This is a genomic window from Psychrobacter luti (assembly GCF_014192115.1).
GTDB classification, from domain to species: Bacteria; Pseudomonadota; Gammaproteobacteria; order Pseudomonadales; family Moraxellaceae; genus Psychrobacter; species Psychrobacter luti.
This window is the reverse complement of sequence record NZ_JACHXL010000002.1, coordinates 1-230,686: the sequence shown is the minus strand read 5'-3', so window position 1 is coordinate 230,686 and position 230,686 is coordinate 1. Positions and strand designations below refer to the sequence as shown.

192 protein-coding genes, 3 tRNA genes and 1 riboswitch (1 of these 196 cut by a window edge) are annotated in these 230,686 nt (G+C 42.9%); of the genes, 92 read left to right on the top strand and 103 right to left on the bottom strand.

The features are described from left to right. A protein-coding gene (locus FHS24_RS05370) for a Tex family protein (RefSeq protein ID WP_183619508.1) crosses the window boundary here: on the bottom strand, positions 1-420 show its beginning. It extends 2,115 nt beyond the left edge of the window; only the first 420 of its 2,535 coding nucleotides appear in the window; its start codon is at positions 418-420; the stop codon falls past the left edge of the window. Positions 421-865: 445 nt separating this feature from the next. On the opposite strand from FHS24_RS05370, the gene ompR reads away from it, so the two are divergent. Continuing rightward, complete coding sequence (ompR, locus tag FHS24_RS05365) at positions 866-1,630, top strand: osmolarity response regulator transcription factor OmpR (RefSeq protein ID WP_183619505.1); 765 nt, start codon at positions 866-868, stop codon at positions 1,628-1,630. Between the two features lie 183 nt (positions 1,631-1,813). After that, positions 1,814-2,995 (top strand): CobW family GTP-binding protein, encoded by a 1,182-nt coding sequence (locus FHS24_RS05360; protein WP_183620061.1) that lies wholly within the window; start codon positions 1,814-1,816, stop codon positions 2,993-2,995. Between the two features lie 123 nt (positions 2,996-3,118). On the opposite strand, the gene FHS24_RS05355 is transcribed toward FHS24_RS05360, so the two are convergent. The 4 genes from FHS24_RS05355 to ubiG all read right to left on the bottom strand — a co-directional run bounded on the left by FHS24_RS05355 (position 3,119) and on the right by ubiG (position 6,149). Continuing rightward, entirely contained in the window at positions 3,119-3,385 is a 267-nt protein-coding gene (locus FHS24_RS05355; protein WP_183619498.1) for a DksA/TraR family C4-type zinc finger protein, read from the bottom strand. Between the two features lie 168 nt (positions 3,386-3,553). Next, entirely contained in the window at positions 3,554-4,351 is a 798-nt protein-coding gene (locus FHS24_RS05350; protein ID WP_183620059.1) for a YciK family oxidoreductase, read from the bottom strand. Between the two features lie 128 nt (positions 4,352-4,479). Then, the gene (locus FHS24_RS05345) at positions 4,480-5,190 is read right to left on the bottom strand and encodes an HAD family hydrolase (protein WP_183619496.1); all 711 of its coding nucleotides are present in this window, start codon (positions 5,188-5,190) and stop codon (positions 4,480-4,482) included. Positions 5,191-5,264: 74 nt separating this feature from the next. Continuing rightward, the gene (gene ubiG, locus FHS24_RS05340; protein ID WP_183619494.1) at positions 5,265-6,149 is read right to left on the bottom strand and encodes a bifunctional 2-polyprenyl-6-hydroxyphenol methylase/3-demethylubiquinol 3-O-methyltransferase UbiG; all 885 of its coding nucleotides are present in this window, start codon (positions 6,147-6,149) and stop codon (positions 5,265-5,267) included. Positions 6,150-6,718: 569 nt separating this feature from the next. Here ubiG and FHS24_RS05335 point away from each other — a divergent pair. Continuing rightward, entirely contained in the window at positions 6,719-7,339 is a 621-nt protein-coding gene (locus FHS24_RS05335) for a thiol:disulfide interchange protein DsbA/DsbL (protein WP_183619492.1), read from the top strand. A 166-nt stretch (positions 7,340-7,505) separates the two neighbouring features. Here FHS24_RS05335 and yjgA read toward each other — a convergent pair whose 3' ends face one another. The 8 genes from yjgA to mazG all read right to left on the bottom strand — a co-directional run bounded on the left by yjgA (position 7,506) and on the right by mazG (position 15,370). Then, positions 7,506-8,018: a ribosome biogenesis factor YjgA gene (gene yjgA, locus FHS24_RS05330; RefSeq protein ID WP_183619490.1), complete on the bottom strand. Its 513-nt coding sequence runs from the start codon at positions 8,016-8,018 to the stop codon at positions 7,506-7,508. Positions 8,019-8,122: 104 nt separating this feature from the next. Continuing rightward, a complete protein-coding gene (gene rapZ, locus FHS24_RS05325; RefSeq protein WP_227671681.1) occupies positions 8,123-9,142 on the bottom strand; it encodes an RNase adapter RapZ in 1,020 nt (339 codons plus the stop codon). A 43-nt stretch (positions 9,143-9,185) separates the two neighbouring features. Next, the gene (panC, locus tag FHS24_RS05320) at positions 9,186-10,085 is read right to left on the bottom strand and encodes a pantoate--beta-alanine ligase (RefSeq protein ID WP_183619488.1); all 900 of its coding nucleotides are present in this window, start codon (positions 10,083-10,085) and stop codon (positions 9,186-9,188) included. 72 nt (positions 10,086-10,157) lie between these two features. Beyond that, positions 10,158-10,958: a 3-methyl-2-oxobutanoate hydroxymethyltransferase gene (gene panB / locus FHS24_RS05315; protein ID WP_183619486.1), complete on the bottom strand. Its 801-nt coding sequence runs from the start codon at positions 10,956-10,958 to the stop codon at positions 10,158-10,160. A gap of 105 nt (positions 10,959-11,063) precedes the next feature. Further along, entirely contained in the window at positions 11,064-11,612 is a 549-nt protein-coding gene (gene folK / locus FHS24_RS05310) for a 2-amino-4-hydroxy-6-hydroxymethyldihydropteridine diphosphokinase (RefSeq protein ID WP_183619484.1), read from the bottom strand. 34 nt (positions 11,613-11,646) lie between these two features. Continuing rightward, entirely contained in the window at positions 11,647-13,935 is a 2,289-nt protein-coding gene (pcnB, locus tag FHS24_RS05305; RefSeq protein WP_183619481.1) for a polynucleotide adenylyltransferase PcnB, read from the bottom strand. 177 nt (positions 13,936-14,112) lie between these two features. Further along, the gene (locus FHS24_RS05300; RefSeq protein ID WP_227671682.1) at positions 14,113-14,415 is read right to left on the bottom strand and encodes a ComEA family DNA-binding protein; all 303 of its coding nucleotides are present in this window, start codon (positions 14,413-14,415) and stop codon (positions 14,113-14,115) included. 91 nt (positions 14,416-14,506) lie between these two features. Beyond that, the gene (mazG, locus tag FHS24_RS05295; RefSeq protein ID WP_183619477.1) at positions 14,507-15,370 is read right to left on the bottom strand and encodes a nucleoside triphosphate pyrophosphohydrolase; all 864 of its coding nucleotides are present in this window, start codon (positions 15,368-15,370) and stop codon (positions 14,507-14,509) included. A 155-nt stretch (positions 15,371-15,525) separates the two neighbouring features. Here mazG and FHS24_RS05290 point away from each other — a divergent pair, with 155 nt between their 5' ends. After that, a complete protein-coding gene (locus FHS24_RS05290; protein WP_221185018.1) occupies positions 15,526-17,019 on the top strand; it encodes a phosphohexomutase domain-containing protein in 1,494 nt (497 codons plus the stop codon). Between the two features lie 145 nt (positions 17,020-17,164). Here the strand turns inward: FHS24_RS05290 and FHS24_RS05285 are convergent, their stop codons facing one another. From FHS24_RS05285 to sdhC, 12 genes are all read right to left on the bottom strand, one after another. Beyond that, a complete protein-coding gene (locus tag FHS24_RS05285; RefSeq protein ID WP_183619475.1) occupies positions 17,165-18,544 on the bottom strand; it encodes a UDP-glucose/GDP-mannose dehydrogenase family protein in 1,380 nt (459 codons plus the stop codon). A 39-nt stretch (positions 18,545-18,583) separates the two neighbouring features. After that, positions 18,584-20,251, bottom strand: coding sequence for a glucose-6-phosphate isomerase (pgi, locus tag FHS24_RS05280; RefSeq protein WP_183619473.1), 1,668 nt, complete (start codon positions 20,249-20,251; stop codon positions 18,584-18,586). A gap of 3 nt (positions 20,252-20,254) precedes the next feature. Further along, positions 20,255-21,139, bottom strand: coding sequence for a UTP--glucose-1-phosphate uridylyltransferase (locus FHS24_RS05275; RefSeq protein ID WP_183619471.1), 885 nt, complete (start codon positions 21,137-21,139; stop codon positions 20,255-20,257). A gap of 233 nt (positions 21,140-21,372) precedes the next feature. Then, on the bottom strand, positions 21,373-22,248 hold the full coding sequence (sucD, locus tag FHS24_RS05270; protein ID WP_149490377.1) for a succinate--CoA ligase subunit alpha: 876 nt from the start codon (positions 22,246-22,248) through the stop codon (positions 21,373-21,375). 180 nt (positions 22,249-22,428) lie between these two features. Then, on the bottom strand, positions 22,429-23,595 hold the full coding sequence (gene sucC / locus FHS24_RS05265; RefSeq protein WP_183619469.1) for an ADP-forming succinate--CoA ligase subunit beta: 1,167 nt from the start codon (positions 23,593-23,595) through the stop codon (positions 22,429-22,431). Between the two features lie 193 nt (positions 23,596-23,788). Further along, on the bottom strand, positions 23,789-25,240 hold the full coding sequence (lpdA, locus tag FHS24_RS05260; protein ID WP_183619467.1) for a dihydrolipoyl dehydrogenase: 1,452 nt from the start codon (positions 25,238-25,240) through the stop codon (positions 23,789-23,791). A gap of 195 nt (positions 25,241-25,435) precedes the next feature. Continuing rightward, positions 25,436-26,683: a 2-oxoglutarate dehydrogenase complex dihydrolipoyllysine-residue succinyltransferase gene (gene odhB, locus FHS24_RS05255; RefSeq protein WP_183619465.1), complete on the bottom strand. Its 1,248-nt coding sequence runs from the start codon at positions 26,681-26,683 to the stop codon at positions 25,436-25,438. Positions 26,684-26,839: 156 nt separating this feature from the next. After that, complete coding sequence (locus FHS24_RS05250) at positions 26,840-29,725, bottom strand: 2-oxoglutarate dehydrogenase E1 component (protein WP_183619463.1); 2,886 nt, start codon at positions 29,723-29,725, stop codon at positions 26,840-26,842. Between the two features lie 832 nt (positions 29,726-30,557). Further along, positions 30,558-31,268 carry a succinate dehydrogenase iron-sulfur subunit gene (locus tag FHS24_RS05245; RefSeq protein WP_183619461.1) on the bottom strand — a complete coding sequence of 237 codons (711 nt, stop codon included), beginning with the start codon at positions 31,266-31,268 and terminating at the stop codon, positions 30,558-30,560. A gap of 189 nt (positions 31,269-31,457) precedes the next feature. Next, positions 31,458-33,308 (bottom strand): succinate dehydrogenase flavoprotein subunit, encoded by a 1,851-nt coding sequence (gene sdhA / locus FHS24_RS05240; protein ID WP_183619459.1) that lies wholly within the window; start codon positions 33,306-33,308, stop codon positions 31,458-31,460. A gap of 441 nt (positions 33,309-33,749) precedes the next feature. After that, positions 33,750-34,136: a succinate dehydrogenase, hydrophobic membrane anchor protein gene (sdhD, locus tag FHS24_RS05235; protein ID WP_227670405.1), complete on the bottom strand. Its 387-nt coding sequence runs from the start codon at positions 34,134-34,136 to the stop codon at positions 33,750-33,752. Positions 34,137-34,153: 17 nt separating this feature from the next. After that, positions 34,154-34,540 (bottom strand): succinate dehydrogenase, cytochrome b556 subunit, encoded by a 387-nt coding sequence (sdhC, locus tag FHS24_RS05230; protein ID WP_183619455.1) that lies wholly within the window; start codon positions 34,538-34,540, stop codon positions 34,154-34,156. Positions 34,541-35,646: 1,106 nt separating this feature from the next. Between sdhC and gltA the strand changes: the two genes are divergently transcribed. Beyond that, entirely contained in the window at positions 35,647-36,927 is a 1,281-nt protein-coding gene (gltA, locus tag FHS24_RS05225) for a citrate synthase (protein ID WP_183619453.1), read from the top strand. 121 nt (positions 36,928-37,048) lie between these two features. On the opposite strand, the gene FHS24_RS05220 is transcribed toward gltA, so the two are convergent. Both FHS24_RS05220 and FHS24_RS05215 read right to left on the bottom strand, forming a co-directional pair. Further along, on the bottom strand, positions 37,049-38,047 hold the full coding sequence (locus FHS24_RS05220; RefSeq protein WP_227671683.1) for a hypothetical protein: 999 nt from the start codon (positions 38,045-38,047) through the stop codon (positions 37,049-37,051). A gap of 245 nt (positions 38,048-38,292) precedes the next feature. Beyond that, the gene (locus tag FHS24_RS05215; protein WP_227671684.1) at positions 38,293-38,838 is read right to left on the bottom strand and encodes a type IV secretion protein Rhs; all 546 of its coding nucleotides are present in this window, start codon (positions 38,836-38,838) and stop codon (positions 38,293-38,295) included. 270 nt (positions 38,839-39,108) lie between these two features. Between FHS24_RS05215 and FHS24_RS05210 the strand changes: the two genes are divergently transcribed. Both FHS24_RS05210 and ribBA read left to right on the top strand, forming a co-directional pair. After that, on the top strand, positions 39,109-40,398 hold the full coding sequence (locus tag FHS24_RS05210) for a replication-associated recombination protein A (RefSeq protein WP_183619451.1): 1,290 nt from the start codon (positions 39,109-39,111) through the stop codon (positions 40,396-40,398). A gap of 300 nt (positions 40,399-40,698) precedes the next feature. After that, a complete protein-coding gene (ribBA, locus tag FHS24_RS05205; RefSeq protein ID WP_183619449.1) occupies positions 40,699-41,811 on the top strand; it encodes a bifunctional 3,4-dihydroxy-2-butanone-4-phosphate synthase/GTP cyclohydrolase II in 1,113 nt (370 codons plus the stop codon). Between the two features lie 148 nt (positions 41,812-41,959). Here the strand turns inward: ribBA and FHS24_RS05200 are convergent, their stop codons facing one another. The 6 genes from FHS24_RS05200 to FHS24_RS05175 all read right to left on the bottom strand — a co-directional run bounded on the left by FHS24_RS05200 (position 41,960) and on the right by FHS24_RS05175 (position 48,080). After that, on the bottom strand, positions 41,960-42,451 hold the full coding sequence (locus FHS24_RS05200) for an acyl-CoA thioesterase (protein WP_183619447.1): 492 nt from the start codon (positions 42,449-42,451) through the stop codon (positions 41,960-41,962). Between the two features lie 66 nt (positions 42,452-42,517). Beyond that, positions 42,518-43,471: a hypothetical protein gene (locus tag FHS24_RS05195; RefSeq protein WP_183619445.1), complete on the bottom strand. Its 954-nt coding sequence runs from the start codon at positions 43,469-43,471 to the stop codon at positions 42,518-42,520. 73 nt (positions 43,472-43,544) lie between these two features. Continuing rightward, positions 43,545-44,534, bottom strand: coding sequence for a uroporphyrinogen-III synthase (locus tag FHS24_RS05190; protein ID WP_183619443.1), 990 nt, complete (start codon positions 44,532-44,534; stop codon positions 43,545-43,547). A gap of 158 nt (positions 44,535-44,692) precedes the next feature. Then, positions 44,693-45,730: a hydroxymethylbilane synthase gene (gene hemC / locus FHS24_RS05185; protein WP_183619441.1), complete on the bottom strand. Its 1,038-nt coding sequence runs from the start codon at positions 45,728-45,730 to the stop codon at positions 44,693-44,695. A 184-nt stretch (positions 45,731-45,914) separates the two neighbouring features. Next, positions 45,915-46,652, bottom strand: coding sequence for a LytR/AlgR family response regulator transcription factor (locus FHS24_RS05180; RefSeq protein WP_183619439.1), 738 nt, complete (start codon positions 46,650-46,652; stop codon positions 45,915-45,917). 381 nt (positions 46,653-47,033) lie between these two features. Then, entirely contained in the window at positions 47,034-48,080 is a 1,047-nt protein-coding gene (locus tag FHS24_RS05175; protein ID WP_227671685.1) for a sensor histidine kinase, read from the bottom strand. A gap of 218 nt (positions 48,081-48,298) precedes the next feature. Between FHS24_RS05175 and argH the strand changes: the two genes are divergently transcribed. From argH to thiC, 3 genes are all read left to right on the top strand, one after another. After that, entirely contained in the window at positions 48,299-49,672 is a 1,374-nt protein-coding gene (gene argH / locus FHS24_RS05170) for an argininosuccinate lyase (RefSeq protein WP_183620051.1), read from the top strand. A 243-nt stretch (positions 49,673-49,915) separates the two neighbouring features. Next, a complete protein-coding gene (locus FHS24_RS05165; RefSeq protein ID WP_183619435.1) occupies positions 49,916-50,206 on the top strand; it encodes an oxidative damage protection protein in 291 nt (96 codons plus the stop codon). A 113-nt stretch (positions 50,207-50,319) separates the two neighbouring features. Then, positions 50,320-50,444: riboswitch (TPP riboswitch) on the top strand. A 266-nt stretch (positions 50,445-50,710) separates the two neighbouring features. Continuing rightward, the gene (gene thiC / locus FHS24_RS05160; RefSeq protein ID WP_183619433.1) at positions 50,711-52,777 is read left to right on the top strand and encodes a phosphomethylpyrimidine synthase ThiC; all 2,067 of its coding nucleotides are present in this window, start codon (positions 50,711-50,713) and stop codon (positions 52,775-52,777) included. A gap of 90 nt (positions 52,778-52,867) precedes the next feature. Here thiC and FHS24_RS05155 read toward each other — a convergent pair whose 3' ends face one another. Beyond that, complete coding sequence (locus FHS24_RS05155) at positions 52,868-53,758, bottom strand: fructose bisphosphate aldolase (RefSeq protein ID WP_183619432.1); 891 nt, start codon at positions 53,756-53,758, stop codon at positions 52,868-52,870. Between the two features lie 161 nt (positions 53,759-53,919). Continuing rightward, complete coding sequence (locus FHS24_RS05150) at positions 53,920-54,768, bottom strand: EamA/RhaT family transporter (protein WP_183619431.1); 849 nt, start codon at positions 54,766-54,768, stop codon at positions 53,920-53,922. Between the two features lie 441 nt (positions 54,769-55,209). Between FHS24_RS05150 and FHS24_RS05145 the strand changes: the two genes are divergently transcribed. From FHS24_RS05145 to FHS24_RS05135, 3 genes are all read left to right on the top strand, one after another. Then, entirely contained in the window at positions 55,210-57,147 is a 1,938-nt protein-coding gene (locus FHS24_RS05145; RefSeq protein ID WP_183620050.1) for an ABC transporter ATP-binding protein, read from the top strand. A gap of 66 nt (positions 57,148-57,213) precedes the next feature. After that, complete coding sequence (locus FHS24_RS05140) at positions 57,214-58,116, top strand: alpha/beta fold hydrolase (protein WP_183619430.1); 903 nt, start codon at positions 57,214-57,216, stop codon at positions 58,114-58,116. 24 nt (positions 58,117-58,140) lie between these two features. Continuing rightward, positions 58,141-58,758 (top strand): alpha-ketoglutarate-dependent dioxygenase AlkB family protein, encoded by a 618-nt coding sequence (locus FHS24_RS05135; protein ID WP_183619429.1) that lies wholly within the window; start codon positions 58,141-58,143, stop codon positions 58,756-58,758. A gap of 11 nt (positions 58,759-58,769) precedes the next feature. Here the strand turns inward: FHS24_RS05135 and FHS24_RS05130 are convergent, their stop codons facing one another. The 3 genes from FHS24_RS05130 to FHS24_RS05120 all read right to left on the bottom strand — a co-directional run bounded on the left by FHS24_RS05130 (position 58,770) and on the right by FHS24_RS05120 (position 61,946). Beyond that, positions 58,770-59,765: an NADP-dependent oxidoreductase gene (locus FHS24_RS05130; RefSeq protein ID WP_183619428.1), complete on the bottom strand. Its 996-nt coding sequence runs from the start codon at positions 59,763-59,765 to the stop codon at positions 58,770-58,772. Positions 59,766-59,873: 108 nt separating this feature from the next. Continuing rightward, positions 59,874-60,632: an endonuclease/exonuclease/phosphatase family protein gene (locus tag FHS24_RS05125; protein WP_183619427.1), complete on the bottom strand. Its 759-nt coding sequence runs from the start codon at positions 60,630-60,632 to the stop codon at positions 59,874-59,876. A gap of 201 nt (positions 60,633-60,833) precedes the next feature. Continuing rightward, positions 60,834-61,946 (bottom strand): AOC03_06830 family ribosome hibernation factor, encoded by a 1,113-nt coding sequence (locus tag FHS24_RS05120; protein WP_183619426.1) that lies wholly within the window; start codon positions 61,944-61,946, stop codon positions 60,834-60,836. Between the two features lie 547 nt (positions 61,947-62,493). Here FHS24_RS05120 and FHS24_RS05115 point away from each other — a divergent pair. The 4 genes from FHS24_RS05115 to FHS24_RS05100 all read left to right on the top strand — a co-directional run bounded on the left by FHS24_RS05115 (position 62,494) and on the right by FHS24_RS05100 (position 66,216). Further along, a complete protein-coding gene (locus FHS24_RS05115) occupies positions 62,494-64,689 on the top strand; it encodes a M3 family metallopeptidase (RefSeq protein WP_183619424.1) in 2,196 nt (731 codons plus the stop codon). Next, entirely contained in the window at positions 64,690-64,947 is a 258-nt protein-coding gene (locus FHS24_RS05110) for a YheV family putative zinc ribbon protein (protein ID WP_183619422.1), read from the top strand. 133 nt (positions 64,948-65,080) lie between these two features. Continuing rightward, the gene (locus FHS24_RS05105) at positions 65,081-65,605 is read left to right on the top strand and encodes a hypothetical protein (protein ID WP_183619420.1); all 525 of its coding nucleotides are present in this window, start codon (positions 65,081-65,083) and stop codon (positions 65,603-65,605) included. A gap of 26 nt (positions 65,606-65,631) precedes the next feature. Continuing rightward, positions 65,632-66,216, top strand: coding sequence for a hypothetical protein (locus FHS24_RS05100; protein WP_183619418.1), 585 nt, complete (start codon positions 65,632-65,634; stop codon positions 66,214-66,216). Positions 66,217-66,337: 121 nt separating this feature from the next. Here FHS24_RS05100 and pnp read toward each other — a convergent pair whose 3' ends face one another. The 14 genes from pnp to tpiA all read right to left on the bottom strand — a co-directional run bounded on the left by pnp (position 66,338) and on the right by tpiA (position 80,386). After that, positions 66,338-68,440 (bottom strand): polyribonucleotide nucleotidyltransferase, encoded by a 2,103-nt coding sequence (pnp, locus tag FHS24_RS05095; protein WP_183619416.1) that lies wholly within the window; start codon positions 68,438-68,440, stop codon positions 66,338-66,340. A 775-nt stretch (positions 68,441-69,215) separates the two neighbouring features. Next, positions 69,216-69,482, bottom strand: a complete 267-nt coding sequence (gene rpsO / locus FHS24_RS05090; protein ID WP_045443035.1) for a 30S ribosomal protein S15 — start codon at positions 69,480-69,482, stop codon at positions 69,216-69,218. Between the two features lie 381 nt (positions 69,483-69,863). Further along, complete coding sequence (locus FHS24_RS05085) at positions 69,864-70,043, bottom strand: hypothetical protein (protein WP_183619414.1); 180 nt, start codon at positions 70,041-70,043, stop codon at positions 69,864-69,866. A gap of 108 nt (positions 70,044-70,151) precedes the next feature. Then, a complete protein-coding gene (locus FHS24_RS05080) occupies positions 70,152-70,313 on the bottom strand; it encodes a hypothetical protein (RefSeq protein ID WP_183619412.1) in 162 nt (53 codons plus the stop codon). 114 nt (positions 70,314-70,427) lie between these two features. Further along, positions 70,428-70,952 carry a type 1 glutamine amidotransferase domain-containing protein gene (locus FHS24_RS05075; RefSeq protein ID WP_183619411.1) on the bottom strand — a complete coding sequence of 175 codons (525 nt, stop codon included), beginning with the start codon at positions 70,950-70,952 and terminating at the stop codon, positions 70,428-70,430. Between the two features lie 352 nt (positions 70,953-71,304). Then, complete coding sequence (truB, locus tag FHS24_RS05070) at positions 71,305-72,369, bottom strand: tRNA pseudouridine(55) synthase TruB (protein ID WP_183619409.1); 1,065 nt, start codon at positions 72,367-72,369, stop codon at positions 71,305-71,307. A gap of 8 nt (positions 72,370-72,377) precedes the next feature. Beyond that, positions 72,378-72,782: a ribosome-binding factor A gene (locus FHS24_RS05065; protein ID WP_183619407.1), complete on the bottom strand. Its 405-nt coding sequence runs from the start codon at positions 72,780-72,782 to the stop codon at positions 72,378-72,380. Between the two features lie 152 nt (positions 72,783-72,934). Then, positions 72,935-75,661: a translation initiation factor IF-2 gene (gene infB / locus FHS24_RS05060; RefSeq protein ID WP_183619405.1), complete on the bottom strand. Its 2,727-nt coding sequence runs from the start codon at positions 75,659-75,661 to the stop codon at positions 72,935-72,937. Between the two features lie 162 nt (positions 75,662-75,823). After that, on the bottom strand, positions 75,824-77,308 hold the full coding sequence (nusA, locus tag FHS24_RS05055) for a transcription termination factor NusA (RefSeq protein ID WP_149490341.1): 1,485 nt from the start codon (positions 77,306-77,308) through the stop codon (positions 75,824-75,826). A gap of 176 nt (positions 77,309-77,484) precedes the next feature. Beyond that, entirely contained in the window at positions 77,485-77,985 is a 501-nt protein-coding gene (rimP, locus tag FHS24_RS05050; RefSeq protein WP_183619403.1) for a ribosome maturation factor RimP, read from the bottom strand. A gap of 507 nt (positions 77,986-78,492) precedes the next feature. Continuing rightward, positions 78,493-78,569, bottom strand: a tRNA-Met gene (locus FHS24_RS05045). Positions 78,570-78,703: 134 nt separating this feature from the next. After that, positions 78,704-78,788 (bottom strand) — tRNA-Leu (locus FHS24_RS05040). 237 nt (positions 78,789-79,025) lie between these two features. Beyond that, positions 79,026-79,334, bottom strand: coding sequence for a preprotein translocase subunit SecG (gene secG / locus FHS24_RS05035; RefSeq protein WP_183619401.1), 309 nt, complete (start codon positions 79,332-79,334; stop codon positions 79,026-79,028). Positions 79,335-79,588: 254 nt separating this feature from the next. After that, positions 79,589-80,386, bottom strand: coding sequence for a triose-phosphate isomerase (tpiA, locus tag FHS24_RS05030; RefSeq protein ID WP_183619399.1), 798 nt, complete (start codon positions 80,384-80,386; stop codon positions 79,589-79,591). A gap of 440 nt (positions 80,387-80,826) precedes the next feature. Between tpiA and pilB the strand changes: the two genes are divergently transcribed. The 4 genes from pilB (at position 80,827) to coaE (ending at position 85,739) form a co-directional block, all read left to right on the top strand. Next, positions 80,827-82,533, top strand: a complete 1,707-nt coding sequence (gene pilB, locus FHS24_RS05025) for a type IV-A pilus assembly ATPase PilB (protein ID WP_183619397.1) — start codon at positions 80,827-80,829, stop codon at positions 82,531-82,533. A 228-nt stretch (positions 82,534-82,761) separates the two neighbouring features. Then, entirely contained in the window at positions 82,762-83,985 is a 1,224-nt protein-coding gene (locus FHS24_RS05020) for a type II secretion system F family protein (protein WP_183619395.1), read from the top strand. 25 nt (positions 83,986-84,010) lie between these two features. Further along, positions 84,011-84,910 (top strand): prepilin peptidase, encoded by a 900-nt coding sequence (locus tag FHS24_RS05015; protein ID WP_183619394.1) that lies wholly within the window; start codon positions 84,011-84,013, stop codon positions 84,908-84,910. A 139-nt stretch (positions 84,911-85,049) separates the two neighbouring features. Further along, positions 85,050-85,739, top strand: a complete 690-nt coding sequence (gene coaE / locus FHS24_RS05010) for a dephospho-CoA kinase (protein ID WP_183619392.1) — start codon at positions 85,050-85,052, stop codon at positions 85,737-85,739. Here the strand turns inward: coaE and rlmB are convergent. Together rlmB and ppnP are read right to left on the bottom strand one after the other, a co-directional pair. Next, positions 85,702-86,472 carry a 23S rRNA (guanosine(2251)-2'-O)-methyltransferase RlmB gene (gene rlmB, locus FHS24_RS05005; protein ID WP_183619390.1) on the bottom strand — a complete coding sequence of 257 codons (771 nt, stop codon included), beginning with the start codon at positions 86,470-86,472 and terminating at the stop codon, positions 85,702-85,704. The genes coaE and rlmB overlap by 38 nt on opposite strands. A 222-nt stretch (positions 86,473-86,694) precedes the next feature. Next, positions 86,695-87,030, bottom strand: coding sequence for a pyrimidine/purine nucleoside phosphorylase (ppnP, locus tag FHS24_RS05000; protein WP_068407914.1), 336 nt, complete (start codon positions 87,028-87,030; stop codon positions 86,695-86,697). Positions 87,031-87,572: 542 nt separating this feature from the next. On the opposite strand from ppnP, the gene recN reads away from it, so the two are divergent. The 8 genes from recN (at position 87,573) to FHS24_RS04960 (ending at position 94,253) form a co-directional block, all read left to right on the top strand. Further along, on the top strand, positions 87,573-89,252 hold the full coding sequence (recN, locus tag FHS24_RS04995; protein ID WP_183619388.1) for a DNA repair protein RecN: 1,680 nt from the start codon (positions 87,573-87,575) through the stop codon (positions 89,250-89,252). A 174-nt stretch (positions 89,253-89,426) separates the two neighbouring features. Then, positions 89,427-89,990 (top strand): YqgE/AlgH family protein, encoded by a 564-nt coding sequence (locus tag FHS24_RS04990; RefSeq protein WP_183619385.1) that lies wholly within the window; start codon positions 89,427-89,429, stop codon positions 89,988-89,990. A gap of 72 nt (positions 89,991-90,062) precedes the next feature. After that, entirely contained in the window at positions 90,063-90,575 is a 513-nt protein-coding gene (gene ruvX / locus FHS24_RS04985; RefSeq protein WP_183619383.1) for a Holliday junction resolvase RuvX, read from the top strand. Positions 90,576-90,649: 74 nt separating this feature from the next. Beyond that, complete coding sequence (locus FHS24_RS04980; protein ID WP_183619381.1) at positions 90,650-91,129, top strand: hypothetical protein; 480 nt, start codon at positions 90,650-90,652, stop codon at positions 91,127-91,129. Positions 91,130-91,205: 76 nt separating this feature from the next. Continuing rightward, positions 91,206-91,532 carry a sulfurtransferase TusA gene (tusA, locus tag FHS24_RS04975; RefSeq protein WP_183619379.1) on the top strand — a complete coding sequence of 109 codons (327 nt, stop codon included), beginning with the start codon at positions 91,206-91,208 and terminating at the stop codon, positions 91,530-91,532. Between the two features lie 140 nt (positions 91,533-91,672). Further along, positions 91,673-92,893 (top strand): methyltransferase, encoded by a 1,221-nt coding sequence (locus FHS24_RS04970; RefSeq protein WP_183619377.1) that lies wholly within the window; start codon positions 91,673-91,675, stop codon positions 92,891-92,893. Between the two features lie 38 nt (positions 92,894-92,931). Then, positions 92,932-93,870 carry a site-specific tyrosine recombinase XerD gene (gene xerD / locus FHS24_RS04965; protein WP_183619375.1) on the top strand — a complete coding sequence of 313 codons (939 nt, stop codon included), beginning with the start codon at positions 92,932-92,934 and terminating at the stop codon, positions 93,868-93,870. Positions 93,871-93,914: 44 nt separating this feature from the next. After that, a complete protein-coding gene (locus tag FHS24_RS04960; RefSeq protein WP_183619373.1) occupies positions 93,915-94,253 on the top strand; it encodes a DUF3817 domain-containing protein in 339 nt (112 codons plus the stop codon). A gap of 276 nt (positions 94,254-94,529) precedes the next feature. Here FHS24_RS04960 and FHS24_RS04955 read toward each other — a convergent pair whose 3' ends face one another. Continuing rightward, positions 94,530-95,003, bottom strand: a complete 474-nt coding sequence (locus FHS24_RS04955; protein WP_183619371.1) for a hypothetical protein — start codon at positions 95,001-95,003, stop codon at positions 94,530-94,532. A 575-nt stretch (positions 95,004-95,578) separates the two neighbouring features. Here FHS24_RS04955 and FHS24_RS04950 point away from each other — a divergent pair. Then, entirely contained in the window at positions 95,579-96,187 is a 609-nt protein-coding gene (locus tag FHS24_RS04950; RefSeq protein WP_183619369.1) for a class I SAM-dependent methyltransferase, read from the top strand. Between the two features lie 113 nt (positions 96,188-96,300). Here the strand turns inward: FHS24_RS04950 and lptG are convergent, their stop codons facing one another. Further along, the gene (gene lptG, locus FHS24_RS04945) at positions 96,301-97,542 is read right to left on the bottom strand and encodes an LPS export ABC transporter permease LptG (protein WP_183619367.1); all 1,242 of its coding nucleotides are present in this window, start codon (positions 97,540-97,542) and stop codon (positions 96,301-96,303) included. Further along, on the bottom strand, positions 97,542-98,831 hold the full coding sequence (locus FHS24_RS04940) for an LPS export ABC transporter permease LptF (protein WP_183619366.1): 1,290 nt from the start codon (positions 98,829-98,831) through the stop codon (positions 97,542-97,544). The genes lptG and FHS24_RS04940 overlap by 1 nt, the downstream gene beginning before the upstream one ends. 569 nt (positions 98,832-99,400) lie before the next feature. On the opposite strand from FHS24_RS04940, the gene FHS24_RS04935 reads away from it, so the two are divergent. From FHS24_RS04935 to sstT, 4 genes are all read left to right on the top strand, one after another. Continuing rightward, on the top strand, positions 99,401-100,018 hold the full coding sequence (locus tag FHS24_RS04935; RefSeq protein ID WP_183619365.1) for a cysteine hydrolase family protein: 618 nt from the start codon (positions 99,401-99,403) through the stop codon (positions 100,016-100,018). 216 nt (positions 100,019-100,234) lie between these two features. Beyond that, positions 100,235-101,896, top strand: coding sequence for a leucyl aminopeptidase (locus FHS24_RS04930; protein ID WP_183619364.1), 1,662 nt, complete (start codon positions 100,235-100,237; stop codon positions 101,894-101,896). A 35-nt stretch (positions 101,897-101,931) separates the two neighbouring features. Continuing rightward, positions 101,932-102,453 (top strand): DNA polymerase III subunit chi, encoded by a 522-nt coding sequence (locus FHS24_RS04925; RefSeq protein WP_183619363.1) that lies wholly within the window; start codon positions 101,932-101,934, stop codon positions 102,451-102,453. A 200-nt stretch (positions 102,454-102,653) separates the two neighbouring features. Further along, positions 102,654-103,856 (top strand): serine/threonine transporter SstT, encoded by a 1,203-nt coding sequence (gene sstT, locus FHS24_RS04920; protein WP_183619362.1) that lies wholly within the window; start codon positions 102,654-102,656, stop codon positions 103,854-103,856. A 113-nt stretch (positions 103,857-103,969) separates the two neighbouring features. Here sstT and FHS24_RS04915 read toward each other — a convergent pair whose 3' ends face one another. Together FHS24_RS04915 and FHS24_RS04910 are read right to left on the bottom strand one after the other, a co-directional pair. Then, entirely contained in the window at positions 103,970-104,293 is a 324-nt protein-coding gene (locus FHS24_RS04915; RefSeq protein ID WP_183619361.1) for a chaperone modulator CbpM, read from the bottom strand. Between the two features lie 118 nt (positions 104,294-104,411). Beyond that, positions 104,412-105,389: a DnaJ C-terminal domain-containing protein gene (locus FHS24_RS04910; RefSeq protein WP_183619359.1), complete on the bottom strand. Its 978-nt coding sequence runs from the start codon at positions 105,387-105,389 to the stop codon at positions 104,412-104,414. A gap of 1,044 nt (positions 105,390-106,433) precedes the next feature. Between FHS24_RS04910 and FHS24_RS04905 the strand changes: the two genes are divergently transcribed. Then, the gene (locus tag FHS24_RS04905) at positions 106,434-106,796 is read left to right on the top strand and encodes a septal ring lytic transglycosylase RlpA family protein (RefSeq protein WP_183619358.1); all 363 of its coding nucleotides are present in this window, start codon (positions 106,434-106,436) and stop codon (positions 106,794-106,796) included. 128 nt (positions 106,797-106,924) lie between these two features. Here FHS24_RS04905 and FHS24_RS04900 read toward each other — a convergent pair whose 3' ends face one another. Next, a complete protein-coding gene (locus FHS24_RS04900) occupies positions 106,925-108,952 on the bottom strand; it encodes an ATP-binding cassette domain-containing protein (protein WP_183619357.1) in 2,028 nt (675 codons plus the stop codon). A 523-nt stretch (positions 108,953-109,475) separates the two neighbouring features. On the opposite strand from FHS24_RS04900, the gene erpA reads away from it, so the two are divergent. From erpA to FHS24_RS04860, 8 genes are all read left to right on the top strand, one after another. Next, entirely contained in the window at positions 109,476-109,856 is a 381-nt protein-coding gene (erpA, locus tag FHS24_RS04895) for an iron-sulfur cluster insertion protein ErpA (RefSeq protein ID WP_183619353.1), read from the top strand. Positions 109,857-110,240: 384 nt separating this feature from the next. Continuing rightward, positions 110,241-111,824, top strand: coding sequence for a glutamate--cysteine ligase (gene gshA, locus FHS24_RS04890; RefSeq protein ID WP_406947767.1), 1,584 nt, complete (start codon positions 110,241-110,243; stop codon positions 111,822-111,824). 56 nt (positions 111,825-111,880) lie between these two features. Beyond that, positions 111,881-112,393: a disulfide bond formation protein B gene (locus FHS24_RS04885; protein ID WP_183619349.1), complete on the top strand. Its 513-nt coding sequence runs from the start codon at positions 111,881-111,883 to the stop codon at positions 112,391-112,393. A gap of 471 nt (positions 112,394-112,864) precedes the next feature. Continuing rightward, the gene (locus FHS24_RS04880) at positions 112,865-113,488 is read left to right on the top strand and encodes a copper resistance protein NlpE N-terminal domain-containing protein (protein WP_183619347.1); all 624 of its coding nucleotides are present in this window, start codon (positions 112,865-112,867) and stop codon (positions 113,486-113,488) included. Positions 113,489-113,772: 284 nt separating this feature from the next. Further along, positions 113,773-115,260, top strand: a complete 1,488-nt coding sequence (mpl, locus tag FHS24_RS04875) for a UDP-N-acetylmuramate:L-alanyl-gamma-D-glutamyl-meso-diaminopimelate ligase (RefSeq protein WP_183619345.1) — start codon at positions 113,773-113,775, stop codon at positions 115,258-115,260. Between the two features lie 424 nt (positions 115,261-115,684). Then, the gene (locus FHS24_RS04870; protein ID WP_183619343.1) at positions 115,685-115,939 is read left to right on the top strand and encodes a GlsB/YeaQ/YmgE family stress response membrane protein; all 255 of its coding nucleotides are present in this window, start codon (positions 115,685-115,687) and stop codon (positions 115,937-115,939) included. Between the two features lie 292 nt (positions 115,940-116,231). Further along, positions 116,232-116,786, top strand: a complete 555-nt coding sequence (gene def, locus FHS24_RS04865; protein WP_183619341.1) for a peptide deformylase — start codon at positions 116,232-116,234, stop codon at positions 116,784-116,786. Between the two features lie 190 nt (positions 116,787-116,976). Beyond that, entirely contained in the window at positions 116,977-118,152 is a 1,176-nt protein-coding gene (locus FHS24_RS04860; protein ID WP_183620048.1) for a type III PLP-dependent enzyme, read from the top strand. Positions 118,153-118,259: 107 nt separating this feature from the next. Here FHS24_RS04860 and FHS24_RS04855 read toward each other — a convergent pair whose 3' ends face one another. From FHS24_RS04855 to dnaJ, 3 genes are all read right to left on the bottom strand, one after another. After that, positions 118,260-119,204, bottom strand: coding sequence for a hypothetical protein (locus FHS24_RS04855; RefSeq protein ID WP_183619340.1), 945 nt, complete (start codon positions 119,202-119,204; stop codon positions 118,260-118,262). Between the two features lie 116 nt (positions 119,205-119,320). Beyond that, positions 119,321-120,151: a 4-hydroxy-tetrahydrodipicolinate reductase gene (gene dapB, locus FHS24_RS04850; RefSeq protein ID WP_183619339.1), complete on the bottom strand. Its 831-nt coding sequence runs from the start codon at positions 120,149-120,151 to the stop codon at positions 119,321-119,323. Positions 120,152-120,362: 211 nt separating this feature from the next. Further along, a complete protein-coding gene (gene dnaJ, locus FHS24_RS04845; protein ID WP_183619338.1) occupies positions 120,363-121,490 on the bottom strand; it encodes a molecular chaperone DnaJ in 1,128 nt (375 codons plus the stop codon). A gap of 431 nt (positions 121,491-121,921) precedes the next feature. Here dnaJ and FHS24_RS04840 point away from each other — a divergent pair, with 431 nt between their 5' ends. Then, entirely contained in the window at positions 121,922-122,575 is a 654-nt protein-coding gene (locus FHS24_RS04840; protein WP_183619337.1) for a DUF2939 domain-containing protein, read from the top strand. Positions 122,576-122,703: 128 nt separating this feature from the next. Here FHS24_RS04840 and FHS24_RS04835 read toward each other — a convergent pair whose 3' ends face one another. Both FHS24_RS04835 and FHS24_RS04830 read right to left on the bottom strand, forming a co-directional pair. Next, complete coding sequence (locus tag FHS24_RS04835; protein WP_183619335.1) at positions 122,704-123,768, bottom strand: disulfide isomerase DsbC N-terminal domain-containing protein; 1,065 nt, start codon at positions 123,766-123,768, stop codon at positions 122,704-122,706. Positions 123,769-124,092: 324 nt separating this feature from the next. Next, positions 124,093-124,797, bottom strand: coding sequence for a pseudouridine synthase (locus tag FHS24_RS04830; protein ID WP_183619333.1), 705 nt, complete (start codon positions 124,795-124,797; stop codon positions 124,093-124,095). A 196-nt stretch (positions 124,798-124,993) separates the two neighbouring features. On the opposite strand from FHS24_RS04830, the gene FHS24_RS04825 reads away from it, so the two are divergent. From FHS24_RS04825 to FHS24_RS04805, 5 genes are all read left to right on the top strand, one after another. After that, positions 124,994-125,590 (top strand): YigZ family protein, encoded by a 597-nt coding sequence (locus FHS24_RS04825; RefSeq protein ID WP_183619331.1) that lies wholly within the window; start codon positions 124,994-124,996, stop codon positions 125,588-125,590. A 168-nt stretch (positions 125,591-125,758) separates the two neighbouring features. After that, entirely contained in the window at positions 125,759-126,868 is a 1,110-nt protein-coding gene (locus tag FHS24_RS04820; RefSeq protein WP_183619329.1) for a YheT family hydrolase, read from the top strand. Between the two features lie 55 nt (positions 126,869-126,923). Next, positions 126,924-127,466, top strand: coding sequence for an acyl-CoA thioesterase (locus FHS24_RS04815; RefSeq protein ID WP_183619327.1), 543 nt, complete (start codon positions 126,924-126,926; stop codon positions 127,464-127,466). Positions 127,467-127,687: 221 nt separating this feature from the next. Then, entirely contained in the window at positions 127,688-128,065 is a 378-nt protein-coding gene (locus FHS24_RS04810; RefSeq protein ID WP_183619325.1) for a DsrE family protein, read from the top strand. 262 nt (positions 128,066-128,327) lie between these two features. Beyond that, positions 128,328-129,371 (top strand): NAD(P)H-dependent flavin oxidoreductase, encoded by a 1,044-nt coding sequence (locus FHS24_RS04805; RefSeq protein WP_183619323.1) that lies wholly within the window; start codon positions 128,328-128,330, stop codon positions 129,369-129,371. Positions 129,372-129,474: 103 nt separating this feature from the next. On the opposite strand, the gene FHS24_RS04800 is transcribed toward FHS24_RS04805, so the two are convergent. Continuing rightward, the gene (locus tag FHS24_RS04800) at positions 129,475-130,422 is read right to left on the bottom strand and encodes an alpha/beta hydrolase (protein WP_183619321.1); all 948 of its coding nucleotides are present in this window, start codon (positions 130,420-130,422) and stop codon (positions 129,475-129,477) included. A 258-nt stretch (positions 130,423-130,680) separates the two neighbouring features. Between FHS24_RS04800 and FHS24_RS04795 the strand changes: the two genes are divergently transcribed. After that, a complete protein-coding gene (locus FHS24_RS04795) occupies positions 130,681-132,261 on the top strand; it encodes an MATE family efflux transporter (RefSeq protein ID WP_183619319.1) in 1,581 nt (526 codons plus the stop codon). Between the two features lie 39 nt (positions 132,262-132,300). Here the strand turns inward: FHS24_RS04795 and FHS24_RS04790 are convergent, their stop codons facing one another. Continuing rightward, positions 132,301-132,987: an aspartate/glutamate racemase family protein gene (locus FHS24_RS04790; protein WP_183620046.1), complete on the bottom strand. Its 687-nt coding sequence runs from the start codon at positions 132,985-132,987 to the stop codon at positions 132,301-132,303. 368 nt (positions 132,988-133,355) lie between these two features. Between FHS24_RS04790 and FHS24_RS04785 the strand changes: the two genes are divergently transcribed. The 6 genes from FHS24_RS04785 (at position 133,356) to FHS24_RS04760 (ending at position 138,841) form a co-directional block, all read left to right on the top strand. Next, a complete protein-coding gene (locus tag FHS24_RS04785; protein WP_183619317.1) occupies positions 133,356-133,610 on the top strand; it encodes a DUF2798 domain-containing protein in 255 nt (84 codons plus the stop codon). 119 nt (positions 133,611-133,729) lie between these two features. Next, complete coding sequence (locus tag FHS24_RS04780; RefSeq protein ID WP_183619315.1) at positions 133,730-134,875, top strand: DUF2157 domain-containing protein; 1,146 nt, start codon at positions 133,730-133,732, stop codon at positions 134,873-134,875. After that, positions 134,865-136,040, top strand: coding sequence for a DUF4401 domain-containing protein (locus FHS24_RS04775; protein WP_183619313.1), 1,176 nt, complete (start codon positions 134,865-134,867; stop codon positions 136,038-136,040). The genes FHS24_RS04780 and FHS24_RS04775 overlap by 11 nt, the downstream gene beginning before the upstream one ends. Next, complete coding sequence (locus FHS24_RS04770) at positions 136,037-136,645, top strand: GDYXXLXY domain-containing protein (protein WP_183619311.1); 609 nt, start codon at positions 136,037-136,039, stop codon at positions 136,643-136,645. Before FHS24_RS04775 ends, FHS24_RS04770 begins: the two co-directional genes overlap by 4 nt. Before the next feature lie 126 nt (positions 136,646-136,771). Then, positions 136,772-137,749: a zinc-binding dehydrogenase gene (locus tag FHS24_RS04765; RefSeq protein ID WP_183619309.1), complete on the top strand. Its 978-nt coding sequence runs from the start codon at positions 136,772-136,774 to the stop codon at positions 137,747-137,749. Between the two features lie 87 nt (positions 137,750-137,836). Next, positions 137,837-138,841 carry an oxidoreductase gene (locus FHS24_RS04760; protein ID WP_183619307.1) on the top strand — a complete coding sequence of 335 codons (1,005 nt, stop codon included), beginning with the start codon at positions 137,837-137,839 and terminating at the stop codon, positions 138,839-138,841. Positions 138,842-138,921: 80 nt separating this feature from the next. On the opposite strand, the gene FHS24_RS04755 is transcribed toward FHS24_RS04760, so the two are convergent. Together FHS24_RS04755 and guaA are read right to left on the bottom strand one after the other, a co-directional pair. After that, the gene (locus FHS24_RS04755) at positions 138,922-140,136 is read right to left on the bottom strand and encodes an MrcB family domain-containing protein (protein ID WP_183619305.1); all 1,215 of its coding nucleotides are present in this window, start codon (positions 140,134-140,136) and stop codon (positions 138,922-138,924) included. Positions 140,137-140,275: 139 nt separating this feature from the next. Then, entirely contained in the window at positions 140,276-141,853 is a 1,578-nt protein-coding gene (gene guaA / locus FHS24_RS04750; protein ID WP_227671695.1) for a glutamine-hydrolyzing GMP synthase, read from the bottom strand. Positions 141,854-142,499: 646 nt separating this feature from the next. Between guaA and FHS24_RS04745 the strand changes: the two genes are divergently transcribed. From FHS24_RS04745 to FHS24_RS04735, 3 genes are all read left to right on the top strand, one after another. Continuing rightward, complete coding sequence (locus tag FHS24_RS04745) at positions 142,500-144,248, top strand: FAD-binding oxidoreductase (RefSeq protein ID WP_183619301.1); 1,749 nt, start codon at positions 142,500-142,502, stop codon at positions 144,246-144,248. An 80-nt stretch (positions 144,249-144,328) separates the two neighbouring features. Then, entirely contained in the window at positions 144,329-145,993 is a 1,665-nt protein-coding gene (locus FHS24_RS04740) for a glycerol-3-phosphate dehydrogenase/oxidase (RefSeq protein ID WP_183619299.1), read from the top strand. Between the two features lie 45 nt (positions 145,994-146,038). Then, entirely contained in the window at positions 146,039-147,604 is a 1,566-nt protein-coding gene (locus tag FHS24_RS04735; protein WP_183619297.1) for an FGGY-family carbohydrate kinase, read from the top strand. Here FHS24_RS04735 and FHS24_RS04730 read toward each other — a convergent pair. From FHS24_RS04730 to FHS24_RS04720, 3 genes are all read right to left on the bottom strand, one after another. Further along, on the bottom strand, positions 147,597-148,778 hold the full coding sequence (locus FHS24_RS04730; RefSeq protein ID WP_183619295.1) for a MalY/PatB family protein: 1,182 nt from the start codon (positions 148,776-148,778) through the stop codon (positions 147,597-147,599). The two genes, FHS24_RS04735 and FHS24_RS04730, sit on opposite strands and share 8 nt — an antisense overlap. A 365-nt stretch (positions 148,779-149,143) precedes the next feature. Beyond that, positions 149,144-150,931 (bottom strand): NACHT domain-containing protein, encoded by a 1,788-nt coding sequence (locus FHS24_RS04725; RefSeq protein ID WP_183619293.1) that lies wholly within the window; start codon positions 150,929-150,931, stop codon positions 149,144-149,146. Between the two features lie 58 nt (positions 150,932-150,989). Beyond that, positions 150,990-151,805 carry a crotonase/enoyl-CoA hydratase family protein gene (locus FHS24_RS04720; RefSeq protein ID WP_183619291.1) on the bottom strand — a complete coding sequence of 272 codons (816 nt, stop codon included), beginning with the start codon at positions 151,803-151,805 and terminating at the stop codon, positions 150,990-150,992. Between the two features lie 204 nt (positions 151,806-152,009). On the opposite strand from FHS24_RS04720, the gene FHS24_RS04715 reads away from it, so the two are divergent. Together FHS24_RS04715 and rlmF are read left to right on the top strand one after the other, a co-directional pair. Then, positions 152,010-152,747: a LysE family translocator gene (locus tag FHS24_RS04715; protein WP_183619289.1), complete on the top strand. Its 738-nt coding sequence runs from the start codon at positions 152,010-152,012 to the stop codon at positions 152,745-152,747. Between the two features lie 65 nt (positions 152,748-152,812). Next, the gene (gene rlmF / locus FHS24_RS04710; RefSeq protein ID WP_183619287.1) at positions 152,813-153,850 is read left to right on the top strand and encodes a 23S rRNA (adenine(1618)-N(6))-methyltransferase RlmF; all 1,038 of its coding nucleotides are present in this window, start codon (positions 152,813-152,815) and stop codon (positions 153,848-153,850) included. A gap of 109 nt (positions 153,851-153,959) precedes the next feature. Here the strand turns inward: rlmF and FHS24_RS04705 are convergent, their stop codons facing one another. The 5 genes from FHS24_RS04705 to dnaA all read right to left on the bottom strand — a co-directional run bounded on the left by FHS24_RS04705 (position 153,960) and on the right by dnaA (position 162,035). Continuing rightward, positions 153,960-154,568, bottom strand: coding sequence for a manganese efflux pump MntP (locus tag FHS24_RS04705; RefSeq protein ID WP_183619285.1), 609 nt, complete (start codon positions 154,566-154,568; stop codon positions 153,960-153,962). Between the two features lie 140 nt (positions 154,569-154,708). After that, positions 154,709-157,285, bottom strand: a complete 2,577-nt coding sequence (gene gyrB / locus FHS24_RS04700; RefSeq protein WP_183620044.1) for a DNA topoisomerase (ATP-hydrolyzing) subunit B — start codon at positions 157,283-157,285, stop codon at positions 154,709-154,711. A 608-nt stretch (positions 157,286-157,893) separates the two neighbouring features. Further along, positions 157,894-159,141 carry a DNA replication/repair protein RecF gene (gene recF / locus FHS24_RS04695; protein WP_183619283.1) on the bottom strand — a complete coding sequence of 416 codons (1,248 nt, stop codon included), beginning with the start codon at positions 159,139-159,141 and terminating at the stop codon, positions 157,894-157,896. A gap of 81 nt (positions 159,142-159,222) precedes the next feature. Further along, positions 159,223-160,398, bottom strand: coding sequence for a DNA polymerase III subunit beta (gene dnaN, locus FHS24_RS04690; protein ID WP_183619281.1), 1,176 nt, complete (start codon positions 160,396-160,398; stop codon positions 159,223-159,225). A 191-nt stretch (positions 160,399-160,589) separates the two neighbouring features. Further along, complete coding sequence (dnaA, locus tag FHS24_RS04685; protein WP_183619279.1) at positions 160,590-162,035, bottom strand: chromosomal replication initiator protein DnaA; 1,446 nt, start codon at positions 162,033-162,035, stop codon at positions 160,590-160,592. Between the two features lie 623 nt (positions 162,036-162,658). Here dnaA and rpmH point away from each other — a divergent pair. The 8 genes from rpmH to FHS24_RS04645 all read left to right on the top strand — a co-directional run bounded on the left by rpmH (position 162,659) and on the right by FHS24_RS04645 (position 170,257). Continuing rightward, entirely contained in the window at positions 162,659-162,793 is a 135-nt protein-coding gene (rpmH, locus tag FHS24_RS04680; RefSeq protein WP_007394757.1) for a 50S ribosomal protein L34, read from the top strand. Between the two features lie 200 nt (positions 162,794-162,993). Next, the gene (rnpA, locus tag FHS24_RS04675; RefSeq protein WP_183619277.1) at positions 162,994-163,395 is read left to right on the top strand and encodes a ribonuclease P protein component; all 402 of its coding nucleotides are present in this window, start codon (positions 162,994-162,996) and stop codon (positions 163,393-163,395) included. Next, entirely contained in the window at positions 163,367-163,741 is a 375-nt protein-coding gene (gene yidD, locus FHS24_RS04670) for a membrane protein insertion efficiency factor YidD (protein WP_183619275.1), read from the top strand. Before rnpA ends, yidD begins: the two co-directional genes overlap by 29 nt. A 216-nt stretch (positions 163,742-163,957) precedes the next feature. Continuing rightward, the gene (yidC, locus tag FHS24_RS04665) at positions 163,958-165,640 is read left to right on the top strand and encodes a membrane protein insertase YidC (protein ID WP_183619273.1); all 1,683 of its coding nucleotides are present in this window, start codon (positions 163,958-163,960) and stop codon (positions 165,638-165,640) included. Positions 165,641-165,848: 208 nt separating this feature from the next. Then, entirely contained in the window at positions 165,849-167,294 is a 1,446-nt protein-coding gene (gene mnmE / locus FHS24_RS04660) for a tRNA uridine-5-carboxymethylaminomethyl(34) synthesis GTPase MnmE (protein ID WP_183620042.1), read from the top strand. A 158-nt stretch (positions 167,295-167,452) separates the two neighbouring features. Beyond that, the gene (gene nrdR, locus FHS24_RS04655; protein WP_149490272.1) at positions 167,453-167,911 is read left to right on the top strand and encodes a transcriptional regulator NrdR; all 459 of its coding nucleotides are present in this window, start codon (positions 167,453-167,455) and stop codon (positions 167,909-167,911) included. Between the two features lie 109 nt (positions 167,912-168,020). Beyond that, on the top strand, positions 168,021-169,076 hold the full coding sequence (gene ribD / locus FHS24_RS04650; RefSeq protein WP_183619271.1) for a bifunctional diaminohydroxyphosphoribosylaminopyrimidine deaminase/5-amino-6-(5-phosphoribosylamino)uracil reductase RibD: 1,056 nt from the start codon (positions 168,021-168,023) through the stop codon (positions 169,074-169,076). Positions 169,077-169,582: 506 nt separating this feature from the next. Further along, positions 169,583-170,257, top strand: coding sequence for a riboflavin synthase (locus FHS24_RS04645; protein ID WP_183619269.1), 675 nt, complete (start codon positions 169,583-169,585; stop codon positions 170,255-170,257). An 87-nt stretch (positions 170,258-170,344) separates the two neighbouring features. Here the strand turns inward: FHS24_RS04645 and FHS24_RS04640 are convergent, their stop codons facing one another. Continuing rightward, positions 170,345-173,323: a response regulator gene (locus tag FHS24_RS04640; protein WP_183619267.1), complete on the bottom strand. Its 2,979-nt coding sequence runs from the start codon at positions 173,321-173,323 to the stop codon at positions 170,345-170,347. A gap of 233 nt (positions 173,324-173,556) precedes the next feature. Between FHS24_RS04640 and fmt the strand changes: the two genes are divergently transcribed. The 9 genes from fmt (at position 173,557) to FHS24_RS04595 (ending at position 185,122) form a co-directional block, all read left to right on the top strand. Continuing rightward, positions 173,557-174,654 (top strand): methionyl-tRNA formyltransferase, encoded by a 1,098-nt coding sequence (fmt, locus tag FHS24_RS04635; RefSeq protein ID WP_183619265.1) that lies wholly within the window; start codon positions 173,557-173,559, stop codon positions 174,652-174,654. 85 nt (positions 174,655-174,739) lie between these two features. Beyond that, positions 174,740-176,314, top strand: coding sequence for a transcription antitermination factor NusB (locus FHS24_RS04630; protein WP_183619264.1), 1,575 nt, complete (start codon positions 174,740-174,742; stop codon positions 176,312-176,314). A 41-nt stretch (positions 176,315-176,355) separates the two neighbouring features. Beyond that, positions 176,356-177,777 carry a threonine synthase gene (gene thrC, locus FHS24_RS04625; protein ID WP_183619263.1) on the top strand — a complete coding sequence of 474 codons (1,422 nt, stop codon included), beginning with the start codon at positions 176,356-176,358 and terminating at the stop codon, positions 177,775-177,777. Positions 177,778-178,125: 348 nt separating this feature from the next. After that, positions 178,126-179,223, top strand: a complete 1,098-nt coding sequence (locus FHS24_RS04620) for a LysM peptidoglycan-binding domain-containing protein (protein ID WP_183619262.1) — start codon at positions 178,126-178,128, stop codon at positions 179,221-179,223. Between the two features lie 56 nt (positions 179,224-179,279). Beyond that, complete coding sequence (gene dprA, locus FHS24_RS04615) at positions 179,280-180,557, top strand: DNA-processing protein DprA (RefSeq protein ID WP_183619261.1); 1,278 nt, start codon at positions 179,280-179,282, stop codon at positions 180,555-180,557. 107 nt (positions 180,558-180,664) lie between these two features. Further along, positions 180,665-181,360, top strand: a complete 696-nt coding sequence (locus FHS24_RS04610) for an L-threonylcarbamoyladenylate synthase (protein ID WP_183619254.1) — start codon at positions 180,665-180,667, stop codon at positions 181,358-181,360. Between the two features lie 228 nt (positions 181,361-181,588). After that, entirely contained in the window at positions 181,589-182,554 is a 966-nt protein-coding gene (locus tag FHS24_RS04605; protein WP_183619247.1) for an epimerase, read from the top strand. Positions 182,555-182,796: 242 nt separating this feature from the next. Then, positions 182,797-183,870, top strand: a complete 1,074-nt coding sequence (locus FHS24_RS04600; RefSeq protein WP_183619245.1) for a metallophosphoesterase — start codon at positions 182,797-182,799, stop codon at positions 183,868-183,870. Positions 183,871-183,985: 115 nt separating this feature from the next. Then, on the top strand, positions 183,986-185,122 hold the full coding sequence (locus tag FHS24_RS04595; RefSeq protein WP_183619243.1) for a metallophosphoesterase: 1,137 nt from the start codon (positions 183,986-183,988) through the stop codon (positions 185,120-185,122). Between the two features lie 121 nt (positions 185,123-185,243). Here FHS24_RS04595 and FHS24_RS04590 read toward each other — a convergent pair whose 3' ends face one another. Beyond that, on the bottom strand, positions 185,244-186,713 hold the full coding sequence (locus tag FHS24_RS04590; RefSeq protein ID WP_183619241.1) for an alpha/beta hydrolase: 1,470 nt from the start codon (positions 186,711-186,713) through the stop codon (positions 185,244-185,246). Between the two features lie 507 nt (positions 186,714-187,220). On the opposite strand from FHS24_RS04590, the gene grpE reads away from it, so the two are divergent. The 7 genes from grpE (at position 187,221) to FHS24_RS04555 (ending at position 194,831) form a co-directional block, all read left to right on the top strand. After that, positions 187,221-187,835 carry a nucleotide exchange factor GrpE gene (gene grpE, locus FHS24_RS04585; protein WP_183619240.1) on the top strand — a complete coding sequence of 205 codons (615 nt, stop codon included), beginning with the start codon at positions 187,221-187,223 and terminating at the stop codon, positions 187,833-187,835. A gap of 253 nt (positions 187,836-188,088) precedes the next feature. After that, positions 188,089-190,032, top strand: coding sequence for a molecular chaperone DnaK (gene dnaK / locus FHS24_RS04580; protein ID WP_183619239.1), 1,944 nt, complete (start codon positions 188,089-188,091; stop codon positions 190,030-190,032). 328 nt (positions 190,033-190,360) lie between these two features. After that, positions 190,361-190,903, top strand: coding sequence for a porin family protein (locus tag FHS24_RS04575; RefSeq protein ID WP_183619232.1), 543 nt, complete (start codon positions 190,361-190,363; stop codon positions 190,901-190,903). Between the two features lie 234 nt (positions 190,904-191,137). After that, a complete protein-coding gene (locus FHS24_RS04570; RefSeq protein ID WP_183619230.1) occupies positions 191,138-191,713 on the top strand; it encodes a porin family protein in 576 nt (191 codons plus the stop codon). A 185-nt stretch (positions 191,714-191,898) separates the two neighbouring features. Next, the gene (locus FHS24_RS04565; protein WP_183619228.1) at positions 191,899-192,372 is read left to right on the top strand and encodes an NfeD family protein; all 474 of its coding nucleotides are present in this window, start codon (positions 191,899-191,901) and stop codon (positions 192,370-192,372) included. Positions 192,373-192,393: 21 nt separating this feature from the next. Further along, positions 192,394-193,254 carry an SPFH domain-containing protein gene (locus FHS24_RS04560; protein ID WP_183619226.1) on the top strand — a complete coding sequence of 287 codons (861 nt, stop codon included), beginning with the start codon at positions 192,394-192,396 and terminating at the stop codon, positions 193,252-193,254. Positions 193,255-193,454: 200 nt separating this feature from the next. Further along, entirely contained in the window at positions 193,455-194,831 is a 1,377-nt protein-coding gene (locus tag FHS24_RS04555; protein WP_183619224.1) for an esterase-like activity of phytase family protein, read from the top strand. A gap of 159 nt (positions 194,832-194,990) precedes the next feature. Here the strand turns inward: FHS24_RS04555 and hemN are convergent, their stop codons facing one another. Beyond that, positions 194,991-196,535, bottom strand: coding sequence for an oxygen-independent coproporphyrinogen III oxidase (hemN, locus tag FHS24_RS04550; protein ID WP_183619222.1), 1,545 nt, complete (start codon positions 196,533-196,535; stop codon positions 194,991-194,993). A 345-nt stretch (positions 196,536-196,880) separates the two neighbouring features. Here hemN and FHS24_RS04545 point away from each other — a divergent pair, with 345 nt between their 5' ends. Further along, the gene (locus FHS24_RS04545; protein WP_183619220.1) at positions 196,881-198,440 is read left to right on the top strand and encodes a YifB family Mg chelatase-like AAA ATPase; all 1,560 of its coding nucleotides are present in this window, start codon (positions 196,881-196,883) and stop codon (positions 198,438-198,440) included. Positions 198,441-198,467: 27 nt separating this feature from the next. Here FHS24_RS04545 and FHS24_RS04540 read toward each other — a convergent pair whose 3' ends face one another. From FHS24_RS04540 to FHS24_RS04525, 4 genes are all read right to left on the bottom strand, one after another. Further along, positions 198,468-199,145: a phosphoglycolate phosphatase gene (locus tag FHS24_RS04540; protein ID WP_183619218.1), complete on the bottom strand. Its 678-nt coding sequence runs from the start codon at positions 199,143-199,145 to the stop codon at positions 198,468-198,470. 90 nt (positions 199,146-199,235) lie between these two features. After that, positions 199,236-199,736, bottom strand: a complete 501-nt coding sequence (locus FHS24_RS04535; protein ID WP_183619216.1) for a DUF4385 domain-containing protein — start codon at positions 199,734-199,736, stop codon at positions 199,236-199,238. Positions 199,737-199,931: 195 nt separating this feature from the next. Further along, a tRNA-Phe gene (locus tag FHS24_RS04530) sits at positions 199,932-200,007 on the bottom strand. Between the two features lie 122 nt (positions 200,008-200,129). Beyond that, a complete protein-coding gene (locus FHS24_RS04525) occupies positions 200,130-200,552 on the bottom strand; it encodes an acetyl-CoA sensor PanZ family protein (RefSeq protein WP_183619214.1) in 423 nt (140 codons plus the stop codon). Between the two features lie 366 nt (positions 200,553-200,918). Here FHS24_RS04525 and hisB point away from each other — a divergent pair, with 366 nt between their 5' ends. The 3 genes from hisB (at position 200,919) to FHS24_RS04510 (ending at position 202,795) form a co-directional block, all read left to right on the top strand. Beyond that, a complete protein-coding gene (gene hisB / locus FHS24_RS04520) occupies positions 200,919-201,593 on the top strand; it encodes an imidazoleglycerol-phosphate dehydratase HisB (RefSeq protein WP_221185016.1) in 675 nt (224 codons plus the stop codon). Beyond that, positions 201,594-202,238, top strand: a complete 645-nt coding sequence (gene hisH, locus FHS24_RS04515) for an imidazole glycerol phosphate synthase subunit HisH (protein WP_183619212.1) — start codon at positions 201,594-201,596, stop codon at positions 202,236-202,238. It begins immediately after the preceding gene. A gap of 167 nt (positions 202,239-202,405) precedes the next feature. Then, positions 202,406-202,795, top strand: coding sequence for a hypothetical protein (locus FHS24_RS04510; protein ID WP_183619211.1), 390 nt, complete (start codon positions 202,406-202,408; stop codon positions 202,793-202,795). Between the two features lie 49 nt (positions 202,796-202,844). Here the strand turns inward: FHS24_RS04510 and FHS24_RS04505 are convergent, their stop codons facing one another. The 14 genes from FHS24_RS04505 to FHS24_RS04440 all read right to left on the bottom strand — a co-directional run bounded on the left by FHS24_RS04505 (position 202,845) and on the right by FHS24_RS04440 (position 219,205). After that, positions 202,845-204,191: a valine--pyruvate transaminase gene (locus FHS24_RS04505; protein ID WP_183619210.1), complete on the bottom strand. Its 1,347-nt coding sequence runs from the start codon at positions 204,189-204,191 to the stop codon at positions 202,845-202,847. A 129-nt stretch (positions 204,192-204,320) separates the two neighbouring features. Further along, a complete protein-coding gene (locus FHS24_RS04500; RefSeq protein ID WP_406947768.1) occupies positions 204,321-207,008 on the bottom strand; it encodes an ABC transporter permease in 2,688 nt (895 codons plus the stop codon). Further along, the gene (locus FHS24_RS04495; protein WP_183619209.1) at positions 207,008-207,730 is read right to left on the bottom strand and encodes an ABC transporter ATP-binding protein; all 723 of its coding nucleotides are present in this window, start codon (positions 207,728-207,730) and stop codon (positions 207,008-207,010) included. The genes FHS24_RS04500 and FHS24_RS04495 overlap by 1 nt, the downstream gene beginning before the upstream one ends. Next, on the bottom strand, positions 207,727-208,536 hold the full coding sequence (locus FHS24_RS04490) for an arylesterase (protein ID WP_183619208.1): 810 nt from the start codon (positions 208,534-208,536) through the stop codon (positions 207,727-207,729). The genes FHS24_RS04495 and FHS24_RS04490 overlap by 4 nt, the downstream gene beginning before the upstream one ends. Before the next feature lie 109 nt (positions 208,537-208,645). Next, positions 208,646-209,971 carry an MFS transporter gene (locus FHS24_RS04485; protein ID WP_183619207.1) on the bottom strand — a complete coding sequence of 442 codons (1,326 nt, stop codon included), beginning with the start codon at positions 209,969-209,971 and terminating at the stop codon, positions 208,646-208,648. Between the two features lie 417 nt (positions 209,972-210,388). Next, positions 210,389-210,634, bottom strand: a complete 246-nt coding sequence (gene nqrM / locus FHS24_RS04480; protein ID WP_183619206.1) for a (Na+)-NQR maturation NqrM — start codon at positions 210,632-210,634, stop codon at positions 210,389-210,391. A 122-nt stretch (positions 210,635-210,756) separates the two neighbouring features. Next, on the bottom strand, positions 210,757-211,833 hold the full coding sequence (locus FHS24_RS04475) for an FAD:protein FMN transferase (RefSeq protein ID WP_227671687.1): 1,077 nt from the start codon (positions 211,831-211,833) through the stop codon (positions 210,757-210,759). Between the two features lie 252 nt (positions 211,834-212,085). Further along, complete coding sequence (locus FHS24_RS04470) at positions 212,086-212,886, bottom strand: SDR family NAD(P)-dependent oxidoreductase (protein WP_183619202.1); 801 nt, start codon at positions 212,884-212,886, stop codon at positions 212,086-212,088. A gap of 172 nt (positions 212,887-213,058) precedes the next feature. Beyond that, complete coding sequence (gene nqrF, locus FHS24_RS04465; RefSeq protein ID WP_183619200.1) at positions 213,059-214,294, bottom strand: NADH:ubiquinone reductase (Na(+)-transporting) subunit F; 1,236 nt, start codon at positions 214,292-214,294, stop codon at positions 213,059-213,061. Between the two features lie 123 nt (positions 214,295-214,417). Continuing rightward, on the bottom strand, positions 214,418-215,026 hold the full coding sequence (gene nqrE, locus FHS24_RS04460) for an NADH:ubiquinone reductase (Na(+)-transporting) subunit E (RefSeq protein ID WP_183619198.1): 609 nt from the start codon (positions 215,024-215,026) through the stop codon (positions 214,418-214,420). Continuing rightward, positions 215,026-215,697: an NADH:ubiquinone reductase (Na(+)-transporting) subunit D gene (locus FHS24_RS04455; RefSeq protein WP_183619196.1), complete on the bottom strand. Its 672-nt coding sequence runs from the start codon at positions 215,695-215,697 to the stop codon at positions 215,026-215,028. The genes nqrE and FHS24_RS04455 overlap by 1 nt, the downstream gene beginning before the upstream one ends. Before the next feature lies 1 nt (position 215,698). Continuing rightward, positions 215,699-216,631, bottom strand: a complete 933-nt coding sequence (locus FHS24_RS04450; RefSeq protein ID WP_183619194.1) for a Na(+)-translocating NADH-quinone reductase subunit C — start codon at positions 216,629-216,631, stop codon at positions 215,699-215,701. Beyond that, positions 216,612-217,847: an NADH:ubiquinone reductase (Na(+)-transporting) subunit B gene (locus FHS24_RS04445; protein ID WP_183619192.1), complete on the bottom strand. Its 1,236-nt coding sequence runs from the start codon at positions 217,845-217,847 to the stop codon at positions 216,612-216,614. The genes FHS24_RS04450 and FHS24_RS04445 overlap by 20 nt, the downstream gene beginning before the upstream one ends. A gap of 5 nt (positions 217,848-217,852) precedes the next feature. After that, positions 217,853-219,205: a Na(+)-translocating NADH-quinone reductase subunit A gene (locus tag FHS24_RS04440; RefSeq protein ID WP_183619190.1), complete on the bottom strand. Its 1,353-nt coding sequence runs from the start codon at positions 219,203-219,205 to the stop codon at positions 217,853-217,855. A gap of 1,032 nt (positions 219,206-220,237) precedes the next feature. Here FHS24_RS04440 and hisA point away from each other — a divergent pair. From hisA to FHS24_RS04425, 3 genes are all read left to right on the top strand, one after another. Beyond that, positions 220,238-220,978 (top strand): 1-(5-phosphoribosyl)-5-[(5-phosphoribosylamino)methylideneamino]imidazole-4-carboxamide isomerase, encoded by a 741-nt coding sequence (gene hisA, locus FHS24_RS04435; RefSeq protein ID WP_183619188.1) that lies wholly within the window; start codon positions 220,238-220,240, stop codon positions 220,976-220,978. A 175-nt stretch (positions 220,979-221,153) separates the two neighbouring features. After that, positions 221,154-222,827: a mechanosensitive ion channel family protein gene (locus FHS24_RS04430; RefSeq protein ID WP_227671688.1), complete on the top strand. Its 1,674-nt coding sequence runs from the start codon at positions 221,154-221,156 to the stop codon at positions 222,825-222,827. An 84-nt stretch (positions 222,828-222,911) separates the two neighbouring features. Further along, complete coding sequence (locus FHS24_RS04425) at positions 222,912-223,232, top strand: hypothetical protein (RefSeq protein WP_183619186.1); 321 nt, start codon at positions 222,912-222,914, stop codon at positions 223,230-223,232. A gap of 140 nt (positions 223,233-223,372) precedes the next feature. Here the strand turns inward: FHS24_RS04425 and rnr are convergent, their stop codons facing one another. The 5 genes from rnr to FHS24_RS12325 all read right to left on the bottom strand — a co-directional run. Continuing rightward, entirely contained in the window at positions 223,373-225,670 is a 2,298-nt protein-coding gene (gene rnr, locus FHS24_RS04420) for a ribonuclease R (RefSeq protein ID WP_183619184.1), read from the bottom strand. Between the two features lie 155 nt (positions 225,671-225,825). Then, positions 225,826-227,070, bottom strand: a complete 1,245-nt coding sequence (locus FHS24_RS04415) for a toxic anion resistance protein (protein ID WP_183619182.1) — start codon at positions 227,068-227,070, stop codon at positions 225,826-225,828. Positions 227,071-227,497: 427 nt separating this feature from the next. Then, entirely contained in the window at positions 227,498-228,001 is a 504-nt protein-coding gene (gene infC / locus FHS24_RS04410) for a translation initiation factor IF-3 (protein ID WP_183619180.1), read from the bottom strand. 23 nt (positions 228,002-228,024) lie between these two features. Then, entirely contained in the window at positions 228,025-229,959 is a 1,935-nt protein-coding gene (gene thrS, locus FHS24_RS04405; RefSeq protein WP_183619178.1) for a threonine--tRNA ligase, read from the bottom strand. Positions 229,960-230,480: 521 nt separating this feature from the next. After that, positions 230,481-230,686: hypothetical protein (locus tag FHS24_RS12325; RefSeq protein WP_221185014.1), on the bottom strand; the 206-nt coding region annotated here is incomplete at its 5' end.

The following is a 230,686-nucleotide window of genomic DNA, read 5'->3' as shown; positions in this document are numbered from 1 at the left end:
GCGTGCTTTTGCAGCTGGTGAACGGCGACGTGGACGGTATGGCAAGTAGATGTCTTCAAGCTCAAGCTTCGATGTCGCATTATCAATACGCGTCTGCAGCTCGTCAGTCAAATTGCCCTGCGTGCTCAGCAGCTCGGTAATTTTGAGGCGACGGGTTGCCATATCGCGCTCATAATTGAGCGACTTCTCTAAAGCTCGCAGTTGCGCATCGTCAAGATTCTGCGTCTTTTCTTTACGGTAACGCGCAATAAACGGAACGGTCGCGCCTTCATCGTAAAGTTTGACAAACGCATTGACTTGAGCAGTCTTAATGCCAAGCGCGCGAGCAAGCTTGTCGTGAATATTCGCGTGTGTGGTTGCATCCAAAACCTGTGCATTTGTCGAGGTTTGAGATGGCGTTAAGGTATCAGTGCTACTCATAGACGTATCAATCGTTGAGAAATGTAGTTTTGCATTATAGCAAAAGCTGCATGAATAAAAATCCTTTTTATCTTTTCGTTATTTATCGCCTGTTTTGTGGCAAAAATCGTCTGATATCGTCCGTTCTAACGCCTTGTTAAACAAACGCATACAGCATTTATCCGTATCAGTGATGCAATTGCGCCTGCAATCTTATACACTAAAGTATCAAAGGCACAAATATGGCTAAGCACTACCATATTGAACAAAAGTCTTTATTTTTATAGGTTTTTTCGACGACTATATTTTTTTATGACAATTAATGATTTGCTTATCATGATTTACTTATCAATGGATTGATCATTAAATAATAACAAGATTTTTACCCACGTTTTTAATGATATTTTTATAAACGTTTTTTACTAAAAACTGCTACTAATAATAATTTTTATAAGAGGATGACTGTATGACAGATAACAACAGCCCTGACACCTTAAACCAGCGCATTTTGGTCGTTGATGACGATGCACGCTTGCGCTCTTTATTACAACGCTTTCTAGAAGACGATGGTTTTGTCGTCCGTACGGCTCATGATGGCAATCAGATGGACAAATTGATGCAACGTGAGCTGTTCTCATTGGTGGTTTTGGATTTGATGCTACCAGGCGAAGACGGTATTAGTATCTGTAAGCGCTTGCGTGAAGACAATGGTGATATTCCGATTATCATGCTTACTGCCAAAGGTGGCGATGCTGATCGTATTGCTGGCCTTGAAGCCGGCGCTGATGACTATTTGCCGAAGCCCTTTAATCCAAAAGAGCTATTGGCCCGTATCAAAGCGGTGCTGCGCCGTCAGAATCGTGAGCTACCCGGTGCGCCAAGCCATCAGCTTGAAGTGGTTGAGTTTGGACCATGGACACTTGATTTATCGACCCGTACTCTTAAACGTGACGGCAATGTTGTCACTTTGACGACCGGTGAATTTTCAGTATTAAAAGCCTTGGTTCAGCATCCCCGTGAGCCGTTGACGCGTGATAAATTGATGAATCTAGCCCGTGGTCGTGAATGGGGCGCGATGGAGCGTTCTATCGATGTACAAGTATCACGTTTGCGCCGTCTGATTGAAGACAATCCTTCACAAGCGCGTTATATTCAAACCGTTTGGGGCGTAGGTTATGTGTTCGTGCCGGACGAAGCAGAAGTCGAGGCAGCCAAAAGTGAGTCGTTATAAACTCATAAATGCTGCTTGCAGCTATTGATACAGTAGATTGTATTTAAAAAATAGTTATTGCTGGGATAAACTTCTCAAAGCTTCTTGAGTGTAAAGCGCGCAGCAAGCGAGGAAAGTTTATACTAGCACCATACTATCTTTACGGTACTTTTTATTTTGAACTGACTATACCTCAGATGGTTAATATCTAATCTTATTAATATCACGGGCACAACATTGAAACCACCTATTATTCTTCAAAACATACCCTGCACCTTGGTGACAGGGTTTTTGGGTTCTGGCAAAACCACACTCATCAATCAATTAATTGCGACCAAACCAACGGGTGAACGCTGGGCGTTATTAATTAATGAGTTTGGTCATATCGGGATCGATGGCGCGCTACTAGCCAGCTCACGAGATAGCCATACGACAAATGACATCGCCATTCGTGAAGTGAGCGGCGGCTGCATTTGTTGTACCAGTCAGTTGCCACTACAAATCGCTCTGAGTCGCCTGCTCAGTGACCATCATCCGAAGCGTCTGCTTATCGAGCCAACAGGGCTTGCCCATCCGCGTGAGCTTATCCAACAGCTTAGCGCGCCGCATTGGCAAACGGCTTTAAAGATGCAAGCGGTCATAACAGTGCTTAGCGCCCTACAATGGCAACAAGAAAAATACCGTACTCATGAGGGTTTTCAGGCTCATGTCCGCGATGCCGATGTCTTAGTTATTAATCGCTATGCTCAATTAAGCACTGACGAAAAACAAGCGCTTCAAGCGTGGGTAGCCAAGCTCAATGCACAGGTTTTTACTATTTGGGCAGAATCTAATAAGCAAATAACCACTCATGAGATAGATACATCCACAGGTTATTCTGCAGCATTACGTGCGCAGCTTTCTAAACCCAGTTTTGTCATCTCAAAGCAGCAAAGAGTCAATATCGCTGAGCCATACAGAGCTGTTGTGGGCTTAAGGCCGCTGAGTAATTCTTTAACAGCTAATACCTTACACAATCCTGAAAGCAATGGCGATAGTAAGCCTGATACAAGTATAGAGCTGCCCTATCGTTATCATGAGCAACAGCAAGATATTCTACTGGCAGGGTGGCGACTGCCAGCAGAATATGTATTAGATGCCGATAATTTACAGGATTGGTTGTTAAAGCTGCCAAATTGGCAACGTATCAAAGGCGTTGTGCATACCTCTCATGGCTGGCTACAAATCAATTTTACTCCTGATAGCTTGTCTACAAAGACAGTGAGCGCACAAGCAGATAGCCGACTAGAGATTATTTTGCAAGCAAGTATTGAGCAAGAAGATGCGACAGCGGTTAAGATAGATTGGGAGGTCTATGACCTTGAGCTGATGGCAATGATGCTATAGTTATTGATTGCATAGCCATCTATCGGCAGTGATAGACAGGTTATTGATAATACTCAGTAGTACTGATAAAGATAAAACCAATAAAAAAATCCCCCACTATTAAAATAATGGGGGATTTTTTTATTAGCGCAATTGACTGTCTTTACTACCGCGGCGGTTAAATAATTCAGTCGCCTTTGCTTCTTGTTCAAGCTCCGTCTGACAGCCGACGCAGTGCTGCACGCCCGGTACTGCAATGCGCCGCGCTTCTGGAATCGGATTGCCACATTCATCACAAAACTCAGCGCTTTTACCCGTTGGCAGCGCACGCCGTGCTCGCTCTAACGCGTCATTGACAGTCGCATCCATTTGCTCATGCTCTGCCCCATCTCTTGACCAGCCACCTGCCATAATCCCATCCTATTTTTTATTAACGATATTTAAATCATAATTTATAAAAGTCTTTAATAACAAATAGATGGGGTTACATATCACTTATTTCAATAAATAAGTAATTTTATAAAAACTATCAATGGCTATAAGAATTCCGAGCAATAAGATTACAGATGCTTATTAATATTAATCTTTTGGTTGTAGCTCAACCACTTGACCGCGCACACCGATGCTCTCATCACTCATAAAAAACACATAACCGCCTATAATATCCTCAGGGGTTTTGAGGCTCATTGGATTTTCACCGGGAAAGGCATGCGCGCGCATATTGGTACGGGTACCGCCAGGATTGATACAGTTAAAGCGCAAGTTAGTGGTATTCTGCGTTTCTTGAGTAAAGATATCGCTCATGCCTTCTACCGCTTGCTTAGAGAGTGCATATGCGCCCCAAAATGCGCGAGGATGCGTGCCAACACTACTAGATGTAAAAACGATAGAACCATTCGGTGCGTCTTTAAGTAAAGGCAGAAGCGCTTGCGTGAGCATAAAGGTGGACGTGAAGTTGACCTTCATTACTTGGGCAAACATATCGACATCGTACATCTCAAGGGGCGTCAAAGCCCCAAGCATGCCTGCATTATGCAAGATACCATCGAGCTGACCGACTTCTTTAGCAATCAGATTTTCTAGCTTTTGCATCTCAGCATAGGTTGCACCTTCCAGATTCATCGGTAGCATGGCAGGCTGTTTGCCACCAAAGCTCTCAATTTCATCATAAACGTATTCAAGCTTACTGCTAGTACGCCCCAACAATAATACCGTCGCACCATAGCGCGCATAGGTTAAGGCGGCGATACGCCCGATACCATCACCGGCACCCGTTACCAAGATAGTTTTACCATCTAAACAGCCATCAGACGGTATAAAATTACGAATATCTTCGTGCGATACAGCTGGCACAGTTGTTTGCGCTGCTGATGGCATCTCTTGCTGGCTAGTAGGCTTATTAGTATTGTCACTCATGGCATTACTCACTGCTTATTATTTAATAGGTAGGGTGCTTAATAGCTATTTCGTTAAATGGTTTATTTGCTTTATAAGGCTTATTTGCTTTATAAATAATCAAACTTGCCAGAAGAAAGCAATAACTTATTCAAGTCTGCAGGGGTTTCAGTAATATAATCTGCACCCCATTTCTTAAGGTTTTTTTGATCTTCTGGTGGAATATAACCATAAGCTGCTAAGATAGTCGGCATACCCGCAGCCTTGCCAGCTTCGATATCACGTATATGATCGCCAACATAAATCACACTTTCAGCAGCACCACGCGGGATAGAAAGTTTTTCTAGCGCCGCATACATAGGCTCTGGATCGGGTTTAGAGCGCGATACATCATCTGGACACACCAATACCGAACAGCGCTCATTTAACTGCATTTTTTCTAATAACTGCTCAGCGAGATAGCGCGGCTTATTGGTAACAATACCCCATGGCACGCTTTTTTCTTCTAAGACGCGCAGCACCTCTTCAAGCTCATTAAAAATACAACTATCGACACATATTTCCGCTTCATAGTCGTCTAAGAACTGCTGACGAAACTCCAGTAATTCAGCTTCACTGACCTCAAGCTGGTCATTATGACGCAGCATCAGCTGTACCATTGCCGTGGCACCGGCAGAGACTTGCTCACGAATTTCGGCTTCAGGTGGCGCTTGCCAATCATTCTCACTACTCATTTTACCAATAATGCGCACGAAGTCGGCGGCAGTATCGATTAATGTGCCATCAAGGTCAAACAAGACAGCTTTTACAAATTGGCTCATAACAGGCGCTCTTAATATTAATTTAAAACATTGATTTAAAAAGTGGTCAGATAGGAATGCTTATAAAAGACAATTTACGCCAGTGGCTTTTGTACCGCCATCATATAATTCACATCGACGTTTTGTGCCAACCAATAGCGCTTGGTCAACGGATTATAATGCAGTCCAATGATGTCTTGACGGATAAAGCCTGCAGTTATCGCCATTTTATCTAACTCAGCTGGAGTGATAAATTTGGCATAATCATGGGTACCGCGATCAAGCAGGCGCAATACATACTCTGCCCCAACGATGGCAAACAGGTACGATTTAGGATTGCGGTTAATCGTTGATAGCACACAAACACCGCCTGGCGCTAATAGCGCAAAGCACGCCTCAACGATAGCAGTGGGGTCTGGCACATGCTCAAGCATCTCCATACAGGTCACAATATCGAACTGACCGGCATGGGTGGCAGCTAAATGCTCAATAGGAATATGCTGATAACGCAAAATATCATTTAAGTTGCTTTGCTCAGCATGTAAGGTCGCTGCTTTGAGGTTTTCGGTACCGAGGTCGATACCGGTGACATCAGCGCCACGACGTGCTATTGATTCTGACAAAATACCGCCACCGCAACCGACATCAAGGACTTTTTTACCCGCTAAGCCCATCTCTGCCGTTTTATCGCTATCAGCACTCATAAAGCCGCGCTTGACGTTTTCTTCTATCCAGTTAAGACGTAGCGGATTGATTTCATGCAAAGTGGCAAACGCACCGGTCTTATTCCACCACTCGCTTGCTAAGTTATTGAATTTTTCCACTTCACTGGCATCAACATTAATAGCAGTGTTTTGGTTAAAGTCATTAGCTGTAGTATTGGCATTTAGCTCGTTATTTGCATAATCGTTTGCATAGTTGTTTGAATCGTTCTTTGACTGATTATTCATAGGATGCGCAGAAGAGAAAGCTTGGCTCATAGGGTTTTTCCTTTATGGGTATTATAGTTATTATCGTTTATAGGCATGCTCAATATTAGCATGAGAGCGACGACTTTGTCGTGAGTACATCGTCACCGATTGTGAATCGCTGCAGTAAATACTTAAGTTTTAATAAACACTTACGCGTTATGATTGTTGAGCATCTGACTTTTATAAAGCTAAAAAACCTGAAACTGTTTTGTAAATTTAAAGGTTATAAATAAGTCTTTCTTAACAAGCCTTAGTGAATAAACACCTTTCTCTATGACAAAACATAATAACTTTCTGCTTAAAGCTAGCAGCTTAAAACTAGCAGCTTAAAAATGATAAGTAAGATGCCTTAAATAATAGCTCACAGCTTTACAACCGTTAGTTAAGAATCGGGTTCACAAGTACGGGCATTTTACGCTATTATAGTCCGTACTCTATTATAGGTCGATTTAGCTAGGACAATTAAGATAATGCATCATTGTTTATCTACTTTAAACCCTATATAAATACGCTAAGCAACTTTTGATATGAAAAATTTGAACCAAACATTTTAAATTTTGACACCTCAAGGAACAAGTATGAAACGTATCATCGCATTGACTGGTCTGGCTTGTGCTATTGGGCTGGCCAATATGGGCGCACAAGCCGCCAATTATGTCGCAGGGAAAGATTACCGCGTGCTAGACAACCCAGAAAAAATCAGCGGTGATGCTATTATTGTGCGTGAATTTTTCTGGTATGGCTGCCCGCATTGTAACGTCCTAAATCCGCATATGGAGAAATGGGCAAAAACCAAAGATAAAGACGTGGCATTCTTTAAAACCCCAGCAGCGCTAAACCCTGTTTGGGAAGCCAGTGCCCGTGGTTTTTATGCCGCGCAATTACTTGGTTATGAAAACAAAACCCATGATGCGCTATTTGATGCTGTACATAAAGACGGCAAGCAATTATTTGACCAAGCGTCATTGAGCAAATGGTATGCCTCACAAGGCGTGAACGAAAAAAAATTCAACAGCCTATATAATTCATTTGCGGTTGGCACCAAAATTGGTCGCTCACAAGCAGGCGCTAAGCGTTATCAGCTCTCAGGTGTACCAGCGGTTGTCGTTCATGGTAAATATGTGGTGACCGGCGAAAGCGCCACTGTCCCTAAAGTAGTCGATTATCTGGTCGATAAAGTACGCGCAGAGAAAAAATAGCATTAGTATTTTTAGAAAAACCTAGATTAAAAACCAAGTGCAACGCTATTTCTGATCAATTAAAAAAGCCAATCTTTACTGATTGGCTTTTTTGTATCTTAGTATTCTATCTTTAGCATTTTATAGGTAACCACTAGCCAAATTTGCTAGTCTATATCTGTTATCGCTATTTTTTTAGATGCGTTAAAATAGCGACTTCACGAATATAACTGGCCAAATCTGCTTTTGACTCCGCCATTAGCTCCTCATCGTTGGTATGCTTAGCGTACTCAATCCAGAGCAATAGCTGATACATACTATGCTGCTCAGAGGCTTTATATTGTTTGACGAACTGCTTGAGCGTACCTTCATCATTGATATTTAGACGCTCATACCAGCTCTCTATTTTAGAAACTTGCTCTTTAGGAAAATATGCATCAAATAATGCTTTTATCAGCTCATGGCGATTTTCTTCAATCATAAGCTTGCCAACACGTTTGGTCTGGCGATTGCGAGCATTAGCGCTGGTGATATCGGCAAGCGCCATCAGTTCCGCCATAAAATAATCGCTAGCGGGTAAGGCTTTAAGTTGTTTTTTCGATAAGCTGGCAAGCGGTATCGAAAGCTGCTGCAGGCGCTCATGAGCTTTTTTGAGCTCTGTGCGCGAGACGCGCATATCTTGTTCTGACCAGTCAATCATAAAAGCTTTCCATTTTTCGAGATAATAAATAATAGATAGTAAATCATAAATTTAATAGCATTTTTGCCATTTATACGTTGTAGCTTATACCTTGCGACCAACCTCTACCAACGATGCTTTTCGCGGTGCTTAGCAGCAACGGTCAATCCTTCAGGCAGGCTAACGGTCAGCTTATCTTGCAAATGCTTGGTGATAAATACCGAGCGATGTTTGCCACCGGTGCAGCCGATAGCAACCGTGACCGTGTGGCGGTTGTTATGTAAAAAATCAGGCAACCAACGGTTGAGAAATTTTGCGATATCTTCAGTCATCTCAGCCACTTCTGGATAATCGGCGAAGAATTCAGCAACCTCAGCATCAAGACCAGTCGCAGCTCGTAGCGTTGGATTCCAATGCGGATTGGGTAAAATACGCACATCAAACACAAAGTCTGCATCAATTGGGCTGCCGTATTTAAAGCCAAATGATAGCAGGTTAATCACTATTTGATTATCGACCCCCACGTAATCACGCAAGCGCTCTTTCAACTGATGAATATTCAGCATAGTGGTATCGATTTTGACATCCGCATGCTTAAATATTGGCTGCAAAAGCTGAATCTCTCTTTCGATTGCCGCCGGCAGATTATAAGCGGTATTTTCTAAGCCTTTGGTATCTTGTACCATCAGTGGATGAATACGGCGAGTGGCATTGAAGCGTGCCACCAAGGTTTCTTCTTGCGCCGTCACATATACCACGGTGACCGCGTCTTCGCCATATCTCTGCTTTAACGCATCATGAGTTTCAGCGAAATTGGACAAGTCCGCACGTGGCGTGCGAATATCGACACCCAAGGCGATGCGTTTAATCCCACTATCACAGACCAGTTTTTGCGCCGCGTCAGGAAGTAATGACAAGGGCAAATTATCGATAGAATAATAACCCAAATCTTCTAAAATATTGAGTACTGAGGTTTTACCCGAGCCTGAGCGCCCTGACACCACCAAGATACTTAACCTATCTTTATTTTCTGCTTTCGCGTTTATAGGCTTTGCTAAATTGTTATTTGCCTGTGCTTGCTCATCATTTAACTTAGCTTGATCTATATGGGTTTTAGCTTGCTTGTCATCCTTACTTGCACTCATGATCCGTCATCCTAATAATTGCGTCTGGCGAATTACTCTGTCATCACGGCAGCTTTACCGTCACTAACTGATTGTCTAACAAACGTGCACGGCCCAACCAAGCTGCAACCAAAATTACCAACTCCTGCTGATTTCCATCAAAAGATGCAGATGCACCATCTGTCTCTAAAGAATCGAGCTGAGCCGTTTTCACTTCTAAATAATCAATCTTAAAGTCCGCCTCAGTGATGCGTGCCCGTGTCTCTGTTAACAAAGGAGCAAGCCCTTGTTCAAGATGCTGACCCTGCATGAGTTGCTCGGCTAAGCGTTGTAATTCTTGATGTAGTACAGGAGCAATATTGCGCTCATCTTCAGTTAGATATTGATTGCGCGAAGATAATGCTAGGCCATCAGCAGCACGTACAATAGGCGCACCTATAATTTCGATGGGATAGCTTAAATCACGCACGATTTGCTGGATAATCGCCAGTTGCTGATAATCTTTTTGACCGAATACGGCAACTTCAGGTTGGACGATATTAAATAGTTTAGATACAACGATGCCGACACCATCAAAGTGATTGGGGCGCGATTGACCACATAGTTGTGTGGTAATTTCTCCCGCTCGCACCGACGTTGGTGGCGGTAATACCGGATACATCTCATCAATGCTTGGGGCAAATACATAGTCGGCATCAACAGTAGCAAGCTTAGCTACATCTGCATCTAAAGTGCGTGGATAACTATCAAAATCCTCACCGACGCCAAATTGGGTAGGATTGACAAATATACTCACCACCACAATATCGGCATGCTGCTTGGCAAGCTTCACCAGCTCAAGATGACCCTCATGTAGATTGCCCATAGTTGGCACTAACGCAATGCACTGCTTACTATCTTGTTGACCGCGATAAGAATTTAAGGCTGCACGCAGTGTTGAGATATGATGATGAATGCTTGGCATGGTAAATACTCTTATCCTGATAGCTTTTTCTACTGATAATCGTCAAAATACTAAATATCAAATTAGATAAGACTAGCTAAATTGGTGCTGCTCAGTGGGGAAGCTGCCGTCACGTACCGCTTGCTGATATAAGGCAAATGCGCCTTCAATACTATGCTCGCTATTACGCTCATCAGTCAAAAAATCATGGACAAAGCGCGGCACACGACCGTGCACCATACCCAGCATGTCATGCATGACTAAGACTTGACCATCTGTATCGGCACCAGCGCCAATACCAATGACCGGCACGGCAACCGCTTGAGTCACAGCTTTAGCAAGCTCAGCGGGTACGCACTCTAGCACTAAAAGTGCAGCGCCAGCAGCAACGACCGCTTTGGCATCAGCAAGCAGTTTATCAGCCGCCTCGTCACCACGCCCTTGGATTTTGTAACCGCCAAAGACATTGACTGATTGCGGTGTCAGACCCAAATGTACACAAGTGGGCGTGCCTGCTTGCGCCAAAGTCGTGACTAACTCGCAAAGCTCACTGCCGCCTTCAATTTTAATCACATGCGCGCCTGCCTGCATCAGCTTGCGGCTATTGGTCACTGCTTCTGGGAGTGTCACATAACTCATGAACGGCAAGTCGGATAAAATCAACGCATGCTTATTACTACGAGCAATATTGGCCGTATGATAAGCCATATCATCGACACTGACCGGTAAGGTCGAATCATGACCTTGCACCACCATTCCCAGACTATCACCAATCAATATCGTATCGATTTGTGCTTTATCCATCATCCTCGCAAACATCGCGTCATAACAGGTCAGACAGGTAAATTTAGTGCCGTCTTTTTTAAATTTATTTAAAGTCGATAACGTCGTCATATCGTTACATCATCCTCAATGCTTTTAATCATTAATGCTTTTAACTATCACTGACTGGTCCTACTGCTAAATGCCAATTTGCACTACTTTTTAATAAATAATGTATTAATCATCTGATAGCAATCTTAACCCTGTCCAATCATCACTCAGCGGATAATCCGTTATTTGCTTACCTGCAATGACCAACTCTGGTACTAACTCTCGCAGCGGTATCAAAACAAAATTGCGTTCAGGCAAGCCAGCATGCGGTATGGTTAATTGCGGCTCTGATATTTGTACGTCACCATATAATAAAATATCGACATCAAGGCTACGCTCGCCCCAACGGCGCAAACGGGCGCGTTTGGCTTGCTGTTCTAACGCTTGACAAAAATCAAGCAGCTCCAATGCAGTCAAGGTAGTCTCAAAACCTGCGACCGCATTAATGAAATCAGGTTGGTCTTGCGGTCCCATCGGCGCTGAGGCATAGAAGGAAGACACCCGTACCGCGCATATTTGCTCGTGCTTTTGCATAGTGGCAACCGCTTGCTGCAAATGCTCGACAGGCGAACCTAGCTCATTTTTCAGATTGCTACCTAAGCCCACATAGCAGGTAACCCAAGTTGCTTCAGCATGGCTCTCATGGTCGTCACTAGCATCAAAGTGCGTATTCATAGTTATCACTTTACTCTATTGTCCGCTCATAAACTTAAACGTTATTAACGCTTGGCTGACGACGTCGACGCTTCGATGGTACAGGGCCTTTTTTCTCATTCATTTTACTAGCAGCTGTTTGATGCTTAGCTGACTGACTTTGACTAGTTTGGCTCTTAGTATCTTGACTGGTTTTAGTAGGTTTTGCTGCTGAAGCTTTACTTGCTGTTTTAGCCTTACTTTCAACGTCGCTAGTTTCAGTTTTACTAACAGCTTCAGTCGCTGGCTTCGGCGCTTTTTTTGCGTATCGCGCCGCTTTTTGTGCTTTGTTATCGACTGCTTTAGTCTCTACGCTATTGCTATTGGCTGGGCTATTTCCATTGTCATGTTCTACAACCGTAGGCTGACGACGGCGACGCTTATGCGGTATCGGCTCGTTATTCATACTGACGAGCGCCGGTGTTCTGGCTACCGTGCGCGTAGCATACTCTGTCATATGCGCTTTAGTAGAAACTGAGCCAGTATTAGCCTCAACATTGGCATCAGCTTGCTTTGGTTTTGTATGATGCTTTGCTACTTGATTGTCAAACTTTTCTTTAGTCACTGCGTTGTCAGTAACAGCGTTTTTTTCTACAAACGCTTGGCTAGCCGGTTTAGATTTAGAAGGCGACTTAGATGACGATTGAGACTGTACATCACTTGACAATTGCTTGCGTAATGGCGGAACAACACTCTCATGCTCTATGACAAATAACGGTGCAGGCTTAGCATCGTGGCGTCCATTTGCCGATCGATGACCAATGTTCGCAAGAGATAACTGTTGCAACTGCGCAAGCTCATTATTATCTTGTGTTGCTTGCTGCTTATCGTAGCCCTGATTATGACCATCATTGCTGCCACTGTTATTAACATGCTGAGTAGACTGACTGGCAGCGCGGCGGCGACGTGATGGCACGTTTGACGCATCATTGACCGCTTGATTGCTATGAGCATTGTCGTTTACTTTATCTTGCTGATCGTTTTCTATGTGAGTCACCTTGCCATTATCGTTCGAAGTTTGCTGTTTTTGATGATTACGCCCACGACCACGCTGCGCTTGCTTATAAGCACCGCGACGAATGTTTTCATCAAAGTCATCAATCGCTTGATCCTGCTGCTGTTCGGTCAAGGTTTGATAGTTATGCCACCACTCGCCCATACCATTGGTCGATTCTGATAGCGGATGTTCGGCATCGCCACACTGCTCGCGCAATAATAAGAAATCAAAACCAGCGCGGAAACGTGGGTGCTCAGACAGCTGGACAATTTGTTTGCTGCGTGGGGCAGCCAATTTTGGCTGCAATATCCAAATATCACGAATAAACTGTTCGGCAAATTTTGGAATGGCGGTCTTTATACGCTGACGGTCAATAACTTTGCCCGCTGCATGCATTTGAGCATCCGCAAAAGGCATATTGCGTTTTTTGGCTTTTTCTAATTGATGTAGGTAGTTTTCCCACAGCAAAGCGGCATAAAAGAATGCTGGATTAATACTTTTGCCAGCGCCAATACGCTTATCGGTATTGATAGCGACTTGCTTCACTAAAGCACTTGGCTCAGCAGGTGGATAAATGATTAAACTATCAATCGCGCCCGACTCAAACAATAGCGGTAACAATGGCACTAAATAGCCACCGGTAAACATCTTTTGCGTTTCATCATACAGACGATGCGGAGAAATCTGCTCAAGTAATGACCAATTGTAATCATTGAACTGGGCGGCTAGTTCGCTATCAAAATCAAAGCCAAGCTTGGCTTTAAAACGCAAGGCACGCAGCAATCTGACCGGATCTTCTTCGATACGAGTCGGCGCATTGCCTAATAAACGAATGACTTTATTATCAATATCTTCAAGGGCACCGCAAAAATCATGCACTACGCCTTTAAGTGGTTGATAATAAAGGGCATTGATAGAAAAGTCGCGGCGGGCAAAGTCTTGTTTGATATCGCCCCAGACATTGTCGCGCAGAATCATACCATCTTGATTGGTATTAGAATCGTTAAGTGGTGGTCCACGGAAGGTGGCCACTTCGATAAGCTCACGCCCAGAGTAGACATGCGCCAATTGAAAACGGCGACCGATAATACGGCAGCGCTTGCCAAAGACGTCTTTAATCTCATGGGGCTTAGCATCAGTGACTGCGTCGAAGTCTTTTGGGCGCAGGCCTAGCAAGGTGTCGCGCACACCGCCACCGACGATATAGGCATCAAACCCAGCTCGGGTTAGGGTTGCAATCACTTCGGTAATGGAATTTGGTAATTCAGATTTATTCAGTTCTAACTGCTTGGCGGCACGCTCGGCCATGCATCTACTCCTCGCCTTTATTCTTAACCACCCCTGACGAACACAGCGTCTATCAGGCGGATGTACCTGCTAGTTTAACAAATTTTGGCCATGGTGGGTGTGTTATGACATTTACTTACATGCTATTTTGTCAATATTGGGGTTAATTAATACAAAATATTGTGATTAATACCGTGATTAATCCTGCACGCTTAGACGTCTGCGATTCTTCTCAACCGTTTTTGCACCGATGCCTTTTACCTTGGTTAATTCATCAACGCTCTTAAAGCCGCCAAACATCTCACGATATAAAATAATTGCCTGTGCTTTACTGCTGCCAACACCATCTAATGCTACCAGCTGAGCTTCTGTCGCCCGATTGATATTAATACTGGTCTGCGTACGCACTTGGCTTTGCGCTGCTTCTTGCGTCAATAGATAATTATAAGCACTTTGAGCATTATCAAAACAAGGCGCGGCAAGGACAGGATGAGATAGCATAAAAAATATGCCTACTAAAAAAATGGTGATATTTTCAAGCACATTAGCATGCTGCCATTTAATAAACGAGTATTTAGTAAACAAGCATTTATTAGATGCGTTCATGTTGTTTAGCCGCTTCCCATAACGCATCCATCTCATTGATATCGCTATCTTCTAAACGCTTTCCAGCGGCAGCTAACTGGTCTTCAATATAGCCAAAACGCGATTTAAATTTATGCACACAAGTTAAAGTTGCAGTTTCAGCGTCGAGGTTTAGTTTACGGGCGACATTGACCAGCGCAAACATGCAATCGCCAAGCTCTTTTTCAATCTCTCTGATATTAGCTTTGATTTCGATATTGGATTTATCTGTCAGCTCACTTTTTAGCTCGGCAATTTCTTCATCGAGTTTATCAAATGCGCCGCTGACGCCTTCCCAATCAAAACCCAATTTTGACGCCTGTTTTTGCACATCCTGCGCTTGCATGAGCGCGCTGCCTGCTTTGGTATTGTCCAAACGACGCTGTGGTTTGCCACGTGCGGCGCGCGCTTTTTGCTCCTCCATTTTAATCTCATCCCAGCGTTCTTCTACCGCGGCTTCATCTTTAAGTGTTTCTGCTTCAAACACATGCGGATGCCGGCGAATCAGCTTTTCTTGTAAAGTGGTAATCACATCACTCATATCGAGGCGCCCTTGCTCAGCGTACATCTGACAATGAAACACTACTTGCAGCAATACATCACCAAGCTCACCTTTGATGTCTTCATCATCATCGCTTTGTATCGCCTCGCCGAGCTCATAGGCTTCTTCAATCGCATACGGAATGAGACTATGATTGCTTTGCTTTTTATCCCATGGACAATCTGCTCGCAGCCGTGCCATTAAGGACAACAAATCCGCTAACTCGCCACTTGCTTCTGGCGCTCCTTGTACCGGTGTAGGCGCTGTTATTTTATTTTCTAAGCTACTCATAAAAAACACTCTTATAATTTTATTGGTTATTAAATAGAACCCTATTAAGTTTATAACGATTTTGTCGTTAGTGTAGCATTGAACACTGATTAGCTTATAATTGAGTAATCTACTTAATTATCATCTCACTGCTTAAACGCAAGGATTTTATCGTTATGCCCACATCCGATACGAATAATGCCAGCTATGCGACTCAAACCCAGTTCGCACCGATTAACATTGATTCATTTAAAGCTTACGATATCCGCGGCGAGCTTGGCGTCAATCTAGACGAAGATATCGCTTACCGTATCGGACGTGCTTTTGCCCAGATTTTATTCGAGCGTTATAGCAGTGCAGATAGTGATGCTACCATTGAACTGAAAAACTTAAAACCAACGATCGTTATTGGTAGCGATATCCGCCATTCAAGTGAACAGTTAAAACAAGCAACTATCACCGGTATGCTAGATGCCGGCGTCGACGTTATTGATTTGGGCATGACGGGAACAGAAGAGGTCTATTTTGCCACCAGTTATTATCAAGCATTAGGTGGTATCGAAGTAACTGCCAGTCATAATCCGATTAATTATAATGGCTTAAAACTGGTCAAAGAACATTCAAAACCGATTAGCGCCGATGATGGTTTGGCAGAAATTCAAGCATTAGCAGAATCAGGGCTATTTACCACTGCTAACACGTTAGGCAACTTACAATTACTGACGGATAAAAGCGCCTATATCAATCATGTGATGACTTTCGTTGATACTGATAAATTAAAGCCGCTGAAGCTGGTTATTAATTCAGGAAATGGCAGCGCTGGCCCGGTGGTTAATTTATTAATCGATAAGTTAGCACAAGCTGGCGCACCGATTGAAGTGATTAAATTGCATCATGTCCCTGACGGCAGCTTTCCAAATGGCATTCCCAATCCTATGATTGAAGCCAATAGAACCGCCACTCAGCAAGCCGTATTAGAACATAAAGCCGACCTTGGGATTGCCTTTGATGGCGATTTTGATCGCTGCTTTTTGTTTGATGAATACGGTGAATTTATCGATGGCAGCTATGTCGTTGGCATGCTGGCACAAGCCTTTTTAAACAAGTATACGGGCGAGTCGATTGTTTATGATCCACGGGTAATTTATAACACCGAGGCCGTCATCCATGAGCATAACGGTAAAGCAGTTATTAGTAAGTCTGGGCATTCCTTTATCAAGCAAGTGATGCGTGACTCTGGCGCTGTTTATGGTGGCGAGATGTCAGCGCATCATTATTTTCGCGACTTTTTCTACTGCGATAGCGGCATGATTCCTTGGCTACTAACCATTGAGCTATTATCGATTACTGGCAAGACGTTATCAGCATTGGTCAGCGGTTATATTGAAGCCTATCCAAGCTCAGGCGAGCTGAATTTTCATCTGACCACTCATGATGCGCAGACGATTATTAGCGCTATCGAAGAGAAGTTCAGTGCTGAAAATCCAACCAAATCGATGCTCGATGGTTTAAGTTTAAACTTTGGCGAATGGCGTTTTAACTTACGCGCCTCAAATACTGAACCATTAATTCGGTTAAATATTGAAAGTCGCGGTGATGAAGATTTACTACAGATCAAAACCCAAGAGATTCAACAATGGCTTGCCAGTAAAGGTGCGGTACCTGCTTAAATAGCTGCTGTGCTGAATAAAGACATTCTGAACTTATAAGAATAAAAAAAGCGCCGATTAATTTTTATATTAATCGGCGCTTTTATCTAGCTTTAGTCTAACAATTGTTTGTCTGCCACGCTTATTTTACACTTGATAGCAACCCTTATTTAGCGCGACCAATACCCATATAATCACCGACCAAAGCATCAATTTGTGTCCGCGACAAGGCATTTTGTGCATCAAATATGGGCATCGCTTGCTCATTAAGCTTGGCAATATCTAGTCGATTCTCTGGCAACCAGCTGATAATAAAGATTGCCTGCGCCTCATTAAGCTGTTGATAAGGATTGTTTATCAATTCAAGTAGCGGTTGCTGCTTATAAAGCGCGGCAAGCTCCGTTTGCGCTTTATCGCTATAAACCATCGTGCGAATATTATAAGACCACAATAATGCCAATAGAGGATGAATCGCCGACTCTGCCGTCCGTCCCGAGCCTGCTTTATAACTACCTCCCCAAATCATGACTGTTTTATTATCGATAAAACCATCAAAATATTGCCAAAACTTACGGAATATCAGCTCTTTTTGATCTTCATTAATATGGATAACTGATTGTAATAGCGGCATGGCTAAGCTCTGCGCTTGACTTGATTGCTGCAGCTGAAGCAATTCAGTCGGAAGCGTATTGCCACCAAACCCCCAACCCGCTTGCAAGTAACTACTACCCACGCGCGCATCGAGTCCCATGATGTGGCTGACCCGCTGTATATCGACCTGATGACTGTCAGCCAAGCGCGACATCTCATTCATAAAGCTGACCCGCGTTGCGAGCATCGCCATGATACTACTACGCGCAAACTCTATGGTGGCAATATCGGCATGATGCGTCGCACGTGCATGCTGCATTAGTGGTTGCAGCATATTTAGATGGTGGCTACTGTTAGATGTTTTTTCACCGAGTAACCATAGTGACGGATTTAACATCGAGCTATAAGCGTCGCCGTCTTTTAAGAAAACGAACGGTAGATAATAGACCCAAGCACTCTGTAAACGTGTAGATAATGCTGCAACCGCGCCTAACTGTTTAATACCACTCATGATGAGCGGCAATGCTTGCTGATGACTATGATTAAAGGCGGTAATCCAGCTGTCTTCTAGCCATACTGAGCCAATACTGTCTAAAAACAGCCAATATAGCGCTACTGTTCTTTTCTCATCATTATCACTCGCCGCCTCATAACGCTTTATTAACTCATCAGCACTCTTTGGTAACGTATAGCTGATAATTTGTTGCTGCTGATCATACATTTGCCATAGTGCCTGCAAATGATGCTCAAAGCCATATTGATGTAGCTGCTGCGCCAATATCTCTTGGTCTGCGTATAAATGCACTTGCTGACCAAGACTTGCTAGTACGACAGCACTGGTCACCGCCTCAATACTATGACCGATAAGCACACAGACAGGTACGGTAGTAGCCGAATGGCTCAATGGTTTTGATTTAGTTCGGTGTGTATTTTTATTGATAGCATCAGCGGTCATGAATTTACCTTTAATGGTGATTGGCTTACTAGCTAAACATTAAGACAGCTTTTTAATGTGTTTTAGCAGCTGATTGGTTGAGGTATCGAATTGTGCTTTGCCCTCCTGCTGCATCGCCTCATGAACAGACTCTGCCATCTTCTTACCCATCTCAACGCCCCATTGATCAAATGGGTTGATATCCCAGATACTGGCCATGACATAAACTTTATGCTCATAAAGCGCGATTAACGCCCCTAAGCTATGCGGAGTAAGTTCATCAATCAGCAAGGTTGTAGAAGGCTGGTTGCCTCGGTAGTATTTATATTTGTCAGCATCACAAGCAATTTGACTATCCGTTTCAGCGATAGCAGCATTACCAAAAGCCAGTACACGGCTTTGAGCCAAACAATTGGCTAAAGACAGTTCATGCTGCTGCTGTAATGACGCATTGGTCGCTGTATCACTATAACGACGCACGCAGGCGATAAAATCACAAGAGACTTGCTGCGTTCCTTGATGTAAGAGCTGATAAAAAGCATGTTGGGCATTGGAGCCAATTTCACCCCACAAAATCGGACACGTATCGTAGTCTAGGCGATCGCCATGCAGCGTCACCGATTTACCGTTGCTCTCCATTTCAAGCTGGGTCAAATAGCTTGGCAAATACTCTAAACGCCCATCATAAGGTAGCACCGTATGAGCATTTACTTGTAAAAAGGTACTGTTCCAAACGGCAAGCAAACCTAATAATACGGGTAAATTTTCTGCAAAATCTGCTTGCGCGAAGTGCTCATCCATACTATGAGCGCCGGCTAATAAAGCTTTAAATCCATCGATACCGATACGAATGGCAATAGCAAGACCAATCGCCGACCATAAAGAAAAGCGACCGCCAACCCATTGCCAAAGCTGCAATTGATGCTCAGGGTGAATACCCCACGCGCTCATTTTCTCGCCATTGGCTGAAATACCGATAAAATGGCGACGTAATACGCTGTCCTCTGTACCCGCACGCAGTTTTGCAGTTGCAAGCAGCCATGACAGTGCTGTTTTGGCATTGGACAACGTATCAACGGTACCAAAAGACTTAGATGAGATAATAAATAAGGTAGTTTCAGGATTTAAGTGCTTGAGCAAATTATCAAGTTGTGTGCCGTCCATATTGGAGACGAAATGCACTTCAATATTCGTATCTGCCCATTCATCAAGCGCCGTAGTCGCCATCAGCGGCCCTAAATCAGACCCACCGACGCCGATATTAACTACATCGGTAATTGCCTTACCAGAAAATCCGCGCCATGTACCATTGCGTACCCGCTCGGATAATCTTGCTACCTGCGCCAAACTATGATGAACATCGGCGACGACATCTTGCGTACCAACTTGCAATTTCGCTGTCGCTGGTAAGCGCAGCGCCGTATGCAAGGCAGCACGCTCTTCACTGGTATTCACCATCGCGCCTTGCAGCAAGGATTTAATCCGGCCTGACAGTTCGCAACTATTCGCTAATCTTAACAGTGCGGATAATACCGTGTCGTCAATACACTGCTTGCTATAATCCATATATAACGCGCCAGCCTGCGTGCTAAAACGGCTCGTACGCTCAGTATCTTGAGTGAATAGTTTATCTAGCGACCACGGCTGTGCCGCTAACTGTTGTAGCTGCTGCCAGTACTTAGAATGACGCGCGCTGCTATAGCAATTATTGTCTTTTATATCGTTCATGCACTACTCTTCATCTGCTAATTGCTGCTGAGCGAAATAAATAAACGCCTGCATATAAGAGCGCATATCGCCTGCATCATAACTGGCACCGCGCATAGTCGTCACATTGACACCATATTGACTAATCAGAGCATCGATAGCATCGGTCAGTTGAATCTCACCGCCAACCGATGCCTTGGTATTTGCTAGATAATCAAAAATATGGTTGCTAAACACATAACGCCCTACCACTGCCAATCTAGAAGGAGCATCAGCTAAGTTGGGCTTTTCTACAAATCCCGCGACTTTAAAGCTGGTATTTACAACGGCTTTATTATCTACATCGCTCGCACCATTATAAGATTCGCTTAATTGAGCAATACCGTATTTATGTACATCTTCATCGGCGACTTTATCAACCAATATCTGTGAATGACCATCGCTGGCAAACTGATCAATCATAAAGGCTAAATTATCCACTGCCATGTCAGTAGTAAACGGGTCTAGCACCACATCGGGCAAGAGTACGGCAAAATCATTCGTACCTATAATTGGGCGCGCTGTAAGCACCGCATGCCCTAAACCTAAAGGTTTACCTTGGCGTATCATCGATACCGTCACATCGTCTGGTAGCCAGGTTAAGCTGTCGGCTAGCTCGTTTTTACCTTTTTGACGCAATTTGTTATCCAGCTCAGCATTGATATCGAAATAATTTTCAATGGCACTTTTTTGTGCATGACCAACCAACACAATATGCTTGATACCAGCAGCAATAGCTTCTTCAACGACATAATGAATCGAAGGACGATTGCCAAGTGGCAATAGTTCTTTCGGAACGGATTTAGACAATGGCAGCATACGCGTGCCAAAGCCTGCAACGGGGATAACGGCGTGAGTGATTTTTTTCATAGTATCTCAATTCATCAACACTTATAATTGTATAATCTATCTAATAAAATTCTTTAGGTCCAAGATAATTACTATATCCAGTACCGCCGGTAACCAATATCTTGTTTTTCATAATTGCTACATTTTAGTCGAAGAAAAGTTATTTTTAGAATAAAAAAAGACACCCCATTGTAGGGGTGCCTTAGTTTTTTTTCAACGATGTTTCGGTATTAGATTATCGATTAATACTTAAATTACCAACCGGTAACTTCTTTAAGCTTGTCACCGATTTTTGATGGATCGCGAGTATAAGCAATACCGGCGTCTTCAAAGGCTTTAAACTTCTCTTCAGCAGTACCTTGACCACCAGAGATAATCGCACCAGCATGACCCATACGCTTACCGGCAGGCGCAGTAACACCAGCGATATAACCAACCACTGGCTTAGTCACATGCTCTTTGATATAAGCAGCAGCTTCTTCTTCAGCAGTACCACCAATTTCACCGATTAGGATGATAGCTTCAGTTTGTGGGTCTTCTTGGAACAGCTTTAATGCGTCAATTTGATTCATACCAGGGATAGGATCGCCACCGATACCGATACAGGTTGACTGACCAAAGCCAAGCTTAGTCGTCTGTGCAACCGCTTCATAAGTCAAAGTACCAGAGCGTGAAATGATTCCCACTTTACCTGGCAGATGGATATGACCTGGCATGATGCCGATTTTGCACTGACCTGGAGTGATAACGCCCGGGCAGTTTGGACCAACCATACGTACACCGTCAGCTTCTTCGATATAGCGTTTGGCTTTTAGCATATCGATAGTCGGTACGCCTTCAGTGATGACAACGATCAATTTTACTCCAGCATCGACTGCCTCAACGATAGAATCTAGTACAAATGGAGCTGGTACGTAGATAACTGACGCGTCAGCTTGGGTAGCTTCCATCGCTTCCGCCATGGTGTTAAATACTGGCAGACCTAGGTGCGTTTGACCGCCTTTACCTGGAGTTACGCCGCCCACAACTTTGGTGCCGTATTCGATTGCTTGTTCAGAGTGGAATGTACCATTCTTACCGGTAAAACCTTGTACCAATACTTTGGTATCTTTATCAATTAATACACTCATTATTTTTTCCTTATTCGGTTGTCTTGCAATAGCAGGTTTCTCGCTCATCTGTCGTTAAATATTAACGATTAATGCTAACAATAAAAACTGCCATCACGCTTTGACTATAATGCTTAAGCGTTTGTTAAGCGCGTACTAATTAATACAATCGCGCTTATGTTAACGACTTATATTAAAGACTTAGGCTTTAACCGCATCGACAATTTTTTGCGCCGCATCTGCTAGGCCTTGGGCTGAAGTCAATTTCAGACCAGATTCTTCTAGAATCTGTAAGCCTAATTCAGCGTTATTACCTTCTAGACGTACAACTACTGGTACTTTTACGTCGACTTCTTTAACCGCAGCGATAATGGCTTCTGCAATCATGTCACAACGTACGATACCGCCAAAGATGTTGATTAGCACACCTTCAACACTGCTGTCTTCTAGAATAATTTTGAACGCTTCAACAACGCGATCTTTGGTTGCACCGCCGCCAACGTCCAAGAAGTTAGCAGGTTTGCCGCCATACAATTTGATGATGTCCATGGTCGCCATTGCAAGACCAGCACCGTTGACCATACAACCGATGTTACCTTCTAGCGCAACATAGTTTAGGTCAAACTCAGCCGCTTTTAGCTCACGCTCGTTTTCTTGCGTTTTGTCTTGTAGCGCAGCGATTTTAGGCAAACGAAATAGGGCGTTTGAGTCGATACCAATTTTGCCATCGACACAAACGATTTCGCCGTTTTCACGAACCGCTAATGGGTTGATCTCAAGCAAATCAATGTCGTTTTCAACGAATGCTTTATAAGCACCGCTCATTAATTTTACGAACTGGTTGATCTGTTTGCCTTCAAGACCCAGTTTAAATGCCACTTCACGTGCTTGATAAGGCATTAAACCAACTAATGGATCAACGCTTACTTTAAAGATTTTTTCTGGTGTCTCGTTTGCTACTTCTTCGATATCAACGCCGCCTTCGGTTGATGCCATGAAAGTCACGCGACGCGTAGAACGGTCAACAACTGCGCCAAGATATAACTCAGTTTGTACTGGGTACATATCTTCTGCAACCAATACAAAGTTTACTGGCTGGCCATCAGCGTCAGTCTGGAACGTAACCAGATTGGTACCGATAAGCTCTTCAGCAACTTGCTTAGCTTCTTCACGAGTTTTAACCAATTTAACACCGCCCGCTTTACCACGGCCACCAGCATGTACTTGCGCTTTAATAACCGCAATGTCTGTAGGCGTTTTATCAAAAGCAGCAGCAGCTTCGTCGCCGTTATGGGCGATGATGCCTTCTTGAATGGGCAAACCGTAGCTTTTTAATAGCTCTTTTGCTTGATACTCATGTAAATTCATTGATTGTATCCTTTATTTTTTACAATTAATAAAAAGTGAAATCAAGTGCATAGAAGAATATATCTGAGCACTTATGATGGTGGCGACCTTTATCTCAATAGTGATAGCGGTCGCGCCATCTGGTTAAACTTGATATTTACTTAAATTGTCTTAGCTTTAGTTTTCTTAGCTTTAATCGTCTTAATTTTAAAAACTACTTGCGCTTTTTACGCTGAATGGCGTGAATCGCGCGACCATCTGCAGAAAGAGCAGCTTCGTGAACCGCTTCAGAAATGGTTGGATGCGCAAACGTCATCAACTGCAAGTCTTCGATACTAGAAACAAACTCCATCGCAATCATACCTTGATGGACGATATCGCCAGCACCGGCAGAGATGGCATGCATACCTAATAGACGGTCTGTTTTAGCATCAGCAACGACTTTGATAGAGCCTTGTGCTTCACTTTGAGCAAGCGCACGACCATTAGCGGCTAGGTTAAATGAACCTGTTTTGACTTCATAACCTGCAGCTTCTGCTTCTTGCTCGGTCAAACCAACCCATGCGATTTCTGGATGGGTATAAATGACGTTAATGATCGTGTCATAGTTAACTTGTGCTTTTTCGCCATGAATGCGCTCAACCGCCATCATGCCTTCTTCCATTGCTTTATGCGCAAGCATAGGGCCACGGACCAAGTCACCGATAGCATAAACACCGTCAAGATTGGTTTTACATTGGTTATCGACATCGATTAGACCGCGTTCAGTCAAGGTGATACCGCTGTCTTCACCCAATAGTTTTTCAGAATAGGCACGGCGACCGACACAAACGATTAATTTATCAAAGCTCTCTTCGCTAGACTCACCTTTGGCTTCGCTAGTAACGACAACTTGATCGCCTTTCACTTCAGCATTGGTCACTTTGGTATCAACACGGATATCGAGACCTTGCTTTTTCAGCATTTTGCCTGCTTCTTTAGCGATGTCTTTGTCAGCTGCGGCTAAGAAACTTGGTAGTGCTTCATAAACAACCACTTCCGCGCCCAAACGACGCCATACTGAACCTAGCTCTAGACCGATAACGCCGGCACCAATCACGCCTAAACGTTTAGGAACTGAGGTGAAATCAAGCGCGCCAGTAGAGTCAACGATGCGATCACCATCAGTTTTTGCCACAGGAATATCAATAGGAACCGAACCTGCTGCAAGAATCACGTTTTTAGCCGTGATAATGGTTTCGCTATCGTCAGCAAGGGCAGTAAATTTAACTTTCTTATCCGCGCCTTTACCATCTTCCAACGTGCCCCAACCTTGAAGCCAGTCAACGCCATTACCTTTTAACAATGCCGCAACGCCGCCGGTCAATTGCTTAACGATGCCTTCTTTACGGGCAATCATTTGCTCGATATCGATAGCAACGTCGCTGGTGCTGATACCATGTTCAGCAAGGTCATGCTTAGTCGCTTCATAACGATGTGAGCTATCAAGCAAAGCTTTTGATGGGATACAACCGACGTTTAAACAAGTGCCGCCAAGTGCTGGCTCACCTTTATAAACGCGTTTTTCGATACAAGCAACGCTCATACCCAGTTGGCCTGCACGAATAGCGGCTTCATAACCACCAGGACCGCCGCCGATGACGACTAGATCATAATTGTCTTTCATAGTACGTTCCTATTTCTCAGTCTAATTTCATTTAGGATTTGAATGATGAATTAAGCTAATGATAGATAAATGGACATTTCATTCGGTCGTTAATACACGCTAAGAACAAAGTGTTATCTGCTATCAATAAACCACAATCACCCATTCCAAAGTTAAAAAGCTTGTATCAGTGGTTACCGATACAAGCTCATAGGCTTAAAGGTCTAATAGCAACATGGTTGGATCTTCCACCAACTCTTTAATAGTTACTAAGAACTGCACTGCCTCTTTACCATCAATCATACGGTGGTCATAAGAAAGTGCCAGGTACATCATTGGTAGAATTTCAACTTTACCATCGACTGCCATCGGGCGATCATTGATAGCATGCATACCTAAGATAGCGGTTTGCGGTGGATTCAAGATTGGCGTTGACATGAGTGAACCAAATACGCCGCCGTTTGAGATAGTGAATGTACCACCAGTCATCTCATCTAGACCAAGCTTACCTTTTTGTGCTTTACCGCCCAATTCACGAATCTTAGCTTCAACATCAGCCATGCTCATGCGATCGGCATCACGTAGTACAGGAACGACCAAACCACGATCCGAAGATACGGCAACACCGATATCATAGTAGCCATGATAAACGATATCATCACCATCTAGTGAGGCGTTAACCGCTGGGAAACGTTTCAATGCTTCAGTTGCCGCTTTCACAAACAACGACATAAAGCCTAGACGTACACCGTGACGCTTTTCAAACTGCTCTTTATACTTAGCACGCATGTCCATCAAAGGTTTCATGTTGACTTCGTTAAACGTGGTTAGCATCGCTGTTTCCTGAGAAGCAGCTAGCAGACGATTGGCGACTGTCTTACGTAGACGCGTCATTGGTACGCGTTTTTCAGTACGCTCACCCGTTGATTCAGCGACTGGACGACCGCTATCAGACTTGATAGAGCTATCAGCTTTCAGCGTTGGGTTCGCCATATCGGTTTTGGTCACACGACCACCGCGGCCACTGCCCTCGACTTCTTTAGGGTCAACGCCACTTTCTTTCGCTGCTTTACGTACAGCAGGGCTTTGATCTTTATGATCGGCTTCGTCTTTTTTATCTGTCGCTTGGACTGGCTCACCGCCATCTGTACCTTGCTTTGCTTGTACTGGCGCAGCTGGCTGGTCTGGATCAACTGCAGGAGCATCACCTTTATCTGCACTACCACTGGCACCTGCTTCAAATTCTGCGATTAACTCGTCAGACAAAACAGTATCGTCAACTCGCTTAACGATTTTAGTTACAACACCATTATCAGGTGCAACAACTTCTAATACCACTTTATCAGTTTCGATTTCAGCCAATAAATCATCACGGCTAACTTCTTGACCTTCAGTGACATGCCATTCCACGATAGTGCCGTCGGCAACCGATTCTGGAAACACGGGGGCTTTAATTTCAGCCATCGATATACTCCTTAGATGTTAATATTACTATTTATTATTAAGTCGTGATAAGCAGTCAGCACCATTCTAAATTGTCTTGCTGAAATGGTCATAACCGGTACGGACTGTTATCGCCTGATTCATGTATATTGAATAATCTGTTATGTAAACGAGTCGCTATTTAGACAGCTCATCCACACTGATGCCAAGGCCACCAGCAATCAAATCTTGTTGCTGCTTAACATGCAGTTTTGCCGAGCCTGTCGCTGGTGCTGCACTAGCAGGACGCGCCACTGGCTCCATGACTTTCGCCTTGGTTGGGTGCGGTACGACAATGCGGAACATATGCGGCGCTAAATAATACCAAGCACCTTGGTTCAACGGCTCTTCTTGCGTCCAAACGATCTCAGCCAAATTGCTATATTTCTCAATTTCAGCAATCAAACGTTTCTCTGGCAATGGATATAGCTGCTCAATACGCACAATCGCAACATGGTCAAGACCTAGCGCACGGCGCTGCTCTAGCAAGTCATAATAGACTTTACCGCCACATAGCACCATACGAGTCACGTTGTCCGGATTTTGCTGATCCATCTCTGGCAATACCGTTTCAAACTTACCGTTTGCCAATTCTTCAAGGTTTGACGTCGCCAATTTATGACGTAGCAAGCTCTTCGGCGACATAACGATCAACGGCTTACGAATCGGACGTACCGCTTGACGGCGTAGCGCATGATAGATTTGCGCTGGTGTCGTTGGCGTAATCACTTGCATGTTATCTTCAGCACATAGCTGCAAGAAGCGCTCAAGACGAGCAGATGAATGCTCAGGACCTTGACCTTCAAAGCCATGTGGTAACAGCATGGTTAAACCACAAACACGCTGCCATTTGGTTTCACCGCTCGAGATAAACTGGTCAATGACCACTTGCGCGCCGTTTACGAAATCACCGAACTGCGCTTCCCAAACGACAAGTGCATTTGGCACTGTGGTCGCATAACCATACTCAAATGCTAATACCGCTTCTTCTGATAGCAACGAGTTATAAGTGGCAAAGCGCGCTTGCTGCTCACTGATATGTGACAGTGGCACATACATGCTGCCGTCATTAACGTTATAGATTTCGCTATGACGATGCGAGAACGTACCACGACCGACATCTTCACCCGTAACACGTACCAACACTTTATCATTATCAACCAGTGACGCGTATGCTAGCGTCTCGGCAGCACCCCAGTTTAAAGGCTCTTTACCCGTTTGCATCGCTAAGCGTTGTTCGACCACTTTTTGTACTTGGCGTTGCAGTTTGTAGCCTTCTGGCATCTCTGCCATACGGCGACCATAACCTTTTAGGACTTCGATATCGACGCTGGTATCCCAGTCATCGACCAAGTCATGACCCAAATAAGGTTTCCAATCGACAAATAGCTCTTCGTTAGGCTGACTGACTAAAGAGTTGGCAACATAATCACCACGGTCTAAAGACTCACGGTATTCATCTTCTAAGCGAGCTTCATCTTCTTTACTCAGCAGACCCTCTTCAATCAGCTTTTGCGCATAGATAGTACGAGTCGTTGGTAATTTTTTAATCACCGCGTACATCAATGGCTGAGTTGCTGATGGCTCATCGGCTTCGTTATGGCCATTACGGCGATAGCAAAACAAGTCAATGATAATGTCTTTATCAAACTCATGACGGTAATCAAGCGCTAACTGAGCAGCAAATACTACTGACTCAGGATCATCACCGTTTACGTGTAAAATCGGTGCATGCACCATTTTTGCCACGTCAGTACAATACTCAGTCGAGCGCGCATCTTCTTGACGGCTAGTAGTAAAACCAACTTGGTTATTGATAACAATATGAACCGTACCACCCGTGGTATAAGCACGAGTCTGTGACATCTGAAAGGTTTCTTGTACCACGCCTTGGCCAGCAAAAGCGGCGTCACCATGGATAACGATTGGCAATACTGAATTACCAGTTTTATTGTCTTGTAATGGCTGATCGTTACGACGAACCTGGCGGGCACGTACCGACCCTTGCAGTACAGGTGCAACAATCTCAAGATGCGATGGGTTAAACGCCAATGCTAAATGCACCTCGCCACCTGGAGTCATAACGTTAGATGAAAAACCGTTATGGTATTTAACGTCGCCTGAGCCTTTTTCTGGCTGTACTTTACCATCGAATTCATCGAACAAATCGGCAGGGTTTTTACCCAAGATATTAACCAATAGGTTTAAGCGTCCACGGTGAGCCATACCAATGACCATCTCTTTGGTACCATAACCGCCAGCACGTTGGATGATTTCATTGATAGCAGGAATGAAGCTCTCGCCGCCTTCTAAACCAAAACGCTTAACGCCTGTATATTTACGAGCCAAGTATTTCTCTAAGCCTTCAGCAGCAGTCAAACGCTCAAGAATTGATAAACGTTTTTCTTCATCAAACTTGATGTAACCTAGGTTGGTCTCTAGGTACTGTTCCATCCAGCGTTTTTCTGTGCTGGTGGTGACGTGCATGTACTCGATACCCATGTAGCGGCAATAAACGCGCTCCATGATTTCGATAATTTCACGTAATGTCGCTTCATCCTTACCAATATTTAAATCATTGGTTGGGAATACCGTATCAAGGTCAGCTTCTGACAGGTTGTGATAAGCAAGGGTTAAATCTTCCACTTCTGCACGTGGATGTAGATCTAAGGGATCAAGCTTAGCGCGGCGGTGACCACGGCGACGGTAGGCTGAAATCAGTTGCTGCACGCCCATTTGTTTCGGGTCAGCACAGTTACCTGGATCGTTAGCCGTTGCGCCAGACGTATCAGTACTTACTTTATTAGCAGTCTGATTACGTGCTAATAATAAGAACTGGTCTTTAATCGCATTATGCGCGGCATCGTTTGGTGATTTGTATTGTTCAAAATACGCTTGCCAATCGCTATCAACGCTACTAGGATCTTCTAGGTATTGCTCATAGAGCGCTTCGATGTAACTGGCATTATCAGCGGCCAGTTCAGTATGATCTACGCTCGCTGCTTCTTTAGTTATACTATTCATAATAATCGTCTATTTGATAGATAAATGAATGGAATCGTGCTTATTATTGTGTCATTCGTTGTAGATTGGCGATATTTACCATCAGTTTTTAATACTAATAACCGTTGATATTAAAAGCTATCTAACGATAAAAAATCCTGATTGCAATACCAATCATACAATTACAATTATTTGTGAACGGCCGGTTTTCTTAATCGTCTCGTTTCACAACATTAATTTATATATAATGCTTTCAGCTATAACCAAATTATTAATGACAAGGTTTTTAGCGCCGCATTTTTCTTTCAGTTAGCCTATCAATTGGCTATTTTTACTGAAATGTCTTCCTATGGTAGAAAATTGGCGTATATTCCGCCAAACATACATTGCCATACAGAATAACATGCCTACCCTACGCACCATAGTTTGTTTGTTCAATACTAGGTATTTACGTAATGAATATCTATTATCATTTTTCGCAACTTTGTTGTTGAAATCCCGTGTTCTTTGCAATACCCTCGTTGCCGGAAAATTTAGTCTCTGCAATACTAGGGCTCTACAACACTAAACAATATTACCATATTCAATTATATAGGGAGACGCGCGATATAGCATGTCTTCTTACATACAAGCAACGTATTGTTAATACAGCCTTACTTACCCTCACGGGTTTGCCACTGCCCCTCAACAATACCGCTCACGATATCAATATGGTCGTGTTAATAAGAAAAACAATGGCTGATAATTTAAAAAAGTCGCTAACTGCTGATATTTTTTAATAAAAAACACCACCTAATCATAGGTGGTGTTTTTGATGGCGCTATTATAAAGCTAATTGACCATAAAAGGTAGGCTAACCTGCATGATCAAGCAGTAAATTACGTAGATGACCAATCGCTTTGGTTGGATTCAAACCTTTTGGACATACCGAAACACAGTTCATAATACCGCGGCAACGGAACAAGCTGAAAGGATCGTCTAGACGTGCTAAACGTGCACGAGTGTCGGTATCACGGCTGTCAGAAACGAAACGGTTGGCATTCAATAGTGCTGCTGGACCTAAGAACTTATCAGGGTTCCACCAGAACGATGGGCAGCTGGTTGAACAGCATGCACATAGAATACACTCATACAAACCGTTGAGTTTTTCACGTTGCTCAGGTGACTGCAAACGCTCTGTTGCTGGCGCTGGCTGGTCATTGATCAAGAACGGATGAACTTTTTCGTACTGCTCATAGAACTGGTTCATGTCGACAACCAAGTCACGAACAACTGGTAAACCTGGTAATGGACGAACCGTTACTTTTTCAGGCAAGGTATTCATGTTGATTAGACATGCTAAACCATTTTTACCATTGATATTCATGCCGTCAGAACCGCAAATACCTTCACGGCATGAGCGACGGAAGGTTAGGGTTTCATCTTCCTTTTTTAAGCGTAATAACACGTCAAGCAACATACGATCTGAGTCTAACAACTCAACCGTATAGGTTTGCATGCGCGGCGCTGCGTCCACATCAGGATCGTAGCGATAGATTTCGATGGTGCGAGTACCTCGGCTCATAATGCTAAACTCCACACGTAGATGATGGCGGGCTGACAAACCTTACAACTTAAGGATTGTAAATTATCAGCGCGGCGATTTTAAATCTTAGCGCTAATAACGATCTGTCGCTGGCGGTCACCTTTTAATAGATTAATAAAGGATAAAACGTTTGTACTGTTCGTAAAAATCAAGCGTACCCAATCTAAATTAATAGACGCGGACTTTTGGCTCGATATAATCGACGGTCAATGGCACTTTACGAACTGGCTTATAGATAATTTTATTGCCTTCAGAATACCATAAGGTATGCTTCATCCAATCGTTATCGTTACGGCCGTTTGGTGCGTATTCATCATCTTCAGGACGATCATAGTCAGATACACTGTGCGCACCGCGACTTTCGTGACGCTTAGCCGCTGATATCATCGTTGCTTTTGCCACTTCATACAAGTTAGCAACTTCGAACGCTTCAATACGTGCGGTGTTAAAGACTTGTGATTTATCCGCCAAATGGATTTGGTCGATTTTTTCACCAAGCGCTAAGATTTTCTCAACGCCTTCGTCCATCATCGCTTGCGTACGGAATACGCTGGCATGCGTTTGCATGGTTGCACGAATCTCGTCAGCGACATCTTGCGCATTATAGCCCGAGGTTGATTGTTGCAGTTTGTCTAAGCGACGCACGGTAAAATCAAGAACACGTGGATCTAATGGCTTGTAGTTGTGATCAGCATGATGGAATTCATCAACGATATGCTTACCAGCAGCGCGACCAAAGACCAATAAATCAAGCAATGAATTGGTACCTAAACGGTTGGCACCGTGAACACTCACGCACGCACATTCGCCAATGGCATAAAGACCTTTAACCACGTTGCCTTTAGCATATAAACCGTCTTCATCGGTACCCGCTTCTAGATCCGGAACAATCACCTGACCATGGATAGTCGTTGGAATACCGCCCATCATATAGTGAATGGTTGGGATAACTGGAATTGGCTCTTTCGTGATATCAACGTTAGCAAAGTTTTTACCAATCTCGAATACTGATGGCAGACGCTTCATAATGGTTTCAACGCCTAAATGCGTCATATCCATCACGATATGGTCAGCATTTGGACCACAACCACGACCTTCTTTGATTTCTTGGTCCATAGAACGAGAAACCAAATCACGTGGTGCCAAGTCTTTCACGGTTGGCGCATAACGCTCCATAAAGGCTTCGCCATCTTTATTACGTAAGATTGCGCCTTCACCGCGGCAACCTTCGGTTAATAGTACGCCGGCACCATGAACGCCCGTTGGGTGGAACTGCCAGAATTCCATGTCTTGTAATGGAATACCTGCACGAACTGCCATGCCAATACCGTCACCAGTATTGATATAAGCGTTGGTAGATGCCGCAAAGATACGACCAGCACCACCTGTCGCTAGGACAGTGATTGGCGATTGGAATACCGCAACAGTACCAGTTTCTTGTTCAATCGCGATAACGCCATTGATATTACCAGCGTCATCTTTGATCAAATCAAGCGCAATCCACTCGATAAAGAATTCAGTACCTTGCTGTAGGTTTTTTTGATATAGCGTATGTAGTAGCGCGTGACCAGTACGGTCAGCAGCAGCACAAGCACGCTGTACGGCTTTTTCGCCATAGTTTGAGGTATGACCACCGAATGGGCGCTGATAAATCGTGCCATCTTCGTTACGATCAAACGGCATACCCATGTGCTCAAGCTCATACACCACTTTTGGCGCTTCACGGCACATGTATTCAATCGCGTCTTGGTCACCCAACCAATCTGACCCTTTAACGGTGTCATAAAAGTGGAAATGCCAGTTATCATTGCTCATGTTACCCAAACTTGCACCGATACCACCTTGAGCAGCAACCGTGTGCGAACGGGTTGGGAATACTTTGGTCAAGACTGCAACCTTCATGCCCGCTTCCGCTAAATGCAATGAAGCACGCATACCTGAGCCGCCGCCACCAACGATGACCGCGTCGTAGTTCAGGGTTTTAATATTACTAATGGTATTATCTTGTCTAGTTGCCATTACGGTTTTCCTAATGCCTGTTAATGCTTAGAAGTAAATAAAAAGGTTGGTCTGTATCTTATTGTGCGCTAACGCTAGCAAGCTTTTGCTGCAACGCTACTGACAATAATCAAAATACAATACAAACAGCCTTCAACCACTTAATTTGCATATCTATCGTTATATTGGGCTTGCTCACTTTTTCACAGCTTTTTCTATTAAATAAGCGTCATTTACCGTATCAGTAATCGTGAATTCAGTGTGCACCCAACGCTATGATTAGCTATGACTATTTTGGCTACTAACGGATTTATTATCGCCTGAGCACTTTAAAGTACGTTGTTTAAAATAAACGCTTTTAAATAAGCGAATCATCGCCAATGCTGTCAGGTTCGTCCGTTGTTATTAAATATTCGATTTATAAAAATTAAATGAATCAATATCTAAACGTATGATTAATGGTTAAACCGCAACAACACCGAAGCCGTTACCCCAAAAAATCATAATGCCCCAAAATAGGAAAACTAAAATAGCGATAATCATTAATGACTGTAGCACTAAACGTAGACCTGCTGCGCTTGAGCCCAGTTTGCCAGTGGTAATATAGTCAGTAAATACCGTCCACATACCAACCCACGCATGACCAGCCAACGCCAAAACGGCTAATAAGCTGAACAGACGCATCGGTAAACTGGTCATAAATTCTGACCATTCAACGAAGCTTACATTGCCATGAGTTAAGAAGAAGCCCAGTAATACCACACTGTATACGGCTAAAACCACACCACTGATACGCTGAATAATCCAATCACGTGAACCTGAACCAGTTAGACCAGTAGCGCTTTTGATTCCTGAATCATTTTTCATTAGAACATCACCCATACAAATGACGCGACAATTAAGATTGCTGCAATTACAAAGCTAATCATAGAAGCGGCACGGCCAGATTTTAGCTCCTCATTCATGCCCATATCAGCAAATAAATGCTTGATACCCATCACAAAGTGATAAGCGATGGTGGCGACAAAAATCCACGCCAAAAAGCGAACAAGGACATTGTCAAATATGGCTTCAAAACTCTCAGGCGATGCCAAAGAATTCTGTAATATCCATAACATGACAGGAATAAGTAGAAATAAAATAATGCCAGAGATACGATGCAAGATTGAAGCTATCGCAATCGGTGAGCGATTAACGCTAATCACTTGGCTTAAGGGCAGATCAATAGGTCGGTTGCTTTTCACAGCGGGCATCCTTTTTGCGGTTATACTCCTGTATCTGCTATCAACGCTTGGTACAAATACACTTCTATAAGCGGCGAGCAACACATGAGATGAATAAGGTAAGGAAGGGCTAGCTGACGTTGCTTCATTTGCGCTAAATTTGATAGATAGATTTTATATAGGAGATAAGCTTTCTATATATTTTTTCTATGAGACCTTTTTCTATAAGACTTTTATAGATTTATATAAGGATTCTATAGACGGCTCAACCTCGCTCGTGGAACGGATAATCGCTACCAATAACAAGCTGTCTACGTGTTTTGTAATAGTAAGCACGCAGCATGGGATCAATCGATTAACTATTCTATTTTTACTGCTTGCCATCAACAAAAAAAGATAACGCCAGAGTGTCATCTCTATATTATCATTTTTTATTAAGGTAAACTTCACTGTTGGATATCTAAAAATAGAACAGTTAACAAGAATATTTAAGCGATAAGCCAGGTTTTGGTCTATAAAGCGAACGTCCAATCATAACCAATCAGCAGTAAAGCTAGGCTTTATCAGCGGCTCGATTACGATGAGCTATCAATTTACGCAAAGCTAGTGCCAGTTAAATCCCTCTAATTATAAAATGACTGGCCGCTAATTACAAATTTATCCCCTAAATAGTGGTTATTAGAGATTAATTAACAAAAAGCTGGCTATTAGTAAGATGAATTCATTAGTATTACTCAATCAAAATAATTCGTAGCACTAAGCCAATTTGTCGGTTACGCATACTCTGTCTGTTATATAGTATAGCGCCTTATAGATTAAAATGGTTTATCTTAGTAAAAACACTGTAATATTATAATGTTAATGATAATCATTACTTTAATATTAGCATGGTGCTTTACAGCCAAATTACTAAGCAGACATATTTTGATACAAAGTTTACAGTCGCTAATGATGACTACAGCACCCTTATTACAGACATTACTGCTAAAAGTCTTTTCAAAACTTAGCTAATAACTGCTAATATAGCCTGCATCTTAAATGGGTTAAATTTATTTGACCGTTTGACTAGTGACGACGCGAGGGTGTGCGTCGATATATTTTTATTCTAACAAGTTAAAAACAATGGAGAGCAATTTATGGCTGACAACAATGCCAAATTAACCGTAAATGGTGAAGAATACGAACTTCCTATTATTGAAGGTACTCTAGGGCGCCCAGTTATCGATATTGCTGCTCTACAAGATTCAGGTTTTTGGTCTTATGACCCTGGTTTCAAAGTAACGGCTCCGGTTGAATCAAAGATTACTTATATTGATGGCGGTAAAGGTGAGCTGTTGCATCGCGGTTACTCTATTGATGAGTTAGCGAACAATGCAGAATACCTAGAAGTAGCTTATGCCTTGATTCATGGCGATTTGCCAAATAGCGAGCAAAAAGCAGATTTCTACGAAAAAATCCGTAAGCATACTGGTGTTCATGACCAATTGCGTAAATTCTTTGAAGGCTTCCGCCGTGATGCCCATCCTATGGCTATCATGGTTGGTGTCGTTGGTGCTTTATCAGCGTTCTATCATGAAAATCTTGATGTAAGCAATGAAGAGCATCGTGAAATCACCGCTATTCGCCTAATCGCTAAAATGCCAACGCTTGCAGCCATGAGTTATAAATACTCACAAGGCGAACCGTTCATGTATCCACGTAATGATTTCAATTATGCAGAAAACTTCTTATACATGATGTTTGCAACGCCTGCTGATGTTGATTACAAAACCAATGACGTTATCACCCGTGCAATGGATAAAATCTTTACTTTGCATGCTGATCACGAACAAAACGCTTCAACGTCTACCGTACGTCTAGCGGGTTCTACTGGCGCGAATCCTTACGCTTGTATCGCTGCTGGTATTGCGGCCCTTTGGGGACCATCGCATGGCGGCGCCAATGAAGCCGTACTTGAGATGTTAGATGAAATCGGTTCGGTAGAAAACGTTCCAGAATTTATGGAAAAAGTGAAAAGCCGTGAAGTGAAACTGATGGGCTTTGGTCACCGTGTTTACAAAAACTTTGACCCACGTGCACAAGTGATGAAAGAGACTTGTGACGAAGTACTAGGCGCATTAGGTATCAATGATCCTAAGCTTGAACTTGCTATGGCACTTGAGAAAATCGCTTTAGAAGACCCGTTCTTCGTTGAGCGTAACTTGTATCCAAACGTTGATTTTTACTCTGGAATTATCCTTAAAGCCATCGGTATCCCAACGTCAATGTTTACTGTTATCTTCTCACTAGCGCGTACTTCTGGTTGGATCAGCCATTGGTTAGAGATGCACAGCGCCCCGTTCAAAATCGGTCGCCCACGTCAGTTATACACTGGTGAGACGCATCGCAAATTCGTTAAAGTTGAAGACCGCAAATAGTCAGTCTTTTGTTTTAGAATTATAAAAATTAGACAGATAAAAATCCCGCTCTCGTAGCGGGATTTTTATGGTTTATATTTAGTAGGATTAATACAGCAATCAGCGGTAATCTTCTAAATTTTTACTGAAACTCTTTTAACGTCTGCTCGTATTTGGCAATTTGCTCGTCATAGTCTTGAATGGTTTCATTAAATTTCGCCATCAGCCTTTCAAATTCTTGCTGCTGATTGATTTTCATCTGCTGCATATCAATGACTTGCTGGGCTTCTATTTGCTCCCAAACTTGATGCTGAATAATCAAACGTGCCAGCGCTGGGCTTTTTGCACTCAATCGACCAGCGATTTCTGCATGTTCAAATACCTGCGGCACCAATGTCGCGATATTAATTAGAGTATCAACATCTTCCGCACTAAGCGGCGTGGTCACAGGCTGATAAAGGGCTTCCATCGCTTGTTGATAGCTTTCTATAATCTGCTTATCTGTCAACATCACCGGTTTACGCGGCTCAAGGCTAATACGCTTGAGTACGGTTAAATCGCGCTCGCCAACCTCTGTACTAGTATTGATATCAGAATTACTGTTAGCACCAGAGTCACCATTACTATCGGCCGTGGTGACTGCTGCTGAATCCGTGATAGCTGGTTTTGCTATTTGCTCAGACGTTGCATTAGTTGAAACTGTGCTAGTCGGACTATTTTCAGTCGCTAGAGCATCAGTTGCAGCACTATCAGGCAACAAATCATTGTCACTGTCTGATGCATCTGCGGCTTGTAGCGATTCATATTCTGCTTGCAAGCGCTGCTGTAGCCCTTTCGCTTGTGCAAGATACAAAGGCTGGAACTGCTCTATACGAGCAGCAGCCGAATCGCTTTTGCGCATAGGCTGACTGTCTTCCGCAGTCGTTTGCTCGCTGGTTTGGTTGGTATCAGATACTGGCTCTTCTGTTTGCTGCTGACAACCGCTCAATAACAATACGCCAGTCAATGCTGCCGCAAGCAATGTCGGTATTTTATACGGGCGAATCATGGCTTTATTTATCACGGATTTATTTAGCATCGTTTTATTGTTAGAGCGATGATGAGTGTCAGTGTCAGATTTTACTGATGAAATTTTAAACATCCGAATTTATATCCTTATTAAAAGCAGAAAGAGTAAAAGCCAACGTGATAACACCATCCATGACTGATAATTTTTTTAGCAAAATTATTGAATTAATTGAGTGATAAAGTCTCAGTTTTTTCATTACCAGATTTTTTATTATAATTGCTGTTGGTACTCTCTATATTTATTTTGTTTATATATTGACTGTCTATAATGAAAGAAAGCTTAAGCCATCATATAAATATTCGAACATAATAGAAAGATTAAACTTTAAACGAGCTGTAACTGTCACGGGTATCATGATTGCTATTGAGCATTTGTTCCTTTAAAAATGGAACACAAGTTTCAAAGTCACGACAGTCGTGACCATGATGGCGACGGACAAAATAGTCTTGCACCATACGTGCTTGTTGTTCGATTCCATAGTTAAAAAAGGACTTACCTGCCTCAAATACATATTCATAACGGCGATTCATGATAGCGCCGCGTACGACTTTAAGACCTTGCTGCAATTGCCAAACGTGGGTCAATTCATGGATAAGCCAGCTTTGCTTGCCCAAGGAACATTGGCTAAAATCCTTAACCCAGTCGACTGGGTGGAAATAAATATTGCCATTAGGACTGACAGCATAATGCTTTAGTACCCACCACGCGGTCTTAAGCTGCACATCATCAAGCTTAAGACAGTCACCGAACACTGAGCGTGCCAGCGCTATCTCTCCCTCAGTCAGCTGACGTGACTGTTGCTTTGAGCCTTTAGCAGCTATAGAGTGCTTAAATAAGCGCTTGAAAGTCGATTGCAACCTCATTACTGTCTTACCTTATAGTCGAATAACTGAGCATGTATAGATACTATTTTATAAGTACGATTTTTATAGAACTATTAAGCCTTTAATAAGGGTAAAAACTTAAAAAATAAAGCCTCTAAGACATAAGCTGTACACTTAATTGACTTTTATTAACGTAAATCTGCGTTAGCCTAGCTAGAACGAAATGAGTCATTGTTTTTAGCGTTAAGCTTAAAACGAAGACACTACCTCATAAGAATTGAAAATATTTAATTGATAATAGAGACCTTTATGCCACCTAATTTTCATGCCGATACTCCCCTTGCTCAGCGTATGCGCCCCGCGACCCTTGATGCTATCATCGGTCAAGAGCACTTATTAGCAGCGGGTGCACCTTTACGGCGCTTGGTCGAACAAGGACATTTGCCGTCGATTATTCTTCATGGCGAAGCGGGCATCGGCAAAACCACCATCGCGATGCTATTGGCTGATGCCGTTGGGCGACCCTTTCACGCCCTATCAGCACTGAATACGGGCGTTAAGCAATTACGTGAAGTGTTAGATACCAAAGATTCGCTAAGCTTTGAGTCGCCTGTGGTCTTTATTGATGAGATTCATCGCTTTAATAAAGCCCAGCAAGATGCATTACTTGGTGCGGTAGAATCGGGTGACATTACTTTGATTGGCGCGACAACCGAGAATCCGTCGTTCAGTGTTAATAACGCCCTGCTATCGCGTTGCCAAGTCTATCGTTTAGAGCCGCTAACGCCTGAGCAAATAAGTACGGTATTACAGCGCGCACTTTTAGAAGATAATATTCTAAAAACTCTAACAGTTGATTTACAGGCGCAACAGACGATTAGCCAATTGGCGCACGGTGATGCCAGAAAAGCGCTGAATTTATTAGAGCTTGCCATTCAAACGGCGGATGCTAAGCAATCACCATTAATTATCGATGATGAATTGGTGGCTCGTGTCGCTCAGACGGCTCTAGTCCGCTATGATAAAGATGGCGAGCAGCATTATGATATTATCTCTGCCATGATAAAATCTGTCCGTGGCTCCGACCCTGATGCAGCTTTGTATTGGATGGCGCGGATGCTCGTTGGCGGTGAGCCTGCTGATTTTATCGCACGGCGCTTGGTTATTTTAGCCAGTGAAGACATTGGGAATGCCAACCCTAACGCCCTACTCCTTGCGGATGCCGCTTTGCGTAGCGTGCAATCCATCGGTATGCCAGAAGCACGTATTATACTGGGGCAAGTGGTGGTGTATCTTGCGACCAGCGCCAAAAGTAATAGCACGTATAAAGCCATTAATGCGGCGATGGTGTTGGCAGAGAAAGACGCCTCGCCTGTGCCGCTACATTTACGTAATGGCGTGACTAAATTGATGCGCAATCAAGGTTACGGCGAAGGTTATGCTTATCCACACGATTATCCCAATCACTATTATCCGCAAAGCTATTTGCCCGATAATTTAGTCGGGACCAGTTTTTATAAATTCGCTGACAATCAACGAGAGCAACACAGTAAGCAGTTTATGGACTGGCTAAAGAGCCAAGCGGCCAGTAACCAATAATGGCTATCCGTCTGCATTGTTGATAATACTTATGATTATTTTTAACCTATTAACTGACATATCGGGAAGATGACGCAGCACGCTAGGGTGAAAAGCGTTAAAATGTCCTCATAATGATATATACAAACCAGTTGCTCGGAAAAACTTTAAAGCATATTGCTTCTGTTTATATGGCTCTTATCAATGCTTGCTGTGCTTTACCGCAACAGTGTTTTTATCAATCTACTGCTACAATAGGCAGATAATGATTTATATCCCCAATTAAACCTACCTATAAATAATAAAATATTGAGACTTCCTATGAGTTTAAATACGATTCCTGAGATTATCGAAGATATTCGTGCTGGAAAAATGGTCATCTTAATGGATGATGAAGATCGCGAAAACGAAGGTGATATCATTATGGCAGCGACCCATATTCGCCCTGATGATATTAACTTTATGATTACCCATGCTCGTGGTTTGGTTTGCTTGACCTTGTCAGAAGCACGTTGCCAGCAGCTAGCATTGCCACTGATGTCAGATCGCAATGAAGCTAAATTTAGTACCAACTTTACCGTTTCTATTGAAGCCGCTGAAGGTGTGACGACTGGTATTTCTGCCGCTGATCGTGCGCGTACTATCCAAGCTGCGGTTTCCTCTTCAGCAAAACCAGAAGATATCGTGCAGCCTGGACATATTTTCCCAATCATGGCTCAAAATGGCGGCGTCCTTCATCGTGCCGGTCATACCGAAGCCGGTTGTGATTTGGCTCGCTTAGCAGGTTTGGAGCCAGCAGCAGTTATCGTTGAAATCATCAATGATGACGGGACGATGGCACGTCGTGATGATCTAGAAATATTTGCCAAAGAGCATGGTCTGAAGATTGGTACGATTGCTGATCTGATTAACTACCGCATTGCCAATGAGCAAACGGTCGAAGAAATTGAATCACATCCGTTTGAGACAGAATATGGTACTTTTACCCTGCATCGTTTCCGCGAGTTTGGTGCTGACGAAACTCATTTGGCTTTAGTAAAAGGTGATGTGAGCGAAGGCATCAGTACCGTTCGTGTACATGGCTTCCATCCATTACGTGACTTATTTGCAGCGAAAAATGATGCAACTGGTCGTAGTGGCTGGAGTGTACGTTCAGCGCTAGAAGAAATACAAGATTCAGAACGCGGCGTGCTCGTTTGGATTGGCAACCATCAACCGATTGATTTAGGAGATGCGCTCGATAAAGCTGCTGAAAATCAATCAATCTCAACCATTGCTCAGCAGCCGTATCGCAGCATTGGGGTTGGCGCACAGATTTTACGCCATTTAGGGGTTCGTGATATGCGCTTACTGTCATCACCGATGAAGTTTTATGCGTTGTCAGGCTTTGATTTGAACGTTGTTGATTTTGTTTACGCACCTAAGCAAAAATAAAGACTAATAGTAAAATTAAGCAGTAGAAAGAGAACAAAAAAGGCACGCTAAATTATTAGCGTGCCTTTTTTTATGGTTTTTTATTAATGAGTTTTATCTTATCAGTATCATTCTAGCAGTATTTATAACTTACTAAATAAACTCTCTTTTAAAATTCGGGCGTATGACCGACTGCTTTTTCCAGCGCCAACAAGCGCTCACGCTCCTCGAATGTCCATGGCAACTTAGTTTTACCATCGCTCTCTAAGCGTACTATCACTGCTTCAGCAGTAGCGACCACAGCTTGCTGAGCAGTGCTATAGTAGCTATATTCGATTACTATGCTGGTATTACCCAAACGCTGACAACGCACGCCCAATAATAAAGTATCAGGATATACGACTGGGTGCAAATACTGACAGCTAGACTGAGCGAGGACTGTCACCATACTGCCATCAAACATGCCGAGCGCCTGCAAATAGCCAATCCGTGCTGACTCCGCGTAACGATAAAACACCACATTATTTAGATGGTTAAAGGCATCCATCTCGCCCCAATGGATTGGCTGGTGATGGATAATTGGATAATGCGCCAACTCATCAGGGTGACGGTTATCTAAGCTAGTATTCGTTAAATATGAGGTTTGATTCAGGCTATCCATTATTTGATTTCTCTTATTATTGCTCTTATTTTTATAATTATGAACTTTTAAAACAGCGGTATGTACTTAGCGCTTAGGCTTATCCAAAATTTGCTTGGTTAATAATGGCGTTGGTTTTGGCGCATTGGCAATCAGTCGATCCAACCAGTCTATAACCTCGGTAATGTCGTTAGGAGACGATTTTGTTTGAACCTTACCATTGTTAGAGGTTTCACTATTCGCTGTTTGAGAAGTTTTATTATTGTTAGGTTTTTTTGATGCTGATGACTGTGTCACTAGTGTTTGTAGCTGTTTACGCGCTTGACGCAGATAGCCGACCAGCTGCTCTTGTTCACGCATATTGCTTGCTTGAGTGGCGAGATTCAACGTCATAATAACTTCGTGAATCATGAGCTGCCGGCGCGTTAAGCTCATATTATTATCGGGAATTTTAGTCGAGTCAGTTGCATTAGTAGGACGCTCACGTTCGTAACTGTGCAAAAACTCTTGAATATTTTGAATGGCTATATTTTGTAGCTGCCACGGACTCGGCTGCGAGCTTCTTGCCTGCAAGCGTTCAATATCCTTTGCCAAGCTTTGTTTAATCACCACGGTTAGCGCTGGGGCAATCTCATTACTGCTTTGAGACAATTGCCAATGCAGGCCACGCAATAATTCAATCGCCGCACTCTCGTTATTGTCTGCCAATAATCTATCAGCCGCTTGTATTTGAATACGCAATAAATCGAGCTGATTTTGAGCTTGACTACTAGCGGCAGTCCGTGGTGCCGGCAAGGTTTGCTGACTCATCGCAAAGATGCGATCATCCATCTCATTGAGGCGACTGACGACTTGCTCATTGCTTTGCAAACGCTCATTGACATTATGCTCAAAACGCTGCTGACTGATATAAAGCCAGAGTAAAGCGGCGATAAGCAATAAAATCATTAGCCATTGCAGGCGCACCAAAAACATATTTGCTTGCCGGCGCTGCTGAATAGCAGAAGGTTCCTGAGATAATGATTCAGTATTAATGGACATAAGGCAGCACCGTTGGTGATTGATAATTTTTAAGCAAATATAAAATAAGTAGATTAAAAAAATAAAGCGTTTTTTACATTGAATCAACTATAGGCGAACGGATTGCCGCAAGGATAGTAGCTGGCGCTAAATCTTCCACACGCCTATAACTCAACTGCTGGCGAGCGACCATATTGGCTAAGCGCTCGCCTAATACCACATACGCAAAATCGGTGAGCTGCAGCTCTGGGTGGGCGGGCTTATCCATACTTGATTTTGACTCTACAACCTTTGCAGCAACTGCCTTAACAATAGCTTCCCAATGCTCAAAAGCCGTGCCGCTACTGACAATAACGATGGGCTTTGGCTGTGCTACTGAGGTTGTCTGCTGCAAAGACTGTTGCGTAAGAAACTGTGCGTGCCATTGCTCATACTGTGCCATAGCGCCGGCAGGCATGATGCGCTCATACCAAGCGATGCTATCTATGTGCACGCCGCGTGCCTGTAGCGTATCAACCAATAGTCGCCGTCCACCGAGCCCGCGCCATACCAAGAGCTTATCGCCTGCTTGGAGACTTTCAATTTCAGGCATAGCTAACATACCTTCATTATTGGCAATTAACGGCTGCAATACTTGATAGCTTGCTATATCTAATTTGCAGTCATTTAATACCGCCGCAGTCGCTTCTCCAACTGCAATCAGATGGCTCGGGGCTTTTACATTTTTAAGATCTGATTCTTTATGCTCACTAACATTTCTCTCAGATTTCTGAGCTTGGCGTTCATTTTCAAGCGCTTGCCAAACAGCCAATCCTGAAGCGGCGGCAGTTGGGCTAACAATGACGAGTGCTTGATAATCACCCGCAAACCATTGACGCATCAGTCCCATATCCTGCTCGGTAGTTGCGCGCGATTCTAGTGTCAACATTGGCATGTCAATCACCGACATTCCTGCCGCTTGTAAATGCTGGGTCAACGGTGCCGCACGCTCAACTGGGCGCGTATTAATGACGACTTGCGGCAGCAATGATGGCTTATCAAAGGGTTGATGGGAATCCGTAGATTTTGGTGATGACCAAGACATAAACATACCGTAATAAAAGGCTCAAGAAGGAAGCTTAATCATATAGCCACCTGAGCGACGGCGCTATGATTAAGTGGATAACGAGAGTACATTATGATGCAACTTAAAGGGGACTCATTTTAAGCATGCGTCAATTTCAATATGATTTAACCTAAACATTATTTAGGATTATAAATGGCTGATAAAATATCACCCGCACCAATTTCTAGTAGCATCTCAGCGACTTCAATACCTAGTTGATTGGCTTGCGCTTCTTGCTCAGCTTGGCTGCCTGTTAGAGTCAGACGTTTTTCAACTTTGAGCAGCTCGCTACCGTCTTCTTGACCGACGCGACCGCGTAGCCACAAGCTATCACCAGCATCATTATTGCCGTTTTGGCCATTGTTTTTGCTATTGCTATCTTTGTCTGCATCAGCCATTTGTAACACCGCATAAGCAGCAATAGGTACTTGGCAGCCACCTTGTAAATGACGGTTCAATGCGCGCTCAGCGATGAGGCGGATACGGGCTTTGTCATCATTTAAGGGCGCTAGTAATTTTAAAACCTCATCATCACCCTCACGGCATTCAATCGCCAGTGCGCCTTGTCCAACCGCTGGCAAGCAAATATCAATATCTAGCTCACTGCGAATACGCTCATCGAGCTCAATGCGCTGTAAACCGCTGGTTGCCAAAATAATAGCATCATACTCGCCAGCATCGAGCTTTCCTAAGCGCGTACCGACGTTGCCGCGTAGAGTTTTGATTTGCAAATCGGGACGATAGGCTTTAATTTGACATTGGCGACGTAAGCTTGCTGTACCGACCACCGCGCCTTGTGGCAACTCATCAATACTTTGATAAGTGTTAGAAACAAAAGCATCGGTTGGCGAAGCACGTTTGCAATAAACGCCCAGCGTCAAACCTTTTGGTAATTCCATCGGTACGTCTTTTAAAGAATGCACCGCAATGTCTGCCTGCTTATCGTATAAAGCTTGTTCAAGCTCTTTAACAAACAAACCCTTTCCGCCAATTTTAGCCAGCGGTGTATCCAAAATCTTATCCCCTTTAGTGACAATTTTTAGCAGATTAATCGTCAGCTCAGGATACAGCGCCAGTAGGCGGGCACGAATATGCTCCGCTTGCCATAATGCCAAGGGGCTTTGGCGCGTGGCGATATTTAAGGTAGTCAAAGCAGTTGGCTGCATGGTGCTCATAAAAGGCCTCAATAATTTCGATACTAGGATGTCAGTGCTCAACAATAATGCAAATTTGGCACCCAAAATGGGCGCTAAAAACGATATATAAAGAAGAATGATGCAAAAAAAATACCCCTATTTAAGCATAAATAAGGGTTTGATGATATGGCATGATTATGTCAACAGCATGAAGCCCTTATCACTACATGCTTTGAATCTTTTCACGTAGTGCAGGCAGATGGCGACGACTCACTGCTAGCGTCTCATCAATCCCTTTAAAGTGCAATTGAAACTGTCCTGCATCTAAGGCTTCTAAAAAGTCTAGATATTTGATATTGATAATCGCGTTACGATGCACCCGAAACAATCTGCCCTCAAACTCTTGCTCAAGCTCTTTTAGGGTGTCATCAATGAGGACAACGCCTTCTTTGTGGCGTACTTTGACGTATTTTTGATCGGCGGTAAAGTAGTAGATATCTTTGAGCTCTATTAGCTCAACCCCGCGGTGGGTACGCGCTGCGATATGTTCACGCACTGGACGGGCGGTCGGGTTTTCAAGTTTGCGAATCTCATTTAATTGCGCGGCATTGAGATTGGTGGCTTTGTGTAGCGCTTCTAGCAACTCATCTTTATTGGCCGGTTTTAACAAATAGCCGATGGCATTGGCTTTTAACGCCGCTATCGCATAATGGTCATAGGCCGTTACGAATATAATGGCTGGCGGATGGTTCAGCTTCGCAAGCTCTTGGGCACACTCAACCCCATCCATCTCAGGCATGCGAATATCAAGCAGTATGATGTCTGGCTGCTGAGATTTTACGGCAATAATGGCCTCAATGCCCGTCTTTGCTTGGGCAACCACCTCATGACCTGATTCTTGGACAATCCTAACCAAACGTTCACGGGCTAATGGCTCATCATCACAAACAACAATCCGCATGCAAACTCCTTTATAAGTGCATACTTAGAAATCTTTAATAGTATTTATCATATATCTACATTTGAAATTTACTGCTTAGCAAAACTATCATTCGCCTTTTAGCTCAGACACTACACCCTACTTCAGTTATAAACCAACCGTCCTATTTCTGCAAGCCGCCCATAACGCTTCAGCGTTTCAGTACCATTTTTAGCATTTAAGCACTGCTAGTATTTAAACATTAGTAATAGTTAAGCATTGGTAAGCATTTAAGTACTGCTAATTTTAAAAACTGATAATCCTCAACAATATGATAAACAATGCAATAAATATGCCACGCTACCCGCCTACGATTGCTGGTTTATTATGACTAACCAAGTAAAGCGCTTTAGAAAGCAAAGATTATAAGCTGACATCTTGTAGCGGGTAATGAATAATAGTAATAATTTGTTTACTCGTCACGCGGCTTTGGATATCAGCACTGTCGCCAAAATAAGCACGCAGACGTTCCGCCTGAATATAAAAATCCATATGCTGGCGCAAGTCATGGTTAATCATCAAGGTTTTTTTAGGCAACTGCACGCTAATGGTAATCTCAACGCGATGCTGCAGCCAACTGACTTTAATATCGATATAAATGGTGTCAGTGGTCATCTCAACCACATTGAGCAGCATTTTTTCAATGACGCTTTGTAAAGTCAAAGCGGTGATGACCATGTCATACATTACATCTTCGTCAGGTAGCTGCCAATTTACTGCCAGCTTATCCTCCAAGCGAATAGATTCGATGGCTAAATAATGCTCACAAAGGGCAATCTCTTCCTCAAAGCTAATCTCACGCGCGCCATTAAAACTGGCACGAAATAACGCTGAAACGTGCTGCAATAAGTAAGCGGCGCGGGTTGGGTTAGTTTCAATCAGCGACATCAGGGTATTGATAGTGTTAAAAAAGAAATGCGGCGCAAGGCGAGCTTTTAATATATCGTTTTGGGCGCTCAATTTTTGCTCAAATGATTGTTTCAGCGCATTCAGCTCACGGTAGCGACGTAAAAAAATCAGCAAAGTGGCAACCGTAAAGCCTGCGGTAATGACGGTATTAAAGACAACCGTTGAGATAAAGACGCGAACACTATAATCAAACCAACCAAAATTTATCATAATCAGCAAGACCAACATCATGGTCACTGCTGTGGCACCTGTTAAGATTAGCAAGACATACATGCTGGCTGCGGATACGCTTAAACGCTTCAATATAGGGCGCAGATAATCAATTAAATAAAAAGAAGGTATCAAGGTTAAGCTGGTTTGGATAAACCTTGCGATAAATTTGATGATAAATTGTGATTGGTTGGCCACACTATGGCGATCGACTATCGCTACAAACAGCGACCAAAAAAAGATTGCCAGCAGCCACTGCCAAGCCTTCATGATTTCCATGAGCTTGGGCATAAAAAACTCTAAGCGCTCCGCTAGTAAGGCAACCTCATCATTTGCTATACTTGAGTTCTTATTCTCTTGACTTGTCTTGTACCGATATGAACGCCAATTCTTCAAATAGTAATAATCCCGATTCAAATAAAAATTCATCTGTTTCTGATTCTAGCACAGAAGCTTCTCTAACAAATACTGCCGCAGCGCAAAGCCCTACCAGTAGTCAGGGTCAGCAGATGTGGGGCGGACGCTTCAGTGAAGCGACGGACAGCTTTGTCGCCGCCTTTACCGCTTCTGTTGGCTTTGATCAACGCTTTGCCCGTCACGATATCCAAGGCTCGATTGCGCATGCGACCATGCTTAAAGAGTGTAGCATTTTAAGCGCTGATGACGTTGCGATCATTATCGATGGTCTACAGCAAGTGTTAAGCGAGATTGAAGCAGGCGAATTTAACTGGTCTATCGCGCTTGAAGACGTACACATGAACGTCGAATCACGCTTGACTGATATTGTCGGTGCAGTAGGTAAAAAACTGCATACTGGGCGTAGCCGTAACGATCAGGTTGCTACCGATATTCGTCTGTGGTTGCGTGAAGAAACCGACAATATCATTGCGCTACTCGTACGTTTGCAAAGCGGCTTGCTAGATTTGGCTGAGCAACATACTGATACCATCATGCCAGGCTTTACCCATTTACAAACCGCGCAGCCCGTCAGCTTTGGTCATCACGTGATGGCATGGTTTGAGATGTTATACCGCGATACAGAGCGTCTTGTCGATGCACGCCGCCGTATCAATCAGATGCCGCTTGGTAGTGCTGCTCTTGCTGGTACGACCTTCCCAATTGATCGCACCATTACTGCCAAATTGCTAGGTTTTGAAGGTATTTGTCAAAACTCTTTAGACGCCGTATCAGACCGTGATTTTGCTATTGAGTTTACCTCAGCGGCTTCTATCTTGATGATGCATATGTCACGCATGAGCGAAGAGATTATCTTATGGATGTCAGCGCAATTTAACTTTGTGCAAATCCCTGATCGCTTTTGTACTGGCTCATCTATCATGCCGCAAAAGAAAAACCCTGATGTACCAGAACTGGTACGCGGGAAAGCAGCACGTGTCTTTGGCCAGTTAATGACATTGCTTAGTCTAATGAAAAGCCAGCCGCTTGCTTATAATAAAGATAACCAAGAAGATAAAGAGCCGCTATTTGATTGCGTAGATACCTTAACGGGTTCGCTATTAGCATTTGCTGATATGCTACCTAATATCACGCCGAATAAAGAAAATATGCGCGCTGCCACCATGAAAGGCTATGCAACAGCCACAGACTTGGCTGACTACCTTGTACGCCGCGGTGTGGCTTTCCGTGATGCCCATGAAGTGGTCGGTAATGCCGTTGCTTTGGGTATCAAAGAAGGCGTTGATTTAAGCGACTTGTCTTTAGCGCAGCTGCAGCAGTTTAGCGATGCGATTGGTGATGATGTCTTTGAGTATCTAACGCTAGAAGGTTCATTAGCCGCTCGTGACCACTTAGGTGGTACTGCGCCAAATCAAGTGAAGCAAGCGGTGGTTAATGGTCGTATGCGCTTAAAAGCATTTGCGTAAAGCTAGCGACGCCATACAAGGTTTAATTACAGTACTAGCCCATGCATAAAAATACCCGCATCATCGCGGGTATTTTTATGCAGATCGTTTTATAAATATGGTTTTATGAACATCAGTAGCTACATGAGCTGTTACCTTCTCTACACCTGTTATCCTTGGCTAAACCCTCGAAGACCGTTATCATAGGTCGATACCAATATTGCATTTAATAATTTAATACCATTAACTAATAAGGATTGCCTTATGACTGAGACTTTTAATCCGCAAGCCAATACGGTTTTTTGCCGCAAATATAAACAAGAATTACCAAAAATGCCGCATCCGCCTTTTCCCAATAAGAAAGGTCAAGATCTGCAAGAAACCGTCTCTGATAAAGCATGGAAAGAGTGGCTTGAACAGCAAACCATGCTGATTAATGAAAACCATCTCAGCATGCTAGACCCTGAAGCTAAAAAGTTCTTAACTGAGCAACGCGAGAAGTTCTTAGATAACGAAGACTATGAGCGCGCGCAGGGCTGGACACCAGAAAAATAATACTGAAAAGACAGTAATCAAACTGAAAGTACCACGCTTGCATCTCAACTAACAAACGGCAAATGACTAGGCATCAACCCTATAGTTTGTTAGTATGAGACTGATTTACAACACTGACAGACTCGGGGTGCGGTGTATGACAAGCTTACTTTATAAGCTTTTTAATACATTCGCTGAGAGATCACCCGCCGAACCTGATGCGGTTAGTACCGACGCAGGGAAGTCTTAAGCCTATGCTATATATGTACAAAGGGCGCGCAGAAATGCCTTTTTGTTATTGCCAATATCTTATGTCTGACAGCGTTTTTACGCTGCTGTATGGCAATCAATCCAAAGTTGCGCCTACCAATCATTTAAAAATGGCATTAGATTAAGTTTCAATGAAACTTGAACTTGATAATAGTGCACGCATTCGATGATTGAATTTGTCTGTCTCGCATAGTCTTGCCCCGCAGCTACTGGCGGTGTTGCTTTTATTCAAAAACCAACACGCTAGGACAGCATATGACTACTTCAGATTTACAAACAGCCCAAACCCCTTCGACCCCTGTTACTAAAACTGTCGATAAAAAAGCCGACGCACTAAAAACGCCTGCCCACCGTACGGCAAATGATGCGCGTTTTGAAGAAGACGCCCGCGACTTACACCGTATTCTCCCCGCCTCCAAAAAAGTCTATATCGAAGGCTCACGCCCTGACATTCAAGTACCGATGCGCGAGATTACCCTTGACCCTACTCCTATCCAAGGCGTTCCTGAGAGCGAGTGGGAGCAAAATCCTCCGTTTTATGTCTATGACACCTCAGGTGTTTATACCGATCCTAATGTCGACATCGACTTGACCAAAGGTTTGCCTAAATTGCGCGAAGGTTGGATAGCTGAGCGCGGTGATACTGAGCAGTTAGATGGTTTATCAAGCTCATATGGACAAGCCCGCGCTCGTGATATCAGCACTGCTAACTTAAGGTTCGCTCATATTGATAAGCCTCGCCGTGCACTAGCGGGCAAGAATGTCACGCAAATGTATTACGCACGCCGCGGTATTATTACTCCTGAGATGGAATATATCGCCATTCGCGAAACGCAAAAACAGCACGAACTGACCGATATGCGCCAACACGAAGGTGAGAGCTTCGGTGCTAATACGCCAAAAATTATCACGCCTGAATTTGTCCGTGATGAAGTGGCTGCTGGACGCGCAATTATCCCAAATAACATCAATCACCCTGAATCCGAGCCGATGATTATCGGTCGCAATTTCTTAGTGAAAATTAACGCCAATATCGGTAACTCAGCGCTCGGCTCTTCTATCGACGAAGAAGTGTCAAAAATGACGTGGGCGACACGTTGGGGTGCGGATACCATCATGGATTTATCGACGGGTAATCATATTCATGAAACCCGTGAATGGTTGATTCGCAACTCGCCAGTGCCAATCGGTACGGTGCCTATTTACCAAGCTTTGGAGAAAGTTGACGGTGTTGCAGAAGATTTAACATGGGAGATTTTCCGCGATACGCTTATTGAGCAAGCGGAACAAGGCGTTGATTACTTTACTATCCACGCAGGTGTATTACTACGTTATGTACCATTAACTGCTGGACGCTTGACAGGTATTGTCTCGCGTGGCGGCTCAATCATGGCGCAGTGGTGCCTTGCCCATCATAAAGAAAGCTTTTTATATACCCATTTTGAAGATATCTGCGAGATTATGAAGCAGTATGACGTGGCATTTAGCTTAGGCGATGGTCTGCGTCCCGGCTGTTTGCAAGATGCCAATGACGAAGCGCAATTTGGCGAGCTACGTACGCTTGGTGAGCTAACTCAAGTCGCTTGGAAACATGATGTACAGGTGATGATTGAAGGTCCTGGGCACGTAGCCATGAACCGTATTAAAGAAAATATGGACTTGCAACTTGAACTATGTGCCGACGCCCCCTTCTATACTTTAGGGCCTTTGACAACTGATATTGCTCCTGGTTATGACCATATTACTAGCGCCATTGGGGCTGCGATGATTGGCTGGTTCGGCACCGCCATGCTTTGTTATGTCACGCCAAAAGAGCATCTTGGTCTACCTAATAAAAAGGATGTCAAAGACGGTATCATCACCTATAAAATTGCCGCCCATGCCGCTGATTTGGCAAAAGGTCACCCCGGTGCGCAGGCACGTGATAATTCGTTATCCAAAGCTCGTTTTGAGTTCCGCTGGGATGACCAGTTCAATCTAGCGCTTGATCCAGATACGGCGCGTGAATATCATGATGAAACTTTACCCAAAGACGCGCACAAATCCGCCCACTTTTGCTCCATGTGCGGACCAAAGTTTTGCTCAATGAAAATCACCCAAAACGTGCGTGAATATGCAGCAGGGTTGGATAAAGATGCCACCAATAGAGCGGTCACCCCGCAATCAGGCGACCTAACTCATGCCGGTCATGTCATCAAAGAAGTAGATACTGAGCTGGTTGGAAAAGTTGGCGAAGCCAGTGCTGAGGAAGTACATAGAGGTATGGCAGAGATGACCGAAAAATATCATAGTGAAGGCCGTCAGCTGTATAAAGAGGTATAGCTTATTAGCAAGACTCTGAGCTCACAAAAAAGCGCTACTCATGAGTAGCGCTTTTTTATTAGCGAATAGCTTCAATCAGTAAAAACTAAGTTAGATTTTTGACGCCTCATAAATCTCGTCAATAGAAGCGTTAATAGTCGCAGCAAACTCTTCATCGCTCTGTTGCTTGCTTAAACCTTCAGTAAAGGCACGTGAGAAGCTCGCAATCATACCGGGGTTTTGCTTAAGTTTTTCGCAGGCATCATGACGACTATAACCACCAGACAATGCCACCACTTTTAGCACTTTTGGATGGTCAATCAGCTCTTGATAAAAGCCCTCTTCTTCTGGCAAGGTCAGTTTTAGCATCACTTGATGACCATCGTTTAAGCGCTCAAGATTATGCAAAATACTGGTTTTAAGGATGATTTCGCAGTCATGTTTTTTGCTACTGTTGATATCTATTTCAGGTTCAACAATAGGCATCAAACCTTTGGAGATTATCTGCTTTGCCACATCAAACTGCTGCTGCACTACTAGCTCAATACCATCGACACTTGGCTCATAAATCACTGAGCGCATTTTGGTGCCAAATACCGGATAGTTTTTTGCCTTATCTAACAACGAGTTGAGATTTGGCATCGGGCGCATCACTTGTACGCCATCCATTTGCTCAGCTAAGCCTTTATCTACCTTTAAAAACGGTACGATATTTTTATCTTCCCATAGGTAATTAGCCGTCGGCTTGCCATTAACTTCGCGCTCCATAGTATCTTCAAACAAGATAGCGCCAAGGACACGTTCATTATCGAAGCAGTCACAAGTCATGATACGGGCGCGCATCTCATGTACCAAGTCAAACATCGCTTCATCGTTATCATAAGCATCGCCACCGACGCCGTAATTTTCTAGCGCTTTTGGCGTACTGCCACCACTTTGGTCAAGGGCTGCGATAAAACCTGAACCGCTTTTGATACGCTGTAATTGTTTTTCGTATTCCATTGAGTAGATATCCTATCCTAATTAATAAAGGTCAAACATTATTATAATAAGTCAATCAGCCCGCAGCTAACATGAGCTTGACTATAAATAACCTTAACATAGGACATCGCGTGTGCCTATCGTTGATAAGTTAAAATTTTTCTCGATTATAAGCGGCGAAATTAAGCCAAAAATAATATTGCCACGCAGCAAACTGCCAATAACAAACCGACGATATTGATACGATTAAGCTGCTCTTTAAATATGCCGACGCCTATCAACGTTGCCACCGCAATCACACCGACGTTCATACCCGTAAAGACGATACTTGGCGACTCAGATAATACTTGATGAGCACGGACATAAGCATAAATATTGCCCATATTTAGCGCGCCAAGTAATAATCCTGCGCTAAGGGCATTACCCTGCCAGCGGACGCGCGTGATGAGTAAATAAACTAGTAACAGTAATCCTGCAAGCCCAAACGCCACAAATAAGGTTAAAGGAAAAGCCGCGCCTTGCTTAGCAACTTGCTTAAATAAGATATCAATAACGCCGTAGCCTAACCAAACGCCAAACAGCCACAGCGGCGTCTGCTTTGCTTGGGTATTTATGAGCCCATGTTGCGGACGATAGACCAAAGCACCAAGCGCCAAGAACCCTAACGCCAGCCCAAGTATGCGCGTACCTGTCAGCACTTCGCCGAACAGTAAAAATGCGGCAACAATAGGAATGATAAGCGATAAACGCTGGGCGGCATCGGTTGCGACCATACCGACCGATTCAATCGCGCGCCCAAGGATGATAAATACCGCCGGCAATAACACCCCAAGTGCAATAATGATGCCCCATGCATTACCAAGTGCGCCGATGCTACTGACATCTGGTTTTAATAACACCCAAGTTAGCAAAAATGCCACAGGATACCCTGCCACGATGGTTTGGCGAATATCGATATTTTTTTGACGTAATATTTTTAAGAGTACGGAAACAGCGACGCTACATAGCACCGCTATTATTAGATACATCATTAAGGTCATCCTTGTTAAATTACAATAGGGCGTGTTTATTATTAGCATTTCATACTGATATCAGTATCGCCTTTATTTTTACTCTTTTATTTTTTAAGCAGTAGATAGTTTTAGTGTAGGCATTACTAAATCAAATAACCATGGAATGTAACAAAATATTTCTTATGCAGCAATCTATTTATCTTGCTGGTTTTCAGTATTGTCTATTTAATATAGATTTCTCATGCTTAATAAAGTCATAAACAATATGCAAAACCACCAATACCATTATTAAGATAGAAACACCCTGTAAGCGACACTCTGCAGCTTACAATTAGCATGCAGCCATCAGAGCGAAGTTTGTTAAAATAACAAACAATCCTAATCACAAAAGTAAAGATTCAAGATAGCACGTTAATGTGCTTATCTTGGCGTACTGCTATTGATGCTTTATCACTGCCTATGAATGCTCTATTCCGTTTCTTCGAAACTCGTCTGCCCGCCTTTCCTGATACCCCTATGCCACTGCCGTCACCGAATGATGGCATGCTAAAGTTCTTGTGGGCCTGTACCAAAGGCTTGCGCGGCTGGCTATTGCTGTTTATGATTTTGTCTGCCGGTATCGGCATCTATGAGGCCATGCTATTTGCCTGGATTGGGAATATCGTTGATTGGCTTGGCGTTTACACCCCGCAAAATCTGTGGGCAGAAAAAGGCGATGTGCTGCTATTAATGTTAGCCGTGATGATTGTCAGTCCACTCTGGATTGCCTTGTCATCATTTATTCATTTTCAAACCTTGCAAGGCGTTTTTCCGATGCAAATGCGCTGGCGTTTTCATCAGCGGATGCTAGGGCAATCGATGCAGTTTTACCAAGACGAATTCTCTGGTCGCGTCTCTGCTAAAGTGATGCAAACGGCATTGGCGGTGCGTGATACCGTGATGACGGTCACCGATATGTTTATGTATGTCGCCGTCTACTTTATTACCACTGGTGTGATTTTATTTAATTTAGACAGCTTATTATTAATCCCATTTATCGCTTGGTTCGTCTTAGTTTGGCTAGCAATGTGGTACTTTATTCCCAAACTGAAACAAACGGCGATTGTACAAGCCGATGCCCGCGCTTTAATGACGGGGCGCATAACCGATGCTTATGCCAATATCATGACCGTGAAGCTTTTTAGTCATTCGCGCCGTGAACTTGGTTATGCCAAAAACGCCATGGGGCAGTTTTTAGGCACTGTCCATGCACAAATGCGCTGGGTCAGTTATTTAGAAGTATCAACCCACTTAATTAGTGTGGTTTTGGTCAGCTCGACTGCTGGTATTAGCTTATATTTATGGCAACAAGGTGCGGTCGGCGTTGGGGCAATTGCTGCAGCGACAGCGATGGCACTGCGCTTAAATGGTCTCACGCGCTGGATAATGTGGCAAACCGCCAGTTTGTTTGAAAGTATTGGTACGGTACAAGACGGAATGCGAACTTTATCGGCACCGCAAACCATCGTTGATAAACCAAACGCGCCCGTCCTTAAAGTTACCGAGGGTCGTATCGTCTTTGACCATGTTGATTTTAGTTATGAAGGTGAAGACGATGACACAGGTTTAAATACCAATAAATCAAGCAAACGTTTTAATGATATTAATGAGGATGGCATTGATTATGCTGCGGGAACTTCATACGCAAAGCTACTAGATAATTTTTACTTAGATATCAAACCGGGTGAAAAAATCGGTTTAGTTGGGCGTTCTGGTGCCGGTAAATCTACCCTGGTTAACCTTCTCTTACGATTTTTTGATGTTGATAAAGGTAAAGTCTTTATCGATGGGCAAGCAATTGACGAAGTTACCCAAGAATCGTTACGTCAGCAAATCGGCATGGTCACCCAAGATACCTCATTATTGCATCGTACCGTCCGTGAAAACATCGCTTACGGTCGTCCTGATGCAACCGATGAGGAAATCATTACAGCTGCTAAGCAAGCACAAGCATGGGACTTTATCGAAGGCTTGTATGATGATAAAGGCAATACCGGTCTTGATACCCAAGTCGGCGAGCGCGGTGTTAAGCTGTCTGGCGGTCAACGTCAGCGCATTGCTATCTCGCGCGTGATGCTCAAAAACGCCCCGATATTGTTATTGGATGAGGCGACCAGTGCGCTTGATTCTGAGATTGAGTTTGCCATTACTGAAAGCTTAAACGACATTATGACTGGCAAAACGGTTATTGCGATTGCCCATAGACTATCTACCATTGCTGCCCTTGATAGATTGGTGGTCATGGATAAAGGTCATATCATTGAGCAAGGCAGCCATGATGAGCTATTGGCATTAAATGGCGTTTATGCACGCTTATGGCAGCGTCAAAGTGGTGGCTTCTTAGGTGAAGACAGCTAATAAAAATTCAATGATAAAAGTTAATAATAAAGATTAAGAAACTCGTCACAAGGAAGTTTTATTTTTATGGAAGCATTTACCAAGCGTATTAATATTGATGGCAAACAAGCACGCTATTATGACTTGCAGCCGCTGAATCAATTAGCGAATCAAGCTGCAAAATCGAATGATCTTAAACGCCCGTCTGCCCATTTTTATGGCGGTAATAGTTTCACCGTTGGTACTTATGCACCTTTATTAAATGAGTTAGCAACGGATTTTGATTTATCGGCACTGGCGCTACGTGGTTATTGGTATGACAAACCGCAAGCGCCGCGTATGACGCGCGAACAAGATGCCGATATACTGATTGAGTTTTTAGAGAAAACCCAAGACGCGCCTATCGTTGGTATTGGGCATTCACAAGGGGCGACCGCCACCGCCATGGCAGCGGCCAAACGCCCTGACCTATTCTCACAGCTATACCTTATTGAGCCTGTCACCTTTACTAAAAAGCAAGCGACACTTTATAACTTGCTACCTCGTCAATTTTTGCTAAGCCGTGAACCCTTTAAAAGTACCCTAACCAAGCAATCTACTTGGGCAAGTATCGATGATTACTATGAGAGTTTACGCGCGCAACGTGCTTATAAACGTATCAGTGATGAGCATTTAAAAGTGTTTGCTGAGCAAAGCTTGTCTGCCAATGATAATGGCAGCTATAGCTTGATGTTTGCCCCTGAGCAAGAACTTGCTAACTATTTTGGTGCGCCCCATATCGATGCGGCATTGAAAAAGCTCAGCTGTCCTTATACCCTGATCACGGGCAAACCGACCTTATTTATCAATGATAAAGTACGCAAACAATGGCAAAAATTTGTCCCTGATGGCAGTGTTATCTCTTTGCCAGACTACGGTCATCTATTACCGATGGAAGCGCCTGAATTGTGTGCGCAGATTATCAATGAACATTATAAAAACAGTAAATAAGCTGAGCGATGTGGGATGTGAGTTATGACTGACCTTTTTGCGCCTGCGCCGACTGATAATTTATTGCCTTATGATGGCAAAGTAAATGATTTAGGCGTCGTGATTGATTACCCAAGCGCATTATATTATGCCTTAGTAACGACGCTACCTTGGCAGCCTGATATTGTAACCTTATTTGGCAAGACGCATGTCACGACTCGTCAAATAGTATGGATGGGCGATAGTGATGCCAGTTATCAATACTCGGGGCACACACGTCAAGCCATTGCATGGACAGACTCAGTGTTTCATGTGAAACATCATATTGAGCAGCAACTATTAAAAAGCGGTATCAATACTGAGTTTAATTCTTGTTTACTCAACTACTATCCATCTGGCGATGACGGTATGGGCTATCATGCAGACGATGAAAAAGAGCTTGGTCATCAGCCGATTATCGCTTCATTGTCACTAGGTGCCACACGAAAATTTGTCTTTAAGCATAAAAAAACTCAAGATAAAGTCGAGCTTTATCTTGAGTCTGGTCAGCTTATTGTCATGCACGGCGATACACAAAAATATTGGAAGCATAGCATTACTAAGACCAAAACGGTCGATGAAGGGCGTATTAGCTTGACCTTCCGGCAAATGGCATTAAATTAAACAAGTTTGGCTTAGCTTGCTTTTAGCACAATCTTACCAAAGGTATCGCCTTTTTCTAGCTCGCGGTGAGCAGCCACTACTTCAGATAATGGATAGGTCTGCTGAATCTGCAGGGTTAACTTGCCATCGGCTACGAGCTGTAAAACTCGTGCCATATCTTCACCACTACGCTGCGCTTTATAACCCGCCACCTGCAGATTATTCTGACTACCAGCTTCTTTTAGCTTATCAACCCAAATCGTCGGTAGAACATTGACGCGGCCACCAGATTTGACGACGGGCAGCGCGCGCACGCCAGCATCATCGCCAACCAAGTCCAGTAGCACATCAGCTTGTAAGTCAGGAAAAGCGTCGTCTTTAGTATAATCAATCCAACCTGCCAGCTTATTTTTATCTATTAAACCACCCAATTTATCGTACTTCTCAGGTGAGCAAATAACCGTTACTTTCACATTGTCTTGCGTGACTTTATCCATCAATAGCTGAATGGCCAAATGTCCAACCCCACCAGCTGGCGCATTAATAACGACATGTTCACCTTTTTTAATATCAGTAAACTCGACAAATTGTAGCGCCGTTTGTCCAATACAAGGTAGCGCGCCTGCTTGCTGCAAAGTGACAGAATCAGGTACTTTTGCCAGTAGATTAGCATCGACCGCGACATACTCTGCATAACCGCCACCGTCAAAGGTCAATGCCGCGACTTGCTCACCGATTGCAAACTTATCACTATTACTTTTGACCACGATACCGGCAACATCACAGCCTAAAATAGCAGGCTCATTTTTATCAAATTTATCTTTTTGAATCGCCTCAGCGCCCCAACCTTTACCTTGACGAGTTTTATAATCGACGGGATTGATGCCAGCATAAGCGATTTTTATCAATACTTGATTGTCCGTTAATTCAGGAATAGCCACGCCCTCTTGATATATCATGACTTCAGGCTCGCCAAATTCACGTATAAGAGCGGCATGTTGCGTCGTTGGTATTTTTTTATCAGACATGATTGATCATCCTTGTATTATTTTCAGCTTTCTTTTTTGATTGGTTTACTTTTTTAATTTGTTTACAGCTTTTTTATTGATAGTTTCTTTTTTTGATAGTTCGTGATGTTAAGGCAATGCCAACTCTGCACTAAGCGGCAGATGATCCGATAACGTAGACCAAGGCTTGCCGGTATGTACCCAAGCATCCTTCACCCTTAGGTTGCGCACGTAGATACGGTCCAAGCTTAGCACCGGCAGTTTGGCAGGAAAGGTCGGTAATAACTTACCATGACAATGCTTAAATGCTTCGGTCATGCCTAAGCTCGATGCGAGTCTGTCACAAGACATTTTTTTCCAGTCATTAAAATCACCCGCCAAAATCAGTGGCTGGTCGGGCGCAATCTCATTACGCACATAATTGGAGATTGCTTCGTATTGTTTGATACGATCGCGCTCAAAAAGGTTTAAATGAGCACATAACACCACAACTGGCATCTCCCACCCTATCGGCTGCACCTCGCAGTGCAAAACGCCACGTTGCTCAAGCTTATTAACCGTGATATTGACATTATGTTTGGGATCAAGCGGAAAGCGACTGAGGACGGCATTGCCATGATGACCGTTTTCATACTCTGAGTTTTTACCGTAGCTATTTTGCAGCTGTAGATATTCACCAAACCACTCATGTTGGGATTGGTCAGGGTATTCGTTATATTGCATATTGCGCTTCAGATTTTGACCTTGTACTTCTTGAAGACAGAGTATGTCTGAGCCAATGATATCGAGCGCTTGGGCGATACCTTGTATCTTTACTTGGCGATTCATCGGCGACATGCCTTTATGAATGTTATAGCTGGTTAAAATAAAAGAGGCGGTGTTAGTCATAAAGTTATCTGTCATAAATTCAGTATTTATAGAGTAAGGGTGAATAGCACTTCATTAAAAATTTATCTCAACAAACAATGAATAAGATAAGATTAAGCGTCTATCAATGCAAAAAGAGCATTGATTCATATTGAACCAATGCTCCCATATTATACCTATGTTGCAACGATGGCTAATTCATTAACGAATATCAGCAACCGATTAATAGCGAGTTACCAGAGCAATTGGTTGATCTGCACTCATAATATCTTGTGGCATAAAGACCGCTTTACCACCATTATGAATGACATGCTCGATGATTTCACCAATCGCATCATCAGTGACACCATCTGCCGTTGCATTATCGGCCATACTCAACGTCTGCGCTTTTTCATCAATCTTCGCAGGTTGCATATAACCACGACGGACATATAAGGTTTCGCCTACACCTTGAAACGCACTACGATAGACTTCTTGTAAATCCGTTTGCAGCATATTTGCACCGCGCGCTTTGTCAATCTCGCCCAAGGCCGCTTGATGCAATGACGACCGGTAGCCTTCTACGGCTTCTTGTACGCTATCAACAATATGCTGAGCACTACCTTCTTCTAACTTAGTAGCGTTTGAAACCGTGGCAATGATATTGTCTGGACGATCACAGATATCTTTATAGTAACCGATATTTTTGGCATCACCAACGATGACAAGTGGCATTTTATTTTCGCCCCATATCTCTTGCACACTTTTATCTACTTGGTTAAAGAAAGCTTTTAGATAACTGCTTTCGTTGTTCGCTGAGCGATCTGAACCGCTATCACCTGTGGTATACAGACTATTATTTTCAATAGGAAATGGGATATTGTCCATATTTTTTTGCGCATCATCGTCTTTATCAAATTCTTTGATAACACGATCGTTAGAGGCTTCAATCAAACGGGCATTATCACGGGTCAATATCACCGTATAATAATGAACCGCACTAGCCATATCTCGCACCAAGTCACGTGTGGCGAATCGGTCTGAAATAATGACACGCTCTTTGGTATCAATCGGCATACGGATAACTTGGACATCGTCAGTACTGGCAAATATCGCCAACGTATCTAGATTATAATTGTGATTAAAATCGCTGGTTTTATTTTTGATATTTTCTAATATAGTGGTCGCAGTACGCTTATCATACTCATTGGTTAAGCGCTCTTCGACGACTTTTAATTGGTTTTTTAGGGCAATAGGATCTTTTTCATTATCAGGATGTTCACGGTGCGTTTTGACAAAAATACTCACGGCTGGATTGGCTTTTGTCTCACGTAAACTTTTCAGAGTTGCTTTCATAAATACTGCTCCTTGTTTTATTATCATTGGTTTGCGCGTTAAAATAGACTTTTTATATTTATTGATTATCTTAGATAACTGATTTTATTAAAAATTGCTTTTAAAAGTCATTAATTTATATTTATTCTTAAAATCCGTTTGAGCGGTTTAAACAATACCAGTTATCACCCTTTTTAATCAATTTACTCAGGCATTTCAGGTAGTGGAAAAGTCCATTTTTGCTATTCCCTTACTATGATGCTAACAATTTAACCCCACTGCCTATAGGGTTAATTTGCAAGCAAATGATGGCGCTTTGTAAGTGAAGCTTAATTAATTTTAAGTACAGGCGATAATTGAAGTAATGATAATTATCAATAATGACAGTGATAGTCAAGATATCGCTATCTACCATAATCTCATAAGCGCACTACTTTAAAACGATATCTGCCGAACTGGGTTGTATTCCAAGCAATTGATACCCATCTTTTAGATACACTACATAACAACCCTTGTATAACAATACTCGTAATTAATAATAATTCTCTCATTACTATTGGATACCTTTATGACCTCTATTTCTGCAAATTTACGCCTTGTCGATTTTGACAATGTCGCACCAGACACCTTACAAAATCAAGTTATCAGTGCTATCGATACTGTCAATGCCTTTTTAGATAATATGAGCGCAAACAACGATAGCAATAATGGCTCGACTGATATCAATGCTGAGCAAGCACTGGCCGATATCATGACCTTTGACCATATTAATCTTGCTTTAGATCGCAGTTGGGGGATTTTGTCGCACCTTAATAGCGTCATGAGTAATGATGAAATCCGTCATGTCCATCACGAGCTGCTACCTAAACTGTCTGCTTATGGCACACGAGTAGGACAGCATCAGCCGTTATTTAGTCGTTATCAAACTATCGTTAATGATACAGCGTTTTTTGCCGCGCTTGAGCCAGCACGAGCGCGTGCTATCGAGCTTGCGCTACGTAGCTTTGAGCTATCAGGGGTTGCATTACCAAAAGCTGAACAGGAAAAGTTTGCTGCTATCCAAAGCGAGCTATCTACTTTATCGGCAACATTTTCAGACCACATATTAGATGCCACCCAAGCATATGCTCTACCGCTTATCCAAGAGCAATTAGCAGGTCTAACTGAAAGTGGGCTGGCGCTCTTGGCTGATGCTGGCGAACAATACAAAGCTCGCGAGCTTGCCAGCGGTGTGCTCACCCAAGTAGAAATCGATGCGTTGCCGGCTCCTTATTATGTTGCAAGTTTAAATATCCCAGTTTACCTTGCTGTCATGACCCATGCCGATGACCGCAATCTGCGTGAAACGCTTTATCGCGCTTATGTTACCCGCGCTTCTGAGTTTGATAAGCACACCAATGCCAAAGGTGGGTCGCTCAATAACGCCGAAATCATGAGTCAAATCTTACAATTACGCGCGCAAAAAGCCAAACTATTAGGTTTTGATAATTATGCAGAAGTTTCGCTATCGACCAAAATGGCAGATAGCGTGATGGAAGTTGAAACCTTTTTACGGGATTTGGCTGAGCAAGCGACTCCAGCGGCTAAGCAAGATTTAGCACAGCTGCAAAAGTATGCGCAGGATTATGGCATTACTGAGCTACAGCCGTGGGACAGCGCTTATATTGCTGAAAAAGTAAAACAAAGCGAGTTCAGCTTATCGCAAGAAGAGATTCGCCCATATTTCCCACTGCCAAAAGTGATTAGCGGATTATTTGCTATCGTTGAGCGTTTATACGGTATCAAAGTACAAGAGCACAGTAAATCTGTATCACGCTGGCACGATGAGGTAAGTTTTTATCAGTTATTTGATGCTGATGATAACTTGCTTGGTGGTTTTTACTTTGATTTATTCGCTCGTAGCGGTAAACGTGGCGGCGCTTGGATGAGTGGTTTCCAGTCGCGTTATATGTATTCTGAGCAAGATCATGAGCAGCTACCCGTCTGCTTTATGGTCGGTAACTTCACCCCTGCCCTCGATGGCAAACCAAGCCTATTAACTCACAATGAAGTACTAACCTTATTCCACGAGTTTGGTCATGGTCTACATCATCTATTGACCCAAGTGACAGTTGGCGATGTCGCTGGTGTCAATGGCGTTGAATGGGACGCAGTCGAGCTACCCAGTCAGTTTATGGAAAATTGGGCATGGGATGCAGAAGGTATTGCGCTGATTAGTAGCCATGTCGAAACTGGTGAGCCATTACCAAAAGACAAACTTGCAGCCCTGCTAGCAGTCAAAAACTTCCAAAGCGGCATGCAAACCTTGCGTCAAATCGAATTCGCGCTTTTTGACTTATTGATTCATGCGCATACGCCAGCGCTTGATTATGACGGTATATTAGCGACCTTAAATGCAGTACGAGATGATATTGCCATCATGCAAACCCCTGACTATAACCGTTTTGCCAATGGCTTTAGTCATATTTTTGCCGGCGGCTATGCGGCAGGTTATTACTCGTATAAATGGGCAGAGCTATTATCAGCAGATGCCTTTAGTAAGTTTGAAGAAGAAGGTGTTTTTAACCCTATCACTGGTAAAGCTTTCCGTGAAACTATCTTATCAGTGGGTGGTAGTTTCCCTGCCAAGACCAACTTTGAGAACTTCCGTGGTCGCAGCGCCAATATCGATGCCTTATTACGTCATAGCGGTTTTGATAATGTTAAAAATGTCGATGCTGCCAATACTGAAAGCAATGCGCAAACGACGCGCGAGGTTATCTAAATGCGCTATCAATCATCAACCCCAAAGCGGCGATTTTTAGCGGGCGTTCGTTGTCCCAAATGTCAGGCGATGGATGCAGTAGTACAAGTAAACATCGCCATACCCGATCCAGATGAGTATATCGAATGTACGCAATGCGGACATACCGAGCATCGCCCCGACCCTGATTTGATCAGTGCCAAAAACCATGCAGAAGACCAAATCGCTCGTGATGCGATGGTGACCGGCACTAGCGGTACGGTCAAGTTCAAACCATAAGTAACAAAATCCGTATCGTCAAGCCTTAATAGCTACTAGCCTATCTAATGATATATATCCAGTTAGATAGGCTTTTTAATTTGAGTTTGTTATAGTATGCCTACTTATACTTTTGACATAAATCGACCCTTGTATGAATAAAAAACAAATACGTCCTTTACCCGTTAAGACACTAAAAAAACAACCTAAGAAATCACGGAAAAAATGGTTGCCAATCATTATCTTGGCAGCACTATTAATTGGTTATTTGGTTTGGAAAAATAGTTCGCCTGACGCTAATACTTCGCCTATCGAAAGCACACCAACGCCTACCGAGCAAAATAGCGCTGCGCAATCGGATACTACGTCCTTAGATAATAATGCGTTAGATACTAGTGCGTCGATTTTAGATACCGATGAAACTAGCACAGATAGTCAGACGCCTGATCCCGAAGCTATCTTAAACGCGCCTTTACCAGAGACAGATAGCTTAGCCAAAGAAGAAATTGATCGCTTAGCGGACGAGCGTAAACGCTTAGCAGAACAAGAAAAGCTAGCGGCTGAGCAATTGACAATGAATAAACAGCTGACAGAGATGAAGGCTGAGCAAATCGCCTTGCTTGAAGAACAAATCGCCCAGTTAGAAGCCGCTGAAGGGGCTAAAACTAGCGTAAAATAATAACACTTTTATAAAGGGGCTAATAAATGGCACATCTACAACCCACCCATGCCCCTATTTTAAATAGTAGCGCCCAGTTGATGATACTGCCTGTGAATAACGCCGGTATTCTTTTAGACCCTATCCTTACACGTAGCAAAAACCTGTATCCAGACAACTACCAACGCTACCATCGTGCTTGCCGTGATGGTAGCTTAATGGTTGGTAGCTGTTTAATGCATAAATGCTCACGCGAGCAAGTGGGACTTGGCGTCAGCAGTAATGGCAATCAACCAAGTTATATTGCCAATCTTGTGATATCAGACCATCCTTATCATCAAACTAGAACTCGTTGGCTCACGGCGGCGCTAGTCGATTTACAACAGCAGCTCGTCCCGCTTATCCGTTATCAAGGGATTCGTAGGGTTGCACTATTAGCGCGTCCGCTTATTTCTAGTCAGGGACAGAATACTCCTTTAAAAAATAGCGACAAGGACAGTAGCGATGATGAAATAGCAAAATCCATTGCTCTAGATTGGTATAACGATATCCTGCCTCTTGTCACCCATCATCTACAAGATTTACCCAAGCTGCGTATCGATATTCATCTTCCTAAAGACATAAATATATAAACTCCTTTCTCATTGTTATTACTTTTTGAGCACATAAAAAAACCGCCTTGATTGCTAGTTATCAGCAACCAAAGCGGTTTTTCAAATTTTGACTAGGTCAAATTACATCAAATATCGAGGATTAGCTTTGCTCGATACCTTTCATGGTCAGTTTGATACGACCACGGTTATCAACGTCTTGAACCAATACTTTAACGATTTGACCTTCTTTTAGATAGTCAGATACGTTTTCTACGCGCTCGTCTGCGATTTGCGAGATATGCACGAGGCCGTCAGTATTTGGCAATACGTTAACGAATGCGCCAAAGTCAACGATACGGGCAACCGTACCTTCATAAGTTTTACCAACTTCCACTTCTGCGGTGATTGCTTCGATTTTACCGATAGCCGCTTTAGTTGCTGCTTTGTTTTCACCAAAGATACGGATTGTACCAGCATCATCAATATCGATAACCGCGCCAGTTTCTTCGGTTAGCTGACGAATCGTTGCGCCACCTTTACCAATCACGTCACGAATTTTGTCTGGATTGATTTCGATAACCGCATAGTTAGGCGCATGAGCATTAATTTCAGTACGGCTTGCAGGCAATACCTTATTCATTGCATCCAAGATATGGATACGACCTGCATGGGCCTGCTTAAGCGCTTGCTCCATGATATCGGCGGTAATACCTTCGATTTTGATATCCATCTGTAGTGCTGTGATACCGTCTTTTGAACCCGCTACTTTAAAGTCCATATCGCCAAGATGATCTTCATCACCTAGGATGTCAGACAATACCGCAAAGCGCTCGCCTTCTTTAACCAGACCCATCGCGATACCAGCAACCGGTGCTTTTAACGGTACACCAGCGTCCATCAATGCCAAGCTTGCGCCGCAAACAGAAGCCATTGAAGATGAACCGTTTGATTCAGTAATTTCTGATACTACGCGAATCACATACGGGAAGCGGTCACTATCTGGAAGCATCGCTTCAACACCACGGCGCGCTAGGCGACCATGACCGATTTCACGGCGTTTTGGAATGCCTTCACGACCGGTTTCACCGACTGAGAAATGCGGGAAGTTATAATGCAACATGAAATGGTCACGAATCGTACCAGCCAATGAATCAATCATGTTTACATCACGCGTGTTACCAAGCGTGGTAGTCACCAAGGCTTGTGTTTCACCGCGGGTAAATAGTGCTGAACCATGGGTAAATGGTAATACGCCTACTTGTACATCTAAAGCACGAACGGTTTCAAGATCACGGCCATCAATACGCGGCTTACCTGACAAGATATTGTCACGAACAGTGCGGTATTTTAGGTCATTGTAAATTTCTTTTAGCTCAGAGACGGTATCGTTGTAGGTTTCTGCTTCCGCATCACCTGCCAATGCATCGATAATGGCTTGTTTGATTTCATCAAGCTTGGTGTAACGTTCTTGCTTATCCGTAATGGTATAAGCGTCGGCAACTTGCTCGCCAAACTGCGCTTTCATGCTAGTCTCTAGCGCTTGATCGCGAACAGGTGCCGTATACTCTTGCTTAACAGTACCAATTTCTGCTGCCATTGACGCAATATTATCGATAACGATTTGTTGCTGCTGATGACCGTATAAAACCGCACCTAGCATTTGGTCTTCAGACAATTCTTTCGCTTCTGATTCAACCATCAAAACGGCAGATTTGGTACCAGCAACCACTAAGTCAAGGTCGCTCTCTTTAAGCTGTTCAAGCGTTGGGTTAAGAACATATTCGCCGTTGATAAAGCCAACACGGGCAGCAGCCACAGGGCCGTTAAATGGCGCGTCAGAGATAGCTAGTGCTGCTGAAGCACCGATTAGTGCAGCAATATCTGCAGACTGACTCTTATCTGATGATACAACCGTTGCCGTGATTTGAATCTCGTTCACATAGCCTTCAGGGAACAATGGACGAATCGGACGGTCAATCAGACGCGATGTTAGCGTTTCAGCTTCGCTGGCACGGCCTTCACGTTTGCCATAAGCACCAGGAATTTTACCGGCTGCATACATTTTTTCTTGATAGTTTACGGTCAATGGAAAGAAGTTTTGTCCTTCTTTAGCATCAGACTTTACTACGGCTGCTACTAGTACAGATACGCCGCCCATGTGGACTAAAATAGAGTTTGCTTGACGAGCGATACGGCCCGTTTCGATAACGACCTGCTGGTCGCCGTATTGGAATTCGCGCTTAATGGTATTAAACATTGTCATATAATTTTCCTAATATTGACTGACGAAAGTGATATCAGCACTATAACAAGCTGATATCTGTCATTTAAAATTCTTTGGATGTAGCCGCTAATTTAGCTACTAACTGACAGCGATTCAGTTAAAAACTGCGTCAATTAGTACGGGTTTCATTATCTATATATCTGATGCATTTGCATTTGTTTCAAATAGAGCACGTACTTCTGATATGTTTCTTGTGCACATTCGGTCTTGTGCCAATCTAGCCTTGTTCAAGGCTAGTTTTTTTACTTACTATTAAAGGGGTTACCAAGTCAAAATAAGTTAGCATCTGATACGGTATTGTTTACTGCCTTTCTTTAGTAAAATATTTACAGTGTCTTCTATGCCGTCTAAACAGTCATCAGCTAATGGTAAGCTATACAAATATTTGAGCACGCACCAGTATATCTCTAAAACGCACAAGGCATTATTTTACAGTGATTTATAACCATTGACCAATGAAATGCAAAACCGTCTGTTTGCTTATAATGATCATTAAATAGCTGCTCATAAATCATTTTTTACGCTGCAATCATCTTATGGCATAGGCTTCTAGTATTTAAGCCCAGCACGCAAGCCGATGCGCCGTCCTAATAAGCATAAAAAAACGGCGTGAAACTATTCCACACCGTCTTTAGAAAAAATCTATTTTATCGAGTTCAACAAGCAAGTTCCAAATGGTTTGGCAAAAAATCTAAAATCTTGCCACATTCTGGCATATTCTATATTAGTGACCACTCGTACTATTGTCGCCAAATTAACGACGTAGACCTAATTGGCTAATAAGGGTGGTATAGCGACCAAGATCTTTACCTTTTAGGTAGTCAAGTAGTTTACGACGCGTGTTAACCATACGGATAAGACCGCGACGGCTATGATGGTCAGCTTTGTGTGCTTTAAAATGGTTTTGTAAGTCATTAATACGCGCACTTAACAAAGCTACTTGTACTTCTGGTGAGCCTGTGTCGTTTTCGCCACGTTGGTACTGGGCAATGATTTGTTCGCGATCGGTATTAGTTAGCATAAAAATCTCCGGCAATGCTATAAGCTCCGAGATGTACTTAACATTTAAGCATCAAGGAACGATAGAATAATAAATAAAATAGTTTGACCATCATTCAGGACAACCCTGCATTACTAGAGTTGACCTAGTGTACGACAAACTCATTAATGATAATCTTTATTCAAAACCGCTCAAAATAAGACATTATCTAACTTAGACTGTTGCCAAAGTTAAGATAAAGCTTTATCTAAAACAATATTCAAATATGCCAGCGATTATAACAAAAAACTGCTGAACTAGCAGCAGTTTTTTATAATAGTTTTATAGCTTATAATGAGGCGGCAATTACTATAGATTAATAACGCTTTATATTATGCATTATTATAACCAGTTTAAAGTATGTCATTTTTTGACGTCATCTTGCGTAGCAGTCCCACCAAGAGCATCATCATCAAGCGGCGCTGTCGTTGCTTCCGCTAGGCTATCAGGACTAGTGTTCTCACTAGGATTGATATCTTCTGCCTGCTCTTTAATTTTCCGCTCTTGTGCATCCATATCCATATGCTTTGCTGAATCAGTCATAGTAGTCCCTAATTATAGTTATTTTTTATATTTACTGAATATTTACAGTTACTGATATAGCCACTAAACTAATAGCCTTTTTCTAAAGCTATATCATAAGAAAATTAACTATTTTTCTTCTTTAGCATTTTTTAAATTATCGGCAATACGTTTGGCAGCGGCTTCTGAATCTTCAGTATGATTGTTTTCAGTTTGACCTTTTAATGCCGCTTTTGCTGACTCAGAACGTTGTTGCTCAAATTTGGTATCGTTTGGATTAGAGTTTGACATAATAGCTTCCTTTTTATGATTGTCATTAATAATGAAAATTAATTTGGATTAATATTGTGCAGCACTTACTGTGATGCAATAATTTGCTAATTCACTGATTGCAAAATATTGCTACTAAGATAATGCTTTATCAATAGCAGTAACAAAGTCTGTAATATCGTCTGGATTACGTGAAGTAATCAGATTACCGTCTACTTGCACGCTTTTATCTACGAAGGTTGCCCCAGCGTTTTCTAAATCGGTTTGTAATGTCTGATATGCGGTCAGCGTCTTACCCTTTGTTATACCAGTATTAATCAACGCCCAAGGTGCGTGACAGATTACCGCTAAAGGTTTACCCGCATCGTTGATAGCATTGATAATATTATGTGCTTCTTTATTGCCACGTATGGTATCGGCATTTACCGTCCCACCTGGTAGCACCAGCGCATCGTAATCAGCAACTTCGGCATCTTTAGCAAATATATCAGCGGTAAAGGTATCGCCTTTATTCACATCCTGCTGCATCGCTTGGACTTGTTTGTCTTTATTGGTGGTAATTAAAAGGGTTTTATAGCCTTTTTCTTTTAGTTGGTTATTCACCTCTTCGTATTCTGCTTGTTCGAAGTTATTGTGTAATAAGAAAGCAATAGTTTTCATAATAATCCTTATACTTTAATTCATGCTCTGATTCGTCAATTTTGTTATTTTACAAATATATTTTTATTATTATCTTTAGATTAAAATCGAAAATTATATTAGTTGATATCTTTTTATCTTTATAGAGACAGCTTTTTATAATTATATTTTAATAAAACTGTGATTTAATTATTATTATCATCCTACTATTTTTATATCCTTGTCATGCTTTCCTTAGCTGACTTAACTAAGGTACAAAAAAAGCAGGTTTCACTATAGGTGAGACCTGCAATTAAATGTGACGATATGTGATTAGTGTAAACTCTTAGTAATCTTTACCTAGTTTCAGTTAAGCTGCTTTGAGAAAGCTACATCATAATTGAATCAACTTTTTGGGCTGTAATCGACCGTTCAAACTTACCGCCCCTAGGCCAATAAACTGCCCTTGCTCATCTAATAGACGGATATCTACGGGTACTTCATAAGGCAGCAAAGCCTCATCATCATTTTTACCATCACCAGCATTTTGTTGGATAACACTCTTATCATCATGACTATGCTGTTGCTCGACGGTAGCTGAAATATAGCTTCGTAAATCATCATTTAATTGCTCAATAACATTTAAGCGTTGCCCCATTTGTACACGAGCGCACTGTTCAGCGGTTAATGTAAGCTCAGCTTCAAGATTGATACAGGCATCTACGGGCAATAAGTGCGCCTGACGTCCATCTAAAGCCAAAGACTCTAAATCCGCCAAAGCAATCGCCGCGTCAATATGAAAGTAGCCGACTTGGATACGTCGTAGAGCGGTCAGATGTCCTAAGGTGCCAAGCACTTTAGCGATATCTTCTGCTAATACGCGTACATATGTACCCTTAGAACAAGTCACCGTTAACTGGATTTGCTTAACATCTAGCTCTGTCAGCTTAATTGCTTTGATGACAATATCTCGTGGCGGACGATCAATTTCGATACCTGCACGCGCGTATTCATATAGCTTTTTGCCATCTTTTTTTAACGCAGAATACATCGGTGGAATTTGTTGCTGAGCGCCTAAGAACTGCTGTGCAACGTCTTCTAATAGAGCTTCATCAAATGTTGGAATACTCGCCTGCGCAACGATTTTCCCATCGGCATCACCCGTATCTGTCTGGCTACCCAATAGAATAGTCGCTTGATAAGACTTATCCGCATCAAGTTGGTAATGACTAAACTTGGTCGCTTCACCTAGGCAGATAGGCAATAAACCAGTTGCCATCGGATCAAGCGTACCCGTATGACCAGCTTTTTTACTGTCATAACTGGGCGACTTAAACAGATATTTTACCTTTGACACCACTTGCTGTGAGGTCATACCCTGAGGTTTATCCACTAAAATAACGCCATTAACTTTAATCTTGTCAGGCATATTATCATTCTTGGTAGCAGCTATCGACATAATGGCTTTTACTCTTGTATTTCTTGCTCATCAGATTCATTTTGCTCAGTTTTAATAACGGCTTTGCTAATCAAATCCATCATATAATTACCACGAGCAGTGACTTCATCATAATGGAAACGTAGGCGCGGCGTGGTACGAGTTTTTAGGCTGTGACTGAGCTCAGTTCGCAAAAAGCCAGCAGCCTTATTAAGAACTTTGATGCTGTCTTCATGATTGGTCTTAGTCATGGCATCGTTGAGCTCAGGCTCCATGATGGTGACATAAATATCAGCGTAGCCTAGGTCTGGGCTGACTTTAACACTAGAGATAGTGACAAAACCAGTCAGACGCGGATCATTGACAGCATCACGAATAAGGACAGCAAGCTCACGCTGAATTTGATCGGCTAAGCGTTGTAAACGTTGGTTCATGTTATTACCTTACTTTAATATGGCTTATTTTTATTGATTGATAAGTTTTTAATTAACAAATTCTAGGACTTTTATTTGTTAAAAAAGGCCTAGCAGGGTGTACCTGTTAGGCCTAAGTACAGCTGAATAGTAAGAATTATCAAGCAGCTACTTTAGATAGTACGTGCGAACTCTTGGATTTCAAAAACTTCGATTTTATCGCCAGCTTCGACATCATAACCACGAACCGCTAGACCACATTCCATACCGGTGCGTACTTCATTGACGTCTTCTTTATAACGACGTAATGATTGCAACTGACCAGTAAATATAACTTGGTCATCACGCAATACACGGATAGGTTTGTTACGATAAATCGTACCTTCAACAACCATACAACCTGCTGCTGCGCCAAATTTGCTAGAGCGGAATACTTCACGGACATCTGCAACACCCAAGATTTTCTCGCGATGTTCAGGAGCCAACATACCACTCATCGCAGCTTTGACATCATCAATCAAGCCATAGATAACACTATAATAGCGAATATCCATGTTAGCAGTATCTGCTTTACGGCGTGCAGTTGCATCTGCACGGACGTTGAAACCTAATAATACCGCTTCACTAGATTCTGCTAATGTCACATCAGATTCAGAGATTGGACCAACCCCTGAGCTAATGACTCTGACTTTAACTTCATCAGTTGATAGCTCATTTAGTGCGGCTAGCAATGCTTCAAGCGAACCACGAACATCGGTTTTTAAAACGATATTCAAGAACGATACATCGCCTTGTTCCATCTGATCGAACATGCTCTCTAGACGCATGGCGTTCTGACGCTCAAGTTGACGCTCACGCTCACGATTGGTTCTAAAGTCAGCCACTTCACGGGCTTTTTTCTCGTCGGTTAAGACTAAGAATTCGCTACCAGCTGCTGGCGTTTCAGGTAATCCTAAAATCTCTACTGGAATAGAAGGACCTGCTGATTGAATACGCTTGCCATGCTCATCGGTCATCGCACGAACTTTACCGTAATGCTCGCCTGCTAAGACTAAGTCACCTTGTTTCAAGGTACCTTTTTTGACAAGGACACTGACAACTGGACCGCGACCTTTTTCAAGTCTTGACTCAATAACCACACCTTGAGCAGCACCATCTAATGGCGCTTCTAGCTCCATCAGTTCAGCTTGTAGGCTGATAAGTTCTAGTAGCTCGTCAATACCGTCGCCTGTTTTGGCTGAAATACGAGCCATTGGGGTATCGCCGCCCCACTCTTCTGAAACCACTTCTTTAGCAGTCAATTCATTAAGAACGCGATCAGGATCGGCGCTTGGCTTATCCATCTTGTTGATAGCAACAATGATAGGTGTACCAGCAGCGCGTGCATGATCAATCGCTTCTTCCGTTTGTGGCATCATGCCATCATCAGCTGCGACAACGATTACGACGATATCCGTTGCTTGTGCACCGCGTGAACGCATAGCACTAAAGGCGGCGTGACCTGGGGTATCAAGGAAAGTAATAACACCGCGACCAGTTTTCACATGATAGGCACCGATATGCTGGGTAATACCACCGGCTTCGCCAGTTGCAACCTTAGTTTCACGGATTTTATCTAACAGTGAGGTTTTACCATGGTCAACGTGACCCATAATAGTGACGACTGGCGGACGCGTTTGCACGTTGCTGCTGCGCTCATCAACCGCATCTTGTAGATCGTCTTCAACTTTCGTATCACTAACTGGTACTGGGTTATGACCCATTTCTTCAACGATTAGACTGGCTGTCGCTTGATCAATCGTATCTTCTTCGCGCGCAATTTCACCCATTTTCATGAGTAATTTGGTCACTTCACGAGCTTTAACTGCCATACGCTGCGCTAAATCAGAAACAGTAATGTGTTCACTGATTTCGACATCATAAATGATTTTATCGAGCGGCTTTTCAAACTTATGCTGTGAAGCTTGCGTTGAACGTAAACCGTTTTTGCGGTTTTTAATTTCACGCTCATCTTGATTCTTACGACGACCACGACCACGGGCACTAGTGGTACTAGTTCCGCGTTTGATTTCACGACGTTCTTTTTCAAATGACTCTTCTAAAGCGTCACCGACCAAACCTTCTGCTAATGGCTCATCTTTACGCACTTCAGCAGCAGGCTGATCCGTATATTTACCAGCCATTTTACGCATTTGCTCAAGCGTACGTTTTTGAGCTTCTTCTGCTTGCGCGCGGCGTGTTTCGGTTTCGATTTCGCGTAGACGTGCTTCTTCTTTCTCACGGGCTTCGCGAGCTTTACGCTCAACAGCGGTTTCGACCTTTGGCTTCGTCGCTGCAACTTTTTTCTTCGGTTGGTCTTTTGGTTTAACTTCTACTGCCGCTTTACCGCCCTTTTTCACAACCACTGAGGTTGAGATATCATCATTCTTATCGTCTGACTTTTTACTAGAACCCAAGCTGGCACGCATCGCTGCTAAAGTCGCTGCTTGACGTTCCTCAGATTTTTTCTTAGTAGCGGCACGTTCTTCAGCGTCTTTAGCAGCACGCTCTTGTGCTTCAATCATTGCTTGCTCACGAGCAGCCAACTCTTCAGCCATTTTTTCTGGGTCAGGCTTCTCGAATATTTTCTTTTTACGCACTTCCACATTGACGCTCTTCGATTTACCTGAAGAGCCAGTCACGCGCGCGGTGCTAGTCGTTTTAGATTTAAGACTAATACGACGCTTTTCTTGCTGACCATGACTTTGCTTTAAATACGTCACCAACTTCTCTTGCTCAAGCTCGGTGACTAGGTCACCCTCTGCGCGAGCAGGCAGTCCAGCGTCTACCAGTTGCTGTTGTACAGCACTTGCGGTTTTGCCTACCATATCTGCCAGTTCTTTGACGGTCTTATCTGCCATTTATTATCACCTACTGTCTATTATTTGCTATATGTTCAATTCAGTTGTTGGCTACAAATGATTGGGTTAAGGCTGGTTTGTGTTGCATTTGACTATGTTACGTCGCACCAGCCCTTATTATCGATAGCATATCACTAAAAGACAGCGATATGCAGTTACCGCTTATTCATTGAACCAAGATTCCCGAGCTTTCATGATGAGTTTTCCTGCGGTTTCAGAGTCTAAACCTTCGATATCTTCTAAATCGAAGACGGCTTGTTCTGCCAAGTCATCCACGGTAATGATGTCTTTTTGCGCCATTTTATAAGCCCAACTGACCGTCATTCCTTCAAGATCTTGTAGTTCTTGACTTGGCTCTTTCATGTTCTGTTGCTTGACCAATTCATCGGCGATGACAACTTCTTTCGCACGCTCTTGAATCATGTCAATCGCTTCGTCGTCTAATCCTTCAATATCATAGAAGGTTTCGACGGGTACATAAGCGACTTCTTCAATACTGGTAAAACCGATATCGACAAGCGCTTGTGCTAAGTCTTTATCGACTTCTAAACGCTCATAGAATAGTTCAATAAAGGCTTTCGATTCGTTTGCTTGACGCTGCTGATACTCTTCTTCTAGCATCATGTTCAGCTTATAGCCTGTTAGCTCAGAGGCTAAGCGTACGTTTTGACCCTGTGAGCCAATCGCGCGCGCCAATTGATCATTGGTACTAAAGATAATATCCGCAGTTTTAGTATCTTCATCTAAGATGATACTACTAACGTCAGCTGGCTCTAAAGCGCTGATGATAAATTGGGCAGGATCATCTGACCACACCACCACGTCAATACGCTCGCCATCAAGCTCTTGCTGTACCGCTTGGATACGCGTACCGCGCATACCGATACAAGCACCAACTGGATCAATACGATGGTCGTTGGTCTTCACGGCTATTTTAGCACGCGTACCTGGCAAGCGAGCGACGTTACGAATTTCGATAATTTGTTCTGCAATCTCAGGCACTTCTTTTTGCATTAGTGCTGAGAGCATTTCAGGATGGGTACGTGACAACAATAACTGTGCGCCGCGATTTTCACGGTTAACATGATATAAAATGGCATTGATACGCGATTTTGCACGTAACTGCTCACGTGGCAGCATTTGGTCACGTGATAAATAGCCTTCAGCGTTGTCACCTAAATCAATGATATAACCATCGCGAGTCTGTTTTTTGACTTCGCCATACATCATCTCGCCAACACGTGGCTCAAACGCATCAGCTACTAAATTGCGTTCCGCTTCACGAATTTTTTGGATGATGACTTGTTTGGCTTGAGTGGCAGCAATACGACCAAATTCAATCGATTCGATCTGCTCTTCTTTGATATCACCAATTGACCATTCATCTTGGTCAAGATCGGTAATCGCTAACTGACAAGCAGGCATCTCATGGTCTTCATCTGCAACCACTGTCCAGTAACGATAAGTATCGTAATCGCCGGTTGCGCGGTCGATTGACACCCGCACTTCTACTTCCGGCTGATCGGTATATACTTTTTTCTTAGTGGATACCACCAAAGCATCTTCGATTGCTTCAAAGATATCTTCAGGATTTAAGCCCTTTTCATTACTGACAGTTTCTACTACCGTTAAGATTTCACGACTCATGCTATACCTGTCCTATCGTTTTATAATTGACTTAAACTTTATCGTTAGTGTGTTGACGTTATATTTTCACCGTCAGCCATAGGCTGTTTGGAGATTAAAATACCGACTTATAAGGAAGCTGTTTTAAGAAAAGCTATTTTGAAACAATGCATTTTCTTAAAAACCCATCTTTAAAATTAAGCATCTTCATAAATCAGGTTGGCTTTATCAATATTGCTTAACGCAATCTCAAACTGCTCACCATCGCTAGCAGTCAGTGTTAAAAAGGTATCATCGATACTGTCTAAAGTACCAGTTGCTTTACGTCGTTTTTTATCGCCTTCGCCAATCGCTTGTATTAGACGCAAGCTCACTGTTTGACCGACATAAGCATGCATCTGCTCATCTGAAAAGAAAGCACGATCAAAACCAGGTGACGAGACTTCTAAAATAAACTCACCAGCAATAGGATCATGAACCTCAAGAATACCGCTCACTTGATGATTTACTGCGGCACAGTTCTCAATCGTTACTTGCTTATCTTGGGCTTGATCTTCTGGCAATGCCTCAATATAAATGCGTAACAATGAGCGATTACCCTGTGGCGCAAACTCTATACCCCATAGCGCCACATCACAAGCAGCTACTGCAGGAGCAATAATATTAGTCAGTTCTGTAACTTTTGTCGAAAGCTTCATAATCTATTTATCTTTTCCTATTCACTTATCGAACGTACCGAGTTAAGTGTTTTTGATTTTATGCATCGAACCTTTATAAGTTCAAAATTTATTAAATTAAAGCTTCGTTAATCATTGTCTTAATGGACAAGAATATTACTTAAGCCATAACCTTAATTCTATTCTTAAAACGTAACTATATATGCTATACGTTTCAGACTCGTGCTTTTATATAAGGATGAGCATAAAAAACATCAAGCTCAACCAAACAATGCTTTTATTATTTATAAAGCAGAACTATCGATAAAGGTGTGAGGAATAAAGGATAGTATGCTTACCAAGCATCGCGCTAGTCGCGGCAGATGATGGTTAGTAACGAGTAGCATCGTACTCTATAGAAATAGAGCTTAGCATAAGTAGGATAGATATCGCGATAACACCGACTATCAGATACAAAAAAACCCACAAACATAATGGTGGGCTAATCGTTACTGACAAATTTAGTGTACAAAACATCAGTATAAAAAGTGGTAGCGGGGGCTGGATTTGAACCAACGACCTTCGGGTTATGAGCCCGACGAGCTACCAGACTGCTCCACCCCGCATCAATCTAGAACGCGTATTATAGGGAGGTTTTATAGAAGTGTCAATACTTATTTTAAATAAATACTAAATTAAGTATTGTCGACGATAATTCCAATCTTAAACCGTTCAAGTAAAACATCTTACAAATAAAGCTTGGTGCGATTGGGGGGACTTGAACCCCCACAGCTTGCGCCACCACCCCCTCAAGATGGCGTGTCTACCAATTCCACCACAATCGCATCTTTCTCACTGCGCTGTTTTTCACCTTTAACCCATTATAGTAGATGCTTAAGGAAGGCATCGAAAGTTAAAGACTGCTAAAAACAGAGAAGCATTGTAAAACTAACGTCTTAAAATAGCAAGTGCTGCCTGCATCAAAAGCCACTTAACAACAGTTCTACTTAAAATCAGCTATTACTAACTTATCGACAGTCACTAAATACTGACTAAAGAATATCAATAACTGTTAAAAACAGCTACTGAGGATTTTGCGTCAATGGGCGCGGTGTTTGTGGTACTGACACTGGTGCATCTAAACGAAACTGGTCTTCTGCCTGCTTACGCGCATGGACAGCAAGCGTCATGCTGGTGATAAAAAATATCACGGTTAATACGGCTGTTGCACGCGTTAAAAAGTTTGCAGTCCCCGCCGCACCAAATACGGTGCCTGATGAACCAGCACCAAAAGAAGCCCCAGCGTCTGCCCCTTTGCCATGTTGTATCAAAATCAAGCCAATCATGGCAATCGCCACGATAATGTGCAGGGCTAATATAAACGTAAACATGGTGGCCTCTTTTGCCGCGTAATGACGACTGATAACGAAAAATAGATCGTAGGGATTAATAGTAAAAATGAGTGATGTTTAACAATTGACATCTAATATTGCCAAACCAGTTGTATAAACAAAGCGATTATATGAATAAGGCGCATTGTACACGATTGCAAGGGCACTGTTAAAGCCACTTTTGCCAACTGATAAAGACATTTTTTGAGTAAGGTAGCCATTTTGTATTTATTAAACGGCTGTTTTATTTGATTTTATTGAGCCGTAGCGCGGCTAAAGGCCTGAGCAATGGCCAAAAAGCTTTCTGCTTTTAATGATGCGCCGCCAACTAAAGCGCCATCAATCATGCTATCGGCGGCAAAGCTATCGGCGTTGTCGGCATTGACGCTACCACCATATAAAACAGTCATGTTTTCTAATGCAGTATTAAAACTCGCAAGCGTTTGCTTAATATGTTGATGCGTCGCACTCACCTCGGCCACGGTTGGTACTTTGCCAGTACCAATTGCCCAAACTGGCTCATAAGCGACGATTAAACGCTCCGATAAACCTGCCATAAGTTCTGGTTGCTGGGTAAGCAAGTCTGTAATAACGGATAATTGCGCATCAATGACTGCCAGTGTTTGCTTTGCATCGTACTGGGCTTGGGTTTCACCAATACAAAATATCACGCCTAGGTTCTGCGTGAGCGCATGAGTCATTTTTTGTAATAAGCAGTCATGAGATTCTTGATGGTACTGGCGGCGCTCAGAGTGACCCAGTATCGTCCATGTTGCGCCAGCATCTGCGATTTGCTGCGCTGAACAATCGCCTGTATAAGCACCTATGCTTGCACTATGCGCGCTGATGTCTTGGGCGGCGCTAAGTATTGAGCTGCCCTTTATACGCTCACTGACAGCAGTTAAATGAATCAGACTTGGTGCAACCATCAATTGACAGCCATCAAGCTGGGCTTTGGTACTAACGGCAGTTAATAAGTCGTCTAGTAGCGCCTTGACGTCATGGCTCGTTGCTGGATTCTGCTTCCAATTTCCAATTACCCAAGCTTGCATACTTATATACCTTGTCTTATCTATTGCTGCCGATATGGCTCATATGCGCGCAAGTATAACAAATATTTCTCAAGTGCTATAGTATAGTGCGCTCAGAATCGAAACTGATGTTTTGCCGACTTTTACATTCTATTTATTCTAAGTAGTTATTTCTTATAGACTAACAATCTCATACCCTATATAAAGTCTTTTAACAGCCGTAAATTTAGATATCATTCTATTCATAGAAACTAAAACCAAGACAATCAATCCTCTGTATGATTGATATAAATAATTATAACAAGTTAGATACAACTTATTAGCACTCGCTTATTAGACATAACTCTATAAGTCATGATTGATATTTGGTTGCCAATGATATAGATATATGATGATGCGAGCTCGGTAAAATACAGTTTAAAAAATACAGCCCATTTGATATCAAGTAAAGAGAGGTCTTAATGTCTATTACAGCCAGTAAATACGGCGGCTTAGCGCAGCAGCTAATTAGCGAAGGTATTGTGAGCGAAGCGCATATGAAAACTGCGCAAACGGAGTCACAACAAAAACAAATAGGGCTAGTGTCTTACTTAGTCGAACATAAGCTTGCCAATGCCTATCAGTTGGCACAAATGTTGTCACAAGCTTTTGGCGATGCTTTATTTGATCTTGATGCGCTAAGCTCAGAGGTCATACCAAAAGACTTAGTCGATGAAAAAATCGTGCGTAAGTTTAATGCTTTACCGCTGTTTAAGCGTGGACAGCGCCTGTTTGTGGCATTGAGTGACCCAACCCGTATTGATGCTATTGACGCCATTGCCTTTAATTCACGCCTGTCCATTGAAACAGTTGTCGTTGAAGAAGATAAGCTAAAAAAGCGTATTGAAAACCTTTACGCCGATACCATGCAACATTTTGATAGCTTTTCTGATAGTGATTTAAATGTAGGTTTTAATGAAAATGATGAAGAAGGTGAAACCAAGCTTAGTGACGGTGTCGATGAAGCACCGGTTGTAAAATTTGTTAATAAAATGTTGGTTGATGCTATTCGTATGGGCGCATCAGACTTACATTTTGAACCCTACGAGAAAACCTTTCGTGTACGCTTCCGTGTTGATGGCGTCATGCAAAAAATGGCCAGCCCGCCAGTACAGCTTGCCAGTAAAATCGCGGCACGTCTAAAAGTAATGTCACAAATGGACATATCCGAGCGCCGTATACCTCAGGACGGCCGTATTAAGCTTAAAATCTCTAAAGATAAAGCCATCGACTTCCGCGTAAACTCTTTACCTACTTTATTTGGCGAAAAGCTTGTTTTGCGTATCTTGGATCCTTCATCAGCCATGCTTGGTATTGAAGCATTGGGCTATGAGCCTGACCAAAAAGAGATGTTTTTAGAAGCCTTACATAAGCCGCAAGGCATGCTTCTTATTACCGGTCCTACCGGCTCTGGTAAGACCGTCTCTCTCTATACGGGTATTAATATTCTAAATACCGGCGAGACCAATATTTCGACTGCCGAAGATCCGGTTGAGATTAACCTTGAAGGTATCAATCAGGTCAACGTCAACCCAAAGGTGGGTTTAACCTTTGCAAATGCGCTTAAGTCATTCTTACGTCAAGATCCTGATATCGTTATGGTCGGTGAGATTCGTGACCTTGAAACCGCTGAAATTGCGATTAAAGCGGCACAAACGGGACATATGGTGCTGTCGACCCTGCATACAAACTCTGCACCTGAAACTTTAACCCGTTTACGTAATATGGGTGTTGCCTCATTTAATATCGCAACGTCAGTAAACTTGGTCATTGCCCAGCGGTTAGCACGGCGCTTATGTAAAAATTGTAAAAAACCAATCAATATCCCGCGTCAAAGCCTGCTTGAACTGGGCTTTACCGATGCTGATTTAGACAATCCAGACAATATTATTTATGAACCAGTCGGCTGTAACGAATGCCGTGAAGGTTATAAAGGGCGTGTTGGTATTTACGAAGTGATGAAAGTCAGCCCTGATATCTCCCGTATTATTATGGAAGATGGTAACGCGATAGACATTAAAGATGCGGCGCTGAAAAATGGTTTTAGAGACTTACGCCGCTCTGGTGTTTTAAAGGTATTACAAGGGGTGACCAGTATTCAGGAAATGATGCGTGTGACCTCTGAATAACTATCGTCGAACATAAAAACGCCACTATTGATAGTTTTGAGCATGGATTTTTATAAACCAGCAATATTACCTAACAGATGTACTTAAATATAAAACAGATATATACTGGCTTTTTAAGCTAAAACAAAGTATGCCACATTCAAAATACAGATCAGGTATCTTTTTATAGTTTGGCAATTTTTTATAGTTTGGCAGTATCTCTATTAGACAATTTTTGAGGGTAGTAACATGGCAAAAGCTAAAACCGACATGCTGTTAGACTTTGTCTATGATGGGGTAAACCGGCGCGGACAAAAAATAAAAGGCGAGACCACCAGTCGTAGCTTGGAGCTGGCGAAAGCCACCTTGCGCAAACAAGGTATCACCGTTAAAGGTATCAAGAAAAAACCAAAGCCACTCTATACCTTTAAAAAGTCAATCAAACCCATTGACATTGCTATTTTTGCGCGTCAATTAGCTACCATGATGAAAGCAGGTGTGCCACTGACCCAGTCTTTTGAGATTGTCGCCGATTCACTTGATAACCCGAGCATGAAGGACTTAGTCTTACAAATAAAGGCTGATATTGAAGCAGGTGGTACCTTTGCTTCAGCATTACGTAAGCATCCACGCTACTTTGATGACCTTTTCTGTTCACTCGTCGACTCTGGTGAGCAGTCAGGTGCACTTGAGACCATGTTAGAGCGTGTTGCAACCTATAAAGAAAAAAGTGAGCTGCTGAAGGCCAAAATTAAAAAGGCGATGAAATACCCAATTGCGGTTATCGTTGTTGCTGTCATTGTTACTATGATCTTGCTAATTAAGGTCGTACCTGTGTTCTCAGAATTATTTGGTTCATTTGGCGCCGAGCTACCTGCTTTTACTCAAATGGTTGTTAATATGTCTGAGTGGATGCAGGCATGGTGGTTTATTGTGGTTGTTATTATCGGGGGTGCTATTATTGGATTTTTAGAAGCGAAAAAACGCTCTAAGAAATTTCGTGACTTCTTAGATCGTGCGGTGTTAAAAGCCCCGATATTCGGCAATATTGCTTATCAAGCGGTTATCGCCCGTTTCGCCCGTACGCTATCGACCACCTTTGCTGCAGGTGTACCGCTTATTGACGCTTTAGACTCTACTGCTGGTGCAGCCAACAACGTAGTATTTTATAATGCCATCCAACAAATCAAAAACGATGTCTCAACCGGTCAACAATTACAATTTTCAATACGTTCAACCAACCTCTTCCCAAGTTTAGCCATTCAAATGGTCGGTATCGGTGAAGAATCAGGTAGCTTAGAAGAGATGCTAGACAAAGTAGCAGTCTATTACGAAAATGAAGTCGATAACGCCGTTGATGGTTTGACCAGCTTAATGGAACCATTAATTATGGCAGTACTAGGCGTATTAGTCGGCGGCTTAGTGATTGCCATGTACTTGCCAATCTTCCAAATGGGCTCAGTGGTAGGCTAAAAGCCGCTGCAAGGAAAACGATTTCATGCAATTTATACAGTTATTACAAGAAAATATGACTCTTGCCTTAGTCGTATTTGGTCTACTCGGTCTTTGTGTTGGCAGTTTTTTAAATGTGCTGATTCATCGTATACCGCTTATGATGGTAGCAGCTTGGCGACAAGAATGTAGCCAGTTTATGGCTGAGCAAGCAGATATGCTGCGTGAGCATACGACACCTCTAGCAAACATTGTCGTTACTGATACTCCTATCACACTAAGCAAACCTGCCTCACGCTGTCCTCACTGCGCCCATAAAATAAAGTGGTATGAGAATATCCCTTTAATAAGTTGGCTTATATTACGTGGGCGCTGCTCGGATTGTAAAGCCGCTATAGGACTGCGTTATCCTATCGTTGAGCTAGTTACAGCCCTACTATCTGTCTTGGTCATTTATCAGTTTGGCGTCAACGCCGCTGGATTATCTGCCCTGATTTTGGTCTGGACGCTGGTTGCATTAACCGGTATCGACTTTGATACGCAACTACTGCCTGACCGCCTAACCTTTCCTTTAGCAGGATTAGGCTTGGCAGTAAACTCGCAAAGCTGGTTTGTATCCCCTACTCAGTCCATCTGGGGATTGTTACTAGGATTTCTGTCTTTGTGGGTTGTGGTCAAAGTCTTTTATCTTATCACTAAAAAACATGGTATGGGACAAGGCGACTTCAAATTATTGGCGGTGTTAGGCGCTTGGCTTGGCCCTACGATGTTGCCGTTAATTATTCTACTGTCGTCACTACTTGGTTCCATCGTTGGGCTTATTCTGATGAAAAAACAAGGGGGAAGTCGCCCTTTTGCCTTTGGTCCTTATATCGCGATTGCCGGTATTATCGCTTTACTATACGGCTCAGACATCGTCAATTGGTACCTAGGGATGTATACTTAGCCATCTATCCTATGCAAGTAGACCCGTAATACTATGCAAGTAGAGCAGCAATTTCTAAAGACTGTGACTTTAACCTGCTAGAATAGGCTATTGCTGTATTACGGTCATCCCTCTTTTATCAGTTAAATAAGCCATCATTATGTCAAAATATGCCTCATCTTCATCTTATTCTTTTCAACCACAGCCTCGCCAAGCCAAAAGCAAGTCACTAGTCATCGGTTTGACCGGTGGTATCGGCAGTGGCAAGTCGGCTGCAAGCGACTGGTTCGCTCAGCAAGGGATTGATATTATTGATGCGGATGTGATTGCTCACGAGGTGGTCGCTAAAGGTAGCGCCACTTTACGCAAAATTGAGAGAAAATTTGGTGATTGGGTGTTAAAGGCCGATGGTGAAATGGATCGTGCCGCCGTGCGCACCTATGTCTTTACCCATCCTGAGGCTCTGATTGAGCTTGAAGCAATCACCCATCCAGCGATACGTGAGGCGGCAAAACTGCAACTAGCAGCCAGTACGTCACCGTACGTGGTGCTGTCAGCGCCGCTGCTCATTGAAGGCGCAGAAGCAGGGCTTGCCAATTTATGCCACCGTATTCTAGTGATGGATGCCACCGAGGACACCCAACTTGCGCGTGCCAGCCAGCGTGATGAGCAAAGTGTACAGAAGATTAAAGCCATTATGGTCAATCAGCTAAGCCGCGAAGAACGTAATCGTCATGCGGATGATGTGGTACTAAACGAGAGCGATCTTGAAGCGCTATATGTACAGCTTGAGCCCTTACACCAAGACTATCTTACGCTTGCCCAGCAGCTAAAGTTCGCTGCCGATTAATCTCATAGAGCGCCATACCGGTAGCAACACTTACATTTAAACTTTGTAAGTTACCATGCTCGTTGCCTGACATCGGAATATAAACCAGCTCATCGCAGCTTTCTGTTGTCAGGCGACGCATGCCCTCGCCCTCTGATCCCATAATAATAGCGGTTTTTCCTGTCAAATCTGCCTCATGTATTGGCTTAGCCTCTGCATTTAAGGCAGTACCAAAGACAAATACGCCAGCGTTTTTAATCTTGGTTAGCGTACGTGCCAAATTGGTCACACTGACGATAGGCATCATCTCTGCTGCCCCTACCGATACTTTAGCAACGGTTGGCGTCAAGCTTGCCGCATGGTGTTTTGGACAAATGACCGCATCAACGCCCATTGCCACAGCGGTACGTAAACACGCACCAAAGTTATGCGCGTCTGTAATCTGATCGAGCACCAATAACAAACACTGCTCACGTCCAGCAATAGTATCTAATAAGCCTTCGTCAGCGAAGCCTAACGGACGTGCATTCAGCACCACGCCTTGGTGCTGCGGGCTGCCGCACAGTTGCGTGAGCTTGTCTTTTTGCGTTGGTTGAATACTGATGCCATTATCACGTGCTTGCGCCATAATCGCTTGTACGTGGCTGTCAGTCTCACGTCCTTGCTGCACGAATAAGCTGAGTCCATCAAGAGGACGATGTTCGAGTAAGGCATCAATTGCATGAATGCCATAGAAATAGCTGGGTTTTGCCATAATAGGCCTGCCGTTTAAAAATGAGGATCGCACTTGGCGATCAAGAAGAAAAATATAGCGATAATTGTAGCAACTAATCAGCGGCTAAACGAAATATTATTATTAAAAAAATCGTCAAAAAAAAGAAACAAACCTTATTTAAGATTTATCTCTTTTAAAATGCTTAATTGAAAGGGTCATAAAGTGGCTCTTGACACCTTATAGTACGATCTTCTAGCCGGCTTAGCCTTCTAAATGACAGATATACTGCACGATTTCTTCCGTGCGTAAGTTAAAGCCACTATTACCTTCAACCACGAATGATTGTCCTGCGCGGTAGTAACTGAATTCTTCTTCACCGTTTATTTTCACCTCACACTCACCACTGATGATTTCGATACGTTCGGAGGTATTGGTGCTAAAGTGATAGTGTTCGACCAAATTATCGCAAGGCAAAATAACCCCTAACGTTTTATGGCGACCGTCCTCAAACATAATGGTATGGCTTGAGCAACGACCATCATAGGATATCGTGGCTTGAGCATTGACTGTTACATTGGTAAATTGCGCCGCTGTCATAGTGGCTTCCTTATCAAATAATTATTGCCAAACTAAAAAACCAAATTGAAAAACCAGAGATTAATTCACCGCCTAAATGACAGTTAAACAACCTCTTTTTAACGACTACCGCTGTCTTTAGCTTAATATCATTAATAACTAAACATAGCGACAGACTAAGCTTGCTCTATCTAAAACAATCATACGACACTGACTTTGACCGTCAGAGAGCTGTATCTCTTTATCTATAAGACGAACCTTGTAGCACAGATTGTATGAAAATCTGGTGGTAAGAGTTTATCATTATGTGAGATTATGCTACCACATTATATCTATAAAGTTTGTTACAGCGACTAGGAAAGTATCCTTTATTGTTAAATGAACGACTAACTTTGTTTACCTTTAAAATTTGTATTTACTGTCTTTTGCCACCATAATATTTGCCAATCCCCTTTATTTCATTAGCACCATTAACCAAAGCCATTTATTTCCTTATTTACCTATTTTAGACATGACTTATCAGCATAATTGGTGAAGTTCATTGTCTGCCATGAGAGGCGTTGATGCTAGTATCATTAACTTTACATCAGTTTGCATTGATTGCTCAGCATGAGCTGAGTGTGGCTGAAGGCTTCAATGTCATCACCGGTGAGACGGGTGCTGGCAAGTCATTATTATTGGATGCGTTATCCCTATGTGCAGGCGAGCGCGCAGACAGTGCGATGGTCAGACATGGGGCTGCGCACGCCGATATTTATGCGCAGTTTGATGTAGAAAATAATGATGTCGTGGCGGAATGGTTTGCCAAAAATGAACGACCTTTAGAAGAACCTGAAGTCCTTATTCGCCGTCAACTCAGTAATACAGGGCGCTCAAAAGCGTGGTTAAATGGTACGCCAGTCAGCTTGGCAGAGCTTAAAAGCTTGGGCGCATTATTGGTCAATATCCATAGTCAACATGCCCAGCAAGCATTACTTAAGCCGCAGTTTGTGGTGCAATGGCTGGACGAGATGGCGCAAATCATACCGCTTGCGACACAAACGGCCAGCAGTTATCAAGCTTATCAGCAGCTCAAACGCCGGGCTGATGATATCGCCAGCCGTGAAGCCCAGCGCCAAGACCGTATGCAATTGTTGCAAAGTCAACTTGCCGATATTGCGCCATTACTCGCCGTTGATTATGCAGAAGTTGAAGCGGAGCATGAAGAGCTATCCAATATTGAAGCATTAATGCAAGAAGCCAGTCATGGTTTGCATCTGCTCGACAATGATACTGATGAACCTGACGTCATGACCTTGCTCGGGCAAGCGATTAAGCTTTGTGATAACCAAATGGGCGTCAGTCAAACCTTTGAGCAGGCCTCCGAACAGCTGCATTTAGCTCAGCAGCAAATCACTGAAGTGACGGGATTACTATCTGATTATGCTGAGCAACAGCTACCTGATCCTGAGCGCTTGCAAACACTCGACAGCCTAATAAGTCTCGGGCATCGTTTGTCACGTAAGCATGGTTTGCCCGCGAATGATTTAATCGATGAAGCAAAAGGTTGGGAAGCACAGTTAGAACAATTAGAAAATGAGCCAAGCAGTGATGCGATGGCGGCACAAATCGAGCAAGCATGGCAGGACTATCTCACGCTTGCAACGCAGTTAAATAAAGCACGCTCAAAAGCTGCGCCGACTGTCAGCAAACAATTAATTAAGCAATTACAGCCGCTGGCCTTGCCCAATGCGCGCTGCGAGTTTGTCTTTACCAAAAAATCCGAACCTAGCCAGTATAGTGCGCAAGGTTGCTATGATATTGATTTATTATTTAGCGCCAACGTCGGTATGCCCATGCAACCACTGCATAAGATTGCTTCGGGCGGTGAGCTGTCGCGGATGGCACTGGTTATGCAAGTATTGCAAGCGACTAATGCCAATAATAATGCCGCTAAGCCAATGCTCGTCTTTGATGAAGTCGATGTGGGTATCAGTGGCGGCACCGCACAAGTGGTCGGTGAGTTATTACGCGCGCTTGGGCAGACGCAGCAGTTATTGGCTATTACCCACCAAGCGCAAGTCGCGGCGCAAGCGCATCAACATATCCTAGTGCAAAAGCATCATGATGAGCAAACCGAAAGCGAGCTATTAATATTGACCGATAGCGCGCAAGTCGATGAGCTGGCACGTATGTCTGGCGGTGTGACCATTACTGATGTCACCCGTGACCATGCGCGTAGTTTGTTAACCGATGTTAAATAAAGGTGATTGAATGATTGTTATCGAATGTCTGGCATTAAATGACTAGCAACACTATAGCGCTCTTATCAAATAAGCGCTAAATATTTGCTTTGGTTGATTTTTTACTCAGTATCGCCATATAGTGGTATGTCATCTCTATTATTTTACCATTCATATTAGGTTGCGTTTTTTGCTATGTCTAAAGCCAATTTGACCCATCATTTCTTAATCGCGGCGCCCGAGCTGTCAGACCCACGGTTTGAGCAGGCGCTGATTTATATCTGTCGTCATGATAAACATGGTGCGCTCGGTCTTATGGTTAATCGCCCATTAGAGCAGTCGCGCGTGGGCAAACTGCTAGAGGATTTAGACATTGAAGTCACGGATCCGCAAGTGATGGAAGATGTGGCGCTAGAAGGTGGTCCTATGTATCCAGAAGTTGGCTTTGTCCTGCATACCGGTCAACCAGAATGGGCATCGTCTTTTGCAATCTCAGAGAACGTCTGTATTACTACCAGTCAAGATATTCTAAAACGTATCGCCGCCGGTCAAGGTGTTGGGCATTATCAGCTGTGCTTAGGTCATGCCAGCTGGGGTAAAAAACAGCTCGACCAAGAGCTTAATAACGGCGACTGGCTCGTCTGCCCTGCCGATTTAAACTTATTGTTTGATACGCCATTTGAAGAGCGTTGGCAAATCGCTGCCGATAAGATTGGCGTTAATTTTGACTATTTAAGTAGCGATATTGGTCATGCCTAGCGTTATATATTGAGTGCTATATACTTAGCAGCATTTGCTTGATGAATACAGAAATAGGAAACACCCCTGATTATGGTAGATAGCACGCTTATAACAGATACGACAGCTGTCGAACCAACGATTAAACCGCATCTTATTTTGGCACTCGATTATGGTGTCAAAAAGATGGGTATGGCATTAGGTAATACCATTACCGAAACTGCGCGTGCCTTTGATATCTTGGCGATGAATAACGGTCAGCCTGATTGGGATAATCTGCTCGGTATTATCAAGGTTTGGGGCGTGGCAAAAGTGGTGGTCGGATTGCCGCTCAATATGGATGGTAGCAGCTCGATGCTGTCCAAGCGGGCGCACAAATTTGCCCGCCGCTTAGCACATAGAATTATGGAGCAGCATCTGCCAGTGGTGGTGAGCCTTTGCGATGAGCGCCTGACCTCGGTGGCTGCACGGGGAATCGCCTGGGAAAATGGTTGGATTAAAAACGAGCGCGACCCGATTGATGATATCTCTGCCTGTATTCTGATGTCGACTTACTTTGCTGATCCCAGTAGCAGTATCGCCATCGACGCGATTAAAGCGGATTAATAGTGCAGTAAATCCATTGCTAACATACCGCGCCTCTTTGCTATATCATCTAAACGAATAAATGACTGATTAATATGACCACTGTTTCAGACCAATCTTTGCAAAATAAGTCGCAACATGGCTTTGCGCCACTAGCGATTGAGCGTATCAAAGGCGCTCAGCGAGTAAATCAAATAGCGATTTATCTTATTTATGCCGCTATTCTCGCCTTTATGGTCTTTGGCACCATTGCCAGTATCAAAGCATTTCATGACAATCAGCTGCTTTATCAACTCTTCTATAACCTGCCATACGCTTTAGTGGCGCTCACGATTCCTATTACTATCTATGATGCATTGGTTATTTACCGTTATCGCTTAAATCAGCCATCGATGATTGCCATGAGTATTGGTGTATCGACTATAATATTGGTTGGTGGGCTATTATTTGCCGATACTGCTTGGTTGGGACTATCCTGCTGGCTTGGGGTGGCATTTTTATTTAAGGTGAGCTTTAAGCGCTTTTTTAACTTTTTAGAAACTGAAGAAGACACTGAAATCGTTGAGGAAGCATAAAGCAGATGTATTCTATACAGCCCTTTATAAATAGCAAAAAACCTTAACCTTACTTTATTGATTCAAAACCACGACTATGACAACTTCAACATCTAATATCACGATTCAACATCATCTAGATACCCAAGGGCTCATTTGTCCTGAGCCGGTCATGATGTTGCATCGAACCATTCGTAAAGCCGATGCTGGTGAAGTGATTGAGATACTCGCCACTGACCCTGCGACAACTCGCGATATTCCTAATTTTTGCCGTCATTTGGGGCATGAGCTTGTACAGCAAGAAACGCTTGCTGAAAATGTGAATTTGAATATCGATCCGGATGAAATAAGAGTCGCTGGCGATGATAACGCGCCAACCAGCGCCACGCTTTATCGTTATTTGGTCAAGAAAAAGAATGCTTAAATGCATTTGATTGACCCTAGAGCATTAGTAACCTAAGAGCACTAAGAACTTCATTACATTAATAAAGTAATAGCACTAATAGCATCAAGATATCTTTGCTTTGTACGAAACATATCATTCACAAATTAAAGGTAGATAGCGTGTTAGCAATCCAAAAGCATTATGTGCAGTGGCTCGAAAACAAAGACGGAAACGAAACTTTACATCAAGCACTTTGGTTATCAGAAAGCAATCATGTGCCGCCTGCGCGTATTGTATTGGTCGATGACAAAACAACCGCGGATGATGCTTACCGCTTGGCTTGCGAAGGCACATCACTATTGTGGCGCGGCGATTTTCATAATGCACGGCAATTACTACAAGCACTTAAGCGACGTATCGAACGTACTAATGAGCGCGCTGAGCAGCGCAAAATGAAGAAAGCGGCTAATAAGTCTGCTGAATCTTCTGCATCCATAACTGAATCCTTAGGCATACCTAATTTATTTCATCAACAACGCCAAATCCAAGCCCAGCGTGCACGCATATTAAGCCGTTTGCTACTAGAGCTTGATGCCAATTATGTCAGCCAATTACGTCGTGCCCCTGATGTCAGTGCCGCCTGTACAGCAGCTTTTGGTCAGTTGGATAAGTCGATAGATGAATCGTGTGTGCTATCGTTTCGTGATCTGCAAGGCGCATTAGGCGCAGCGCAGTGGCGCGAAAAAGGCGTACCGATTGACAGCTTAGGTGTATCGATTTTCCCACATTATGGCGTTTTTGCGCCAACTCGCCATGAGTATGTACAACTGTTACTTGATGCACCGCTACCAGCGGTTCATGATGTCGCCTATGATATTGGTACGGGCACTGGCTTGCTGGCAATTATCTTAGCGCAGCGCGGTGTAAATCAGGTAATTGCAACCGACTTAAATCCGCGTGCTTTGGCCTGCGCCAGCGAAAACTTTACGCGCCTACAACTACCTAACGTGCAGTTACAGCAAGCAGACCTTTATCCGACTGATGCGCCACTCGCCAATTTAATTGTCTGTAATCCGCCTTGGCTACCTGCTAAGCCAAGCTCGCCGTTAGAGTACGCCGTTTACGATACCAATAGCACAATGCTGCGTGGATTTTTGCAAGGCGCGAAATCTCATTTAGCTAAGCAAGGAGAAGTCTGGTTGATTCTGTCGGATTTGGCTGAGCATTTACAATTACGCACTCGTGAGGAATTATTAGGCTGGTTTGCAGATAGTGGTCTAAAAGTGAAATACCGCTTCGATACCAAACCTAAGCATGGTCGCAGTCAAGATAATACCGATCCTCTATTTGTGGCGAGGAGTAGCGAGGTTACTTCTTTATGGTGCTTAGAAGCTGCCTAAACTTTAATAATTGATAATTAATCATTGAGTATCAAATTATGAGCCGCGACCGTGCTGTGCAACAGCGCCAACCTAAAGCGCTAGCCGTTGATGACGAGCCAACTTATATCACTGAGTTTCGTCAAGCGATGCTTGCCCGCGGACTTGCAACGCGGACGCGTAATGCTTATGTCCGCGATTTACGTTCTTGCGAGTTGACCAATCCTATTGCGCTGACGAAGTGGCAGCCTGATGACGTGCTGCACTGCTTATCAACGCTTACCCAAGACGGCAAAACGCCGCGCACGCAAGCACGTATGCTCTCAAGCTTGCGCCAGTTTTATCTATGGATGATTGCCAGTAATCTGCGCGAGGACAATCCTTGTGAGCGTATCAAAAGCCCCAAATTAGGTCGTCCACTGCCAAAGGATTTGAGCGAGGCAGATGTCGATAACCTATTGGCGGCACCTGATAGCAGCACCACACTCGGTCTACGTGATAAAGCCATGTTGGAAGTGTTATATGCTTGTGGTCTACGGGTTAGCGAGTTGATTAATCTATCACTAGAACAAGTCAATCTAAATTCTGGCTGGTTACAAATTACGGGGAAAGGGAATAAAACCCGACTGGTGCCGCTAGGTGAATATGCAGCAGAGGCATTGGAAGATTATCTAACGCATGCTCGTGGCGATTTGATTGCGCATTTGAAGTCTGGTAATTGCCAAGCGGTGTTCTTGACCGCGCAAGGTGGTTATATGACACGGCAGAACTTTTGGTATCTATTAAAGAAATACGCCAAAATCGCCAGTATTGATAAAGAATTATCGCCGCATACCTTACGTCACGCCTTTGCTACGCATTTATTAAATCATGGCGCGGACTTGCGTAGCGTGCAGTTATTACTGGGGCACAGTGATTTATCAACCACGCAGATTTATACCCATGTGGCGACGGCGAGATTGCAGAAGCTGCATGCCGAGCATCATCCGCGCGGTTAGAATTGAAATTAAAGATTTATTGATGATTGTAAAAGGGATATAACGTGTTGCAAGCTCAGCCATCTACTTTGCCTACCCTAACAAAAGGGCAAAATTCTGCCCTCAAAAATCTGACCATCATGGGTTACTTGGAAGGCACGTCTTTTTTATTATTACTTGGTATCGCCATGCCCCTAAAATATATGCTGGGTATTCCTGAGGCAGTGAAATATATCGGTATGGCACATGGGGCATTGTTTATCGCCTATATTTTAATGCTGTTGATTGCAACTAGCAAAATAAAAATGCCACTGTGGGCAATGCCTGCAGGTGTGCTTGGCTCGTTTTTACCGTTTGGTCCGTTCATCTTTGATCATTTATTAAAAAAGCGTTTGAGAAAATAGGATTAAAAGCTTTTCGGTATCGGTTACGCTTAGACTTTTGAGGATAGTGATTTATTAATGACGTAGATTTGTACTCGTATAACATCATCGAAATTGCAGTAACTGAATGTAGCGAATTGTCCTATAGGACAATTAACCAACAAAAGAAATTAGGAGGCATCTTTTAAGATAAATCATAGATAAATTTATCTTAAAAGTAGCAACCAATTAATTCAACGCTTAGAATCTTAAGTTTTTCTATATTGCTTTCTGTATTAAAACCTTACTATAACTCTATTATTGAACTTCCATTTCGTAAGTATTGCCATAATCGTCTGTAGCTTCTAATATACCGTAGTCAGTCCATTCGACATCAATATTTTTTTCATCTCCTTCAGAATCTGTTATTGTACCGTTTCCATATTTTCCACTAATATCGATATTCCCTACTACCTCATCTCCAAAGCTATCTTGTCCACTAACATCATAATTATATGTATAGTCACCGACTGTGCCAGTTCTGTCTTCATACTGATAAGAAGTGTTTATATCCTCCAAAAAATAGTTCTCATCTATGCTTGGATCAGATGATACTAACTCTGCATTCTCAAAATAATCTTCACTATCTTCTGAATCCAACACTTCATTTGATATAATATAATCAGAAGATAGTTCTTCATCTTCGCTTGTGAAATCATTATCTGAGCTACAAGAGGATAAGAAAAATAATGATATAGCAATAAGTATTTTTTTATTTAAACTATTGATCATATAAAACCTCTTTATTTAAATATACTCTAATCAGAGTAACTAATTAATTTAAAACAATAACATCTTAAACAAATGGGCAGGTATATAAAATATTTTATATAGAAAATAATTATCACTATTAGGTTATCGGGTGTGCCTAGCGTATTCTACTATTATTCAAATTTCGCAATCACAAAATAGTCGCCTTGTGATGCAGTGTAGCCCTGATAGTAGCGATATCCTAATGCAGACGATGGCATTGCGTACTGTGGTTTTCCAGAAAATCATAGATTTTCTCTTGCGTCGAGGTAAGTTTCTCCCAGACACTTACGATTTCCCTCCTCATATCGAGGTAATAGAAACAGCGCTAGACACAATAGTGCGTATGCTGGCGTCAAGACAGATACAAGCGGATAGCAGGATTGGCTCCCATCGCAATTTTTGCAATAACAACTTCCCACCATACAATTCTATTAATACGATGCTGCAAACCTGCCCTTTTCTCGTTACAATAGCCTCAATAAAGTGCGTCATGATATGCACGCTGTCCGATTGAGCAGCGCACCCCTTTTACTTATCCAATATCTGAGAATCCCATGAGCCATAGACCACCTACTGACCTACTAAAAAGCGCCCAACATTGGCGTGAAGATATTAACTTTCGCCAAGAAGTGTTGGGTAAGCCGTTTGATTTTTCGACCACGTGGGGTATTTTTTCACCGCAAAAGCTCGATGATGGCAGCTTGATGCTACTTGATTATGTGGATTTTCAAGCGGATGATGATTCTATAGATTTGGGCTGTGGCTATGGCGTGCTTGGTATGACAGCGGCGCGTGAATGTCCGAATGGTCTGCATACGTTGATTGATAAAGACTTTATGGCAGTGGAATATGCGCGCCTTAATTGTGAGAAAAACGGTCTGAAAAATGTCGATGTGCATTTATCAAACGGCTTTAATCATGTGGCAAAAGATAAGGACTTTAGCCTTGTAATGTCGAACTTGCCCGCTAAAGTAGGCAAAGAGCAACATTATCTATATTTCCTCGATGCCTATGCGCGTATGCGTAAAGGCGGGCGTTTTTATGTGGTGACAATCAATGGCTTGCGCCAGTTTATGAAGCGCTCGTTTACCGAAGTATTTGGCAATAGTGAAAAGATCAAACAAGGTAAGACCTATACCATTACCATGGCGACCAAAGACTAAGCTTAAGCAACTTAAAAAATGAGCAAACAAAAATCCCGCTAACATGATGATGTGTTAGCGGGATTTTTTTTGCGCAGTTTTTAGAACTATATTTTAAAATTATATTTTTAGAATTACATTTGCCGCTTAAGCAAATACCCGCCCAAAATCGTACTGGCGATAATGGGTAATATCACCATTAATAATGGCGAAAATCCAGTCGCAAGCGAAACAAAGCCAACCAAGTCTTGCACGTAACTAAATAGCAAGCCAAATAATAAAGCCACGACGATACGCAAGCCCAAGCTATGGGTGCGCAATGAGCCAAAAACGAATGAGCAAGCAACAATCACCAGCGATAAAATCGATAACGGTGAGAGCAGCTTTTGCCAAAATGCCAGCTCATGACTTAACGAGCGCGTGCCTTGTTGGCGCATAAATTGACGATGCTCGTATAACTGGGTCAATGATAAATCCTCTGCCTGACGAGTGAGTAAATACACTGACTCAGGCGCAAAAGGTAAACTCAAGGTATCTGACGGTGCGATAGCTTGGCTACTCTCAAAGCCCTGACTAATCATCAGCTTGGTCATATTATTCAGCTGCCACTCGTAGCGATATTGTTCGCTTGGCTTGCTGCTATCGGTATCTATTGGTTCGCGACCGATATATTTGCCACCCTCAGCATGAATGGCGGTTTGCAAGTTGCCATTATTATCTAAATGCCAGCGTTTGACCTCACCAATATTTCCTTGCACATCGGCATAATCAATATACAAAATATCACTGCCATCGGGCTTGGCACTACCGTCTGTTGCACTCTCAAAGCGTGGTTGTACCGTCCAATAACCGCGTACCGAGGTGACAAGCGAACTGTTGTCTTGATCGTTAATCTCTTGCGCCAATTGATTCGAATGCGGCAATACAAACTGATTAATCACCAATGCCAATAGCACAAAAATCATAGCAGGCTGCAACACCCAGCCGACGATACGATAAACACTGACGCCAGCAGCGCGCATGACGACCAGCTCGCTTTTATTGGCAAGTAAACCTAAACCAACCACAGCACCAAGTAATGCGCCCGTTGGGATAAACTGCTCTAAGAAGTACGGCGAGCGATAAAAGATATATTTAATCGCCTCGCCCATCGTATAGTTATCATCTAGCGAATCTAACTCAGACAAATAAGAGAACACCAACTGCAATGCCCACAAACCTATGACCGCGCCGATGATGGCAAGTAAAGCGTTTAGTTTAACGTAACGGCTCAGCACTTTTAAATTGGTCGGTTTTGGCGCAAGTTTCAGTTTGGCTTTTGGCGAATTCGGCTTTGATGAATTAGACGATGATAATTTAGAGAATAAAGCGCTCATTAGGATTGTCCTCCTTGTGAGCCATTGCTTTTATGGTCAATATTGCCTTGATTATCGCTAACGGTTAACAGCTCATCTGGTTTGCGAAAGCGCAAACGATGCTGGACGCGGCTGCCCCAATTCATATAAAGCGCCAATGCTATAAAGCCTAATACCAACCATGCATACGCCCAAACGCTGACACTGCCTTTACTCACCGCATTTTTGAGCGAGATAATACCCAGCGCACAGCTGACAAATAATAAAATAGATGGGAACAGGCGCAACCAACGACCTTGACGCGGACGTACTTGCGCCAGTGGCACGGCGAGCATCGGTGCGATAATCATTAACCAAGGCAATGCCAAACGATAGCCAAGTTCACCTTGTGCCGCTCGTAATGCATTTTCACTATTCACTGCTGCGCTGCCTGTTGCGGCTTGCCATAATGGACCAATTGCTTGGGTTTCAATATTGTCTTCGGTGATGACTTCTTTGGAGGATTCGGTCAAGGTGATACGGTAGCGATCAAAGCCCACTTGATTGTATTTTAAACTGCCAGCGCCGACTTCATAACGGCGACCTTGGAATAAATCCAACTGGGTGACGCCGCTACTGCCGGTATCTACTTGCTCAGCGCGTTTGGCAAGGGTAATGGTATCTTTACTAATACTATTATTGCTTATAAGCGCGTTTGGCAGCTCTGGAATATTGAGTTGCTCAGCAGTTTCTGGGTCAATGTTGTTATTGACATCAACCGCCACATTTTTTGCCGCGCTGCCTTTAGTCTTAGGCTCAGATTGAATCAATATCACATCTTGCAATTGCTTTTTATCATCGCTCAAGCTGCCCACATACAAATGATAATTGCCACTACTGATAAACTGATTGGGCCGAATTAAATCAAAAGCACTGGTCAACGCTTGCTGTTGCCAAACACTCTCCGATGAGCGTACGCCCCACGGTTTACCAACGATAGATAAAGCCGCTTCCCCAACAAACAATGCCAATATCAATGGTGTCATCAGACGTCCAAGCTTACCGCGCGACACGCCGCTGGCATTAATCACCGCCATTTCTTGGTCAACGTATAAGCGCCCAAATACCAACATGAGAGCGATAAAAAATGCCAGTGGCAGGATAAGCTCTAAAAAGTAAGGCAGATTATAACCAATGATGGTAAATAATAAGCTGATGTCCAGATTGCCTTCTGCGGCAATACCAAAGTAACGGATTAAGCGCCCGCCGAGCATCATCACCACTAAAAACCCCAATACCAAGGCGGTCGTTGAGGCAACTTGTTGAGTCATATAGCGGCGTAATATCACAATAGGCACTCTTTAGAAAAAGGTTGGTATGCGCACGATTTATCGCAGTTTTATTGGCAAGGATGGATAATTAGGAGTAGATATAATCGCGATAGCTGAATAATATTGGGTCACAAAACCATAAAGTATAAAGGACGGCTCAAACAGCTAAATAACCCACAAAGTAACGACAGCCGCTATAAAAGCAGCCAAGCCACTGACCAGCGCTACTCTATAAATATTAGCGATAAAGATAGCCGTTAATCCTAGCATATTTTGCCCAAAAATGGCTGTGAAATGTGTTGGAAAACATTGCATCTATCTTGCTATAACACTGTATTATTTGGCTGATAATGGATAAAACCAAGAAAGCGTACAGTGTATACAATTTCTAAGCTTGTCTTAATAATAGAAGAGCAACTCTATTAAGTATATGCCCTATATTTTTGCTTTATGTCATTTGGAAAAGTTTGTGTGTCCTTGGTATCCTTGCGCGGCTATCTTTAGATTTCATTGTTAGACTGAATACCTGCAAAATTTATACTTATAACGATAAACGGAGAATACTATTAATGGATAAACTCAACACTACGCCTTCTACTTTACTTGAACTCGCGGGTGGTCAATTTGATGTACTTGATTGGTCAAATTGCGCTATCGTCTTTATTGACTATCAAAATGAATACGTCGATGGGGCTATGCCTTTGGGGCAAGCTGGTGCTAACGCCATTAAAAATGCGCGTCTACTACTAGATAAAGCTCGCGCGCAAGACACTCCTATTTTCCATATAGCACATCACGGCGCAGATCATGACAAAGTTTTCAATCCTTTGTCGTCGAATGTCGATATTGTCGCTGAATTACAACCAAAAGCTGGCGAGACAATCATTGTCAAAAAACACCCTAATGCTTTTTACGATACTAAGCTACAAACGCTAATAGCAGGCACGCAAAAGCAGCAAATTATCTTTGCAGGTTTTATGAGTCATATGTGTGTCAGCTCAAGCGTCAGAGCAGCATTTGATTTGGGCTTTGATAGTTTTGTCTGCCATAACGCCTGTGCCACGCGCGCCTTGCCTAATGATAAAAAAGAAGCCATAAGTGCGCAAGTAATGCACGAGACTGCGATGGCAGCATTACAGGATAGATTTGCCGCTTTAGTCACGACTGCTGAATTGGCTGGTGAATAACTTACTACTCTATAAAGACATAAAACAATTATTTAAATAATTATCGCAAAATTGTGCAAATATATTACCAAAGCCTTGCTCACTGCGCACTCGCCTTGCAATATGCTACACTATTGCGATGCCTCATTAGCCCAAACAATTTAACAGGTATAAGCAATTTAAATAAAACCTGATTTTTTATAATGCTAATTTCATAACTCTAATAAGGATAACTATATGAATATTAAATTAACCCAAACCCTGCCAAAGACGCATACGCAAAAAATTCTTAAAAAAGAAGCCAAAAGTAAAGACGCAGCCTGCCTTGTGGTGCTCATTGATGATAAGAAAAACATCTTAGGTGAAGCCGCATTAAGCGATTATCAAACGCGCATTGAGCAGTTGATGGAAGTATCGCATTTTAATGGTAAAGCTTGCGAAACCGTCGCTGATTATGCCTTGGCGGGTGATAAAAAGACAGCCAAAGAAAATCCAGTACAACTGTTGTTAGTTGGCGTTGGTAATATTGATAAGCTTGGCCATAGTGTATTGCAAAAAATTGCCAATACCATTTATCAAAGTACGCAAAAACGTGTCGACTCTATTACCGTCGCCCTAGGTGATGCATTAGAAGAAAATCATTTCGGTCAGTTTGCCCTTAATTTGTTGGCAGCGAGCTACCGTTTTGATAAATACAAATCTGAGCAAACCACGCCTGTTTTAACCGATATCTATTTATTGGCTGATGAGTCATTGAACGCTGCATTAACATTTGCCGAAGCGGTTTTCGCTGGTCAAAGCTTGACCCGTGATGTCGCCAACGAGCCGGGTAACATTTGCTTCCCTGCTTATATGGCAGAACAAGCGCAAGAATTAGCCAAAACCTATCCTGATCTATTAAAAGTCACCGTACTCGGTGAAGATGAGATGTCAGCACTGGGTATGGGTTGCTTCTTGGCTGTTGCGCAAGGCTCTACCAAAGAAGGTAAGCTGGTACTCATGGAATACCGTGGTAAATCTAACTTTAGTGCAGGTACTAACAAAGCTACGACTAACAGCGCCAAAGTCGCAGGCGGTCTAAAAGCATTAGCGGATAAACTACCAACCAAATTACCTAAGAAATCAGCTAAAAATGCTGATGTAAACAGTGATAACGATGTACATGCTGCCAATGATGACGCGCCTATCGTCTTAGTCGGTAAAGGCGTCACCTTTGATTCAGGCGGTATTTCAATCAAGCCGGGTGCGGCAATGGATGAGATGAAATTCGATATGGGCGGTTCAGCGTCTGTACTAGGTACGATTAAAGCATTGTGTGAAGCGCGTCTACCGATTAACGTCGTTGGTGCCCTTGCTTGCGCAGAAAATATGCCATCAGGTGATGCTACGCGCCCTGGTGATATCGTGAAAGCCATGAACGGCAAATCGGTTGAAATCTTAAATACTGATGCGGAAGGTCGTTTGGTATTAGCAGATACTTTATGCTACGTGCAACGCTATAATCCAAAAGCAATTATTGATGTGGCGACTTTGACCGGCGCTTGTGTGGTTGCGTTAGGTCATGTACGCTCAGCGGTATTTAGTAATGATGAAGACGTCTTGTTTGACTTAGAAAACGCCAGTCACTTATCAGGCGATTTAATCTGGCACATGCCAATGGATGACGACTATCAAGCGCAGCTTGACTCGCCTATCGCTGATATGCAGAACATCGGTGGTAAAGGCGCTGGTGCTGTCACTGCCGCTTGCTTCTTATCGCGCTTCGTCGAAGAAGGTCAAGCATGGGCGCATTTAGATATTGCTGGTACGGCATGGAATTCAGGTAAAGACAAAGCGGCAACCGGTCGTCCTGTACCGCTATTTATGCAATACCTCAAAAACAGCGCAAACATGGCTTAATCAGTTAGGAATAATTCATTGATGAAGACCGATTTATGAAAGTGAGTTTTTATGTTTTAAGTGAGAATAAAGCCCAAGATTTCTTGGGCTTTATTTGTCAGCTGACCCAAACGGCGCTTAATAAAAGCGCTCAGTCATTACTGATTCTTATCGAAAGCGATGATGCATTGCTATCAACGCTTGATGAAGCATTTTGGGCACATGATGCCACAAGCTTTATACCGCATCAGCGGCTTTTAGATTCAAATGTTGGCGATGTTGACGGTTCTGATACTGATACTGATACTAGCAATACCGAAAATACGGTAATTAACCCTATTAACAGTCAACCGTTAGCACCCGTTTTACTTGGCAGCTATATGCCAACTGATTTTAAAGGTATTGTCCTGAATACCACCATCCATCCTGTTAATGACTTTATGGCAGCAACCAATAATGCCCAGCCTACTCGGGTACTTGAGCTGATAAAACCTGATGCCAATAGCGTGCAAGAAGGTCGTCACAAATATAAAAGTTATAAGCAATTAGGCTATGAGCTCACGCACTTTAAAGTTTAATTTATTGATTTTTACCTTTATTTTCTCACCTTACTAGCGCCCTTTATTTGTCTACCGTGCCACCCTTTTTCACTACCCTCTAACGCCATGTCCACATGGGTTAAAGGTAGGCGCTTATCGCAAAAAATGCTACCATCCTTCGATTACTTTTCCGTTCTATTATAAGTTTCATATTTATTGACAAAGTCGAGGGTGTATAGATGCGTTCATTGATTGCGATGTATCAGCGTATAGGGCTGGTACCGCTCATTATTATTGGTTTAATATTGGGGGTTTTGATTGGCTGGCTGGCACCAAATATTGGTATTGCGTTAGGATTATTAGGAACGCTATTTGTCGGGGCGCTAAAAGCGGTCGCGCCGATACTGGTATTTATCTTGGTCATGGCAGCCATTAGCCAACAGCGTAGCGGCAATGAAGTGTATGTCAAACCCGTGCTGATTATGTATATGTTCGGCACTTTTTTGGCTGCACTAACGGCGGTTGCGGCAAGCTTTTTATTCCCGACAGAGCTGATATTGGTCAATGCCACCATTGAGCAAGTACCACCTGCTAATCTTCAAGAAGTATTGACCAACTTGCTGATGAATTTGGTCGCTAACCCTGTCCAGGCCATCGCTGAAGCCAATTATATTGGTATATTAGCGTGGGCAATCATCATTGGTTTCGCCCTACGTCAAGCCAGTGACACCGCGCGTACCGTGGTCAGTGATTTTTCTGACGCCATCTCACAAGTGGTCAAATGGGTCATCGCCCTAGCGCCTTTTGGTATTTTAGGCTTGGTTGCCAATACCGTTGCTGAGACAGGCTTTGCCGCGTTAGCAGGCTATGCTCACATTTTGATGGTGTTGGTCGGTTGTATGCTATTTATCGCTTTAGTCGTCAATCCGCTGATTGTATTGGTTAAAACAGGTAAAAACCCTTATCCGTTGGTGTTTGCGTGCTTACGTGAGTCAGGAATTACTGCATTCTTTACCCGTAGTTCGGCGGCCAACATTCCTGTCAATATGAACCTTGCGCGTAAATTAGGTCTACACGAAGACACTTATTCGGTCACCATTCCACTGGGTGCAACCATCAACATGGCAGGCGCTGCTATTACAATTAACGTCTTAACCCTTGCCGCAGCTCATACGCTCGGTATCGAAGTATCGTTTGCATCAGCGCTGTTATTAAGTTTGGTCGCGACGATTAGTGCTTGTGGCGCTTCAGGTGTTGCTGGTGGCTCATTGCTCTTAATTCCATTAGCAGCAAGCCTATTTAGTATTCCAAACGATATTGCCATGCAAGTAGTGGCACTTGGCTTTATCATCGGTGTGGTACAAGACTCTGCAGAAACTGCCTTAAACTCATCAACCGACGTCTTATTCACCGCTGCTGCTGATCCAAAATATGCGCGCTAATGTTTAAAACGGTACTTGCAAATAATAAACGGTGTTTGCAAAACATTAAGGGTCTCATATTAGAGACCCTTTTTTTATGTGCTAAATAGCGTGTGATTCATTAATTTAAACAGCTACTTTGAATGATCGACATCTACTTCAATCACTGGTGTCTGCATGTCTAGCTGGCGTTTAAATTGACGTAATTGTTCGACCTCATCTAATAGCTCAAGTATAAGACCAATTGCCGGCACGCTCGCTTCAAAGTCGCGGCTAAGGCGTGAGGCGCGGCGCACGGTGGTTAATTGATAACCGGTAAATTGCTTATGCTCTGGCACATCATATTCGATGATATTTTCTTCAATCAATTCGATGACCCATTGGCGCTCTTGACCACAGGCAGATACGAGCTCATCCAAGCTCAAGATAATGTCGGTAAATTCAGGCGAGTGTTTCATAGCGATTATCCTCATTTGTTCTTTATTTTATCGTTATCGTATGGTCTTCATCTCTGTTGTTTTCTTGGTTATATTGCTGCTATTCGCATAGCTTATGGCATTTTTAAATGCGATTTAGTTAACGGCTGATACTGGTCTCAGCAAAAGCTTCTTTAAGCTGCTCGTAGGCTTTGGCAGCGGCTTCACTGCTGATATCAGGGTTGACGATGTTTAAAGTTAAATACAAGTCGCCTGCTTGCTTAGCAGGAATACCTTTACCCTTTAGACGTAAGTTGCTCCCTGATTTGCTATTTTTGGGAATCGTCACGCCAAGCGTTCCTGCTGGAGTACTGATGTTAATTTTCTCGCCCAGTGCCGCTTCCCATGGCGCTACATTGACCGTCTGATAAACATCAGCGCCTTCGATACGGATATTGTCCGCATGACGAATTTTCACCTTTAAAAATAAATCGCCGTTTTTACCGCCACCAATACCCGCCGCGCCTTGCCCTGCTAAACGAATTTGCTTGCCATCAGTGATGCCTTGTGGAATTTTAATTTTCAGGGTTTTATTTTCGTAATCGACACTACCATTCGGCTGCCGGACGGGAACGTTTAATTTAATACTATAGTCATCGCCACTATAGACCGAGGACAAATCGACAGTAATCTCTGCATGTTGGTCTTGACCTTGGCTATTTTGCGCCCTAAAACCGCCCTGCTGCGATTGTCCACGCGCACCGCCACCAAAAGCGGAGAAAATATCATCGAAGCGAAAACCGCCATCGCCATAAGCTTGGCCTTCGCCAAATTGATCTTTGATATCTTCCCAGCGGAAACCGCCTTGTCCGCCGCCTGCTGATTGCCCACCGAAGCCACCTGCACCACCTTGACCGGCAAAAGGATTGTTAAGCATCGCATCGTATTCCGCCCGCTTGTCTTTATCTCTAATAGTTTCATAAGCGTTGTTAATTTCCGCGATTTTATTATCAGCGTCTGGATCGTCGCTGACATCAGGGTGATATTGACGCACAAGCTTACGATATTTCTTCTTAATATCAGCATCTGTGGCGTCTTTTTTGACCCCTAAAATGTCATAGTAATTTTTCTCTGCCATGTTACTTTTCCTTCTTATAGTATTTATTACTGATCATTTACTTAATACATAATATGGGGGCAATGAGTGAACATTTCATTTTTAACATACGATTGTACTCATCAAAGCTTTACCAGTAATGATGCCAAGCAATACTGACATTTAGACTGTCTGAGTCATTTAAAATAGTATCATTGACGTGTGTCACTATATTAGCGTGCCTCATTATGTCAGCGTGTGTCACTATGATTCTGGCATTATTATTCTTTGACAGCTGTTGGCGTAATGTCATTTCAGTATAAACAATGGAAGCACAGCCTTTTCGTTTAGGGCAACATAAAAAAACCAGTACTTTGCTTATCACGCTTAGCGCGTAAACCAAACTTGATATCTTTATATGTATGTCTATCCGCATATCGCTCTTGGTAATGAACCGTTACATTTACCATAGCATAGCTAAGTATGAGCTTATTAAACTTTGCGCCTGCACTGATTCCAACCTGGGTATAAGGGCTATTTCATTAACTAACTAAAAAACTATTATGCTCATACAACGCTGAATATTGCGATTTCTTCATAATTAGTAAGAATACAGCAAGGTTTTATTACATTTTTTTCAATATTAATTCATTTTACTTTTTTAAATATTAAAATAATTAAATATAAGGCATTAGCCCTTATATACCGCATCTTCCCGATAATCTTAACCAAATAAGCATACTTGATTTTTAAATTTACTGAAGCTCTATGATTAAATTTTTTGATGTGAAAATCACTTTATTAGCACTATCCGTTTTTATCTATTCACGTACCTTAATAAAGAGGTTTCACAGAATTGGTCATATATACCATGGTCTACAGGAATAGTAGCAAGACTCACTAATGATTATAAAAACGTTTTCTACTTCTCTATTATGAGATATTTGAACTGGGGCGTTTTTTACAGAACCGTAAGAACGAAGTAAGCTCTCTATTGTAAAATACCCATATTATTCAAGCTGATAGGGGCATGGGTAACATAGGCAAGAGTATCTGTCTATCTCATCAATAGAAAAAAGGTATTAAATGTCTTATTTAATCAAGTCTTTAGTCATCACTTTATCGCTGCTGCTCAGTACCACTGTTTTTGCCGGCAACACCAGTTACTATGGTAGTAAGTTTCACGGCAAACGTACCGCAAGTGGCAGTATCTTCAATATGAATTCCCTCACCGCCGCGCATAAGACGCTGCCGTTTGGTACGAAGGTACAAGTGACCAACAAAAAGACAAAGCAGAGCGTGATCGTAAAAATTACTGATAGAGGACCTTTTATTAGAGGTCGTATCTTGGATTTATCGAAAGCCGCTGCAGGTCAAATAAACTGTGAACTTTGTACCACCACCATGAAGATACTATCTTATGGTGATGGTAAATACCGTATGGAATAATGTAATAAAAAAGGGAGAGCTCACGCTCTCCCTTTTTTATGTTCAATGGCTCTAAGACAATAGTTTTATAACTTAAGAAACATTCAGACTGCTATTGAAACTGTCAGGATTTGCCAACTGACCGCCGTTTATTTAACCGCCGCTTCCATTTCTTCTAGCGTCGTCATCGCTAGCAACAACTTCTCTTCATTATCGCTATGCTGCTGTTGTAGCGCGGCTTGTTCATTAAGTAACACTAACAAATCAGCTTTACGGCTTTCTTCATATAGCTCAGTATCGGCAAGCTTGGTCTCTAAACTCGCCAATTTATCCGCAATCTTAGCCAAGGATTTTTCTATCTCTTCAATCTCACGGCGAATAGGCGCGGTAAGTTTGCGTTGTTCGGCGGCCAATTTACGTTGCTCTTCTTTACTAAGCGTAGGCTGAGCAGCTTTTGCTGCGGCAGTAGCAGCTTTATTGTTCGCCTGACTCTTTACTTGAGTATCGTTTGTTTCACGTGAAACAAACTTCTTATTGTCCTTTTTGCTCTTTTTTTTACCATTACTTTTGTCGGACGTATTTTCTTGCTTACGCTTTTCAGCTAGCCATTTACCGTAATCGCTGATATCACCGTCAAACTCATCTATTTGACCATCATGGACCAAAAACAGCTCGTCACAGACGTTGGCAATCAACTCGCGGTCATGCGAGACTAGTACTACTGCCCCTTCAAACCCTTGCAAAGCAATCGTCAATGCTTGACGCATTTGTAGGTCTAAATGGTTGGTTGGCTCATCGAGTACCAGCACGTTCGGACGTTGCCAAACAATCAATGCCAAGGTTAAACGCGCGCGCTCACCACCGGAGAATAGCTCGCTTATGGTATCGATACGGTCGCCACGGAAATCAAAACTACCCAAAAACGACCGTAGCATTGCATCAGACGTTTTACCTGCTAAACGACGCAGCATTTCTATCGGAGTGGCTTTGGGGTCAAGAATATCCATTTGATGCTGGTTAAAGTAGCCAAGCTTTAGCGTATCTGAAACGTTATAGCTGCCTTTTAATACGCCAAGCTCACCGACTAAGGCTTTAATCAAGGTTGATTTACCCGCGCCATTCATCCCAAGTAGTCCAATACGCGTATCAGGAGTCACTTGCACATTGGCATTATAAAGGAGCGGCGTGTCACTATAGCCAATATCTGCATCGGTCAGCTCAATTAACGGAGAGCTCATATTCGCTGGGTCATAAAAGCGGAAAGAGAACGGGTTGTCCGCCATCATTGGTGACAACTCTGCCATGCGCTCAAGCTGCTTGATACGGCTCTGCGCTTGTTTTGCCTTACTAGCCTTTGCACGGAAACGACGAATAAAGTCATCCAAATGTGCTTTGGTCGCTTCTTGCTTCTCAAACGCTTGCTGCTGCTGCGCCATACGCTCATGACGGGTACGAATAAACTGTTGATAGTTACCGGTATAAAGGGTGATTTTTTGTTGCTCAACGTGCAAGATATGACCAACGGTGTTATCTAAGAACGTTTGATCATGCGAGATGACTATGACCAGACCAGTAAAGGCATTAATCCACGTCTCAAGCCAAAGAATGGCATCCAAATCCAAATGGTTGGTTGGTTCATCAAGTAGCATTAAGTCTGCACGGCTCATCAAGGTCTTAGCAAGGTTTAAACGCATGCGCCAGCCACCCGAAAACCCTTCTACTGGCAATTCATGCTGGCTAGTATTAAAACCAAGACCCGCCATGATTTGTGCGGCTTTGGTCGGGGTACGATAACCATCAATCTCATCAAACTGCTGATGTAATACGCCAATCTGATCATCACTGACACTGCTCAAATCATTTAAAGCTGCATTAATCTCATACCACTGCTCATCGCCACTTAAGACATAATCAATCGCCGTCTGTGTGGTCGCGCCAACTTCTTGCGCCATGTGCGCCACATGCCAGCTATCAGGGATACTGATTTCGCCTTTATCAAGCGTCACTTCGGTATCACCGGTGCCCATGCGGGTCAATAATAAGGCAAACAAGGTTGATTTGCCTGTACCGTTATTGCCCGTTAAGCCAACTTTATGGCCCGGATGTAGCTGGAAGCTTGCCCCTGCAAACAACTCACGACCATCACGGCGAACACCAACGTCTTTAAATTCGATCATATAATTTCTTCATCTCAACAATAATGTAAAACTTAAGGCAATAAAAAACACACGTCTGGCATGTTTACTGGCGGCTATTATTTCAAACGCTTGCCGCATAGGCAAACAATTAAATAAGTATTTTAAATTCAAACCTTTATACTGCTAAAAACCGCTTGCTATCATAATGACGGGTAGACTATTTAAAAGCCTTGCAGTTTAAATCACTTTTTTAGTCATAAACGCTGTTGTTACCCTTGACAAATCAATCATTAGCCCAATTATGCTATACTAGTAAAACACTATTGACATCATGCAGTTAAGTCGTGACAGCCATAATAGTATGGCCATCCGCTTAAGTGGCATGCCACCATGACAGCTTGATATGAGCGTCTAAAGCCATGACTCAAACTATGCATAACCCAAAATGTTACCGTAGCCTATGCTTATCAGCCGCTACGGATCAGTCGCCCTATCCAGTATAAATAGACGACCTCGCATCAATAAAAAATAATATCATTTGATTTTAGCAACTGAGGTAGATATGAACGAATCAATCAACCAATTTAACCCAAGCTCCAGCCAGCCCGTCGACCCAACTGCCTTGAGCTTAACTGACAGTGCTGCACAAAAAGTACGTCGTCTGCGTGAAGAAGAAGGTGACAGTGAGCTTATGCTACGCGTCTATGTGACCGGCGGCGGCTGTTCTGGCTTCTCTTACGGATTTAGATTTGACAGCGACTTGGGCGAAGACGATGCCAACTTCGATAATGGTGATGTGACCTTAGTCGTCGATTCGTTGAGCTATCAGTATTTGCAAGGCTCTACGGTTGACTATACCGAAGGCTTAGAAGGTGCGCGCTTTGTGGTAGCAAACCCGAATGCCACTACTTCTTGTGGTTGTGGTTCATCATTTTCTATCTAAACTGCTATTTTTTAAATCATTTGTTGTTTCCTCATTTTATTAAGGCACCTATCTTATCGTTAGGTGCTTTTTAGCCTACCGCTTTATTATTAATAGATAATATTAAAAGGTTTGATATTGATAAAGCGGTCATGACGCACCATACAAGCTATCAGAAAATAAAGCCCGAGAAGTAAAAGTAGCCCTATTTACTTTAGGTTTTTACGGCTATTTTATCGCCAGTTTTTGCATCAAAAGTGCCCGAATTGAACGCAGTAAAAGCTTACTGTATTTGTAATTGCACGTGGTTTTTAGGGTGGCTTTGGGCTAAACTGACCTGATTCTCTAACCCCTTTTTGCGGTCGGACCGCCTGTGTTTCGACCGAACATAACTAATAACAACAGATGACTATTATGAGTAATTTTGCGAGCAGCTTTGTCGATTTTGAAATTCCAAACTGGTTTGACAGTCAGCACCTAGCGGGTATGCTCCGCGGTATCGAAAAAGAAGGTCTGCGTGTTAAACCTGATGGTTATTTGGCGCAAACGCCGCATCCGACTAAGCTTGGCTCCAAACTTACCCATCCGTTTATCACCACAGATTATTCAGAAAGCCTGCTTGAGCTTATCACTGACCCCAAGACCTCACCAAAAGAAACCTTAAACATGCTGCGCCAACTGCATTTGTTGGTTTATCAAGGTATGCCTGAAGGTGAGCTGATGTGGCCATTATCGATGCCGTGTATGCTGTCATCCAATGATGAAGATATCCCACTAGCCGATTATGGTAGCTCTAATACCGGTAAGCTTAAGACGCTATATCGTAGTGGACTTGGTATTCGTTATGGTCGCCGTATGCAGACGATTGCAGGTTTACATTATAACCTATCGTTTGGCGATGATTTATTTGCCGCGTGGCAAGCGCAAACGCCAGCCGCACAAGACCTGACTCTCACAGAATTTAGAAATGATAAGTATTTGGGACTGATTCGTAACTTTAAACGTCTGACCAGTTTGGTGCTGTATTTATTGGGCGCAAGTCCCAGTGTTTGCCCTTGCTTTGTTTCAGGGGTTGAGCACGACCTTGAGCTGCTCAATGATTCGACCTATTATAAGCCGACTGCGACCAGCCTGCGCATGGGCAAGCTTGGTTATACCAACAGCGTGCAAGAACATCTCGATATTCGTTATAACAATTTACCCGAGTATATCAAAGGGCTGCGCCGCGCGATTCAAACCCCGCACGAAAGCTTCGAGAAACTTGGCTTAAATGATGCCGATGGCAATCCGATTCAAATCAATGATCATATTCTACAAATAGAAAATGAATACTATAGCCCTATCCGTCCAAAACAAATCGCTGAAAGCGGCGAGAGCCCAACTGAAGCGCTTGAGCGTCGCGGGATTGCTTACGTTGAGTTTCGCGCTATTGATCTCGACCCGTATAGCGATATTGGTATTCGCTTATCTAGTGCCTGCTTCCTAGAAGTAATGGCATTATATTGCTTACTGAGTGATTCGCCAGAGCTGCTGCCTGCAGAGGAAGAAGCATTGGCTGTGAATCTTGAGCGCGTGGTCAATGAAGGTCGCCGTGAGAACTTACAGATTATTAATAACGGCGCTGAGCAAACCCTTGAAAGCTGGATGCTTACCCATTTAAGTCGTATGCAACCATTGGCAGCACTGCTTGATGCGCATTATGGTGGTAACGACTATCGTGCGGCGGTTGCATTGATGCAAGGTAAAGCAGGACACTCTGAGTCAACAATCTCGGCGCAAGTTAACTCGGACAGTAAGCGTTTGGGCAGCTTATGGCAGCTTGGCTTTACCTTGGCGCAGCAGCATCGTGAGTCATTATTACAGCAAACTTTAAGTCCAAATACCCAAGCTAAATATGAAGTGCTTGCCGAAAAGTCTATCCTACAGCAAGCTGAGCTTGAAGCAGCCGAAACCGAAGATTTTATGGATTTCTTACAGCAATATCGCTAATTTCTTTGTGAATTTCAACCCTTCATCAATAAGCACTTTATAAGAGTATTCGCCCCATGCGACAGCTGACCACTTACCGTAATTTGCAAGTGTTTTTAGTGATAATGACCGTAATAGGCATGAGTTTTGCGCTATTTTTTTTGCAGCGTTATATGGGGTTTTCGCCTTGTCCGCTATGTATTTTTCAGCGTATTGGCCTGATGGTGATGGGCGGCTTTGCGCTAATCGCGGCGGTATTTAATCCCAAATCAATGGCAGTACGCTTGCTACTATGGCTGGGTAGCTTGGCAGGTATTGGCTGGGCAGCGACAGTAGCAGGGCGTCATGTCTGGCTACAGCACTTGCCTGCTGACCAAGTGCCGTCATGTGGCCCAGGTTTAGATTATTGGCTCGATACCCTACCTATGCAGCAGGTACTAAAAGAAGTGTTTGCCGGTTCTGGTGAATGTGCCTCTATCGACTGGACATTTATGGGGCTGAGCATCCCTGAGCAATCCTTGATACTATTTAGTATTCTAATATTAACTCATGTGCTGATATTGTGGCGCATTGTGCGTCCTGCGCGCTAGCGTGCTTTTATAAGCCATTTTACTTTAGCTATTTGCTTTAATGAATAACCAACTAAAACCGTCACACTTAATCATGCTGACGGTTTTTATGTTTACACTTTTTTTTATTTTATTCTGCACCTGATACAGATTTCTATTCGTCCTTGTTATGATAAAAGCGGGTTAAAGAGCCGCCTTAGTCACTTTTACGCTTTGATATCTCTACAAGATTTATCTACCCTATTGGAATAACGATAGGTTTTATAGCCCATTAATCGCATATAAACAGTGTTTTTAACGCTTATATGCGATGTTATTGATTAGCTCATTTACGGTTATCACATAATTTAACGAAGTCAGGGTCGCGCGTTTTACTTATTGCCGTTAAGCTTGTTGTTCTTATCTGCTTTGATTTCTCTCAAAGCTTTAGTTCATATATCATATTGATAACGTTTGGCCATACTATTTAAAAAACTGTTCTTTGGTAATACTATGATAAATTTTTGGTCTACTTCCTTCTCTGCTGTGACGGCTATCAGACGCTGTATGCGCCCGCTGTTGGCGTTACCCGTCTGTCTGCTGCTGATAAGCTGTGACAGTGCGTCCTCTTCTACCAATAATAAAACGACACAAGGTGCGCCGATTAACGGCTCGCAGCAAGCTGAGATGCCAGACGTTGAGTCTCAAAAGAGCAGTGCTAACAATGTGGTGAATGAGACAGGTACCGAAGAAGGTCAGCCAGTCATTGCAGCGCCCAATTTGACTGATAGTACTCGTCGCGTGCCGATGATTTCCGCATCAAATAACGAGAGTACGCTACAGGCAACCTTAATGGGTGATTATGGCGGCATCGTACCATGCGACTCTTGCGCTAATATTGACATTACCTTAAATTTATTTTCAGATGGCTCTGTGCTAAAAACCAGTATCTTTAATCACGCAGAGCCAGCGCGCGCGCCTTTGCTAGAATCTGGCGTCTATCGCCAAGACGACGATATGATTACGATTGTCTATGAGAGAAAAAATATTGAAACCTATCGTATCAAAGACAACCTTTTGATTAAGTTAGACGCAGATAAAAATCTTGATGATGACTATAGCTTGGCGCGCAAATAAACGCGCCAATGGATAAGCACATAACGCCTACTTGCTAGGCGTTTTTTATTGGTCATCTTCTGGTGTTTACTTTACAATGAGTACATCATTTATTGTTTGGTTGCCATCCTAATATTTGGCAGACCACTGGCATATATCAATACGAAATAGCATCATATAAAATACAACCATTACGCATGATACTTAGCTTGAGTGCCCTCTAAAACCAGCCGTGACGAATACGCTCACTTTTAGAAAAACTCGAAACCCTTTATCCCTCTCATTTAAGCTCGTACGGAACGTCTATGCATATTCATATTCTTGGTATTTGTGGTACTTTTATGGGCTCGTTGGCATTATTGGCGCGCGCGCTCGGGCATACGGTCACGGGCTCTGACACTAATGTCTATCCGCCGATGTCCACACAACTTGAAAATGCGGGCGTAACGATTGCAGAAGGCTATCTGGTGGAACATTTGCAGCCAGCGCCTGATTTGGTGGTGGTGGGCAACGCTATGAAACGTGGTATGGATGTCATCGAATATATGCTAGATAGCGGTCTGCGCTATACCTCAGGACCGCAGTTTTTATCCGAGCAGGTATTGCAATCGCGCCATGTCATCGCGGTGGCAGGTACGCATGGTAAGACCACAACAACGACCATGCTAGCATGGATATTACATTATGCGGGTATTGATGCAGGATTCTTGATTGGCGGCGTGCCATTGGTCGATACCACTGATAAGCACTTACAGCACGTCTTTGCCCATAGCAGCTACTTGGGTGCTGACAAGACCAATGACGAAGCAGAAAAGACGGGATACTTTGTTATCGAAGCCGATGAATACGATTCAGCGTTTTTTGATAAGCGCTCAAAGTTCGTCCATTATCGCCCGCGTACGGCGATTTTAAACAATCTTGAATTTGACCATGCCGATATTTTCGCTGACCTAAACGCTATCCAAACCCAGTTTCATCATATGGTGCGCATGATTCCAAGCACGGGCAAAATTATCATGCCTGCTGCGACTATCAGTTTAGAAGACACCTTAGCAAAAGGCGTTTGGACACCTATCTGGCGTACTGCGGTGCTGGATTCAGCGGCAGATAATATCAATACAGAAGAGCAGATGTTAAAAAATAGCAGCGACTGGCAAGCTGAGCTTATCAGCGCCGATGGTGGTCAATTTAGCGTCCGTTTTGCAGCTGATAAAGGAGCCGCGGGAATCGTTGATTGGTCAATGAGCGGCATTCATAACGTCAATAATGCCTTGGTTGCTATCGCCGCCGCTTATGACGTTGGTGTAGATGTCAAAACAGCGTGTGCTGCATTATCAGCCTTTGCTGGTATCAAACGCCGTATGGAGCTGATTGGCGATGTAAATGACATCCTAATATTTGATGATTTTGCCCATCATCCGACCGCCATTACCACCACGTTAGATGGTGCCAAAAAGAAACTGGCAGACAGACGTATTTGGGCGATTATTGAGCCGCGTAGCAACACTATGAAAATGGGCATCCATCAAGACAGCTTGGCTGAGTCCGCTGCCCTCGCCGACTATACGTTATGGTATGAACCTACGGGACTTGAGTGGGGCCTAAGAGAAGTCATCGAAAATGCCAATATAACCAATCCAAATATGGGTAGCCAGCATGTGATCTCTAGCGTCGAGGTGATTATCGAGCATATCAGCACTCATGCCAAAGCGGGTGATGCTATTGTGATTATGTCGAACGGTGGCTTTGAAGGTATCCATCAGCGTCTACTAACGGCTCTACGCAACCAATAAGAACTTGTCGAAAAAACAAACATATTAACAATGTTTAAAAGCGTGATTCGTTAAACGAGCTGCGCTTTTTTTATATCTAATTATTTCCAATCAAAATCCTACTTAACCTCTAACAATTCTACGATTTAAATCTTCCTAGCTTACCTACGTTGCTGTGCTCTCTTAGTCAAAGCCGCACACTTAAAACTTTGTACATTAGCACTACTAACTATTAAGTCTGTTAGCGACTTTACTACCTTTGTAACCTACCGTTTACCTATCTCATCTGCTTAATAGCAAATATGGCTTTTTCCTCACATAGCCCATACACAGATAACATTTTGTGCTTACTTTTTAGTTTCAGAAATGACTACAATAAATTCATTAAAAGAAAGCAATATAAATAAGTAACACATTATAAATGGCAACATATTAGGAGAGTAAAATGAGCTTTATTTGGATGATTATTGTAGGTCTGGTCGCAGGTTTGTTGGCACGTGCTATCAAGCCAGGTAGCGACCCTATGGGCTGGATTATGACCATCGTTTTAGGTATCGTTGGGGCGATGTTAGGTGGTTTTGTTGCAGGCTTAATCGGTATCAATGCTGATGGCGGCTTTACTGGTCTTATCTTCTCAGTAATCGGTGCGATTATCTTACTGTTTATTTATGAGATGATTATGAGCAAGCGCAATGTATAATTGAATATTATTTCAGTTTTGATGTCAGCTTATTTAGCAATTGATTAAATTGAGAACTCAATAAGCTACATTATAAAGAAATAATAAATAAAAGGTCTTGCTCTATGCAGGACCTTTTTTATGGCGCGAGTTTTATTTCTATTTTTTACATTCTGTCCTAACTATTAATCATAAGTTTTGCTTATGTTAGTAAATAAGGATATAAAGCGTCGTGTATTGATAAGCATTACTTTTGTCCCCATTTATCTTATAATATCAGACCTATTTTATCTTTATCATTGAGGTGAGCCCTATGGCGTTACTCCCTATCTTAAGTTATCCCGACCCGCGCTTGCGCACGATTGCCAAGCCTGTCAAGGAAGTTACGGCTGAAATCAAAACCTTAATCGCCGATATGATTGAGACGATGTATGATGCCCAAGGTATTGGTTTGGCAGCGAGCCAAGTCGATCGCCATATTCAGCTTATCGTGATGGATTTATCTGAAGATAAAGACAGCTCAAGGGTGTTTATTAATCCTAAAGTCACGCCATTGGTAGAAGAAAAGCAGCCGTACGAAGAGGGTTGTTTGTCGGTGCCTGAAGTCTATGATAAGGTTGAGCGCCCTAATAAAGTGCGTATCGAAGCCTTAGATGAGAATGGTAATAAGATTGATGAGGAAGTCGAAGGCTTACTTGCGGTTTGCATTCAACATGAAATGGACCATTTAAATGGGGTCATCTTCGTCGATTATTTATCGCGTCTTAAACAAACTCGTGCGCGTGATAAAGTCCGTAAAGTGCTAAAAATACGCGAAAAACAAGGTGAACAAACCGCGGATAAACAGCCGCAAACTACCAGCTCTTAATTCATCCATTTTTTAAGCCTTGTTTATTGTCATTTCGTTATTATTAAGAAATATCGTTAATAAATTATGATTGTAATTATGCATTGATAATGACAAAACATAAGATTATGACGTTGATATTGGCTTTTACTCTTTGACGTTTTTATTCTCTGACATCTAGTGTCTTCATTAAAGGTTTCCAACCATGACCATGATCAAAATTGACCAATATTTTGACCCTGCCGGCTGGCAGAAATTCACCAAAGCTGCCGAAGGTCGCGAAACCCCGTTTTTGGTCGTCGACCTTAGCCGTATCAAAACCAAATATGCGGAAATGGTCGGCTTTTTCCCGAAAGCGAAAATTCATTATGCAATGAAGGCAAGTCCTGCGGTACAAGTGATTAACTTGCTTGCTGAGCTTGGTTCAAACTTTGACTGTGCGTCAATCTACGAGCTTGATCGTGTGCTCGACTGCGGCGTTGAACCATCACGTATCTCTTATGGCAATACCATTAAAAAAGCGCAGCATGTCAAATATGCTTTTGAAAAAGGTATTGATTTATATGCAACTGACTCAGAAGCGGATTTAAAAAATATCGCTAAGCACGCGCCTGGTTCAAGAATATTTGTACGTATCTTAGTACAAGGCTCTGAAACCGCTGAATGGCCACTATCACGCAAATTTGGTTGCCATCCAAATATGGCAATTGACCTGTTGATACAAGCGCGCGATTTAGGCTTAGTACCTTATGGAATCTCGTTCCATGTCGGTAGCCAGCAAAAAGACGTAGCTGCTTGGGATGATGCGCTCGCCAAGGTCAAATATATGTTTGACTGGATGAAGAACGAAGAAGATATTAAACTGCAAATGATCAATTTGGGCGGCGGCTTTCCAGCGAACTATATCAGTGAAGTCAATCCGGTCAAAGTCTATGCTGAAGAGATTACCCGTTATCTGACCGATGACTATAATGAAGATGAAATGCCGGAGATTATTCTTGAGCCAGGTCGTTCATTGGTTGGCGGATCGGGTGTATTGGTCAGCGATGTGGTACTTATATCGCGTAAATCGGATACAGATTTAACGCGCTGGGTATATACCGATGTGGGCTTATTCCAAGGCTTAATCGAGACCTTGGGTGAAGCCATCAAATATCCTGTTTACACGCCTAAAATGGAAACCTCAACAAGCGAAGGCACGGTCGTATTGGCAGGGCCAACTTGTGATTCAACCGATATCATGTATGAGGAAGCGGGTTATCAGTTGCCAGAAGAGCTAGAAATTGGCGATAAAATCTTTTGGTTGACTACGGGTGCGTATACCAACTCGTATTCATCGGTTGAGTTCAATGGTTTCCCGCCGTTAGAAGTGATTTATATTGATTAATTTTTAAACAATCAATGTCAATAAAAAGCGCGATACTGTGTAAGCAGTGCCGCGCTTTTTTGTGTCTATTTCAATATATCCAGCGAGGTGGCGTTAGTAAGAACCAACTACTGCACTAAGAGCGAAATAGGCACGCTATTGCTGCTACGAATAACTCGATTACTACCATAACCTGAGCTTTGGGTTTGATTATTCTGCGAGATTTGTCCAATATTAACCCACTGCCCGCGTGGTACGACAATGGTGCTATTCAATCTTTGGCCTTGCACGCTACTGTTAGTATGATAGCCGTAGCGATTATAAGAAGGATTAGCGCGCACGAGCTGCTCTTCTACTTGGGTTAGTCGTACTTCGACCTGCCCGTTTGGCAATAACTTTGGCGTTACAGCAATGCCTTGCGTCGTTGGTAATAATACTTGCTGCTGAATAATGATTTGTCCAGTTGGGCGGTTATAAGCTGGATAGGTCGGATAGCTATTAGCAATATAGGTTTGATTCAGCGAATACAGCGTGCCTGTGCTGATACTTGCTGCACTGCCAGACAACGTTTGTACTTGATATAAATTATTGCCTTGCTGCTGACTGTTACGCTGGTTAATCATGCCTGCACCTTGAATACCGCGATTGCTAATAATGACCTGACCTTGCTGGATATTGCCTTGGGATTGACTATTATTACCCACACGCACAGCAACAGTTAGTGCCTGTGGCTGACCGTCAATTTGACTAAGTAATTGTTGTACGGTTTGATAGTTAGCAGCAGTGGTATGCAACACGAGCTTATCTTGATAAATCGACACCGTGCCGCCGTCGCGACTGGCATTTAATTGCTGACGAACGGCTGGTAATAAGGATTCACCGCCATAGGTATGAATGACATAGGTCTGATAAGCAGCTGCTTGTACCACTATTGGCATTACGGCCAAACTTAGGGTAAATGCTATCGGGCGCGCATAACTTATGGTTTTGGCAGTTTTTATATTTTTAAAAGTGTTAAGTATAGTCACCGTGCGACCAAAACTCGCTATTATATTTTCACTAAACTTATTCATAACTGACCTCTAGCAATAGTTAAACGCTATTAAAAGCCATATCAAGCAGCCATTAGGCAACAAACAAAAAAACTTAGTAATTCAAATCTTGCTTGTTTAAAACCTACATTTAGAAACTAGTCATTTAAGCCTAAAACGTCCTGCATATTATATTGACCAACTTCCTGCTTAATAACCCAAGTTGCCGCACGTACCGCACCAGCTGCAAAGGTCATACGCGCACGCGCACGATGGGTAATTTCAACCACTTCACCATCTGCAATAAACATTACGGTATGATCGCCGATGATTTCACCACCACGAATCGCATGAATACCAATGGTACCTGCTTCGCGCGCGCCAGTTTGCCCTTCACGGCCATAAACGGCAACATCTTTTAGGTTCTGTCCGCGCGCTTCTGCGACGGCTTCTGCCATCATATAAGCCGTACCCGATGGCGCATCAATTTTATGCTTATGATGCGCTTCGATGACTTCTACATCGGCATCAGTGCCAAAGGCTTTTGCCGCCATACCGAGCAACTTTAATGATAAGTTAACGCCAGTTGAATAATTACCTGCATAGATGATAGCGATTTGCTTACTTGCCTCTTTTAATACTTTCTCTTGTTGCTCATTAAAACCTGTTGTGCCAATCACCATCGCAACATTATTCGCCGCGCAGATTTGCATATTTTGTTCGGTCGCATCAGGTAAACTAAAATCAATGAGCACATCAATGTCACTAATGACTGCTTCTAGGTCATCAACAATTTGCACATCCAAGCGTCCGATAGCTGCGACTTCGCCAGCATCTGCACCAACCAAGCTTGAACCCTGACGCTCAATCGCGGCATTTAGTGTCGTTTGCAGATTGTCCTGTACTGCTTCGATGAGCATACGTCCCATACGACCGCCTGCCCCAATCACGCCGACTTTAATACCGTGTTCTTTTGCTTGTTGACTCATATCTTTGTCCTAAATATTTTATTTTTAATAAGCTGATTTTTGCATAATATTTATCGTAAGTTTAGCAAATATCACTGCGTGCGTGGCTTTTAATACGCTCAATAAAAAGCCCAAAGGTTTCACATGAAACCTTTGGGCTAGCTTAAATATTTATCTGAAATGCTTATTTTAGCTACATGATTTAAATATAGCTTCTGAGCAATAAATAGGATTAATCAAATAAATCGCCAATCTTTTTAAAGAATGACTTCTTATGTGGTGACTGCTGATGCTTGCTATCACCGTCCAATGTATCTTGGAATTGACGTAACAAGTCTTTTTGCTCGCGAGTTAGGTTCACTGGGGTCTCGATGACCACACGGCAAATCAAATCACCTTTCATCGTGGTGCGTACTGGCGTCACCCCTTTACCGCGTACACGCAATAACTTACCACTTTGCGTACCTTCGGCAACCTTGATTTTTACTTTGCCATCTAAGGTTGGGATTTCAACTTCTTTACCAAGTGCCGCGTCGGTTATGCTCACTGGCACATCCATATAGAGGTCGGCGCCTTGACGGGTAAAGACATCATGCGGTTTCACGCGTACTTCGACGTATAAATCGCCGTTTTGTACACCAGCGCCACCTGCCTCGCCTTCACCTGCTAAACGTACGCGGTCGCCATCATCGACGCCCGATGGGATAGATACTTCAAGCGTACGTGATTTGTCTTTGACGCCATTACCATGACAGTCAGAACAAGGGTTTTTGATTTGTTTACCTGTGCCGCCACAATGCGGGCAGGCCTGTTGAACGGCAAAGAAGCCTTGCTGCATACGTACTTGACCCTGACCATGACAGGTCTGACAAGTCACGATATCAGAGGCATCTTTGGCGCCTTTACCATCACAGGTGTCGCAAGGCGCAGGAGCCGTGAAGCTGATTTCTTTCTTACAGCCACGTACCGCTTCTTCTAGGGTCAGCTCAATCACATAACGTAGGTCTGAGCCGCGGCGCGAACGTCCACCGCCACCACGCGACTGACCGAAAATATCGCCAAAGTTGCCAAAGATATCGCCAAAGATATCTTGGAAGTTGCCACCGCCGCCGCCGAAACCGCCGCCCATACCGTTTTCAAACGCAGAATGACCCATACGGTCATAAGCTGAGCGTTTTTCTTCGTTGCTCAACACCTCATAAGCCATCGATGCTTCTTTAAATTTATCTTCAGCATCAGGATCTTCAGAGTTACGGTCTGGATGGTATTTCATGGCCAGCTTGCGGTAGGCTCGCTTAATTTCCTTGCTATCGGCAGTCTTACTGACACCTAATACTTCATAAAAATCGCGCTTACTCATGGGCTCTCCTATCGTCTTCACAGTCCACCGGTCGGTCGATTCATCAACCCGAGTTAATCACCCTACTTATAATTCTGCCTACACTCGCACTAAAAGGTTTCACATGAAACATAGCGAAATACGTGGCGGCAAAGAGGATGATTTATGAATCTTGCAAGCGAATACGGCGGGATGCTGCTTAGCCAAATCAATTTATTAAAAGTTTGCGCTATTTATGGAGATGCCAACATGATTTATCAAGCGCTTGGATGCTGAAATTCTGACTTATGAGGACTTAAGCCCTCAAAAAAAGGTTTTATTAAGAATTGAGCAAAGGTTTTTATACCTTTATAAAGGCTGGCCATGCTAATATTTAGCGCCATATTGATGGGGTTTTAGATCCTATTTTTAAGATTTATCGCCATTCCGTTTGCGCTAAGGTAGCACTTTTTATGAAAAAGCTGATTCTTCTATTGATTATTATTGCAGTCGCTGTCTATGGCGGCTCGCCTTATTACAGCGCGTATCAGCTGAAAAATGCTTATGATGCCAAAGATGGTGCGACTATCGCGGCGGCGATTGACTATGAACAGGTACGTCCAAGTATCCAAAATCAGCTGACCAGCCAGTTTGCGGTAACCATGACCAAATATCCATTGGTCGCCGAACTTGGCGGCGCACCATTAACGGAAGCGGCCAACGGCTTTATCACTCAAGCAGTTGATGGTGCCATTACCGCGCAAAATATCGAAAAACTGATTAATACCCAAGGTCAAGCCAATACCGCGACCAAGGAGCTTGCCGCCGCATGGGCAATCGCCAGCAATCAAGTCGATTTAAAAAACCTGATTCAAAACTTAATCATCAATCGCGGCGACATCAATGCAGTCGTTAAAAATCAGATGCAGCAAATCATGCAAAAGCAAGCGGCGGAACTGGAACAACAAGCAGCGCAAGGTACCGATAGCGATAAGCCAACACTGAGCTATTGCGGTATTAATTGCTTTACTATCAGCGGTCAGGTTAAAGGTTATCCGCTTACTATAGAGATGCAGCGAGATGGTTTGATAAATTGGAAAATCGTTGATATCGTCTTGCCGCAATAGGTTGGCTAGAACCAATTATTAATTGCAATAAAAAAAACTACCCTATGAGCTAAGTTCATAAGGCAGTTTTTTTATGAGTTATTTTTATTAAACACTTTATCTCATAGACTTAAAATAGTTAACACTAACTACTCTACACCCAAAAACTCTAAAAACTCAGGGCTATCAAAGCTTGCTTGATACAGCACACCATCTTCACGATAAATAGCAGGCGTTGCCATTACCGCAAGCCCGGCCGCTTTTTCACGGTTAGGGGTCACATAGTCGACGTTACAACTTGCTGGTGCAGGAGTCATTTCCCCCTTTAACATTGCCTTGTCAAAAGCGCTGCGACGACTGTCTTCACTGCCTTGACACCAAATAGCGCGCATTTGCTTAGGTGACTGCTCATATATCGGATAACCAATGGTTTTCACCGTTACACCTTTGGCATTAAGCATGGGCAGCTGTTGATGCAAGCGACGGCAGTAAGGGCAATTGACATCATTGGCCACATAAATGACCGCTTTTTCAGGACCAGTCGCTGGATAATTAATCAGCTGGCTTTCATCTAATGTTGCAAATACAGACTGATTTTTGCGCTTTTCGAACTCTTGATCGAGCCCAATAAACTGACCATTTTCAATCACTGATATCTCGCCATCGGTAATATGCTGCGCATCATCTGATAATAAAAAAGGCACGCCTTCCAATGTTGCGCCCCAAATGACGCCCGGTACTGCGGTATAAAAGAACGGTGTTTTAGCACTCATGTTTTTCAGCGCATCCATATTGGCTAAGATGGCAGATTTTACGCTGTCACTGACAGGCTTGCCGACTTGTGCACTGCTGCTACGTGCTGCAGTCTTAGTCACTACACGCTTGCTTGGGTTCTTTTGCAGCTCGCCTTGAATGACATATTTACCATCTTCGGTAATATGCAGCGGCGGCTGTCCGGCCAAATTCACCTGATACATATTGGGCAGTTTAGATACTACGATAGAAGTAATTTGCGTTTTTATGCCGGCTTGAGTCAGTAGTTGACGTAATTGACTATCGACAGACTTGGTTATGCTGCCAGCCGCTTGGGCATTCTGAGGCGCTTGGCTGGTAGTTTTCTTGATAGCATCAGTAGCGCTTGGCTGCGCACAGGCGGTGGTCGTCAGCAATATGGCGCTGATTAAGCTGGCAGATTTTAATACAGGTAATTTCACAGAGACAGTCCTATTGGTTTTTAATAATAGTTGTGTTTAATAGTAAGGATTTTAAAACTCCCATTATTAATCAAGACAACCATATTATGTAAAAACATAGATTAAAAATAATAAACAGACTGTAGCACATGGGATGATTTTGCAAAGTCTTAAGCCGTCAATTTTGCAAAACTGCTACTGAGCTTTAAGAGATAGGCAACACAGACAGCTCACAGAAATAACCACGGCAAACAACAAGCAGAAAAAAGCAGCACACTTTTCAGTGGCTGCTCATTTTGGAAAAATATTTTAATCGTTCATTTTAAGATTTAACAAAGCTTAAACCTAGAATTTAGCCACTTCTTCTGGCGTTAAGAAACGGCTGTCACCTTTATCCAAACCGTCTAAAGTGATATGACCAATACTGGCACGATGCAGCTCGGTAACTCTATTACCAAAGTAACCCATCATACGTTTTACTTGATGGTATTTACCCTGCTCTAAGGTTAGACGCGCATGGGTTTCATCGATAAATTCAAGAATCGCAGGCTTGGTTTCTTCGTGCTCACCTTCTAACAAGATACCTTCAGCCACTTCTTTGACAGCATTGGCTTGAGCATCGCTATCCATCGCTTCAGCTAGTGTCAGCTCATAAATTTTGGCATGCTCATGTTTAGGGCTGGTGACACGGTGCAACCATTTGCCATCATCACTGATAAGCAACGCACCTGTAGTATCGACATCGAGGCGACCAGCAATACGTAAGCTGCCAAGCTCCGGTACAGCAATCAGCTCAGTGACGATAGGATGTTCTTTAACCTTTAAGGTACATTCAAAACCTTCAGGCTTATGCAGGAGGATATAACGATTGCCAGCCGCAACCGACAATGGCTCGCCTGCCCACGTCACTTCGTCGTTGACGATATCGACGTGCAACCCAGGGTCTTTGACCACAGTCTCATTTACCGTCACTTCACCCGCGTGCAGAATCTTTTTTGATTCTTTACGCGACAGCTCAGTGGCTTTACTCAGAAATTTATCTAGACGCATACTATTTACTACCATCCGTTTTATGTGACCCACCCTAAACCAGTCGCCAACGTCATTCTCATTCAGGCATGACCTGCTCGTTATCTTCACTGGTTAGAAATGGTACTATAATAAAAAATTAATGAACACTGCGCCAAATACGGACGACAGTGAAAGTTAGACCAGTTTACCATATCCAACCTAAGCCTGATGAAATATGAGCTATCAAACGCTAAAACGTGCGGTCACCGCTCGTCTAGAAATTAAAAAATCTGACTTTATTGCTTACGCTTATCCAGTTACCTCACGTGAGCAAGCTATGTTTCACGTGGAACAACTGCGTCAGCAATATGCCGATGCTCGACATCACTGCTGGGCATATATCATTGGTGACCCCAATAACACCACCAGCGCGGGCTTTGATGATGATGGCGAACCGAACGGTACTGCAGGACGACCGATATTAAATGTCTTGCAGCATAAATCTATCGGCAACGTCATTATCATCGTGGTGCGTTACTTTGGTGGTATCAAACTCGGCGCAGGTGGTCTCACTCGCGCTTATGCCGGCTCAGCGCAAGCGGCCGTTGATGAAATGATATTGCTACCGTATGTGCCGATGATACAAGTACAAATATTGGCAGAATTTGCCACTGAAGCGCAGTGCCGTTATGTAGTAGAAAGTTTAAATGGCAGTATCGATGACGTGACTTATAGTAAGCAAGTGATATTAACCGTGACGCTCGCTGAGGCAGATATTGACAGTTTGAAAGAACGTCTGGCAATGGATGGGCGTGTCTTGGATAAGCCGTAAGAAATGCGTATTTTTGATTAGCTGTTTTTAATGAACTATTTTGAATAACAGTATTTTTATTAACACCGTTTTGAGTAACCATGCGTTCACTGAAAATCATTGGTTTTAACCTTGTCAGTCGGTATGATAAGTCACTGTTTTTTATAACAACTCATATAAGACTGACCTATGCCAACTTCAAAACCGACCAAACCTTTCTCTCCCGCCCCTTTTAAACCACCTTTTTGGCTGAGCAATCCACATTTGCAAAGCATCTTACCGAAGTTTTTTGCGCCTAAGACACCGAGCTACCGCCGCGTGATTAAGCAGGACTCCCTAGGTGAAACCGATATCGCTTATGACTTTTATGATGCCCATTCTCTACAATATGTAGAAAACGGCGAGCTTGAGCAAACGCCATTAATCGTACTATTTCATGGCATGGAAGGCAGCAGCGACAGTCATTATGCCCGTGCCTTGGCGTATCAAATGCACGCGCAAGGGTGGCATTTTGTCGTGGCGCACTTCCGCAGTTGTGGTGGCATTCCTGCTAACGGGCGCGTATTTTATAACGCTGGTGACACGGGCGAGGTGCATCATATGTTAGAAAACTTGCGCGAAAATTACGCGCATATTTATGCGGTAGGCGTGTCACTTGGTGGCAATGCGTTGGCAAAATATATGGGCGAATATGGCGATAAAGCGCTGTGCGAGGGTGCAGCCGTGATTTCCGCACCCGTTGATATGTCGTCAGCTGCCATTACCATGCACAGCTTTTTGAGCCATCGCATCTATACGCCGTATTTGCTCAATCCCATTATCAAAAAAGCGTTGGCCAATGACTTAAGCCAAGATGAAATCAACTCTATTAAAGCGGCCAACCGTATCAGTGATTTTGATGATATTTTTACCGCGCCACGTCATGGCTATCGCTCCAAAAATGACTATTATCACTCCTCCTCTGCCCTGCCATATCTAAGGAATGTCACGCGCCCGCTACTACTCATTAGCGCCAAAGACGATCCTTTTATTGGTTTTACCGCCACGCCAAATGATGTCTCGGACAGTGTCACCATTTTAGACACCGAACACGGTGGCCATATCGGTTATCTGCGCTATCGCTCAGACAGTCAGGCAAAAAACGCCCAATCAACTAATAATAAGGCTAAAACCAAGCAGGCGGGCAGCAATGGTAAAAAAGTAAAAAGCTCAAAATTCGATATCAATTGGATACCCGAAACCGTCAGTGCTTATTTTAAGCATATTGGTGTAGCCTCTAAGACTTATAATAACGATTGATAATCTGACAAATCTCAACCCTACTATTTAAACTTTAACCTTTTGAGACTGTGCTATGTATCCATTTATCCGTTATGCCAGCACCATCGCCCATGCTGCGCTGCAAGTAAAAAAAGGCAATACTTTAACGTTTAAAGAAACCAGTGAGATTACCTTTCGCTGTCGTCTGACGGACATTGATAACTTCTTAGAGATGAATAATGGACGCGTGCTGACCCTTTATGATTTGGGGCGTACTGACTTTGCGGTACGAAGCGGACTTGGCAGACAACTGCTAAAGCAGCGTTGGGGTTTGGTCGTCGCTGGTAGTACCATCCAATATCGCAAACGCATTCGCGCTTTTGATAAAGTTACCATGAAGACCAAAATCTCAGGCTTCGATGAGCGCTGGATATATATCGAGCAATCGATGTGGGTAAAGGGCCAGCCTTGCTCGTCGGCACTATTACGTACAGGCGTCACCAAAGGCGGTAAGGTCATCGAGACCGCACAAGTATTATCAGCTCTAGACCAAGCAGATTGGGAGCTGCCGCCGACTGGATATGTAGCAGAGTGGATAGTCAGTGACGCTGATCGTCCGTGGCCGCCGCAAGCTTAAAACCAATTATTCAACAGTGTTCGTAAGTCACAAGCGGATATTCATAACTAAGTAACCTTATAACTACTGTATAGCTACTATTTTCTAACAAGACATTATATAAATACATATAATCAATGTTAGGATGGTAGTGAGCTCCATACTCAACTGAATACTCTTTAATTAGAAAACAGTCTAATTAAAAATAAGCTAGTTAAAAACAGTCTAATAAGGAAAATAATATGGTTAATAATACGGATTATGTCGGTACGCTCTTTGATAACAGTGACTCAAACCCAAGCAAAATCACCTTAGCCTTTACCATGGCAGGTGTGGCGCTTAAAAAAGGTCACTCTGCATCGGTGATTTTGATGGTAGATGCGGTACATTTGGCATTACCAAATGCATTAGATGACGTTAATATTGGCGCGCCATTTGAACCTGCAGGAGAATTACTAGAAGCCTTTATCGAAAAAGGTGGCCAGGTATTGGTCTGCGGCGCTTGTATGAAACACAATGGCGTAGAAGAATCAGCCATTGATAAGCGCTTCACGGTCATCAGTGGTGATGACGTAGTTGAGCTGCTAATGAATGCCAAAGGTTCTTTGCAGTTGAACTAAAGCTTAAGCAGCGTTGTTATGAAAATGGGTGAGTATTCTTAATTATCTTCTTGATAGTTTAAGTGCTGACCTATTTTTTTATGTTAAATACTAGGTTTTCGACTTTATTTCAACCTTGAATATAAATATTAATAACAGCCTTTTAGTCACAACCCACCCTTCCTATTCAGCAACTAAATACACATTATCTAACACGTACTCCTTTCAGCTTTGCTAAAGTAAGTCATGCAAATCTCCTCATAAAATAAAAAGGAAACCCGTCATGACCTTACTTACGAACCTTGATTTAACCTATCCTATTGTGCAAGCACCGATGGCAGGAGCAACCACACCTGAGCTGGCAGCGACGGTCAGTAACTTCGGTGGATTAGGGTCATTGGGGTCTGGCATGACGGCGCCAGACGTTTTAAACAGTGAAATTAATACCATTAAATCGCTCACCAATCGTCCTTTTATGATCAATTTGATGATGTTATCTGAGCATGAGTCTAATGCTTTGGACAGCGAAATTCCTACTTGGTTAAGCGAGTATTATCAAAAGGAAAACATCGAAGTCGCGTTACCTGAACGCCCAGCACTAAAGTTTGCAGACCAGCTACAAGTGCTCTATGACAATCCTGTTCCTGTTGCCAGCTTTACCTTTGGCATTATCAGCGCTGAACAAGTTCAGCATTTGCAGAGTCTAGGTACACGCGTCATCGGTACTGCCAATCACCCATTAGAAGCAAAAGCATGGGCAGATATTGGCGCAGATGCGGTTTGTGTACAAGGGGTAGAAGCTGGCGGGCATCGCGGTGGTTGGTTGCCGCAAAGTGAAAACGATCCATTGGGGTTATTGACGTTGATTAGTCAAACGCGCGCCTGCACTGATGTTCCTTTAATCGCGGCTGGTGGCATTATGACGGGACAAGCTATCAAGGCAGTACAAACAGCTGGTGCTGAGCTTGCGCAAATTGGCACGGCATTTTTGACCACAGATAAATGCGGTATCAATGAGATTTATAAACAAGCATTACTTGATGCCAGCCAAGATAAACGCAGCTCTGAAACACGCTTAACGCGGTTATTTTCAGGGAAGCAGGCACGTGGGTTATTAAATGACTATCTGCGCGACTTTGCAAAACTTGAGAGCGCTCATGAGCTGCCGCCTTATCCACAATTAAATGCCATGACCAAGTTCATGCGTACCCATGCAACCAAAAACTTAGATGCTGAATATCAATCTTTATGGGCAGGACAAGGGGTGGCTTTGGTCAGACACGAGCGCACGGTTGAACTGCTAGAGCGATTGGTAAAAGAGTTGTAATTTACCCTAGCCTACGCTACTACAATCTTGTAGCCAAAAAAAGAAACATCAGATTATCTGATGTTTCTTTTCTAGTTTTAACCAAACCTATCAACCTAAATAACTACTTATTAAGCCCTTCACGAAACATTTTATAATCCTCAGCCGTTTGCTTCACCGCCTCTATCGTTGGCACATGACCAATCTCTGGCATCATAATCACTTGTGACTGCGGAATAATTTCTTTTATTAGTGTCACTGTTTCAGGCTTAATTACCTTATCTTCCTCACCCCAAACCACCAGCGTTGGAATCTTATATTCAGCGATAGTCTTCGCGCGCTCCTCGACGTTGTCGGTGACGATTTGCTGTAGGATATTGGCATGCAATTCTTGATTGGCAAGACGCTCTTGCGCAAATACGGCTTTTACGGACTTAGGAATATAAGGTGGCTTAGACATCACAAAGTCATACATCTTATAGAAATCTTCTTTGTTATTCACCAGTAGCGGATTGTTCTCAAGCGTGGCATTTTTCAGCGAGTCGTGAATGCCTGCCGACCAAAACCCGCCACTATCGACCAACCATAAACTCTTAACCTCTTTAGGATACTTCGCGGCATAAGCGACACTGATAGCGCCACCCATCGAGTTACCGCCGACATGAATATTGGATGCCAAGCCCTTAGCTTGTAATAGCTCGTGCAAGCGTGTGGCCTGCGCCTCCGAGCGATAATCCGCAGTCATCGGTTTGCTCGACTCGCCGAAACCAAGCAGGTCAGGAATGATGAGATGATAACCTTCTAGATGGCGAGCAATACGAGTAAAGTTATCTTTATTACCGCCAAAGCCATGAATGAGTAATAAAGGCTCGCCCGCCACATTGCCATTTTCGGCATAGACCATTTTTTCACCAGAGCTTAATGTCATCGCTTTGACGGCTAAATCAGACTTGTTACGCTCATATTGAACTAATTTTTGAGTAGTGTTGACCGCTAAAGTATTGGGCGCAGTAGTACAGCCGACGACTGAAAGACTAAAAAGCGCGGCAAGGCACAGGCGTTTTAATAGCATCGAAACATCCTTGTTAAAAGCTGGCAGAATAGATTAAAAAGCATAATCCTAGCACAAGCTTATTTAAGTTTAAGCAATAATAACAATTATCCTCGCTTATAGACTGTATGACAATCACATAAAAAATGACAGTCAAGTCATTATAAAAGTTGCCGAGAGTTTACAGCTCTAATAAAGACGGCACAAACTTTCTGGTTTATGATAAGCGTTTTCGTTTAGTCAGCTCCAAATTAACGGTCTAGCGCAAAAGGATCAACATTGAGTAAAATAAATACCTCTACTGGTAAACAGCGTGACCTCACCGAGGGGTCAATTGCCAAAACGATGCTGCTGTTTGCATTGCCCACACTTGGCTCATCGGCACTACAGTCATTAAACGGCTCGATTAATGCCGTCTGGGTAGGTCGATTTTTGGGTGAGGAAGCATTGGCAGCCACAGCAAACGGCAACATCTTGATGTTTATCCTGATCTCATTCGTGTTTGGTTTCGGTATGGCGTCTACTATTTTGATTGGTCAGGCCATGGGCAGCCGTGACAACACCATGGTCAAAAAAACCATGGGAACGGCGCTGGGCAGCATTATTCCGATAAGTATATTGGTGTCGGCAGTAGGGTGGCTATTTGCGCCGATGCTGCTTAATCTACTTGGCACGCCACCAAGTGCGCTAGACCTTGCCTTGACCTATCTGCGCATGATTTTCATTGCGATGCCTGTCACCTTAACCTTTACGCTGATAATGATGGCACTGCGCGGGACGGGCGATTCTACGACGCCGCTTTGGTTTATCATTATATCGGTCGTGATTGACGTGATTTTGACGCCGGTATTGATTTTGGGACTAGGCCCCTTTCCCGAATGGGGTATATTTGGCTCGGCATTCGCCACCGCCGTCGCAAACACGCTAGCACTTATTGGCATGGTCGTCACCATGTACCTACGTGGCTCTGTGCTGACGCTTAAGTTGCCTGAGCTGCGTTTTTTACGCGCAAACCGAGAAATCCTAAAGTCGATGTTCTCAAAAGGTTTGCCAATGGGCCTGCAGATGATCGTTATCTCATCAGCGGCGTTGACGATGTTGTCGCTAATTAACCGTGAAGGCGTACAGACCACAGCCGCTTATAGCGCGACTCAACAGCTTTGGACCTACGTGCAGATGCCGGCAATGGCGCTAAGTGCCGCGGCCAGCGCGATGGTCGCACAGAACATCGGTGCCAATCAATGGCATAGGGTTGCAGGTATCACACGCTGGGGGCTTATATTCAACGTGATATTGACCGGATTTATTATTGTGCTACTAACTGTTTTTGATGAAACCATTCTAGGCCTTTTCCTTGGCAGTGACAGTCAAGCGGTGCCGATCGGGCGTCATATTCAGCTAATGGCGACATGGGGCTTTATATTCTTTGGGATAGCGCAGGTTTTGTTTGGCACTATGCGGGCAAACGGTTATGTGATTTGGCCGCTGATTGTCATGATAATTTCGATGTATCCTGTGCGTCTTGGCTTTGCTTTCGGGCTTTATCCGTTCCTTGGCACCGATGCGCTTTGGCTGTCGTTTCCAGCAGGTATGGTAGCAACTGCTCTGATGGGCGCGGGATTATATCTGTACGGTGGCTGGCGCAAAGGTAAAAACATGCCCGCAGAAGAAGCGGCGCAAAGGTCTGAAGAGTTTCGCGCGCATACAGGAACCAGTGCATCTTTTCGTGATATTGTACCAACCACTGTGTGGAGACTTTCCCCTTTACGCCGTGTCACAAGGTTGCGTCGACGTCTGCAAAGACGAATACAGAAACATCGTATGATAAGAAAACATAAACGCTCATCGCGTGGTTTATAGATAGTAAGTTCAATTGATTTAAGCTCAACTTTTTTAAAATCAGTGACTTAATAAAAAATTCACCGCTGCTGCGGCATGAATAGCGGTGGTATCAAATACGGGAATGGGGCTGTCTGCTTGCTGAATAAGCAGTCCAATTTCGGTACAGCCTAAGATGACGCCCTCTGCACCTTTATTCGCTAAATCCTGAATCACTTGCTGATAATACTGGCGTGAGCTAGCAAGTAGCTGACCTTGACATAGCTCCTCATAAATAATGCGATGTACCTCTGCCCGTGCGTCATTTTCTGGTATCAACACTTGCAAGCCTGCATCAATCAAGCGCTGATTATAAAAGTCCTGCGTCATGGTGAACTGAGTCCCAAGTAGCGCTACTTTGGTCAGACCTTGGTGCTTAATCGCAGCAGCCGTGACATCGGCAATATGAATAATCGGCAGGTTAGTCGCGGCTTGGACATCATCGACAACTTTATGCATGGTATTAGTAGCGATAAGTAAACCTTGCGCGCCAGCCGCTTGTAGACGTTTGCCGCTATTGGCTAATATTGCGCCCATTTCATCCCACGCGCCTGTAGCTTGCAGTGCCTCAATCGGCGCAAAGTCCACGCTATGAAGCAGTAAATCTGCTGAATGCAAATTGCCCAACTTAGCCTTGATGCCTTCATTTATCAGTCGATAATAGCTTTCGGTACTCTCCCAACTCATGCCACCGATGATACCAAGCATTCTTTGTTTAGATAAGGTTTTGGACGGGGATTGTTTGGCTGATTGTTTCGCTGCATTACTGTGATTAGCAGACATTTTTTATCCTTATACAGTTATTTTAAAGAAGGTTATTTTAAATACAGCTATTTTAAATAGCATTAAAGTTCACTTAATAAGCCTGAATAGCAGCGAAGCATTAAAACTGAATGATAACAATATAATAAGGCGAACTTTATGATTGATAATAACCGTTTTACCTCGCCGTCATCACGCGTTATCATAGTCGCCGCTAAGCATGAGCAATGCTTTATATCATCCTCTCTCATCGCAAAATCACGTTTATAACACCCGTTAAACGTGGCTCTCATCAAGCAGGACAACAGAACATTATGGCAAAGTTCCCGACCGTCAGAATACGCACGCGGCGCAAATACTATCGGCTAATTTTCACCTTTTTAATGGCGCTGATGATGTCGACGATTATCTCGACGGCCTTGCTACTGATTAACGTAGGGTTTGTCGAAGGCTTCTTTATTACCCTGTTTAACTCGTGGAAGTATGCCTTTATGGTTGCTTGGCCGAGCGCTTATATTTGCGCCTATTTAATTCAAGAGCACCTGCTAAGCCGTATCGAGTTTTATTAATTAAAGTTTTTATAAAGGTTAGTAAGTTATAAAAGATAGTAACTTATAAACTTTAGTACATTATGCCGGCGTAAAAACAGCTAAGATAGCCTACAAACTGTTTTTAATCAGAGGCGACTATGAGCCACGCACGGCGTACTATCGAGCAGTTACTGCAACAAGATATCCTCCCTCTTAAAAATACCGAGGCAGCAGCAATACACTTAGAAGTCTATCCAAGCAAACGCACTTGGCTAGACTTTTTTGATAAAGTGCTACTGATTATTGGCACGGTGGCATTGGTATTATCGCTTGTGTTCTTTATCGCCTATAACTGGCAAAATATGGGCAAAATAGGTAAGTTTGCCTTGGTTGAAGGAGCGTTGGTGATTACCATTGCGCTTTATGTAGCCCTGTCTTTTAGGCGACAGTTTCAACTAATTCGGCAGTTATTGTTGCTCATTGCTAGCATCATTACCGGTAGCTTATTGGCGCTATTTGGGCAGGTCTATCAAACGGGTGCTGATACGTGGCAGCTTTTCTTTGGTTGGGCAATACTGATTACGCCTTGGGTCATGATTGGCCGTTTCCCTGCGCTGTGGCTGCTCTGGTTGGGGTTAGTTAATACCTGCTTGGCACTCTATTTAGATGTCGAAAATCTACAATTTATTAACTATAGCCTGCAAAACGTCTCTCAAGTAGCCATCCTTGCGCTATTTAATTTTATTGCCTTTTATAGTTGGCTTATTAGCTTCGATAATAACAACCCTTCCCCTGCTAGCAATTCCTTCAATCGTATTAACCGTAAAGCCCTTATCTCCGATACAACCAATAATGACGTTCAGTATCTTCTAAATACCTCTAAAATAAACAGTGCTCAAACCAAATCCAACTTGCACTGGAGTACTTATGTCGTTGGTTTATGTAGTACGTTTTTTATAACTCATCTGGCAATTGTCACGGTCTTTGAGAGTGGCAATATGTGGGCAACGCTCATCGCTATCATAGTGTGGTTAGGTTGGTGCGGCTTTATGTTTTGGCAATTTTATCAGCGCCATATTGATTTGCTGATGCTGACTTATCTGTCGTTTTCTATTATTGTTGTGGTGATGTTTTGGGCTGGTAAATGGCTGTTAGATGGTTTTGACGCCGCTGGTTTTTTAATATTGGCCTTGTTGCTTATTGGCATGAGCTCGTCGGCAGTTATGTGGCTGCGTAAAGTTGCTCGTATAAAGAACGATGACACTGCTTCTTTTATCATTAAGGAGAACAGTGATGAACAATGATATCAACTATAACGAGCAACAGCCTGACCTTTTACTATTACAACAGCAGGGACTCATCGATACGCAGAATGTCAGTGATAAGCTTTTAAATAATGCAGCATCTCAAGCGCACAGCCCTTGGTTTATAAGCTTACTTTTTGGTATGAGCGGTATTCTAGCCAGTCTATTTTTTATAGGGTTTTTAACGTTAATTTTAGATAACACTGGTTTGCTTGATATTACGATAGCAGTATCTATTATTGGCGCACTATTAAGCGTCATTGGCGGATTCTTATTTTATAACGCGCGCATACGCCATAGCCCTTTTTGGAATAGCTTAGCCTTTGCAATTACGCTAGCAGGTCAAGGTTATATTGCCTATGCTTTACTGGCGAGTGAGATTGCACAGCCACTAAATATAGTGCTATTGCTACTTGTACAACTGTCGATGACTGTTGTAATACCCAATTTTATCTATCGTTTATTGAGCGCGACCTTAGCTTTAAGCTGCTTATTTTACCTGTTAAATTACTATAATTTGTCTGAGGTAAGCTTAGGATTATTAGCATTAATCACTAGCGTGACTCATTTACAACGCTATAGGCTAGCTGCTTTTATTCCGACCAAATGGCGAATGAACGCTCTAGAAATTATCAATGCTATTGGCTATGCAAGCGCCTATGTTCTGCTCATTATTTCCGTCTATTTTATCGCTACTGAATATGGCAATAGCTTTGATAACCTTGATAGCGATAGTTATGGAGAAGCCTTTGGCTATAACTACTACCTAGCACAGGGGCTATTAACGCTTGCTAGCCTTTATGCCGCTTATCTTATTCTTAAGCGCTATCACGTCAAATTAATATCAGCAGCAGGACTGCTCATTAGCGCTGCGATTGTACTACTTGGGATAATATCTATTTATGTCTCAGGCTTATTGGCCACCAGTTTAATTATTATTATCGCGACTGCCAATAGCCAACGCGTACTCTTAGGACTGGGCGTTATCGCCTTAGTTGGTTATATCTTTTGGTATTACTATCAGCTCGATACTACTCTCCTAGTCAAATCCGCTTCCATGCTTGTCATCGGTATCGCGCTATTACTGCTGCGCTTGCTGCTTATCAAAGGCCATTTTGCGAATATAAAACCAAGTGCTAACGACAATCAGGAGCGGCTGTCATGAACAATAAAATTTTGACCAAGTGCTTGATTAAGGGCGCATCGAGTGCCCATTGGCTACAAAAACCGGCCGTCACGATTGTTATTGCCCTTCTTGGATTAGCACTGATATTGATCGTGATGACGATGAATATCGCAAAGTATGAAACCCATTTAGCTACTGGTGATACCGTCTTACTAGCACTTGCGCCCGTTGATCCACGCGGATTTATGCAGGGTGATTATATGACACTTAGCTATGCGCTAGAGCGTGACGTATTTGCCGCCTTAAATAGAGACCCCGGTAGCTATCCTACTAGTGAAGAGGGCTATGTCATAGTTGCCTTAGATAACAATAAAGTCGCACAGTTTGTGCGCTTAGCGGCTAATCAGCCTAAAAATCTAGCGACTAATGAGATGACGATTCACTATCGTATCCGTAACGGCGCAATGCAGCTTGCGACAAATGCCTTTTTCTTCCAAGAAGGTCATGGCGCGGCTTTTGAGGTGGCAGAATATGGGCTGTTTCGGGTGAATGATAAAGGTGAGCCGTTATTAACCGAAATGGTAGATGGCAGGTTTCAGATCATTCAAGGCAAAGTCGAATCAGCTGATAATTCCTCTTCTTAAACAATAGAAGCTTGCTAGCTAATAACCTTCATTAACCAAACTGATATTGCGATAGACGCACGTGACTTGTTACTGTTGCTTAGTATTTTTTAACTATTCACTCAAAAATTAGAAAAAGGATTTATCATGCGTAGCGCAACTTATGACCATTTTGGCAAACCAACTGAAGTACTCAGCATCGGCGATCGCCCTACTCCAGAACCCAAAGCCAATGAAGTCCGCGTCAAAACTATCTTAGCCTCAATTCATAATCACGATCTACTAACCATTCGTGGTAAATATGGCTTTAAACCCGAAATGCCTGCCATCGGTGGTAGTGAGGCAGTCGGTATCATCGATGCTGTCGGTAGCGATGTTAAAAATTTGAAAGTTGGTCAACGTGTCGCAGCAGCCAGTGTGCAAGCGACTTGGGCAGAGTATTTCGTCGCTGTGGAAGATATGGTATTCCCGATGCCTGACAGCTTAGACGATGAAATGGCAGCACAGTTGATTGCCATGCCGCTTAGCGCTTTAATGCTACTTGAGTTCTTAGAATTACAGGCTGGTCAATGGGTTATCCAGAACGCCGCCAATGGCGCAGTCGGTAAATCACTTGCCATGCTAGCAGCAGCACGCGGTATAAAAACTATTAACGTAGTACGCAGTAGCGATGCCGTAGCAGAGCTAGAAGCTATCGGTGTGAAGAACAATATCAATACCGAAGATAGTGACTGGAAAGAGCAAGTAAAAGCTATCATTGGCGATGACAAAATCACCGCAGCGGTTGACTCGGTCGGCGGTGAAGACAGTGGTGCTTTACTATCATTACTCGGTCATGGCGGGACATTTGCGGTATTTGGTGCGATGTCAGGTAAGCCAATGATGCTCAATCCAACGGATATGATTTTTAAGCAAGCCATACTAAAAGGCTTTTGGGGCAGTAAGCTTAGCCAAGAGATGAGCGTTGAGAATAAACAGCGTTTGGTTGATGAGTTAATTGATCGTGCCGTCAGTGGTCAGTTAAAACTGCCAACGGAAGCGACGTTTGATTTGGCTGATATCTTAAAAGCGGTTGATGGAAAACTGCAGTCAGAAAAAAGCGGTAAGGTGCTGTTAAAGCCTTAAGGCTCATTTTATATTTTAAGGTTTTAAGCATTTTTCTCTACTCGCAAATGCATATTTATATAAAGAAATCCAATTAGGAGCAGCCTTATGTCTGACGACACAACGTTTAAAGCCTTGGTAGTCGAAGAAACTAGCGACGGTGAATTTAAAAAAAGCATTCAACAGCGCAATATCATTGACTTGCCTGAGAATGACTTGTTAATCGAAGTACATTATTCATCGTTAAATTTCAAAGATGCGATGTCAGCATCGGGCAATAAAAGAATCACCAAGCAATACCCACATACGCCTGGTATCGATGCAGCTGGCGTCGTGGTCAGCGATAAGTCTGGCACTTTTAAAGCAGGGCAAGAGGTCGTGGTATTCGGTTATGACTTGGGCATGGATACCGATGGCGGTCTCAGTCAAATGATCTCTATCCCAGCGGATTGGGCGGTCGAATGTCCGTCTTCATTGACGCTAAAAGAAGCGATGATTTATGGTACTGGCGGCTTAACGGCAGCCTTAAGTATTCAAAAATTAGAAAAAATGGGCGCAAAACCAAGTGACGGACCAGTAGCCGTCACTGGTGCAACGGGCGGTGTCGGTAGTATCAGTATCGCGATTTTGAGTCAGCTTGGCTATGACGTCATCGCCTTCTCCGGTAAGCCTGAGCAAAGCGATTATCTAAAAGAGTTAGGTGCAAGTGAAGTCCGTCATCGCGATACCATCAATGAGGTTGGAGATAAACCTGTTGGGCGCGAGCTGTGGGCAAATGCCATTGATACCATCGGTGGTAATTATTTAGCAAACTTGCTCAAACAAACCAAAGCGGGTGGCGCAGTTACCTCTTGTGGATTGGCGGGTGGCGCTGAGTTTTCGATGACGGTCATGCCTTTTATCACTCGCGCGGTGTCCCTACTCGGTATCGATTCGGTCTATATTCCACTAGCGGATAAAAAGGCTATTTGGCAGCGCGTGGCTACAGATATGAAGTTGCCCAATCTTGAAAGCTATGGAGAAGAGATTACCCTTGAGCAAACGCCTGAGTATTTAGATCGCTTTATGGCGAGTAAAACGGTTGGGCGTTATGTGGTGAATGTGCGGGGTTAGGTTTTTTGCTTAGAGGATAGGTTTTATAAGTAAAGGCAGTGTTCCTTTTGGGATGCTGCCTTTACTCTTTTCTAATTGGATTATTTAGAACATAACAGTCCTTCTACTATATAGTTTTGCGGCTTAAGGCTTAACATATTAGTTAAGTCACCGTGAAGAATATAGAATTTAGCTTGATTTGCTTGTATGTCAAAATCATACACTCTGTATAGATAATAATTACTAGCTTCCTTTTTTGAAAATTCGAGCTCGTTATCTGTAAGATAAAATGGAGTATCACTATTGAGTTTAGTTGTTTTAACTTCAATATACTTTTCATTACCATCTAAATCAAACGATAATATGTCGTATCCAGCTCCGTCACCTTCTTCATCTGAAACATGCTTAACTTTTTTTATTAAGTTAGATTTACCCGCTCTTTCTAAAAAGTCCTTCTCATATTTTAGGACAATTAACTCGCCCGCATAACCTAGTTTTTTCTGACTTTTAGCCTGTTTTATAAAATCAATCTTTTTAGGGGTAAAGCTTCTTGATTTTTGCTCTTCTGCTGCAAAAGATATAGGAACTGAATTCAACTTAAGCTTAGATTCATTATAGTTTTCAATAGAACTCTCAATTCCGTATGAATCGTCTTCTGTTTTTTCTACATCCAATAAACCCATATTAGAATTTACTATTAAATAATCATTAGTTTTCTCAACAGAACCTTGCTTCAACTTTCCTTTAACCTCTCTATAAACTCCTATTAAGTTCTGTAGATCCCACCCTAACTCTTCACTACTTGGCATATCTTCAACGGAATAAAACTTACCACATATATGACCAAGTTCGTAGCCTTCCACAAGACTATTCATCTTACCTTCATTTTTTAAATTTATTTTCTCATATGAGAAATCATTCAAAGTTGATGAAAGTTCATTTTTCCATACATTTGATACTTGGGTTATCTTTTCTCTCCCTAACTTAGTTTTATATCTATTTTTGAAATAAGTCCAACCCTGATTTAGGGATAGATAGACTCCGCTCATATCTGCACGAAATAAATAAACTATATAATAACCTTCTGTAGCCGACTGAGTAATTGATTTATCAAAAACTGCAATCCATGGCACATCTGCCCACTGTCCTTGCCCTACTGATCCTTTTACTTTATATTTCTCACTATCTATAGATATAGCATTCGCTAAAACATCTGCAGATTGCTGTCTCACATATACTGCAAGCTCATGATCTGTAAGATTACTTAACTTAGCAAGTTTATAATTCTCTAAAATATTTAATAATAATTTTTGCATTCTAATATCCTTAATGTCTATCCGATAAAATCATAATAGATTTTATTTGAATAATAGTTTCTAGGTCATTTAGACGTCATAAAAAAGCACCCAACCAAGTTGAGTGCTTTTTTATTTCAGCTAAAGACTAAATGAGTAATTACTCCCACTCAATCGTAGCCGGTGGCTTGCTAGATACATCATAAGTCACACGTGATACTTCAGCGATTTCATTCATAATGCGATTCGATACCGTTTCAATCAAATCATACGGCAGATGCGCAAAGCGCGCAGTCATAAAGTCCACAGTCTCAACGGCACGTAGCGCAATCACCCACGCATAGCGGCGACCATCACCAACCACACCGACCGATTTAATCGGTTGGAATACCGCAAATGCTTGCGCGGTCTTCTCATACCAGCCTGAACGCTCTAACTCTTCCATAAAGATAGCGTCAGCAGAGCGCAAGATATCAGCAAATTCTTTGGTGACTTCGCCAAGGATTCGCACGCCCAAACCCGGTCCTGGGAACGGATGACGGTTGATCATCTTAGCAGGTAGACCAAGGGTAATACCCAATTTACGCACTTCATCTTTAAACAAATCACGTAACGGCTCAACCAACTCAAACGCCAAATCATCTGGCAAACCGCCAACGTTATGGTGGCTCTTGATGACGTGGGCTTTACCTTGGTGCGACTTAGCAGATTCAATCACGTCTGGATAAATCGTACCTTGTGCTAAGAATTCGATGACTTTACCATCGCTTTGCTCACTGACTTCACGCGCACTATTAGCGAATACATCGATAAAGGTTTTACCGATGATTTTACGCTTGGCTTCAGGGTCAGACTCGCCAGCCAATGCCGTTAAGAATAACTCTTCAGCATCAACACGGATGACTTTTACACCCATGTTTTCAGCGAAAATTTGCATTACTTGGTCGCCTTCGTGCAGACGCAAGAGACCAGTATCAACAAACACGCAGGTTAATTGGTCGCCGATGGCTTTATGCAACAATGCCGCGACGACTGAGCTGTCAACACCGCCTGATAAACCAAGTAATACTTGCTTGTCACCGATCTGCTTTTTAAGCTGTTCGATACGCATATCGATGATGTTATCAGGCGTCCAGCTACCCGCGCAGCCACAGATTTCATGAACGAAACGTCCTAGCAGTGCAGAACCTTGCGCGGTATGTGTGACTTCTGGATGGAACTGAAGACCATAATAGTGACGCGAATCATCTGCCATGATGGCAATCGGGCAGCTTGGGGTGCTGGCGACGATATCGAAACCTTGTGGGGCGTCGACCACTTTATCGCCATGACTCATCCAAACATTTAGCTTCGCTGCGGCGTCTTCGATACCATCAGTCAATGTAGATTTGCCATCGATATTGATGGTTGCGGCGCCAAATTCATGGATATCACTGGCGTGAACTTTACCACCGAAACGTTCTGCCATCGCTTGCATACCGTAGCAGATACCAAGTACGGGTACATCTAAATCAAATACGGCATCATTAATGCGCGGGCTGTTTTCAGCATGGACGCTCTCAGGACCACCAGATAAGATGATGCCTTTTGCACCAAAATCGGTGATACGCTGAGTATCGATGTCAAACGGGAACATCTCACAGAATACGCCTGAATCACGTACACGGCGGGCGATAAGCTGGCTGTATTGTGAACCAAAATCAAGGATTAAGATACGGTCTGCTTTTATTATAGGCATAGTAGGTATTGCAGGAGTGGCAGCGGCAGTGGTCATAAATCGATGTCCATCAAGAAAAAATTAGTGCCCTATTTTAACAAGTTTGCGCGCATTAATGGCTATTAGATGGTTAATTATCCATGATTTTTGCGAGTTATTAGGATTTATGGGTGATTATTGATAGTTATTAGCGGATATTCAGGATTATTTGAACACTAGGAAGGTAAGCGTATAACTTAAGCAGCTTCACAAGACTTTTTTTAACGCATGACTATACAGTGATAAGAATAATATTCCTGAAAGAGCATTGATAATTAACACCCAAACAAAAAGTCATGAATTTTTATTATACAAATGACGAGTCTGTATGAAATTTTTGTTTATATTGTGCTATGCTCGGATTATCAGCACTTGGCTTTAACGCTGTAGAGTGTGCATGGTTTACCCAAGCTAACGATCAGCGGTTAAGCAGTGGTTAATTAAATTGGTCCTAATTATTTAGACCAGATCTAAATCCAAACTTAAATAACAGTGATAGTCGGTTCAAGATAATTTGGACACATGGAAGACGAGTAATATTACTACAGGATAGTAGACTGCGCGCCTGAACCTGTGTTCAATTTATATAGAGTTTGACTATATATATAAAATTGACAGGTATGTCCCTATGAGCAACATCAAATCTCTTTTTCGTAAAAAAGCTATCTCTACTAATACTGATAATATTTCTTTAGACACGGCTTCAAAAGATAACGACCCCACCAATACACCTGCTAATACATCCGCCAACACTCCTATTGAGCAAACGCGCTGGAATGGTTGGGGCAATATCAATATCAATAAAAAAGTTTCGCCACATGGCGCAAAACTGATCAAATCACATATCGGTAAAACCAAAAAACTAAACTCTGTCAGTTTGGCGCAGGTACTCAAAACCGTACCAAAATCGCGCTTGCCTGCTGCCCTGACTAAGCTAGATACAGTATCCATCGATAACGAGGTCAGACTCAGACACGCCCGTGGCCAAAGCTTTCCGGACTGGATAGCCATGCATGGTGGCGACTTTGAAGTCTTTCCTGATGGCGTCGCTTTTCCTGAATCGACCGCTGATGTCGAAACCTTATTAAAGCTAGCGAGCGAGCACGACCTTATCGTCATTCCTTTTGGCGGTGGCACTTCAGTAGCGGGTCATATCAATCCACAAAAGGGTTCACGCCCCGTATTGACCATCGCCATGAGCAAGATGGCTCAGCTTATTGATTTAGATGTTGAGAGCCAAATTGCCACCTTTGGCGCAGGCACACAAGGGCCAGCGGTCGAAGCCCAGCTGGACGCACACGGCTATCGTTTGGGACATTACCCTCAGTCTTGGGAGCTATCGACACTGGGTGGCTGGATTGCAGCGCGCTCTAGTGGTCAGCAGTCTTTAGGCTACGGGCGTATCGAGCAGATGTTTGCCGGTGGTACGTTGGTGACGCCGCAAGGAGTACTCAATATTGCTGATATTCCAGCGTCAGCGGCAGGGCCTGATCTGCGCGAGATGATGATGGGCACTGAAGGTCGCGCTGGTATTTTTACCGAAGTGAAAATGCGTGTGCAGTCGCAACCAGAAGAAGAGCTGTTTAAAGTAGCCTTTTTACCCAACTGGGAAGCGGGTAAAGAAGTGCTTAGACAAGCCGTGCAAAAAAATATTCGCTTATCTATGCTGCGCTTGAGTAATGCTGTCGAGACTGACGCGCATCTACATTTGGGTACGACGCCCAGCCAGTTTATGGCCATCAGCACTTATCTAAAAGCGCGCGGACTCAGCTCAGATAAAGTCATGCTCACTTATGGTGTATCAGGTGATAAAGCACAGAATAAACTGGCGCTGACGCAGTTTAATAAGCTATTAAAGCAGCAAAATAGTGTCACAGGTAAGCTAACCGATATCATGGGTAATATATGGGCACATGGACGCTTTAAATTTCCTTATCTTCGTGGCACTTTGTGGGAAAAAGGCATCATGGTCGATACCTTTGAGACTGCAACCAACTGGAATCGTATCGATGAGCAAATGCAGCAGATGCAAGAAGCGGTGCAAAACGCTTTGGCAGACGAAGGCGAAAACGTCATGGCCTTTACTCATATCTCACACGTCTATAAACAAGGTGCCAGTCTTTATACCACTTACTTCTTTAGAGCAGCCAAAGACCACACCACGACCTTAAAGCGCTGGCAAAAAATCAAACATGCTGCCAGTTTAAGTCTGGCTAATGGCACAGCGACGATATCGCATCAGCATGGCGTCGGTCGTGACCATGCACCTTACCTTGCTGCCGAAAAGGGTGAGCTAGGCATCCAAGTGACCCATGATATGCTCAAAAGCTTGGACCCTGAGCAGCGTATGAATCCAGGCGTTTTAATCAAAAATTAAGAGGCTGCCGTAGCCCTGCAATATGGCTTAATGTTGTTGAGTCATTGATTAATTTGAGTGTAATTTGAGACGGATATTTTATGAACCAAGCCAATCAACATCAGCAATGCCAGCAACGCACGCAAGCATTAGCGCCACTATCTCGCGCTGAGCCATGGGATATGCTCATCATCGGTGGCGGGATTACTGGCGCTGGTATTGCTCGCGAAGCGGCAAGGCGCGGCTTAGCAGTGTTATTAATTGAGCAAAAAGACTTTGCTTGGGGCACATCAAGCCGCTCAAGTAAAATGGTACATGGCGGGCTGCGCTATATTGCCTCAGGTGACTATAAAACCACTTTACTGAGCGTCCGTGAGCGCGAGCGGATGCTTAGCGAAGCAAGTGGTCTCGTCAACGAGATGCATTACGTCATGCCGCATTATAAAGGCAAGTTTCCACCGCCATGGATATTCAATACATTGCTACGCGTCTACGATGGGTTGGCGGGTAAGCGCTACTCTAAGTACTTTAAGAAAGATGCCTTTCTTAGCCTTAACCCTCATATTAAACAAGATAAGTTTTTGGGTGCCAGTCAGTTTAGTGATGCAGTGACCGATGACTCACGTTTGGTGATGCGGGTATTAGACGAAGCCATTCATGATGGCGCGCATGCGATTAACTACCTTAAAGCTCAGTCTTTAATCACCAATGAGCAAGGCTTGGTGACGGGTGCTACTCTAAAAGACACTTCTTCTGAAGACAACGGTCATAATTACGATGTCTATGCAAAGGTGGTAGTAAGTGCTACGGGTGCTTGGGCGGATACCTTACGGATGCAAGCAAGCAAACAAACAGAACAAAGCTTTCATAAGCAAATTCGTCCGTCACGCGGCAGTCATTTGGTAGTCAGTCAAGAGCGCCTACCGCTCAATCAAGCTTATACCTTTTTACATCCTGTCGATAAAAGAGCCGTCTTTGTCTTTCCGTGGGAAAACCGTACTGTCCTCGGAACAACCGATTTGGATCATCCGCCATTAGATGATAACGAAGTCGGTATCACTAATGAAGAGGTGGATTATCTATTGGCAGCGACCAATAATCTCTTTAATGATGTAGACATTAGTCGCAAGGATGTCATCAGCTCATGGGCAGGCGTGCGTCCACTGATTTCTGATGGCGGTGATGGTAAGCGCGTCAGCCCGAGTAAAGAAAAGCGTGATCATAGCGTCTGGTTGGATAATAATCTGGTTACCGTCAGCGGTGGCAAGTTAACCACCTTTCGCCTCATTGCCCTTGATGTCCTCAAAAAGTGTCAAGAAGTGCTTGCCCTTGATGAGTCAGTTATTCAAAACAACAACCTAGACAGCGACCAAGTCTTTAGCAACCAAATCCCAACCAATCCTAAGTTTGCGACTTTATCAAAAACTTTACAACAGCGCTTACAAGGGTTTTACGGTCTACAGCTCGATAGGTTACTTGAACTCGCCCATGAAGAAGACTTAGCTTACGTCACCGATAGCAATACCATTTGGGCGGAGATTCGCTTTGCTGCGCACTACGAGCAGGTGATTCACTTAGATGACTTATTACTGCGGCGTACGCGCTTGGGCTTGATACTGCCGCATGGCGCAATGACGCCGTTGATTAGCGATAGGCTTAAACAAATATGCCAGCAAGAGCTGGGCTGGAATGAGCAAAAATGGCAACGAGAAGTTGACCGTTATACACAATTATGGCAAAGCTATTATCATTTGCCAGCGGCTTAAAGCTTATTTTTATTAATGCTTATCACAACATAGTTAAGGATGACTATGACCACCTTTGATGACCCTATTTATTTTTTAGCCATCGACAATGGCACCCAAAGCGTCAGAGCGCTTATCTTTGATCAGTTTGGCGCTGAGATCGCCAAAGCTCGCGTCCCTATCGAGCCGTATTTTTCGACGCAGCCTAATTTTGCTGAGCAACATGCCGATTACTATTGGCAAAAGCTTTCTGAGGCTTGCCAGCAGTTGTGGCAAAATTGCGATATAACGCCAGCGCAAATTGCTGGCGTCAGTCTCGCCACCCAGCGCTATACCATGATATGTCTGGACAAGGACAAACAGCCGCTACGTCCTGCTATCGTCTGGATGGATTTGCGCCGCGCTGAAACCAATGATATCGGCTTCTTAAATCCGCTCACCAAAATCATCGGCCTAGGTGAGTTGGTACAAGAAGCGCAGCAAAAAGCCCGCTGTAATTGGCTCGCGCAAAACGAGCCTGAGGTTTGGGCAAAGACGGCGCATTATGTCAATCTCTCTGCCTATCTCACCTATCAGCTCACAGGTGAACTCGCCGATTCGACAGGGCATTCGGTTGGCTATCTGCCCTATGACTATAAAGCACAAGCGTGGATGAAACCCAACAATATCAAGTGGCGTCTATTCAGCTGCCGACCTGAACAAATGCCTAAGATTGTTCCGCCAGGTCAGCCACTCGGTCATATCAGCGCCCAAGCTGCCAAAGCTACTGGTATTCTTGAAGGCACGCCAATGATTGCCGCTGCTAGTGATAAAGCTTGCGAAGCTTTGGGTTCAGCAGGCCTCGCAGCAGACACCGCCTGTTTAAGCTTTGGTACTACCGCGACTATCAATACCACATCGAGCAATTATGTCGAAATCCTTAAGCATATGCCCGCCTACACTGCCGCCGCACCAGATTACTACAATCATGAGTACATGATCTATCGCGGCTTTTGGATGGTCAGCTGGTTTAAAGAACAATTTGCTCAATATGAAGAGCATCTAGCAAAAACGCAGGGCATTGATACCGAAAAACTCCTCGATCAAGCGGTGAAAGACATTCCAGCAGGTTGTATGGGACTAATGATGCAGCCATATTGGTCACCCGGTGTCCGTCATCCGGGGCTTGAAGGCAAAGGCGCACTCATTGGTTTTGGCGATGTGCACACACGGGCACACGTTTATCGCGCTATCTTAGAAGGGCTTGCCTATGAGCTAAAACTTGGTTTTGATACCATTGAGAAGCGCACAGGCAAACCCATTAAACACCTGCGTGTCTCAGGTGGTGGCTCCCAAAGCGACTCAGCCATGCAGCTTACCGCCGATATCTTCAGTATGCCTGCTTATCGCCCGCACACTTACGAAGCTTCAGGCTTAGGCGCTGCCATTAACTGTGCGGTGGGACTTGGCGTTTATCCTGATCACGCGACTGCAAGTGAGGCAATGACCCATTTGGGCGATGAGTTCTTACCCATTGACGCCAATGTCCAGCTCTACAAACGCCTTTATAATGAGGTGTATCTAAAAATGTATGAGCGCCTCAAACCTTTATATCAAAGTATTCAAGATATTACCGGTTATCCTGCTAAATGACATTACTGTTTAAGACTTCGCTATTTAAGGCTTTATGCATACGACTTAAGCCCTCTAACAGCAGCGCTTTAGGGCACGCCACATTAAGGCGCATTTTAAGACGCCCTTCATTACCGTACTTAATCCCTGCACTCAGCTCAACCTTAGCGGCTCTCAACTTGTCATAAAGCGTTTGATCGTCTTGTGCATATGCCGAGCAATCAAGCCAAATCAAATACGAAGCTTCTGGGCGCATCACCTTAATTTTAGGCAGATGCTCTTCTAAAAACTGCAGGGTTACTTCAATATTGGCTTCGATATAAGTCAGCACCTGCTCTAACCACTCGTCACCTTGCTCATAAGCACTACGCATCGCCGTATAAGCAAATAAATTTAGCTCATGCTCATCACTTAAACGTTGCTGCTGGTTAATTTTACTCAGTAATGCGCTGTCTTTAGCAAATATCATCGAACCTTTGATACCAGCAATATTAAAGGTTTTGGTCATCGAGGTTAGGCTGACTACTTTGTGCTCATAGCCTGTTGCTAGGGTTAAAAAAGGCGTAAATGTATATCCACTCAAGGTTAAATCTTGATGAATCTCATCACTCACAATTGCCACATCGTGCTTTTTACAGATTAAAAACAACGCTTCAAGCTCATCAGTTGTCCATACACGTCCGCCCGGATTATGCGGATTACAGAACAAATAAAGCTTAACTTTATGCTCGATAATTTTGGCTTCGATATCAGCTAAATCCAGGATATACTTCCCTTCGGCTTCCTTTAATGCAGAGGTGACAAACTTACGATCATTGTCCAAAACCTTGGTCATAAAAGGCGTATAAATAGGATCATTGATGAGTACCGCATCCCCTGCCTCGGTAAATACTTTCATCATCAATACCAAACTTGGCACGACGCCCGGAGAAAAAAGAATATTCTGCTGATCGAGCCACAAGTCATAACGACTACCATGCCAGTCGATAATCGCTTGATACAACGGCTCGGTCGGCACGGTGTAACCCAATATGCCATGCTGCGCTACTTGCTCAATCACCGCTAAAATAGGCTGCGCGGTTTTAAAATCCATATCCGCGACCCATAGCGGAATCGTGTCATCGCTATAATGCCATTTAAACGATCCCGTGTGACGTCTGTCTATTATTTCATCAAAGTTGTACAACACTGGCATTTCCTTTCATTAGAAAAAAAATAATGTTTTAGGGTACAACATGAATGGCGTCATCGCCAATCGCTTTATAGCGTTTGCGTAGATGCGCTCTGAGATTAACGCTAGAAGATTAGTGCTGTGAAATACTAGAAAGGAGGTTTAGCGGTTTGATTAGAGTTGAGTGTGTGAGTAGCCAATCCTGCCATCCGCTATTATCTGCTTATCTAGGCGTGGCGAGGCTATTTAAGCAGGATAATCCTAAGAAACTCTTATTTAAGAGAATTTCACTTGCAAGCCTAAAATTGCAGTGCAATTTTTTTACGGCTCTCATGTCAGGGCTAAAACTTGTATTCGTAGCAATCTCTACAGAACAACTAAGGTTATATCTAATCAAAAATAAAATTTTCAATATCATCTAGAGAATCGTTTCTATTAGTCAGAATTAAGCTCTTAATATATTCAATTAACTCAAAACTCCACTCTCCATAACGCGAACTACCCATACGACAAACTAAATTTTTCTCAAAATCGTTCAACTCTTCAAGCATTATAGCTTGCTTATCATTTAAGACTAATTCAAAAAAATCTGTTTCTTCATAAGTAAAATCATGAGAGTGATATTTATTATTCAAATGAATAATTTGACTATGGCAATCATATTTTTTGATTAAATAGTACAGAAAATTAGAGTTTTCATTGTGTGTGAACCCTATTTCCTTTTTTCCTCTGTCTTCGATCTCTTCAATTCGATTAAAGAACACTGATATTAACGTTATTTTACGATCTATAGTTGTAATATCCACCGGCTTTAATTCTAAAATTTTATTAATCTTTGGAAGTATCCACTTGTCTTCGATTATGCTTTTATTCATAGAGAACGCCATATCGACAACATTATCTGAATAATATCGTTCACATACACGTTCAAAAACCTGTTCTTTAACTGCATGATTTACTATGTAATATGCAGTGAAATATTCTTGAAATGAACGATGAGTAAAGCAATAATTTAAGCCGTCTCTCATTAATAAAGGCACATTATTTAATAGCTCTAACTTTAGGTCCTTCTCCATAACCTCAGATTTTGAATGTATTAAGCACTTTTTCAAAAATGTATGGGTTTCATCTTCTGTCATCTCAAACATCTGTTTACTGTATGTAAATAAACTAAATAGAGCGAATATATCTCTTAACTCATACATATCTAGATTGGTTGAACTCTTTCTTAGAAAGCCCTGTTTCGATACGTCATGCTTATTAAATAGTGCATGATAAGCAAGATCATAAAATATATAGACTCTGTCAGGTATATCGCCAAACTGCTCATATGTCACTAACATAATTGTGAGCAACAAAGGATTACTAGAAAAACTTTTATGCTTACTAAAAAGTGTAGTCTCTAAAGCTAATATAAATCTCGCTCTTACCTCACTATCGTAATCTAACTTCTTTATTACATCTATTGCTTGAGGTAAGATCAGAGGCTGAATATGAGCGACGTTATATAGCGACCAATCAGAGAATAGATTATATTCTGGTCTTGATGAAACTAGGATGATAAGGTTTGGATACTTATCTGCTAAGTTATTAATCTCTTTCGTGAACCTATCTTTTAGATCATGGTTCACTTCGTCAAAACCATCTAGAAATACTATTGTCCCTTCTCTATCAAGTAAGTAGTTCAAATTATCTTTATTAAATTTTTCGTTATATATCGCTATATCTGTCCTGAGCGTTTCGAAAATAGAATCATTAGTCTCATTTACTTTTCTAAGTTCTAGGAATAGAGGTAGTAGATTATTCTTGTTTTTTATTATACTTATAAACATACTTTTTAAAAGACAGGACTTTCCTGAACCTGCTGTGGCACTCACGACCACTTTCTTATGTTGTAGAAGCAACTCAAAGAAACTTTCCTGCGAGTAAAGCTTACTGCCCAATGAGATATATTGTGCAACATAAATTTCATCCAGATCAACAACTTGTGAAGAAAAGAACGCCATTTTGACTTTAGAAAGATTTACTAGCTTAGCTTTTAGATAGTCATTTAAAGCAAAATTATATTTAGTAGCAAACTTTTGATAATCTTTGTCAAAAAAATTAGTAATAAATTGACTAGTATCTATAACGAGATCTTTAATTTCTTTGACGCTTCCTGTAGTTTCCATACCCATAATAATCAACTTATCCAATTTTATTTTCATTACCAAAAGCTGGCTATATTTTACCTTACTACCTCCCCTTAAACTCAGCCTCACGTCTCTCAACCATCGCCATCGCGCCCTCTTTGGCATCTTCTGAATGAAACAAATGCGGCAGATAGCCATGAATATTGGCGAGTGCCGCTTTTGCGCCATTACGACTGGAATCATGCGCTGAGGATAGCAATCCTTGTACGCCAAGCGGTGCAGCTTTGCAAATCTCTTGGGCGATGGTTAGCGCACGCTCGTACTCTTCGCCATTTGTTACGACTTCACTGACCAGATTTAGCTTGTCAGCTGTTTGCGCATCAAAGTTTTTACCAGTCAATAGATACGGCATGGCTTTTTGCCAACCAGCGGCAGCGATAAAGCGTACTGTCGCGCCACCAAACGGCATGATACCGCGCTGAACTTCCATTTGTGCAAAGTTGCAGTTGTCACTTGCGATAACCACATCACTATTGAGCATCAGCTCAATTCCAGCGGTGAAGCACGTGCCTTGTACTGCGACGACGACTGGCTTACTGCGTAATTTTCCACCGATTCCCCACGGATCGATTTCGTTGACAGCAAACTCAAACGCGCCTTTGTCCCATTTATCTTGTAGCTCCATCAAATCAAGCCCTGCGGTAAAGTGCTCACCATGGGCAAATATCAGCGCACAGCGAATATTGGTGTCATTTTCATATTGAGTGAGTGCTTTAGAGAGTTGCTTAATCATATGACTATCAAACGCATTGCGTTTATCGGCGCGATTGAGTCCGATCAGGCAGATGTAATCTTGGATATCATAGGTGATGCGAGTGTCATTTCCAGCATCTTTGCTATTGTGGCTTTCCATAGTCATGGTCTTATCCTTTTTAAAGCATTCATTTATAGAGTACAAATTACACTAAATTGATGTTACTACAGCCAATAAACCTTCCTTTCAATATAGACATACGTTCAGTGCAACGCAAGCAACATATCAGCGGCAACATCAATATCAGTTGACCTCATTTACGGTAATGTGCAACTATTATCCAACTCAAGACATGACTCAGAGCATTTTATGGAATTTTGGCACGGTTTTTTGCTTATCACCAGCGTCCATCTACTCGCTGCCGCCTCCCCGGGTCCTGATTTTGTATTGGTGTCGCAGCAAACCTTAGCAAAAGGACGACGCACAGGTTTGATTTGTAGTCTTGGTATTACTTTAGGTCTTGCCGTACACATCATTTATTCTGTACTAGGACTGGCAACGCTCATTGCCCATTCGCAGCCATTATTGACTGCTATTAAATGGTTGGGTGGCAGTTATCTTATTTATCTAGGATGGCAAGGTATTCAAGCCAAACCTAAAAAGCCATTAGACTCAGCAATTTCAGAAAGTGCAACAGATTCAAGCGTCGATATTTCACAAGACGCACTTACCAAGCAAGCGACGTCTACCAATGATGACGAGCTTTCTGATAAAGCCATCTCGACCAAAAGACCGCCTACCGATACAGAGTCGACCACTGCTATCCTGCGTCGTGGCTTTTTTTGTAATGTGTTTAACCCAAAAGCTCCCGTATATTTCGTCGCAATATTTACCCTTGTCCTATCACCCGATATACCGCTGTGGCAACTGGCTATTTATGGCGTATGGATGATGGTCTTGCAGATGGCATGGTTTAGTACCGTGGTCATGTTGCTCTCTATCCCTGCCATTCATCGTCGCTTTCAGCGTTTTGAACATTGGATCGACCGCGTATTGGGTACAGCGATGATAATATTGGGATTAAATCTGATTTTACGTAGTCGATAAGACGCTAGTGACTCGTTAAATCTGCTAAAATGGTGCATTATATTCAAACATCAAAGCCCGATACTATGACCAGTAAGCCTATGAACCATCGCTCGACCGCCAACAATCACAGAAACAGATCGCCTGAAACTGCCAAAAAATTAGGGCAGCTACATCCGCGCAATCCGCATCAAGGTCGCTATGACTTTGAAGTATTGACCCGTGCCTTACCTGAGCTTGCTAAGCACACTATTACCAATCCTAAAGGCGAGTCGACGATTAATTTCTCGGACAGTGCAGCCGTGCGCGTCCTTAATCAGGCGTTACTGGCTCATTATTATGGCGTGAAATTTTGGGATATCCCGGAAGGTTATCTCTGCCCACCGATTCCGGGACGTGCCGATTACATTCACTATATTGCCGATTTGCTCGCGCAAACGACGCATGTTAATAAAGACAATACGCCGCCAACTGGTAAAGAAATCCATGCCCTTGATATCGGTACTGGTGCCAGTGCTATTTATCCCATTGTTGGTAGCCAAAGTTATGGCTGGCGCTTTACGGCTTCAGATATTGACCCTATTTCAGTTAATACCGCTGCGCTGATTTGTGAAACCAACCCCAAACTCAAGAGCGCGGTTAAAGTAAAGCTACAACCTGAGCCTAAGCGCATTTTTGCTAATATCATTGGTCGCCAAGATTACTTTGATGTGGTGGTTTGCAACCCGCCATTCCATGCCTCATTAGAAGAAGCAATGGAAGCCAATAGCCGTAAACAGCATAATCTGCAACGACATCGTGGTAAGAATGAAAACGAACAAGTCAGCCGTAGCTCAACCAAGTCAGGCAATGCCGCACAAAACCTAAACTTTGGTGGTCAGCATAAAGAGTTGTGGTCTGAGGGTGGTGAGATTGCCTTCTTAACCAAGATGGCAAAAGAGAGTCAAGATTTCGCTGAGCATGTTGGCTGGTTCACAAGTTTAGTGTCAAAATCAGAAAACGTGAAACCATTGCAATTGCTATTAAAACAACTTGGTGTTGCCCAGATGCGCATCATTGAGATGAGCCAAGGTCAAAAAAGCACGCGTATATTGGCATGGCGTTTTGATACTGATGAAGAGTAGATAATAGTTACCGTTATAAATAATCATGGTTTCACGTGAAACAAAAAAAACACCGCTTTGATAAACAAAGCGGTGTTTTTTTATAGAGTAAAAGATAGAAGTTAATAAATTAGCTGAAAAACATTACTTTTAGGCCAATCATTATAAGAACCAGCCCACCAAGCGCTTCCGCCTTATCCTCAAGATGCGTACCTGATTTTTTACCCAAGTAAATACCAAAGATACTAAAAACAGCGGTGATAATAGCGATGATTAAACAAGCTAACCATGCATTAAGCGCCAGTAAGTTTAAAGTAAAGCCTGCTGCCATTGCGTCAATACTAGTCGCAATCGCGAGGGTAAACATGGTGCGATGATTAATATTTTTCTTTATACTATTATTTATAGAAACTGCCTCACTATTTATATGCAGCGCCTTATCTACAGCCTTTTTCTCATCTCCTAAAAACACTTCATAAAGCATTTTGCTACCAAGACCGATAAGGATAAATCCGCCAATCCAAGGTGCAGCAGCAGCTAACCAGCCTAATAAAGCGGCGCCCAATAAATAACCAATCAGTGGCATCACGCCCTGCGCAATACCAAAATACAAACCCGCATAAATCGCCAAACGCAGCACATAATGACGATGCTGTTTTTGTGATTTCGCCCCTAGCCCAATCGCAACAGCAAACGCATCCATCGCAAGAGCAATGGCAAGCAATACAACTTCTATCATTTTATTATTCGCTTCTTTTTGCTTATTGTCATAAGTTTCACGTGAAACAACTCTAACAGTAAAAAACCACCGCCTTGATTGCCAAGACGGTGGTTTTTATTAATCAATTAATAGTCATTAAGCAACTTTTCACAGCCAGTTTAGATATCTAGATTAGATACTGTCAACGCATTCTCTTCGATGAAAATACGACGTGGCTCGACATGATCACCCATTAAGCAGGTAAACATATGGTCAGCAGCAATCGCATCTTCAATTGTGACGCGTAGCATACGACGGTTTTCAGGATCCATCGTAGTATCCCATAGCTGATCAGCATTCATCTCACCCAGCCCTTTATAGCGCTGAATCGCCAAACCACGACGCGCATCAAGCATCATTTGCTGCCATAGGTAATCAAAGTCGCGTACTGGGATATCTTTAGTCGTACCTGCGGTGGCTTCACGGCGGATAAAGGCATCTTCTGCAAGTAATGTATTCCATTCAGCTGATAAGCGCAGCAGCTTAGTATACTCGCCTGAATTGATAAAGCTGGCATCTAGCAGATAATTATGGGCTAATTGATGTACATAAACGGTGATACGTGGCAACCATTGGGCTTTAGCGGATGCTGCTTCACCGTCAATATCTGACGCGACGCTCTGTTCAGGCTCGATAACAGGTTTCATACCCAATAAATCAGCAGCCGCAGCATCCATATTTTTTGGTTGCGGCGCATGGATATTGACCAGTTCAATCTCAGGATTTAAATCACTGCCGAAGTGCTCAAGCTGCGTTTGTAACGATGCTTTCCACGCTTCCATCGCCGACTTATCATAGGTCATATCGGTGCTAAGCTTTGGCGTATGGGTCAACGCATCCAATAACACCGCAGGATAACGAATCTGCAAACGCGCTTTAATAAGCTGAGTTTGGTTATAATCGTTTAACAACGTCTCTAACGCCTGACCAGTAATGGCAGGCGCATCGGCACTGATATGCAGCTTGGTATTATCAATCGTTGAAGACAATAAATACGCTTTTAAAGCTTCATCATCTTTTAGATACAGCTCTTGACGACCTTTTTTCACCTTATAAAGTGGTGGTTGAGCGATATAAATATAACCACGCTCAATCAACTCAGGCGTTTGACGGAAGAAGAAGGTCAATAATAGCGTACGAATGTGTGATCCATCAACGTCCGCATCGGTCATAATGATAATTTTATGGTAGCGTACTTTATCAGGATTATATTCATCCGGACCAATGCCGCAACCAAGCGCCGTAATCAAGTTACCCACTTCAGCAGATGATAACATTTTGTCAAAACGGGCACGCTCAACGTTAAGAATTTTACCTTTTAACGGCAAAATTGCTTGGGTTTTACGGCTACGACCTTGCTTTGCTGAACCACCTGCAGAGTCACCTTCCACAATATAAAGCTCTGACAATGCGGGATCTTTTTCTTGACAATCTGCCAATTTACCCGGTAAACCTGCGATATCTAAGGTGGTTTTGCGACGGGTCATTTCACGGGCTTTACGCGCCGCATCACGGGCACGGGCGGCATCGATAATCTTACTGGCAATAGCTTTACCAGTACTTGGATTTTCTAATAAATAATCGTTAAATTTATCATGCATCGCTGATTCAACAGCAGATTTCACTTCGCTTGAGACCAGCTTATCTTTAGTCTGACTTGAAAACTTAGGATCTGGCACTTTCACAGAGACAATCGCCGTCAAGCCTTCACGCGCATCATCGCCAGTGGCGACGACTTTTTCTTTTTTAAATAAGTTTTCACGGTCCATATAGCTGTTTAGGCCACGCGTCAATGCTGAGCGGAAACCAGATAAATGCGTGCCACCATCGCGCTGCGGGATGTTATTGGTAAAGCACAATACTTTTTCGTTATACGTATCTGTCCACTGCAGCGCCACTTCGACACTGATGCCATCATCTTGCTCACTGACAAAATGAAAGACATCATTAATGCCATCTTTACCAGCGTTGATATAGCTAACAAATTCTGACAAGCCGCCTTTATGTTCAAACTCATGACGCTTATCGATACGCTCATCAGTTAAGACAATGCGTACACCCGAGTTTAAGAAAGACAGTTCACGCAAGCGTTTGGCTAAAATGTCGTACTCAAAGATAGTACCGGTAAACACATCGTTACTTGGGTAAAAGCGAATTTGTGTACCGGTTTGATCCGTCGCTTCCATCTGCTGGATATCACCGTCTGGTACGCCGTCGTTATAAGTTTGATGATAATGATAGCCTTCACGCCAAATATTCATCTCAAGCTTTTTGGATAAGGCGTTAACAACAGAAACACCGACGCCATGTAGGCCGCCTGATACTTTATAGCTGTTGTCATCGAATTTACCACCCGCATGCAGGACGGTCATAATAACCTGTGCTGCCGACACCCCTTCTTCTGGATGGATATCCACAGGGACACCGCGACCGTTATCCATGACACTGACAGACTCATCTTCATGGATAATGATGTCAATTTGGTCACAATGACCGGCCAACGCCTCATCAATCGAGTTATCCACCACCTCAAAGACCATGTGGTGCAAGCCAGTACCATCGTCGGTATCACCGATATACATACCAGGACGTACGCGCACCGCTTCTAGTCCACGCAATACACGAATATCTTTGGAGCTATAATCAGAGGGCAATCCTTCAGGGGCGGCAATAGTATCTAGAGCGTTATCTGGCATCAGTTGCTCGTGGTCGGTAGGTAATGAATCACTCATGTGCATTCCTTAATCTAGCCATCATCAGCTATTTGTCATCAGCTCACCACGACGGCAACACTGAATGACGTTATCTTAGATTTAACGTTTAGGGTTAAAATATTTAGTTATAGTATTCGCTAAAACGTTATCAGATGTCATCTAAAGGCGTATAAAACCGTGTTAAAAAAGCAGTTCTAAACATAGCCTGTTTTTCAATAACCAGTTTTAATATCCGCTTCTACTTTTTTTAATCAACATGAAAGTAGAGTAGAATTAAGCTTATGTTTATCAAACACTTAGATGCTTATAAGCGTTAAAAAAACCTTAAACAATACTGATAAAAATTTGTAAGATAACTTGCTGAGAATAGGACAAAAATAAAGCTCTATTTTAGCATTTTTTCGTCGCTAAGTCACTGTTTACTGACAGTTTTATCGATATTGAGCAAGTATTTCGGGATGGTCATTACTTTACTAAAAATATAAGTAGATTAATGATAATTGAGGGGGAATATAAGTAATATGCGCTAAGAATTAAGCGCAAATTCAGCTGATATTAGTAATTGAAAATGAATTTTTATAAATTGTTGTTTATAAAAGTGTCACACTTCCTTGTTTCACATGAAACATCTTAGGATCTGACCAATATCGATGCACCAACGGTAAAATTCCATCAGTCAAACTGGTCATAAATACCTGACATGGCAGCTGCGCTAACGTCGACAATAAAATATCTATCGCCCTATCATCTAGCTCTGCTGTAATATCATCGAGCAGCACCACTGGCGTGGCTCTTGATTTGGTATGCCGGTTGGGTACATCACTATTACCGTCTTTTCCTATAGCAAATGTGGTCTTTTCGTCATTAAGCAATAACGGCAACTGTGATAAACGTAAGGCGGTGATCAAAAGCTTTTTCTCACCCCGAGACAATACATTGGCCGCTTGTTCTTTTAAAATTGGCAACTTGGTATTGAGGTCTGTGTTTGATGCGGGATTCGAATTAACGTCCTTTACATCGTCATTTGTCGTTTGTGCTACATCACTAGAGCGCCAATGCACATGAATATCAGCGCGGTGGTTACCGATGCGAGTATAACCCAGTTGCAAATCTTGCTCTAAGCGCTCGTTAAGCTGCACCTCAAGCGCCATACTGGTGTCATAGCCGGCATTATAGCTCAGGCTTAATTTCTCAGCGTAAGCAGGCAATAATTGCGCAATACTCTCAGCAAAATAAGGCTGCCATTCTGTAAAGATACGCTCACGATAATGATGAATAAGCGCAGCATGATTACTAAGTCCTTTATCCCATGATTTTAGCTCAGCAAGCTGAACTTGCGTCAGATGGCGACTCTTTTTTAGCAAACTATTGCGCTGTTTTAGTAGGCGTTGATAAGCTACCCACTGTGGATGAAACCCTTGTTTCATGTGAAACACTAACCAATCTAGTAGCTGCCGGCGACTCGCACTACCCTGCTCTAACATATCCATTGTCGATGGATCTATCAGTAGCGTGGGTAGCTGTTCAGTTAAGATACTTTGGTTATAAACCGTGGTTTGATTCAGACGTAGAACCGTCGTCGCATTGGCTTGCTTTTGGATAGCTAAGGTACTGCTATCATTGAGCCTAGCATGCACCGTTGCTGCATTTTGATGGTGTTGAATATAGCGTTTAGGCTGATGATGACGAAAACTCTTACCTCTTGAAAGCAAAAATATCGCTTCAAGTAAGGAAGTTTTACCACTACCATTTGCGCCAATAATGACGTTGCAAGCAGCCGACTGCAGATTCACTTGGGTTAGATTACGCAGGTGCGAGATTTGTAGACGTTCAATCATAACAGTGACAGCCGCCTATATTACCGCCTAATAATTATTAGGCAAAAGTTTATTTAAAAATAATTTTATAATAGAATCGTACTATATGCGCATTGGCATAATGACATACTGATGGAAGTCATCATTGAGCTGATTGACCAGTACAGAGGCATTTGATTGGCTCATATGCATTTGCAAATCACCTTGAATCACGCCTAAGACGTCTTGCAGATACGCAGCATTAAAAGACAGCTCCATCGGCTCGCCTTGATATTTTGCTTGTATCATCTCAACTGCTTCGTCTTGCTCAGCGTTATTGGCGCGTACTTCTACCATACCATCACTGGCAAAGTTAAATACCACGCCGCGAGACTTCTCATTACTCAAAATCGCGACACGGCGCAGCACATCGGTCATTTTTTCTTGATTAAACAGAGCAAGTTTGTCTGTATTGCTAGGCATAACACGGCGATAATCAGGGAATTTTCCATCGATAAGACGCGCAGTAAACGTCACCATTAAGTTATCACTCACCTGCCCTGTACTATCCATATCACCAAACGGCAAGCTTACTTGCAAGAATTCACGACCAAAGCTTAGTGTGACTGCATTGTCTTTATCACCCAGCATCTTGCCAAGCTCAGAAGCTAAGCGCTCAAGCTCAATCACAGCTTTACGCGGTAAAATCGCCTGCATATTTAAATCAGCACTAACGTCAATAACGCTACGCGCTAACGCCAATCTATGACCGTCGGTTGCTACCGTAGTCAGTTGCTGCTGTGAAACATCAAACAACATGCCGGTTAGATAATAACGGACATCTTGAATCGCCATCGCAAACTGGGTTTTGTGAATTAAGTCGGTCAAACGGCTACGACTGATGGTTAAAGGTGTAATATTTTCAGGATTACCAAGACTTGGATAATCCTCGCTAGGTAATGTCCCTAAAGTGAAACGACTTTTGCCGCTGGTTAACAAGCAACGCTCATTTTCTTGAGTGCTAAGATTGACTTGCGCTTGCGACGGCAGTGATTTACAAATATCTTTCAGTTTGGTCGCAGGTAACGTCGTTGTGCCGGCTTCCACACAGGCACCGGCAGGCAATTTCAACGTCGACGTCAGCTCTACTTCTAAATCAGATGCGGTCAAAATCAGCGCTGACTCAGACAACTGTAGCTTAATATTACCCAAGATAACCATATTATGGCGCTTATCAGCAGCCTTGGCGATCAAGTTAATAGCTTTTAGTAACGACTCTCGATTAATCGATAATTGCATGCTTAGTTACTCTTGTTTATTAGTTGCTCTTATTAAAAGAATTTTTTATATGGTTTTAAATTATATAATTTTAAAATAATGGCTTAATAATACCCTGTCTACTAACGATAATCCATATAGCTTGTGTCTACTGACAATCTAATTATTATAAACCATGACGACTCATAACAACATCTTCACACCACAAGCTTCTAACCCGCTTGCAGCATCAACGCCAAAGTCTTGTAATCCTTATCAAACGCTGGATCGGCGGCGCGTAGCTCATTCACTTTATCACAAGCATGCATCACGGTCGTATGGTCGCGTCCACCAAATGACTGACCAATCTCAGGAAAGCTCTCACTCGTTAGCTCGCGTGACAATGCCATCGCGATTTGACGCGGTCTTGCAATACTGCGCGTACGTTTACGTCCCATCATATCTTTGATTGTAATATCGTAATACTCAGCAACTACTTTACGAATATTGTCCATATTCACAGCTTGCACGCGCATCGCAACGATATCTTTTAGCGCGTATTGCACCATCTCAAGGGTTATCGGCGCACCGGTAAGATTAGCATTGGCAAATACCTGATTTAGTGCACCTTCTAAACGCCTGACGTTAGAAACCACATTTTGAGCAATAAACAATGCACATTCTTTAGGGAGACTCATTCCATACGATGCCGCTTTTCTCTGTAGGATTTGTACACGCGTATCGATCTCTGGAGGATCAACCGCAACCGTCAAACCCCACGAAAAACGCGACCTAAAACGTTCGTCAAACTCTGTCATCTGTGATGGATGGCGATCTGATGCCAAAATCAGCTGTTTATCACCACTGGTAAAATCTGCAAATAATGTCAAAAACTCATTACTACTTTTTGTTTTTCCTGCTAATACATGAATATCATCTACAATTAATAAATCTACTTTTTTTATTTTCTTTTTAAAATCTTCTATTTTATTATTTCTTAATGAATAAACTAATTGATTAATAAATTTTTCAGAAGTGAAATAGTAAAAACTTAGATTATTTTTTAAATAGCGATGCGCTACAGAATGCATTAAATGCGTTTTTCCCAAACCAGAAGGTCCGTATATAAATAAAGGATTGTGCCGATTTTTTGATTGGCGCTTTCCAAGCTCATAACAGGCCTTGTAAGCCAGGTTATTGGACTTACCAGTGACAAAGGTTTCAAAGGTGAAGTCAGGATTTAGATAGCTTAATGATTTGGCATCGGCAGACTCGATCAGTTCTGCATGACGCATATTGGCATCAATATCTGCTCTAGCAATATTATTATGTGTGGTTTGAAAACTGTGATCTGCCGGGGGAGGGGAGGGCTTATCGTCTTCAAACAATGAGCCTGACTGTGATTGATGGCTGTCATTTATGTCACGACCAGCATTATCAACACGAACAATTACCTCTTCGATACTACCTTGGCTATGTTTAGCGACCAGCTGTTGGATATCTTGCAGATGATTCTTTTTAATATAAGTCACAAAGTAATCATTAGGAGCAAGAATAATCATGCTATTGGCTTCTTGATGCGCCGATAATGGTCTTAACCACATCGTAAAGACGTTGTCTTTAACGTGATAACGTAAGTCATTTAGGCACTTATCCCAAATAGTTGCTGTATCAATCATGAAAAGTACTAACCCCATAGTCCAAAACAATTGGTCAAAAGAACAACTTTTTTTATTGTTGAAATTACTGAATCCTTACCTATAGAGCGACTCGTTTCTTAACTAAGATACTCTACGGTGAGATCACTTAAAACCGTACATCAGCTAGGGGGCTAATCTAACACAAACGGCCTGTGGATAACACCTTGTTTTTTGTGGATAAGACTGTGGATAGTTTTGTGGATAAGTAAACAACGCGAGTTATCCATATTCCACCCACAGGTTATCCACAACCTTACCCATAGTCTAATTTGTTGATATTAAATGAAAATAACGAGTTAGCCACAGATAATATTGCTCCCAATAACAACAATACTTATATATATTAATAGTTAATTATTATAGAGACCCACACAAATTGTGGATAACTTTTAAAATTCAATTATCAAAATAGATGTTTTCAGTAGGTAGACTGGTATTAGAAATCAGTGTTTTTTAACAATGAATCATTAAAAAGATTATTTTTTCTGTTATAAAACGGATCTGTATAAACACAGACTCAATTAGTTTATTGACCAAGATACTATGCGGTGGTATAATCCTCCGTTATTACGAATTTAGTCCATTATTTTGATAGGTGAGTTATGAAACGTACATTCCAACCAAGCGTGATCAAGCGTAAACGTACTCACGGTTTCCGTGCTCGTATGGCAACTAAAAAAGGCCGTCAGGTCTTAGCTCGTCGCCGCGCTAAAGGACGTCATCGCCTTACTGTATAATCAGTAGATTGCGATAAGCATGGCTCATAGTGCTTGTTGTGTTTCTATTATTTATAGATTGCGATCGTCAATCATCACAACTGACACTTAGCCATATATTAAAAGCGCCCACATCGGCGCTTTTTTTGTCTCTATACTTTGTAATTATTTCTACGCTACTATTTCTGCTATTGTTATCAGCTCTTATACCAGGTTGTACTATGTCTAATACTGTTTCAGCGCCACCTAATGCTCGCTTCACCAAAGCGCAGCGCTTACTCACGCCTGCAGCCTTTCGTGAGGTGTTTGATGCACCTGAGCGTAAGCTTCATCAGAGCCATTTAATGGCGTTTGTGCGTACCAATACCCATGAGCAGCCTCGAGTCGGTATGGCCATTACTAAGCGTAAAGTACCTACTGCCGTTGCGCGAAATTTAATAAAACGTCAAGTACGTGAACAGTTTCGCGTAAAAGCTAGTAACTTAGAAAATAAAGATATTGTTTTTATTGTTAAACAGTCTGTAAAAGGTTTGAGTAATAAAGAATTAATTAATGAGATTAATAATATATTTAAAAAAATAGAAAAAAAACAAAATGAATTATTTATTAAAAAAAATAAATAAAATTTTCTATAATTTATTTTATTTTTTTATTATATTTTATCAAAAGATAATTAGTCCTATATTACCTGCTCGCTGTCGTTATTATCCAACTTGCTCAAATTACGGTAAACAAGCTTTAGCATGGCATGGCGTTTGGTCAGGTAGCTGGCTGTTATTAAAACGTATTGGCCGTTGTCATCCCTTGGGCGGACATGGCATTGATTTTGTGCCGTTACCTTTATCTACTTATTATTATCAATATTTAGCCCCTATCACACTTGCTGATGTCAGAGCGCAAGGTTTATATGTTTTTAGAGATAAGACAAGCTATGTTTCGCGCCTAAATCATATGATGAAACAGGCCTAAATCTTATTAGCGACAGAGCCTTTGTGGATATCTATTTAGTTACCCACAAGTTATCCACACTCTTGGTATCATTTAGAGTGGTTTTTTAGTAAAATGATGAACATTTTATGTGATTGACTGCTGATATTGCCGCTAGGAATACGGGTTAATACTGTGTGGTGGTCATGACACATGCCTGATTTTTCATTCCCTAATTTTTTAATCTAGGAAAGGTTTATGCAAAAGATATTTCGGGTGATGATCATCATTGCGATGCTAATCACCGCTTATCTGCTGATTTTGGCATGGCGAGATGATTATGCCGATGCGCCAGCTGTAGACACAGTGCCAAAAACTGCAACATCGGTAGGAGCGGATATTCCTTCGACTAGCGGCGCAGCAGGCGACATTCCGGTACAGACGTTACCAGTGGATACGGGTGCGGTAGCAGCAACACCTGCTGCTAATACCGGTCTTATCACGGTAACCACCGATCGCTATGACATCAAAATCAATCCAGAAGGCGGCGATATCGTTTATGCTGCACTAAAGCAGTATGATGCGACGCTCGATAGTGATAAGCCTTTTGTGTTGTTAGAAAATAATAGCAATCGCGTCTATGTCGCACAGTCTGGTCTGATTGGTCAAAATGGTATCGATACCGCAGAAGGCCGCGCTAAATACAGCCACACGGCTAACAATTATGTAATGGAGAAAGGTCAGCAAACGCTGTCAGTACCGCTTACGTATAAAAAAGACGGCGTAACGGTTACTAAGACCTTTACCTTTACCCAAGACAAATATCCGATTGATATTAGCTATCAAATCCAAAACGCTTCTGCCAATGCTTGGCAAGGGCAGATGTTTGCACAGTTAAAACGCGATGATAGTAAAGATCCTGGTATGTCTGATAAAGGCGCGCTAAGCATGGCGACTTATTTGGGCGGTGCTTGGGGCACACCTGATGACCCTTATAATAAGCTGAAATTCGGCAAGTTTAATGATGGTGAGTTGACCACGACCAGTGATAAAGGTTGGGTTGGCATCGTACAGCATTATTTCGTTTCTGCTTGGACGCCGGAAAACTTTACCGGCAAGTTCTTTAGCCGCGAAACGGGCGATGATTACTTTATTGGTTTTAACAGCCAACCTGTCAATGTTGCGCCAAATAAACAAGTGACTTTAAATGCAACCTTGTATGCTGGTCCAAAGGTACAATCTGAGCTAAAAGAAGTCGCGGTAGGTTTGAACCAAACCGTCGATTATGGCTTGTTATGGCCGATATCGAAGATACTGTTTGCCGTTTTGGATGGTATTCATAAAGTTATCGGTAACTGGGGTTGGTCAATTATCTTACTGACTATCTTAGTTAAAATTGCCTTGATGTGGTTCTCGAATAAGAGCTACTATTCAATGGCAAAAATGCGTGCTATCGCGCCACGACTAGCGGCATTGAAAGAAGAGCACGGCGACGATCGCATGAAAATGTCGCAAGAAATGATGGCAATTTATAAAGAAGAAAAGGTCAATCCGATGGCGGGTTGTTTGCCAATTCTGATGCAAATGCCAATTTTCTTAGCGCTATACTGGGTATTGGTTGAAAGTGTTGAGCTACGTCATGCGCCTTGGATTTTGTGGATTCAAGATTTATCAGCGATGGATCCGTGGTTCATTTTACCATTGCTCATGGGTGCGTCGATGTTTATACAGCAGCAGCTAAACCCACAGCCAGCTGATCCAATGCAAGCGAAAGTGATGAAGTTTTTACCGATTATTTTCACCGCGTTTATGTTGTTCTTCCCAGCAGGTTTGGTTCTATACTGGACCGTGAATAACTTATTCAGTATGACTCAGCAGTACTTAATCAACCGCAAAGTTGAAGAAGAGCAGAAACGTCGTACCGTTAAAGTTCTAGACTAAATAACGCTTAAATTGATAAAGAACCATCGCTACGGCGGTGGTTTTTTTATGTGCTAAATTTTAGTGTTTTCTTCCATTAATGACTGATAAAAATCGCCGTATTCTAATTTTTTAAAAAACAGCTTATTGAAGTTTGCTTTGTCAGTGTGCATCAAGCCGTCTATAATGGGGTTTTTGCTTATTGAGAGTGATTGTGGATTCTTTAGAGATGGCACTAGCCGCCGATAATTTAGATGAGTCACCTAAAAAGTCTAATCTATCTAGCCTTCCGACCATTGCGGCGATTGCCACACCGCTTGGGCGTGGTGGCGTCGGGGTTATTCGTCTGTCGGGCGCACGTGCCTATGATATTGCTTGTCAGCTCACTGGTAAGTCGGCTTTTACGCCGCGTATGGCCAGTTTTTGCCGTTTTCATCAGGCTGATGGCACTACCATTGATGAAGGTTTGGTGCTTTATTTCAAAGGTCCGCACTCGTTCACCGGCGAAGATGTGATTGAGCTGCAAGGTCATGGTGGCATGATTTTGCAAAATCAGCTGTTAGCACGGGTGTTTGAATTGGGCGCAAAACAAGCGGGTGCAGGGGAGTTTTCTTACCGTGCCTTTGATAACGATAAACTGGATTTGGTACAAGCAGAAGCTATCGCTGACGCTATTGATGCGACTAGTGCCGCCGCTGCCAGTAGTGCGATTCGCTCGCTTAGCGGTGAGTTTTCACAAAAAATTAATCAATTGCTTGAGCAGTTGATTCATCTGCGCTTGCACGTTGAAGCGGCGATTGATTTTCCCGATGAAGAAGACGTTGATTTTTTATCTGATGGGGTTATCCAAGATAAGCTTGAGCAAACGCAAGCTAAAATACAGCAAGTGCTAGCGACCGCCAAGCAAGGTCAGCTATTACGCGATGGCATTCATGTAGTCCTTGCTGGTAGACCCAATGCCGGTAAATCAAGCTTGCTGAATCGCTTAGCAGGGCAAGAGCGTGCTATCGTTACCGACGTTGCTGGGACAACGCGCGATACCCTGCAAGAAACAGTGGTTCTTAATGGCTTGACGCTACATTTGACCGATACTGCAGGTCTGCGAGAGACTGAAGATACGGTCGAGCGTATCGGTATTGAACGTGCTCGTACCGCTATTACACAGGCTGATATGCTACTGATGGTCTATGATGTGACTCGTGACCTTGAGAGCGACAGTACACCGCTACAGCTCGCTGAGCAGCTATTTGGTGAGTTGCCAGAAACCAAGCGCTTATTGATTATTGCCAATAAAAGCGATTTATTAAATGATAACAGTAGTAAGGAGATAACTTCTATTTCGCAAGCAGAAATCAAGAATCGTGGCTACGAACAGGTAAATGTTTCATGTGAAACAGGCGCAGGGATTGATGACTTAGTCGAAATCCTATGTGCTAAAGTAGGTTTCCATCCGCCAGAAAATAGCTTAATCGCCCGTACACGTCATTTAGATGCGTTAAGACGTACCGCTGAATATTTAGCAGAAGCTCATGAGCAGCTGACAGTTTTTAAAGCGGGTGAGTTGGTCGCTGAAAGCTTGCGCCAAGCGCAGCAAAGTCTGGGTGAGATTACTGGTGAATTTAGCGCTGATGATTTATTAGGTAAGATTTTTGGTAGCTTCTGTATTGGTAAGTGATGTCATTATTGATGGCATTACCTATAGGTACTGATTAATGTCTTAAGTTGTTTAGATTTAAATATGTTTCATATTAATCATTAAATCTATTGTTCAGATACCATTGTTTATGCAGTAATTGCTCCTATAGCGCTTAATATTAAGACAAGGAATAGAGTATGCATTGCCCCTATTGTAATGCGTCAGATACCAAGGTTATCGATTCACGGCTGGCTGCTGAAGGCGCACAAGTTCGGCGCCGCCGCTCATGTAATAGCTGTCAGGAACGCTTTACGACCTTTGAAGTGGTAGAAGTAGTGATGCCGCGCATTATCAAATCAAGCGGCAAAATCGAACCTTATGATAATGATAAATTGCGTCGCTCGATTCTATTGCCCTTACAAAAACGCCCGATTACCATTGATGAACAAGAAGCGATGATTAGCCGTATTGAAAAACGCGTACGGCAAATGGGCGAGCGCGAAGTAAGTAGTAAAGTGCTAGGTGAGATTATCATGAGTGAGCTTAAGACGCTCGATGATGTCGCTTATGTGCGCTTTGCCAGTGTCTATCGCGATTTTCAAGATATCGATGCCTTTCATCAAGAGATTGCCAATATCCGTCCTAATGAAAAATAAGCGTGATTCACGCTAAGTATTTAGTCTGCTTGCAAGTCTATATTTCTTACTCGCTCTACCCTATAAGATCTTTAATAATAATTGTCAGTCATTGATTAAGTCCACCTTTATGCCAAACTCAAACCACTCTCAAGATACTAAAGACCGCTATTTTATGATGCTTGCCATTGAGCAGGCCAAGCGTGGTTTGTATACGACGCGTCCCAATCCAGCGGTTGGTTGCGTATTGGTGAAAGCAGACGAAGTGGTCGGTCAAGGCTTTCATCCCAAAGCTGGGCAGCCGCATGCTGAGGTTTTCGCCCTAAAAGATGCCGGTAATCGAGCCGTGGGCGCAACGGCTTATGTGACTTTAGAGCCTTGCAGTCATACTGGACGTACACCGCCTTGTGCGCGAGCGCTTATTGAATCGGGTGTGAAACGTGTCGTCATCGCCGGTCTCGACCCCAATCCACAAGTGGCTGGTCGCGGTGTAAAACTGTTAGAAGAAGCGGGGATACCCGTAACCGTTGGCGTACTAACTGCGCACGCAGAAGCATTGAATAAAGGCTTTTTAAAGGCGATGCGCAGTCAAATGCCTTATGTCAGGCTTAAGATTGCTACCAGTCTTGACGGTCGAACGGCAATGGCGTCTGGAGAGTCTAAATGGATTACGGGCACGGCTGCGCGTGAAGATGTACAGAAACTTCGTGCGCAAAGTGGCGCTATCATCACGGGCAGTGAAACTGTCATCGTTGATAATCCGCAATTAAATATACGCTCTAGTCAGTTAGGTGTCGCGCCTGAGGAAGTGCCACCGCCTAAAATAGTAATACTAGATAGAAGAGGGCGACTAAAACACGATTTGCAATCTGACTATCAGCTATGCCGTCGCTCAGATACATTATATTGGCGGGAAGAAAACTTAATTGAATTATTAAAAAGCCTAGTGCGTGACTATCAATGTTATGACGTGCTGGTAGAGGCAGGGGCAAGTGTCGCTGGTAGTTTTTTACAGCAGCAGCTGGTAGATGAGCTTATTGTTTATCAAGCACCTTGCTTATTAGGTATGCAAGCACGGCCTATGGTTGCTATTAATCCGTTATCGTTAGCGCAGCAGCTACGTTTCGATGTTCATTGTCATGAGCAATTGGGCGCTGACCTTAAGCTTACCCTATACCCTTTGTAAACCTTCTGACAAATACTCTTGTTTTTCAATGTTTTACCCACAAGATTAGATCTATTGATAGGATATGTGGATAAACATAGTGGTTTAATTAAGGTTTCACATGAAACTGTGTATAACTTTGTTTCACATGAAACTGTGTATAACTTTGTTTCACATGAAACTTATTAATGGCTATCGATAATGGATTTTATGGTTAATTCATTTAAAATCAATAGTTTAGGATTTATTTTTATTTCTAATAAAAAATTAGTAAGAAATAGATCTTCTGTGGATAACTCTTTAAAAACCAAGGTTTTAACCGCGCTATGTGTTGAATTATTCTTAGTTATCCACAACTTATCCCATAATTCGTCTTACTTCTCGCTAGGTTTGTAATAAACGTCATAGCTATCATAAAGTCTAACAGTTGCCATTATTGACGGATTGATTGATAGGTTCACATGAAACAATAGTCTTAAATAATATATTCTGCCTTTAACGGCAACAAAAAATGAAAAGAGGTTGATATGTTTACCGGAATTATAGAAAGCGTCGGCAAAGTAAAATCTATGCAGCCAACTGGTGGTGATATCCGTTTAACGATAGAATCTGACGGTTTAGATTTTACTGATGTAAAACTGGGAGATTCGATTGCTTCTAATGGCATCTGTTTGACCGTGGTCGAGTTTGGTAGTAATTATTACTCTGTTGATGTTTCACGTGAAACGATTGCTCGTACTGCGTTAGCTGATTTAAAACCGGGTCACATTGTGAACTTAGAGAAAGCAATGTTACCGACCACGCGTTTTGGCGGGCATATCGTCGCAGGTCACGTCGATGGAGTAGGCGTGGTCAGTAAGCTGCAAAAAGATGCGCGCTCTATTTATATCGAAGTTGAAATACCACACGAGCTGGCGCATTATACGGCGACCAAAGGTTCTATCACCCTTGATGGCATCAGCCTGACCACCAATTTGGTACGCGATAATATCGTTTCACTGAATATCATTCCGCATACCGCGCAAGTGACCAATATAGCGCAGCATTGGTTGGTAGGAGCTAAAGTCAATGTAGAAGTGGATATTGTGGCGCGCTATTTAGAGCGCTTATTGAATAAATCGCAAACAGATACCTCAAACACAAGCAGTCCTCAGAGCGCGATTACCGAGGCATTTTTGGCAGATAATGGTTTTATAAAGTAATGGCTAAAGTCTAAAGGCATGGCTGTACTTACACTGCTTTAGCTGTGATGCTAACCTAATAAGCCTGACAAGTATTGTGAACGCTTATTAGCTTTTAATAAACGTTTGCAAAATCTGTTGTAGTTTAAGCTTGTTAATAGGCTTGGCTAGAAACTCATTCATACCAACTTGCAAGCAGGCGCTACGATCCTCTTCAGTATTATTTGCCGTCAGTGCAACGATAGGAATATCATCCCCTTGCGCACGAATAGCTTGGGTCGCTTGTAGTCCGTCCATCACTGGCATCCGGCAGTCCATCAAAATAAGCGCAATTTCTTGGCGCTGCTCTTTTAATTTATCTAGCGCTTGCTGCCCATCTTCTGCAACCACACTACGATAGCCAAGTTTCGCCAATATTTTACAGGCTATTTTTTGGTTAGTTAAACTATCTTCTACTACTAATATTAATGGTGCTAGGGTTTCACTGCTAGCTTCTTCTACAGCTGTGATTAATTGGATACTATTTTCTTGAGTATTCTCTTGGATGTCCTCTTGAATCTTTTCTGGTTGTATCAGGGTTTGTCTGACTGGCAATGTCAAACGCAATAATTCAGATAGTAACAATGCCACATCGATTGGTTTGTTTAAAAAGCCGTCACATCTATCTAATAATATAGAAGGAATACGGCGTTCAGCTTTCATGCTAACCAATATCTTTGGCAGCGCAGTATCAGCAAGTAAACTGTTTAAAGCTTGTTGTCTATCAATATGGACAGACACTTCATCTTCTGCTTTTTTATGCTCAGTAGCTATATCGCCTGTCTTTATACTTTTTGTTTTTTCGAAGCCTATATCTTTGGCGTTGGTCAGCGCGATATTTACCTCTTCATAGTATTCATAATCTAGCAGCAAGATAGGAGCGAGGCTCTGCTCCTCTTTGGCTAACCTCTCTCTCAGTTGCTGTAGCGCGCTTCTATCTATAAAAGTAGAGATGGTGGCTGGTATCGATAAATAGGCGCACAAACGGCGCAGATGTTCAGCACGTAGCGGTTGTTTGATTACCGCAAGCAGATGAATCTGGGTCAGATGGGGATTAAGATGGTAGACCAACTGATAATTTGGACGCTTACAAGGCAGATAAAGATTAAAAGTACTGCCTTTAGTTAGCGTACTTTTTATTTCAATAAAACCACCTAATAAGCGCGCAAAACTATTGGCGTTATTTAACCCAAGCCCTTTCTCAGTGCTATTATTTTGAATGTAGTTAAGGTGCTGGTTTTCGCTTGGTTTATTGGCTTGATTGCTATTTTGGCTTTGGCGGTTATTTTGATTATTGCTCTGATTAAGATAAGTTAAGATTTGGTGTTGCTTTGCTATATCAATGCCTATACCGCTATCCTTTATGCTAAATCGAACCCAATCGTGCGCTGAATGACTGGCATTGTCGTTATTGATTTCAGTGGTTTTAGGGGTATTAGAGTCTTTATTAACATCTATTAAAGTTCGGTTTTTAATAAACAATACTTCTGCATTGCTCACAGTATCAATGGTCAGTTCCACATAGCCAGCCGTGGTAAATTTAACCGCATTATCCAATAAATATCGTAATATTTGCTGCAAGCGCTTATGGTCAGTATCGATACAACGCGGACTGTCCGGTGTAAAGAAATACAGGAGCTCTAGCCCTTGATCTTTAGTTCTTTCTACGACTGATTGACTAACTTCTTGCCCAAGTTTATAAAGGTCGACCGCCTCGATATTTAGGCGCGTTTTCCGTACTTCTATTTCACCGATATCTAGCATATCATTAAGCATAGTAAGCATAGAATGACTGGTCTGCATTAAGGTGTTTAAAATTTCATTTTGAGCAACCGTCAAAGTTATAGGATCAATAGGTTCTAAGGTATCAATCATTGCTTCTAAAGGCAGGCGTAAATCATGACCCAAAGTTGATTTAAGAGTATTAAACTCATCAAGTTGGCGTTGTAGCTGCTGGTTTCGTTGTTGTAAATCCGCGCTTTGATTGACCATCTCATTGATATTATTTAGTAATACAGTAAAGCCATGCACTTGTCCATGCTCGCCAAACCACGGAGTAATATGCAACTGATAGGCTTTTTTGTTATGCAATCCATAAACCAGTAGCGTACGAGTGACACGCAGCTCTGCCAGTTTAGATAGTAGTGCTTGGGTTGTTTCGTCTTCTGCAAAAACAAAATCAGTTAATTGATAATTGCTATCGCTTTGAAAGGGCGTTGCAAATACTTGCTCAAAACGCTGATTAAAAAAGCTAATTTGACCATGTCTCATAATCATCAGCATGGGCAGCGGCGCATGATCAACCAACCGATCAAGACGATGTTTTAGGGTGGTAATGCGTCGGTGATTATTATGCAACTGATAGCTGATGCGGCTAAGCGCGTGACCTAAGCGCAAAAACTCAGCCGTGGTTTTTTTTTCAATAAACGGCGGCGCGATATAGGCATCTTTTGCATGGCTACTTAACTCATCGGTATAAACCAGAAGCTGTTCCCAATTGGCACGGCGTTTTAGCGTATACAATAATGCCATAGTAAAAAACATGATGGCTATCATTAAGGGCAGCCAATAGCGATAGGATGTCCAATTGATATCGAGCGGCTTATGACGCAGGATGGTATAAATCTTATGACCACTTTCAAGCTCAATGGTGCCGATTAAACTGTTATTGTTTACCGTAGAGGCACTATAATGATTGCTACTAGAAGGAAGTGAGGTGATGACATTAGGAAAGGTAATACCCCTAAACTCACCCTCATTAGGGCGGGTATGACGATGAATATAAGTCTGTCCAGACGGCATCATAAAAATTAACTGGTAGCTTATGTCTTTTATAAACGGCTTTTTTAAGACCTTTTTAATGTCAGTATTATCAGGGTTGGCAAGCTCAGAAATCTCATACTGCAATTCATAAAAACTCTCTATACTGTCTTGCTTACTATCCTGCCTTATCTCATAAAACATGGTGACGTAATACACTGACAACATCGCCAATAATGTCAGCGTATAAAAAATCAGCAAGCGTTGTAGAGACTGGAACTGTTGCATAAAAGTATGACCCTAAATCGACAGTAAGTCGGCATGATGGCATATCATAAAATAATGGTAAATTTGACAGATTTACTTGCCGTGGCTTATTTGATAAATAAGTAGCTGAGCTTGCTTACTATTATAGAGATAAATAGCACCATTAGTAGCGTTGGATGGCTGCTATTACAATCATGGCACAACACCACAAACTCACCTATAATAGGCAAATTAATTATAAATAATGCCTGACTATGACCACACTTGCTGCACAATCTGATGTATGTGTTGATGCCAATCAACCTAAGCAAACTTCTATCACTGAGGTGCAGACTGCTGCCAACCCTTTAAGAGTAGTTTTTGCTGGGACACCTGAGTTTGCTGCTATTAGCCTTAAGTCTCTTATCAAGCAGCAGGCAGCGCTCAATATAGATATCGTTGCGGTTTATACCCAGCCTGACCGCAAAGCAGGGCGCGGGCAAAAGTTATCAGCGTCTGCCGTCAAGCAAGTGGCATTAGAACATGGTATTGCGGTTGAGCAGCCAGTTACCTTTAAAAAATCTAGCACAGAAGGCATGGCAGCACGTGAGACTTTACGTACCTACCAGCCTGATGTGATGATTGTCGCTGCTTATGGTCTGATATTACCGATTGGTGTATTGACCACGCCGACTTATGGCTGTCTAAATATTCATGCTTCACTGTTGCCGCGTTGGCGTGGTGCAGCGCCTATCCACCGTGCATTATTGGCGGGCGATTCTGATACCGGCATTACTATTATGCAGATGGATAAAGGGCTTGATACTGGTGATATGCTTTATAAAATCAGCGCTCCTATTGAGTCTGATGATACGGCTGCCAGCCTGCATGATAAAATGGCTGAGCTTGGGGCAACAGCCATTAATACCGTCTTAAAGGACTTGACGCACTATCAAGCACAGGCGCTAGCTCAAGATGATAGCCAAGCCAATTATGCTGAAAAATTGGTCAAAACCGAAGGCGAAATTGACTGGACGCAATCCGCTACTGAGATTGAACGACAAATTCGTGGGCTGACTCCATGGCCAGGTGCTTATACTTTTTTGGCAGGGCAGCGCGTCAAAATTTTAGCCAGCTTGCCAGTAAATTCATCACAGCAAACCAATGAGCCTGCTGGCACTGTTATTAGCGTAGGACGCAAAGCTATATTAGTAGCTTGTGGCAAGGATAAGGATAGTGAGACAGAGCAATCAGCCATGACTTTGGCGATTACTTATTTGCAGTTTGCGGGTGGTAAGCCGATGACCGCCGAGCAAGTTTGCAATGGTAATCAGTTAAACGATGGTGACGAATTTACTCATGAATCAAAATAATTCAATTACGCTTACTCTACTTTAATAATAAGCAATCCAACTTTTATCAGACGCTCTCGACCAGACGTCAAGGAAATTCAATTTAATGAGACAAAACAGCACTGCGCCAAGAAACAATAAGCTCAAACCGTCAAGCAACCTGATCATGAATGGTAGCGTCCGCGTCCGCGTCATTCGCACTTTACTGGCGATTCAAAATGGTCAGTCGTTAGCGAGCGTCCTTGATCCGCTATTAAACAGTTTGCATGATGGCGATAAAGGTTTTGCTCATGCGCTATTGCTAACCACGTTGCGTCAGTGGTATGCCCTTGAGCGTCTACTCGATAGTCTAGCTGACAACCCTATTGATGAAAAAGAAGTACGTACGACTATTCAAGTAGGTTTGACGCAGTTGCTCTATTTGCAAGTGGCTGACCATGCGGCGATTCACGAAACGGTTGAAGCGGCAAAAGAAATTGAGTTTGCGCATGCGACAGGTTTAATCAATGCTATCTTGCGTAAAGTTGCTAAGAACCCAAGTAAGTTCCGCAAAAAGTGTGATAAAAAACACAGTTTACCCAATTGGCTTGCCTATCAACTTAAACAAGACTGGAGTGAGCAGTATGACGATCTGATGCAGGGTTTACGTCAACCCGCGCCGATGTTTTTGCGAGTGAATACAGCGATTACCTCGGTAGAGGGTTATCAGCAAGCATTGGTGGAGTTTGAAGTTGAAGTAGATTTGGTTGAGCTAACGAGTGGTTTTAATTTACCCAACTCATCGGATGCAGCCGCATCTAATAGCATATTAACCAAAGGGTTAAGACTACATCAAAGTACGGCAGTCAATGCTTTGCCGCAATTCTCTGAAGGGGCGGCTAGTGTGCAAGATATGCATGCACAGCTTGCCGCGCCGCTTATCCATAACGTTTTACTTAATAAGCTGAGTGTTAAAAAAGATGATGCAGACGACGATACGGATACGAGCAACAACGAGATCCGCATTTTAGATGCTTGTGCAGCGCCGGGTGGTAAGCTTGCTCATTGGTTAGAATTAATCAGCTCAAATGAGTCTTCGTTGTTTCACGTGAAACAAGACAGTGCTGAAACGTCGCCTGTGATTTCGAAAGTTAAGATTACTGCGATAGATAATGAAGCGCCACGTATCGAGCGCATTCACACTAATCTACAGCGCTTGAATTTAAGTCAGCACGACTTGCAGCAAGCTGAGAAAAATATCGAACTCAATATTGTCTGTGCTGACGCAACGACATGGCAAGGTGCCGGTAAGAAAAAGAGTAAGCTCGTATTTGACGCTATACTATTAGACTCACCTTGTACGGCGACTGGTGTGATTCGTCGTCATCCTGATATAAGTATCTTGCGTACCGAAGAAGACATCGAGCAAACGGCACTCTTACAAGCAGATATCTTGCATAACCTTTGGCCACAGCTTAAGGTTGGCGGTTACCTGTTGTATGTTACTTGCTCTATCCTAAAGCAAGAGAACGTCGAGCAGATGCAGGATTTCATGACTTACTATAATAATGTAGCAGCTGTTGAATTTAGCGACGATTGTAATTGGGGTATTGAACAGGCGATTGGTCGTCAGTGCTTGCCAATAGACAGCGAGAGCGGCGATGGTTTTTATTATGCCTTGCTGTACAAAACCGCTGAATAAACTGTTTTAATTAATCATCTCATTGTAGACAGGACAATCTAATGAAATATATCAGTACCCGTGGTCAGACAGCGCCGATGGATTTTAGTGATGTGTTATTAATGGGTCTTGCGCCAGACGGTGGTTTGATGTTGCCTGAGCATTATCCGAATATTGATAGTGCAACGCTTACTGAGTGGCGTGCGCTGAGCTACCCACAGCTTGCGATGGCGATTATGCAGCGCTTTGCGACTGATATTCCTGCCGTTGATTTGCAAGATATTATTGAGCGCACTTATACCGCTGAGATATTTGGTTCTGATGAGATTGTTCCTGTGCGCAAGCTTGAAGATAATCTATACATTTTAGGTTTATCGAATGGTCCGACATTAGCATTTAAAGATGTTGCTATGCAGTTCTTAGGCAATGCCTTTGAATATGTGCTTAAAAGAAAAGACGCGCGTATTACCATCATTGGTGCGACCAGTGGCGATACGGGCAGTGCAGCAGAATACGCACTACGCGGTAAAGAAAATATCGAAGTATTTATGTTGTCACCGCATGGCAAAATGAGTGAATTCCAGCGCGCGCAGATGTATAGCCTGACTGATAAAAATATTCACAATATTGCTATCGACGGTATGTTTGATGATTGCCAAGACATCGTCAAAGCACTACAGCAAGATGCAGAGTTTAAAGCAGCTTATAACTTAGGTACGGTTAATTCTATCAATTGGGGTCGTATCCTAGCGCAAATTGTTTACTACTTTAAAGCTTACTTTGCCGTCACTTCAAACAACGATGAAAAAGTTAGCTTTAGCGTACCTTCAGGTAATTTTGGTAATATTTGTGCCGGTCACATTGCACGTGAAATGGGATTGCCAGTTGAGCGTTTAATCGTCGCGACCAATGAAAACGACGTGTTAAACGACTTCTTTAATAAAGGTGCTTATCAGCCACGTCCGACCGATAAAACATACGTCACTTCAAGCCCTTCAATGGATATATCCAAAGCCTCTAACTTTGAGCGTTTTGTTTATTTGCTATTAGATAAAGACAGCGCCCGCGTTCATGAATTATTTGAAGGTGTGAAATCTGGTCAAGGTTTTGATTTGTCTGAGCTAATGGAGGCGGTAAACACTCGCTACGGTTTTGCTGCGGGCAAATCTACCCATAGTGACCGCCTGCAAACCATTAAAGCGCTTTATGAGCAGCATGGCGAGCTAGTCGATCCGCATACTGCTGATGGTATCAAGGTTGCCAAAGAACTACAGCGCGAGGGTGAGGTGATTGTTTGTGCAGAAACGGCATTGCCGGTTAAGTTTGCCGATACCATCGTTGAAGCAATTGGGCAAATAGAGATTGCTCGCCCTGTTCATACCGAAGGCTTAGAAGACTTACAGCAGCATGTGGTGGTGCTAGATAACAAGGCTGAATTGGTCGCTGAGCAAATCCGTCAACATGTAAAGCCGAATCTTGCGTAGGTAGCTTATTTATATACAGTATTCATTGAAATTAATATCCAATTAAAGGTTACGCTATTGTAATAAAGTGTTTATGATTGTGTTATGGTAGATATAATTGTAATATTAGAAACAGCGTCGGCGAGTCATCATCATGTTCGGCGCTTTTTTAGCAATCAAACCCGTCAATCGTATCAGTCGACAACACTGAACAGCTGCTCTAGAAGCTTTATGATGGTGATGTTTAAGTCTTTTGTGTTTTTATTTTCTGGTGATTATTTAATGACTGGAATTAGTTTTTAAACCTAAGTAATAGACTTAAGTAGACCAGATTCGACGCTAATAGCGCTACATATTGTGGATATAACAATGAAGATGAGCTTAAAAAAGATAGCAAAAGCACTATTGGTGACGACATTTAGTGGTGCAATGCTGATGACCACTGCCCACGCTAATAATCCACCACCGACCATCAAAGCGGACGCACCCAATCGTTATATCGTCAAAAAAGGTGATACCTTATGGGATATCTCAGGGCGCTATTTAGACAGTCCATGGCGCTGGAAAGAGATTTGGGCGACCAATAAGCAAATTAAAAACCCTGACCTTATTTATCCTAACGACATTCTTATTTTATGTGTGATTCAAGGTAAGACTTTGATTGGCGTTGATACAGGCGAGGGCTGTGCGGGCGTTGAGAAGCAGTTGACGGGCAATGTAGTGTCTAGCACAGTTTCAGTCACTTCAACCGCTAATAGCATTCCGCCTATTCCATGGTCTGCGATTCAGCATTGGCTCGATAAGACAATCATTGTTAATCCAGCAGATTTTAATACCACGCCCTATATTTTAGCCTCGAAAAAAGGCAATTTAATTACGGCAAGCGGCGATAAAGTCTATGCCAAAGGCGTACCACTTATCGTTGGACAGCGCTATGGTGTTTACCGTGAAGGCGAGAAGTATGTTGACCCTAAAACACAAAACATCATTGGTCTAGAAGTCACCCAAGTTGCTACTGGTTTGGTCACCTCTACAGAAACCAACGGTGTCACGAGCTTGCAGCTTATTGACAGTTATGGCAAAGAAGTCCGTGAAGGCGACCGCGTTTTTGTAGAGTTAAACAATTCTATCCCGCCAGTATTTTATCCAGCGCCTGCTGTCGTCAACCGTGGCGGTATGATTGTCCGCGTCATGGATTCTATCAGCTCAGCTGCTAAAGGCAGCGTGGTTGCTATCAATTTAGGTAGCACGCAAGGTGCCAAACCTGGTGATGTATTGACCGTTTATCAAAAAGGCGCTGTCATACGCGATATCAAGGACAACGATACCCCAGTACGTTTACCAAGTGAGCATACTGGTATGGTGATGGTCTTTAATACCTTTGATAATATCAGCTATGCTTATGTGCTTGACTCTGAGCTACCGCTCAACGTCGGTGATCAGCTCTTACCACCGCCTTACTTATAATGACATGAGTCTCTATTGAGCCATCATCTCCGTCAGTTACTGTGAGTTAAGCGCTTATGACCGTGACCGCAGTCTCTTCTCTTTTATCCGATGAGCAGCGCGCAGTATTGGCGCTGTGGACTGAAGTGAATTTGTCATTATCGGCGTATCATAAACTTGTTACTTCTTTTGGTAGTGCAGAGCTTGCTCGGGGTGCGAAAGTAGAAGCATGGCGACAGCTTGGTATTCATAGTACACATCTTAAGCGTCACGAACAGCTAGAGCAAACGCAAGTCACTATCGATACCATCCAACAGGCACTGCTAGATAGAAAATATGGTCTGCTATTTGCCGATCAGTCCGACTATCCTCCGCAATTACTAGACATCTATGACCCGCCGCCTTTATTATTTTATCGTGGCGATAAATCACGTTTGCAACAAGCGCAAATCGCCATCGTTGGGAGCCGCAAACCTACTACCCACGCCCAAAAAATCACTTTTGATATGGCGCAATATTTAGCGCAAGCAGGTTATATCATCACCAGCGGTCTTGCCATGGGTGTTGATAAGCGTGCACATTTAGGTGCATTGGCTCAAGTTGATACAGAATATCAAGGTCGTACGGTCGGCGTGATGGGTACGGGGATTGATGTTAATTATCCTAATCATCATGATAAATTATTTAGCCAGATTATCGAGCAAGGCGGCTGTATCATTAGTGAGCTGCTACCGCATACGCAGCCACATAAGCATACCTTTCCACGCCGTAATCGATTAGTTGCAGGACTCAGCCTCGCGACCATTGTCACTGAGGCCACTATCCAAAGTGGCTCGCTCATTACTGCGCGCCTAACCTCTGAGCAAGGCAAGCAAGTCTTTGCGATTCCAAGTCATATCGACAATAGCAATGCTGAAGGTTGTCATCACTTGATACGTGAGGGCGCAACCTTGATTTACCATCCACAGCAAGTTCTTGAAGATATCAATAGTCAATTAGGATTGAGCTATCAAAGCCATAGCTATCAGCCATCAGATAATGCAGAAGCTAGTAGCACACAAGAAAACAGTACTCAAAAAAATATTAGCCAAATCTCTCATTCTCTAAATACAGACAGAACTTCTACCACAACTATTGGTCACGTGCCGCAATCTAATATCAAACCTTCTTCCAATGCTATCGCTATTCCCGAGCATTTAACACAGGTTTATGAGCAGCTTGACTGGCATGGGCAAGATTTAGATGCATTATTAATTACTACTAACCTGATACCACCGCAACTGATTGGGCGGCTTATGGAGCTTGAATTATTAGGGATTATCAGTGTGCAAGGTGGGCGTTATTTGCGCGTGTAATGTTGTTTCTAATCAAAACGCGATTTTAAGAAATCTCTAAACGTGCTACTTTGCTTATCATTAAAGTTGTATTATATCCTCTCACACTTTTTCTTTTCCCTTCAGCTATGTCTACATCCAAACCACTCATTACTGATTCTGTCGTTGAAGCTGTACGTTGGCTTCAAGACGGGCAGCTGCTTGCTTATCCAACCGAAAGCGTTTGGGGTATCGGCTGCGATCCCTTTAATCAACAAGCGGTGCAGCAGCTTTTGGCCATCAAACAGCGATCGATAGAGAAGGGCATGATAGTGGTCACCGATAGCGCCAGTCGACTTACAGCATTGTTAGATTATCTAAGTGATGAGCAACGCCAGTTAGTGTTAGAAAGCTGGCATAACGACTCTAATTCTGATGCTGGCACTAAGCAGGCACATACTTGGTTATTGCCTTTAGCGCCAAACCTGACTGTTCATATTCCCGCATGGATAACCGGCGTTCATAATAGCGTGGCGGTGCGGGTTATCGACCATCCTTTGGTACAGCAGCTGTGTCAACAAGTGGTTTCAGTCCAGAACCCTTATGGTTTTGTCGTCTCGACCAGCTGTAACCCTTCTGGTCAGCAGCCTGCTTTATCATTAGCAGAAGCGCAGGCTTATTTTCTAAGCAATGAGAATAGTGTCAATTCTAATCAAAAAGATGATGCCAAATCCTCAGCTAATATGCATGGAAACGAACAAGTCGGGTATTTAAAAGGCGAGACGCTTGGCTATCTATTACCTAGTCAAATCAGTGATGCGCTAACGGGGCAAGTGATTCGTTAGTCCACTTTTAAGTCTGATCAATTTTTTATAATAGCCGCCAACTGCCAGTAAGTTACCTTATTCTTTTTACCTGTTTATCACTGCCTATTTTAATCTCCGATACTGCTAAATCCTATATTTATATCCAATCCTGCTCTAAGCCTTATACCTACAATTAACCTCTTGTTTTTGTAAGAGGTTTTTTGTCACACTGATAAAAAGCTGGGATAAATATAAGGACAATAACCAATGAATATTCTAATCAGTGGTGGCTCAGGATTCTTAGGTAGCGCGTTTAGTGAAGCCCTTATCAAGCGCTATCGAAGTGAGAATAAGGAAGTGCAGGTTACGTGGCTGACCCGTGATAGTAGTCAGCCACATCCTGTCGATATCAAGATGATGACTTATGATGAGCTGACGAACTTCGATAAAAGCTTTGATGTCATTTTAAATCTAGCGGGTGCAGGGATTGCAGATAAGCGTTGGAGCGATGCACGTAAAGAGCAACTGCTCGCCAGCCGTGTACAGCCTACCGAGGCGCTACTTGCTTTTATAGCGTGCATTAATACTAAACCTAAGCTGTTGGTGAGCGGTTCAGCGATCGGCTGGTATGGCGATCAAGGTGATGAGCCTTTAATTGAGAGCAGCGACTTTAACACTGATTTTTCGCATAAATTATGTGACGATTGGGAACAATTGGCATTAAAAGCCACCGATTATGGCGTTCCTGTTGCTATCGTGCGCACCGGTGTCGTTATCCATCCTGAGGGCGGTATGGTTAGTAAGTTATTAACACCCTTTAAAATGGGCGTTGGCGGTCAATTGGCTGATGGTACGCAAATCATGAGTTGGATCAGCCGTGAAGATTGGGTAAGGGCGGCTATTTTTATTATAGAGCAACACCTTACTGGTCAGCAGCAAGCTCATTTAAATAATACGGGCAATACTTTAAACACAGCAAATGATACGCCAGCCGCGGTCTACAACTTAACCGCGCCCAACCCTGTGACTAATCATACTTTTACCAAGACAATTGGCGCGTGGCTGCATCGTCCGACGTTTTTTACTTTACCAAAATTTTTATTAAAGTTAATGTTTGGTGAGATGTCGACCTTGCTCATTGACGGGCAAAAGGTATTACCACAAGCGTTACTCAATGCGGGCTTTACATTCAAACAGCCAACCCTTAAGCAAGCGTTAGAGCAGAAAGTATAAGTAGCAAATATAAAAAGTGAGTAGCGAAAAAAGTATCTCTTAAATATAAGCCGTATCAACTCACACAATGTATTGTTTCATGTGAAACAATACGCTCCTTAAAATAAGCTGGTTCTTTGATAACTGTTTATAACCTTGATCTTTTAAAACCTTTATATAGTTTCAATAAACAATCATGCTGTCTACAATAGGTAAGAATATTGGCGTACTATAAGCCCGTCTTTGTTTGATTCAATTTTACTATGTGGCTTTTTATTACTTTTACCCAGCTGCTTGCGATGATGAGTAGCGTAATACTGTACTGGTTTATCAAACCAAAACAGCGCTTGGCTACGATTGGTTTAGTCTTAAGTGCTTTTATAATTAATAATGCTTTTCTTGTCTACGGATTGAGTGAGTTTTGGCACGAGCGCTTTCATGTTTATTTGGTTGTTAGTATTTTACAAGGCTTTATGTTGTATGCAGGCTTAATGACTGCTGTCATTACCTTGGTTTATGTCTATATCCTGAAGCAAAAATACCATCCAAAGCTCATGAGAGCTGTTGCTGCTGTGATTTATGTAGGTATTGTGGGTTTAGCAGTATTTAATGCTTATTCGTCTGTCGTACATCACTTGGAAGTAACGACAGATAAGCCACTTAATAAACCAATGCAGATTGCTTTAGTATCTGACACTCATCTAGGTAGATGGTTTGGCAATCGGCAGATAGATAAGATGGTCACGCTGATTGATGCTCAAAGCCCAGACGTCGTCGTTATCGCGGGCGATATCATGAATGATTCTACTGATGCTTATGACAATACCAATATGCATGAGTATTTATCAAAATTAACAGCACCTCTCGGTGTCTATGCTACTTTAGGAAATCATGATTATTCAGGTAATCAAGTTGCTATTGCCAAAGCAGTCGAGCGGGCAGGCATTCAGGTGATTGATAATAAAAGTGTATGGTTGGATAACTCAGTATTATTGATAGGGCGTTCGGATGAAACAGATCCTGCACGCCCTGCTGCTACAGATTTACTTGGTGAAGTGAGGTCTGATAAACCGGTAATATTTTTAGAGCATAGCCCTGCCGATTTAGCACAAATAAAAGGCTTACCCATTGACTTACATCTATCAGGGCATACGCATGGCGGGCAGATATTTCCTTTAACGATATTGCTAAAATGGTTTACGCCACTGGTTTATGGTGCCAAAAATATTGAAGGTACGCAGTTTTTGGTGACTTCAGGTTATGGTATTGGTGCGGTGCCATTTAGATTGGGTACGCGTTCTGAGATATGGATGATTACCTTACAGTCTACAAAATAGGCGACAGAATAAGCAGCACAGTAATTAGAAAAAAAGCTGCCAAGAGAGTGCTGGCTTACAAGTACGGGCGCTAACTATCACTAATTAACATCATATAGCACTGCTAGGATCGGTTATGCGCTACGCATTTATTATTACCATTATTGTGCTGCTACAGCTGTTTAGTTTCGGCGCGGCACTCAGCTTAGAGTGGTGGCTACAGCCTTGGAGCAATCCTGCATTGCACACCGTTCCATGGATAATGGTTTTTGCGATTACCAACAGCCTGTTGCTGCTTACCGTCATAAAGTTATTTGCTAATAGTTATCGCTGGATAAGCGCTTGGATGTTGGTGATGCATTTTATGATGCTGACCGCATTATCTACCAGTCTATTGTATGCAGGGCTCTGGCTTTTAAGTGAGTTATCTAGTAGTGCATTGTATTATTCAGAAATCCTCGCTATTGGCTTACGAATTTTTGCGCTGCTATTTTTTATCGGGCTATTTATTCACAGTTTGTATAGTGCCTATGTGCCAGTAGTGCGAGAGCTATCTATTAAGATCAATAAACCACTTAACAATCCGCTGCGCATTGTGGTAGCTAGTGATTTACATTTGGGGCGCTTATTTGGCAATAAAGCTATTGCAAGATTGCATGTTCTTATCAATCGTCATCAAGCAGATATATTACTGATGCCGGGTGATATTATGGACGACAATACGCAAGCATTCACTGATTATAATATGGCAAAAGATTTAGCAAAACTGGTCACCAGTTTGCCGTACGGCATCTATGCGACATTAGGCAATCATGATTTATATGGTCACGAGCAGCCGATTAGTGTGGCTTTACAAGATGCTGGCGTGCAGTTGCTCAACGATGACGTGACTTGTCTATCGCATCAAGGCCAGCGTATTTGGCTGCTAGGACGTTTTGATAATCATAAACGCCAGCGTGTAGCGACAACTGAGCTGCTAGACCAAGCTAATACCACTGAGCCAGTCATTCTGTTAGATCACAGACCGAGCGATATTATGGCACATAGCCAGTTACCAATAGACTTACAGGTTTCGGGACATACCCATAATGGTCAAGTTTTTCCGGCCAATTTTATCGTTAATGCCATTAATCGTTTAGGTTATGGATATGAGCAAATCGGCACAGGCCATTTTGTAGTGTCTTCAGGTTATGGGTTTTGGGGTATACCGTTTCGTTTAGGGTCACGTTCTGAGATTTGGCTGATTACTTTGACCAGTAAAGATAACTCATAGTAGTTAGCTTAGTAGTAGAAATCATTTCTATTCATATTTTCTATTTCTCTTCCTTTTCAACTGCCCACCAAACTAAGTTTTAACCATGTTTAGCAATCATTCATAACCACTATTTAGTCAGTCATGCTGCTAATAAGTCTTGAGTGCTGATTATCTCGCGTACAAAACTAGCAAAATTATTGATGATATGATGCGTTTCCTGTCCAAGCCCTTGATGGACGCTCATAAAATGGATAAATCCATGCGGTGCGCCATAGACAGTATAGGTTTCGACCGCAACACCATAGTGCTCTAACTGCTTAGCATAAGCAAAAGCTTCGTCACGCAAGACATCTAATTCTGCCGCGACAATATAAGTAGGGCAGATTTGGCTATTGTTACCAAGCATAGGTGAGGTCAAGATATGTTGGCGTGGTAGCGGACTGTTTTCCAAACATGCGGCGTCGAATACCGCCACATCGGCATGATCTAATAATAAACCCTCGCCATATAACTCCCAGCTAGGATAATCATTTTCAACATCTGTCACAGGATACAGAGGCATTTGCGCCATTGGCGATGGCATGCGCTGCAATATCTCAAAAGTTTTTTGACCATTAATGCCCAAATCTTGCCATGCTTCTGCGGTCGGGGTGATAACTTGTTGAGCAACCATAGTTGATAACCCGCCGCCCGCACTATCACCTGCCAGTACGATACGCGAAGGCAATGCGCCAAATGCTTGGCAGTTTTCAGCCAACCATCCATAAGCAGCAATACAATCTCGTAGCGCTGTCGGTGCAGGATATTCAGGTGCTAGACGATAATCAACACTGACCACCGGCCAGCCCGTTTGCTCACAAACGGCATGACAGAATTCATGATGGGTGTCGACATCACCGATACAAAATCCACCGCCATGAAAAAATAACATCACGGTTTCATCAGGATTATATTTGGATTTCTTTTTAAAGCTAAACCCTGCTGTATTCGCTTGTTTTTGATAGCAACGAATGGTCATGTCGCCATCATCAGCATTGGCAATGGTTTTGTCTTCCCACTCTACGGTAGGGCCATCTTTTTTGGTAAAGGGTTTAATACTGCTAAATAAGGTAGAGCTTGGCTGTTGCCAGACGGTTGGCGCTTGCATCGCAACGACGTCGGCCGCAAAGCGTTTACGCAACTCGACCATGTCTACAAGGTGTAATGGCGTTTTAAGCTTGCTATTGACTGCAAGGATTAAGCGCAAATGGGCATCAACGTGTTCGTATTGCTTGGCGGTTGGTCCATCCAAATAACCGACCAAACTTTCTAATACTGACTCTGGTAAGCAACCGATGCCTTTCATAGCGTAATGCAGTAGATGCGGCTGATAGCTGGTTATTAGATTGTAATAAAGCGCCTTATCTTTAATGGATAATGGCTTATCATCAGTGCTGATTATAAACTCTGCATTTTTTATTGGTAAAGTCTGTAAGTTTTCTAGTTCATGACTGTTTAAAGAGCTATCACGTGCACTTTCAGGCTTTTCTTGAGCCAAAGCCGTCAGCTTAAGTGACCTCACTGCTTTATTAAGTAAGGTGTTTATTGATAATACTGTTGAATTAGGCATAACACCTCCTATAAATGATAGATAATATTTGCAGCCATCATATGATAAGTGGAAATAAAGTTGAGTATTCTTTGGTAATGGTTTAGGAGTGAATAGTAATTTATTTGGAATAACTGACAGTGTTTTGTTGGTTTTGTTAGCGAAATTAACCACTTATTGACAATAAGCGTAAGGGCAATGTGATTATTTTAGGGCATAGTTGGTAGGTATTATCCCGACATTAATGAGTATCGAGAAAAATTCCTCAGATTAGGCTTGAAATTTACCCTCATCACCTTTATCAAGCAGCTATCAGAAGAGGTTAAAAAAGCGATTGCTAAAAATCCGTGATTGATAAAAAAGTGAGTGATAACGGCGAGATGATTCTTAAGAGCCGATAAACCTATTAAGTAAGCGATGGAGAGAAGCACAGTTTGGCTAGCCAGTAGCTGATTTATTGCGTTTTTTAATCTATCGTTATTATGTTAACAACCCCATTAATAATTATATCCCTACTAAGGAGCTATCATGAGCGAGCAGAATAATAACCACGAATCTAATGAGCAAAATATGCCACACGACAATGTTTCACACCATAATGTCGAACACGATGACAGTATTTTAAATGAAACCTTGCAAGAGTTTGATCCGCAAAATAATTCGGGTGCAGAGAGCACGATTGCAAACGATATCGATTTAGATACGTTTAAAGCGCGTATCGCTGAGCTAGAAGGTGAAGTCAAGCAAGCTAAAGAAGGCACCGCTCGCGCCAATGCCGAAGCATACAACGCGCAAAAACGCATGGAACAAGAAGCTGATAAAAGCAAAAGATTTGCCCTGCAGAAATTCGCCAAAGAGCTATTAGAAGTAGTCGATAATTTAGAGCGTGCTATCGAAAACGCTCATGCCGATGACCCTGTCACTGAAGGGGTAAGACTAACTCATAAAGCGTTGTTAGACGTGTTGAATAAAAATGGCGTTGAAGTCGTAGAGCCTCAAGGCGAGAAATTTAACGCTGATTTACATGAAGCGGTCGGTATCGATGCCGATGCGCCAGCCGATACGGTAGGTACGGTCTTGCAAAAAGGCTATAGCTTAAACGGTCGTCTTTTGCGCCCAGCGATGGTACGCGTTGGCCAATAGCAATCAAATACAGAAGATTTAAGGTATTAGTATTTAAAAAATAAGTCTTTAATTGTACTAAACCCTATTATTAATAAGGTTTTACACAAAAAATCACACAAAAGGCAATATTTAGCTGTGGATTGACTTGAAAAAACGAAGCCTTAAACCGATATAAAGCAACAAGTGACCGACTAGATGTTGATAGTTTTCATAGTCTAGGGTCTGATGATATAGATATTTTTATTTAAAAATAAATTAGGAGCAATTAATTATGGGTAAAGTAATTGGTATTGATTTAGGTACAACTAACTCATGTGTGGCAGTGATGGAAGGTGATAAAGTTAAAATCATCGAAAATGCTGAAGGTACACGTACCACGCCATCGATTGTCGCTTATAAAGATGACGAGATCCTTGTTGGTCAGTCAGCTAAGCGTCAAGCGGTCACCAACCCAAACAATACGCTATTTGCCATTAAGCGTCTGATTGGTCGTCGTTTTGATGACAAAGTCGTGCAAAAAGACATCGGCATGGTGCCTTACAAAATCGCCAAAGCAGATAACGGTGATGCATGGGTAGAAATCAACGGTAAAAAACTAGCACCACCACAGGTTTCTGCTGAAATCTTGAAAAAAATGAAAAAAACAGCAGAAGATTATCTTGGTGAAGCGGTTACTGAAGCAGTAGTCACTGTACCTGCTTACTTTAATGACTCACAGCGTCAAGCAACCAAAGATGCGGGTAAAATTGCGGGTCTTGATGTAAAACGTATCATCAACGAACCAACTGCCGCTGCTCTTGCTTATGGTATGGATAAAAAGCAAGGCGATAGCACCGTTGCTGTTTATGACTTGGGTGGTGGTACTTTTGACGTATCAATCATTGAAATCGCTGACGTTGATGGCGAGCAGCAATTTGAAGTACTAGCAACCAACGGTGATACATTCCTTGGTGGTGAAGACTTTGACTCAGCGTTAATTGACTTTTTAGTAGCCGAGTTCAAAAAAGACCAAGACGTCAACTTAAAAGGTGATTCTCTTGCGATGCAGCGTCTAAAAGAAGCTGCAGAAAAAGCAAAAATTGAGCTATCAAGTGCCCAAAGCACTGAAGTGAACTTGCCATATATCACTGCTGATAGCAGTGGTCCTAAGCATTTGGTTGTGACTATCAGCCGTTCAAAACTTGAGAGCTTAACTGAAGAGCTAGTACAACGTACCATGGGTCCTTGTAAAACAGCTCTAGAAGATGCTGGTCTAAAAATCGGCGATATCGATGACGTTATCTTGGTAGGTGGTCAGACACGTATGCCTCTGGTACAGCAAAAAGTACAAGAGTTTTTCGGTCAAGAGCCACGTAAAGACGTGAACCCTGACGAAGCGGTTGCCGCTGGTGCTGCGATTCAAGGCGCGGTATTGTCTGGTGACAAAACTGACGTTCTATTGCTTGACGTAACACCATTGACGCTAGGTATTGAAACAATGGGTGGTGTCATGACGCCAATCATTGAGAAAAACACCATGATTCCGACTAAGAAATCACAGGTATTCTCAACGGCAGAAGACAATCAGCCAGCAGTAACGATTCAGGTTTATCAAGGTGAGCGTAAAATTGCTAACCAAAATAAACAGCTTGGTCGTTTTGACTTGACGGATATTCCACCAGCACCGCGTGGTCTACCACAAATCGAAGTTACCTTTGACATCAACGCTGACGGTATCATGAACATCTCAGCGAAAGACAAAGGTACTGGTAAAGCGCAAAGTATCCAGATTAAAGCGGATTCTGGCTTGTCGGATGAAGAAGTCGAACAAATGGTTCGTGATGCAGAAGCCAATGCAGCAGAAGACGAGAAATTTGCTAACCTAGCTCAAGTGCGTAACGAAGCAGATGGTCGTATCCATGCAGTACAAAAAGCATTGAAAGACGCTGAAGATAAAGTTACTGAAGATGAGAAATCAACAGTAGAAACGGCTATCTCTGAGCTTGAAGCGGCTGCTAAAGAAGATGACCACGATGAGATCAAAGCCAAGCTTGAAGCATTAGACAATGCATTCTTGCCAGTTAGCCAAAAAATCTATGCAGATAGCGGCGCTGGTGCAGAAGGTATGGATCCAAGCCAGTTCCAACAAGGCGCGGACAATGCAGGCGAAAGTAATCAAGCAGATGACGATGTCGTTGATGCTGAGTTTACTGAAGTAGAAGAAGATAAAAAATAATTCTACTGCTTAAGTTATTAAGTCTAGTTGTTGAATAAAAAACGCATCCTTTGGGGTGCGTTTTTTATTTTATGAAGCTAGTCAGAGCCAATGAGTAGGAAGTATTACCCAAAACCGGTGGTTGTAACAAAAGATTTCATATATCGGCCTTTGTAACTCTAGTGCTGATAAACACTTGCAAAACTTAACTTTCTTACCATTAAACACTGACAGAGTCTTTGACATAGTTTGTTACTATGTATACATCGTTAGCAAACAAGGCGATATGGCTAAAAAGCCCAAATAAATAAATAACTTGTTTGTCCAAATTGATTTTAAGGAGCTACATATGAAAACTCTACAAAAAACTCTACTTGCACTAGCCGCTGGTTCTTTAGTAAGCATGGGTGCACAAGCAGCTGTATCTTATGGTAACGGCTATACTGGCCAACCATACGTCGGCGTAAAAGTCGGTCAATTTGACTTGGATTATGCTGGTACCGATAAACCAACAGCTTATGGCATATATGGCGGTTATAACTTTGATCCTAACTTCGGTATTGAAGCTGAATACGTAGGCTCAGATGATGCTGATTATAGTAGCTTTGGCCAAAATGGTGACGTAGATGCCAAGTCTTATGGTGCTTACGGTACATACCGTTATGCTTTCCCAAACACTGGTCTATATGCTAAAGGTAAGCTAGGTGTTGCTAAAACTGAAGTGGAAGGCAAAAATACTTTGACACAAAACTTTTCGGATAGTGATACTAGCCTAGCTGGTGGTGTGGGTCTTGGATATTCAGTAAACCCTAACTTCAGCGTTGAAGCTGAGTATGACAAGTTAGGTAGTGATGTTGATCTTATGACCGTTGGTGCACAACTTAAATTCTAATTATTTGAATCTTAAGTTCTTTAATTAGTAATAGCTTAAATAGTTAGTAAAATAAAAAAACGATCACTTCGGTGGTCGTTTTTTTATGCGAAAAGAAAAAGTGCTGTAAGCGTCATTAAAAAAACAAGCATTATGGAAACCGTTCTGTTAGTATTGCGCGTCCAACAATAGTTGAATCAATTTGTATGCTTTGTAATATTCATCCAAATTGTATTTTATTTAATAGGAACGTATATGAATACTCTACAAAAAGCTTTGCTCGCATTATCAGTTGGTTCTTTGATGAGTGTAAGCGCGCAAGCGGCACTTAACTATGCAGGTCAGCCGTACGCTGGTGTAAAAATCGGTCAGTATAGCCCAGATGAAGCAGAAGATGACGCTGTATCGTATGGTGTTTATGGTGGCTATAAATTTACACCAGAGTTTGGTATTGAGGCTGAGTACCTAACTACTAGCGATACTGATGCATATGAAGATCGCTTTGAAAAATCAGAATATAGTGCTGATGTATATGGAGTATATGGTACTTACGACTATACTTTTCCAAGTACAGCACTCTATGTTAAAGGCCGTTTAGGTATAGCAAAAAACAAAATTGACGTAGACTATACTGATAAAATTCTTCCAAGCGATAGTGACAGTGCTAGCTTTTCTGATACTGGTGTAGCCGGTAGCTTAGGCATAGGTTATAACTTAAGTCCTATGGCAAGTATTGAAGCTTTATACAATATTTATCCTACGATTGATTGGGATGGTGATGAAGATATAGATGCTAATGGATTTACTTTAGGTGCACATTTCAAATTCTAGTATTAGTTTAGAGTTTTAGCTGTGATATTTTAAAAGTTAAGTCGGTTAAATAAATAAAAACGATCACTGCGGTGGTCGTTTTTTTATGCGTATAACTTTTAAGGCGTTGTTTGATAACAAAATGTGCTACATTGAAAGCTAGATTGGCCAGAATAGGGAATATGACAGTAATGGAGATGCTTTGGATGATTGAACCTTGGCACTGGCTCGTATTAGGCTTTGTGCTGCTTATCGTCGAGATGTTTGTACCGACGTTTGCCAGCCTTTGGTTTGGGGCAGCCGCTATTATCGTTGCTGCCCTCTCATGGTTACTTCCTATCCCTGTCTCTGTCCAAATTATTATTTGGTTGGTACTTTCAGCTATCTTCTTATTAGCATGGTTTAAGTTTATCAAACCCTTGTCTGTCGATCGCACCAAAGCGGGCTTGGGCGGTAGTGTGATTATCGGTGAGACCGGTATGATTATCGTCGCTCCGCAACCTGAGAGAGCAGGTACGGTGCGTTTTAGCGTACCTATCGTTGGAGCTGCCGAGTGGATGTGCCGTACCAGAGGCGAGCAAGTAGCTGTTGGTGATCGGGTGATAGTGACAGATATCGTCGGTAATGAGCTGATTGTCAGTACGATGACATCGCAAGCGGTTATTAATAAAAATAGTTAAGCAGAATAATAGGGGTGGAACATGGAAAGTTTTAGTATTGTGATGGTGGTATTGATTGCATTGGTTGTGTTTACAGTGTTTAAAGGGGTGCGCATTGTCCCGCAAGGCTATAAATGGGTGGTGCAGAGACTGGGTAAATATAGCCAAACCCTAGAGCCTGGACTCAATATTATTATTCCTTATGTCGATAATGTCGCTTATAAAGTCACAACCAAAGACATCGTGCTTGATATTCCTTCACAAGAGGTTATTACCCGAGATAACGTGGTGATTATCGCCAACGCCGTTGCTTATATTAATATTGTCCGTCCTGATAAAGCTGTTTATGGTATCGAAGATTATGAGTATGGTATTCGAAATTTGGTACAGACGTCTTTGCGCTCAATCATTGGTGAGATGGATTTAGACAGCGCCTTGTCGAGCCGTGATGAAATAAAAACCAAGCTAAAACATGCCATCTCAGAAGATATTGCCGATTGGGGTATTACCCTAAAAACTGTAGAAATCCAAGATATTAACCCTTCGCAGACCATGCAAGCGTCGATGGAAGAACAAGCGGCGGCAGAGCGTTTACGTCGTGCGACTGTGACTCGTGCTGATGGTCAAAAGCAAGCGGCTATCTTAGAGGCTGATGGTCGTTTGGAAGCTTCACGTCGTGATGCTGAAGCACAGGTGGTACTGGCAAAAGGCTCAGAAGAGTCTATTCGCCTTATTACCGCGGCGATGGGCACGGAAGAAATGCCGATTGTGTATCTATTGGGTGAGCAATATATTAAGTCGATTCGCCAGTTAGCAGAATCGGATAACGCGAAAATGGTGGTGTTACCAGCTGATATTTTAAGCACTATTAAAGGTATGGTTGGCGATAAGCTTAAAGTTTAATCAGGCATATTTTAAGCTGTTATAGAAGTAACTCTTAAAAGTAGCCAACAAGTAAAAATAGTCAGTGAGCGTTTTACGTGCTGGCTATTTTTTTAACTTTAATTTACCCATAATCAGGTCAGTGGTTTTTTAGCATACGATGTTCTTTTTGTTCAATAATAAAAATATGCCTATAAAATAAATGTATAAGGAAAATAATAGTGACCAAGCAAGATATGAATGCTGCAATTATTGCTATAAATGAATTTCCGCAAGGCAGCCTATTGCCTTATACCGTACTTGATGCGACGCATATCAATGCCGCTTATCCTGAGCAGAAATTAGAGATTCGCGGTGGCGGCTACGGTTCAGATGCGGCGGCACATCCAACCAATGCCAATCAATTTTATGCCCTTACCGATCGTGGTCCTAATGCAGATTTTGACGGGATTGCTGGCAAGGGTAAGCAGTTTCTTGTGCCAAATTATACGCCGTCTATTGGGTTGTTTGAATTGCAAGCTGACGGCAAAATTATCAAAGTAAAAGAGCTGCTGCTTAAAGACAGTCAGGGCAATCCCATCTCTGGGTTACCGAATCATAAGGGACTGGGCGGCACCAATGAAGTACCTTATGATATCAATGGTCAGCCGATGATGGTTAATCCAAATTTACCTTTTGATGCGGTGACCAATCCGATTAAAACCGATATCAATGGCTTGGATCCTGAAGGGCTGGCAGCGCTCAAAGATGGCAGCTTTTGGGTCAGTGATGAATATGGTCCACACCTTGTGCATTATGATGCCAATGGGGTAGAGATTGAGCGTATCAACGCCTTTGCCAATGATGAGCGTAATAATGTAATTATCAACGGTCAGCAGGTTCTGTTACCGACAGAATTTACCAAGCGTCGTGCCAATCGCGGCATGGAATCATTGACGATTATGCCAGACCAAACGACGCTTGTTGGTATCATGGAGTCCTCTATGGACAATCCTGATAAGTCAGGGCGTCTGTCTTCTTTGGTGCGCATTGTGACGATTAATTTGGTTTCGGGGCAAATAGCCCAATATCTATATCGATTAGATAAAGCGGAGCACGTGACTTCTGGCATCGTTGCCTTGAGTAATCATGAATTTTACTTGATTGAGCATGATCGTAAGTTCCCACTACAAGATAAATCAGCGCAAAAACTAATCTACAAAATCGATATCTCGCAAGCAACAGATATTGAAAATATTTTAAATGATGAGAATGTTAAGCAAGATGAAACACTTGGCTTGCTAGTCAATGGACAAACGCTTGAGCAGTTGATTGCCGCTGACGAAAGAAACTGGCAAATGCTTGAAGAAATAAACATAAAACCTGTTAAAAAAACCTTGGTCGTCGATGTGTTGGCTACTTTAAACTATCCGCATGATAAGCTTGAAGGCTTATGGTTACGAAAAGATGGCTCATTAGGTTTGCTCAATGATGATGATTTTGCCATGACTGATTCAGAGGTCATCAACCCAAAAAGTACGGTTGAGCAAAAGTATCTCGATAAAGATAAAACGATAGAAGATGCCAATCGCTTATATATCGTGATGCCGACTGAATAGAGTAGCGTAGCGTGATTTTTCGTAATTATTTATTCTTAACCACCTATTCTTAACTAATTATTCTTAACTATTTATTCTTACTACTGACAATAAAAAAGACCTCATACAAGTGAGGTCTTTTTTATTGTTAAATATTGACTCAGTATATTTTAGATGACCTTAGATAACCTTAGAGAAGCGGTTTTTATGTTTTTTCTCAAGGTATTCATCAAATACCATGGCGACATTACGACCTAATAGACGACCTCTGGGTAATACGCGAATACCAGCAGCATCCATATCAATCAAGCGGTCCTGTTGCATTTCACCCAACTGTTGGATTTCATCGATAAAGTAGGTAATGGCATCGATACCAAATTTCTGATTGATATCTCGAAAATCCATATAGTCGTGACAGAGTAAGTTCATAATCACGTATTCACGTAAGCGATCTTTAATCGAGGTCTTAATCACATTAATAGCGGGCATGAGGGTTGGGTTATTACGTGCTGCGTCGATATTCTCTTTATAGACTTGCAAATCAGTATGGTTTTGCAAGATATAGCTGCTATTAGCATTAGAGATTTGACTGATTGACGACACCCCAAAGCCCAATAAATCGCAATCACCCATGATGGTGTAACCCTGAAAATTGCGATGTAGTTTGCCTTCGCGCTGGGCAATGGCGAGCTCATCATCAGGTTTGGCAAAATGGTCAATACCAATATATTGATAACCGGCTTCGGTTAAGGTATTGATGGTATTGCCGAGCATCGTAAGTTTGGCGGCTGGCGTCGGTAAGTCTTCTTCTTTAATCTGGCGTTGAGATTTAAAACGCTCAGGCAGATGGGCATAATTAAATACCGACAAGCGATCAGGCGCCATCTCAATAATGCGGCGTACCGTTGTATCCAAAGTTTCAGGCGTTTGATGCGGTAAGCCGTAAATCAGATCAACGTTAGTAGAATGGAAGCCCAGCGCGCGCGCCTCAGCAAGTACATTTTCAATAAGTTCAGCAGAATTTATACGGTTAACGGCGATTTGTACTTTTTCATCTAAGTCTTGCACGCCCAAACTCACGCGGTTAAAACCCAAGTTACGTAGCACTTTTAGTGTCTCGTCACCTAACTCGCGCGGGTCGATTTCAATAGAGTAATCGCCTTGATCTTCTGGCAAAAACTCAAACTGGGTTTGCAAAAACTCCCAAAGTTGTATTAACTCATTATCTTGTAAAAAGGTTGGCGTACCACCACCGAAATGCAGCTGTTTGACCAGTGGCTTTTTACCGTCTTCTGGTGTTTGTAATAAGCTACGTTTGTGCTTAATTTCCGCTATCAAATATTCTAAATAATCACCGGCATCGCTGTTTTTTTTGGTGATGATTTTATTACAAGCACAGTAATAGCAAAGGTGCCGACAAAACGGAATATGGAAATACAGCGATAGCGGTGCATGGGCTTCGCGCTCTTGCAGGATTTTGGTCTCAAGCCCTACTGGCATTGGTGAAAACTCTAAAGCGGTTGGGTAAGAAGTATAGCGAGGCCCAGAACGATTATATTTATTAATAATCTCCTCATCAAATGCTGGCAGCTGCTTACTGGTAATGCTGCCACGGGTACTGGCATACGGATTGTCCGGCTGCGTCACAGGGCGTACCATGGTCGGCTGCTCACTGGCATGAGCGAAAGACTTTTGGTCGCTATGGATATCGGATGGTTCTGACATGCGAGATTCCTCGGTTTAACTGTATAAATCGCCATTTAAGTAATAAGCAGTATAACAAATCATTGGTTATAGTGGCATGGATGGCAGGTTTTCGTATATACCCATAAAGTTGTATTGTTATCTAAAATAAGAAAAACCTCACGATTGCCCTAAAGTCTTTTTTATAATTCTTAACGATTTGGCTATGACTATTGCCTCAATTTAATCACTTCCCCAACGGCTTGTGTGGATATTTCGCTGGCGCTGAAACATCTATGAGACTAATTAATAAAAATTAAAACACGACATTTGCGCACTGATTGATAATACTCTATTATCGATAAATCTCTATGTTAGGAAACGCTCATGTCGTTTGCCCAAGTCTATACGCGCTCAGTCGTCGGACTGCATGCCCCGCAAGTGATTATCGAGGTGCATTTATCACAAGGCTTGCCAGCGTTGACTATTGTCGGTTTGCCCGCCGCTGCTGTACGTGAGAGTAAAGATAGGGTACGCTCGGCGATTCTGAATTCAGGCTTTCAATTTCCTAATCGACGCTTGACGATTAATTTAGCACCAGCAGACTTACCAAAAGATGGTGCAAGGCTAGATTTGCCGATTGCCATCGGTATTTTATCGGCAAGCGGGCAACTTGAGCCAGAAGTGCTGTCAGGGTTTGAGTTTATCGGCGAGTTAGCATTGAATGGTGAGTTGCGGCAGGTGAGTGGTAGCTTGGCAGTTGCTCGGGCAATGAAAGCAGAGTCACTAGTGGCAAAGTCTACAACAGCTGATGAACAAGCGCCGCGCCAGTTACGGCAATTACGTCAATTAATAGTACCGATTAATAATGGCTCGGAAGCCAGCCGTGTTGAAGGCATAGAGATATTAGGTGCTCAAAGCCTAAAATCGGTTTGTGACCACTTGCAATCGTTAGCAGACCCAAGCGTAACCACTGAGAGGTTAGAGATAGTCACACCCAGTCCGGCGCAGCAGCATATTGGTTATCAGGTGGATTTGGCGGATGTGAAAGGTCAACATCATGCCAGGCGCGCGTTAGAGATTGCCGCCGCCGGTGGTCATTCACTATTGTTTACAGGGCCACCCGGTTCGGGCAAGACGTTAATGGCATCAAGGCTACCGACTATCTTGCCTGATTTGAGTGATGAGGACGCGTTAGAAGTCGCTAGTACCTATTCAGTGGCAGACAGCGACTACGATTATGGTACGCGGCCATTTCGCCAAGTCCATCACACTATATCTGCTGTTGCTTTGGTCGGTGGTGGCTCACGTCCCAAACCTGGTGAAATTACCCTTGCGAATAAAGGTGTTTTGTTTTTGGATGAATTACCAGAGTTTGACCGTACGGTGTTAGAAGTTTTACGTCAGCCGTTGGAAGCCAAGCAAATTACCATTAGCCGTGCAAACTCACAGCTTACTTTTCCCGCAAACTTTCAATTGGTAGCGGCAATGAATCCTTGCCCGTGTGGCTATGATGGCGACGGTTCAGGAAGATGTCGCTGCCGACCTGAGCAAATCAAGCGCTATCAAGATAAGCTGTCAGGACCATTACTTGATCGCATTGACTTGCATATTACCGTGCCAGCACTGCCAATAGCCGATTTGCAAAATGCTCAAGCTGGCGAAACCTCTGCACAGGTACGAATTCGGGTCGCTGCTGCGCATAAGCAGCAATTAAAGCGCCAAAAAAAGGTCAATAATGAGCTGAGCCCTAGCGAGATTGATAAATATATTCAGTTAGGAGAGGGTGAGCAGCAGTTATTACAGCTCGCTCAGCAACGTCTTAATCTATCTGCCCGTGGTTATCATCGCGTATTGCGCGTCGCGCGTACCATTGCTGATTTGGCTGATAGTACAGATATTACCAGTGCTCATGTATCAGAGGCGCTGAGTTATCGTAGTAAGTAGCTTACTTGAAGTTCAATTATGTATCATTTACTTTTTTAAAAGGTATTTAACCAATGTAGCAAAATCATCAAATGCTGCAGTAGGGTTGAGCTCACGAATATCTTGCCCATAGTTATAACCATAAGATAGCCCAAGCGTATCCATATTGGCGTTTTGTCCGGCTAAGATATCGTTTCTTGAATCGCCAATCATCACCGCCTGCGTTGGAGCAACATTCAATGCTTCACAGACATGCAATAACGGCACAGGATCTGGTTTCTTCACTGGTAAACTATCACCGCCCAATACTTCACTAAATAAATCCTGCCAGCCAAAAGATTGCAAGATTTTGGGGACGAAACGAATGGGCTTATTGGTCACTAATGCCAACGTATAGCCCGCAGCTTTGAGTTTTTTTAGTCCGCTATCTACATCTGGGTAGGCGACGGTTTTACTACCGCTAATATTGTTATAAGCCTCAAAAAATACTTGCTCGGCGTGATCGGCTTCTGCCTTTGTTAACTCACCTTCTAAGACTTCTATCTTACCTACCAATGCGCGCTCGACCAGCATTCTTGAGCCATTGCCGACCCAGTTGCGTATGCTGTCAATAGAGTAGGTCTCTTTACCAAGGGTGGTTAGCATAGTGTTAGTTGCATCTGCCAAATCTGGTACGCTATCAATTAAGGTGCCATCAAAGTCAAAAATTAAAAGCTGCTTATCCATTATTTCTCGCCTTTCGGGTTATCACGTCTGTTTCTTAGATTCATGTTTTAACCATAACATAAGAAGCCATCAAAACGCGGTTATGCTCAATTAATTAACCTCTTTATAGCGTTCACGATGCTCCGCTTTCATCTTTAAGTAAGTTCCATTTTTACGGCACTCATCCCATTTTTTTTTAAAAATACGGGCAGATTCTGCTTTAATCGGATCTTCCTCTTGCCGTGGGAGCTCTTCGCGTCCATGCGCACCGCTTTGACCTTTTTTATCATCAGGTACTGGCCCTTTATACTTTTTGCCGCCTTTGTGATTGGCATAGCGGCGCGCACGGGTATAGCCCATTTGGATAAACTTGCGCGCCATATCGGCACCAACAAAGTCATCGGCAGCCAGATAATCCAAAAACATCTGATAAATAATCTCGCTACTCTCAAGCGCAATATCAGGCGTAGCAAAGCGCCAGTGCGGCAGGATTTCGGATTTATAAGGCTCTACCAATAACACCCCTTGTTCACCGCGACCGACGCGATACAGCTCAGGCTGCGCGCGCAAGTCTAGGTTTTTATAATCCAAATCATAATCAAACTCTCTCATGGTTTCTACCCCTCGCAGCTAATTGGTTGTTTTAGTATAGAGAGAGTGTTTGGTTTAAAAATAGCCTAAAAGTGTTATGTATTAGTGCAAGTATCAGGTGTGATTGGTAGGTGTGATCGTGACTTTAATTATAAATTAAACATAAAAAAAGCCCCAAACAGTGATGTTTGGGGCTTTTTAGAATGCTTAAACGAATGGTGGCTCGAGGCAGGTTCGAACTGCCGACACACGGATTTTCAATCCGTTGCTCTACCGACTGAGCTATCGAGCCGTCTTCGTTGAGGCGCTATTAAACTAAATATAGCCGTTACTGTCAAGCGCTTTTTGCATAATAAGCGAAAAAAGCGCATAAATAATCGAATATGAGACAAATATAAGGTTTTAACCTCGTATTTAATCCTTAACGCGCAGGAGCTCATACTCGCTCATGATACGATGAATATCGGCATCGACTGGGACAAACTCGCGCACGCCTTTTTTCACTTCGGCATCATAGACCAGTTTGATAAACTTAGCATCGATAGCGCGACCACGATTTTGCGTATGCACAGTGAGATATTGCAAGCGCTTAGCATCAGTTTGTCCATCATCAAAGCAGGCAACCGCGGCAATAGGCTTGTCATTGAACATACCGACATACAGGGTTTGACCACGCTTAAACCCTTGCTCAATGAGGTTAAGTACCTCTGCGCCACTTGGCTGGTTCTCATCGCTGTCATATAAGGCATGCAGGCGCTCGGATAGTTCGTTTTCACGCGCAGGTTTTTTAATCAGTGGCGCATCCAAGCTGTTGATGGCGATCGCTTCTAAAGGCATAATCAGTTCCTATAAATAATCGGTTGCTACAAGGTGATACAGCGTGGCATCGAGTGTAGCATTGTAGAGTCGGTGCGGTTCATGATTGATAATACTGAACTCACTATTTTAGCAGAATGATAGGATTTTGTGCGTGGTTTACTGCTTGGTCGTGGCAGTAAATGCTAGGGTTTGCTATGATGAAGATAGACGAGGCTTTTTATGCAAAAAGCCTAATGTTTGGGTTTTTTTAATAGGTGTTTTGAATAAGTATTAAACCTGTTTTTAGCTTAATTACTTTATGATCTGTTTTAGACGCTAGTAAGAATGACTTGGGCGCTTTTTCGCCCTATTTTATTGACCGCTTTTCATTTATAGAGAGTAGCCATGACTGCCAATTCTACGACGACAACTAATACCGCCGATACAACTGGGCAAAACCAATCTGCAAATCTAAATTTACATGGTCGCCCAGCCCGTATCGCCACCGTTGAGCGAAATACTGCTGAAACGCAAGTAACTTGCGCCGTCAATCTTGATGGAACGGGACAAGGAACTGTAGATACTGGCGTGCCATTTCTAGACCATATGATTGATCAAATCAAGCGTCACGGTTTGTTTGACTTAGACATCAAATGCACCGGTGATACCTTTATCGATGATCACCATAGTGTCGAAGATACTGGCATTACCCTTGGACAAGCATTCAATAAAGCATTGGGTGATAAAAAGGGCATCCGTCGTTATGGGCACTTTTATGCGCCACTTGATGAGTCATTGACGCGCGCGGTTGTTGATTTGTCAGGACGTCCTGGTTTGCATATGGACATTCCTTTTACTCGCTCGCATGTCGGTAACTTCGATGTCGATTTATTTAGCGAATTTTTCTACGGCTTCGTCAACCATTCATGGATGACGGTGCATTTGGATAATCTTAAAGGCAAAAACAGCCATCACCAAATCGAATCTACGTTTAAAGCGTTTGCTCGTGCACTACGTATGGCTTGCGAATATGATGAGCGTGCGCTGAATACCTTGCCATCGACCAAAGAGGCTTTTTAGATGAGCCGAACCACAAAGATTGCATTATTAGATTATGGCATGGGTAACTTGCACTCAGCCAGCAAGGCACTAGCAGCGGTAGGTGCAGACGTCTCTATCACCAATGACCCAAAAGTGGTCGCGGCTGCTGATAAGGTTTTTTTCCCCGGTGTCGGTGCGATGCGTGATTGTATTGCTGGCATGCAGGAGGCCGGTATTGATGAGGTCATACGTCAGGCGATATTTAATAAGCCCGTCATGGCCATCTGTGTTGGCATGCAGGCGTTGTTCGGGCAGTCCGCTGAGAATGGTGGTACAGAATGCTTGGGCGTCTTAGATGGCAGCGTAGAAGCATTTGACCCCACGTGGAAAGATGAGCAAGGGGCAACCATTAAAGTGCCGCACATGGGCTGGAATACTATTAACGGTATGGATTTTGCCCATCCGCTGTGGAATGGTATCGAGGATAATGCGCACTTTTACTTTGTACATAGCTACTACTGCGCGCCAGCCGACAGCTCGCAAGTGGCTGCCGTTTGTGACTACGGTCAGCCGTTTTGTGCCAGTATTTTGCAAGACAACTTATTTGCGACCCAATTCCACCCAGAAAAAAGCCACACAGCGGGCTTACAGCTGTTAAAGAATTTTGTAGATTGGAATATCTAAAAAGCATGTATTACATGTTTGATTGGACAGTTTTGATTGAACAGCTTCGATTAAATAGGAAGGTAGGTTAGCAAATGCGTAATCTACCTTTTTTATTTTCAATTTATACTTAGTTGCTTTTTATTTATATTCAGTTGTTTTCTATCTCTTATACACGGAATAAAATCGTGGACTTCTATCTTTTCAAAAACGGTGTCGTCGATGCCACAGGATTAGACAAAGATGCTTTACATATGTATGTGGGCATTAGTGTCTACCTATTAAGCTTAATTCTGATGCGTCCAATTTTTAAAAAATACAGTGTTAGAGGTTTTATTGCTTTGATAATGGTGACTGCCATCGCTTTGCTGGGCGAATATTTGGATAATCGCCAGACGATTACCGAGCTGGGTATTACAGCGATAGGCAGCACAGAGCTAAAAGCAAGCATTCGTGATTTGATTAATACCTGCCTGCTGTCCTATATAATCTACGGCTTTACCGTATGGACAAAGATGTTTCAATCAATCAATACCGTCAAACCTATGATTAAACGGCAGAAAAAAACGGACTATTGATAAGTCCGTTTTTTTATTTCTATCATTAATGCTTTGCTTAATAAAAGCTTTAATAGTTCTGACTATTAGCCTCATCATAAAGCTTACACACCACTTCACCAATGGCTTTAATACCATCTATTAAGGTCTGTTCGTCAGCGGCAATACTCATACGAATACATTCATGTGCATGCTGATAATTGCTAACATCGACACCAGGGAAGAAGTATTCACTCGGTACGATAAGCGTGCCTTTTTCTTTGAGAATTTCATACAGCTCAGAAGTGCTAATCGGTAAATCCTTAAACCACAGCCATAAGAATATCGCGCCCTCAGGCTTATGAATCATTAAAGGATAATCACCCAACGCTTCTTTTAAAAGCTTTACCGCTAATGTGGCTTGCTTTTGATAAAAGGGTTTAATCTCATTATCAGCTAACTGCTTGATACGGTCATCGTTCACCAATGGCGTCGCAATCGCTGCGCCAAAGCGTGTTGGCGCTAGATTCACCACCGCATTCATCGCGCTAACCGCTTCGATGACTTTCGCATCGGCAACGATAATGCCGGTACGCATACCGGGCAAGCCAATTTTAGACAGGCTAAAACAAAGAATCGTATTATTATCCCAGTTTAAATGCGCGTCTGAATAGATGATATTAGGGAAGGGCATACCGTAAGCATTGTCAATAATTAACGGTATGTCATAGCGCTTGGCAATCTCAGCCAAATGTGCCATCTCCTCATCGGTCAACACATTTCCCGTTGGGTTGGTCGGACGCGAACAGCAAATCGCGCCGATACGACCTTCTCTTAGCGCTGGCAAGTTCTCTAATGCTTCAAAATCCACGCGATACTTAAAAAAACCTTCGTCGCCATCATGGGTTACTTCATCAATATGAGGTAATACGGCTGCGAAATGCTGACCTTCGACATGCACATCGCTATAGCCAATATACTCAGGGGTCAATGGTAGTAGAATTGATTTATCGATAGACTGGCTTTCTTTATCTTGGCTCTTTTCATCAAGGAACGCTCCACCAAATAAATTAAACAAATAGAAAAAAGCATTCTGAGAGCCATTGGTCAAAGCGATATTTTCTGAGGTGAGGTTCCAGTCATAATGACGATTAAAGAAGCTAACCAAAGCATCGATAAAGCCCGCATCACCCTGCGGATTGGAGTAATTTGCCATGCTAATAATCGCGCTACTATTGGCTTCACCCGTATCGTTGTCATTACCAAGCGCTTTATAGGTCTCTAAAAATAGCTCATTAACGGCATCAATTTTGGCAGGATTACCACCGCCCAACATATTGATAGGCTGATCGCTTTTTAGCGCATCGCCCAAATCATCCATCAATTGTGAGATGCCAGTTGGCTGGGTAAATTTTTGACCGAACTTTGAAAATTTCATAAGATTACCGTACTTTCCTGAATGTTTTATGAGAGTTATATCTGAATACTGAGATGGGCATTAGTATAGCAAATAGTCAGTTTTAAACGAGCTGGAATATAAAAGCTGACTATTACTTATAATTCCGCCCTAAATCATCGCCCGAACCCGCGCCATAATCCCGCGTCCAATCACCAATCTCACATAAATAATAGCGATAGCGAACAACAACGCAATTAATACCGCACCGCCGATGCCTAAGCTAACCCATGGCACACTAAAGCGCAGATTAAACCATTGGGTGATAGCAGCCCAAGCACCGATATTAGCGATAATCACTGCAAATAAGGCGGCACTAATGCCAAGTATCCCCAGCTCTAAGATATTGAGCATATATAGGTCACGCTTTTGCATACCGAGCAACCTAAATGAAGCACTATCCGCCATGCGATCTTGCGAGGTAGACAGTAGCGAGCTAATCAAAACCATAATACCCGTCAGTAATGCCAGTAAGGTGAAGACATAAACCAAACGACTCATTTGCACGACCAACTCTTGGACTTGCTGCGCGATAGCCGTGCCGTCGATGGTCGTCACGGCAGGAAACTTGCGTACTAGCTGACCTTGCAGCTCTGGAATATCCTCTGCTGCGACGTGGGCGGTGGCAAATTGGATTTGCGGAGCAGCCGATAAAACTGCTGGCTCAAATAAGAAGTAAAAATAGGGGCTGGGTCCTTTTTCATAACGCGAGCGGATACTGGTGATTTGCCCGACGATTTCAATCCCTTGGATATTAAAGCGCACCTGATCACCCATAACGACGTTTAGCAAACTGGCAGCCGTATCCAAAATTGATAATGGCGCAACGGCTTTTGCGGAGTCACTATCTGCAGTTTCAATAGGTGCATAAAGCTTATCATCTGCTAGCGATTCCATAATGAACTCAGTATCCATCACCGTATCGGCGTAGCTTAAATTAAAGACGCGTGCGGGGTCATCGAAGCCGTCAGCAGGTTCGATATCTTGCACAGGCACATTATTGGCCGTGACGACGCGGGCACGAATAACGGGGTAATAGCTCACAGGCGCAGCAATGATGTTATTAATCTCATCATGCTGGTCACTTTGAATATCGAGTAAAAATAAATTGGGTGCATCCTCAGGATACGCATTGATAAACTGCGCATTGATACTGTGATTAAGAGTGGTAATCAGGGTCAAGACCGCCACTGATAGCGATAAAGTGACAAAAAACAATGCTGATTGATTGCCTTTACGCGCAAGGTTATGGATAGCAATACGCTGCATCCAGCTGATATTAGAATGCTTGGCAAACTTAGTCAGCAGCCATAACCAACCGCGTGCCAAGAGCCAAAATATCGCTACGAAGGCAGTCAAGCCTATCAAGAGCTGCGCACCTAGTATCAGAGAATTGACTTCATAAGCAAAAAACGCATAAAGCCCGATTAGCATCAGCCCGTACCACAATAACGGCAAGCGTTGATACCAAGGCATATTTTGTGAGTTTGTGCTTACTCCTTGATTAAGTAAAGTAGCAGGCTTGGTCGTACTTAGTGTGCTTAAACCACGCTGAGCGATCAGCAAGGTCAGCACTAAAGCGATAATAATCGTTTTAATGGCGCTGATAGGATTGATAGCTAGACCAACATCAGCAGGCAAGATAGCAATCAAATACGGCTGACCGACTTTAAGTAAGCCAAAACTGACGATAACTTCGGCGATACAAGCGATGATAGTGGTAGCAATCAATAGTTGATAGTAGCTGCGTTTCAGCGACTTAAGCGGTTCACCCAATGCTAAGCGAATCGCATTGCTAGACTGCTGCTTGGTCACAAAAGCCGTAATGACGCCATACATCGCTACCGCAGATAACAACAGCACGGCAATGACGAGCAGCTTTAAGAACATCAATACATTATCAGAAATACGCGAGACAGAGGTATCTGCTGATTCTGCATCAGAGAGCTCGATATCAGGGTAATTGCTTAGTATTTGCGTAAGTTTATCACGCTGCACGGCCATTAATTCAGGCTTGCCAGCCAGTTCAATACGGTAATTAATGCGGCTACGCTGACCCAATAAATTGGTCGCTGCAAGCGCATCTTGATGCATCAAAACCCGCCCGCCAAAACCAAAGGCAGTCAATGGACGGTCAGGCTCTTTGGTCAGCACATCGCTAATGGTAAGTTCAGCATCACCAATGGTGATTTGGTCACCGACACTGGCATTTAAGCTATTCAATACTTCAGGCGCGACAACGACATTATCAGCGCTTAATTGCTCCCATAAAGGCTGCCCTGAAGCAAGCTCGGCTTCCCCATATAACGGATAAGCCGGAGAGACGGCTTTGACGCTGGCAAGCAAGGTTTGCTCATCGGTCACTACCATCGCGCTAAACTGATAGTCATATACTATTTGCGTATCGGCGACCGTCTCTACCTGCGTTAATACCTCGCTTGGCCACTCTTGCTTACTGTTTAAAATTAAATCGCCGCCAACGAGGGCGCGCTGATTGTCATTGATATAAGTATCAACAGATTGCTGAACGGAGTCGAGCGTGAGGTAAGTCGCAAGCGATAACGTTAGCGTCAATAAAAATAATAGTGGATAAATCCAACGTTGCCACCAACTGCGACTTAATGCTTGCGCGCCTAATCCTTGTAAACCTAAAATTGGCAAACTCAAAATACCGCTAAATAACTGGCGCATGATACCGCCAGTATAATCTGACTCTTTTGCCATATTAGTATCGGTCGTAGCAGTAGCATCGATGGCTGAACCTTTCTTTGTTTGCTTATTATTCTTTAAGTTATTCATTAAGACACAATCCGCCCATCATGCATGGTAATGACGCGATCTGCCATCTCTGCAAGCGCGGCATCATGGGTCACTACGACCAATGCCGAACCGGTTTTCTGACGTAAATCTAATAATAGCTGCATCACTTGATTGGCATTTTGCTCATCTAAGTTACCAGTTGGCTCATCTGCAAACACAATCTTCGGCTGTGAAACCAACGCGCGCGCAACGGCAGTACGCTGCTGCTCACCACCTGATAACTGGTTGGGTAAGCTATCACGCCTATGTCCCAAATCAACCGCTTCAATCAATTCATTAACGCGCGCTTTGTTTGGACGGCGGGCGATATCAAGGGGAAAGGCAATGTTCTCCGCTACCGTCAATGTCGGCAATAGATGAAACGACTGAAAGACAAAACCCATATCCCGCTGACGAATGACTGCCAGCGCATCTTCATCAAGGTTGCTTAAGGTTTGCCCCGCCAATTCAACGGAACCACTATCAGGATAATCTAACGCTGCTAATAGCGCTAATAAGGTAGATTTACCTGAGCCAGATTTACCCATAATGACCACAAATTCGCCTGCATTAACATATATATCTACGTCTTTGATGATAGATAGCTTTTGCTCACCGACTTGCACGGTTTTATTCAGTTGTATGGCAGTTAGCAATGCTGATGGTTTTGAAGCAGGTGTGATAGTTGTAGCTGAATCTAAATCTGAAGCTAATGGTGTCATTGCGTGGTCTCAGTAGGCGTGCTTGTCGATGGTGCTTTTGAATTTTCTTCTAGCTTTTTAATTTCAGGTTGTAAGATTGGCAAAATATTATCATTAACGATAATCGTATAACCCTCTTTGGTTGGATGAATGGCATCGGCTTGGTTTAATTTAGGGTCGCCGCCCACACCATCTAAAAAGAAAGGAATCAGCGTCACATTCATATCTTTAGCCACCCTTGGATATATCGCGGCAAATGATGTTACGTAATCAGAGCCAAGATTGTCATAAATCTGCATACCGCCCAAGATAACTTCACTTCCATTATCCTGCAGGCGTTTAACAGCGGTGCGAATATTGGCTTCGACCGTTGCCACATCAATACCGCGGATAGCGTCATTAGCTCCAACGGTTAATATCGTGATATTAGGTTTGGTCTGTAATACCCAATCTAAGCGATTGACGAGGCCTGTACTGGTTTCACCACTTAAGCCCGAATTGACCACTTTGACATCTTTATAGCCAAGCTCTTTTAGGCGTGCTTCTAACTGAGCGGGGTAATTGGCATCATTATCGACGCCCAATCCTTCGGTTAATGAATCGCCCAATGCTAATATCGTTAATGGCGCTTGATGCTGCTCATTAGCAGTTGTTGTTTTCTGAGTTTCGTTAGTTTGGGTGCTAGTGCTTTGAGTGCTAGTAGTTTGCGTACTATCATCTGCCTTATTAACATCAGGCTCTTTTTGACAACCGCTAACCACAAGGGTAACGCTTAATGCTGCCGTTATTATTAAAGGTTTAGCCAAATAAGAAGATATATTTATCATGATTTTGCTGTCCTATTTACAATCAAACCAGTGTAGCAAACTAAGCTTATGAGCAATATGGCGCGACAGTTAACGGTATTGCACGCCTGTCAGTCGATATAGGCAAAGATTAAATCTTTTTACCATCGACCATCACTGGACGGCTGACCATCCAAGCAAATACTACGTTCATGACCATCAAAACCAACATGATGAATAAGGGCAAATCCCAACTGTCCGTTGCTTCATGCAACCAGCCTGTGCCCAATGGACCGAAAAATGCAATCAGATAACCGACCGCCTGCGCCATGCCCGATAGCTCGCTTGATTGATTGGCGGTATAAGTACGCATCGAAAACAGCATCATACTTAAGGTAAAAATCGCTGAACAACCAATACCCATCAGCGCTGACCATAACCACGCAAAATCAGCTGATAAATAGCTGACGCCTAAGATACCAATCACGTTTAAGACGGCAGCAAATACCGCCAACGCCTGAATAGGACGCCCGCGATTGACCAACCAAGTTAAGCTTAAAATCGCCACAGGTGCCATAAACTGGAATACCGAGTTCATCTGTCCCGCGTTTACCGCTGATAGGCCTTTACTGAGCCAAATCGAGGGTAAAAAACTGGCAACCGTATAAAAAAGCAGCGACTGCAAGCCCATAAACACCGCAATTTGCCAAGCAAAAGGCGTACGCCACATAGATATAGGGGACGGCGCTTGCACACCTTCAGCAAGCGGTATGATTGGCTGATGGTTTGACGAACCTAAACGCAGTCTTAGCAATACCCAAATAATTAAAGCAAACAAGCCCAAAATCGACCAACCACCAAGCGCCCATTGCCAGCCAACTCGCTCAGATAATGGCAGAACAACACCTGCAACAATCCCTGCTGACACTGTCATGGTTAGACTGAATAAGCCCGTAATCAAAGGGATATGATTCGGTGTGCGCTGCTTGATAACAGGAGCGGCAAGGGTATTGGCGAAACCAATCGCCAATGTCAGTAGTAGCGTACCGCCTAAAAAACCAATCCAAGTGGGAATGACGCTGCGAATAATCATACCCATCGTTAAAAGGGCAATCATCGCAATCAAGGTATTTTCCAGACCAAAACGCTTACCAATCGCTGGCGATATAAAAGCCCCAAGCGCAAAGGTCAGCATCGGCACCGCGCCAAGCCAGCCAATTTGGGTTTCGGAGATATTGAGCGCTCCTTGAACCACCGGCGCAATAGAACCCAGCGCCACAATTGGCGAGCGCATATTGGTCGCCAATAAAATCATGGCACATAGCACCAGCCAAAACGTAAAGCGTGAAGAAGGCAGCTTAAAGTTTGACGGCGCACCCGACTGAGAAGGGGAAGACTGGGGCGGCAAATCAGTTTGCAAATTAGGAGAGGTAGACATAGCAGCACGACTATCAGCATAAGAAAAAGGACACGTCATTAAAAAGCGCTGGCGCACCATCGCTTATAAAATAACACCAGAGTACGTCACCAAGACGGTAATTAAGACTAAGACAATATATTAGAGTGTACGAATTTAGGATATAAAAACACTTGCAGAACGCCCGTCATATAAATTTACCACCCCATTTAGCAGGAAAAAATTAGTATATGAGTAGTGAATTTTAATTCGTATTTTTAGTTTTTGCTTATATATAGCTTTTGCTTATAGAGCGTTTATGATAGAAATTGGTTTATAAAAATTACTCTATACAAATGCTAAGCTATAAACGCTAGGCGCACAAAAAAATAGCGCCAGTCACTATTAGCTTGCAACGTTAAATTGCAAAGGACTAGACGCTATTATAGGAATAGATGTTAGCTAAATACTACCAGCGTATGGTAACAAATAAGGCGTTTATACAGACTTACCTAGTTGGGCCGCTTTGAGCGCAGTTTCTTGCTGTTGGTCGACCAGTGAATCGCATTTATTGGGGTCATTACCACAAAATGAGCAGTTCTCGTCGCCCATTAATTTTGCCACACCGCCGCAAGAACCTCTAAGTGGCTTTTTCTTGACCATATAACCGATACCCATAAAGATAAAAAACAGCGTAAAGACGGTAAAGGTAATGGCAAGCATAGGAAGCAATTGGTTAAGCATAGAGGGAACCTCTCGTTTAAAATATAGGACAGTCATCTAGTCGATAACTTGTTTATAGTATAGCAAAAATTCGCCTGCTCCGTTTGTGCTTAGCAGGCATATTAAAGCCTATGCTTTTGATATTAGGACTTTTTGTCGGCACGTAAAGCTTTCATCGCAGGGGTTTCTACCATTTGCCAATCATCAACACTGTCTGCCGCTGCGCCGAGCTTTACATTATCAGCCAAGATAACGAATAAGGCGGCGATGTCGTGCTCTTTGGCAGTGGCAAGGGCTTTTTCATAAGGCATCGCGGTCAAGGCAGTTGCCCATGCGTCCGCCAGTGCGACTGATTCTGCTGCTACAGTCACTGATGGCGCGCCACCAACAATGGGTTCACCTGTGGTCGGGTCGATGGTATGGCTATAGTGCTTACCATCGAAAATGACGGAATTGCGATAGTTGCCAGAGGTTGCTAGATGCATCGTGTTGCCATTATTAATAGGTTGGCGAATCACTGCCATGGTTTGGCGGGCGCTTACCGTGCTGCCTTCAATAGGTGCATCAATGGCGATTTGCCACGGTTGCTGCTGAGCGCTGACCCCAGAGGTCGCCACTTCGCCGCCAATTTCAACCATATAATTACGAATCTGATAGTCATCTCTGAGTACATCGGCGATGACGTCAACGCCGTAACCTTTAGCGACTGCCGAAAAATCAAGCTCGACACCATCTTTGGTTTTATAAATACTTTGCTCTTTTTGTATCACGCTTTTAAAGTCGACCAAGGCTTTGGCTTGTGCAATCTCAAACGCCGTCGGTGGGCTTTGTAAGCGCTCAACCGTCATGGTACTGCCAAAGCCCCAGGTTTCAATCAATGGCATCACCGTTGGATCAAAGGCGCCGCCCGATAGCTCATAAACTTGCCTCGATGCCTCTAATACATGGCTAAAATCAGCATCGATAGTAATAGGCGTATCTTTGCCTAATTGGTTAAAGTTAGAAATAGTAGAATCCGCTTGATAAGTAGACATGCTGTCATTGATATCTTGCAAGCGCTTAGCGATGGCGACTTGTATGGCAGCTTCATCAGCGCCTTTGGGTAATTGATAACTAATATGGTAGCTGGTACCCATGGTCTCGCCATTGAGATTGTTATAATCGGGCTTTTGCTGGCAGGCGCTAATACTTAATACAGAGCCGATAGCGATTATGGACATGAAGGCGGGTGCCATTGAGAAAGAGTATTTTAGGGATTTATTAGCAGAGGAAAACGTGGTTAAATTTGTCATATAAGTCATCACAGCTTGATAAAGCGAAAGGGTGAGTGGGTTGGATTGTCAGCTAGTAAAGAGTGGCTAGTAAAGACAGTTAATCAATAACCAAGCAAGCTAAGCGTTGCCTATTTTACACCCCTTGTCACCCATAACGCCAATCATCGACCTTAGACCTAGTTACTGAGTTTATTAGATTTATGTTACTTTCGATTCACGGATAAGTTTATAAAGCTTTGGCGGCGATAAACGATTGACCCTAGTGGCGAGCTTTTCTTTATTACCGGCAACGATAATATATTCTTCATTGTTAGTCAGTGCTTTGACGACCTGTTTAGCAAAGGCTGTTGCCGTCAATCCTTTATTGGTTGCCTCGTCCATCGTACCCTGCGCGCTACCATCACCTGTCAAGGCATTGATAGAGACGTTGGTTTGAATGAATCCTGGGAATATTGTCGCCACCTCGATGCCTTGATCATGCAATTCTGCACGCAGGCTGTTTGCCCACATATGGATAGCCGCTTTAGCAGCCCCATAAGCGCCGCGATATTGGGTACCAAGTAAACCTGCCACGCTCGATACCATGACAACTTTGCCGCCGCCTTGCGCAATCATATCTGGCAATACCAGTCTGGTCAGACGCGTTTGCGCAAAGTAATCTATCTCCATAAGTTGGCGTTCGACGTCCTCAGTGGTTTCCATGATAAGTGAACGTTGACTGACGCCGGCATTATTAATCAGCCAATCTACTTTTTCAGTTTTAGCCTTGACTGTCTTATAGGCTTCTTTTGCTTGCTCAGCATCAGCGATGTCAAAGGAGACTATGATATGTTTTTTACTGTTTTTGCAGCGATTTTTAACCGTCTCTAATTTATCCTTATCACGGCCACTTAGAATTATGGTGGCACCGTGTTTGGCAAAGGCGATAGATAGTGCTTCACCAATGCCGCTAGAGGCACCAGTTATCCAAATGGTTAAATTTTTAATGTTGGTTTTCATAAGAATCCTTTCTCGTGCGAAGATGTTTTTCATCACATCATCTAACTTATTTAGCCCATAAAAAAAGAGCCTCCAGTGAGACTCTTAATTTATCATATATTATCAGGGTAATTATGTTTGCTTGATGAATGGGTTTTATTACCCCATTTAACCAAGCAGCTTAACCACCCACTTAACCACCGAAGTCATCAAGCATGATATTTTCATCTTCCACACCTAAGCTGTGTAGCATGTCGATAACCGCCGCATTCATCATCGGTGGCCCACACATGTAGAATTCACAGTCTTCAGGATTTGGATGATCTTTCAGATAGTTTTCAAGTAGCACGTTATGGATAAAGCCGGTTGGACCTTCCCAATTGTCTTCTGGTAATGGATCAGACAAGGCCACATGCCACTCAAAGTTATCAAACTCCTCTTCTAGTTGATCATAATCCTCAACATAGAACATCTCACGAATCGAACGCGCACCATACCAAAAGCTAATCTTACGGTCAGTATGTAAGCGCTTAAGCTGATCGAAGATGTGCGAGCGCATCGGCGCCATACCTGCACCACCACCGACGAAAATCATTTCAGCGTCAGTCTTTTTGGCAAAGAATTCACCATAAGGACCAGAAACCGTCACTTTATCGCCAGGCACTAGGCTAAATACCCAAGAGGACATTTTGCCGGGTGGAATACCGTCAGGACCACGTGGTGGAGGACTGGCGATACGAATATTAAACTTGATAATGCCTTTTTCGTCTGGGTAATTAGCCATTGAATAAGCACGAATCACTGGCTCATCAACTTTTGACACGTAGTTGAAGATACCAAATTTTTCCCAGTCTTCACGATACTCTTCGTCAACCACGAAGTCTTTATAATGTACTTCATGCGGTGGCGCTTCTAGCTGTACATAACCACCGGCACGGAAGTTAACTTCTTCGCCATCTGGAATTTTAAGTACCAATTCTTTAATAAAGGTGGCAACGTTATCATTAGAGACAACCTCACATTCCCACTTTTGTACATCAAAGAATTCAGGGTCAATCTCGATTTTCATGTCTTGCTTAACAGCTACCTGACAGGCAAGACGCATGTGGTTACGGATTTCACCTTGGGTAAAGTAACCTTCTTCGGTAGGCAGGATAGAACCGCCCCCTTCAATAACGCGGCAACGACACTGCGCACACGTACCACCGCCACCACAGGCTGAAGATAAGAAAATACCTTCGCTTGCCAGTGTTTGTAGCAGTTTACCGCCTGCGGGTGTCACAACATCATTTTCGGGATTGTCATTAATATGGATAGTAACATCGCCTGAACTGACCAGTCTTGAGCGCGCCGCCAAAATAATGGCAACGAGACCCATGATGATCAAGGTAAACATAGCAACGCCACCAATCGCCGTAGCGTAATCCATGGTAGGTATCCTTAATCTATGGAGTAGGGGAGCGAAAAAACGTCATTGCGTATTTCCTGAACCCCTACCGAATAAATGAATTAAATAGGTCAAATCGCTAAATAGGCTTTTAAGCTTAGCGGTTTAAATTGACATACCGCCAAAAGACATAAAGCCAAGTGACATCAGACCGACCGTGACAAAGGTAATACCAAGACCACGCAGCGGTGCTGGAATGTCTGAGTATTTTAGCTTTTCACGGATACCCGCCAATGCGGTAATCGCCAATGCCCAACCAAAACCTGCGCCTACGCCATAGACAACTGATTCGCTGAAATTATAGTCACGTTCAACCATGAATAGCACGCCACCTAAAATGGCACAGTTAACAGTAATCAGCGGTAAGAATACGCCTAGCGCGTTATACAGACTTGGGACGAACTTATCCAAGAACATCTCTAGAATCTGTACCGTCGCAGCAATCAAACCGATATAACTGAGCAGACCCAAAAAGCTTAAGTCGATATCTGGGAAGCCTGCCCATGCCAGCGCACCATCTTTTAGGATGAACTGAAACAGTAGGTTATTTAGCGGTACAGTAATCGCCATAACGACAATGACTGCAACACCAAGACCGATAGCGGTTGAGACTTTTTTCGATACCGCCAAAAAAGTACACATGCCTAAGAAGTAGGCCAGCGCCATATTCTCGATAAAGACCGAGGTTATAAATAAACTGACATAATGTCCCATTAGTGACCGCCCCCTTGTGCCATGCCTTTAGACTGCGGCTTCATTACAAATTCAGCGTCTTCGACCTGATCAGGTTTCCATGTACGGATAATCACGATAAACAGGGCGATAATAAAGAATGCTGACGGTGGTAACAACAATAGACCATTTGGTACATACCAGCCACCATCGGTCGCGGTTTGTAAAACAGTGATACCAAACCAGCTGCCTGCACCCAAAAGCTCACGGATGCTGGCGACAAATAGCAATACTGCCGAATAACCTAGACCGTTACCAATACCATCTAAGAAACTTGGAATAGGCGGATTGCTCATCGCAAATGCTTCGGCACGACCCATCACGATACAGTTGGTGATAATCAAACCAACGAATACTGATAAGCCTTTACTTACATCATAAGCGACCGCTTTTAGGATCTGATCGACCAAGATAACCAGCGAGGCAATAATCGTCATCTGCACGATAATACGAATGCTCGATGGAATCTGCTTACGGATGATAGAGATAAAAAAGCTTGAAAACGCGGTGACCAAGGTCAACGCCACACTCATTACCAACGCATTTGCCACACTTGTGGTAACCGCCAATGCTGAACAGATACCTAAGATTTGTAGGGCAATAGGATTATTATCAAAGATGGGCGAGGTTAAAATACTTTTTGTATCAGCCATGTTATGCCTCCTTGCCGTGTGCTGCTGGTACTACTGCTACCAGTTCGGTTACGGGATGCGCCTGCTGTTGATGTAGGTTTTGACCCAGCTTTTTATACGGGCTTTGACTGGCTTTGACTTCAGTATCTGCCAGTGTTTTACCACTTTCTTCACGCAGCTGGTCTAAGTACGGCTTATAGCCTTGCTCGCCAAGCCAAAACTGAATCATATTGCTAACGCCACGACCAGTTAACGTTGCGCCACTAATACCATCGACCCAGTTGTCTTTTGGATTACCAGCTTTGCTTACACCAGTCGCAACAGCACCGTTCTCGTCATAAGAGTGAATGCCGCTCCACATGGCGCGCCACTCTGGCTCTTCGATACGAGCGCCTAGACCTGGGGTTTCTTTATGCTCATAGAAACTGATACCTTTAATGGTATTCATGTCACTTTCAAGCGTTAAGAAACCATAAATCGTACCCCACAGTCCATAACCTTGAATCGGCAGAACCACCATTTCAGGCTGGCCAGTGTCATCACTTTTGACATAGACTTTGGCATATTTAGGCTTACGACCGATACCAGCAGGATCATTGCCGCCTAGGTCTTCACTCAGTGCTTTATTCTTAGTTGCTTGACTGGCATCGTAAGCGTTACGATCAGGGATGCCAGCAGCGGTAAGCGCATCATCATCAAGGTAATTACCTTTATTAAGGTCAACGATTTTTACCTCAAAGTCTTTAAAACGTTCAGCCACATCTTCATTGGTGTCAGATGCAGGGTCAAACATACCAGCTGCAACCAAGATGTTCTTATTACGGTCTAAACGCGCGTTTTCTACTTGCGCTGGTTTTAAACCAACAGCAGCAGCTGAGACCAATACAGAACACACCAAGCATAGCGTCAACGCCACACTGATGGTCTTTGCATTATTACTTTTGGGCTTGGACATAACGAACCCTCCGTGCCGTTTGGCGCTTAATATTTGCTTGCGTCACAAAATAGTCAAACAATGGCGCAAATAAGTTGGCGAATAAAATGGCAAGCATGATGCCTTCTGGGAAAGCTGGGTTGATGACACGAATCAATACGGTCATAAAACCAATCAAGATACCATAAGCCCAGCGGCCTTTATTGGTGTGTGCGGCAGAAACAGGATCGGTCGCCATAAATACAGCACCAAAGGCGAAGCCACCGATAACTAAATGCCAGTAAAACGGCAAACTCATCATCATATTGTCTTCAGAGCCAATCATATTAAAGACAAGGGATGTGGCAATCAGACCAACTACACAACCTGCCATGATGCGCCATGAGGCGATGCGTGTCCAAAGTAGAACCACTGCACCCATTAAGATAGCTAGCGTCGATACTTCACCGATACTACCTTGCATGTTGCCTAAGAATGCATCACTCCACGTGATGGCATTACCATAGACATCAACGAAATCTTGTGGGACAACGCCAAGTGCGGCAAGGCCAAGTGGCGTTGCACCTGAGAAACCATCAACCGCTGTCCATATTGAGTCGCCTGACATATAAGCAGGATAAGCAAAGTATAAGAACGCACGACCTGATAGGGCCGGGTTAAGGAAGTTTTTACCCGTACCGCCAAAGACTTCTTTTGCCACGACCACACCGAAGATAATACCTAGGGCAACCTGCCATAAAGGAATATCTGGTGGTAGCGTTAGCGCAAACAGTACAGAGGTTACAAAGAAACCTTCGTTAACTTCGTGTCCACGTACCACGGCAAAGATAATCTCACAGAGGATACCGACGCCAAAGGTGACGATATAAATAGGTAAGAACTGCATGGCCCCGTAGACAAAGCTTGCCCAGATACTGTCTGGGTTGTAGCCCGCCATACTGGTAATAACGGTACGCCAGCCTTCAGGCTGTAAGCCTAAGGTTGCAATCGCGGTCAATGCTTGATGACCGATGTTGTACATGCCCCAAAACATAGCAGGGAAGGTACATAACCAAACGGTAATCATAATACGCTTAAGGTCAATGCCGTCGCGTACGTGTGATGATGCGTATGTGGTTGAGCCTGGTTGACGCAAAAACGTATCAAACATCTCAAAGATGGCATAGTATTTTGCGTGTTTGCCACCCTTGGTGAAAGACGGCTCCATACGATCGAACATATTGTGTAAAAATTTCATCGTGGTTAGCCCTCCAGCTCAATGCGCGTTAAGTTATCACGCAAAATATCGCCGAATTCATATTTGCCAGGAGATACGAAGGTGCATAATGCCAAATCTTCTTCGTCCAATTCAAGTACACCCAAATCGACGGCGCTGATGATGTCTTCGACAATCAAAGCACGTAATAGCTGCGTTGGCAGATAGTCTTGTGGCATGACTTCTTCATAGACACCGATTGGCACCATCGCGCGCGGCGAACCATTGCTCGAAGTGGTAAAGTCGTATTTCTTACTACCAAAGAACTTAGAGATGTAAATAGGTAGTTTTGAGAAGCGGTTTGCGCCTGGCGTAAAGAAGTGGAACGCTGGACGCTCACGACCTTCAGTAAGTACACTGACTTGATTATGGAAGCGACCAAGATAAGCCGTATTACCAAACACTTTGCGACCCGATAGCACAGAACCTGAAATGATACGGTTCTCACTTGCTTCAAGCTGACCTTTGGTCAATGCCGTGATATCAGCACCGCGTTCGGTGACGATTAAATGCGGGTTTTTAACGGCAGGACCGGCAAGGCTCAGCATACGGCGCGTATATAAGCGACCGGTGGTAAATAGCTTACCAATGGCAATCACGTCTTGATAACCAATCGTCCAAACGGTCACGCCGCGCATGATAGGATGCAAAAAGTGAATGTGCGTACCAGCAAGACCGGCTGGATGTTTACCGGCAAAGCTATCATACTCAGTGACATTATTAGTCGCCGTTTTGGCAACTGGCGTCAACTGGGCATCACCGTGATGGCAGACAAAGGTCTTGGGGCTGAGCGTTGATAATACGGCAAGTCCGTCGTTAAACGCCTGCAATTGCTCATTAATCAGCAACATCGGATCAAACGCCAATGGATTGGTATCCATAGCGGTGACAAAGATAGCGTGGGGACGGGCCCCGATTTCGGGAGCACGGCTATAAGGACGCGTACGGAACGCGGTCCATTCACCAGAGGCAAGCAGTTGGGTTTCAACGACTTCAGAATCTAGGTCAGCAAGTTGCTGGGAGTCGTAGCGCTGAAATTCTACTTCTTCACCGTTTGGGTCGACCGCAATCACAAGACTTTCGAACACACGACGCTCACCGCGATTAACGGCGACGACCTTACCAGCAGCAGGGGCAGTGTAGATAACGCCGACACGTTTTTTATCTTCAAAAACGGGCTGACCTTTTGCTACGATGTCGCCTTCTTTGACATTCATAGTGGGCTTCATGCCCACATAATCATAGCCAACAAGTGCCACATGGGAAGGTCTGTGCTCAGATATCTCGCGGGAGGGTTCACCAGTGATGGGTAAATCCAAACCTTTTTTGATGGTAATCATAAGCGAAAACTTAGTCCATAGTCTAAAACGATACCAGACGTCCTGTTTGGTATATCGGCAGCATGAATGGTAACGCCATCACTAAAATAACCAAATCATATCTTATAAAAAGACAGCGATAAGGTTTTCTAATAATGACACTTCATGACTACTAGTAAGAGTATTAACGCTGACCTTAGACTCCTTAACAACACGTTAATGTCTTATTCGAATGACCAAAGTGACGACTGGCTACCAAGGTGTACACTAAAACCTTCCAATCTCAAGCCAGCCTCAACTAGGCTAACATCAGATAAAAGACAGTTTTACCATACGATTTATTAAAATCTTAAAATTTGTAGTATTCAAAATCCTAATATCTATAAATCAGAATATCTGTACATCATAGAATCTTTGTGATTTAAACAGCGCTATTCATTTGAATGAATATAAATGAGAGATAAGTGACTTGCTTATATTTTGTCCAAGCCATCTTTTAGAAAATTATCTAAGCACTGTCTAATGACCTATGATTACAGGGCAAACTCAATTGCTTGATAAGCGTAAGCATTAATCTGGTTGTCAACGCTCAGCTCGTATTTACCTTGTGCTGATTGAAATCGTCGATAGGTAGCAGACGATTAGGTTTTATCGCACAAATACAAATTTACCTAGGATTATACGCTAAACTGACCTAAAATTGCCAGTTGGTAATTGAATTTACCTAATGTTGCTAGTGAATCCACGTGCTAAAACTTATGGTTATGATTGTCATTTTTTTGCCATTATTCAGCCAAATTTTAAGCATTTTTTTTATTTTCTACTCTCATTTTAATATTTAACGAATTTCTCCTAACAGCCGCTTTTAATTTGCTATGCTAAATGACTTTATACGCAGTCGCTTTTAAGTAGCCATTTATTATGTGGCTATTTATTATGTGGCTATTTATTATGTGGCTATTGATTAAGTGGCTATTGATTAAGTGGCTATTGAAGCTTGTTTCACCTTTAATGGTTTTTTATTGTCCATATCGTTTTTATAAGGAATGCTATATGTGTGCTGTCCCTGTCATTATCCCTGCTATTGATTTAAAAGATGGTAAATGTGTGCGCTTAAAACAAGGTCGTATGGAAGATGATACGGTATTTTCTGATGATCCAGTTGCGATGGCAGCGCGTTGGGTCAATGAAGGCGCGCGTCGCTTGCATTTGGTCGATTTAAATGGCGCATTTGACGGGATTCCAGTACATAAGCAAGTGGTCAATGACATTGCTAAAGCCTTTCCTAAGCTGCCGATTCAATTGGGCGGCGGTGTGCGCAATATGAAAACCATCGAGCAGTATATTAGTGCTGGTTTGACTTACATCATCATTGGCACCAAAGCCGTTGAGGAGCCTGATTTTGTGGCCGAAGCTTGCCGTGAATTTGCCGGACACATCATCGTCGGTATCGATGCCAAAGACGGCATGGTTGCGACGCACGGTTGGGCAAACGTTACTGATACAAAAGCTACTGAGCTTGCTAAGCGTTTTGCTGATGTCGGCGTATCGTCAATCGTTTATACCGATATCAACCGTGATGGCATGATGCAAGGCGTCAACGTCGAGCAGACGGTCAACTTGGCGCGTGAAGGCGGCTTGCCTGTGATTGCATCAGGCGGCGTCACCGATATGAAGGATATCGAACTGCTCAAACCTTATGGTGATTGTATCGAAGGTATCATCACTGGTCGTGCTATCTATGAAGGCACCTTAGATTTGGGTGAAGCGCAGCTTTATCTGGATGGTAAGTAGTTTTTAAAGCGCTATATTTGCAGAGCATTATTAGAAATAAGTATAAAGCTAAAATAAAAAAGGGATACTTATGGCAGCGTATTTTGACAAGCCTAAGTTAAGCAGGCTACAACGGTTGCGCATAACGACAATGGTCTGCAGTCAGTTGCTATTGCTACTAAGTGTCCTTTTAAGTATGCCCACTTACGCGGCTGAAAAAAGTAGTACAAGTGAGGTTGTTGTACTCACTAATGATGTTGCTGATAATAGTATAACTGATAATGAACAAAGCGCTCAGACGACTACTGCACTAACTGTTAATGACCCAGCTATCAACAATCCAGCTACCAGTGATTTAAACAATGGGCTAAATAGTAATATAACTATCACGCCTGAGATTCCTAATAACTCCGACACTGCACCGTCGACGCCAGTCGAGCTACCACCGGTTATCAGCGGTGAAAGCACCAACAATGCTCAAATCGAAACCACCCCAACACCATTAAAAGACAATGACATTCGTCAACGTATCAGTGGTATTTTTTCCGAAATTGACGGCTTGCAAGCGGTTCATGTTAGTGTCAACCAAGGGGTTGTTACCTTAACCGGTGAGACGCCTAATGAGAAAAAAGCCCAACAAGCCATTAATTTGACCAATCGCTTAACGGACGTAGTGACGGTAGAAGATAGAATCAATCGCACGCTTGATGTGCAAGATAATGTCTCGACCGTTTACCAAAGCCTTAAGGCGCAAACCAAAAATTTAGTCAAAGCCTTGCCGTTATTACTAGTAGGGATTGTTTTATTTGCCTTGGTCACATGGTTTGGCAGCTGGTTATCCAATCGCAAAAAGATGTGGCAACGCCTTACGCCCAATCCTTTTGTTGCCGAATTGCTCGCCCAAACCGTTAAAGTCATCTTTATCGTTTTTGGTCTTATCTTAGCGTTAAGTTTGATTGGTGCCGAGACGATCTTGGGCACGTTACTTGGCGGTGCAGGGGTCATAGGTATCGCCGTAGGTTTCGCCGTCAAGGATACCATTGAAAACTATATTGCTTCCTTGATGCTCAGTATTCGGCAACCCTTTCGCGCCCGCGATCATATTTTGATTAATAATCAAGAGGGCATTGTGGTACGCCTGACTTCACGCGCGACTATTTTGATGACTTTAGATGGCAACCAGTTACGTATTCCCAATGCTGAAGTCTTTAAAGCAACGATTTTAAATTACACCAAAAACCCTGAGCGCCGTTTTACTTTTGAATTAGGCGTAGATGCCAATGACGATCCGCTTGCTGCTATTAAAGTAGGTATCGATGCGATATGTCAGTTGGGTTTTGCTCTAGATAAACCAAAGGTTACAGCCGTCATCAAAGAAGTTGGTGACTCAAATATTATTTTGCAGTTTCAAGTATGGGTCAATCAATTAGAAGCTGATTTTTCCAAAGCCCGCAGTATTGCCATTCGCGAGACTAAGCATGCCTTGGAAGACGAAGGCTTTAGCTTACCCGAGCCGATTTATCAGTTACGCTTTAACCATAATCTAGAAAAAGCGTTTGAGTATTTCCAAAGCAGTCAAACTGCTGATAAAGTTCAAGCGCAAGTAATAGTACCGTCGAATATTGCTGAAGCTTCTGACGTTTCTAGCTCTTCTAAAATATCTAACGAGGTTCAAGCTACTGAAACTGCAATTGAGGACAAAGATAAAAAACAAGCCAAAGCGCGGGCAAAGCATATTTTAGAAGGTCGGAATGCTGATGACGTACTGGATGCTCGCCCTGATGAGAAGCTGATGGAAAAAGTCGAGCAAGAAATTGCCGAAAATTCAGATGAAACTGATTTATTAAGTAATAGTAGCCCGCAAGAATAGCGTTCAATACCACATGGAAAAGTCGGCATAAAAAATGCAGTGAAACGTTTATCTACATTTTATCGCAATAGACGAGACATTTTTATGCAAATGAAACATCTGATTATTTTCGCTTTGGCAGGCATCGTTATTCTATTAGGCTTTAATATGATGACCGGCAGCCAACGTGAGAAAAATAGAGAGGCAATAACCGCTAGTACGAATTCTGAAAATATTGATGATGATTTAGCTGTAGCTGAAAGCAAGGGTACTAATACTAGCGACGTTAATAGTAATACAGCAGATATTGCAAGTCAGCCTTTAGGACAGCAACCAAAAGCCATCCTTGATAATGCTACTACCAAGATAGAGCAAGCAGAGCAGGTCAGTCAACAACGTGCTGAGCAAACAGTGAATGCTCAATGATTTTTTAGCGCTTAGATTTTAGTGCTTAAATAAGCCACGTCTCAATCTGGCCGTTTAATTAACTATCAATTAATCGACACATATAAAAAAAGACTAACGATAACGTTAGTCTTTTTTTGTTTCTTAAGAGCTAAACCGCCTTAGCTTTTTTTGCTACCGCCTCTACCACCACGGTTGCTACTTTTTTTAGCAGACGTTTTGTTGGCAGGGGTTTTGCTAGCCGACGTTTTCTTTGGCTGATCTCTTTTGGTTTGATTCATTTGGCTTGCTTGCAGCTTTTCTTTTAAATCAAAGTCAATTTGTAGTAGGTCCATATTGACGCCCGCTACTTTTACTTTAATCAAATCACCGAGACCAAACACTGTACCTCTGTCTTTACCGATAAGCTGTTGCTGCTGCTCATCATAGACAAAGAAATCGTCACCAACGTTTGAGATATGCACTAAGCCATCGATATATAAATCGGTCAAGGTCACAAATAGACCGAAGCTAGTAACAGTAGTCACCACTCCATCAAACTCTTCGCCGACATGATCTTTCATATAATGACATTTGAGCCAAGATTCTACATAGCGCGATGCTTTTTCAGCGCGGCGCTCAGTATCTGAGGTTTGCGTGCCAGCACCGTCAAGCGAGAAGTCCATCACTGGCTGCTGACTATTCGTTACTTTTGCTTTAATCGCGCGATGCAGCATTAAATCAGGATAGCGGCGAATCGGCGAGGTAAAGTGGCTATATTCGTCATAAGCGAGACCAAAGTGACCGATATTGTCAGGCGCATAGTTCGCTTGCATCATCGAGCGCAGCAGCATACTGTGAATACTAATCGCGTCAGGACGGTCTTTAGTGGCTTCGATAATCCGCTGATAGTCCGCTTGCGTTGGGCTTTCTTCTGGGAAGCTTAGGCCAAAGTTTTTCGCATATTCGTGAATACGCATCGATTTTTCGCCGTCAGGCTTATCATGGTTACGATATAAAACAGGCAGCTCATTTTTTAGCGCAAAGTTTGCCGCACAGGTATTGGCAAGCAGCATGCACTCTTCGATAAGCTTTTGCGCATCACCGCGCGTACGCGGTAAGATTGCTTCGATACCACCTTTTTCATTAAACTTAATATATGTCTCAACCGTTTCAAACTCCATGGCATGGCGCTCTTCACGCTTTTTAACCAATAGCTCATACAATTGATACAAGGTATCGACCGATTTCTTAACGTCCTTATTGCCCGTTAATGACTCAGGTACGCTCTTATCGCTTGGATTCTCTAAATAAGCGTTTACCTGATTATAGGTCAAACGCGCTTGCGAATGCATAACTCCAGGATAGAACTCATAGCCCGTAACCTTGCCTGCACGCGATATCTTGATATCGGCAACCATACATAGGCGGTCAAGATCAGGGTTTAATGAACACAGACCGTTAGACAATACTTCTGGCAACATCGGAATCACGCGATGCGGAAAATAGACTGACGTGCCGCGCTCGTAAGCATCTTTATCGAGTGGCGAGTTTGGCGTGACGTAATAACTGACATCAGCAATCGCCACTAAAACACGATAGTTACCGCCTGAGCGTTTTTCGGCAAATACTGCATCATCAAAATCGCGCGCATCTTCACCATCAATGGTAATTAGCGGTAAATCACGTAAATCTCTACGACCTTTTAAGTCTTTTTCGGTTGGTTCTTGATAAGCATTGGCTTGTTCAAGTGCCGCTTCATTAAAGTCTGATGGGATATCATAGTTGAGTAAGGTAGTCTCGATAATTAACTCACGGTCGTTATCATCGGATAGCACTTCAGTGATTTTACCGGTGGCAAATTCATGCTGGTTTGGCCAATCGATAATATCGACTTTAACCGGCGCACCTTGTTTTGCATTAAACGCTTGCACGTTTTCTTCAGTAACGGTAATCGGCTGATGATTGTTTGGGCTACCAAGTTCAACAAAGTAGCCGTCTTCATCATGCGCCAATGTACCAATAAAGTTGCTTTGGCGGCGTTCAACGACATCGACAATACGCCCTTCGGTACGACCACGATTATCCGTTGACGTGCCAACAGCTTCTACTGTATCGCCATTAAAGACCCAACGCATTTGCTTTTCATGCAAGAACAGGTCAGGCATATCACTTAGTAATACAAAACCAAAACCTTTTGGATGCGCAGTTACCGTACCTGTGACGATATCGTGCTTAGTCACCGTACGATAGCGATAAGGACGCCCGTCACGGTTTACTTGGCCATCACGTGACATTGCTTTTAAGCGATTGCCTAAAGCGTCAAATTGGTCAGGGTCATCAATATTAAAGGCTTTTGCCAATTGTTGATGTGTGACTTCGCCATGTTCATTAATCGTACTGAGTATCAGTTCGCGACTAGGAATAGGATTGTCATATTTTTGTGCCTCAGTTGAGGCGTTTGGATCGTTCCAACTCATAAAGTACCGTATCTATTTTTAAAATTATTAATAGGAGCTATCTTAACACGAACAACGTCGCAATATCTTAGGTCAATTGTCTTATCTGTATTAGATAGCAAGTAGCTGTCAGCTTTAATAGCTAGCAGCATTCGACGTCCTAGCTAAACTAAATATCAAATATCGATATCGACCGTATTTGATTGATTGGTTATTTTTTTACTGTCTAGCTCCTTCGATACCTCAAGTACTGTCGTCTGATTCGACTTATCGAGATACTTCTGCGCTTTATCCACTTCAGTCGTCAAAGTATTGACTGTCTGCTTCATATTTTCTAAGGCTTCAATTTTATAATTGCTAATCATATCCATCGTATCATAGACATTATTAAAGGCATTCTGCAATTTATCAAGCTCAATCGTACTACTGGTTGCTTGCTCGTGAATTTCCAATGATTGACGCTTGAGCATCACCGACGTTGATTCAATCAAGCTGCTAGTCGTTTTATTCAACGCCGTGATTTGGTCGAGCACCAGTTTTTGATTGGTCATCGCTTGAGCGACAACTACCGCCGTACGTAATGCAGAAATAGTCGTCGTGGTCGCGCGATCTACGCCTTTAATCAACTCTAAGTTATTTTTACGGATGGTATCAAGGGCTAAGTAACCTTGGATATTTACTGCCAACTGGGTTAAGAAGTCGGTATTCTTTTGACGCACATAAAACAGCATCTCTTCTTTAATGATACGCGCTTTTTCAGGGTCAGTCGCTTCAACGGCATAAACCTTTTGCTCAAGCTGCTCATCGATTTTTTTACCGACATAGATATATTGGCGAATCGATTGCATGAGTTCCCACATATTGACTTTTTCTTGCTCAATCATGGCATTGTCTTTGAGTAGCTCATCTTTACCATTATAAAGACTAGTAACTACCGCGTTGATATGTGATTGCGCTGACTCGTACTGACGGAAATAATCTTGAACTTTATTGCCAAATGGGATGAGACCAAACAGCTTACGTGAGCTGGTTAGCTCTTTTTTGCTTGGGTCTAAATCTTCGACAATCCCGCGCAGCTCAGTCAATGACTTGGCAATAGGGGAGTTATCAAACAAGCTATTATTAAGACTTTTCGCCGGTAAATCGAGCATACGATTAGACACTTGCGCCGATTCGCGAATCTCTTTATTACCCAAGTTATGGATAGATTGTACGTTTTGTTGAAACTCAGAGCTATGTACTGAGTTATTAATCACATGATCAACAAAGGCGTCGACCTTGGCATCAAGTTCTGGAATTTGGCTTTCGTCTAGCTTCACCATTTGATCGGCTTCGCTTTTTTGTATTTCTTTCACTGGTTCAGGCGCGGTCAAAGTGATACTTGGCGTCGAGGTGTTTTCGGGTGGGGTTAATTCTTGCATGGTATATCCTATAATAGCTGAAAAGGGCGTTGTTGGTTACCAACGACATTAAGTTTTTAATGAGACTCTTAGTTAGTCGTGGTATCGATTGTTTTTATGCCCTTAATGATTTTATTCGAATTATATTTAAGAGTGATAGCGCTGACCTTTAGATTAACTGGTAATGAAAAGGTTGAGAAGATGGATTTTGTAAACTGCGGTTTATAAAAGGTTTATAAATAATATTTACTGATTGTAGTTAACTCGTTATATGCAAAAATACGTATTTAGGGCTTTGAATATTAAAAAACCACCAATATCCCGTAGCATATTGATGGTTAAGATTATAACTATCTCTATCAACGATCTGTCTATATTAGTTAATCATTCATATTAACTAACAGTCACATTGATTTACAGCCACCACTAGCAGCAATCTATTAGCAGATTACTTTTTCTTAGTAGGCCCAAGCAGCATACCCATTTGGCGACCTTCCATCTTTGGATATTGCTCGACGTTTGCAATCTCAGCAGTGTCTTCGATGATACGATCAAGTTGCTTGCGACCAATCTCTTGGTGCGCCATCTCACGACCACGGAAGCGAATACTGATTTTAACTTTGTCTTGGTCTTCTAAGAAGCTGACGATTTTTTTCAGTTTTACCTGATAATCGGCTTCTTCAGTACTAGGACGCAATTTCATCTCTTTAAGCTGAGTTTGCTTTTGGTTCTTCTTAGCTTCTTTCGCCTTTTGCTTTTGATCATAGAGGAAATGTTTATAATCCATGATTTTGCATACTGGCGGTTTGGCTTCAGGAACCAATTCGACCAAATCTAGACTGTCTTCACGTGCCGCTTTCATCGCGGTGTCGATATCGACCACGCCCATCTGTTCGCCGTCTTCTTTAACGAGACGGACTTCTTTGGCTGTGATATCTTCGTTGATGTTCAAACGGTTTGACTGTTTAATAGGTATTACTCCTCATCTGTTTTTGGGGTCTGTCGGCCTTTTTTACCAACAGCAGTCTGTACTAATGTAATAAATTCTGTAACACTCATCACGCCAAGGTTTTCACCTTCACGAGTACGGACATTGACACTGCCCGATTCGACTTCTTTATCCCCTAATACTAGCATATAGGGAACGCGTTCTAATGTTTTCTCTCGTATCTTAAATCCAATCTTTTCGTTACGCAAGTCGCTAGTGGCTCGTAAACCCGCATTTTTCAGCTGACTGACCACATTTTCACACGCATCTGCCTGTTTATCAGTGATATTCATCACCGCTACTTGCTGCGGTGCTAGCCATACTGGCATCCAGCCGGCGTAGTTTTCAATCAAGATACCGATAAAGCGCTCAAACGAACCTAAAATTGCACGGTGCAACATAATAGGTACTTCACGCTCATTTTGTTCATTAACAAATTCAGCATCAAGACGCTCCGGCATATTTGGATCGACCTGAATGGTACCGCACTGCCAGACGCGACCCAATGAATCCTTTAGACTAAATTCAATCTTTGGACCATAAAACGCGCCTTCACCCGGCAAATATTCCCAGTCAAGACCTGAGCTATCTAGAGCATCGGCTAGTGCTTTCTCAGCAAAGTCCCAAGATTCATCGCTACCAACACGTTTTTCAGGACGGGTCGAGAGCTTCATGATGATATTGTCAAAACCAAAATCTTCATAAACAGCAAGGGTCAGCTTAATAAAATCCGCGACTTCTTGCTGAATTTGCGCTTGCGTACAGAAGATATGCGCATCATCTTGGGTAAAACCACGTACGCGCATCAAACCATGCAATGAGCCTGATGGTTCATTACGATGGCACGAGCCAAACTCTGCCATACGTAGCGGCAATTCACGGTAAGATTTTAAACCTTGGTTGAATACTTGCACGTGACACGGGCAGTTCATCGGTTTTACCGCATAATCACGGTTTTCACTCGATGTGGTAAACATATTGGTGGCATAGTTGCCCCAATGTCCTGAGCGTTCCCACAAGCTGCGATCGACGATTTGCGGAGTTTTAATTTCTTCATAGCCATTATCATTTTGTACTTTACGCATATATTGCTCAAGTACCTGATAAATTGTCCAACCATTAGCATGCCAAAACACCATACCCGGCGCTTGCTCTTGCATATGGAACAGATTTAACGCTTTACCGATCTTACGATGGTCACGCTTTTCCGCTTCTTCAATACGTTGGATATAAGCTTTTAAATCTTTTTTATCCGCCCACGCAGTACCATAAATACGTTGTAGCTGTTCGTTCTTAGCATCGCCGCGCCAATAAGCACCTGACATTTTAGTCAATTTGAATACTTTTAAGAAGCGAGTGTTTGGCACGTGAGGACCACGGCACATATCGACATATTCTTGATGATGATACAGACCAAAGGCTTCTTCGCCCGGCATATCATTAATAAGTTTAAGCTTATAGTCTTCGCCGCGCTCTTCAAATATCTTGATTACTTCATCACGTGGCGTCGTTTTTTTTATAACGTCATAATCTTGCTTAATCAGCTCCATCATGCGTTTTTCAATTTTTTCCATGTGCTCAGGGGTAAATGGCGTCTCACTATAGATATCATAATAAAAGCCATCTTCGATAACAGGACCAATCACCATTTTTACATCAGGATATAGCTGCTTAACGGCATGACCTAATAAGTGGGCACATGAATGGCGAATGATATCGACACCGTCAGCATCTTTCGGCGTCACGATTTCAACTTTGGCATCATGGGCGATAGGGTCGTGCGCATCGACTAACTGACCATCTACGCGCCCAGCGACCGTCGCTTTCGCCAATCCAGCCCCAATACTTTGCGCCACTTCCATGACGGTTGTATTGCCTTCAAAGTTTTTTACGCTACCATCGGGTAAAGTAATCGCTACCATAATCTATTCACCTTTTTGGGTCCGTTGGCAGTGATGATTGCAACCATCAATCATATAACCGTAAGACCACGTCAATTATATCTAACTGCTATGATATGTTGTAAGAGATAGATATCACTTAATGGCAAAGGCTTAAATTAGCAGCCTCTTAGCTAAGTCTGATAAGAAGAGCCATTAAGTAATATTGTAAAGTCAGCTATTATAGCAAAAACTGTCTATCAACACTAGATAGATAGGGAGTAGTGGCTGTTAGGAATAGCTTTCTATATAGTCATTGATAAGTTTCTATATATAGGCGCTTTCCATATCAATATCAATACAGTCACATAAAAGAGTGCATAGTCCTAAAAGCGGCCATTAAAGTAGGTTGATGATGGCATTTGAAAGACAGTAATAATGTAGTTAGATAGAATGCTTTTAGGGCTAAAAGTCTATTTACCACATAATTTGGAAATAGTAATATTGGTTGATACTCTAACCCATTGAAAACAATCGACTATTCAAATCTTAGTGAAAATACTTTAAAAACCTTTGATAAAGCAGTTGACACCCCAGTCAAAATCTATATAATACGCCCCACAGCAAAGGAAGCTAGGCAATAAGTTAACCAACTTATCACTTAGATTACCGAGTTGAAACAATTTATAAAAAAGCTTGACAAACCAAATCATTATGATATGATAGTCAGCTCGCTTCAAGGCATAACCCATATGGTTTAAGCCAATGA

What these genes read in the sequence shown, in the direction of transcription:
- ompR (WP_183619505.1), top strand. Translation starts at nt 866, where the DNA reads ATGACAGATAACAACAGCCCTGACACCTTAAACCAGCGCATTTTGGTC.
- FHS24_RS05355 (WP_183619498.1), bottom strand. Translation starts at nt 3,385, where the DNA reads ATGGCAGGTGGCTGGTCAAGAGATGGGGCAGAGCATGAGCAAATGGAT.
- FHS24_RS05350 (WP_183620059.1), bottom strand. Translation starts at nt 4,351, where the DNA reads ATGCCATCAGCAGCGCAAACAACTGTGCCAGCTGTATCGCACGAAGAT.
- FHS24_RS05345 (WP_183619496.1), bottom strand. Translation starts at nt 5,190, where the DNA reads ATGAGCCAATTTGTAAAAGCTGTCTTGTTTGACCTTGATGGCACATTA.
- ubiG (WP_183619494.1), bottom strand. Translation starts at nt 6,149, where the DNA reads ATGAGCCAAGCTTTCTCTTCTGCGCATCCTATGAATAATCAGTCAAAG.
- FHS24_RS05335 (WP_183619492.1), top strand. Translation starts at nt 6,719, where the DNA reads ATGAAACGTATCATCGCATTGACTGGTCTGGCTTGTGCTATTGGGCTG.
- yjgA (WP_183619490.1), bottom strand. Translation starts at nt 8,018, where the DNA reads ATGATTGACTGGTCAGAACAAGATATGCGCGTCTCGCGCACAGAGCTC.
- rapZ (WP_227671681.1), bottom strand. Translation starts at nt 9,142, where the DNA reads ATGAGTGCAAGTAAGGATGACAAGCAAGCTAAAACCCATATAGATCAA.
- panC (WP_183619488.1), bottom strand. Translation starts at nt 10,085, where the DNA reads ATGCCAAGCATTCATCATCATATCTCAACACTGCGTGCAGCCTTAAAT.
- panB (WP_183619486.1), bottom strand. Translation starts at nt 10,958, where the DNA reads ATGACGACGTTATCGACTTTAAATAAATTTAAAAAAGACGGCACTAAA.
- folK (WP_183619484.1), bottom strand. Translation starts at nt 11,612, where the DNA reads ATGAATACGCACTTTGATGCTAGTGACGACCATGAGAGCCATGCTGAA.
- pcnB (WP_183619481.1), bottom strand. Translation starts at nt 13,935, where the DNA reads ATGGCCGAGCGTGCCGCCAAGCAGTTAGAACTGAATAAATCTGAATTA.
- FHS24_RS05300 (WP_227671682.1), bottom strand. Translation starts at nt 14,415, where the DNA reads ATGCTATCTCATCCTGTCCTTGCCGCGCCTTGTTTTGATAATGCTCAA.
- mazG (WP_183619477.1), bottom strand. Translation starts at nt 15,370, where the DNA reads ATGAGTAGCTTAGAAAATAAAATAACAGCGCCTACACCGGTACAAGGA.
- FHS24_RS05290 (WP_221185018.1), top strand. Translation starts at nt 15,526, where the DNA reads ATGCCCACATCCGATACGAATAATGCCAGCTATGCGACTCAAACCCAG.
- FHS24_RS05285 (WP_183619475.1), bottom strand. Translation starts at nt 18,544, where the DNA reads ATGACCGCTGATGCTATCAATAAAAATACACACCGAACTAAATCAAAA.
- pgi (WP_183619473.1), bottom strand. Translation starts at nt 20,251, where the DNA reads ATGAACGATATAAAAGACAATAATTGCTATAGCAGCGCGCGTCATTCT.
- FHS24_RS05275 (WP_183619471.1), bottom strand. Translation starts at nt 21,139, where the DNA reads ATGAAAAAAATCACTCACGCCGTTATCCCCGTTGCAGGCTTTGGCACG.
- sucD (WP_149490377.1), bottom strand. Translation starts at nt 22,248, where the DNA reads ATGAGTGTATTAATTGATAAAGATACCAAAGTATTGGTACAAGGTTTT.
- sucC (WP_183619469.1), bottom strand. Translation starts at nt 23,595, where the DNA reads ATGAATTTACATGAGTATCAAGCAAAAGAGCTATTAAAAAGCTACGGT.
- lpdA (WP_183619467.1), bottom strand. Translation starts at nt 25,240, where the DNA reads ATGAAAGACAATTATGATCTAGTCGTCATCGGCGGCGGTCCTGGTGGT.
- odhB (WP_183619465.1), bottom strand. Translation starts at nt 26,683, where the DNA reads ATGGCTGAAATTAAAGCCCCCGTGTTTCCAGAATCGGTTGCCGACGGC.
- FHS24_RS05250 (WP_183619463.1), bottom strand. Translation starts at nt 29,725, where the DNA reads ATGAATAGTATAACTAAAGAAGCAGCGAGCGTAGATCATACTGAACTG.
- FHS24_RS05245 (WP_183619461.1), bottom strand. Translation starts at nt 31,268, where the DNA reads ATGAGCCGAGGTACTCGCACCATCGAAATCTATCGCTACGATCCTGAT.
- sdhA (WP_183619459.1), bottom strand. Translation starts at nt 33,308, where the DNA reads ATGGCAACTAGACAAGATAATACCATTAGTAATATTAAAACCCTGAAC.
- sdhC (WP_183619455.1), bottom strand. Translation starts at nt 34,540, where the DNA reads ATGCCCGCTGTGAAAAGCAACCGACCTATTGATCTGCCCTTAAGCCAA.
- gltA (WP_183619453.1), top strand. Translation starts at nt 35,647, where the DNA reads ATGGCTGACAACAATGCCAAATTAACCGTAAATGGTGAAGAATACGAA.
- FHS24_RS05220 (WP_227671683.1), bottom strand. Translation starts at nt 38,047, where the DNA reads ATGTTTAAAATTTCATCAGTAAAATCTGACACTGACACTCATCATCGC.
- FHS24_RS05215 (WP_227671684.1), bottom strand. Translation starts at nt 38,838, where the DNA reads ATGAGGTTGCAATCGACTTTCAAGCGCTTATTTAAGCACTCTATAGCT.
- FHS24_RS05210 (WP_183619451.1), top strand. Translation starts at nt 39,109, where the DNA reads ATGCCACCTAATTTTCATGCCGATACTCCCCTTGCTCAGCGTATGCGC.
- ribBA (WP_183619449.1), top strand. Translation starts at nt 40,699, where the DNA reads ATGAGTTTAAATACGATTCCTGAGATTATCGAAGATATTCGTGCTGGA.
- FHS24_RS05200 (WP_183619447.1), bottom strand. Translation starts at nt 42,451, where the DNA reads ATGGATAGCCTGAATCAAACCTCATATTTAACGAATACTAGCTTAGAT.
- FHS24_RS05195 (WP_183619445.1), bottom strand. Translation starts at nt 43,471, where the DNA reads ATGTCCATTAATACTGAATCATTATCTCAGGAACCTTCTGCTATTCAG.
- FHS24_RS05190 (WP_183619443.1), bottom strand. Translation starts at nt 44,534, where the DNA reads ATGTCTTGGTCATCACCAAAATCTACGGATTCCCATCAACCCTTTGAT.
- hemC (WP_183619441.1), bottom strand. Translation starts at nt 45,730, where the DNA reads ATGAGCACCATGCAGCCAACTGCTTTGACTACCTTAAATATCGCCACG.
- FHS24_RS05180 (WP_183619439.1), bottom strand. Translation starts at nt 46,652, where the DNA reads ATGCGGATTGTTGTTTGTGATGATGAGCCATTAGCCCGTGAACGTTTG.
- FHS24_RS05175 (WP_227671685.1), bottom strand. Translation starts at nt 48,080, where the DNA reads ATGCCCAAGCTCATGGAAATCATGAAGGCTTGGCAGTGGCTGCTGGCA.
- argH (WP_183620051.1), top strand. Translation starts at nt 48,299, where the DNA reads ATGTGGGGCGGACGCTTCAGTGAAGCGACGGACAGCTTTGTCGCCGCC.
- FHS24_RS05165 (WP_183619435.1), top strand. Translation starts at nt 49,916, where the DNA reads ATGACTGAGACTTTTAATCCGCAAGCCAATACGGTTTTTTGCCGCAAA.
- thiC (WP_183619433.1), top strand. Translation starts at nt 50,711, where the DNA reads ATGACTACTTCAGATTTACAAACAGCCCAAACCCCTTCGACCCCTGTT.
- FHS24_RS05155 (WP_183619432.1), bottom strand. Translation starts at nt 53,758, where the DNA reads ATGGAATACGAAAAACAATTACAGCGTATCAAAAGCGGTTCAGGTTTT.
- FHS24_RS05150 (WP_183619431.1), bottom strand. Translation starts at nt 54,768, where the DNA reads ATGATGTATCTAATAATAGCGGTGCTATGTAGCGTCGCTGTTTCCGTA.
- FHS24_RS05145 (WP_183620050.1), top strand. Translation starts at nt 55,210, where the DNA reads ATGAATGCTCTATTCCGTTTCTTCGAAACTCGTCTGCCCGCCTTTCCT.
- FHS24_RS05140 (WP_183619430.1), top strand. Translation starts at nt 57,214, where the DNA reads ATGGAAGCATTTACCAAGCGTATTAATATTGATGGCAAACAAGCACGC.
- FHS24_RS05135 (WP_183619429.1), top strand. Translation starts at nt 58,141, where the DNA reads ATGACTGACCTTTTTGCGCCTGCGCCGACTGATAATTTATTGCCTTAT.
- FHS24_RS05130 (WP_183619428.1), bottom strand. Translation starts at nt 59,765, where the DNA reads ATGTCTGATAAAAAAATACCAACGACGCAACATGCCGCTCTTATACGT.
- FHS24_RS05125 (WP_183619427.1), bottom strand. Translation starts at nt 60,632, where the DNA reads ATGACTAACACCGCCTCTTTTATTTTAACCAGCTATAACATTCATAAA.
- FHS24_RS05120 (WP_183619426.1), bottom strand. Translation starts at nt 61,946, where the DNA reads ATGAAAGCAACTCTGAAAAGTTTACGTGAGACAAAAGCCAATCCAGCC.
- FHS24_RS05115 (WP_183619424.1), top strand. Translation starts at nt 62,494, where the DNA reads ATGACCTCTATTTCTGCAAATTTACGCCTTGTCGATTTTGACAATGTC.
- FHS24_RS05110 (WP_183619422.1), top strand. Translation starts at nt 64,690, where the DNA reads ATGCGCTATCAATCATCAACCCCAAAGCGGCGATTTTTAGCGGGCGTT.
- FHS24_RS05105 (WP_183619420.1), top strand. Translation starts at nt 65,081, where the DNA reads ATGAATAAAAAACAAATACGTCCTTTACCCGTTAAGACACTAAAAAAA.
- FHS24_RS05100 (WP_183619418.1), top strand. Translation starts at nt 65,632, where the DNA reads ATGGCACATCTACAACCCACCCATGCCCCTATTTTAAATAGTAGCGCC.
- pnp (WP_183619416.1), bottom strand. Translation starts at nt 68,440, where the DNA reads ATGACAATGTTTAATACCATTAAGCGCGAATTCCAATACGGCGACCAG.
- rpsO (WP_045443035.1), bottom strand. Translation starts at nt 69,482, where the DNA reads ATGCTAACTAATACCGATCGCGAACAAATCATTGCCCAGTACCAACGT.
- FHS24_RS05085 (WP_183619414.1), bottom strand. Translation starts at nt 70,043, where the DNA reads ATGACTGATTCAGCAAAGCATATGGATATGGATGCACAAGAGCGGAAA.
- FHS24_RS05080 (WP_183619412.1), bottom strand. Translation starts at nt 70,313, where the DNA reads ATGTCAAACTCTAATCCAAACGATACCAAATTTGAGCAACAACGTTCT.
- FHS24_RS05075 (WP_183619411.1), bottom strand. Translation starts at nt 70,952, where the DNA reads ATGAAAACTATTGCTTTCTTATTACACAATAACTTCGAACAAGCAGAA.
- truB (WP_183619409.1), bottom strand. Translation starts at nt 72,369, where the DNA reads ATGTCGATAGCTGCTACCAAGAATGATAATATGCCTGACAAGATTAAA.
- FHS24_RS05065 (WP_183619407.1), bottom strand. Translation starts at nt 72,782, where the DNA reads ATGAACCAACGTTTACAACGCTTAGCCGATCAAATTCAGCGTGAGCTT.
- infB (WP_183619405.1), bottom strand. Translation starts at nt 75,661, where the DNA reads ATGGCAGATAAGACCGTCAAAGAACTGGCAGATATGGTAGGCAAAACC.
- nusA (WP_149490341.1), bottom strand. Translation starts at nt 77,308, where the DNA reads ATGAGTCGTGAAATCTTAACGGTAGTAGAAACTGTCAGTAATGAAAAG.
- rimP (WP_183619403.1), bottom strand. Translation starts at nt 77,985, where the DNA reads ATGAAGCTTTCGACAAAAGTTACAGAACTGACTAATATTATTGCTCCT.
- secG (WP_183619401.1), bottom strand. Translation starts at nt 79,334, where the DNA reads ATGTTTACGTTTATATTAGCCCTGCACATTATCGTGGCGATTGCCATG.
- tpiA (WP_183619399.1), bottom strand. Translation starts at nt 80,386, where the DNA reads ATGCAAGCTTGGGTAATTGGAAATTGGAAGCAGAATCCAGCAACGAGC.
- pilB (WP_183619397.1), top strand. Translation starts at nt 80,827, where the DNA reads ATGTCTATTACAGCCAGTAAATACGGCGGCTTAGCGCAGCAGCTAATT.
- FHS24_RS05020 (WP_183619395.1), top strand. Translation starts at nt 82,762, where the DNA reads ATGGCAAAAGCTAAAACCGACATGCTGTTAGACTTTGTCTATGATGGG.
- FHS24_RS05015 (WP_183619394.1), top strand. Translation starts at nt 84,011, where the DNA reads ATGCAATTTATACAGTTATTACAAGAAAATATGACTCTTGCCTTAGTC.
- coaE (WP_183619392.1), top strand. Translation starts at nt 85,050, where the DNA reads ATGTCAAAATATGCCTCATCTTCATCTTATTCTTTTCAACCACAGCCT.
- rlmB (WP_183619390.1), bottom strand. Translation starts at nt 86,472, where the DNA reads ATGGCAAAACCCAGCTATTTCTATGGCATTCATGCAATTGATGCCTTA.
- ppnP (WP_068407914.1), bottom strand. Translation starts at nt 87,030, where the DNA reads ATGACAGCGGCGCAATTTACCAATGTAACAGTCAATGCTCAAGCCACG.
- recN (WP_183619388.1), top strand. Translation starts at nt 87,573, where the DNA reads ATGCTAGTATCATTAACTTTACATCAGTTTGCATTGATTGCTCAGCAT.
- FHS24_RS04990 (WP_183619385.1), top strand. Translation starts at nt 89,427, where the DNA reads ATGTCTAAAGCCAATTTGACCCATCATTTCTTAATCGCGGCGCCCGAG.
- ruvX (WP_183619383.1), top strand. Translation starts at nt 90,063, where the DNA reads ATGGTAGATAGCACGCTTATAACAGATACGACAGCTGTCGAACCAACG.
- FHS24_RS04980 (WP_183619381.1), top strand. Translation starts at nt 90,650, where the DNA reads ATGACCACTGTTTCAGACCAATCTTTGCAAAATAAGTCGCAACATGGC.
- tusA (WP_183619379.1), top strand. Translation starts at nt 91,206, where the DNA reads ATGACAACTTCAACATCTAATATCACGATTCAACATCATCTAGATACC.
- xerD (WP_183619375.1), top strand. Translation starts at nt 92,932, where the DNA reads ATGAGCCGCGACCGTGCTGTGCAACAGCGCCAACCTAAAGCGCTAGCC.
- FHS24_RS04955 (WP_183619371.1), bottom strand. Translation starts at nt 95,003, where the DNA reads ATGATCAATAGTTTAAATAAAAAAATACTTATTGCTATATCATTATTT.
- FHS24_RS04950 (WP_183619369.1), top strand. Translation starts at nt 95,579, where the DNA reads ATGAGCCATAGACCACCTACTGACCTACTAAAAAGCGCCCAACATTGG.
- lptG (WP_183619367.1), bottom strand. Translation starts at nt 97,542, where the DNA reads ATGAGCGCTTTATTCTCTAAATTATCATCGTCTAATTCATCAAAGCCG.
- FHS24_RS04940 (WP_183619366.1), bottom strand. Translation starts at nt 98,831, where the DNA reads ATGACTCAACAAGTTGCCTCAACGACCGCCTTGGTATTGGGGTTTTTA.
- FHS24_RS04935 (WP_183619365.1), top strand. Translation starts at nt 99,401, where the DNA reads ATGGATAAACTCAACACTACGCCTTCTACTTTACTTGAACTCGCGGGT.
- FHS24_RS04930 (WP_183619364.1), top strand. Translation starts at nt 100,235, where the DNA reads ATGAATATTAAATTAACCCAAACCCTGCCAAAGACGCATACGCAAAAA.
- FHS24_RS04925 (WP_183619363.1), top strand. Translation starts at nt 101,932, where the DNA reads ATGAAAGTGAGTTTTTATGTTTTAAGTGAGAATAAAGCCCAAGATTTC.
- sstT (WP_183619362.1), top strand. Translation starts at nt 102,654, where the DNA reads ATGCGTTCATTGATTGCGATGTATCAGCGTATAGGGCTGGTACCGCTC.
- FHS24_RS04915 (WP_183619361.1), bottom strand. Translation starts at nt 104,293, where the DNA reads ATGAAACACTCGCCTGAATTTACCGACATTATCTTGAGCTTGGATGAG.
- FHS24_RS04910 (WP_183619359.1), bottom strand. Translation starts at nt 105,389, where the DNA reads ATGGCAGAGAAAAATTACTATGACATTTTAGGGGTCAAAAAAGACGCC.
- FHS24_RS04905 (WP_183619358.1), top strand. Translation starts at nt 106,434, where the DNA reads ATGTCTTATTTAATCAAGTCTTTAGTCATCACTTTATCGCTGCTGCTC.
- FHS24_RS04900 (WP_183619357.1), bottom strand. Translation starts at nt 108,952, where the DNA reads ATGATCGAATTTAAAGACGTTGGTGTTCGCCGTGATGGTCGTGAGTTG.
- erpA (WP_183619353.1), top strand. Translation starts at nt 109,476, where the DNA reads ATGAACGAATCAATCAACCAATTTAACCCAAGCTCCAGCCAGCCCGTC.
- gshA (WP_406947767.1), top strand. Translation starts at nt 110,241, where the DNA reads ATGACTATTATGAGTAATTTTGCGAGCAGCTTTGTCGATTTTGAAATT.
- FHS24_RS04885 (WP_183619349.1), top strand. Translation starts at nt 111,881, where the DNA reads ATGCGACAGCTGACCACTTACCGTAATTTGCAAGTGTTTTTAGTGATA.
- FHS24_RS04880 (WP_183619347.1), top strand. Translation starts at nt 112,865, where the DNA reads ATGATAAATTTTTGGTCTACTTCCTTCTCTGCTGTGACGGCTATCAGA.
- mpl (WP_183619345.1), top strand. Translation starts at nt 113,773, where the DNA reads ATGCATATTCATATTCTTGGTATTTGTGGTACTTTTATGGGCTCGTTG.
- FHS24_RS04870 (WP_183619343.1), top strand. Translation starts at nt 115,685, where the DNA reads ATGAGCTTTATTTGGATGATTATTGTAGGTCTGGTCGCAGGTTTGTTG.
- def (WP_183619341.1), top strand. Translation starts at nt 116,232, where the DNA reads ATGGCGTTACTCCCTATCTTAAGTTATCCCGACCCGCGCTTGCGCACG.
- FHS24_RS04860 (WP_183620048.1), top strand. Translation starts at nt 116,977, where the DNA reads ATGATCAAAATTGACCAATATTTTGACCCTGCCGGCTGGCAGAAATTC.
- FHS24_RS04855 (WP_183619340.1), bottom strand. Translation starts at nt 119,204, where the DNA reads ATGAATAAGTTTAGTGAAAATATAATAGCGAGTTTTGGTCGCACGGTG.
- dapB (WP_183619339.1), bottom strand. Translation starts at nt 120,151, where the DNA reads ATGAGTCAACAAGCAAAAGAACACGGTATTAAAGTCGGCGTGATTGGG.
- dnaJ (WP_183619338.1), bottom strand. Translation starts at nt 121,490, where the DNA reads ATGAGTAAGCGCGATTTTTATGAAGTATTAGGTGTCAGTAAGACTGCC.
- FHS24_RS04840 (WP_183619337.1), top strand. Translation starts at nt 121,922, where the DNA reads ATGAAAAAGCTGATTCTTCTATTGATTATTATTGCAGTCGCTGTCTAT.
- FHS24_RS04830 (WP_183619333.1), bottom strand. Translation starts at nt 124,797, where the DNA reads ATGCGTCTAGATAAATTTCTGAGTAAAGCCACTGAGCTGTCGCGTAAA.
- FHS24_RS04825 (WP_183619331.1), top strand. Translation starts at nt 124,994, where the DNA reads ATGAGCTATCAAACGCTAAAACGTGCGGTCACCGCTCGTCTAGAAATT.
- FHS24_RS04820 (WP_183619329.1), top strand. Translation starts at nt 125,759, where the DNA reads ATGCCAACTTCAAAACCGACCAAACCTTTCTCTCCCGCCCCTTTTAAA.
- FHS24_RS04815 (WP_183619327.1), top strand. Translation starts at nt 126,924, where the DNA reads ATGTATCCATTTATCCGTTATGCCAGCACCATCGCCCATGCTGCGCTG.
- FHS24_RS04810 (WP_183619325.1), top strand. Translation starts at nt 127,688, where the DNA reads ATGGTTAATAATACGGATTATGTCGGTACGCTCTTTGATAACAGTGAC.
- FHS24_RS04805 (WP_183619323.1), top strand. Translation starts at nt 128,328, where the DNA reads ATGACCTTACTTACGAACCTTGATTTAACCTATCCTATTGTGCAAGCA.
- FHS24_RS04800 (WP_183619321.1), bottom strand. Translation starts at nt 130,422, where the DNA reads ATGCTATTAAAACGCCTGTGCCTTGCCGCGCTTTTTAGTCTTTCAGTC.
- FHS24_RS04790 (WP_183620046.1), bottom strand. Translation starts at nt 132,987, where the DNA reads ATGCTTGGTATCATCGGTGGCATGAGTTGGGAGAGTACCGAAAGCTAT.
- FHS24_RS04785 (WP_183619317.1), top strand. Translation starts at nt 133,356, where the DNA reads ATGGCAAAGTTCCCGACCGTCAGAATACGCACGCGGCGCAAATACTAT.
- FHS24_RS04780 (WP_183619315.1), top strand. Translation starts at nt 133,730, where the DNA reads ATGAGCCACGCACGGCGTACTATCGAGCAGTTACTGCAACAAGATATC.
- FHS24_RS04775 (WP_183619313.1), top strand. Translation starts at nt 134,865, where the DNA reads ATGAACAATGATATCAACTATAACGAGCAACAGCCTGACCTTTTACTA.
- FHS24_RS04770 (WP_183619311.1), top strand. Translation starts at nt 136,037, where the DNA reads ATGAACAATAAAATTTTGACCAAGTGCTTGATTAAGGGCGCATCGAGT.
- FHS24_RS04765 (WP_183619309.1), top strand. Translation starts at nt 136,772, where the DNA reads ATGCGTAGCGCAACTTATGACCATTTTGGCAAACCAACTGAAGTACTC.
- FHS24_RS04760 (WP_183619307.1), top strand. Translation starts at nt 137,837, where the DNA reads ATGTCTGACGACACAACGTTTAAAGCCTTGGTAGTCGAAGAAACTAGC.
- FHS24_RS04755 (WP_183619305.1), bottom strand. Translation starts at nt 140,136, where the DNA reads ATGCAAAAATTATTATTAAATATTTTAGAGAATTATAAACTTGCTAAG.
- guaA (WP_227671695.1), bottom strand. Translation starts at nt 141,853, where the DNA reads ATGCCTATAATAAAAGCAGACCGTATCTTAATCCTTGATTTTGGTTCA.
- FHS24_RS04745 (WP_183619301.1), top strand. Translation starts at nt 142,500, where the DNA reads ATGAGCAACATCAAATCTCTTTTTCGTAAAAAAGCTATCTCTACTAAT.
- FHS24_RS04740 (WP_183619299.1), top strand. Translation starts at nt 144,329, where the DNA reads ATGAACCAAGCCAATCAACATCAGCAATGCCAGCAACGCACGCAAGCA.
- FHS24_RS04735 (WP_183619297.1), top strand. Translation starts at nt 146,039, where the DNA reads ATGACCACCTTTGATGACCCTATTTATTTTTTAGCCATCGACAATGGC.
- FHS24_RS04730 (WP_183619295.1), bottom strand. Translation starts at nt 148,778, where the DNA reads ATGCCAGTGTTGTACAACTTTGATGAAATAATAGACAGACGTCACACG.
- FHS24_RS04725 (WP_183619293.1), bottom strand. Translation starts at nt 150,931, where the DNA reads ATGGGTATGGAAACTACAGGAAGCGTCAAAGAAATTAAAGATCTCGTT.
- FHS24_RS04720 (WP_183619291.1), bottom strand. Translation starts at nt 151,805, where the DNA reads ATGACTATGGAAAGCCACAATAGCAAAGATGCTGGAAATGACACTCGC.
- FHS24_RS04715 (WP_183619289.1), top strand. Translation starts at nt 152,010, where the DNA reads ATGGAATTTTGGCACGGTTTTTTGCTTATCACCAGCGTCCATCTACTC.
- rlmF (WP_183619287.1), top strand. Translation starts at nt 152,813, where the DNA reads ATGACCAGTAAGCCTATGAACCATCGCTCGACCGCCAACAATCACAGA.
- FHS24_RS04705 (WP_183619285.1), bottom strand. Translation starts at nt 154,568, where the DNA reads ATGATAGAAGTTGTATTGCTTGCCATTGCTCTTGCGATGGATGCGTTT.
- gyrB (WP_183620044.1), bottom strand. Translation starts at nt 157,285, where the DNA reads ATGCCAGATAACGCTCTAGATACTATTGCCGCCCCTGAAGGATTGCCC.
- recF (WP_183619283.1), bottom strand. Translation starts at nt 159,141, where the DNA reads ATGATTGAACGTCTACAAATCTCGCACCTGCGTAATCTAACCCAAGTG.
- dnaN (WP_183619281.1), bottom strand. Translation starts at nt 160,398, where the DNA reads ATGCAATTATCGATTAATCGAGAGTCGTTACTAAAAGCTATTAACTTG.
- dnaA (WP_183619279.1), bottom strand. Translation starts at nt 162,035, where the DNA reads ATGATTGATACAGCAACTATTTGGGATAAGTGCCTAAATGACTTACGT.
- rpmH (WP_007394757.1), top strand. Translation starts at nt 162,659, where the DNA reads ATGAAACGTACATTCCAACCAAGCGTGATCAAGCGTAAACGTACTCAC.
- rnpA (WP_183619277.1), top strand. Translation starts at nt 162,994, where the DNA reads ATGTCTAATACTGTTTCAGCGCCACCTAATGCTCGCTTCACCAAAGCG.
- yidD (WP_183619275.1), top strand. Translation starts at nt 163,367, where the DNA reads ATGAATTATTTATTAAAAAAAATAAATAAAATTTTCTATAATTTATTT.
- yidC (WP_183619273.1), top strand. Translation starts at nt 163,958, where the DNA reads ATGCAAAAGATATTTCGGGTGATGATCATCATTGCGATGCTAATCACC.
- mnmE (WP_183620042.1), top strand. Translation starts at nt 165,849, where the DNA reads ATGGCACTAGCCGCCGATAATTTAGATGAGTCACCTAAAAAGTCTAAT.
- nrdR (WP_149490272.1), top strand. Translation starts at nt 167,453, where the DNA reads ATGCATTGCCCCTATTGTAATGCGTCAGATACCAAGGTTATCGATTCA.
- ribD (WP_183619271.1), top strand. Translation starts at nt 168,021, where the DNA reads ATGCCAAACTCAAACCACTCTCAAGATACTAAAGACCGCTATTTTATG.
- FHS24_RS04645 (WP_183619269.1), top strand. Translation starts at nt 169,583, where the DNA reads ATGTTTACCGGAATTATAGAAAGCGTCGGCAAAGTAAAATCTATGCAG.
- FHS24_RS04640 (WP_183619267.1), bottom strand. Translation starts at nt 173,323, where the DNA reads ATGCAACAGTTCCAGTCTCTACAACGCTTGCTGATTTTTTATACGCTG.
- fmt (WP_183619265.1), top strand. Translation starts at nt 173,557, where the DNA reads ATGACCACACTTGCTGCACAATCTGATGTATGTGTTGATGCCAATCAA.
- FHS24_RS04630 (WP_183619264.1), top strand. Translation starts at nt 174,740, where the DNA reads ATGAGACAAAACAGCACTGCGCCAAGAAACAATAAGCTCAAACCGTCA.
- thrC (WP_183619263.1), top strand. Translation starts at nt 176,356, where the DNA reads ATGAAATATATCAGTACCCGTGGTCAGACAGCGCCGATGGATTTTAGT.
- FHS24_RS04620 (WP_183619262.1), top strand. Translation starts at nt 178,126, where the DNA reads ATGAAGATGAGCTTAAAAAAGATAGCAAAAGCACTATTGGTGACGACA.
- dprA (WP_183619261.1), top strand. Translation starts at nt 179,280, where the DNA reads ATGACCGTGACCGCAGTCTCTTCTCTTTTATCCGATGAGCAGCGCGCA.
- FHS24_RS04610 (WP_183619254.1), top strand. Translation starts at nt 180,665, where the DNA reads ATGTCTACATCCAAACCACTCATTACTGATTCTGTCGTTGAAGCTGTA.
- FHS24_RS04605 (WP_183619247.1), top strand. Translation starts at nt 181,589, where the DNA reads ATGAATATTCTAATCAGTGGTGGCTCAGGATTCTTAGGTAGCGCGTTT.
- FHS24_RS04600 (WP_183619245.1), top strand. Translation starts at nt 182,797, where the DNA reads ATGTGGCTTTTTATTACTTTTACCCAGCTGCTTGCGATGATGAGTAGC.
- FHS24_RS04595 (WP_183619243.1), top strand. Translation starts at nt 183,986, where the DNA reads ATGCGCTACGCATTTATTATTACCATTATTGTGCTGCTACAGCTGTTT.
- FHS24_RS04590 (WP_183619241.1), bottom strand. Translation starts at nt 186,713, where the DNA reads ATGCCTAATTCAACAGTATTATCAATAAACACCTTACTTAATAAAGCA.
- grpE (WP_183619240.1), top strand. Translation starts at nt 187,221, where the DNA reads ATGAGCGAGCAGAATAATAACCACGAATCTAATGAGCAAAATATGCCA.
- dnaK (WP_183619239.1), top strand. Translation starts at nt 188,089, where the DNA reads ATGGGTAAAGTAATTGGTATTGATTTAGGTACAACTAACTCATGTGTG.
- FHS24_RS04575 (WP_183619232.1), top strand. Translation starts at nt 190,361, where the DNA reads ATGAAAACTCTACAAAAAACTCTACTTGCACTAGCCGCTGGTTCTTTA.
- FHS24_RS04570 (WP_183619230.1), top strand. Translation starts at nt 191,138, where the DNA reads ATGAATACTCTACAAAAAGCTTTGCTCGCATTATCAGTTGGTTCTTTG.
- FHS24_RS04565 (WP_183619228.1), top strand. Translation starts at nt 191,899, where the DNA reads ATGATTGAACCTTGGCACTGGCTCGTATTAGGCTTTGTGCTGCTTATC.
- FHS24_RS04560 (WP_183619226.1), top strand. Translation starts at nt 192,394, where the DNA reads ATGGAAAGTTTTAGTATTGTGATGGTGGTATTGATTGCATTGGTTGTG.
- hemN (WP_183619222.1), bottom strand. Translation starts at nt 196,535, where the DNA reads ATGTCAGAACCATCCGATATCCATAGCGACCAAAAGTCTTTCGCTCAT.
- FHS24_RS04545 (WP_183619220.1), top strand. Translation starts at nt 196,881, where the DNA reads ATGTCGTTTGCCCAAGTCTATACGCGCTCAGTCGTCGGACTGCATGCC.
- FHS24_RS04540 (WP_183619218.1), bottom strand. Translation starts at nt 199,145, where the DNA reads ATGGATAAGCAGCTTTTAATTTTTGACTTTGATGGCACCTTAATTGAT.
- FHS24_RS04535 (WP_183619216.1), bottom strand. Translation starts at nt 199,736, where the DNA reads ATGAGAGAGTTTGATTATGATTTGGATTATAAAAACCTAGACTTGCGC.
- FHS24_RS04525 (WP_183619214.1), bottom strand. Translation starts at nt 200,552, where the DNA reads ATGCCTTTAGAAGCGATCGCCATCAACAGCTTGGATGCGCCACTGATT.
- hisB (WP_221185016.1), top strand. Translation starts at nt 200,919, where the DNA reads ATGACTGCCAATTCTACGACGACAACTAATACCGCCGATACAACTGGG.
- hisH (WP_183619212.1), top strand. Translation starts at nt 201,594, where the DNA reads ATGAGCCGAACCACAAAGATTGCATTATTAGATTATGGCATGGGTAAC.
- FHS24_RS04505 (WP_183619210.1), bottom strand. Translation starts at nt 204,191, where the DNA reads ATGAAATTTTCAAAGTTCGGTCAAAAATTTACCCAGCCAACTGGCATC.
- FHS24_RS04500 (WP_406947768.1), bottom strand. Translation starts at nt 207,008, where the DNA reads ATGAATAACTTAAAGAATAATAAGCAAACAAAGAAAGGTTCAGCCATC.
- FHS24_RS04495 (WP_183619209.1), bottom strand. Translation starts at nt 207,730, where the DNA reads ATGACACCATTAGCTTCAGATTTAGATTCAGCTACAACTATCACACCT.
- FHS24_RS04490 (WP_183619208.1), bottom strand. Translation starts at nt 208,536, where the DNA reads ATGATAAATATATCTTCTTATTTGGCTAAACCTTTAATAATAACGGCA.
- FHS24_RS04485 (WP_183619207.1), bottom strand. Translation starts at nt 209,971, where the DNA reads ATGACGTGTCCTTTTTCTTATGCTGATAGTCGTGCTGCTATGTCTACC.
- nqrM (WP_183619206.1), bottom strand. Translation starts at nt 210,634, where the DNA reads ATGCTTAACCAATTGCTTCCTATGCTTGCCATTACCTTTACCGTCTTT.
- FHS24_RS04475 (WP_227671687.1), bottom strand. Translation starts at nt 211,833, where the DNA reads ATGTCCATAATCGCTATCGGCTCTGTATTAAGTATTAGCGCCTGCCAG.
- FHS24_RS04470 (WP_183619202.1), bottom strand. Translation starts at nt 212,886, where the DNA reads ATGAAAACCAACATTAAAAATTTAACCATTTGGATAACTGGTGCCTCT.
- nqrF (WP_183619200.1), bottom strand. Translation starts at nt 214,294, where the DNA reads ATGGATTACGCTACGGCGATTGGTGGCGTTGCTATGTTTACCTTGATC.
- nqrE (WP_183619198.1), bottom strand. Translation starts at nt 215,026, where the DNA reads ATGGGACATTATGTCAGTTTATTTATAACCTCGGTCTTTATCGAGAAT.
- FHS24_RS04455 (WP_183619196.1), bottom strand. Translation starts at nt 215,697, where the DNA reads ATGGCTGATACAAAAAGTATTTTAACCTCGCCCATCTTTGATAATAAT.
- FHS24_RS04450 (WP_183619194.1), bottom strand. Translation starts at nt 216,631, where the DNA reads ATGTCCAAGCCCAAAAGTAATAATGCAAAGACCATCAGTGTGGCGTTG.
- FHS24_RS04445 (WP_183619192.1), bottom strand. Translation starts at nt 217,847, where the DNA reads ATGAAATTTTTACACAATATGTTCGATCGTATGGAGCCGTCTTTCACC.
- FHS24_RS04440 (WP_183619190.1), bottom strand. Translation starts at nt 219,205, where the DNA reads ATGATTACCATCAAAAAAGGTTTGGATTTACCCATCACTGGTGAACCC.
- hisA (WP_183619188.1), top strand. Translation starts at nt 220,238, where the DNA reads ATGTGTGCTGTCCCTGTCATTATCCCTGCTATTGATTTAAAAGATGGT.
- FHS24_RS04430 (WP_227671688.1), top strand. Translation starts at nt 221,154, where the DNA reads ATGCCCACTTACGCGGCTGAAAAAAGTAGTACAAGTGAGGTTGTTGTA.
- FHS24_RS04425 (WP_183619186.1), top strand. Translation starts at nt 222,912, where the DNA reads ATGCAAATGAAACATCTGATTATTTTCGCTTTGGCAGGCATCGTTATT.
- rnr (WP_183619184.1), bottom strand. Translation starts at nt 225,670, where the DNA reads ATGAGTTGGAACGATCCAAACGCCTCAACTGAGGCACAAAAATATGAC.
- FHS24_RS04415 (WP_183619182.1), bottom strand. Translation starts at nt 227,070, where the DNA reads ATGCAAGAATTAACCCCACCCGAAAACACCTCGACGCCAAGTATCACT.
- thrS (WP_183619178.1), bottom strand. Translation starts at nt 229,959, where the DNA reads ATGGTAGCGATTACTTTACCCGATGGTAGCGTAAAAAACTTTGAAGGC.